This window comes from Akkermansiaceae bacterium (assembly GCA_019634595.1).
Classification (GTDB): Bacteria; Verrucomicrobiota; Verrucomicrobiia; order Verrucomicrobiales; family Akkermansiaceae; genus Luteolibacter.
This window is the reverse complement of record JAHCBC010000001.1, coordinates 517,929-748,614: the sequence shown is the minus strand read 5'-3', so window position 1 is coordinate 748,614 and position 230,686 is coordinate 517,929. Positions and strand designations below refer to the sequence as shown.

At 62.0% G+C, this 230,686-nt stretch carries 214 protein-coding genes, 3 tRNA genes and 1 other RNA gene (1 of these 218 running past the window's edge); 111 read left to right on the top strand and 107 right to left on the bottom strand.

Going from position 1 to position 230,686, the window contains the following annotated elements; all coding sequences use genetic code 11:
* Together KF712_03150 and KF712_03145 are read left to right on the top strand one after the other, a co-directional pair.
* A protein-coding gene (locus tag KF712_03150) for a hypothetical protein (protein MBX3739963.1) crosses the window boundary here: on the top strand, positions 1-1,969 show its 3' portion. The gene continues 2,432 nt to the left of window position 1, outside the view; only the last 1,969 of its 4,401 coding nucleotides appear in the window; its start codon lies off the left edge, out of view; its stop codon occupies positions 1,967-1,969.
* A gap of 7 nt (positions 1,970-1,976) precedes the next feature.
* Positions 1,977-3,986 (top strand): hypothetical protein, encoded by a 2,010-nt coding sequence (locus KF712_03145; GenBank protein ID MBX3739962.1) that lies wholly within the window; start codon positions 1,977-1,979, stop codon positions 3,984-3,986.
* A gap of 40 nt (positions 3,987-4,026) precedes the next feature.
* Here KF712_03145 and KF712_03140 read toward each other — a convergent pair whose 3' ends face one another.
* From KF712_03140 to KF712_03105, 8 genes are all read right to left on the bottom strand, one after another.
* A complete protein-coding gene (locus tag KF712_03140) occupies positions 4,027-6,546 on the bottom strand; it encodes a hypothetical protein (GenBank protein ID MBX3739961.1) in 2,520 nt (839 codons plus the stop codon).
* A gap of 149 nt (positions 6,547-6,695) precedes the next feature.
* The gene (locus tag KF712_03135) at positions 6,696-8,282 is read right to left on the bottom strand and encodes a DUF2357 domain-containing protein (GenBank protein ID MBX3739960.1); all 1,587 of its coding nucleotides are present in this window, start codon (positions 8,280-8,282) and stop codon (positions 6,696-6,698) included.
* A 5-nt stretch (positions 8,283-8,287) separates the two neighbouring features.
* Positions 8,288-10,330, bottom strand: coding sequence for an AAA family ATPase (locus KF712_03130; GenBank protein MBX3739959.1), 2,043 nt, complete (start codon positions 10,328-10,330; stop codon positions 8,288-8,290).
* A 12-nt stretch (positions 10,331-10,342) separates the two neighbouring features.
* Positions 10,343-11,134, bottom strand: coding sequence for a hypothetical protein (locus KF712_03125; GenBank protein ID MBX3739958.1), 792 nt, complete (start codon positions 11,132-11,134; stop codon positions 10,343-10,345).
* Between the two features lie 9 nt (positions 11,135-11,143).
* Positions 11,144-12,187 (bottom strand): protein phosphatase 2C domain-containing protein, encoded by a 1,044-nt coding sequence (locus tag KF712_03120; protein MBX3739957.1) that lies wholly within the window; start codon positions 12,185-12,187, stop codon positions 11,144-11,146.
* Between the two features lie 98 nt (positions 12,188-12,285).
* Positions 12,286-13,032, bottom strand: a complete 747-nt coding sequence (locus KF712_03115; protein MBX3739956.1) for a hypothetical protein — start codon at positions 13,030-13,032, stop codon at positions 12,286-12,288.
* A complete protein-coding gene (locus tag KF712_03110) occupies positions 13,029-13,631 on the bottom strand; it encodes a tetratricopeptide repeat protein (GenBank protein ID MBX3739955.1) in 603 nt (200 codons plus the stop codon). The genes KF712_03115 and KF712_03110 overlap by 4 nt, the downstream gene beginning before the upstream one ends.
* A gap of 6 nt (positions 13,632-13,637) precedes the next feature.
* Positions 13,638-14,972 (bottom strand): protein kinase, encoded by a 1,335-nt coding sequence (locus tag KF712_03105; GenBank protein MBX3739954.1) that lies wholly within the window; start codon positions 14,970-14,972, stop codon positions 13,638-13,640.
* 483 nt (positions 14,973-15,455) lie between these two features.
* Here KF712_03105 and KF712_03100 point away from each other — a divergent pair, with 483 nt between their 5' ends.
* A complete protein-coding gene (locus tag KF712_03100) occupies positions 15,456-15,821 on the top strand; it encodes a hypothetical protein (protein MBX3739953.1) in 366 nt (121 codons plus the stop codon).
* Between the two features lie 23 nt (positions 15,822-15,844).
* Here KF712_03100 and KF712_03095 read toward each other — a convergent pair whose 3' ends face one another.
* The 13 genes from KF712_03095 to KF712_03035 all read right to left on the bottom strand — a co-directional run bounded on the left by KF712_03095 (position 15,845) and on the right by KF712_03035 (position 25,748).
* Positions 15,845-16,924: a WGR domain-containing protein gene (locus KF712_03095; GenBank protein ID MBX3739952.1), complete on the bottom strand. Its 1,080-nt coding sequence runs from the start codon at positions 16,922-16,924 to the stop codon at positions 15,845-15,847.
* 119 nt (positions 16,925-17,043) lie between these two features.
* Positions 17,044-18,564 (bottom strand): AAA family ATPase, encoded by a 1,521-nt coding sequence (locus KF712_03090; GenBank protein ID MBX3739951.1) that lies wholly within the window; start codon positions 18,562-18,564, stop codon positions 17,044-17,046.
* A gap of 83 nt (positions 18,565-18,647) precedes the next feature.
* The gene (locus tag KF712_03085; GenBank protein ID MBX3739950.1) at positions 18,648-18,878 is read right to left on the bottom strand and encodes a hypothetical protein; all 231 of its coding nucleotides are present in this window, start codon (positions 18,876-18,878) and stop codon (positions 18,648-18,650) included.
* The gene (locus KF712_03080; protein ID MBX3739949.1) at positions 18,875-19,087 is read right to left on the bottom strand and encodes a DUF2997 domain-containing protein; all 213 of its coding nucleotides are present in this window, start codon (positions 19,085-19,087) and stop codon (positions 18,875-18,877) included. Before KF712_03080 ends, KF712_03085 begins: the two co-directional genes overlap by 4 nt.
* Positions 19,084-19,467, bottom strand: a complete 384-nt coding sequence (locus KF712_03075) for a DUF1257 domain-containing protein (protein MBX3739948.1) — start codon at positions 19,465-19,467, stop codon at positions 19,084-19,086. Before KF712_03075 ends, KF712_03080 begins: the two co-directional genes overlap by 4 nt.
* A gap of 174 nt (positions 19,468-19,641) precedes the next feature.
* Positions 19,642-20,652, bottom strand: coding sequence for a hypothetical protein (locus KF712_03070; protein ID MBX3739947.1), 1,011 nt, complete (start codon positions 20,650-20,652; stop codon positions 19,642-19,644).
* 98 nt (positions 20,653-20,750) lie between these two features.
* A complete protein-coding gene (locus tag KF712_03065) occupies positions 20,751-20,900 on the bottom strand; it encodes a hypothetical protein (GenBank protein MBX3739946.1) in 150 nt (49 codons plus the stop codon).
* On the bottom strand, positions 20,869-21,231 hold the full coding sequence (locus KF712_03060) for a hypothetical protein (GenBank protein MBX3739945.1): 363 nt from the start codon (positions 21,229-21,231) through the stop codon (positions 20,869-20,871). Before KF712_03060 ends, KF712_03065 begins: the two co-directional genes overlap by 32 nt.
* On the bottom strand, positions 21,228-22,079 hold the full coding sequence (locus KF712_03055) for a PD-(D/E)XK nuclease family protein (GenBank protein MBX3739944.1): 852 nt from the start codon (positions 22,077-22,079) through the stop codon (positions 21,228-21,230). Before KF712_03055 ends, KF712_03060 begins: the two co-directional genes overlap by 4 nt.
* A complete protein-coding gene (locus KF712_03050) occupies positions 22,076-22,606 on the bottom strand; it encodes a hypothetical protein (GenBank protein MBX3739943.1) in 531 nt (176 codons plus the stop codon). The genes KF712_03055 and KF712_03050 overlap by 4 nt, the downstream gene beginning before the upstream one ends.
* Positions 22,607-22,818: 212 nt before the next feature.
* Complete coding sequence (locus KF712_03045; protein MBX3739942.1) at positions 22,819-24,582, bottom strand: DUF5131 family protein; 1,764 nt, start codon at positions 24,580-24,582, stop codon at positions 22,819-22,821.
* A gap of 85 nt (positions 24,583-24,667) precedes the next feature.
* Positions 24,668-25,015, bottom strand: a complete 348-nt coding sequence (locus KF712_03040; GenBank protein ID MBX3739941.1) for a hypothetical protein — start codon at positions 25,013-25,015, stop codon at positions 24,668-24,670.
* A 304-nt stretch (positions 25,016-25,319) separates the two neighbouring features.
* A complete protein-coding gene (locus KF712_03035) occupies positions 25,320-25,748 on the bottom strand; it encodes a hypothetical protein (protein ID MBX3739940.1) in 429 nt (142 codons plus the stop codon).
* Positions 25,749-25,853: 105 nt separating this feature from the next.
* Between KF712_03035 and KF712_03030 the strand changes: the two genes are divergently transcribed.
* A complete protein-coding gene (locus KF712_03030) occupies positions 25,854-26,108 on the top strand; it encodes a helix-turn-helix transcriptional regulator (GenBank protein MBX3739939.1) in 255 nt (84 codons plus the stop codon).
* A gap of 184 nt (positions 26,109-26,292) precedes the next feature.
* Here the strand turns inward: KF712_03030 and KF712_03025 are convergent.
* Positions 26,293-26,369 (bottom strand) — tRNA-Met (locus tag KF712_03025).
* A 110-nt stretch (positions 26,370-26,479) separates the two neighbouring features.
* Between KF712_03025 and KF712_03020 the strand changes: the two genes are divergently transcribed.
* Complete coding sequence (locus KF712_03020) at positions 26,480-27,385, top strand: hypothetical protein (protein ID MBX3739938.1); 906 nt, start codon at positions 26,480-26,482, stop codon at positions 27,383-27,385.
* Positions 27,386-27,465: 80 nt separating this feature from the next.
* Here the strand turns inward: KF712_03020 and KF712_03015 are convergent, their stop codons facing one another.
* The 3 genes from KF712_03015 to KF712_03005 all read right to left on the bottom strand — a co-directional run bounded on the left by KF712_03015 (position 27,466) and on the right by KF712_03005 (position 29,312).
* Positions 27,466-27,804: an NAD(+)/NADH kinase gene (locus KF712_03015; GenBank protein MBX3739937.1), complete on the bottom strand. Its 339-nt coding sequence runs from the start codon at positions 27,802-27,804 to the stop codon at positions 27,466-27,468.
* 39 nt (positions 27,805-27,843) lie between these two features.
* Positions 27,844-28,320: an NAD(+)/NADH kinase gene (locus KF712_03010; GenBank protein ID MBX3739936.1), complete on the bottom strand. Its 477-nt coding sequence runs from the start codon at positions 28,318-28,320 to the stop codon at positions 27,844-27,846.
* 68 nt (positions 28,321-28,388) lie between these two features.
* A complete protein-coding gene (locus KF712_03005; protein ID MBX3739935.1) occupies positions 28,389-29,312 on the bottom strand; it encodes a LysR family transcriptional regulator in 924 nt (307 codons plus the stop codon).
* 69 nt (positions 29,313-29,381) lie between these two features.
* On the opposite strand from KF712_03005, the gene KF712_03000 reads away from it, so the two are divergent.
* Complete coding sequence (locus KF712_03000) at positions 29,382-30,350, top strand: metallophosphoesterase (GenBank protein MBX3739934.1); 969 nt, start codon at positions 29,382-29,384, stop codon at positions 30,348-30,350.
* 21 nt (positions 30,351-30,371) lie between these two features.
* On the opposite strand, the gene KF712_02995 is transcribed toward KF712_03000, so the two are convergent.
* Positions 30,372-31,448, bottom strand: coding sequence for an LOG family protein (locus KF712_02995; GenBank protein ID MBX3739933.1), 1,077 nt, complete (start codon positions 31,446-31,448; stop codon positions 30,372-30,374).
* Between the two features lie 190 nt (positions 31,449-31,638).
* Between KF712_02995 and KF712_02990 the strand changes: the two genes are divergently transcribed.
* Both KF712_02990 and KF712_02985 read left to right on the top strand, forming a co-directional pair.
* Positions 31,639-32,295, top strand: coding sequence for an OmpH family outer membrane protein (locus KF712_02990; GenBank protein ID MBX3739932.1), 657 nt, complete (start codon positions 31,639-31,641; stop codon positions 32,293-32,295).
* Between the two features lie 9 nt (positions 32,296-32,304).
* Positions 32,305-32,820, top strand: a complete 516-nt coding sequence (locus KF712_02985) for a hypothetical protein (GenBank protein MBX3739931.1) — start codon at positions 32,305-32,307, stop codon at positions 32,818-32,820.
* 3 nt (positions 32,821-32,823) lie between these two features.
* Here KF712_02985 and KF712_02980 read toward each other — a convergent pair whose 3' ends face one another.
* Positions 32,824-33,705: a M56 family metallopeptidase gene (locus KF712_02980; protein ID MBX3739930.1), complete on the bottom strand. Its 882-nt coding sequence runs from the start codon at positions 33,703-33,705 to the stop codon at positions 32,824-32,826.
* Positions 33,702-34,088 (bottom strand): BlaI/MecI/CopY family transcriptional regulator, encoded by a 387-nt coding sequence (locus tag KF712_02975; GenBank protein ID MBX3739929.1) that lies wholly within the window; start codon positions 34,086-34,088, stop codon positions 33,702-33,704. The genes KF712_02980 and KF712_02975 overlap by 4 nt, the downstream gene beginning before the upstream one ends.
* Positions 34,089-34,190: 102 nt before the next feature.
* On the opposite strand from KF712_02975, the gene KF712_02970 reads away from it, so the two are divergent.
* Complete coding sequence (locus KF712_02970; protein MBX3739928.1) at positions 34,191-35,036, top strand: hypothetical protein; 846 nt, start codon at positions 34,191-34,193, stop codon at positions 35,034-35,036.
* Positions 35,037-35,191: 155 nt separating this feature from the next.
* On the opposite strand, the gene KF712_02965 is transcribed toward KF712_02970, so the two are convergent.
* The gene (locus tag KF712_02965) at positions 35,192-37,723 is read right to left on the bottom strand and encodes a protein kinase (GenBank protein ID MBX3739927.1); all 2,532 of its coding nucleotides are present in this window, start codon (positions 37,721-37,723) and stop codon (positions 35,192-35,194) included.
* Between the two features lie 143 nt (positions 37,724-37,866).
* Here KF712_02965 and KF712_02960 point away from each other — a divergent pair, with 143 nt between their 5' ends.
* Together KF712_02960 and KF712_02955 are read left to right on the top strand one after the other, a co-directional pair.
* A complete protein-coding gene (locus KF712_02960; GenBank protein MBX3739926.1) occupies positions 37,867-39,198 on the top strand; it encodes a DUF1501 domain-containing protein in 1,332 nt (443 codons plus the stop codon).
* 12 nt (positions 39,199-39,210) lie between these two features.
* Positions 39,211-41,616 carry a PPC domain-containing protein gene (locus tag KF712_02955; protein ID MBX3739925.1) on the top strand — a complete coding sequence of 802 codons (2,406 nt, stop codon included), beginning with the start codon at positions 39,211-39,213 and terminating at the stop codon, positions 41,614-41,616.
* A gap of 16 nt (positions 41,617-41,632) precedes the next feature.
* Here KF712_02955 and KF712_02950 read toward each other — a convergent pair whose 3' ends face one another.
* A complete protein-coding gene (locus tag KF712_02950; protein MBX3739924.1) occupies positions 41,633-42,409 on the bottom strand; it encodes an SDR family oxidoreductase in 777 nt (258 codons plus the stop codon).
* 211 nt (positions 42,410-42,620) lie between these two features.
* On the opposite strand from KF712_02950, the gene KF712_02945 reads away from it, so the two are divergent.
* From KF712_02945 to nadD, 4 genes are read left to right on the top strand one after another with little or no spacing between them, the layout of a single operon-like run.
* Positions 42,621-43,526 carry a hypothetical protein gene (locus KF712_02945; GenBank protein ID MBX3739923.1) on the top strand — a complete coding sequence of 302 codons (906 nt, stop codon included), beginning with the start codon at positions 42,621-42,623 and terminating at the stop codon, positions 43,524-43,526.
* Positions 43,527-43,586: 60 nt separating this feature from the next.
* Positions 43,587-44,270 (top strand): response regulator transcription factor, encoded by a 684-nt coding sequence (locus tag KF712_02940; protein ID MBX3739922.1) that lies wholly within the window; start codon positions 43,587-43,589, stop codon positions 44,268-44,270.
* A complete protein-coding gene (locus KF712_02935; GenBank protein MBX3739921.1) occupies positions 44,267-45,478 on the top strand; it encodes a PAS domain-containing protein in 1,212 nt (403 codons plus the stop codon). Before KF712_02940 ends, KF712_02935 begins: the two co-directional genes overlap by 4 nt.
* Positions 45,479-45,508: 30 nt before the next feature.
* Entirely contained in the window at positions 45,509-46,099 is a 591-nt protein-coding gene (gene nadD / locus KF712_02930; protein MBX3739920.1) for a nicotinate (nicotinamide) nucleotide adenylyltransferase, read from the top strand.
* Here nadD and KF712_02925 read toward each other — a convergent pair.
* Positions 46,041-47,003: a COX15/CtaA family protein gene (locus KF712_02925; GenBank protein MBX3739919.1), complete on the bottom strand. Its 963-nt coding sequence runs from the start codon at positions 47,001-47,003 to the stop codon at positions 46,041-46,043. The genes nadD and KF712_02925 overlap by 59 nt on opposite strands.
* Before the next feature lie 162 nt (positions 47,004-47,165).
* Here KF712_02925 and KF712_02920 point away from each other — a divergent pair, with 162 nt between their 5' ends.
* The 8 genes from KF712_02920 to KF712_02885 are packed head-to-tail and all read left to right on the top strand — an operon-like array spanning position 47,166 to position 52,927.
* A complete protein-coding gene (locus KF712_02920) occupies positions 47,166-47,576 on the top strand; it encodes a hypothetical protein (protein ID MBX3739918.1) in 411 nt (136 codons plus the stop codon).
* The gene (locus KF712_02915) at positions 47,527-48,324 is read left to right on the top strand and encodes a metal ABC transporter ATP-binding protein (protein ID MBX3739917.1); all 798 of its coding nucleotides are present in this window, start codon (positions 47,527-47,529) and stop codon (positions 48,322-48,324) included. The genes KF712_02920 and KF712_02915 overlap by 50 nt, the downstream gene beginning before the upstream one ends.
* 11 nt (positions 48,325-48,335) lie before the next feature.
* A complete protein-coding gene (locus KF712_02910) occupies positions 48,336-49,172 on the top strand; it encodes a metal ABC transporter permease (GenBank protein ID MBX3739916.1) in 837 nt (278 codons plus the stop codon).
* Positions 49,173-49,214: 42 nt separating this feature from the next.
* Positions 49,215-49,823, top strand: coding sequence for a peptidyl-prolyl cis-trans isomerase (locus KF712_02905; GenBank protein MBX3739915.1), 609 nt, complete (start codon positions 49,215-49,217; stop codon positions 49,821-49,823).
* 27 nt (positions 49,824-49,850) lie between these two features.
* Positions 49,851-50,555 carry a glycerol-3-phosphate 1-O-acyltransferase PlsY gene (gene plsY / locus KF712_02900; GenBank protein MBX3739914.1) on the top strand — a complete coding sequence of 235 codons (705 nt, stop codon included), beginning with the start codon at positions 49,851-49,853 and terminating at the stop codon, positions 50,553-50,555.
* Entirely contained in the window at positions 50,548-51,558 is a 1,011-nt protein-coding gene (locus KF712_02895; protein MBX3739913.1) for an NAD(P)-dependent glycerol-3-phosphate dehydrogenase, read from the top strand. Before plsY ends, KF712_02895 begins: the two co-directional genes overlap by 8 nt.
* A 32-nt stretch (positions 51,559-51,590) precedes the next feature.
* Positions 51,591-52,259, top strand: coding sequence for a DedA family protein (locus KF712_02890; GenBank protein ID MBX3739912.1), 669 nt, complete (start codon positions 51,591-51,593; stop codon positions 52,257-52,259).
* Positions 52,260-52,306: 47 nt separating this feature from the next.
* Positions 52,307-52,927 carry an outer membrane lipoprotein carrier protein LolA gene (locus KF712_02885; GenBank protein MBX3739911.1) on the top strand — a complete coding sequence of 207 codons (621 nt, stop codon included), beginning with the start codon at positions 52,307-52,309 and terminating at the stop codon, positions 52,925-52,927.
* A gap of 3 nt (positions 52,928-52,930) precedes the next feature.
* Here the strand turns inward: KF712_02885 and KF712_02880 are convergent, their stop codons facing one another.
* The 3 genes from KF712_02880 to KF712_02870 all read right to left on the bottom strand — a co-directional run bounded on the left by KF712_02880 (position 52,931) and on the right by KF712_02870 (position 55,018).
* Positions 52,931-53,287 carry a hypothetical protein gene (locus KF712_02880; protein ID MBX3739910.1) on the bottom strand — a complete coding sequence of 119 codons (357 nt, stop codon included), beginning with the start codon at positions 53,285-53,287 and terminating at the stop codon, positions 52,931-52,933.
* A 74-nt stretch (positions 53,288-53,361) separates the two neighbouring features.
* Positions 53,362-54,246: a transglutaminase family protein gene (locus tag KF712_02875; GenBank protein MBX3739909.1), complete on the bottom strand. Its 885-nt coding sequence runs from the start codon at positions 54,244-54,246 to the stop codon at positions 53,362-53,364.
* A gap of 46 nt (positions 54,247-54,292) precedes the next feature.
* Positions 54,293-55,018, bottom strand: a complete 726-nt coding sequence (locus tag KF712_02870) for a TlyA family RNA methyltransferase (protein ID MBX3739908.1) — start codon at positions 55,016-55,018, stop codon at positions 54,293-54,295.
* Between the two features lie 93 nt (positions 55,019-55,111).
* Here KF712_02870 and KF712_02865 point away from each other — a divergent pair, with 93 nt between their 5' ends.
* From KF712_02865 to KF712_02845, 5 genes are all read left to right on the top strand, one after another.
* Positions 55,112-56,173, top strand: coding sequence for a 3-deoxy-7-phosphoheptulonate synthase (locus KF712_02865; GenBank protein ID MBX3739907.1), 1,062 nt, complete (start codon positions 55,112-55,114; stop codon positions 56,171-56,173).
* A gap of 201 nt (positions 56,174-56,374) precedes the next feature.
* Positions 56,375-57,796 carry a class I SAM-dependent methyltransferase gene (locus KF712_02860; protein MBX3739906.1) on the top strand — a complete coding sequence of 474 codons (1,422 nt, stop codon included), beginning with the start codon at positions 56,375-56,377 and terminating at the stop codon, positions 57,794-57,796.
* Entirely contained in the window at positions 57,789-60,503 is a 2,715-nt protein-coding gene (locus tag KF712_02855) for a response regulator (GenBank protein ID MBX3739905.1), read from the top strand. Before KF712_02860 ends, KF712_02855 begins: the two co-directional genes overlap by 8 nt.
* A gap of 58 nt (positions 60,504-60,561) precedes the next feature.
* Positions 60,562-61,581: a response regulator gene (locus KF712_02850; protein MBX3739904.1), complete on the top strand. Its 1,020-nt coding sequence runs from the start codon at positions 60,562-60,564 to the stop codon at positions 61,579-61,581.
* Between the two features lie 129 nt (positions 61,582-61,710).
* Positions 61,711-62,100 (top strand): AraC family transcriptional regulator, encoded by a 390-nt coding sequence (locus KF712_02845; GenBank protein ID MBX3739903.1) that lies wholly within the window; start codon positions 61,711-61,713, stop codon positions 62,098-62,100.
* A 227-nt stretch (positions 62,101-62,327) separates the two neighbouring features.
* Here KF712_02845 and KF712_02840 read toward each other — a convergent pair whose 3' ends face one another.
* From KF712_02840 to uxaC, 10 genes are all read right to left on the bottom strand, one after another.
* Positions 62,328-63,158: an SDR family oxidoreductase gene (locus KF712_02840; protein MBX3739902.1), complete on the bottom strand. Its 831-nt coding sequence runs from the start codon at positions 63,156-63,158 to the stop codon at positions 62,328-62,330.
* The gene (locus KF712_02835; GenBank protein MBX3739901.1) at positions 63,155-63,967 is read right to left on the bottom strand and encodes an SDR family NAD(P)-dependent oxidoreductase; all 813 of its coding nucleotides are present in this window, start codon (positions 63,965-63,967) and stop codon (positions 63,155-63,157) included. The genes KF712_02840 and KF712_02835 overlap by 4 nt, the downstream gene beginning before the upstream one ends.
* The gene (locus tag KF712_02830) at positions 63,967-65,136 is read right to left on the bottom strand and encodes an outer membrane protein transport protein (protein ID MBX3739900.1); all 1,170 of its coding nucleotides are present in this window, start codon (positions 65,134-65,136) and stop codon (positions 63,967-63,969) included. Before KF712_02830 ends, KF712_02835 begins: the two co-directional genes overlap by 1 nt.
* Before the next feature lie 94 nt (positions 65,137-65,230).
* The gene (trxB, locus tag KF712_02825; GenBank protein MBX3739899.1) at positions 65,231-66,157 is read right to left on the bottom strand and encodes a thioredoxin-disulfide reductase; all 927 of its coding nucleotides are present in this window, start codon (positions 66,155-66,157) and stop codon (positions 65,231-65,233) included.
* Positions 66,158-66,220: 63 nt separating this feature from the next.
* The gene (locus tag KF712_02820) at positions 66,221-67,165 is read right to left on the bottom strand and encodes a thioredoxin family protein (GenBank protein MBX3739898.1); all 945 of its coding nucleotides are present in this window, start codon (positions 67,163-67,165) and stop codon (positions 66,221-66,223) included.
* 4 nt (positions 67,166-67,169) lie between these two features.
* The gene (locus KF712_02815) at positions 67,170-68,297 is read right to left on the bottom strand and encodes a DUF4332 domain-containing protein (protein MBX3739897.1); all 1,128 of its coding nucleotides are present in this window, start codon (positions 68,295-68,297) and stop codon (positions 67,170-67,172) included.
* Positions 68,298-68,345: 48 nt separating this feature from the next.
* Positions 68,346-71,033, bottom strand: coding sequence for a valine--tRNA ligase (locus KF712_02810; GenBank protein MBX3739896.1), 2,688 nt, complete (start codon positions 71,031-71,033; stop codon positions 68,346-68,348).
* Positions 71,034-71,400: 367 nt separating this feature from the next.
* Positions 71,401-72,387, bottom strand: coding sequence for a prolyl oligopeptidase family serine peptidase (locus tag KF712_02805; GenBank protein ID MBX3739895.1), 987 nt, complete (start codon positions 72,385-72,387; stop codon positions 71,401-71,403).
* A gap of 21 nt (positions 72,388-72,408) precedes the next feature.
* Complete coding sequence (locus KF712_02800) at positions 72,409-73,497, bottom strand: lactonase family protein (protein ID MBX3739894.1); 1,089 nt, start codon at positions 73,495-73,497, stop codon at positions 72,409-72,411.
* Positions 73,498-73,534: 37 nt separating this feature from the next.
* Positions 73,535-74,938 (bottom strand): glucuronate isomerase, encoded by a 1,404-nt coding sequence (gene uxaC / locus KF712_02795; GenBank protein MBX3739893.1) that lies wholly within the window; start codon positions 74,936-74,938, stop codon positions 73,535-73,537.
* A 188-nt stretch (positions 74,939-75,126) separates the two neighbouring features.
* Here uxaC and KF712_02790 point away from each other — a divergent pair.
* From KF712_02790 to KF712_02780, 3 genes are all read left to right on the top strand, one after another.
* Positions 75,127-75,202: transfer RNA gene (locus KF712_02790), tRNA-Thr, on the top strand.
* Between the two features lie 121 nt (positions 75,203-75,323).
* On the top strand, positions 75,324-75,539 hold the full coding sequence (locus KF712_02785; GenBank protein MBX3739892.1) for a hypothetical protein: 216 nt from the start codon (positions 75,324-75,326) through the stop codon (positions 75,537-75,539).
* 82 nt (positions 75,540-75,621) lie between these two features.
* Positions 75,622-76,737 carry a hypothetical protein gene (locus KF712_02780; GenBank protein MBX3739891.1) on the top strand — a complete coding sequence of 372 codons (1,116 nt, stop codon included), beginning with the start codon at positions 75,622-75,624 and terminating at the stop codon, positions 76,735-76,737.
* A 13-nt stretch (positions 76,738-76,750) separates the two neighbouring features.
* On the opposite strand, the gene KF712_02775 is transcribed toward KF712_02780, so the two are convergent.
* The 7 genes from KF712_02775 to KF712_02745 all read right to left on the bottom strand — a co-directional run bounded on the left by KF712_02775 (position 76,751) and on the right by KF712_02745 (position 87,303).
* Entirely contained in the window at positions 76,751-78,526 is a 1,776-nt protein-coding gene (locus KF712_02775) for an acyl-CoA dehydrogenase family protein (GenBank protein MBX3739890.1), read from the bottom strand.
* Entirely contained in the window at positions 78,523-80,481 is a 1,959-nt protein-coding gene (locus KF712_02770; protein MBX3739889.1) for an enoyl-CoA hydratase/isomerase family protein, read from the bottom strand. Before KF712_02770 ends, KF712_02775 begins: the two co-directional genes overlap by 4 nt.
* A 4-nt stretch (positions 80,482-80,485) precedes the next feature.
* Positions 80,486-81,727, bottom strand: coding sequence for a thiolase family protein (locus KF712_02765; protein ID MBX3739888.1), 1,242 nt, complete (start codon positions 81,725-81,727; stop codon positions 80,486-80,488).
* 4 nt (positions 81,728-81,731) lie between these two features.
* On the bottom strand, positions 81,732-83,117 hold the full coding sequence (locus tag KF712_02760) for an AMP-binding protein (protein MBX3739887.1): 1,386 nt from the start codon (positions 83,115-83,117) through the stop codon (positions 81,732-81,734).
* A 25-nt stretch (positions 83,118-83,142) separates the two neighbouring features.
* Positions 83,143-84,147 carry a patatin-like phospholipase family protein gene (locus KF712_02755; protein MBX3739886.1) on the bottom strand — a complete coding sequence of 335 codons (1,005 nt, stop codon included), beginning with the start codon at positions 84,145-84,147 and terminating at the stop codon, positions 83,143-83,145.
* A 273-nt stretch (positions 84,148-84,420) separates the two neighbouring features.
* Positions 84,421-85,131 (bottom strand): phosphoribosylaminoimidazolesuccinocarboxamide synthase, encoded by a 711-nt coding sequence (locus tag KF712_02750; protein ID MBX3739885.1) that lies wholly within the window; start codon positions 85,129-85,131, stop codon positions 84,421-84,423.
* A 102-nt stretch (positions 85,132-85,233) separates the two neighbouring features.
* The gene (locus KF712_02745) at positions 85,234-87,303 is read right to left on the bottom strand and encodes a DEAD/DEAH box helicase family protein (GenBank protein ID MBX3739884.1); all 2,070 of its coding nucleotides are present in this window, start codon (positions 87,301-87,303) and stop codon (positions 85,234-85,236) included.
* Between the two features lie 406 nt (positions 87,304-87,709).
* Between KF712_02745 and KF712_02740 the strand changes: the two genes are divergently transcribed.
* The 10 genes from KF712_02740 to KF712_02695 all read left to right on the top strand — a co-directional run bounded on the left by KF712_02740 (position 87,710) and on the right by KF712_02695 (position 98,805).
* The gene (locus tag KF712_02740; protein MBX3739883.1) at positions 87,710-87,958 is read left to right on the top strand and encodes a hypothetical protein; all 249 of its coding nucleotides are present in this window, start codon (positions 87,710-87,712) and stop codon (positions 87,956-87,958) included.
* A gap of 413 nt (positions 87,959-88,371) precedes the next feature.
* Entirely contained in the window at positions 88,372-89,166 is a 795-nt protein-coding gene (locus KF712_02735) for a ParA family protein (GenBank protein MBX3739882.1), read from the top strand.
* A gap of 216 nt (positions 89,167-89,382) precedes the next feature.
* Positions 89,383-90,411, top strand: coding sequence for a rod shape-determining protein (locus KF712_02730; GenBank protein MBX3739881.1), 1,029 nt, complete (start codon positions 89,383-89,385; stop codon positions 90,409-90,411).
* 26 nt (positions 90,412-90,437) lie between these two features.
* Complete coding sequence (locus KF712_02725; protein ID MBX3739880.1) at positions 90,438-91,247, top strand: rod shape-determining protein MreC; 810 nt, start codon at positions 90,438-90,440, stop codon at positions 91,245-91,247.
* Between the two features lie 3 nt (positions 91,248-91,250).
* Entirely contained in the window at positions 91,251-91,838 is a 588-nt protein-coding gene (locus tag KF712_02720) for a hypothetical protein (GenBank protein ID MBX3739879.1), read from the top strand.
* A 7-nt stretch (positions 91,839-91,845) separates the two neighbouring features.
* The gene (mrdA, locus tag KF712_02715) at positions 91,846-94,011 is read left to right on the top strand and encodes a penicillin-binding protein 2 (protein ID MBX3739878.1); all 2,166 of its coding nucleotides are present in this window, start codon (positions 91,846-91,848) and stop codon (positions 94,009-94,011) included.
* A 51-nt stretch (positions 94,012-94,062) separates the two neighbouring features.
* Positions 94,063-95,652 carry an Rne/Rng family ribonuclease gene (locus KF712_02710; protein MBX3739877.1) on the top strand — a complete coding sequence of 530 codons (1,590 nt, stop codon included), beginning with the start codon at positions 94,063-94,065 and terminating at the stop codon, positions 95,650-95,652.
* Positions 95,653-95,879: 227 nt separating this feature from the next.
* Entirely contained in the window at positions 95,880-97,283 is a 1,404-nt protein-coding gene (pyk, locus tag KF712_02705) for a pyruvate kinase (protein ID MBX3739876.1), read from the top strand.
* On the top strand, positions 97,276-97,962 hold the full coding sequence (locus KF712_02700; protein ID MBX3739875.1) for a GNAT family N-acetyltransferase: 687 nt from the start codon (positions 97,276-97,278) through the stop codon (positions 97,960-97,962). The genes pyk and KF712_02700 overlap by 8 nt, the downstream gene beginning before the upstream one ends.
* A gap of 9 nt (positions 97,963-97,971) precedes the next feature.
* Positions 97,972-98,805: a site-specific DNA-methyltransferase gene (locus tag KF712_02695; protein MBX3739874.1), complete on the top strand. Its 834-nt coding sequence runs from the start codon at positions 97,972-97,974 to the stop codon at positions 98,803-98,805.
* A gap of 7 nt (positions 98,806-98,812) precedes the next feature.
* On the opposite strand, the gene KF712_02690 is transcribed toward KF712_02695, so the two are convergent.
* Entirely contained in the window at positions 98,813-99,112 is a 300-nt protein-coding gene (locus KF712_02690; GenBank protein MBX3739873.1) for a hypothetical protein, read from the bottom strand.
* Positions 99,113-99,250: 138 nt separating this feature from the next.
* On the opposite strand from KF712_02690, the gene dapA reads away from it, so the two are divergent.
* A complete protein-coding gene (dapA, locus tag KF712_02685; protein ID MBX3739872.1) occupies positions 99,251-100,132 on the top strand; it encodes a 4-hydroxy-tetrahydrodipicolinate synthase in 882 nt (293 codons plus the stop codon).
* A gap of 46 nt (positions 100,133-100,178) precedes the next feature.
* The gene (locus KF712_02680; protein ID MBX3739871.1) at positions 100,179-101,252 is read left to right on the top strand and encodes an alanine--glyoxylate aminotransferase family protein; all 1,074 of its coding nucleotides are present in this window, start codon (positions 100,179-100,181) and stop codon (positions 101,250-101,252) included.
* A 69-nt stretch (positions 101,253-101,321) separates the two neighbouring features.
* On the opposite strand, the gene KF712_02675 is transcribed toward KF712_02680, so the two are convergent.
* Positions 101,322-102,521 carry a hypothetical protein gene (locus tag KF712_02675; GenBank protein MBX3739870.1) on the bottom strand — a complete coding sequence of 400 codons (1,200 nt, stop codon included), beginning with the start codon at positions 102,519-102,521 and terminating at the stop codon, positions 101,322-101,324.
* 126 nt (positions 102,522-102,647) lie between these two features.
* On the opposite strand from KF712_02675, the gene KF712_02670 reads away from it, so the two are divergent.
* Positions 102,648-103,973, top strand: a complete 1,326-nt coding sequence (locus KF712_02670) for a CCA tRNA nucleotidyltransferase (protein ID MBX3739869.1) — start codon at positions 102,648-102,650, stop codon at positions 103,971-103,973.
* A 32-nt stretch (positions 103,974-104,005) separates the two neighbouring features.
* Entirely contained in the window at positions 104,006-105,112 is a 1,107-nt protein-coding gene (locus tag KF712_02665) for an Lrp/AsnC family transcriptional regulator (GenBank protein ID MBX3739868.1), read from the top strand.
* A gap of 222 nt (positions 105,113-105,334) precedes the next feature.
* Here the strand turns inward: KF712_02665 and KF712_02660 are convergent, their stop codons facing one another.
* The 3 genes from KF712_02660 to tatC all read right to left on the bottom strand — a co-directional run bounded on the left by KF712_02660 (position 105,335) and on the right by tatC (position 108,939).
* Positions 105,335-106,609, bottom strand: coding sequence for an ATP-dependent Clp protease proteolytic subunit (locus KF712_02660; GenBank protein MBX3739867.1), 1,275 nt, complete (start codon positions 106,607-106,609; stop codon positions 105,335-105,337).
* Between the two features lie 65 nt (positions 106,610-106,674).
* Positions 106,675-107,511: a hypothetical protein gene (locus KF712_02655; protein MBX3739866.1), complete on the bottom strand. Its 837-nt coding sequence runs from the start codon at positions 107,509-107,511 to the stop codon at positions 106,675-106,677.
* A gap of 30 nt (positions 107,512-107,541) precedes the next feature.
* The gene (tatC, locus tag KF712_02650; protein ID MBX3739865.1) at positions 107,542-108,939 is read right to left on the bottom strand and encodes a twin-arginine translocase subunit TatC; all 1,398 of its coding nucleotides are present in this window, start codon (positions 108,937-108,939) and stop codon (positions 107,542-107,544) included.
* A gap of 176 nt (positions 108,940-109,115) precedes the next feature.
* On the opposite strand from tatC, the gene KF712_02645 reads away from it, so the two are divergent.
* Positions 109,116-110,432 (top strand): amino acid permease, encoded by a 1,317-nt coding sequence (locus tag KF712_02645; GenBank protein ID MBX3739864.1) that lies wholly within the window; start codon positions 109,116-109,118, stop codon positions 110,430-110,432.
* 26 nt (positions 110,433-110,458) lie between these two features.
* Entirely contained in the window at positions 110,459-111,547 is a 1,089-nt protein-coding gene (locus KF712_02640) for a hypothetical protein (protein ID MBX3739863.1), read from the top strand.
* Between the two features lie 13 nt (positions 111,548-111,560).
* On the opposite strand, the gene KF712_02635 is transcribed toward KF712_02640, so the two are convergent.
* From KF712_02635 to KF712_02620, 4 genes are all read right to left on the bottom strand, one after another.
* On the bottom strand, positions 111,561-113,096 hold the full coding sequence (locus KF712_02635) for an FAD-dependent oxidoreductase (GenBank protein MBX3739862.1): 1,536 nt from the start codon (positions 113,094-113,096) through the stop codon (positions 111,561-111,563).
* 34 nt (positions 113,097-113,130) lie between these two features.
* The gene (locus KF712_02630) at positions 113,131-113,430 is read right to left on the bottom strand and encodes a hypothetical protein (GenBank protein MBX3739861.1); all 300 of its coding nucleotides are present in this window, start codon (positions 113,428-113,430) and stop codon (positions 113,131-113,133) included.
* The gene (locus KF712_02625; protein MBX3739860.1) at positions 113,427-114,698 is read right to left on the bottom strand and encodes an MFS transporter; all 1,272 of its coding nucleotides are present in this window, start codon (positions 114,696-114,698) and stop codon (positions 113,427-113,429) included. Before KF712_02625 ends, KF712_02630 begins: the two co-directional genes overlap by 4 nt.
* Before the next feature lie 233 nt (positions 114,699-114,931).
* Positions 114,932-115,255: a hypothetical protein gene (locus KF712_02620; protein ID MBX3739859.1), complete on the bottom strand. Its 324-nt coding sequence runs from the start codon at positions 115,253-115,255 to the stop codon at positions 114,932-114,934.
* A gap of 190 nt (positions 115,256-115,445) precedes the next feature.
* Here KF712_02620 and KF712_02615 point away from each other — a divergent pair, with 190 nt between their 5' ends.
* The 7 genes from KF712_02615 to KF712_02585 all read left to right on the top strand — a co-directional run bounded on the left by KF712_02615 (position 115,446) and on the right by KF712_02585 (position 121,936).
* On the top strand, positions 115,446-117,230 hold the full coding sequence (locus KF712_02615) for a hypothetical protein (GenBank protein MBX3739858.1): 1,785 nt from the start codon (positions 115,446-115,448) through the stop codon (positions 117,228-117,230).
* 6 nt (positions 117,231-117,236) lie between these two features.
* Positions 117,237-117,791: a hypothetical protein gene (locus tag KF712_02610; GenBank protein MBX3739857.1), complete on the top strand. Its 555-nt coding sequence runs from the start codon at positions 117,237-117,239 to the stop codon at positions 117,789-117,791.
* The gene (locus tag KF712_02605) at positions 117,788-118,606 is read left to right on the top strand and encodes a S8 family serine peptidase (GenBank protein ID MBX3739856.1); all 819 of its coding nucleotides are present in this window, start codon (positions 117,788-117,790) and stop codon (positions 118,604-118,606) included. The genes KF712_02610 and KF712_02605 overlap by 4 nt, the downstream gene beginning before the upstream one ends.
* 57 nt (positions 118,607-118,663) lie before the next feature.
* Entirely contained in the window at positions 118,664-119,080 is a 417-nt protein-coding gene (locus KF712_02600) for a DUF3828 domain-containing protein (GenBank protein ID MBX3739855.1), read from the top strand.
* 73 nt (positions 119,081-119,153) lie between these two features.
* Complete coding sequence (gene budA, locus KF712_02595) at positions 119,154-119,948, top strand: acetolactate decarboxylase (protein MBX3739854.1); 795 nt, start codon at positions 119,154-119,156, stop codon at positions 119,946-119,948.
* Between the two features lie 118 nt (positions 119,949-120,066).
* A complete protein-coding gene (locus tag KF712_02590) occupies positions 120,067-121,077 on the top strand; it encodes a flippase-like domain-containing protein (GenBank protein MBX3739853.1) in 1,011 nt (336 codons plus the stop codon).
* Positions 121,058-121,936 (top strand): patatin-like phospholipase family protein, encoded by an 879-nt coding sequence (locus KF712_02585; protein ID MBX3739852.1) that lies wholly within the window; start codon positions 121,058-121,060, stop codon positions 121,934-121,936. Before KF712_02590 ends, KF712_02585 begins: the two co-directional genes overlap by 20 nt.
* Positions 121,937-121,980: 44 nt before the next feature.
* Here the strand turns inward: KF712_02585 and KF712_02580 are convergent, their stop codons facing one another.
* Positions 121,981-123,507 (bottom strand): DEAD/DEAH box helicase, encoded by a 1,527-nt coding sequence (locus KF712_02580; GenBank protein MBX3739851.1) that lies wholly within the window; start codon positions 123,505-123,507, stop codon positions 121,981-121,983.
* Positions 123,508-124,102: 595 nt separating this feature from the next.
* Between KF712_02580 and KF712_02575 the strand changes: the two genes are divergently transcribed.
* On the top strand, positions 124,103-125,794 hold the full coding sequence (locus KF712_02575) for a PEP-CTERM sorting domain-containing protein (GenBank protein ID MBX3739850.1): 1,692 nt from the start codon (positions 124,103-124,105) through the stop codon (positions 125,792-125,794).
* A gap of 19 nt (positions 125,795-125,813) precedes the next feature.
* Positions 125,814-126,653 (top strand): hypothetical protein, encoded by an 840-nt coding sequence (locus tag KF712_02570; GenBank protein ID MBX3739849.1) that lies wholly within the window; start codon positions 125,814-125,816, stop codon positions 126,651-126,653.
* Positions 126,654-126,730: 77 nt separating this feature from the next.
* On the opposite strand, the gene KF712_02565 is transcribed toward KF712_02570, so the two are convergent.
* Genes KF712_02565 through KF712_02520 form a run of 10 tightly spaced genes read right to left on the bottom strand, consistent with a single transcriptional unit; the run spans position 126,731 to position 133,800 of the window.
* Positions 126,731-127,321 (bottom strand): adenylate kinase, encoded by a 591-nt coding sequence (locus KF712_02565; protein MBX3739848.1) that lies wholly within the window; start codon positions 127,319-127,321, stop codon positions 126,731-126,733.
* Positions 127,322-127,331: 10 nt separating this feature from the next.
* Positions 127,332-128,258 (bottom strand): methionyl-tRNA formyltransferase, encoded by a 927-nt coding sequence (gene fmt, locus KF712_02560; protein MBX3739847.1) that lies wholly within the window; start codon positions 128,256-128,258, stop codon positions 127,332-127,334.
* Between the two features lie 15 nt (positions 128,259-128,273).
* Positions 128,274-128,906, bottom strand: coding sequence for a nucleoside monophosphate kinase (locus KF712_02555; GenBank protein MBX3739846.1), 633 nt, complete (start codon positions 128,904-128,906; stop codon positions 128,274-128,276).
* A 47-nt stretch (positions 128,907-128,953) separates the two neighbouring features.
* Positions 128,954-129,853 (bottom strand): hypothetical protein, encoded by a 900-nt coding sequence (locus KF712_02550; GenBank protein MBX3739845.1) that lies wholly within the window; start codon positions 129,851-129,853, stop codon positions 128,954-128,956.
* Positions 129,854-129,906: 53 nt separating this feature from the next.
* A complete protein-coding gene (locus tag KF712_02545; protein ID MBX3739844.1) occupies positions 129,907-130,443 on the bottom strand; it encodes a DJ-1/PfpI family protein in 537 nt (178 codons plus the stop codon).
* Between the two features lie 28 nt (positions 130,444-130,471).
* Positions 130,472-131,437 (bottom strand): tryptophan--tRNA ligase, encoded by a 966-nt coding sequence (gene trpS, locus KF712_02540; GenBank protein MBX3739843.1) that lies wholly within the window; start codon positions 131,435-131,437, stop codon positions 130,472-130,474.
* A gap of 47 nt (positions 131,438-131,484) precedes the next feature.
* Positions 131,485-131,991, bottom strand: coding sequence for a pyridoxamine 5'-phosphate oxidase family protein (locus tag KF712_02535; GenBank protein ID MBX3739842.1), 507 nt, complete (start codon positions 131,989-131,991; stop codon positions 131,485-131,487).
* A gap of 55 nt (positions 131,992-132,046) precedes the next feature.
* The gene (locus KF712_02530; GenBank protein MBX3739841.1) at positions 132,047-132,442 is read right to left on the bottom strand and encodes a hypothetical protein; all 396 of its coding nucleotides are present in this window, start codon (positions 132,440-132,442) and stop codon (positions 132,047-132,049) included.
* Between the two features lie 27 nt (positions 132,443-132,469).
* The gene (locus KF712_02525) at positions 132,470-133,201 is read right to left on the bottom strand and encodes a DUF899 domain-containing protein (protein MBX3739840.1); all 732 of its coding nucleotides are present in this window, start codon (positions 133,199-133,201) and stop codon (positions 132,470-132,472) included.
* A 44-nt stretch (positions 133,202-133,245) separates the two neighbouring features.
* Positions 133,246-133,800: a DUF1579 domain-containing protein gene (locus tag KF712_02520; protein ID MBX3739839.1), complete on the bottom strand. Its 555-nt coding sequence runs from the start codon at positions 133,798-133,800 to the stop codon at positions 133,246-133,248.
* Positions 133,801-133,950: 150 nt separating this feature from the next.
* Between KF712_02520 and KF712_02515 the strand changes: the two genes are divergently transcribed.
* Positions 133,951-134,997, top strand: a complete 1,047-nt coding sequence (locus tag KF712_02515; GenBank protein MBX3739838.1) for an Mrp/NBP35 family ATP-binding protein — start codon at positions 133,951-133,953, stop codon at positions 134,995-134,997.
* Between the two features lie 113 nt (positions 134,998-135,110).
* Here the strand turns inward: KF712_02515 and KF712_02510 are convergent, their stop codons facing one another.
* The 5 genes from KF712_02510 to KF712_02490 all read right to left on the bottom strand — a co-directional run bounded on the left by KF712_02510 (position 135,111) and on the right by KF712_02490 (position 142,364).
* Entirely contained in the window at positions 135,111-137,459 is a 2,349-nt protein-coding gene (locus tag KF712_02510; protein MBX3739837.1) for an FAD-dependent oxidoreductase, read from the bottom strand.
* A 139-nt stretch (positions 137,460-137,598) separates the two neighbouring features.
* Complete coding sequence (locus KF712_02505; GenBank protein ID MBX3739836.1) at positions 137,599-138,162, bottom strand: aminodeoxychorismate/anthranilate synthase component II; 564 nt, start codon at positions 138,160-138,162, stop codon at positions 137,599-137,601.
* Positions 138,163-138,180: 18 nt separating this feature from the next.
* Entirely contained in the window at positions 138,181-139,680 is a 1,500-nt protein-coding gene (gene trpE / locus KF712_02500) for an anthranilate synthase component I (protein MBX3739835.1), read from the bottom strand.
* Positions 139,681-139,778: 98 nt separating this feature from the next.
* Positions 139,779-140,819 carry a metallophosphoesterase gene (locus KF712_02495; protein MBX3739834.1) on the bottom strand — a complete coding sequence of 347 codons (1,041 nt, stop codon included), beginning with the start codon at positions 140,817-140,819 and terminating at the stop codon, positions 139,779-139,781.
* Positions 140,820-140,969: 150 nt separating this feature from the next.
* The gene (locus KF712_02490) at positions 140,970-142,364 is read right to left on the bottom strand and encodes a sulfatase (protein MBX3739833.1); all 1,395 of its coding nucleotides are present in this window, start codon (positions 142,362-142,364) and stop codon (positions 140,970-140,972) included.
* Positions 142,365-142,438: 74 nt separating this feature from the next.
* Here KF712_02490 and KF712_02485 point away from each other — a divergent pair, with 74 nt between their 5' ends.
* The 3 genes from KF712_02485 to KF712_02475 all read left to right on the top strand — a co-directional run bounded on the left by KF712_02485 (position 142,439) and on the right by KF712_02475 (position 145,949).
* Complete coding sequence (locus KF712_02485; protein ID MBX3739832.1) at positions 142,439-143,599, top strand: hypothetical protein; 1,161 nt, start codon at positions 142,439-142,441, stop codon at positions 143,597-143,599.
* Positions 143,600-143,680: 81 nt separating this feature from the next.
* Entirely contained in the window at positions 143,681-145,276 is a 1,596-nt protein-coding gene (gene serA, locus KF712_02480) for a phosphoglycerate dehydrogenase (protein MBX3739831.1), read from the top strand.
* Between the two features lie 241 nt (positions 145,277-145,517).
* Entirely contained in the window at positions 145,518-145,949 is a 432-nt protein-coding gene (locus KF712_02475) for an exosortase system-associated protein, TIGR04073 family (GenBank protein ID MBX3739830.1), read from the top strand.
* Positions 145,950-146,172: 223 nt separating this feature from the next.
* Here the strand turns inward: KF712_02475 and KF712_02470 are convergent, their stop codons facing one another.
* From KF712_02470 to KF712_02455, 4 genes are all read right to left on the bottom strand, one after another.
* Positions 146,173-146,973 (bottom strand): PEP-CTERM sorting domain-containing protein, encoded by an 801-nt coding sequence (locus tag KF712_02470; GenBank protein ID MBX3739829.1) that lies wholly within the window; start codon positions 146,971-146,973, stop codon positions 146,173-146,175.
* A gap of 83 nt (positions 146,974-147,056) precedes the next feature.
* Positions 147,057-148,901: an FAD-dependent oxidoreductase gene (locus tag KF712_02465; protein MBX3739828.1), complete on the bottom strand. Its 1,845-nt coding sequence runs from the start codon at positions 148,899-148,901 to the stop codon at positions 147,057-147,059.
* Between the two features lie 38 nt (positions 148,902-148,939).
* Positions 148,940-150,412, bottom strand: a complete 1,473-nt coding sequence (locus tag KF712_02460; protein ID MBX3739827.1) for a DUF1501 domain-containing protein — start codon at positions 150,410-150,412, stop codon at positions 148,940-148,942.
* Complete coding sequence (locus KF712_02455) at positions 150,409-153,672, bottom strand: DUF1553 domain-containing protein (GenBank protein ID MBX3739826.1); 3,264 nt, start codon at positions 153,670-153,672, stop codon at positions 150,409-150,411. The genes KF712_02460 and KF712_02455 overlap by 4 nt, the downstream gene beginning before the upstream one ends.
* Positions 153,673-153,813: 141 nt before the next feature.
* On the opposite strand from KF712_02455, the gene KF712_02450 reads away from it, so the two are divergent.
* The 8 genes from KF712_02450 (at position 153,814) to KF712_02415 (ending at position 162,245) form a co-directional block, all read left to right on the top strand.
* A complete protein-coding gene (locus KF712_02450) occupies positions 153,814-155,907 on the top strand; it encodes a sensor histidine kinase (protein ID MBX3739825.1) in 2,094 nt (697 codons plus the stop codon).
* 2 nt (positions 155,908-155,909) lie between these two features.
* Positions 155,910-156,545 (top strand): response regulator transcription factor, encoded by a 636-nt coding sequence (locus tag KF712_02445; GenBank protein ID MBX3739824.1) that lies wholly within the window; start codon positions 155,910-155,912, stop codon positions 156,543-156,545.
* Between the two features lie 95 nt (positions 156,546-156,640).
* Complete coding sequence (locus KF712_02440; protein MBX3739823.1) at positions 156,641-156,871, top strand: hypothetical protein; 231 nt, start codon at positions 156,641-156,643, stop codon at positions 156,869-156,871.
* Entirely contained in the window at positions 156,871-157,185 is a 315-nt protein-coding gene (locus tag KF712_02435; protein ID MBX3739822.1) for a type II toxin-antitoxin system RelE/ParE family toxin, read from the top strand. The genes KF712_02440 and KF712_02435 overlap by 1 nt, the downstream gene beginning before the upstream one ends.
* Positions 157,186-157,302: 117 nt before the next feature.
* A complete protein-coding gene (gene tig / locus KF712_02430) occupies positions 157,303-158,631 on the top strand; it encodes a trigger factor (GenBank protein ID MBX3739821.1) in 1,329 nt (442 codons plus the stop codon).
* A gap of 16 nt (positions 158,632-158,647) precedes the next feature.
* Positions 158,648-159,304 carry an ATP-dependent Clp protease proteolytic subunit gene (locus tag KF712_02425; protein ID MBX3739820.1) on the top strand — a complete coding sequence of 219 codons (657 nt, stop codon included), beginning with the start codon at positions 158,648-158,650 and terminating at the stop codon, positions 159,302-159,304.
* 107 nt (positions 159,305-159,411) lie between these two features.
* Positions 159,412-160,710 carry an ATP-dependent Clp protease ATP-binding subunit ClpX gene (gene clpX / locus KF712_02420; protein MBX3739819.1) on the top strand — a complete coding sequence of 433 codons (1,299 nt, stop codon included), beginning with the start codon at positions 159,412-159,414 and terminating at the stop codon, positions 160,708-160,710.
* A gap of 302 nt (positions 160,711-161,012) precedes the next feature.
* Entirely contained in the window at positions 161,013-162,245 is a 1,233-nt protein-coding gene (locus KF712_02415; protein MBX3739818.1) for a polysaccharide pyruvyl transferase family protein, read from the top strand.
* A gap of 254 nt (positions 162,246-162,499) precedes the next feature.
* On the opposite strand, the gene KF712_02410 is transcribed toward KF712_02415, so the two are convergent.
* Together KF712_02410 and KF712_02405 are read right to left on the bottom strand one after the other, a co-directional pair.
* Positions 162,500-163,477, bottom strand: a complete 978-nt coding sequence (locus tag KF712_02410; protein MBX3739817.1) for an FAD-binding oxidoreductase — start codon at positions 163,475-163,477, stop codon at positions 162,500-162,502.
* Positions 163,474-163,794: a hypothetical protein gene (locus KF712_02405; GenBank protein MBX3739816.1), complete on the bottom strand. Its 321-nt coding sequence runs from the start codon at positions 163,792-163,794 to the stop codon at positions 163,474-163,476. Before KF712_02405 ends, KF712_02410 begins: the two co-directional genes overlap by 4 nt.
* A 339-nt stretch (positions 163,795-164,133) precedes the next feature.
* Between KF712_02405 and KF712_02400 the strand changes: the two genes are divergently transcribed.
* Positions 164,134-164,886, top strand: coding sequence for a class I SAM-dependent methyltransferase (locus tag KF712_02400; GenBank protein ID MBX3739815.1), 753 nt, complete (start codon positions 164,134-164,136; stop codon positions 164,884-164,886).
* Positions 164,887-164,889: 3 nt separating this feature from the next.
* On the opposite strand, the gene KF712_02395 is transcribed toward KF712_02400, so the two are convergent.
* A complete protein-coding gene (locus KF712_02395) occupies positions 164,890-165,969 on the bottom strand; it encodes a pyruvate dehydrogenase (acetyl-transferring) E1 component subunit alpha (protein MBX3739814.1) in 1,080 nt (359 codons plus the stop codon).
* Between the two features lie 110 nt (positions 165,970-166,079).
* On the opposite strand from KF712_02395, the gene KF712_02390 reads away from it, so the two are divergent.
* A complete protein-coding gene (locus tag KF712_02390; GenBank protein MBX3739813.1) occupies positions 166,080-167,159 on the top strand; it encodes a hypothetical protein in 1,080 nt (359 codons plus the stop codon).
* 46 nt (positions 167,160-167,205) lie between these two features.
* Positions 167,206-167,880: a ubiquinone/menaquinone biosynthesis methyltransferase gene (locus KF712_02385; GenBank protein MBX3739812.1), complete on the top strand. Its 675-nt coding sequence runs from the start codon at positions 167,206-167,208 to the stop codon at positions 167,878-167,880.
* Between the two features lie 35 nt (positions 167,881-167,915).
* Here KF712_02385 and KF712_02380 read toward each other — a convergent pair whose 3' ends face one another.
* Positions 167,916-168,374, bottom strand: coding sequence for a hypothetical protein (locus KF712_02380; GenBank protein ID MBX3739811.1), 459 nt, complete (start codon positions 168,372-168,374; stop codon positions 167,916-167,918).
* 50 nt (positions 168,375-168,424) lie between these two features.
* On the opposite strand from KF712_02380, the gene KF712_02375 reads away from it, so the two are divergent.
* From KF712_02375 to KF712_02355, 5 genes are all read left to right on the top strand, one after another.
* Entirely contained in the window at positions 168,425-168,778 is a 354-nt protein-coding gene (locus tag KF712_02375) for an arsenate reductase family protein (GenBank protein ID MBX3739810.1), read from the top strand.
* Between the two features lie 259 nt (positions 168,779-169,037).
* Positions 169,038-170,141 carry a histidinol-phosphate transaminase gene (locus KF712_02370; GenBank protein MBX3739809.1) on the top strand — a complete coding sequence of 368 codons (1,104 nt, stop codon included), beginning with the start codon at positions 169,038-169,040 and terminating at the stop codon, positions 170,139-170,141.
* Positions 170,142-170,188: 47 nt separating this feature from the next.
* Positions 170,189-171,709, top strand: a complete 1,521-nt coding sequence (locus KF712_02365) for a hypothetical protein (GenBank protein ID MBX3739808.1) — start codon at positions 170,189-170,191, stop codon at positions 171,707-171,709.
* A gap of 8 nt (positions 171,710-171,717) precedes the next feature.
* Positions 171,718-173,073, top strand: coding sequence for a tRNA uridine-5-carboxymethylaminomethyl(34) synthesis GTPase MnmE (gene mnmE, locus KF712_02360; protein MBX3739807.1), 1,356 nt, complete (start codon positions 171,718-171,720; stop codon positions 173,071-173,073).
* Positions 173,070-173,762, top strand: coding sequence for an NAD-dependent deacylase (locus tag KF712_02355; protein MBX3739806.1), 693 nt, complete (start codon positions 173,070-173,072; stop codon positions 173,760-173,762). The genes mnmE and KF712_02355 overlap by 4 nt, the downstream gene beginning before the upstream one ends.
* A gap of 30 nt (positions 173,763-173,792) precedes the next feature.
* Here KF712_02355 and KF712_02350 read toward each other — a convergent pair whose 3' ends face one another.
* Complete coding sequence (locus KF712_02350) at positions 173,793-174,011, bottom strand: hypothetical protein (GenBank protein MBX3739805.1); 219 nt, start codon at positions 174,009-174,011, stop codon at positions 173,793-173,795.
* A 185-nt stretch (positions 174,012-174,196) separates the two neighbouring features.
* On the opposite strand from KF712_02350, the gene KF712_02345 reads away from it, so the two are divergent.
* From KF712_02345 to KF712_02325, 5 genes are all read left to right on the top strand, one after another.
* Positions 174,197-174,607 carry a hypothetical protein gene (locus tag KF712_02345; GenBank protein MBX3739804.1) on the top strand — a complete coding sequence of 137 codons (411 nt, stop codon included), beginning with the start codon at positions 174,197-174,199 and terminating at the stop codon, positions 174,605-174,607.
* Between the two features lie 75 nt (positions 174,608-174,682).
* Complete coding sequence (locus KF712_02340; GenBank protein ID MBX3739803.1) at positions 174,683-175,549, top strand: prephenate dehydrogenase/arogenate dehydrogenase family protein; 867 nt, start codon at positions 174,683-174,685, stop codon at positions 175,547-175,549.
* An 11-nt stretch (positions 175,550-175,560) separates the two neighbouring features.
* Entirely contained in the window at positions 175,561-176,913 is a 1,353-nt protein-coding gene (aroA, locus tag KF712_02335; protein ID MBX3739802.1) for a 3-phosphoshikimate 1-carboxyvinyltransferase, read from the top strand.
* Entirely contained in the window at positions 176,910-177,575 is a 666-nt protein-coding gene (gene cmk / locus KF712_02330; GenBank protein MBX3739801.1) for a (d)CMP kinase, read from the top strand. The genes aroA and cmk overlap by 4 nt, the downstream gene beginning before the upstream one ends.
* Complete coding sequence (locus tag KF712_02325) at positions 177,572-178,180, top strand: 1-acyl-sn-glycerol-3-phosphate acyltransferase (protein MBX3739800.1); 609 nt, start codon at positions 177,572-177,574, stop codon at positions 178,178-178,180. Before cmk ends, KF712_02325 begins: the two co-directional genes overlap by 4 nt.
* 288 nt (positions 178,181-178,468) lie before the next feature.
* On the opposite strand, the gene KF712_02320 is transcribed toward KF712_02325, so the two are convergent.
* The gene (locus KF712_02320; GenBank protein MBX3739799.1) at positions 178,469-179,602 is read right to left on the bottom strand and encodes an HAD-IB family phosphatase; all 1,134 of its coding nucleotides are present in this window, start codon (positions 179,600-179,602) and stop codon (positions 178,469-178,471) included.
* Between the two features lie 419 nt (positions 179,603-180,021).
* Positions 180,022-181,041 carry a hypothetical protein gene (locus KF712_02315; protein ID MBX3739798.1) on the bottom strand — a complete coding sequence of 340 codons (1,020 nt, stop codon included), beginning with the start codon at positions 181,039-181,041 and terminating at the stop codon, positions 180,022-180,024.
* A gap of 238 nt (positions 181,042-181,279) precedes the next feature.
* Between KF712_02315 and prmC the strand changes: the two genes are divergently transcribed.
* Both prmC and murA read left to right on the top strand, forming a co-directional pair.
* The gene (gene prmC, locus KF712_02310; GenBank protein MBX3739797.1) at positions 181,280-182,116 is read left to right on the top strand and encodes a peptide chain release factor N(5)-glutamine methyltransferase; all 837 of its coding nucleotides are present in this window, start codon (positions 181,280-181,282) and stop codon (positions 182,114-182,116) included.
* A gap of 36 nt (positions 182,117-182,152) precedes the next feature.
* Positions 182,153-183,424: a UDP-N-acetylglucosamine 1-carboxyvinyltransferase gene (gene murA, locus KF712_02305; protein ID MBX3739796.1), complete on the top strand. Its 1,272-nt coding sequence runs from the start codon at positions 182,153-182,155 to the stop codon at positions 183,422-183,424.
* Positions 183,425-183,445: 21 nt separating this feature from the next.
* On the opposite strand, the gene KF712_02300 is transcribed toward murA, so the two are convergent.
* The 4 genes from KF712_02300 to KF712_02285 form a co-directional block, all read right to left on the bottom strand.
* Positions 183,446-184,360: a hypothetical protein gene (locus KF712_02300; GenBank protein MBX3739795.1), complete on the bottom strand. Its 915-nt coding sequence runs from the start codon at positions 184,358-184,360 to the stop codon at positions 183,446-183,448.
* A 211-nt stretch (positions 184,361-184,571) separates the two neighbouring features.
* Positions 184,572-186,251, bottom strand: a complete 1,680-nt coding sequence (locus tag KF712_02295) for a glutamine--tRNA ligase/YqeY domain fusion protein (protein ID MBX3739794.1) — start codon at positions 186,249-186,251, stop codon at positions 184,572-184,574.
* Between the two features lie 91 nt (positions 186,252-186,342).
* Positions 186,343-186,492 carry a type II toxin-antitoxin system HicB family antitoxin gene (locus KF712_02290; GenBank protein ID MBX3739793.1) on the bottom strand — a complete coding sequence of 50 codons (150 nt, stop codon included), beginning with the start codon at positions 186,490-186,492 and terminating at the stop codon, positions 186,343-186,345.
* A gap of 50 nt (positions 186,493-186,542) precedes the next feature.
* Positions 186,543-187,877, bottom strand: a complete 1,335-nt coding sequence (locus KF712_02285; GenBank protein ID MBX3739792.1) for a dipeptidase — start codon at positions 187,875-187,877, stop codon at positions 186,543-186,545.
* Positions 187,878-188,208: 331 nt separating this feature from the next.
* Between KF712_02285 and KF712_02280 the strand changes: the two genes are divergently transcribed.
* The 3 genes from KF712_02280 (at position 188,209) to KF712_02270 (ending at position 192,238) form a co-directional block, all read left to right on the top strand.
* The gene (locus KF712_02280) at positions 188,209-189,534 is read left to right on the top strand and encodes a hypothetical protein (GenBank protein MBX3739791.1); all 1,326 of its coding nucleotides are present in this window, start codon (positions 188,209-188,211) and stop codon (positions 189,532-189,534) included.
* A complete protein-coding gene (locus KF712_02275) occupies positions 189,531-190,847 on the top strand; it encodes a hypothetical protein (protein ID MBX3739790.1) in 1,317 nt (438 codons plus the stop codon). Before KF712_02280 ends, KF712_02275 begins: the two co-directional genes overlap by 4 nt.
* 80 nt (positions 190,848-190,927) lie before the next feature.
* On the top strand, positions 190,928-192,238 hold the full coding sequence (locus KF712_02270; GenBank protein MBX3739789.1) for a hypothetical protein: 1,311 nt from the start codon (positions 190,928-190,930) through the stop codon (positions 192,236-192,238).
* Between the two features lie 10 nt (positions 192,239-192,248).
* Here the strand turns inward: KF712_02270 and KF712_02265 are convergent, their stop codons facing one another.
* The 7 genes from KF712_02265 to KF712_02235 all read right to left on the bottom strand — a co-directional run bounded on the left by KF712_02265 (position 192,249) and on the right by KF712_02235 (position 197,160).
* Positions 192,249-192,950: a class I SAM-dependent methyltransferase gene (locus tag KF712_02265; protein MBX3739788.1), complete on the bottom strand. Its 702-nt coding sequence runs from the start codon at positions 192,948-192,950 to the stop codon at positions 192,249-192,251.
* A gap of 250 nt (positions 192,951-193,200) precedes the next feature.
* Positions 193,201-193,524, bottom strand: coding sequence for a hypothetical protein (locus KF712_02260; GenBank protein MBX3739787.1), 324 nt, complete (start codon positions 193,522-193,524; stop codon positions 193,201-193,203).
* A gap of 138 nt (positions 193,525-193,662) precedes the next feature.
* Positions 193,663-194,421 carry a PDZ domain-containing protein gene (locus KF712_02255; protein MBX3739786.1) on the bottom strand — a complete coding sequence of 253 codons (759 nt, stop codon included), beginning with the start codon at positions 194,419-194,421 and terminating at the stop codon, positions 193,663-193,665.
* Position 194,422: 1 nt separating this feature from the next.
* Positions 194,423-194,905, bottom strand: coding sequence for a hypothetical protein (locus KF712_02250; GenBank protein MBX3739785.1), 483 nt, complete (start codon positions 194,903-194,905; stop codon positions 194,423-194,425).
* Entirely contained in the window at positions 194,892-195,401 is a 510-nt protein-coding gene (locus tag KF712_02245) for an RNA polymerase sigma factor (protein ID MBX3739784.1), read from the bottom strand. Before KF712_02245 ends, KF712_02250 begins: the two co-directional genes overlap by 14 nt.
* Positions 195,402-195,486: 85 nt before the next feature.
* Positions 195,487-195,858, bottom strand: a complete 372-nt coding sequence (locus KF712_02240) for a glutaredoxin (GenBank protein MBX3739783.1) — start codon at positions 195,856-195,858, stop codon at positions 195,487-195,489.
* Positions 195,859-196,167: 309 nt separating this feature from the next.
* Positions 196,168-197,160, bottom strand: a complete 993-nt coding sequence (locus KF712_02235) for an aminopeptidase (protein ID MBX3739782.1) — start codon at positions 197,158-197,160, stop codon at positions 196,168-196,170.
* A 94-nt stretch (positions 197,161-197,254) separates the two neighbouring features.
* Here KF712_02235 and KF712_02230 point away from each other — a divergent pair, with 94 nt between their 5' ends.
* The 15 genes from KF712_02230 to KF712_02160 all read left to right on the top strand — a co-directional run bounded on the left by KF712_02230 (position 197,255) and on the right by KF712_02160 (position 210,579).
* Positions 197,255-197,938: a DUF1080 domain-containing protein gene (locus KF712_02230; GenBank protein ID MBX3739781.1), complete on the top strand. Its 684-nt coding sequence runs from the start codon at positions 197,255-197,257 to the stop codon at positions 197,936-197,938.
* Between the two features lie 9 nt (positions 197,939-197,947).
* On the top strand, positions 197,948-198,526 hold the full coding sequence (locus KF712_02225; protein MBX3739780.1) for a hypothetical protein: 579 nt from the start codon (positions 197,948-197,950) through the stop codon (positions 198,524-198,526).
* A gap of 57 nt (positions 198,527-198,583) precedes the next feature.
* A complete protein-coding gene (fabD, locus tag KF712_02220; GenBank protein MBX3739779.1) occupies positions 198,584-199,510 on the top strand; it encodes an ACP S-malonyltransferase in 927 nt (308 codons plus the stop codon).
* Between the two features lie 125 nt (positions 199,511-199,635).
* Positions 199,636-199,712, top strand: a tRNA-Asp gene (locus tag KF712_02215).
* A gap of 106 nt (positions 199,713-199,818) precedes the next feature.
* Positions 199,819-201,216: a ribosome biogenesis GTPase Der gene (gene der, locus KF712_02210; GenBank protein MBX3739778.1), complete on the top strand. Its 1,398-nt coding sequence runs from the start codon at positions 199,819-199,821 to the stop codon at positions 201,214-201,216.
* Positions 201,217-201,311: 95 nt separating this feature from the next.
* Positions 201,312-202,304, top strand: a complete 993-nt coding sequence (locus KF712_02205; GenBank protein MBX3739777.1) for a hypothetical protein — start codon at positions 201,312-201,314, stop codon at positions 202,302-202,304.
* 98 nt (positions 202,305-202,402) lie between these two features.
* On the top strand, positions 202,403-203,179 hold the full coding sequence (locus tag KF712_02200; GenBank protein ID MBX3739776.1) for a hypothetical protein: 777 nt from the start codon (positions 202,403-202,405) through the stop codon (positions 203,177-203,179).
* Positions 203,180-203,335: 156 nt separating this feature from the next.
* Positions 203,336-204,955 (top strand): FAD-dependent oxidoreductase, encoded by a 1,620-nt coding sequence (locus KF712_02195; GenBank protein ID MBX3739775.1) that lies wholly within the window; start codon positions 203,336-203,338, stop codon positions 204,953-204,955.
* 51 nt (positions 204,956-205,006) lie between these two features.
* Entirely contained in the window at positions 205,007-205,618 is a 612-nt protein-coding gene (locus KF712_02190) for a carbonic anhydrase (GenBank protein ID MBX3739774.1), read from the top strand.
* 47 nt (positions 205,619-205,665) lie between these two features.
* The gene (locus KF712_02185) at positions 205,666-206,436 is read left to right on the top strand and encodes a PEP-CTERM sorting domain-containing protein (GenBank protein MBX3739773.1); all 771 of its coding nucleotides are present in this window, start codon (positions 205,666-205,668) and stop codon (positions 206,434-206,436) included.
* A gap of 49 nt (positions 206,437-206,485) precedes the next feature.
* Positions 206,486-206,843, top strand: a transfer-messenger RNA (tmRNA) gene (ssrA, locus tag KF712_02180).
* A 293-nt stretch (positions 206,844-207,136) separates the two neighbouring features.
* The gene (locus KF712_02175; GenBank protein ID MBX3739772.1) at positions 207,137-207,829 is read left to right on the top strand and encodes a DUF1538 domain-containing protein; all 693 of its coding nucleotides are present in this window, start codon (positions 207,137-207,139) and stop codon (positions 207,827-207,829) included.
* The gene (locus tag KF712_02170) at positions 207,826-208,560 is read left to right on the top strand and encodes a DUF1538 domain-containing protein (protein ID MBX3739771.1); all 735 of its coding nucleotides are present in this window, start codon (positions 207,826-207,828) and stop codon (positions 208,558-208,560) included. The genes KF712_02175 and KF712_02170 overlap by 4 nt, the downstream gene beginning before the upstream one ends.
* Positions 208,557-208,892 carry a P-II family nitrogen regulator gene (locus KF712_02165; protein MBX3739770.1) on the top strand — a complete coding sequence of 112 codons (336 nt, stop codon included), beginning with the start codon at positions 208,557-208,559 and terminating at the stop codon, positions 208,890-208,892. Before KF712_02170 ends, KF712_02165 begins: the two co-directional genes overlap by 4 nt.
* 181 nt (positions 208,893-209,073) lie before the next feature.
* On the top strand, positions 209,074-210,579 hold the full coding sequence (locus KF712_02160) for a hypothetical protein (GenBank protein ID MBX3739769.1): 1,506 nt from the start codon (positions 209,074-209,076) through the stop codon (positions 210,577-210,579).
* On the opposite strand, the gene KF712_02155 is transcribed toward KF712_02160, so the two are convergent.
* The 9 genes from KF712_02155 to KF712_02115 form a co-directional block, all read right to left on the bottom strand.
* Positions 210,518-211,903, bottom strand: a complete 1,386-nt coding sequence (locus KF712_02155; GenBank protein MBX3739768.1) for a class II fumarate hydratase — start codon at positions 211,901-211,903, stop codon at positions 210,518-210,520. The genes KF712_02160 and KF712_02155 overlap by 62 nt on opposite strands.
* A gap of 53 nt (positions 211,904-211,956) precedes the next feature.
* Complete coding sequence (locus tag KF712_02150) at positions 211,957-212,946, bottom strand: TOBE-like domain-containing protein (protein ID MBX3739767.1); 990 nt, start codon at positions 212,944-212,946, stop codon at positions 211,957-211,959.
* Positions 212,947-212,958: 12 nt separating this feature from the next.
* Positions 212,959-213,798: a sulfate ABC transporter permease subunit CysW gene (cysW, locus tag KF712_02145; protein MBX3739766.1), complete on the bottom strand. Its 840-nt coding sequence runs from the start codon at positions 213,796-213,798 to the stop codon at positions 212,959-212,961.
* Positions 213,799-213,802: 4 nt separating this feature from the next.
* Positions 213,803-214,687: an ABC transporter permease subunit gene (locus KF712_02140; protein MBX3739765.1), complete on the bottom strand. Its 885-nt coding sequence runs from the start codon at positions 214,685-214,687 to the stop codon at positions 213,803-213,805.
* A gap of 23 nt (positions 214,688-214,710) precedes the next feature.
* Entirely contained in the window at positions 214,711-215,727 is a 1,017-nt protein-coding gene (locus KF712_02135; GenBank protein ID MBX3739764.1) for a sulfate ABC transporter substrate-binding protein, read from the bottom strand.
* A 35-nt stretch (positions 215,728-215,762) separates the two neighbouring features.
* Positions 215,763-216,782, bottom strand: a complete 1,020-nt coding sequence (locus tag KF712_02130; protein ID MBX3739763.1) for a sulfate ABC transporter substrate-binding protein — start codon at positions 216,780-216,782, stop codon at positions 215,763-215,765.
* Between the two features lie 23 nt (positions 216,783-216,805).
* A complete protein-coding gene (locus KF712_02125) occupies positions 216,806-217,915 on the bottom strand; it encodes a hypothetical protein (GenBank protein MBX3739762.1) in 1,110 nt (369 codons plus the stop codon).
* A gap of 316 nt (positions 217,916-218,231) precedes the next feature.
* Complete coding sequence (locus KF712_02120) at positions 218,232-218,429, bottom strand: YezD family protein (GenBank protein MBX3739761.1); 198 nt, start codon at positions 218,427-218,429, stop codon at positions 218,232-218,234.
* Entirely contained in the window at positions 218,410-218,997 is a 588-nt protein-coding gene (locus KF712_02115) for an Rrf2 family transcriptional regulator (protein MBX3739760.1), read from the bottom strand. Before KF712_02115 ends, KF712_02120 begins: the two co-directional genes overlap by 20 nt.
* Before the next feature lie 249 nt (positions 218,998-219,246).
* Here KF712_02115 and KF712_02110 point away from each other — a divergent pair, with 249 nt between their 5' ends.
* The 10 genes from KF712_02110 (at position 219,247) to KF712_02065 (ending at position 230,668) form a co-directional block, all read left to right on the top strand.
* Entirely contained in the window at positions 219,247-219,906 is a 660-nt protein-coding gene (locus KF712_02110) for a hypothetical protein (GenBank protein ID MBX3739759.1), read from the top strand.
* A gap of 42 nt (positions 219,907-219,948) precedes the next feature.
* Positions 219,949-221,343 (top strand): FAD/NAD(P)-binding protein, encoded by a 1,395-nt coding sequence (locus tag KF712_02105; GenBank protein MBX3739758.1) that lies wholly within the window; start codon positions 219,949-219,951, stop codon positions 221,341-221,343.
* 336 nt (positions 221,344-221,679) lie between these two features.
* Positions 221,680-222,780, top strand: a complete 1,101-nt coding sequence (locus KF712_02100) for a hypothetical protein (GenBank protein ID MBX3739757.1) — start codon at positions 221,680-221,682, stop codon at positions 222,778-222,780.
* A 131-nt stretch (positions 222,781-222,911) separates the two neighbouring features.
* Entirely contained in the window at positions 222,912-223,775 is an 864-nt protein-coding gene (locus KF712_02095; GenBank protein MBX3739756.1) for a PEP-CTERM sorting domain-containing protein, read from the top strand.
* A 32-nt stretch (positions 223,776-223,807) separates the two neighbouring features.
* A complete protein-coding gene (locus tag KF712_02090; GenBank protein ID MBX3739755.1) occupies positions 223,808-225,292 on the top strand; it encodes a hypothetical protein in 1,485 nt (494 codons plus the stop codon).
* Between the two features lie 100 nt (positions 225,293-225,392).
* Positions 225,393-226,073, top strand: a complete 681-nt coding sequence (locus KF712_02085) for a hypothetical protein (protein ID MBX3739754.1) — start codon at positions 225,393-225,395, stop codon at positions 226,071-226,073.
* Entirely contained in the window at positions 226,070-227,668 is a 1,599-nt protein-coding gene (locus tag KF712_02080; protein MBX3739753.1) for a ShlB/FhaC/HecB family hemolysin secretion/activation protein, read from the top strand. The genes KF712_02085 and KF712_02080 overlap by 4 nt, the downstream gene beginning before the upstream one ends.
* Positions 227,669-227,689: 21 nt before the next feature.
* Positions 227,690-229,525 (top strand): DUF2341 domain-containing protein, encoded by a 1,836-nt coding sequence (locus tag KF712_02075; GenBank protein MBX3739752.1) that lies wholly within the window; start codon positions 227,690-227,692, stop codon positions 229,523-229,525.
* Positions 229,526-229,561: 36 nt separating this feature from the next.
* Positions 229,562-229,963, top strand: coding sequence for a biopolymer transporter ExbD (locus KF712_02070; protein ID MBX3739751.1), 402 nt, complete (start codon positions 229,562-229,564; stop codon positions 229,961-229,963).
* A gap of 21 nt (positions 229,964-229,984) precedes the next feature.
* Entirely contained in the window at positions 229,985-230,668 is a 684-nt protein-coding gene (locus KF712_02065) for a hypothetical protein (GenBank protein ID MBX3739750.1), read from the top strand.
* Positions 230,669-230,686: the final 18 nt, after the last annotated feature.

Below are 230,686 nucleotides of genomic sequence, written 5' to 3'. Positions count from 1 at the left end.
TCGTAGGATCTACGATCTAATCCGCCCGGGCGGATTCTTGGCACTCATCACGACGAACTCGATCAAGGACGGGGATGTTCGGGAAGACGGACTAGAGCAGATACTCGCCAAGGAAGGGGAACTCGTTTTCGTAACGAGCGGCACCCGGTGGCCGGGAGTTGCCAACCTCTATGTGGCTCTTCTTTCGCTGCACAAAGGCAAGTGGGCTCAAAAGCGAGTTCTCGACGACAAAGAGGTTCCGTTTATCAGCGCCCTGTTCGAAGACTACCGCGACCAAGGCAAGCCTAAGCATCAAGAAGGAAACGAGAAGCGCATGTTCAGCGGATGCCATTTCCTTGGAGATGGCTTCCTCCTCTCCGAAGACGAAGCCAAGCAAATGGTTGAGAAGGATTCTCGACTTGCCGAAATCATCTTCCCAATCCTGAACGGACAAGAGCTAAACGGCAGCCCACTTCAGTCGCCGGGCAGGAAGATCATCAACTTCTTCGACTGGCCCGTAGAGAAAGCGGCGAAGTATGGCGAAGCGTTTGACCGGGTCAAAACGCTAGTAAAACCGGTTCGAGATCAGGACAAGCGAGCTGTTAGGCGGGAGAAATGGTGGCAGTTCGCGGAACGGTCACCAAACCTTCAAGCTGCGCTCAGACTCGTAGATCGTTGTTTTGTGGCAGCAGCGACTACAAAGCACCTTTCCTTCACCGCATCGCCTACGGGTCGAGTGTTCACTCACGCGTTGTTTGTTTTCACAACACCTGATTGGCACGACTTTACGGCTGTCCAGAGCACGATTCACGAAATCTGGGCGCGAAAATACAGCGGATCACTTGAAACGCGGCTTCGCTATTCACCTTCCGAGTGCTTCCTCACCTTTCCCTTCCCGGCCTCGATCCGCCCCGGCCGCAAGCACGCCGACGACCCGATGCTCCAGGCCCTCGACGCCATCGGCGAGCAGTATCACGAATACCGCCGCGGCCTGATGCAGGATCTCTGGCTCGGCCTCACCGACCTCTACAACCTCTTCCACGCCCCGGACCTCGAAGCCCGCCTCGCCAAGCTCTACGCCAAGCGCGGCAAATCCGCCGACTGGCTGACCAAGGAGAACGTCCCGCCCCAACTCCACGCCGTCGTCGGCCTCCGCAACGAGAACCAGGCCCGCGAGGCCATCGAGGAACTCCGCCGCCTCCACATCCGCCTCGATGAAGCCGTCCTCGCCGCCTACGGCTGGCACCAGAATTCCGACGACGGCCCCGCCATCGCCCTCGACCACGGCTTCTACGACCAAGACTTCCTCCCCGAAAACGACCGCATCCGCCACACCCTCCACCCCACCGCCCGCCGCGAACTCCTAATCCGACTACTCAAACTCAACCACGCCCGAGCCGCCGAAGAGCAAGAGCAGCCCGCGACAAAGATTAAGTCGGGCACAAGTAAGCAGCAAGTCGTCCAACTTCCCACCGACGACCTCGATCTCTTCCACCCAGCGGCTTCGAAAGCTAGGAAGCTGGTCTTGCCAGCAACCAAACGCGATTCCCTCGCAGGCGAGTCCTTCCTCCTGGTGCTCGTCCACCAATTCCTGAACCAGGCGGGGAAGGAGGCCACCGTCCGCAATCTCGACGGTGTCTTCCATCTCTTACGGAATCGAGCGACTCACCGGGATCAGATTATCACGGCCGTGGGCAGCATCGGCGAGAAATGGCTCAAGCATTTCAACGACGACCCTCCCAACACGTTGTTCATTCCGTTTCTCAAGAAACTGGAGGAGCAGCGATGGATCGAAGTAGACCTGAAGTCCGGAGAGCTTCGGCGACTCGCTGCTTTCAAGCAGCCGACGCACCCCCATCCCTGGCACGAACTCGACGTGGACATCGCGCTGGAGGTTCTCAAATCGAATCCCGAAGTGATCGAACTCGTCACCGAAGGCAGCGACTCCACCCGTGCCACGTCAGCTTTCGGCATCACTCAATCCGCCTAATACCGCCATGCCCTCGGACCCAGAACTCATCCCGGACCAAAATTACCTTCAGGTGATCAATCCCCCACCGGCCTTATTCTGGTTCCGGGAGATTCGGCTCTACAACCGGCTCGACGCCGAAGCCGTCGAGGAAATCCGGCGGATCCCCCTGTCCCGCGGCCTCAACATCGTCTGGGCCAAGCCTTCCGACCCGGACGAGTCGGACCCCGAAGCACGCGGTCGCGGGCACGACGTTGGCAAGACCACTTTCTGCCGCCTCATCCGCTACCTGCTCGGCGAAAGACACTATGGAACTGAAACCACCCGCCGGGCCCTCTCCACCTCACAGAACCTCGACCGTCCTTGGGTTGTGGGCGAACTGGAGCTGGCAGGAGAGACTTGGACCATCGGGCGTCCGCTCTACTCCGGAGGACACCCGTTCGCGATTCGAGGCAAGAGACTCGACGATGCCATCGCCACCCCGGCGGCAGAGCGTTCGAAGCACGACGAGTTCATCGTTCACCTCCAGCACGAGACTCTGAAGGATCTCCCGGTCCGCAGCTTCGACGCTCAGGATCTGCGCCCACTCCGTTGGCTCCACCTACTGCAGTGGCTTGCCCGCGACCAAGAAGCTCACCTCGCCAGCCCGTTCCGTTGGCGTGACACGTCCTCCCATTCTGACTCTCCAGATCTTTCCGCCCAGGAAACCAAGTTCCTTGTTCGCTGCGTGCTCGGCGTTACCGACACTGAAGAGCGCCGGATCATCGGCGAGCGCGAGCAGTTGGAGAAGAAGAAGGAACTGCATGTCGCCGACATCCGGTTTCATGAACGCCGTGTCGAAGAGGCCATCAAACAGGCCCGCACCAGCCTTCCCCAAGGCGATCAACTGCCGGACATCGCCGAGTCCCTTTTCGTCGATCAGGTTGCCCGCCACGCGGATCACCTCGTCGAGGCACGCCGGGCCATTCTCGAATCCCAGCTCGACGAACTCGACCTCACCACCGCCGAGAAGGACCTTGAGCAGGCGATAGGACGAACCGCTATCGCTCGTGACCAACGGGACGCCGAGCAGAACCGTCTGTCCGATGCCGAAGACCGTTGGGAGAGGCTCAGCGCAACGGGCAAAGTGCCAGTGCTGGACGAACTCGAGTCGATCCTCGCCGGCCTGAAGCCAGACCGACAGTTCTGCGAAGTTCCGACGAACATCGCTCTCTTCAAGTGCCCCATCCTGCGGGAGCACCGACAGACCCACGACCAGCAAGAACCCGTCCCGACCGGGATTGAAGATCAGACCGCTCACCTGCGCGACGAGGTTGCCCACGCACTGGAAGCATCACGGACGAGACTTGCCGCTCTCAACCTGCGACTCTCCAGCGCCGCAACCGCCGAATCCGCGGCACGCACGATACGTGACCAGCAGCTTACGGCTCAACGAAACCTGCTAGTCAGTCTCGACGCGCTCACCCCTGACGTCCTTGCCTGGCGCTTCCGGGCCGAGGATGCCAAACGGAGCCACGATGCATTGGAGGGCATCCGAAAGCAAATCGAGGAAATCGACGATGCGACCACAAATCTGAAATCCCAGCAGGATGCAGCCCAAAAGGCCGCCAAAATGCGCCAGAATCGGATCGGCAAGATTTTTTTGGCCCTGTGTCAGAACCTCAAAGGTCAGAATGTCGATGCCGACCTGAAGTTCACTCGCGACGAGATCAACGCCCGTATCGGATCCGGTGGAGGGGCCTACAACGCCCTTAGCACCGTTGTATTCGATTACAGCGTCCTCCTCGCCCGCTTGCATCGTCTCGGCCATCACCCCGGTTTTCTGATCCATGACAGCCCCCGGGAATCGGACATGGAGCCCAGCCTCTACCGTCCCCTCTTCCGCCTGCTCAAACGCCTCGCCGACTCCGCGCCTGATTCATTCCAGTACATAGTCACCACTACGGAAGAGCCCCCGCCTGAACTCATCGAAGGACATGTCGTAGAGACCTTGGACGCCTCAACGAAGGAGGGTTACCTGTTCAAAACTCGGTTCTAAGGGTGCAATCACCATCGGACTGTCGTGAAAAAATGGACACTTAATCCGAATCTTCCATCTCGTCTTCCCCGCTAGCGATGATGCGGACATCTTTCATGGTCGCGGTCATTCTGATAAACTTCAGGAGTGATCCTTGGAAAGACTGGTCTTCCTCAACGGGCACACCTCGCGGGATCCACTTCCAACGGCCTACATTAATGGCCTCAACGGCGGCCTCGATAGCCTCCATCGAATTGGTGCCAGGAAAGAGGAACCCCCCTCCATCGAAACGACCACGAACCCTCAGAAGGTAGAAGATTGAGAGCATCGCATTCTGACAGGGAAGTGAGACGCCGGGCCTCCTCGTCCCCCTGTAGTTGCGCGTTCGTTCAAGTTCGATCAGGCGGCGAAGCAGAAACTGAAGTTCTTCCGCCTGATCAAGCGAGATGTGTAAGTTGGCCTCCTCATTTACTCTGAGGATAATTTGCAATCCACGGCACCAGTTGTTCATCCCGACGCTGGTTGCTCCCGGACTCGCCTCATACTCTTCGAGCTGATGGGTGAATCGAGAGATCATCGATCGAACATACACTTGAATCTCCTCCTCGTTGGAAAAGCATCTGCCGCAACAATTCAGTAGAACCGGCTGAGGACGCGGGTTGTCCGGATCCTCCTCGCACTTCTTGATCATGTGGTCTAAAAGCACGGCGCGAGCCCACTCTGGAGCTCGGAGGAAGAGAGATGATGCAGTGCGAAGCAGTGCCTTGCCAACTTCATCTTCTTCCCAATCGGCCGATCGGAACCTTTTGAGTATTCCGTAATGGCTGCCTAGTACATCGACCAACTCGCCCACCAATGGATGCGATGGATCACTCCCCAATACACGGCCGTTCTGAAGAGCCTTGCCCAGCGAGCTCAGCAGCCCTTCGGCAGGGTTCCAGACGCTCGCCGACCTGCCTAGTTTCCCTGCCCTGATGTAGTCCTTGATTACAGGGAGCTTGCGTCTCTGTTTGTCAGGATCGGCAACGACCGGCATGACCGCCGGAAAAGCCATCTGCCCCTGCAACTCCTCCTCCTTCAGCTCGACCATCCTGTCCCAATCCAGCAACAACCTACGCCCCTTGAATACATCTGGATTGTCCGGAATGATCTCGACCCGTGCGAATCCCTGCGATGGCACCATGGTGACATCGAAAGAAAGTTTGCAGTCTGCATCGGGGGGAGGATCGAACCGCTGTTCGACCTTCTTGTGTTCCTCACCTTTCTCGAACCAGAAGCGCACGAATGACTGCCCCTTGTTGATGAGTGCCACGTCCTTCAGGTCGGTATTCCGGTACTCTCTCCCTCCTGTTGCAAGGCGCTTCTCATTGTCTAGCTTTAGGAGACTGTATTTGACCTTCCGCCCTGAAGGGGCCTTGCCGATGATCGAGAAGGGGTCAAGGTATTCGAAGTATCCCGGAAAGCCCCGTTCATCTAGCGCTCCCCAATGAGCACACCCTACCGACACAAGGTCTGCCTGAAGGTCCACCCGGTCATTCAGAAAGACGGCTTTACGCTGAACCAACGGTTGAAGAGCCGATTCCAGTGACCCGAGTTCCCCTGCAAAGGTTCCTACGAGGCGAGTGATCGTCCCACTCAGAAGAACCTTGCGGGGAGTTCGGTCGAGCGAGCCGACCCAAGCGCACAGGTCATTTAGATTTTCGGACACCGACTTCGCACAGGGCGCTCCGAATCCGACACGCACCTGGATTTTAGTGAGGATGTCTCGCTCTGCGGACTCTACATTCCTGCGGAGAACATCCTCAGCGGTTTGCGCGAGAGCTTTCTGATTAAATTCTCTTCGATGAAAACCTTCCTCCGTCGAAACCAAAAACTCATGCCTGGGCAAAAGATTGGGATCCGACAACTGGCATAGTCCGTCCTTGCCCCAAGCAAGTTGCAGACACTCATCCGCGCCAAACCCCGAAACGTCCGAAAACAGGCGAATACCAAACAGCAGATCGACCGGAGAATGTTCACCCCGCCAGTGACAAGCAGGCGAGGCCACTGACCGAATCGGAACGAGATTCGACGGGTGAGGAGCACCGGAATTAGAATCCTTGATCGCGAGCAGCGTAGCTTCGACATACTCGTTCTGGACATCCACCACGAGGATCTCGTCGTCGCAATTGAGGATCGACTGGCCCAGTTCATCTGCCTCGGCGCTGGCTCCCAACACCGAGGCCACTGACCTCCACAGAAGCTGGGTCCTCTGGCGTCCCCAGGGAAGATTTCTCAGCAGGGTTTCTTGATGCTCTTCCCTGAAGCTGTCCGGCATTCCGACAACGTACCGCCTCTCGACATCCTGCTTCTCGACGAAGCCTCTCTCCTTGAAGTAGAGACCCAAAAGAGATTGTACCATTTCGGTTGCGCTCGAACCATCAGCTAGGCCGAACCTTACCTCTGCATGCCCACCCTGCCGGTAAAGCTTGTCCCAAAGCAACCAGCTGGGAAGACGCCTCGCGAAGCTCACTTCATCTGCATGAAAATCCCAACATCCATTCCCCCACGCGCGTTGGGAGGCCTCATTGCCGAAAGCCATCGCTTCGGACTCTGTCGATGCCGCGGCAAACAGACTGGGAAGCGTGAGGCGATGCCGGGATGCCGCCGACTTGGACTTCGGAAAGCGGGTCCATCTCTCGCGATGGACTCGATAATCCAGAAGATTTACACCAACTGATTGCCGTATGCTCACCACCCGTCCCTCCTGATGAGTTCGCGAATAAGCCCCCTTGTCGCAGGAAGTTCGTTATCCTTCCACGAGTGGTAGTTGTGAGAAACTGTCGCGACCCTTAAGTTAAGTGATACGTCGTGCGAGTGTTGATGGGGAGTTCCTGTTACCAAGACCCCATGCAGGCCCCTGATCGAAGAGTATTCCGCTGCAATCTTCTCGATAGCACGCGAAGCTAAGGCTGTCGAATGACCAACTCCATTTCCGAAGGAAGTCCAGACTGCCCAGAGCGAAAACTGACGTGCCCCGGGTCGAGTCGCAATAACTACGAGATCGGGCCCAAGAGAAGCGACGACCTCCCGAATCGGCACACCCATATACGTGGAGCGACGGAGCTGCTCCGGCGCGATCATGGTGAGCAGGCACCCATCTTCCTCGTCAATCTGAACCGGGCCAGGCCAACCGGCAGGCTCGAAGATCGAGCCTGCATCTGGTTTTTGCTGAATCCAAAGGCCCTGGCCGGTGTCCGCCTTCCCGTCGCCTTCCTTCGCGAGACTCCAGACCGCGCTGCACAAAAGCAGCCTTGCGATGTCCCGATAGGCACGGAAACGCCACTCAAACAGATGCTCCAGAGTAGCCTGACGACGGACGAGGTCCTGATACGCTCTCCAGACCGTCGAATAGTGTTCGTCGTGTTGAAGAACATAATTCGGGTTTGAAATACTGGAGACGCTCTGGACGCCGTCGAAGACATCGGCTTGTGCATATCGTCCCAATGCCCGCCCGAAGTGTTCAACGGATTTGTAACGGGCGGAGGAACGGAAGTTTGAGTTCTCGCGCAAGTAATCCCCGCACGCCCGGCCCGCACGTCGGAGGAAGTCCTTCAACACTCGGTTCTCAAGCGTATCGAAGGACTCCTCACGGACCACCGCGAGAATCTCCTGCGCACTTCCGGCCTTCTCGATCGCCGTTCGTCCGGGCCGCTTGATCAGCCAACTCAAACATGCCGCGTCAAGCTGTTGGGCCCGCCCCAGCGGAACTTTTCGTCGAACCCGGCGCAGGAACATTCGAGGCTTTCTTGCCAGAACCTCGAGGTCACGTGAAGTGGCCTCCGCGATCGAAAGAATCAGCGAACTTGGAGCATCGCGTTGGTCGTTGTGCAGGAACTCGAAAACCGCTGACCAAGAAAGCCAGACGCTGGAGATGCGTCCGGATCTCAAACGTCCGACCTCGTATGGAACACCCGACGGCCACGCATCGTCCCGCTTCGCACTGCCTCGATTGCACAAATGCTCTCCGAAGCGGAAGAGTTCCTGCCAGAGCTCAAGGATGCCCGAAACTCCCTTCAGGACAAATAGCTCTTCGTCGCTGGCCGATCTTGTCGCATTGCTGGATGCTAAAAGCCGACGCGGCAGCCGGCTGACCGGCTTCTGTAGAAGATTCGCCAACTCCTCCTTCCCAGGAAGCGAACACACGAGGGGAAGCCGACCTCGCCCACCGGCCTCCGCAACATAATCCCACTCGTACTCAGGGTGGGTCAGGCCCGCTCCGATGAGTTCCCTCCGCAAAAGTAAGGCAAGCTCCTTGGCAGATGGGTTCTCTTTCACGACTTTTAGTTTCTAGGGACTCCCTGAAAGTGAAAAACTGGAGCGTTCCGAGCCTGCTCGAATGCTCTGATCAAGGCATCGTCGCCAATCTCGATCACAACCTGTTCCACCAGCTCCAAGGTTTTCCCTGCGCCCTCATCCGTGTCTTCCGAAAGGCCCCTCAAACGGGGGAGAATCCGCTGCTCCAGCTGGTCGGACAAAGCGCACTGGAACCGCTTATCAACCCAGGCGGGGTAGTTCGCCACGTAGCGATACATCGCATTGAAGACGCGGCGCCCGAACGGCCTGCCGACATGATCGAGGGCATCGTTCAGTCGCTCAACGACTGAAACAAACCGGTCCTCATCCGCAGCAGACAACTTCGACTCTTGCCAGGAAGACCAGTCATCGAAAGTCAGGGAGCCCAGGCCGGAATTCTGCTTACCCGACGGGTGCTGGGTCCGGCCAAGGTCCGGCTTCCCGAACCGGATGAGGTTAGATCGGTCGAGTACCTTGTCGCTCAAGCTCTGAGTCGTCTCATCCTCATTCATCGTGCCGACGAACAACACGTTGAATCCGACGAAGAGCGGTTTGACGTTCTGAGCGTCCCCCTCTTCGACGGAGCCGAGTTCCACGTTGAGCGAGGCGAGGTCACGTTTGAATCTGTCCCCGAGAATGTCACGACTGCGCATCTCCAGCTTACTCAGCAGATCACTGAAGTAGTACTCGACTCGTGCGAGGTTCATTTCGTCCAGCAGCACGAGCAACATTCCCTTCTGGACCTTTTCCGCCCCCGGACCGTTCGCTGGATAGTTGTAGCCATCCATCTGCCGAAGAGCTCGGGCAAGGTCGGTGGCTTTGTAGCGATGCTCCATGTAGTTGTAGAAGCCGAGCAGATCCTGCGGAGAATCCCATCGGGGCTGGACCGCGACATTGAGGAAATGGAGTCCCATGACCTCCGAATAGATGCGGGGAAGGAGACTTTTTCCCGTTCCAGAGATGCCGGCGAGGACGACCATAGGCGAGACTTCGGCAATCTTGAGCGAGGTGTGGAACGCGTGAAGCGTCCGTGGGTGGAATACAAGCCCTCTGGATTCGAGCTCGGTCGCGAGCCGGTCGAGCATGCTCTTCTCACCCTTCACGCCCGAGACTTCAAGAGTGTCTTCCCCGAGGGCGGAAACGCCCAGGACCGGTCGTTCGAAATCCTGCAGGCGTTCCTTGGCTGACGGTGGAGTGATGGCTTTCTGGAATGTATCGACCCTCGTGGAGAGATTGTTGAGCACCTCCTTAAACGTCAACACGCTCTCTTCGGTGATCTGCTTCTCACGCTCGAGCTGGCGTAGCTTAGAAGAAGTCTCGACGATGTCGGCCTTGAGATTGTCCCGTTCGCTCCGGAGCCTCTCAAACTCTGCCCGACTCTCATGCAGGTCAGCAAGGACCGTCTCACGATTGGTTCGGATTGCAGCGAGGTCGTCCGTGACTTTTGCGAGTTCCGCCTTCAGCTGGCTGAGGTTTGCTTGCGACTCACCCTTGTCACTTTCGATTCTTTCCACATCGGACTGAAGTGCCGTTCTACGAGTCTTGAGATCGTTGTAGTTCTCGTCTATCTCCCGCAACTCGCGCTCCCGCTTCTTGAGCTCGACATTCAGCTCCGAAAGCCCGTCTTGCTTGTTCTCCAGCTCCAGCCGGCATCTTTCGGCCTCTCCTTCGAAACGCTCGATCAGATTACGCCACTCATCGATTTTGCGAACCTTCTGCTCGTTCTCTCGGAGCCATGCTTCGGCCTCCGTTTTCTCCCGCTGATGCCTTTCGTTTTCGAGACGCGCCAGCTGCATCTGCTCCACCAAGCGAAGGCGCTCTTCCTGCGTTTCGTTTACCTCTTTGGCAAGCGCCGACGATCTGACTTCCAGCTCCGCCACCTTGGCTTCCAGGTGCTTGCCCTTTGCGGCCTCCGGAATTCTCCGCTGCTGAGACTGAAAGTGCAGGAAAACAACGAGAGCCCCAGTGAGGGCAATCGCACTCAGCACGAGACTTACGATCCACAAAACCATTCCGGAGTATTCCATCATCCTGTTGTTGGGTTACTCTTCACCGCTCTCTGATTTTCCTTCCACATCCTTTGACTCCACGACTTTCTTCCGGCGTTGAGACAGCTCCCCGTCGAGTGTGGCCAACTCCCGACGCCTCTCCAGGATACGCTCCTCAAATGACACCTTCTGCTTCTCCAATTCAGCCAGATCTTGTATCGCCTGTTTCAACGCCAGGACGGCTTCAGCCGTCTTAGTCGCGCTTGACTTGGCAGTCTCTTCCTGCTCTGCCAAGCTCTGGTGCAATTTCTGCAGCCGCTCATTCATCATTTTACCGACCAATTCCGCGGATTCGACATATGCCGCATCTTTCGTCAACCGCTCGAGATCTTCGAGCAACCTGGTGACCTTGGCCTCCAAAACGACCGCCTCCTTCTTCCTCGCATCAAGGCGCTCTTGAGCCGCTGCGGAATCCGCCTCAATCGAGGCCAGTTTCGCGGCGAATTCCTTGGACTCCGAGGTAATCCTGCCGAGTCGCTCCTCCTCCACCTTCAGTCCCCGAACTTCGCCGAGAGTGCCCTCCAACTGGACTTTGGCCTCCTGAATCTGGGTCGTCAGACCCGCCACTTCAGCTGCGAGCACCTCTTTCAAAGGACGCAAACGCTTGAGCGCGTCCTCAGCCTCAGCGGCCTCGCGGCGGAGCTTTTCGAGACGCCCTTGCTCAAGTTTTTGCACCTCAGCAAACGCCTTTTGCTGTGACTCCAATCTGAAGGCAAGAAACCCGATGCCGGCTTGTGAGATCAACACAAGTAAGACAACGACAGAGACAAGAAAACTTGCTTTCATATGCTAGGACTAAAAGACCTCTCCGGCCGACTTCGGCAGATGCTCCCCGGAACTACTATCAGAATCCACCTCGTCACCGCTTTCGCACGACTTGGACGTGGGAGGCATCTCCGCATCCCGGGTCGGGCCAGAACTCCCCGCAGAGTCATCGTCCCGAAGTGAGGGCTGGCCTCCCTTGCTCGCGGCAGAACCGGTCGTTGCTTCGGAACCGTCACGCTCGATTGGCGGTTCCGGCGGTTTGCGTTCACCCGCCAACAGTTTCGCCCTTGAGAAGGCGAGGGTCACGGTCACGTCATCCCCCGTCCCGCCCTTGGAGCAATTGTCGAGGAAACCTTCAAAGATGTGGCCCTCGACATCGAGCTTGTCTTTGACCACTCGATCAACAAGCCAGCTCATGGTTTTCTGGATTCCTTTCGGAACACTCTCGGTATCCGCTTTCGTAAAGGACTTTGTCAGGCCATCTGTCGCAAGCATTACCGCAGACACGTCGTCCAATGAGACGACTGAGGCGATCGCGACCTTCTCGGGGTCTCCCGATGCTAGAGAATCGGTTGCCTCACCCGGTTCGTCATCGTCATCAGCGAGCGAGACGACCTCTCCGTCTTCTCTTCGCAGAAAAATGCCTCCGTCACCAATCTGGAGCAAGAAGGCGCGGTCTCTGGTCAGCATCGCGGCCAACAAAGTGCAGCCGAACGGCCGGAATACGTTGTCACCCGAATCTCCTGAGTCGGTGTCGCACCTGAGGACGTCTTTCGAAAATGCCTTCACATTGTCCCGCCAGCGACGAACGACGCGGCGTGCGAATACCGCCTTGAAATCGCGTTCAAGTCCGGCGGGTTGGAGGCCTTCAGGCACAGCTGGCCCCGTCTTCAGCAAAGCATACCACTGGAAGAACTGGACGAATTCCTCGTAGGCCGCCCGAATAGCAAGAAACGATCCGAATTGGCTATGGTGATACTCGTCAGAGCCATGCCCGTCCGAGACCGCCAGTATATGGCACGGCGTTCCGGCAAGAGAGGCAGACCAAGTTCCATAAGCATCCTGACAAGGCATACCGCTCCTGAGGTGACTCGCGCCACGTCGGCTCGCGGAGGCCAAGCTCCATGTCTCACTACAACTCATGAGCGACGGATAGTGGTGTCATTCTAATCTTAAAATACATCGGTTCCGTCAGTTGGCTCGATTACATCGTCCGGTGGGGGAGGCATGATAACATGTGCTCCGGGGTCGCCGGCAGACCCCATCTTGCTCTTGGTGATGCTTGAGGCTATCGATGCTGACACGCTAGCCCAGCGAAGCATCTTCACGAGTTGGCTCTTGTTTTGCGCATTGAGAACTCCGATCTCATCGCGAAACGCGGGCATCACGAACTTCTTCAGCTCCTCTTCGTCGAGGTCCACTCCCATCCTTCCGAGTCCGATCGCCAACCGAATCGATTTTTTCCCCCAAGCAAGCGCCTCCAGATTCGCAATAGCCTTCTCGTACACCTCGGTGCCCTGAGTGCACATGCCATCGGATATGAGAATACAAACGGGCGGCAGACCCCTCTTCGGCATGCGCTCGGTAGCCAGCTGCGTGCAGAGCAGGTTGATGGCATCAGCAGTTGCCGTCATGCCATTCGCGGAGAGATCCTTCCACGAGACATTCTCGAGCGGAACGGGATCCGGACCAATGGAGAAGCGGGCGTCGCTCGAAAAGGCAATCACCCGGAAATTCATCTGCACGTTGGGCTGATTCTCGAGCGCGCTGGGAAGGTCGCTCGTCACGATCTCGCGCATCACGTGATTCAACGTCGCAATCTTTTCTCCACTCATCGAAGACGAGCAATCCGCCAACAGGAAGAACTCGAGTTCACGCTTTGCGATTTCATCAACTGGCAGTACTGGTGCGTCGCTCATGACATTTGATTGTTACGATTTGTTCTTTGTTGCAAAGATAACTCTCCCTCACAAACCACAAAGTCGATGTCCGCCGGGTCCAGCTGCCTGGCGCACCTAATCTCGACAAGAGCCTCCCGGACACGCCCTTGAGCTCGAAAGACGGCTGCCAGCGCGGCATGCAATCGCGCGTTTGATGGGTGAAGTGACAATCCTTGCCTTAGCAGGCCCTCGGCCTCATCGTGCTTTCCTTGGGAACTCAGTGAGACCCCGAGGCGCTCCACCTTCTCCGGGTCGGCACTTCCCAGACCGGTCGCCGGGTGCGCGGTCGGCATCAGGACACAAACCCAATTGGCAATGGCGAGCGACACAATCCCCTTGTCGAAGCCAAAGTCGTTGTAGAGCAATCGTTTGATCCTCTCGTGCTCGGTGGCTGACCCGGGAGACACCCGTAGTCGTTCGACGTGATTCTCACTAAGCAGCACACAGGTGATGTGGAGCTCCCCCTTGGGAGCATCGAAACAATAGTCGCGGATCAGCGCACGAAACCGGTTGGCGTCTCTGAGGATCGCCTGCCCCTCCTGATGTAAAATTGTCCGAATTGCCTCCGCTATCGTCATGGTAAATCAGCTTTCTATGGTCGCAATGGCACCCGCGCCGAAATTCAGCTTCATCGAAGCATTGAGCGGCGCCGACCTCCCGGGGGGAACCTCCTTCTGGAGATCGTCACCGAATGATACAATCCAAGACCTTTCGGTAAGATTCTTGAGGCCCAGAACTGACCGATCGTTCGGGTTGCGGACGACTTCACCAAGCACTGAATCCGGTTGCTGCTCATCGGCGGGGTGCGCGTGCCGCGCGAGGACCTTCCGCCCCTCATCCACGAGGAGGGCCACCTTTCCGGTGCCGCTGTTCACCACGATGCGCATCGGCACCGGAATCTCGCATTCACAGTTCCAACACTGCAGCACGTGCACACCCTCGGACCAAAGATTGATTGCCGTGCAATCAGGACACTTCAGTCGGTTGTCGTGGAGAGAAGAAAAGATGCGTTTCCAGTTTCCCTCCGTCACTCGGCTTCCGGGCTCCCGTAGTCCCCGCGTGAAACTCGTGATGAAGGCCTTCTTGAGGCTCGGAGGACAGATCTTCCACCTCTTGAAGGCAGTCAGATAGCCGGGTTCGTTTGGCAGGCGGTTGCTGCCGTCCTCGGGGTCGAAAATGAAGACGGGCTCGGTTCCATAGATCTTTGTCTTCGCTGGGATGTCCCACGACCGAATCTGATACTCCTTAACGCCATGGAACGGATGGTGCCACATCCAGAGATTGAAAAGGAGAACGGCCAGCGAATGCAGATCCGTCTTCGTCGACGGAGTTGCTTCGCCACGGATAACCTCGGGCGCCATAAACTCCGGAGTTCCGAGAATCGCGCTCTCGGAATGGAGATCGATTCCGACATTGTCGTTGTCGCAAATCAGCGCCTCGCCAGAACGAGGATCAAACAAGAGATTTCCGAGACTGATGTCTCTGTAGCAGAAGCCGGCCAGATGGAGGTCGCTGAAGCTGTCCGCAATGTTGTAGGAGATCTTGCAGAGCTCCGGGATGTTCGGTTGAGGGTGTCGCTTTGCCTGGATGGCGTTCAACTCAACGAATCGGGAGGTATCGATCACCGACATGAGGTAGCCGAAGGAGTCCGGAATGTCCGTCGAGGTGACTATGTCCTTCGGCCAGACGAACCGCTCGCCTCCTTTGCCGTGGGGGCGACCCCGGTCCACGAGTCGCTCAATCGCCTGACGTTGTGCGGGAGTGCCCTGCGCGCGGAAGTACCACTTCACGACCTCCTGTCCATCCGGGCCCTCAACGAGGTAAGCAATGCCCTGCGTCCCTTCGCCGAGCCTCTTTTTGACGGAGATTTCACGGCCCGAAATACGGGCTCTAACGACGTCTCCAGGTTTGAGTGCCATTCTTGTTCTGGTTAGGGGTGAAGGCATCCCCGACATCGGGTCGATTTCAGCGCCTGACCTAGCCGCTAAAACGAGCACTGAGGGGACTGATTTTCTTGAATTGCTTACCTTGTCAGGAACTATCCTGTTGGGGTAAGCGGTGGAAGTAAAAACGCATCGTTTTGCCGCAATTTCGGCATCAACCGGCTTAACAGCCCACCCCAATTCTTGATCGTGGCACGCAAGCTGCCCAAAAACACCGCAGGCACGCCGTCCACGACCATGGCCTGCTCAAAGGCAGCCACTTCGGACTCAACTTGAGCCTCATCGAAGCCAACGCGTCGCTACGCGAACTCGTCCACCGCAACACCAAGGGGCAATATTGGGAGTATATGAGACGCCTCGCCGCTGAATCCGGAATCGCCCCGGACGATACAACGACCATGCGGTGTTTCGACAAGTAAGGAAGGTCCACAAGAGCTCCAAGAAGAATGGGACAATCCGATGTTACCACTGCGCTACCACAAGCAAAAAGGAGGACGTAGAAAACCAAGCGCGACTCGCATCAAAAAAGAGGCCTTCCACTCAACGACCCTGCCGCCCACTTTTAGATGGGCGGCAGGGCGCACAGGAGTATCACCTCCCGATGTCACCGTCTCCACCGCAGTAATTGCAGCGGAACTGCCCTCTCCATCCGGTGCCGTTGCAGAACGAGCATTTGACGGAGAAAGCGGCGGCTATGCCGACGGCGACCAGGGTAGTGAGCGTGATGATGATGGCTGTCTTTTTCATGGTTTGTTGCTTTCTGGTTTGGATCGGACTTCATCCGACCAAGATTTTCTGGGAGCGAATCTTCGCTGGAATGCCTGAACGGCAGGCCTCCGGCTCGTATCTCACGCCGCTTCGTCCTCCCCGGTAGAAGGCTTGTATTTGAGCTGCGCCGTGACGCACTCCTTCAGATCGATGTCATCCCTTCGGCCCAGATAGACCGGCTGATAGACCGATCCGCTTTCACGGAAGGCATAGAGGAATCTCACTTCCACCACCGTTCCCGTCTCCGGGATGGCGTGGTTCGGTGGGATTGTCACGTTACCCGCCGAGACAACGCTTCCCATCTCGTCGATCAACCCGAGGCTCACGCTCCGCTTCTTCGGATGCACCGCTCCGACGATGAACGAGGCGGTGGCATGGAACTTCAGTTTGAGCTGGCTGCCGCCGCTGGCGGGACGGCCGCCAGTGTAGGCCGCGCGGACGTCCTTGAAGACGACCCCCTCCGCATTCCGCTTCTTCAACTGAAGATACAACGTGACCTTGTTGGAGGAAAGGAGGGCGGTTGATACCATGGCGATGCCGCCGCTGGTGTCGATCCAACGGAACATATAGGTCAGCCGGTCGATATACGGGACAGGGCGTAGATCCTCGTTGCGGAACTCCAGCAAATCGAAAGCGTGGAACCTGTCCCCGATGGCCTCGCCGTCGATCAGGAAATCGAACGGGATCTCCAGCGCGGCTTCCGCGATGAAAGCAGGAACCGGAATGAACAGGCCGCGCCGGTTGATCCCGGTGACGGTGGTGCCGGTCTTGCGGACCAGCATCCGGCGACCGTCGTATTTCTCCTGGGCACACCAGCGAGAGTCACCGAGAAGGCTTTCAACCTCGGATTCGTCAACCGGATTGAGGAGCTGGCAGCGGATCCCGCTGTCCTCCCCCTCACACCCGGCGGAAACCTGGCCGCCGGTGGATTCTCCGATCCGGTAGCCCTTGGCGACCTTCTGTTTCACCAGCCAGTCGAAAATCTTCACGGCATCTTCGGCGGAAACAGGCTCCGGGGTCTTGACCCCGGTTTGCAGGGTCGTTCCCCTGCGGCCATAGGCAAAACGAACGATGCATCCGTCGTCCTTCGGTTCGATGAAGACTTCATACACTTTGTCGGATGAGCCTTCCTGATAGTACAATGTGGTTCGTTGGTTCATGGTGGAAATAGGAAAGGCCGCCACGAACTTTTTCAGAACGTGGCGGCCTTGTGTTGCCCCGGCCGCGCTTGGATGGAGCGTCGGGCGGCCGGCTTGCCTTAGGCGGCACCTTGCCGAAATCAGTTGTCTTCGAAGCGGCGGCGGGACCGTTTCTTCGGAACGGGATCATCGCCGCCGGCTTCCCGCGCCCGTCCTCTCGCCCAGTCGCGGAGACGGGCGATCTCGGTATCCATCTGGTGGATGATCGGACGGGTATCGAGGGCGGCCCGCGCCACATCGCGCAGCTTGGGTGTCCGATTTTCAGAGAAGGCTGCGAACATCGCCTCGACGAAAACCGCTTCGATCTCGGCCCCTGTGAACTGTTCGGTCACCCGGGCGAGCTCAACGGTGTCGAAATCGGTCGGCTTGCGCCAATGCTTCTTCACGACGACCTGCCAGATCATTCCGCGTTCAACCGCGGTCGGGATGTCCACGAAGAACATCTCATCGAAGCGGCCCTTACGGACGAACTCCGGAGGGAGTTTTGTCACGTCGTTGGCGGTAGCGACCACGAACACCGGTTTTTCCTTCTCCTGCATCCATGAAAGGAAGCTGCCGAACACCCGGGCGGTGGTGCCGCCATCGGTGCTGCCGCTGCTCTTGGTGCCGGAGAATCCCTTTTCGATCTCGTCGATCCACAGCACACAGGGAGCGATGGCTTCCGCAGTCTGGATCACGGAACGGAGATTCGCCTCGCTCTGGCCGATGATCCCGCCAAAGACTTTGCCCATGTCGAGCCGGAGCAACGGAATGCCGAACGCTGTGGCGGTCGCCTTCGCCGTCAGGCTCTTGCCGGTACCGGGGATGCCGACGATGAGCAGGCCCTTCGGTGCCGGAAGACCGAACTCCTTCGCCTCGGTGCTGAACGCGAGTTTCCGCGTTTCGAGCCACTGTTTCAGATGGTCCAGCCCGCCGATGGCATCGAGCGAGGGTTTGGTTTCGATGACTTCGACAAGTCCATTACGCTTGAGCGTGCGGGCCTTCTCGCGGGAAATGACTTCGGGATCGAGCTTGCCGGTCTCGACGACAGACAATGCGAAGACATTCTCCGCCTCGATGGTAGTGAGGCCGAGCGCGGCATGGAGGATCGTTTCGCGTTCATCCTCTTCCGGGTTGGCGAGCTTGGCCGATTCGACGATGCCATTGAGAACCTTTTCGAGTTCGGAAGGTCCCGGCAGTGCGAAGTCGATCCGGGTGATTTCATGGTCCAGTTCAGCGGGAAGCCGCAGGCGGCAGCCGAGCAGGATGAGCGCATGGCCGTTGGCCTTGGCGAGTCGAAGCAGATCCTTCAGCCGGCGGACCAACATCGGATCGGTCTGTTCCAGATGAAGCTGGAGGTCCCGCATCACGACGACATGGCGCGGGGATTCACCGGCGAACTTCGGCTCGATCAACTGGAGGGCTTCCAGCGGATCGGCGCAGGGTTGTGCCCGACGTTCGTTGGTATCCACCAGCCCCTCGGAGGAGGACCAGGCGGAGAGGTTGCGTCCGAGCTTGGCACAAGTGGCGGCGATTTCCGCCTCCGCCCGCGCTTCCTCGGCGGTGATGACGGCGAGCCCGGCGTAACCGGCCCGCAGGTAGGGAATGAGTTGTTGTTGCATGATGATGGATGTGGATGGGTTGAAATGAGAAAGCCCGGGTCTCCGAATAGGAGACCCGGCCGGGGATGGGTATGCCGGATGGCTCACCCGAGGTTTTCGCGTTCCCAAGCGAGGCAGGCCTCACGGGAAGGATCGCGGTGGACGATCCCGCCGGTGGCCACCAACGCGACTTCCCATTGCTGGGTTTCGTCGTCGAAGCGGACATCGGTGAGGCGTTTCACATGGATTGCCCCAAGGGAACGCAGGTCGATGGCCTCCGTGTAGAGACAGGCGACCTTGCCGGTGGGATCGAAGCGGAGGGTGGCGGAAGTCATGATTCCTCTCCTCCATGACCGAGTTGCTGGCGGAGAGGCTGGCTGGCCTCCTGCCGGACGAACTCGGGTTTCAGGGTGCGGGCGGCCCGGGAGCCAAGGGCGTCCTCGATCGCCTTGGTGGCGTCGGTGCAGCCCTTGCCCTGGAACCCTTCGGCCTCGACGGTGATTTCACCCGTGGGTGAAACCTTCACGAGAATGCGGCGGTTCACAGGGCACCTCCTTGTAGGGTGAGCAGCACGGTGCCGTCTTCGATGACCTGGCGGGAGGTGCGAAGACCACGGAGACGAGCTTCCCGCAGGGTCTTGTGGACGCCGTAGGATTGCAGGAGCCGACCGTAGCCAGCCCCCACTTCCGCCTCGACATGGCCAGCCCACCAATCGGCGGAGAAGCCATAACGGCCCCCTTCGACGGGATCGACGGCAATATCGTACGGACCCTTGAGCTGGATGACATGATCTGCCTTGCGGACCGCCCCGGCATAGCCGCGGCAGGTGGTGTCCGGGATGAGCTTGAGGTCCATCTCGACGCAGGCGTCGGCTAGCGCCGCCAGGTCGCGGACTTCGGTTTTGATCGTGGTGAAGTGAGACATGATGGTGTTTCTGGGTTCAGATTGGGTAGTGAGATTGGTGAAAATTCAGGCTGATGGGTGGATGTTGGCATTCGGAGTGATGGTGATGACGTGTAGTGTGTGGAAATGGAAACGGGCGGCCCGACGAATCGGACCGCCCGCGGCGGGTTGGCTGGGTGCGGCTGGCGATATGCGTCATCCCGCCTCGGCGAAGCGACGCACCCCCATCTGGCCGAAACGACTGAGGACATCGCCCGCGTCTCCATAGGCCAGCCGGACGGCGGATTCGCGCAGCCGGTCAAGACCCATGGTCAGGTCACGCATCGCACCGCCGCTGTTGCGGTAGTCCTCCGCGCTCCGGGTCAGCAGGTCCCGGCGGAACTTCTCCAGCGTCCCCTCTAGCTCACGGTCACCCGCGAAGTTGAGGGAACGGAAATCCTCGATGAACGAGGCCAGCCGGTTCAGGGTCCGCTGGTGGACGCCGTTCTCCGAACCCTCGATGGTGGCGAGGACCTCGGAGGCGAGCTTGGCGGTTTCCTGGCGCAGGGCCGTAACGCTCTCGCGGATGAACTCATCGAGGTCGCCATGGAGCTTCCGGGATGCTTCGTCGGCAATGCGCCGACGATCCTCCGCTACTTCCATCTGTTCGACACCTTCCACCACCTCCAGGCGGATGCTGTCGGGAGCGGCCACCTGGAACATCCTCGTCTCGAAGACGAACCGGTTCGCGATGGAGCCTGCCGGTGGGAACGATTGCTCGATGGTATGAAACAAGCGTTCCGAGCCACGGAGCTGGATGGATGCCTCCCGCCATTCGGCCAAGGCACGCTCCCGGAGCGGGGTGTAGTCTGCGACGAAAGCCAGTGTTTCGTCACGGAACTCCTCCCGCAGCTTGGCCAGTTTCTCCACCACCTCAGCGAGGCGTGGGTTGGGGACGAAGCGCGCGATGCCTCCGAGGAACGGAAAGCTCGCCGCTTCGACCAGGGCATGCGCCCGGGATTCGATGAGGGCAAAGCGTGACAACGCCTCGCGGGGGATGAGCCGCTTGTGGCCGAGCTGGATCAGCCGGTCGCTCACGGTGGATGGATCGAGCCCGAGGTCCTCGGGCGCGAGCTTCTTGCACCCCCGCCAGTAACGGACGGAGGTGGAGACGAGGACTCCCCGGCGGCAGATCGCGTCGAGGAGCGGTTGGTTCTGTGGATTCATGGTTCTGTTCAGGGGTTGGATTGGAAATGAAAACGCCCCCCGCGGTTCGGAACCGGGCGGGCGTTCAGCGAACCGGCATGATGCCGGAGGGATGGTCGTCAGTGACGCCGGACCTGGAGCCACATGAGTGCGGCCACCGCGATCAGGATCACCGCCCATGAATGGGACTGGATCAGTTCCAGCAGGAGTCCTGCGGCACCAAGCACCAGCACGACCTCAACGGCGATACGGGTACTCGTCGGGTTCATCTTCGTCGGGATAATGCCGGTCGATTACGCGGCGGCGGTAGCCGGGATCGTGATTCCGGCTGTCTGCCAGTTTCGGGTAGCTGTCCCCGGTGGAGGAACCTCCCCCACCATTGAACAGCCAGATCAACGAGCCTCCGGCCAACAGGCAGAAGGCGACGACGCGGACGGTTTTCCACCGCGAATCCGACACTTTCAGATCCGCATGGATGGCTTCCACCCGCCGATCGACCTCACGGCGGATACGGGCTTCCTCACGGCTCACGCCCTCCTCCTTGCAGGAGGAAAGCATCAGCAGCGGCAGCAGAAGCAGGATTTGGAAAAAGGCTTTCAAGCAGCCCTCCTTTCCACCCGCTCGTGCGGCAGCCAGACCGCGCATTCACGGCGATACTGGCACCAGCTACAGTGCATTCCCGGCTGCGGATGGAAACGATCCTCCGCGATGCCGGTGACGGCTGTTTCCAGAATGGCGGTCACCCGCTTCTTCCGGCGTTCATCCGCAGGCGGGGATTTGACCCGGATCACCTGCGGCGTCTTCGTCTTCACGAGGAACACCAAATCCAGCGACGGAGGGCTCTCGCCCGTGGCCGCCTCCATGAGGAGCTGGTAGGACACCAACTGGATTTCATGCTCGAAGGCCGCGTGTTCCACATCCGGCTTTGCTGCGGAGGATTTGAAGTCGATGGGAATGAGGTTCTCCTCGACCAGATCCACCGCACCGGTGAGCGGGACGGACAAGCCGGGGATTTCCTCGGTCAACTTCACTTCGACGGCGCGGGGCTTTCCTTTCAGAACTTCCGGACTGTCGAGGTAGGCGGCGACGATCCGCAGCCCGTCGGTGCGGGATTTCTCCCGCTCCGCCTCGTCGTCGAAGTTCACCGGCCCTTCTTCCCGCTCAAGACGGAGGAAAGCCTCTTCGTAGGCGGTGGCAATGGTTGTCGGGGAATCATCCCCACCCCGCCAGCGGGCGAGGTGGAACGCCTGCAATGCGGCGTGGACCGCCTTGCCCAGGTGCAGGTTCTTCGGCGTCGGCTTCTTCAGGCATGCCACCCGCTCGAAGTAAAATCGAAGACTACATGTTAGGTAAGACTTCGCTGCAGTTGGGCTAATGTGATCTGGGAATGTCCCTGCATAGGTGGCGAGGCCGGTTTCGAACCGCCCGGTGGATGACGGAGCGATCATGCGGCGTTCCTCCTTCCCGAATAAGCCGAACCGTTGGGGCGGCGTCGGCCGGAGGGTGGGCTTCCGCCGCCTCCATGGGTATCGAGCAACTCGTCGATCAGCCCGGAAGCCTCCATCTTGTTGAGGGTTTTGACACCCTTGCCGAAGCGTTCGTTGGCGAGCGCTTCGATGGAGGCTTTGTCGAGATGGTGCTCATCGACGATCTTCAGGATGAGTTCCCGCTGTTTGTCGGAGCATTTCCACGCCGGGTCTCGCTGCCAGTTGGTGGAGGCGTTGCCGGTGACCGGTGGACGTCCGTTCACGGAGCGCGGCGTATCCTCCATGCCGTAGTCGGCGGGAGGAACGAATCCCGTGATGAGGATCTGTTCGTCCACGTTCTGCTGAAGCAGTTGGTAAAGCCGTTCGGACTCTCCCCGGATGTCGTCGGTAGCCACCAATTCGGTCTCCACGGAGACGGAGAACTGGTGGGACGAGAACCCGGGAAGCCCGAGGCGTTTGGAATAATTCGCGATCAATTTGATGGCCATGATGGTTGGGGATTGGTGGTTGAAACGAAGAAGGCCCGACGGAGTGCCGGGCCTTCGGGAACATCAGAATCCATGGAATCCGCCTCGAGGCGGGCTCACAGACACCGGCGCAACAACGTGCGCTTCTTCGGTTTCATCTAACGCGGTGCAGGGCGGGATTTCATCCCTGCTCGCCATCCGGAGCATGTAGGCGGACATTCCGCCAAAAGACATCAGAGCAGACCCTTCAACCTCGAAAGCAATTCCCTCACCTCGGGTGAAGCATCCGCCAACGCCTCTTCCAGCTCGTTGACTACACATTTTCTCCTCTCCCCGCGGCTACGCTCCTGTTCCTGTGGGCTTTCTCTGGGAAGAACCTCGACCACAGCAGCCTCGACCTGATCGGCAGTCGGTTGTCCGCCCGCCGACCTGACCGCTTTTCTCCACGCCTCACGGGTCCTTTCTGGATCTTTTTTGATTCGGTTCAGCGGGCGTACCTGGGCCTCCGACAGCGGCGACATCTTGTTGCCATCTGGCAACGTCACATCTCCCACCATCCCGGCAATTCGAGCCGCGTCGATGATCCTGTGAACGTAGGATCTAGAGTGTCCTACCACACTTCCGCAGTATTCCTGCCAAGTGGAATATCCCCCCCTCCACAACTGGCCTTCTTTGATCTGGCTCAATGCCTGTCCCATCTCGAATACGGCCGCCACCCCTTTGCGGACGATTTTATCCAACCGGCGGAACTCGGTCTTTTCCTCCTTCGTAAGCAGATTAAAGGCGGGATTACCGGATACCCTTTCCTGGCGAGGGGAGACCTTGTGGATCGGCCTCATAAATGGGGTTACTGGTCCTTCAACCTTCCGGAATTCGTGGAAGTATGACGGAAACTCCCGTACCTGCAGCCCTTTTTCCCACTCACGCCAATCTCCACCATGAGGATCCTTGAGTTTGATCGGCTGGCCGGCACGGGTAGGATTTCGTCCGAGTTGCTTGAGGAAAAATGCTACCCCTTTCTCCCGGCAATGATCCCGCAGCTCCTCCGCCCATTCCAAGGCAAAGGGTCGGGTGAGATTACCCGAACCGGATTCCCCGCCGACAATCACCCAGTCAATCCCGGTCAAATCGAGTTTCTCAGGGGGAATGCGTTCCCATAGAGGTTCGATGGACAAACCTTTCACTGACGCTTCAACCGAACGCAGTTCATCGATCCGCTTCAACCTTTCAGGGTCGCCCCCCGTAACGGTGGTCATCGCACAGGCGTTTGATGGGAGCCCTCCGATTTCCGCTGCCAGTGCCGCCATGGAACCCGGGCGCTTGGTCAGCCATAACCACAGGTGACTGCTTCCCTTCTCAGATTTCATCGCCCCGATGACTTCACGCTTGAGGAAGCCGAAATCGCTACGGCGGCTCAGTGAGTCACCCATGTCGCTCACGAAGATCATCCGGGCAAATCCGTCCTTCCACGGTTCGTCGGGATGGGTGGATCCAAGCAAATCCTTCCATCCCGCTGCTTCCACACAGCGATCAGTGAACCCGGTGACATTTTCAAAGATGGGCGCATAACCCTTCTTGGGCGAACGTTCGGCATCCAGGATGCTCGCTCCCCGGTTCAGGTGCAGGACCGCGGCGTAACAAGTGATATGTTTCCGAATGATAGCCGACATCGTCGCGGCGACATCGCCCGCGATGTTCTGGTCGAACTCCTTTTTGGCAACAATCCGAACCCTTTCGACAAACAGGTTCCTCAGATGCCAGATATTGGTGGTGTTCACCGCTTTCTTCACCTCCGCTCGAACCGCCCCCTTTGCGAACTGTTCATGCACCAATTCCTTGAAGAGAACTTTACTTTCAATATTCAAGCCTGCCGCGGCGGCAACCGAATCGAGATCATCGAGAATAACTCCCGGGGCCGGAAACAGCTCACAACCTCCGCACCCCATGATCGGGTTGACGGTGGAATCGCACCACTGGATGGATGTTTTTTCGGACATGGGGGGAGGTCCCGCGTTAGTTCGGCAACTTCCTGAAAATCTGTCCAACGGAAAATCACCGAGGCCAACCACTACTGCAACCGGTCTACCGCGCTCGCCACCCCCACAACAACAAAGCTAATAGGAACACCACGATTCCCAACATCACCCAACTCCCTCGCCTATCGGTCACCCGTATCAACGGTGGATAGCCGAATTCCTTCCTCTGTGGAACCCGGCTGAGATCCACCTTGAACAATCGCGGATTCCACTCCCCCGCCACACCGTCAATCTCAAGCAATGTGCACCAACGGTACAAAACCTTTCCGGTGACCCGATAGGTCCTTCCCTTCTCGAAGACGCCCATCGCATGCTCCCGCTCGTAATCCTCACCGCCCTCGCCCACGAAAACGGCATGGCATTCTTCTGTAGATGCTTGGTCGTCCTTCATCATGGCGTAGGCACACTCTCCCGACGAATCTGAACCGGTCTCCGCCATCACCTTCTCAAAATCCGCTCTCTAAAAGCCAATCCAGCAGGTCTCCGGCCCACCCCACCCCCAACAGGATCAACCCGCCGAGGACAACAATGATGACTATGGCCGCGCACCCAGCCCGTTCCCAGGGGTTGCCATGATCTGGCCCCTTGGCGAACATACCGATAATGAAGGCCACGCCTATTCCCACCCAAATGACGGGCGGCCAGTCGCTGATTGGTCCCATGATGCTTGTCTCCGTTGAATGATCCCGCCGCTTTCCTCACCGACGCCCCCAGGGACGCTCCAGCTCATCTTTCGTCACCCACCAGATCGTCTCATCCCCCTCCAGCCTGATCGCCCGGAATTCCCTCTCGCGCCCCACGACCCATACCTCGGTTCTGCCGGGGATCTCCCGACAACCCTTCTTCTCAAGGTAGCGCTTCCACCTCTTCTCTCCGCCGGGATCGGTTACCATCTCGATGAGTCCCCCATCCTTGCCCGGGTATCCCTGCCGGCCACCGTCCCACAATATCCCCGCTCTGATCTGCCATGAGGGAGCGGCGATGGCAGGAGGAGCCTTGACCCACGCCTTCATCCCCTGTGAGCCGGAGCCAGTCGTCCCCGTCGGCGATACGTCATCGCAACTGGGAAGAATCAGGGACACCACGGATAGCGCGGTGATTCGAATCAGTAGGGAAAGGGAGTTCATCTGGATACAGGGAGGTGAATTCAAACAGGGACGTCTGGAATTTCAGACAAAATGTCCGGTATTCCAGACATAAGCAAGCGGATTTCCGGCTAGATGAAACGGGGCATGGATGCCCCACGAAACATTGTAGGACCCCAAGTCATTGCCATCCGCAACCAGCTCGGCTGGTCGCAGAGCAAGCTGGCGAGCGTTTGCCAACTTCAGGGGTGGGACGTCAGCCGGGGAGTCATCGCCCGGATCGAGGGTCAGGTGAAATGGGTGTGCGATACCGAACTCCTCGAACTGGCGAAGGCACTGAAAGTGTCGGTACCGGATCTATTCCCCAAGAAGGACTGGCGTGCGTTCAAGCCCAAGCCCTGAATTTCACTTAGCTTCACCGCAGTGTCTGTCCGATGGCCAGAACCCCTTCACCAATCCATTCAAGCCATTAAGCCAAGTTCGCCAAACCCGATCAAAAACATAAAAGTGTCTACAAAAGGTGTCTACAATCCCTCAAGCCAGAAAATGCAAAACCCCGAATCCTTTCGGATTCAGGGCTTTATGGTGGTTGCGGGAGTAGGATTTGAACCTACGACCTTCAGGTTATGAGCCTGACGAGCTACCTGGCTGCTCCATCCCGCGGTTGGAACCATGCGACTTGCGTCGCGGGGCCGGATGTTTAGGGGCGGACTCCGGACTTCGCAAGGGAAATTTTGCATTAAACCGAACTTTATGATTCTTTCGCGGCGACGATGGACCACCCACTCCTGATGACCGTTCTTTCCGCCGATGAATGGCGGGAGATGGCCCGCGCACATCATGAACGGGTGGCGCGCCATACGGGGCCTGCACGGCGGCGGAAGGACTGCGGGATCCCCCACCCGATCGAGGATTTCCTGTTCCAGTATTACCCGTTCCCGCTCTCGCTGCTGGAGAATTGGCAACCGGGTGCGGGTGTGGCGCTGGAATGGCCGGAGGGTGCCGTGTTACCGGAGGGGCTGTCCTTCCATCCACGGCATTATGTCCGGAGCGGTGGAGTGATTTCGGCGGAACCGGGGTTGATGACGGAAAAGGAACGCGGGCGCATTTCGTGGATCCGTGAGCTGCTGGCGGCGACGGCGTCCCGGCCGCCGTTTTTTTCCTGCCATGGCCTGCATGAGTGGGCGATGGTCCATGGCGGCGCGGAGGTGCGGCATGAGAAGGTGGCATCGCTGCGGCTGCCGCAGGCGGAGGTGGATGCGCTGGTGGAGGCACGCCCGATCTGCTGCTCCCACCACGATGCGTTCCGATTTTTCGCTCCCGGAGCCAGGCGATTCAACCGGCTGCTGCCATCGCTGGAGACACGGCTGGAGAACGAGCAGCCGGGCTGCGTGCATGCGAACATGGACCTCTACAAGTGGTGCGCGAAGGTGATGCCTTGGGCAGGCTCCGGGCTTCTGTTGGATTGCTTCGAGCTGGCGATGGAGCTGCGCGCGCTGGACATGCGGGCGAGTCCGTATGATCTGGCGGCGTGGGGGTGTGATCCGATCCGGATCGAAACGCCGGAGGGCCGCCGTGCCTATGAGGTGGAGCAGAAGCGACTGTCCTTTCTGGCGATGCGGCTGCGCTCCCGGCTGATCGCGCGGATCGACGTCACGCTGGAGCTGGCGGCGAGCTGAACCGGATCACCGGATTCAGTCCGCATGGGCTTTGCGGCTTATTCTCCGGGGCGGAATGAATTCCGCGGTCCCAGTTGCCATCACAGTCCCTGCCAGCGGAGCTTTTGCCGCAGCGCCTCGTAGAAAGAGCCGCCGTTCGGCCTGAGAAGCTTGAACGAGCGCGGGGATTTCCGGACTTCGATCCTATCGCCAGGGCCGATGAGTGTGTTGTCACGGCCGTCCGCGGTGAAAAGCATCGCCCCATCGCCATGGTCGTCGGGAAAGAGTTCGATCACCGAGTCATCCCCCACGACGAGCGAGCGCTGGCTCAGGCTATGAGGGCAGATGGGGGTGATGACCCATACATTCGCGCCCGGGTCCATGAGCGGGCCACCGGCGGAGAGGGAGTAGGCGGTGGAACCGGTGGGCGTGGCGACGATGAGGCCGTCCGCCTAACATCAGTTCCAGGAACTCGCCATTCACGGAAGCGCCCACGGAGACGAGGGGCGTGGTTTCCCCCCTGGCCAGGGTGATCTCGTTGAGGGCGGAAAACCTCCGCTTCCTTTCCGGGAGCGGCGCACGGTGGCCTGCAGCATCGTCCGCTCACTGATGCGGTAGTTTTCGCTGGTGATGGATTCCGCGAAGGCGTCCAGCTCCTCATCCGTGCAACTGGTGAGAAAGCCGAGGGTGCCGATGTTGATGCCCGCCACCGGCTTGCGGAAGTCGCCCAGCCGCAGTACGGCGTTGAGCATGGTACCATCCCCACCCAGCACGGCGGCGACGTCCACTTCCTGTGCGAAAAGCGAGGCCGGGATGCCTCCGGGTTCATCCATCAGCCTGGCCGCCTGATCATCCAGGATGGTCGTGCAGCCCCGGGACTCCAGCGCCTGCCGGAGGTCGTTCAGGGTGCTGACTGCTCCGGGTTTGTCAGGGTTGGCGAGGATTCCGATTTTCAAAATGAAATGACTGGCGATTCCTACGCCATACGAGCGGGAACTGGATGGTTTTCCAAGGTATTTCCCTCTCAATGTTCAAATGCCGACAGGGTGCCTGACAGCAGTGCCTTCAGACCGGCAACCGCCCGATCCGGAATACCCGAACGATCGATCGCCCTACGGTTCACAATGAGGACCAATTCCCTCCCCAGTTTCCAGCGGGGTCTCCTGCCGCTGATCCGGCGCGGATCGAATTCGGCGGAAGCAATCTCGGGCAGGACGGAGGGCAGACCGGAGATCCTGGTAAGCCGGGCGACCTGGAGAAAGGATGGCATCCTGGCCACGATCCGGGGCGTGATCCCATGCTCCGAGTACCATTCCTCCAGCTTCCCCTGGAACTCTCCTCCCGGCAACAGACCACCCATCTCGAGCGTTCCCAACACTTCTTCCGGGCTTACATGGCTCCTCCACACCGCTACCGGGGCGAACACGGAGTAACGGAGTTCCCCCAGCCGCCATTTTTTCATCCCGGCGTGCACCGCGTCCGCCCTCACCACGCCGAAATCAAGCCGACCGTCAGACACCTCCGCGACGATCTCCGCGCTCCGGAGTTGCTCAAACTCGATGAGCGCTCCTCCCAATGTTTCCCTGATGCCGGACAAGGTGGGAAGCAGGAGCCAATCCAGAACACTACCCTGTGCACCGATCCTCACACAGACCGGCCTGCCTGCGGAGGATTCCCGGAAATCATCCAGCTCGGAGAAATGGCGGCGGATTATTTCGGCCAGCCGGTATCCCTGCGGGGTGATCTGGATCCGCCGCCCCACCAGGCGTGTCAATGGGATACCGAAGTATCCCTCGAGTTCCTTCAGTTGGCGGGAGTACTGGGACTGCCTCACGGGGTCCCCCTTGGCCGCAGCCGACACGCCGCCAGCCCCGACCACCATCAGAAATGCCCTCATGCGGTCCAGTGACAAACCCGATATGGAGAAGAGCCGTTCAAATTCTTTCATGACTACAAAGTCATGTAACTGACACTTTCCTCAATATCCAGACCAATAGGGTGCGGGTATCCTCCCTGCATGAATGAAGCGCCCACCGGCTATGATGTGATCGGAGACATCCACGGAAGATTCGACAAGCTGGAGCGGCTGATGTGCCGTCTTGGCTACCACAGGCATGGAGACGGTTTCATTCCCCCTCCCGGGCGGAAGGCTCTCTTCCTCGGAGATTTGGTGGATCCCAAACCCGGACACGGAATTCCCGGAGGGGTGAAACGAACCCTCAGGGCCGTGAAGATGATGGTGGAACTGGAACATGCGATCTGCCTCATGGGAAATCATGAGTTCAATGCGATATGCTTCCACACCACGGGTCCTGCCGGAACACCGCTCCGTTCCCATACCCCCCATAATTTGCGGATGCATCAGGGAACGCTCGATGATTTCCCGGATCATGGGAGTCCGGAGAGCGATTGGCGGAAAGTCTGGCTGCCGTGGATGAAACGGCTCCCGCTGTTCCTCGATATGGGAGCGTTCCGCGCTGTCCACGCGTGCTGGCATGCTCCTGCCATCCGGGCCATGGGAGGTGTGGATCTGACCGACATGAAACAACTGACCGACGCAGCGGATGACAACATCCCATTCGGCCACGCCATCAGCACGCTGCTCAAGGGGATCGAAGTGCCTCTTCCTGCGGGAACGTATTTCAGGGATGAAAGCGGAGCATCGAGGGAACGCATCCGTGCGAAATGGTGGCACAGGCCACATGCGGGCATCAGTTGCCGGGATGTTGTGTTCCCGTGGAATGAGCAGATCCCGGATCTTCCACTGGACGAAACAGTGTTCAGCATCTTCGAAGGTTATGATCCCGGCGCGCCCCCCGTATTTTTCGGCCATTATCTGAAGGAGCCGACCTTGCCTCCCGCACCAGAGCAGGGAAATGTCGCCTGCCTGGATCACGGAGCGGGAATCAACGGCCCCTTGGTGGCCTACCGCTGGCGGGGTGAAGCAACGCTGGACGCCGGACAGTATATCACAGACCAAGGGTAGTCCGGAAGGAGGGATGAGGATTCAGGCGCTCAGTTTCCTGACACCTCCCCGCATCATTGCCTGTACGGTGGGGATGATCTGGTCCAACTCCTCCACCACGACGAAGCCGCCTTCCCTGTGCCATGGTTCCAACATGCCGATGAGTGGTCCCCAGAAGCTGGTGCCGTTGGTGTCTTTCCGGTCGAAGACGATGACCGGCTTTCCGTCCACGGCGGGGTTCCGCTGCTGTTTGAAGATCATCAGCGCCAGCATCTCCTGCACGGTTCCGGCTCCGCCGGGAAAGATCACGAAGGCATCGGAGTTGTCGATCATCACCTCCATGCGGGTGTAGATGTCCGGTTTCAGCCAGAAGCTGGACAGCCCTGTGGGCAGCCCCTCCAGCTCGATGATGTGCGGCACGTTGGACCCTGCGGCCCATCCGCCAGCCTCCACCGCCCCGCGCACCACCTCACCCATGATGCCGGAGTTCCCCGCACCGGAAACACAGCCCAGCCGGGACTCCGCCAACGTCCTGCCAAAGGTGTAGCCATCGTCCAGGTAGGCCGGATCCGCGATGGAGGCGGAACAGAAGACGCAGACGTTCCCCAGGTGTCCGGAGGGCGGCGGGTTCTCAAAGCTACCCGCCGAGATGGCGGCGATATGCTCGTGCGGAACCTCCGGCACGCCACGTGAACGGGCCGTCTCCAGCAGCGGGACGACCTGCGCCACTTCATCCGTCATCAACAGATAGTCGGTGTGGTCCTGGAGGATGGTGCCCAGTCCGCGCAGGTGGGAGAACAGCGTGAAGAGCGGATCCCAGGATCCATCGGTATTCAGCAGCACGGTGGGTTTTCCCGCCAGATGTTTGTCCAGCGTCTGGTAGCCGACAAAGATGGAGACGGCCTTGAACAGGTCCTCCAGGGTGGCTCCCGGTGTGAACAGGAAGGCGTCCGATTCGATGATCTTTCTCTCGATGTTGGAAAGGGAGATCCGCTGGTCCCCGTTCGAGTTATAGATGTTCCAACCGGCGGCAAAGAGTTCTCCCAGCAAGCGGGCGCGTATTTCGCGGTTCGGGTCTCTTTCTCCTGTGACTGTTCCTGCAAAACGGACTGTAGGCATGATTCTGAAAAGTTGTTAGACGGATGCTTATCCTGATCCGGGGGCATCCGTCCCCAATGAACACCGGGAAAGAAACTTCGCAAGTGCCGGTTTTCGTGGCAGTTGAGAAAATGGCAGCGTGCCACGGAGGAGGGTCCGGCAGCCCCTGATCTGCGGTGGACAAGAGGCGATTTCCCCGTCAGTCTCAGACATGCTCCGCGCCACCACGTTGATCCTGCTTTCCCTGGCTTTCGTCATGCCCGCGGTGGCGGCCCCCAGATTCGCGGTCGTCAGGATCACGGAGATCTACCAGAACCTCACCTCCACCCATACCATGCTGCTGGAGTTGCAGAAAGACAGGGCGGAGATCCTCAAGGATGAACGCGCCGTCCACCTGCGGAACGTGCTGGAGGAACTGAAGCAGCTCCAGGCCCAGCTCCAGGCAAAGCGGGATGCTCCGGTGGATGACACGCTCCGCAAGCTGGCCCAGCAGTACGAAATCAAGCGCCAGGAGGGGCAGACGCTGCAAGAGGAGTTCCAGGTCTTCGACGCGGAGAAGAGAAAGGAGATCAACCGCAAGATGGTCACCACGATGCGCTCCTCCCTCACGAAGATCGATGAAACCGCACGGACCATCGCCCGGGAACAGGGCTATGATGTGGCGCTGGATTCATCCGCCAACAGCAATACCGGCGTGCCCATCCTCCTCTACGCGAAGAATGCCCCGGACATCACGAAGGATGTCGTTGCGCGGCTGCAGGATGCGGGCGAACCTTCGGGAGCACCCGCCGCGAATCCGGCGCCACTGCCTGACGCGGCACCCGCCGCCCCTGCCACACCCGGTGTTGAAGCAATTCCCCAACCTTGACCCCATCCCATGGAACTCAAAGACATCCTCACCCACCCGTTCACCTGGGGCCTTTTGCTGGGCCTGCTGGTCGCGGGTTTCCTCTGGAAAGCCGGATTCACCGCGCGCCGCAACGTGGCCCGGGAACTGAAACGCGTGGATGGGGAAATGAAGGACCTCCAGAACCATCTGAACACGCAGCTCAAGATCAACGCCTCCGGAAATGAGACGCTCCAGCGTGAACTGGAGTCCCTGCGCCAGCAGAATGAGACGCTGCGGATCAATAACACCGCCCTCCAGCAGAAGCCCGGCCGCGCGGAGCAGCGCCAGCTCCAGATTTATGATGGCGCCGTGCGCATCATGCGGGAGCAAGCCCCCGGCTTCGCCCCGGCATGGGAAAAGGCGGCCCGCCAGGCTGAGGCGGATCTCGACGCCGCGGACTCCGGCTTGAAGAAGCTCGTCCGCAAGGTCATCCCCGGTCTCGGCAACAGCTCCCCCGCCGCTTCCCAGCAGCCCCTGCTGGTGAATGATGAGACGCACGATTGATCCTCACTGCCCCGGAAATGGGTCCGCTGTTTTCCTGAGATTGAGTTCCGCCCTGGTGTAGCCGGCGATGGTTTCCTGCCCGGCCAGTGCCAACAGCGCCGCCGCACCGACGGCCAGCAAGATCAGCGTTCCGGAGGCCAAGCCGCTGTCGTCGTGCTGTGGCTCCATCATCCTGCGCACCCGTGCCTCCAGACCACCGCGCTGCGCCATGGCCAGCGCGGGGCCTCTCAGCGGCCTGTCCTCCGCCATGTCACAAAGCGCCTTCGCGTAGCGGCGTGCCTCCACCCCGCTGCGGATCACCGTTTCATCGCAGGAGTATTCGCACTGGATGAGAAGGCGGCGCACCATCCAGCGGACCAGCGGGTTGAACCAATTCACCGCCACCGCGACGCCCGCGATCCACCGCCGCAGTGGATCCCGCCGCCGGTGATGGGCCAGTTCATGGCGCAGCGCCATCGCCCTGAGATCCTCATCCCACCGCGCCCAGTCGTCCGGGACAAACACCATGCGCTCCCACACACCGGCCGCTACCGGACCACGGAGGCCAGGCAGGCTGCGGATCTCCACACCGTCCACCGTCTCCAGCAGCGATGACTTGCCGACCCAGCCACGGATCCTGCGCCACGCCGCCAGCAACCTCGACATTTCCACCAGAAAACCGATCCCCCACACCGCCGCCAGCCACAGCTTCCATGGGAAACCCTGCGTCTCATCCGATGGTTGCGGGATCACGATCAGCTTCGGCATCACCACCAGCAGCACGGGAAAGACGCCCAGCAATGAAAGCACCACCGTGGTGAGCCGTGGGTCCAGCGCGGGATCCTTCCTCCCTGCCAGCCACACGGCGAGGGCAGCGAGGAGGGAGAAGATCAGCAGCGCGATCATGACGCACCTCCGTCCCCATCCAGCAGCCTGCGGATGCGTGCAATCTCCTCCTTGCTCAGCTTCTGGTCCTCCGGATCCAGCAGGGAGGCCACCAGCTTTTCCGGACGCCCTTCGAAGAACGTCGCCAGCAGTTGTTTCAACGCGTTCCGCTTCGCTTTCTTTTCCGGCACCGCCGGTGAGTAGACATAGCGGCGGGATTCCTTCGCATGCTTCACCAGGCCTTTCTCCTCTAGGATGGCCAGCAGGGCACGCACGGCGGAGTAGCTCGGCGGGTCCGGCAGCTCATCCATCACCTCCTGCGCCGTCCCCTTCCCCAGGCGGAAAAGGATGTCCATCACCTGCCGCTCCCTGCGGGAAACCTGACCATCTTCCAGACGCTTCATGGCGGCAATTTATGAAATGCTGAAAATTCCGCAACTTAAATGCTGGAAATCCTGCATTTAACATTTGACCTCCCGGCCCTCAAATGCTGTTTTTTTAGCACAATGAAACGCAACCTGTTTCTCATCCTGCCCGCAGCCGTCGCCGTCCTGCTCTTTCCCTCATGCTCCGGTCCGGGTGGTGGCTTGCCCTCCCGTGCCCCCGTCGTCGGAGACGAAGCCCCACCCGCCATGTCCGGCGGGCTGCGGTCCGGAGATCAAGCGGTCAACCGGAACAGCATCGATGCGATCCTGAACAATGCGGCACGTGAGGAAAGGCGTCCCGGCCTGGCCACCGGCTGGGGGGATGAGAAAGCCTCGCACATCCGGGATGTCGGCTTCACCCGCGCCTCATCGAAGCCCGCAGGGATCGACGCGATCTACTACAATGACAAAGACGGCATCAAGGCGATGGCGCGGTTCCCCTCCTCCGCCGATCCCATGCAACAGGCCGCCGGTGGTCTGGTCGCGTGGGGCATCAAGGGCGGCCTCCGTTTTCTCCCCGCCTACAAGGAGTGGGGCCATGGCCGCCGCCTCGTCGCGGGTGAAAAGAACGGCAGCTACTCCATCGTCGTGAAAAACCGCTGCAAGTCTCCGCTGGAGATCGTCGCCAGTGTGGATGGTCTGGATGTCATGGATGGCAGGACCGCCTCCTTCTCGAAGCGCGGCTATATCGTGGATCCCGGAAAAACCGTCACCATCAGCGGCTTCCGCACCAGTGACAGCTCCATCGCATCCTTCAAGTTTTCCGGTGTCGCCAACTCCTACGCGAACCTGCGCCACGGCGATACGAGGAACGTCGGCATCATCGGCCTGGCGGTGTTCACCAAGAAGGGCGCGAACCCATGGACGTGGATGCCGGATGAAGTGCAGCGCCGGGGCAGCGCACGGGCCTTCGCCGAAGCACCGTGAGGGAGTAAGGGTGGACACTCTTGTCCACCGGCTGCAATGGGAACCCATGGCAAAAGGCATCACAGGATAGATCAGCTTATCCTTTCATTCGCCGATGCCGCAGGAGGACAAGAATGGGAGCGGACATAGCGGCTCCGCCGCAATTCCAACCCTCCTTACTCAAGCTCCTTGATGCGCTGGCGGCACCAGGCGAGGCTTTCCTGATACTCCTCGCTCTTCGGGCGGGCTTCCAACAGCCGCTCCCAGAACGATACGGATTCCGCAAACGCACCAACCGCCTCTTCCTTTCTGCCCGCGAGCTGCAACGCATGCCCCAGATCCCCCAGCAGATAGCCGGAGGATCTCTGGATCTTCTCCATCGGAGGACCACCGGGATTCTTGTCCGCCTCCAACCGCGTCATCATGCCATGGGCCCGGCGGATGAGTTCCACTTCCTCCGCGCGCTTCCCGGTCATGCCCAGCATCTTGCCCTTCTGCCACCAGAGAAGCGCCAGCCGGTAACCGGCCAACGGGTTGTCCGGGTGTGAAGCATAAAGCCCCTCCAACATCCGGAGCGCCTCATCGAACGATTCGAGCGCGGCATCCGTCTCCCCCTTGTCCCGCAGGAGGCCCGCCTTGAGTCCGATCTGTGATGCGAGCCTGCAACCCGCCTCCACATGGTCAGGCTGCTCGCGCAACAATTCCTGCAGGATGCGGATCGCTTCGGTCGATCTTGCCTCCGCTTCGGTGGTGTCTCCTGAAAACAGGGCGGCCTCCGCCATCAAGCCGAAACATCCCGCCAGATCCAGCCTCAGCCCGGGGTCCTTCGGGTTGTCTTTCAGCATCTTCGAGATCTCCCGGGCGGCCAGCATCTGGGTTTCCCGCGCGTCCCCGAGATTTCCCATGCCTTCCAGGATGGTCGCGGAAGAAAGGTAGCATCTGGCCAGTTCCGAACGGAGCACCACGGAGTCCGGCCTTTCCGCAGCCAGCCGGTTGAGGCTCTGCGTGGCGGACATGAGCTGGCTGAGCGCCTTTGCCATATCCCCGCGGGCGGAGAGCAGGTTGGCCTCATGGAAATCCAGGATGGCCAGCAGTTGCTGCAGCCGCTCGGCATCCACCTCTTCCTTCCGCACTTCACCCAGGGCCTTCCTTGCCGCCGTGAACGCATCCCCCATCCGGGGATCGTTGTTCGACTTCAACAGCAGGGCGAGCAACAGGCGGTTCGTCGCCATCCGGAACCGGAACTCCTCGTCCGCCGGGACATCTTTCCATGCTTCCGGAACCTTGCTGAGCCGGGATATCGCCTTTTCAGAGTCCCCCGCCGCGAGTGAAATCTCCGCGAGCTGGAGCTGGATGCGCGCCCGCTCGTCCGCCAGTTCCGGGATCCGCCCGATCCGCCCGAGAAAGTCCTCGAAGTATTTTTCGAGCGACTTGAGCCGCTCCACCCGGCCGTCCAGGGAAGGAAGCTTGCGGTGGCCTTTCTCCATCGCCCATGAAAACAGGCGGTCGCCGATGAGGCGGGAGGCCTCCAACCGGGCGATCCCGATCCTATGTTCATAATCCAGATCCCGCTTTGCCTCGCCTGCAGCTTCATCCGCCGCAGCCCTCGCCGCCACCGCCGTGTCCGCCGTGGATTTCAATGCCGCCATCTCTTCCACCCGCGACTTCATCCCGGCATCCCGTTGGTTCGCAGCCAACTGCCAGAGCGCCCCCAGCACGAGACAGGCTCCACCGGCCAGACACGCGGCGACACACCACCGGGAGGCTTTCCTTTCCGCTCCACGGATGCGGTCGAGCAGGGAGTCCCGCTCGAGCTCCGCGGCGAGCCGGTGCTCCCCGGTCTCAAAACCCGCCAGCACCTCCGCCATGGACGACGGCCGCATGCCCGGGTCCAGTTGCAGGCAACGGTCGATCCACTCCCGCCTGCCCTCCTCCTCCTTGTTCGCGGGTGGGGCCGGCCACGCGAAACCCGGGTTGATTTCGAGATTTTTTGCGATCTTCGGCAGGTCCGCATGGATCCCTTCCCGCCGTGTCTCGCCCTGCGGGGGAGCCACCTTGATGAAGGTATCATTGCAGCGGGGGTACTGCCCCGTCATCAGGCGGAACGCCAGCACCCCGAAGGCAAAGACATCCCAGCGGTAGCCCGCCTCCTCCAGATAGCCACCGGGATCACGCAGTTGCTCCGGCGGCTGGTAGAGGAGCGCATCCGTGAACTCCAGATGGGACACCCCCGGCATGTTGCCGAGCGCCCAGTCCGAAAGCAGGACCTTGCCCGATTGATCGAAAAAAATGTTGCCCGGCTTCAGGTTGCCGTGGGCCACCCGCTTTTCATGCATGGCCGCCAGCGCACGGCCCACTTGCATCAGGAGTTCCCATGGGTCCTCCTCCGGAAAGCGGTCCAACCGGTGCTGCAGCGAGCGGGGCAGGAGGGTTCCATCCGCGTCCGTATCCGCCAGCAGGGGCATCACCATCATCGCAGGGCGGCCCTCCAGTTCACTGGAAAGGATGGGCACCACCCCCTGCGGCCACCCATCCTGCATCAGGCGCCCCAGCATGGAGGAAAGGAGGCTCCGGCGGATGGCCATCCCTTCGAAATATTTCACCGCCACCAAGGTGCCGACGGAGTCCTCAGCCGTGCACACCGAACCACACCCCCCCGGGCCGATCAGCCCGATGACATTGAACACCGCGGTATCGTGCGCACCCATCGAATTGTTCTTTAGCGGTTTGCCGCCTTTCCGCAACCCCGAACGAGCGGCGGGAAGCCCGGAAAAATATTTTCAAGTTGGATGAAATTTATTTCAACTCCCTGCAGTAACGCCTTTGTCGCCTTCCAACCCAACCTCACTTTATGAAGCACGTCTGCCCAGGCAATCCACTCGAGCGTTACTCCTCCCGCCGGGAGTTCTTTTACGTCGGACTCCTCGGAGGCCTCGGCCTCACGCTGCCACAGTTCCTCAGGGACCGCGCGTTCGGCGACACAAAGACCTATGCTCTGCGTGAACCGGTTGCCCAGGGCATCATCCACATCTTCCTTCCCGGCGGCCTCGCCCACCAGGAGTCCTTCGATCCCAAGCCCCTCGCCCCCGCCGAATACCGCGGGCCGTTCGGTGCCATCAACACCAACCTCCCGGGCGTCCAGTTCGGCGAGAAGATGACGGAAATGGCGAAGATCGCGGACAAGCTGACGATCATCCGCTCCATGTCCCACGGCGAAGCCGCCCACGAGCGCGGCACGCACAACATGTTTACCGGCTACCGTCCGTCCCCTGCGCTGGAGTACCCTTCCTTCGGATCCGTCATCTCGCACGAACTCGGCTCCAGGAACGACCTGCCGCCGTATGTCTGCGTGCCATCCGTGCCCAACGAATATGCCGGTTCCGGCTACCTTTCCTCCGCCTTCGGACCGTTCGCCCTCGGTTCCGACCCGGGCAACGCGAACTTCCAGGTCCGGGACCTCAACCTCCCGACCGGCGTGGATGACAAGCGCTTCAACCGACGCCGCTCCCTGCTGGACACGGTGGACCACCACTTCCGCAATCTGGAGTCGTCCGACGCGCTCGACTCCATGGACGCTTTCTACCAGCACGCCTACAAGCTCATCTCCTCGCAGAAGGCCCGGGAGGCCTTCAACCTCGCGGCGGAGACGGATGCCATGAAGGAGAAATACGGCAAGAACGCGGCCGGCCAGCGCATGCTGCTCTCCCGCCGCCTGATCGAAGGCGGTGTCCGCATGGTCTCCCTCACCGCAGGTGGCTGGGACCACCACGACAACATCAAGAACGGTATGGACAACAATATGCCGAGCGTGGACAAGGCCATCGCCGCCCTCATCAACGACCTTGATGAACGCGGCATGCTGGACACCACCCTCGTCATGGTGACCTCCGAGTTCGGCCGCACGCCGAAGATCAACAACACCGCCGGCCGGGACCACTGGCCGCGGGTGTTCTCCACCGTCCTGGCTGGCGGCGGCATGAAGCGCGGCTACGTCCACGGCTCCTCCGACGCCCTCGGCGGCGAACCGGAAACTGACAAGGTGGGCATCGAGGATCTCGCCACCACCATCTACAACCAGATCGGCATCACCGCGGACAAGGAACTGATGTCCCCGGGCAACCGGCCGATCGAGATCGTGGATGGAGGTCACGTGCTCGACTCCCTCCTTTCCAAGAAAGCGTAAGTTTTCCCAGCCGTGAAACTCGCCCTCACCAGCCTCTTTGCGTTCACTGCGGCGGCTTCGGCCGGCTTTTCCCCCGTGCTCAACGGCATCCTCCCCCGCGGAGGCCAGCGTGGCACGGAAATGGAAGTGGTCTTCGCCGGCCAGCGCATCGGGGATGTGCAGGAAATCCTTTGCTACGAGCCGGGGATCACCATCTCCGACCTCAAGGCGAAGGACGACAACAACGTCACCGCGAAGGTCACCATCGCCCCGGACGCGCGGTTGGGCGAATATTCCATGCGCCTCCGGACGGCTGGCGGGCTGTCCATCCTCAAGTCTTTCTTCGTCGGGCAGTTCCCCGCCGTGGCGGAGGTGGAGCCGAACAACAGCTTCGACCAGCCCCAGAAGATTGAACTGAACAACACCATCACCGGGGTGGTGAAGTCGGAGGACGAGGACTTTTTCCTGGTTTCCCTCAAGAAGGGCCAGCGCATCTCCGTCGAAGTGGAAGGAATGCGGCTGGGCCGGACCTTGTTCGACACCTATGTGGCCATTCTGGATCCAAAGCGGTTCGAGATCGCGGCCAGCGACGACACCGCCCTCCTGAAGGCGGATTCCTTCGTCTCCGCCATCGCGCCGGAGGACGGGGAATACCGCGTGGTCGTCCGCGAGTCGGCTTACGAAGGCAATGACGCCTGCCAGTACCGCCTCCACATCGGAACCTTCCCGCGCCCGACCGCGGTCTATCCGCTGGGAGGAAAGCCCGGCGAGACCTTGGAATTCAGCTTTGTCGGGGATCCTTCCGGTGTGATCAAGAAGACCGTCACCCTCCCTGCGGATGCGGTGTCCCCATTCCCCATCTTTCCGGAGCAGGACGGACTCATGTCCCCCTCCCCCCACTGGATCACCGTATCCCCGCTCGAACATGTGGCGGAAACCGGTGCGAACCAGGAGCTGAAAGCCGCGGTGGCCATGCCGCCCATCCCCAGCGCCGCCCACGGGGTCCTCTCCGAGCCGCAGAAGTCGGACTGGTTCAAGTTCACCGCGAAGAAGGGCGATGCGCTCGTCCTGCAGGTGGTCGCCCGGGAGCTGAGATCTCCCGTCGATTCCGTCCTCAGCCTCTACAATTCCGAGGGAAAGAAACTCGGCGGAAACGACGACAACGGCGGAACCCCCGACAGCAAGCTCCCATGGGCCTGCCCGGCGGATGGCGAGTATTTCATCGAGATCTCCGACCAACTGAAACGTGGCGGAGCCGACTTCAGCTACCGGGTGGAAGTCGTGAGGCGGACGGAATCCCTCGCCGCTTCCCTGCCCACCGTGGAACGGAACAACAGCCAGAAGTGGAAGACCATCTCCGTGGCGAAGGGCAACCGTTATGCGGCGGTCGTCAACGTCGCCAAGCAGAACATCGCCTGTGACGTCCTCTTCGAGGCAGCATCACTCCCTCCCGGGATCACGATGCACCGTCCGCTGATCCCTAAAAACGTCACCAGCTTCCCCGTCATTTTCGAGGCGGCGCCAGATGCCCCCTTGGGCTCGTCGCTCACCACCTTCACGGTGAAGTCCACCGGCGAGAACGTCCCGGCGGTGTCCGGCCCGCTGCTGGACACCATCGCGCACATCGAGATCAACAACCAGGGGACCTACCACGGCGTGACCCTCGACAAGATCGCCACAGCGGTGGTCAAAGAGATGCCCTTCAAGCTGGAGCTGGAATCCCCTGCCGTTCCCGTGGTGAAAGACGGGATCATCCCGCTGAAAGTCACCGTGGCCCGTGCCGCCGACTACAAGGAACCCATTTCCGTCAGGTTCCTGTGGAACTCACCGGGCATCAGCGCTCCCGTGACCGTGGAAATCCCCGGCGACAAGTCCGAGGCGATCTATGAACTCAACGCCAATGCTGAGGCCGCCACCGGTGAATGGCCGGTGTGTGTCCTGGCGGAAGCAAAGGCAGCCGACGGTCCGGTCCTTATTTCCTCCGGTTTCGCAACCCTCAAGGTTTCCGACCCGATGGTCGCCCTGGGCTTCGATCTGGCCGCCACCGAGCAGGGCCGCCCAATCTCGATGGTCGGAAAGATCGAGAAGCACCAGGACTTCGAAGGCAACGCCACCGTCGAACTCATCGGCCTGCCCCACGGAGTCAAATGCCCTCCCCAGACTTTCACCAAGGACCAGACGGAGGTGACGTTCCCGCTAGAAATCGCCGCGGATGCGACGGTGGGCAAGCACAACGCGATCTTCTGCAAGGTGAATGTGCCGCTCAACGGCCAGATGGTGATCCACCAGACGGCGAAGGGCAGCACCCTGCGCATCGACAAGCCCGCCGCCCCGGTGGTGGCAAAGGCGGATGACCAGAAACCAGCCGCCGCCACGGCACCGGCTCCCGGAGACAAGCCGCTGTCCCGCCTGGAGCAGTTGCGCCAGAAGAGCCAGTGAGCCGCCACGGGCACCCTTAGCCCTTCAACAACGACTGGGCGCCATCGATGTAGATTTCGGTGCCTGAGATGTGGTTGGAGGCATCGGAAACGAGGAACCACACCAGTTGCGCGACCTGTCCGGCGGTTCCCGGCCCGCCGCCGGTCAATGGCACCTCCCCGTCCGGATACTCCGCTGCCTGACGGATGGCATCCAATCCCCGCTCATCAGTAGAGTCATCGATGTCCGTTTCGATGCTGCCCGGGCAGATGACATTCACCCGGATGTGATCCTTCGCGAACTCAAGGGCGGTCATCTTCGCAAAGGCGGTCTGGGCCGCTTTCGAGCAGGAGTAGGCCGTCGCCCCCGTATTGCTGAACATCCGGTTGCCGTTCACGGAGGACACGACGACCACGGAGCCACCCCGCTTTTTCAGCAATGGGTGCGCACCCCTTACCGTCAGGAAGGTACCCGTCAGGTTGATCGCCAGTGTTTCATTCCATTCCTTGAGGGAGATCTCCGTCAGGGGTGCCCATGTGCCGTTGATCCCGGCGTTGGCCACGACGACCTGCAGTCCATCCCATACTCCGGCGATTCCGCTGAACACGTGTTTCATGGCCTCCTCGTCCGAGACATCCGCGACATACATCAGATGTCCCGCCTCCGCCCCTCCCATCTCGGACCATACTTTCAGCAGTTCATCCTCCGATCTCGCCAGAACGGCCACCTTGGCCCCCGCATGGGCCAGCAGCTTCGCGGCGGCCCTGCCGATTCCCGATCCCGCGCCGGTGACCAGGGCGGTCTTTCCTTTCAAGGTGTCTCCCGCGACTTTCATACCCCTCCACGCGCAGGCTTTGTACCATCCCCGCACCCGCCGTAACTCCGGGGAATAGGGCTGAATCACGGAGGATCATCCATGCACCGTGCAACCCTCACCGGCAATCTGCATCGGCAGGAAAATCCTCACCAGGTTGATGAAAAAGCGTGAGTCTGACGGCTTCTGTGCTGAAATTGATAGAAAGCCCATGAAAGCGACATTGCTGCCTCCGAAAAACCCCACTTACTGTGCGCCCATCACCTCCAACCGGGAGCTTGGAACCTGCCTGATTGCGAACATTCCGATGCGGGATCTCCTCTCCACCGAATTGGTCCGGGCCGGATTCGAGATGATTCCACCGGCGGAGGCCTGCCCGCGGACCATCCGCATCCCCATCGACACCTGGATCGAGATCGGTGCGCTGATGATCCTCGCCCGCAGCCCCGGGGCCGCGAAACTATGTGATTCCGACGGCTCCATCCTGGCATGGAAGGGAAATGAGGATCCCGAACAGGTAACTGACAAGATCGTCACCGATGCGGATTGCTTCCCCGTCGTCTATCCATGGGACCTGCTGCGCATGCATGAGGAAGTGCTGGCGATGATGGATGAAACCTCCCTGCTGGGTGACGTCAGCCCGCTCGCCACCCTCACCGGCGTGGTCCGGCTGGGCAAAGGCTCCCGGATCCTGCCAGGCACCGTCATCGAAGGTCCGGTCCTCATCGGACCGAACAGCCAGATCGGGCCGAACGCCTACATCCGGGGTGCGACCAGCATCGGCGCGAACTGTTTTGTCGGAAATGGTGCGGAGGTGAAAAATTCCATCATCTATAACAACACCTATATCTCACGACAATGTTACGTGGGTGATTCCATAGTTGGCACCCATGTCACATTGGGAGCGGGCACCGCCACGGAGAACCACCGCCATGACGGACGGCAGCATGTTTCCACCATCCAGGGAAAATCCATCAATACCGGCAGACTCAAGCTCGGAGCCATGATCGGTGATGGAGTGAAAACCGGAGTGAACACCTCCATCGCGGCCGGCGTGAAGATCGGCCTGGCCCGCACCACCCAGCCCGGAACCTACGTTTCCCAGGACTTGATGTGACCGATCTGTCACATTACCCCGTTTCTCATGAGCGCGGACGCCCTGTTACAAATCCCTCCGATGCACAAGATATTGGTCGTCGAGGACGAGAGGGACATCGCGGATCTGATCGGGTTCAATCTCCAGAGAAACGGATTCGAGGTATTGAAAGCCCACGACGGGATCGCCGGAACGGAGATCGCCCTCAAGGAGCGGCCCGCCCTGATCATCCTGGACCTGATGCTTCCCGGGCGTGACGGATACGCCGTCTTCCGGGAACTGCGGAGGGACACCCGGACGGTGAACACGCCGGTCATCATGTTGACCGCACGGGCCCAGACGGAGGACAGGATCCAGGGACTGGAAGTGGGCGCGGACGACTACCTGACGAAGCCGTTCAGCCCGAAGGAACTCATGCTGCGGGTGCAGGCCATCCTCAAGCGCTCGGAAGCCCCTCCGGGAGCCGTGGATTTCACCTACGGTCCGTTCCGTTTCGACAAGAACGCGCTCAAATTCTACCTCGACGGGGAGCCGGTGGATCTGACCTCCACGGAATTCAAGCTGCTCCTGTATCTCTGCGAACGCTCCGGCAAGCCGCAGGACCGCAATGACCTGCTCAGGACGGTGTGGGGATACAGCGACGAGGTCCACAGCCGCACGCTCGACACCCACATGAAGCGCCTCCGGCAAAAGCTGGGGGACCACGGAGCATGGATTGAAACTGTCCGGGGCGTCGGTTATTGCATGGCCGCCGCCGAACGATGAATCACCCAGCCACCATCACCTTCATTGCCGGTGCATTCGCCGCGCTGGTCTTCATCATCATCCGTTTGAGAATTTCACAAGCAGCCTACCAACGCGAGGTCGAAGGGTGGAAAGCCCGCCTCCAGGCCGACCTCGACCAGGCGCGTGGCGAGCGCGACCGCCTGCTCAATGCCCTGAGCGATGCGGTCTTCCTCATCGACAAGAACTCGGTCATCCGCTTTGCGAACAAGGCGGCCTCCGCCATGTTCGGCGGGCGGGAACTGACCGGACGGCCGGTCCGCGAGGCGTTCCTCGATCCCCGGTTGTCGCAGCCGCTTTTCCTCTGCCTGGAGTCCGGTGAGCCGGTGCAATCCCAAGTGGTGCTGAGCCAGCAGACCTCGCCGCGGGGCGACCAGGAGATGCGGGGGGTGAACGCCTGGGTCATCGACGCGGCTCCGCTGGCGGTTTCCAAGAATGAGATGCCGGTCATCCGCGTGGTGATCCGGGACGTGACGGCGGAGCACCAGTTGGAACAGATCCGGAAGGATTTCGTCGCAAATGCCTCCCACGAACTCCGTACCCCGCTGGCGATCATCAACGGCTATCTCGAAAACCTGATCGAGGATGACATGCTCTCCGAACCGGCGATGGCCCGCCGTTTCCTGGAAATCATGAGGAAGCACACGGAACGGATCTCACGCATCGTGGAGGACATGCTCGTCATTTCCCGGCTGGAGTCCGGAGAGGCCAATGCGCTCAAGATCGAGCCGTTCAGGATCCGTTCCTGCATCAGTGACATCCTGGAGCGTCTGGAGTCCGTCATCCGCGAGCACTCCGCCACCGTGAACGTCAATCTGGCAGATCCGGACGTGGTCCTCCACGGCGACCGCTTTTACTTCACCCAGGTGCTTTTCAATCTGGTGGAGAATGCGCTCAAACAGAACCCCCGTCCCGGCCTTCAGATCGAAGTCGGTTCGAGAACCACGAACGATAAGATCGAAATCTGGGTGGCCGACAGCGGGGTGGGCATCCCGAGCGCGGACCTGCCGCATATTTTCCGGAGGTTCTACCGGGTGGAGAAGCACCACTCGCAGCAGGAGATCAAGGGCACCGGACTAGGTCTCTCGATCGTCAAACGCGCGATCGAGGCGCACCAAGGAACCGTCGGGGTGACCTCCATCCCCGGAAAGGAAACGAAATTCCTCATCACGCTTCCCCTCGCCCATTGACCGGCGGGGATTTCCCCGGAGAATGCCCCGGTGAGCGTTCCCCGCAAGATCGGCCTGTTCGGTGGCACCTTCGATCCCGTCCATCTCGGGCATGTGCATCTCGCGGACCTCGCCCGCACGGCGGTGGGGCTGGACGAGGTGCGCTTCATCCCCTGCCAGATCTCACCGCACAAGACCGGCAGCCATCCAGCCAGCCCGGCCGAGCGTCTGGAGATGCTGGAACTCGCCACCGCCGGCCTTCCGTGGGCCGTGGTGGACGACATCGAACTGACCGGCGAAGGGCCGAATTTCTCCTACCTCACCGCAGAGCGGATGCATGCCAGGTTCCCGGAAGACCACCTGTTCTGGATCATGGGCGGCGACCAATGGGCCGCCCTGCCCACGTGGAAACATCCGGAGAAACTGGCCGCTGCGGTCGAGTTCATCGTGCTCGCCCGAAATGACCATCCGGCACCCCGCGAGGGCTACCGCATGCATCTGGTGACGGGAGAACATCCCGCATCCTCCACTGCCATCCGGCAGGGCGAAAGGAACCACCTCCATCCCGCCGTGGCGGATCACATCAAGCTCCGGGGGCTTTATCCCGGCCTTGGCCCATCAGGCCCAGCCACCAGAGAATGACCAGTGAGAGCAGCACCGCGGCCAAGCCCACGTGCACGACCTGCACCCATTGGTAGATGTGGACCTGCGACATCACCATGCCGAGGACCATCTGGATGAGGACGATGCCGGTGGCGGCCTTCTCCACGCGCCCCGCCCCGCCTTCGCGGAACCGCTCGCTCATCCAGTAGGCCCAGATGGAGGCCGCCAGCACCGCCCATGAGAAGCTGCGGTGGAAAAGATAAACCGCCGCCTGCTCCAGCTCGTCGATCCACAGATCCCGTGCCTGGCCGACGTGGGCCTTGGCCATTTCATCGGTGATCTCCCGGATCTGGGAGCCGATCATGCCCTCCGCCGCGACCACCAGCACGAGGATGGCCACGGACCATTTCACCCACCCCGCCCCGCCCTTGAGGCGGATCCTCCACGGGGTGTCCGTCCCTCGCCACGCGCAGTAGGTGAGGGTCGCCAGCATCACCATGGCCAGCGCTAGGTGGGTGGTGATGATGACCGGCTTCAGGCGGGATGACACCACCATCGCGCCGACCAGCGCGTTCACGATCACCAGCATCAGGGAGGCGAAGGCCATCCAGAACACCAGCGGACGCTTTTTCCGCTGCCAGAACGCCGCGACGAACGTAGCGATGGTGAAGATGGAAACAGGAGTGGCGGAAAGCCGGTTGAGATACTCCGTCCATGCGTGTGTCACGTTGAACTCGGCATGGAGGCTTTCGATCGTGACCGTCGCCGGATCGAGGCCCTGCTTCTCGGCCGCACGGCGGAATTTCTCCATCGGCAGCTTGTCGAAGTCGATCTCATCCGCGGAGGCGGGCGGCACCAGTTTCCCCCAGCAGCGCGGCCAGTCCGGGCACCCCAGGCCCGCCCCGGTGACCCTGACCACCGCACCGACACAGATCAGCGCCATCAGAGAAACCAGCGCCGCTGTCGCCAGTTTTTGAAACCGAGTCATCCCCATGCAGCGAAGATGCTTTGCCGGGGAAACAGATTTCCAGAGAAAACCACCACCTGGGGGAGAACTTTCCGCAACCCGCTTGCAATAGCGGTCCATTTGCGACACTTTTTCGCCGTGCGGGGATCCCCATTGCTACGCTCCATCGTCATCGTGCTGCTGCTCATCGCGTCAGCGGCGGTTCTGGTGCGCCTGACCTCCGCCCGGGCACCGGAGAAAGCGCCCTTGCAGGCGACCCCGGCGGAGAGCAAACCCTCCAGCCAGCGACTGCCCTACCGGCTGACCGTCTCCGCGGAAACGGCGGAGGTGAAACTGTCCGCGGGAGACCACCCCGCCGTCAGCGAACTGTCCGGCGTTCTCGAAACCGCCCCCAACGCCCCGCTCTTTCTGACCGTCCGCTGGAAAACCCCCGCCGCCGCCGGCGAACACCGTTTCGCGAAGCTGGTGCTGGAACCCGCCGGCAAACCCACCATCACCCATGTGTTCGATGCCGAGGGCGACATCGACGACGTTTTCGAACTTCCCTGAGATGAGCCACGAACACCATTCCTGCTGCGCCCATCACAGCCATCACCATGAGCTGGAGATCAAGGGGCTGTCAGTCTCCTACCGGCGGGTGGTCGCGCTGGAGGACATCTCGCTGGCGACCTCCTGCGGCAACCGCGTGGCCCTCATTGGTCCGAACGGAGCGGGGAAATCCACCTTGTTGAAAGCCATCGCCGGGCTGGTTCCCCGGACCGGCGGGACCATCAGTTGGCGTGGATCCCACGTCCGGAAGTGGTCGCGCGAGTTCGCCTACCTGCCCCAACGCGAGGAGGTGGACTGGGCATTCCCGATCACCGTCCGCGGTCTGGTCGAGATGGGCCGCTATCCCCAAACCGGCTGGTGGAAGCGTTTCAGCGCGAAGGACCAGGAAGCCGTTGATGCCGCGCTGAGCTCGCTCGCCCTGGATGATCTCCAGCACCGCCAGATCCGCGAGCTTTCCGGAGGCCAGCAACAGCGCGCGTTCCTGGCCCGTGCGCTCGCCCAGGAAGCCCACGTCCTGCTGCTGGACGAGCCGTTCACCGGCCTGGACCGGAATGCGGCGCAGTTGCTGGGTACGCTGCTCGAACGGCTGGCCAAGGAAGGCCGCCTGGTCATCGCTTCCCACCATGACATGAACACGGTGCCCCTGCTCTTCGACGAGGCGCTGGTGCTCAACCGCAGCTCCATCGCCTTCGGCCCGGTCGGGGAAATCCTGACGCCCACCCTCATCTCCGAAACCTTCGCGGCCTGAACCCGGACACCATGCCCGAGCTTCTCACCAATCCTTTCTTCCAGCGGGCGCTTGCCGCCGCCGCGTTCATCGGCTTCACCAACGGTTTTTTCAGTGGCATCGTCATCCTGCGGCGCAACGCCCTGTCCGTTTCCGCCCTTTCCCACACCATGCTGCCGGGGATCGCCCTGGGCATCTTCGTCACGGGGGCGCTCAGCCAGTGGAACGCCTTCCTGGGCGCGCTGTTCGCCGCGCTGATGGTAGGCCTGGGATCGGTGGCCGTTTCGCGGGGGAACCGTGTGGAGCAAGGCACCGCACTGGCGGTCCTCTACACCACCGCCTTCGCCGGGGGCATCGCCCTGCTGCCGAAGCTGGATACCCGGCAGGAACTGGAGCACTGGCTTTTCGGCGACATCATCGCCGTCGGCAACACCGACCTGTGGATCGCGTTCGGCATCGGCGCCGTCATCCTTTTCCTGACCAACCTGCTCATGCGGCCCATCCTGCTGACCTTGTTCGAGCCGAACGTGGCGGCGGCACAGGGGGTCCACGTGCGGTTCATCCAGTATCTGGTGTTCGCCCTGCTGGTGCTGGCGCTGGTTTCCTCCCTGCAGGCGGTCGGCTGCGTGCTTTCCGTGGGGCTGCTGGTCACCCCGGCGGCGACGGTTTCCCTTTTCACGGACAAGACGTCCGCGCTGTTCTGGGGTGGCGGCCTGCTCGGCGGCATCGGCTCGGTCGGTGCGGTCCTGGCCTCCGGCACCCTGGGCATCAGCCCCGGACCGGCGATTGTCATCGTCCTCGGCGGGTTGTTCGTCCTCGCCTACCTGCTCAGCCCGAAATACGGTCTGCTGGCGTGGAAAGCACGCTGACACACTTGCACTGAACCCATCCATCACCTACCCATTTCCCCGATGAAACGCCGCCTCGCCCTCTCCGCCCTGCTGTTCATTCCGTTGTTCGCCCATTGCCAACCGGCAAAGGAAACCCCGGCCGCCGAAAAGCCTGCCGCCGCTGCGGTCGCAAACGCAAAGGTGCGCCTCAAGACCTCCCTCGGTGACATCGTCATCGAACTCAACGGGGAGAAAGCGCCCATCTCGACGGAAAACTTCCTCTCCTACGTGAAGAAGAAGCACTATGACGGCACCGTGTTCCACCGTGTGATCGATGATTTCATGATCCAAGGCGGTGGTTTCGCCGTCGATGGCGGCAACCTCACCCAGAAAGCCGTCGATGCCCCGATCCAGAATGAAGCCCGCAACGGCCTCAAGAACGACCGCGGCACCATTGCCATGGCCCGCACCAGCAATCCCAACAGCGCGACGGCCCAGTTTTTCATCAACGTGTCCGACAACGCCGGGCTGAACTTCCCCAGCAACGGTGGCTACGCCGTCTTTGGCAAAGTGGTGGAGGGCATGGCCGTGGTGGACAAGATCAAGGCGGTGGAAACCTCCAACACCGGCATGCACCAGAACGTGCCTGTGACTCCGGTGGTCATCCAGTCCGCCACCGTGGTGGAGTGATCCGACGTTTCTCCCCATATACCCCGCATGCAACTCTGGCTCTGCCCCCTGCTGGCATTCCTCCTCGGCTCCATCCCCTTCGGCCTTCTGATCGCAAAGGCCAAGGGCATCGACATCCGCCAGCATGGCTCCGGTAACATCGGTGCGACCAACGTCCTGCGGGTCGTAGGGAAAAAGTATGGCATCACCTGCCTGATCCTGGACGCGCTGAAGGGGCTGATCCCCACCATCATCGGCATCTCGCTCATCCGCTTTGTCGGGATGAAGAATCCGATGATGATCTCCGCGCTCGACCCGTTCTCCGCGGAGTTCCCCATGCTGACGGCCCAGATCATGCAGGTGGTCACCGGCCTCTGCGCCATCCTCGGCCACAACTATTCGCCGTGGGTGGGATTCAAGGGCGGCAAGGGCATCGCCACTTCCGCAGGAGTCCTCATCGCCATGATGCCCGCCGCCATCGTCATCCTGCTGGTGGTGTGGCTGCTGGTTTTCCTCATCTCCCGCTACGTTTCCCTCGCCAGCATCGTCACGGCGGCCGTGCTGCCGCTGATCACGCTGTGGGGATCCTGGTTCCACGGAAAGATCCAGAACGGCACCTGGAACAAGCCGCTCTTCGTCTTCACCATCATCATCGCGGTTCTCGCCATCTGGAAGCACCGCAGCAACATCCAGCGGTTGCGCCAGGGAACGGAGAACCGCTTCCAGCGCAAACCCAAGCCGAGCAATGTCTGAGCCCCGTTTCCGCTCCGCGGCGATCCTTGGCTCCGGTTCGTTCGGCACCGGCATCGCCAAGCTGCTTTCGCCGAAACTCGATTCCGTCGTCCTCATCGGGCGCGATCCGGCCACGGCGGATGCCATCAACCGCACGCGACGGAATCCCCACTACCTCCCGGACATCGTCCTGCCGGAGAACGTGACCGCATCCGCGGAGCTGTCGGACGCGCTGGTCCATCCCCTCCTCATCTTCGTCGTCCCAACGTCCGCGACCCGGACCACCGCCGGGAACCTGGCGTCACTGGGCCTGCCCGGTGACCGGGTGCTGCTGTCCTGTGCGAAGGGCATCGAGAAACACACCGGCGACCGCATGAGCGAGATCCTGCGGGAAACTTTCCCCGCCAATCCGGTGGCAGCGCTTTCCGGGCCGAACCACGCGGAGGAAATCGCCGCCGGGATGGCCACCTGCGCGGTGATCGGCAGCGAGGACCAGCAGCTCGCGCTTTCCCTGCAGGATCTCTTCACCCTGCCGCATTTCCGCTCCTACACCAGCGACGACCTGCCCGGCATCGAGTTCGGTGGAGCGGTGAAGAACATCTACGCCATCGCCGCCGGCATGGCCCACGGCCTCGGCCTGGGTGACAATGCCGTTGCCGCCCTGGTCACCCGCGCACTGGCGGAGATGACCCGCTTGGGGACCGCGCTCGGCGGACGGACGGAGACCTTTTCCGGACTCTCCGGTGTGGGCGACCTCATCGTCACCTGTTTCTCCAGCCACTCCCGGAACCACCGCGTGGGTCTGGCGCTGGGATCCGGCAAGACCCTGGACGAAGCAGTCGCATCGCTAGGCATGGTCGCGGAAGGGGTGCCGAATACCCTCTCCATCCACGAAGCCGCGCGCCGCGCCAACGTCCGCACCCCGATCATCGATGCGGTCTATGCGATCCTCTACGAGGGCAAGCCCGCCCCGCTCGCGATGAAGGAACTGCTCTCCCGCGATCCGCGGCCGGAGTGTGACTGACATCATCCCCACCTCCCTACCCCACCAGCCAAATGGAACTCCTCAAAGTAGCCCTCGATTTTCTGCTCCACCTCCAGGACCACCTCAACCAGTTCACCCGGGACTACGGTTCGCTGGTCTATGCCCTGCTGTTCCTCATCGTGTTTGCGGAGACCGGCTTGGTCGTCACGCCGTTCCTGCCGGGGGATTCGCTCCTTTTCGCCGTCGGTGCCTTGGCCGCGGATGAGGCCTCCGGCCTGAACATCTGGATCGCCGCCGCCCTCCTGCTGGTCGCCGCCATTCTCGGTGACACCGTGAACTACTGGATCGGCCGAAAATGCGGTGCCTGGGCCATCCGCACGTTCCCGCGCTTCATCAAGCAGAGCCACATTGACAAGACCTCCGAGTTCTTCGTCCGCTACGGCGGCAAGACCATCATCATCGCCCGCTTCGTCCCGATCGTCCGCACCTTCGCCCCCTTCGTCGCCGGATCCGGTGCCATGGACTACAAGCGCTTCATGTATTTCAACGTCGTGGGTGCCTTCCTCTGGGTGGGTCTGCTGCTCCCGGCGGGCTATTTCTTCGGGCAGATCCCGGTGGTGAAGGAAAACTTCGAGATCGTGGTGTTCGGCATCATCGGCTTCTCCCTGCTGCCGATGGTGTATGAGCTCGCCGCGGCGAAGCTACGCAAGCGGAAGGCCCCGCCGGTGTCGCTGGATTGAGGGATTTTCCCGTTGGACGTGCCATCCACCCCGGCCAGATTCCCACCATGCTCCGGTACTTCGTTCCATTCGCACTCACCGCCTCCGCCTTCGCCGACCCCGTGCTGGACGGCTGGCTGGAACGGCAGGCGACGGTTTCCTCACTGGATGCCGGCTTCACCCAGCAGCGGAAGCTGCCGTCGCTGAAGGAATCGGTAACCACGCCGGGACGCATTTCCTTCGCCAAGCCGGACAAGTTCCGCTGGCAGCTCGGCGAGCCGATGCAGACGCTGGCCGTTTCCGACGGAACCACCCTCACCCTCATCGAGGAGTCGGAAAAATCCGCCCGCCAGATCCCGAAGGACGCTCCGCAGGCCGCGCGCTTCTCGCTCCTGTCCGGCAAGGCGTTCGAGAGCAAGGAAGCGTTCTACGGGAGCTTCGAGATCATCGAAACCCGGGTCACCGCAGGCATCCACCAGTTCACCCTGAAACCGAAGGACAGGCGCATGCGCTCGAACGTCCCATGGGTCTTCATAGACATTGATCCAGTGAAGAAGGAGCTGCGGGCGATGGAACTGGAAATGCAGGACAAGTCCCGCGTGCGGACGGTGTTCGAAAACCCGCGCTTCAACACCAAACTGCCTGATGCACTCTTCAAGCCGGACCTCACCGGCTACAAGGTGAAGTGAGGATCAAGGCGCGTCCGGAGCCGCATCCTCATCCACGGTTGGCTCGAAAAAGGTGGCGCGACCGGAAGATGGGGCCGCCGAGGAGGAAGTCCGCGAGGAGGCCGGGATAACATCCGAGGTTTTCGTGGGGCCCGTGGGCTTCACCCTCGTGCTTTTTCCCTGTTCGGCTGACTTCGCGCTTTCCGTGTTACTTGGTACGGCGGCTTTCGACTGTCCGCCCTTCAGGATCCAGACCGCTCCCAACACGAGCAGGACGGCGATGAGCACCGCAGAGATTCCGGAGTTGTTGCTCTTTTTGACGATGACGACGATCGATTCATCGGCGTGCCCGTGCACTGGAGGTTGAGGGCGTTTGCTCATTGGGAACGGGCAGGTGGTGCACCGTTGTTGACCATCAATCAAGCGCAATCCGGCGAAAGGAGCCGCCGGACCACTCAGATCTCCTCCACCGGGATCACATCCACGGCCACCTTCAGCTTCTGTCCGCCAGCCCCCAGGGTGACACCGCGAAGGGGGCTCACATCCGAAAAGTCCCGCCCCCAGGCGATGGTGATGTGCCGTTCGTTCGGCAGCATGTCATTGGTGGGATCCGCGTCGATCCACCCGGCTTCCTCGCCACAGAAAACCGAAACCCATGCGTGGGAGGCATCCGCGCCGGTCAACCGCGCCTGTCCCGCGGGTGGCTTGGTTTCCAGATAGCCGCTGACATAGCGGGCGGGCAGGCCTAGCGAGCGCAGGCAGGCCAGCATGAGATGGGCGAAGTCCTGGCAAACTCCGGCTTTCTTCCGGAGCACTTCCGATACCGGCGTCGCCACATCGGTTGCAACCGTATCGAATTTGAACTCCCGGTGGATCCTGCCCATCAAAGCCACCACACCTCCGAGGATGGGCCTGTCCGCAGGAAAATCCTGCCTGGCGTAGTCGGCGAATTCCCTGGCGGTCGGGACCATCGGTGAGGCGAACCGGAAGGCCCCTGCTTCCGAATACCCATTCAGCACGGACGAGCCACATGCGGCCCTGACACTCTCCCAGGCGGGGGTTCCCTCCGCCTCCGGATGAACGGTTGGAAACACCTCCACAAAGCTGTGGGCCACCACCTCCAGCTCGCCGTGGCTCCCCTCCATCTCGAAGTAAGTGGTCACGTTGCCGTAGGCGTCCGCATGCACCCCGCGGCCCACCGGGACCGGCTGGATGGAAAGTTCGTGCCATGGACAGCGCTGGTTGGGAAGCGGACGTGGTGCCAGCCGCGCCATGTGATGGGAAACGGTGACCATCCCCTCGTAGAGGTATTTCGTGCGATGGATCAGCTCGTATTTCATCCGACGCGCGACCTTCCCACGGATGGCATGCCCTGAAAAGGCGGAATCAGCCGATCCAGGCGAGAAACTCCTGGTTCCCATCCGTGCCGGTGATCTGTGACGGGATGACGCCGCGCCATTCCCGCCCGTGTTCTTCCGTCACGAATTTCCGGATCTTCTCCACCGCACGCTCATGCAGCGCCGGATCGCGGACAATGCCGCCTCTTCCGATGTCTTCGCGCTCCAGTTCGAACTGGGGCTTGATGAGGGAAATCACGCTCCCCTTCTCCTCCAGGATGGAGAAAACGGCGGGCAGCACCTTGGTCAGCGAGATGAAGGAAAGGTCCATCACCGCCAGCATGACCTTCTCACCGATGTCCTCCGGGACCATGTGGCGGGCATTGAACTGTTCCTTCGCGATCACCCGCGGGTCGTTCCTCAGCTTCCAGACGAGCTGGTTGGTGCCCACATCCACCGCATGCACCCTGGCGGCACCGCGCTGGAGCAGGCAGTCGGTGAAACCACCCGTCGATGCCCCGACGTCGAAGCACACCCACCCGGCGGGATCCACGCCGAAGGCGTCCAGCGCCCCTTCCAGCTTGAAACCGCCGCGTCCGACGTATTTCGGCTTCTCCTTCACGTCCAGCGGCGCGTCCAGCGGGAGCTTCACGCTCGGCTTGTCGATCACCTTGTCCCCGCTCCTCACCTCACCCGCGAGAACCAGACGCTTCGCCTGCTCTCTGGAATCACAGAGACCCCGGGATACCAACAGCGCATCGACACGTTCCTTCATGGGTGGGAAGTCTTCCTCTCCTTGAAATAACCTCTTCCGGCAAGGCAATTTGCCGCTTGCCTACGCGCGCCGCACCCGTCAACGATCCGCGCCGTGACGCGCCACCGCACCGACGACCTCCGTATTTCAGGCATCAATCCGCTCATTTCACCTGCGGTGCTCGCCTACTATCTGCCCATCTCCGAGCAGGCATCCGAGCTGGTGGCAAACTCCCGTGCCCAGGCTGAGGCGATCCTCCGCGGAGATGACGACCGCCTGCTGGCCATCATCGGCCCATGCTCGATCCATGATCCGGAGGCGGCTCTGGAATACGCGGCGAAGCTCAAGGTGGAGGCGGAACGCCTGAAGGACGACGTGTTCGTGATCATGCGTGTCTATTTTGAGAAGCCCCGCACCACCGTCGGGTGGAAGGGTCTGATCAATGATCCGCATCTGGATGATTCCTTCGACATCAACCACGGCCTCCGCGTCGCCCGCGGCCTGCTGCTGGATCTGGCCAATATGGGCGTCCCCGCCGGCACCGAGTTCCTCGACACCATCTCCCCGCAGTACATCGCGGACCTGATCGCCTGGGGTGCCATCGGCGCGCGCACCACCGAATCCCAGATCCACCGGGAACTGGCATCCGGCCTGTCCATGCCGGTGGGCTTCAAGAACGGCACCGGCGGTTCGATCCAGATCGCCCTGGACGCCATCCAGTCCGCCTCACGGCCGCATCATTTTCTCTCCGTCACCAAGCAGGGCGTTTCCGCGATCGTCTCCACGGCGGGCAACGAATCCTGCCACCTCATCCTCCGCGGCGGGAAATCCGGGCCGAACTACGACAAACAAAGCGTGGCGGCGGCAGAAGCGATGCTGCGCGAGCAGAACCTGCCCGCCAGCGTGATGGTGGACTGTTCCCACGGGAACTCCATGAAGGACTACCGCAACCAGCCGATGGTGGCGGCGGATCTCTGCAACCAGATTTCCGCAGGCTCCCGGACCGTCACCTCCGTCATGATCGAGTCCAATCTGGTGGAAGGCAACCAGTCACTGTCCAAGGACCTCTCCTCCCTGGTGCGTGGCAAGTCCGTCACCGACGCGTGCATCGGCTGGGATGATACCGTGGAAGTTCTGGACCGCTTTGCAGCGGCAATCCGGGCGAGACGTGATTGACCTTTTCCCGGATACCGGTTAATTCCAACCGGTGATGTCCAAGCCGGTCCATCCCATATGCCGTGATCGCGTAGTTCGGGGGCATATTGCAAATGATTGCTTCCCGCCACGCGGGTTATTCCGGTAATTTCCGGCCTGTCAGGATGCAGCCCCAACCGGCTTCCCTGTCAGGAGAGACACTTTCACCTGTTCCCTTTACTAATGGATCTCACCAGCGAATCGTCCCAAAGCGTCATCACCTGCCGAAACAGCCAAGGCACCGAGCTGACCGCGAACCTCCTCCGCATCAAGCGCTACTCCGTCGTTTTCGAGGTCTATAACCCCTATAGCATCCTCCAACTCTCCGAAGTGCTTTCCGACTTCCGGATCATGGCGTCACGGAGACTGCTGTACCACGGCAAGGCGGTCGTGAGCAACCTGCTCAACACCGGCATCGTTCTGGTCTGCGAGGCCATGCTGGACGAAGGATGGGTCGAGGTTGATTTTCTCTCCAGCGTCGCCGCGGATACCAGCGGCGATCTTTCCAGCCAGTTCCTCTCCTTCATGGGAGAGTGGAAGTCCGCCAACAAGGTGCAGGACCCGTTCAAGCTGGTGGTGGCGGATCTTTCCAGCATGCTTTCCGGGGTCCAGCACTGGCTCACCGGCGTCGATGTCGGCATCCGGACGACGGTGACCCGCCGCCGGGATGACCTGGAGCAGGAGATCTTCTCCAACATCGAGAACCGCGTGGTCGAGGAGGTCCTCCCTTCCATGGAGCGGTTCGAGGAGATCGCGAAGGAAATCGGCGACGCCGAGATCGCCGTGCACAAATCCTATGTGCGGCGTGAGATCCACCCCATCGTCCTCTGCTCTCCCTTCCTCTACCGGACCTACACGAAGCCACTGGGCTACGCCGGTGACTACGAGATGGTGAACATGATGCTGAGGAACCCCTACGAAGGCTCCTCCGCGTTCGCCAAGCTGCTCAATTTCGCGCTTCTCAACACCGAGCCGGTGGTCGCCCACCGTAACCGGATCGACTACCTCGTCGAGCTGCTGCGCTCCGAGTGCGTCCGCAGGGTGGCCAAGGGCAAGACACGCGTCTTCAACCTCGCGTGCGGTCCCGCGGTCGAGGTGCAGCGCTTCCTGCGCGAGTATGACGAAAGCGATCTCGCCGAGATCGACCTGCTCGACTTCAACGCGGAAACCCTTGAGTACACCCGCGAGCGCATCGTCGAGGCAAGGCATGCCGGCGGACGGGAAACCCAGGTCCGTTACTTCCAGCGCTCCGTCCACCAGCTGCTGCGGTCCGCGACACAGGGCGGGGAGGAAGATTTCACCAACTACGACATCGTCTATTGTGCCGGTCTTTTCGATTACCTTTCCCAGCGGGTCTGCAAGCGCCTGGTCGAACTGTTCTGCACCATGGTGCGGCCGGGTGGCATCGTCATCGTGACCAATGTCGCCGCAGCGAACCCGCGGAAAGCATGGATGGAGTACGTGATGGAGTGGAACCTCATTTACCGTGATGAAGATGAGATGAGGGACCTGGTCCCCGAGGGCTTCCCCGTTTCCCGCATCGAAATCAAACCTGACCTCACCGGTGTGAACCTCTTCCTGGAGATCGAGCGCGCCAATGCCTGATACGGTCGTCCATCACCATGAGAACAGCGCTGAGTTCAAGCGCCTGTTCCGTGACTATGAAGGTCGCATCGCCGTCTCCAACTCGCGGCGGGCCGCGTTGCTGGCCGCGATCTTCATGCTCGGCGGGTGTACGCTGGACTACGTCGTTTTTCCGGAACTGGGCAACAGTTTCCTCCTCATCCGCATCGCCTCGTTCATCCTTCTTGGTACGATTTTCCTGCATCTCGGCAGGATCGACGTCGAGGACAGGGGGCATTTCATCTCCGCCGGCATCGCCGTGATCCCGCTCATCGCCATCTGTGCGATGATCGTGAGGACGGGTGGCGGCAACTCGATGTATTACGCGGGCCTCAGTCTCGTCCTTGTGGGACTCTCCCTGCTGCTGCGGTGGTCATTCAGGAAATCGCTGGCGATGATCAGCGTGTGCCTGGTTTTCTACGCCCTCAGCGTTTCGCTGGCGAAGGAACCCGTCAACCGGCAGATCCTTTTCAACAACAGCTATTTCCTTTTCGTCACCTCCGTCTTCGTCGTGGCGGGCAGCTATTTCTACGAGCAGCTCCGTTTCCGCGAATTCGCCCTGCGCAACGAGGTGGAGAAATCCCACGAACTGCTGGAGAGCCAGAACAAGCAGTTGAGCGAACTGGACGAGGCGAAGACCCACTTCTTCGCCAACATCAGCCACGAGTTGCGCACCCCTCTCACCATCATGCTCGGCATCACCGAGCGGCTGAAAGCGTCTCTCCTGAAGCAGCCTCCGGATGCGAAGATGACGGAGATGACCCAGATGCTGGAGCAGAACGGCCTCCGCCTCCTCAAGCTGATCGACGACCTGCTGGATCTCGTCCGGTTCGATACGGGCCACACCGACATCAACACCCTGGCCACGGCGATGGACGCCCATCTGGACGGCCTGCTGCTCTCACTGCGCCACCTGGCGGAACAGGACCGCGTCAGCCTGGTATGGGAAGGCAAATCCGACGTCGGGCGTGTCATGCTCGACCGCGACAAGTTCGACAAGATCCTGCTCAACCTGGTCATCAACGCCATCAAGTTCACCCCGTCCCGCGGAGTGATCGATGTGAAGGTGGACATCAAAGAAGGCCGTCTCCTGCTCACGGTGGAGGACACCGGAGTGGGCATCGCGCCCCATATCCTGCCGCGGATTTTCGAGCGATTCTGGCAGGTGGACACCTCCTCCACACGGAAGTTCCAGGGGGCGGGCATCGGCCTCGCATTGGTGCGCAGCCTCACGCAGGCAATGGAGGGCGAGATCACGGTGGACAGCCAACCGGGGGTCGGGACGAAATTCACCGTGAATTTCCCGGTCGAAACGGCTCCGGAAACGACCGAAGTCGAAATCGAGGAACCCCTCAAGCATGGCGGGAAAATCGCGGACCTCCACCGCCGCGCCGCCATGGCGGTACCCGGCAAGATCCAGTCCACCACACCATCCGCCCCCACCGGCGGGCTGCGGGCACCTCACCTGCCGGTTTCCATCGGTGGCCGCCCCAGCACCGCACGCCCGCTGGTTCTCATCGCGGACGATGAGCCGGACATCCGGCGCTTCCTGCGGATGCAGTTGGAGGATGTGGATGTCATCGAGGCTGCGGACGGCGCGGAGGCATTCCAGCTCGCCCAGCAGCGCCAGCCGCAACTCGCGCTTCTCGACCAGATGATGCCGGAAATGGACGGCGTGGAAGCCTGCCGCAGGATCCGCGAGAACCACACCACCCGCAGCACCGCCATCATCATCCTCACGGCCCGCGCGGATGAGCAGACGAAGCTCAACGCCCTCCAGGCCGGCGCGAACGACTTCCTCACCAAGCCGTTCTCCACGGCGGAACTGAGCCTCCGGCTTTCGAACCAGCTCGCCATGGCGCGCATCCGCCGGGAACTCCTGGATCTCAACACGGAACTCCAGTCCGCGATCGAGCAGATCAAGGAAAACGAAGTCGCGATGGTCCGGAACGAGAAGCTGTCCTCGCTGGGCCGGATGAGTGCCGGCATCATCCATGAGATCAACAACCCGCTGAACTACGCGACGGCAGGCCTCCATGCGCTCGCCACCTTCACCCGCTCGCTCCCGGACAAGGACCAGGAGGACTTCGAGGATATCCTGAAGGACATCCGTGAGGGCGTGGAACGGGTTTCCCAGATCGTCATCGACCTGCGCCAGTTCACCCGTGAGGACAACGGCATCAGCGGCGACGCGGACCTGACCGAAGTCATCGCCCGCTCCCAACGCATGGTGAGCCACCAGGTGGGCAAGGAGATCTCCTTCAAGTTGACCGCCCCACCCCATGCGATGATCCGCGGCAACGCGAACCAGCTCGTCCAGGTGTTCGTCAACTTCTTCCAGAACAGCATCGATGCCATCCATGAGCGCCCGGCCGTCCCCGAACCCGCTCCCGGACACATCGACGTCACCATCGAACCGGTCGGCGAAGGCTGGACCCTCACCGTGCGCGACAACGGCGTGGGCATCCCTCCGGAAAACCTCCAGAAGATCTTCGATCCGTTCTTCACCTCGAAGGACGTTGGAAAGGGCATGGGACTCGGCCTCTCCATCACCCACCAGATCCTCCAGGGACATGGCGCGATCGTGGAGGTGGACAGCCGCCCGTCCCAGTACACCGTGTTCCGGCTCACCTTCCCCGGCGTGGCTTCCAAGCAACCGGAAGATTCCGCTCTCGACCCTGTCGCCTGACCCATCCTAGATTTTCACCCGATACCTCCTCCCCCGCACTCCTTTTCCCCACTGATCCATGAGCAAAGACATCGACTCCTACGACTATCAACGTTATGCCATTCTCTTCGTGGATGACGAGGCGACCACGCGGAAGTATTTCCGGCGCCTCTTCGGGGAGAAATTCCGCATTCTTGAAGCGGAAGACGGTGTGGAAGCCCTCGCGGTCTTCAAACAACATGCGGATGAGATCGGTGTCATCGTGACGGACCAGCGCATGCCGAATGAAACCGGTGTCGGCTTTCTCTCGAAGATCGCGGACAAATATCCGGACATCATCAAGATCCTCTCGACGGCCTACTCCGACATCGACGCGGCGATCGGCTCGGTCAACCAAGGTGGCATTTTCCGTTACATGACCAAGCCGTGGGACATCCCGCAACTGGAAGTGACGCTGCGCCGTGCGATGGAGTTCTTCACCGTCAAGCGTGAGCGCGACGCCCTCCTGGGCGCGAAAATGCAGGCCATGGGCAACGTGCTCCTCTCCAGCCGCCTGGCTTCATTCGCCCTCGCCCCCGTGTGTGCGGGCATCTCCCTGAAACGGGGGGCCGAGGCGATCGCCTCCTTCCTCCAGACCGGAGTGGCGGGACGCCGTACCGGGGATGATGAGGAATCCGCCTTCCGTTCCCCGGATTGGGCACGGCTCCACAGCCGCCAGATCGAGCTGGCGACCGCGCCCTGGAGAAGCAACTTTCCGAAGCTCTCGCCGTTTCCGGCCTGCAGGAACGCATTGCCGCCCTGGGCGCACAACTCACCGCCGCCGGCGCCGAAGACGTCCTCGTCGGCGCACCAGAGCTGGCGACCCGCGTGCAGGCGAAATCCGACCCGACCGCGAAGTCGTTGGATGCACTTCTCGGCCGGACCGACGACAGCGATGTCATCACATCCGCGGTCAGGATTCTGGCAGCCTACATGGCGGTCTATGATGCGGGCGGCACCATCCGCCGCATCCGCGGCGAAGGCCTCACGCTCGACGTCACGGAAGCCGCCTCCATCGCACCAGCCAGGACTCCGGGCGCGGAAACCGCCAAGTGGCTGATCGATGACGACCTTCTGATCTCCGCCGCGCTGGGCTTGCTCTGATCCGGTGCCCAACGGGTCGCAGCGTTGACAAACAAGGAATGTGAACTAGAGTGGCCCCGTTCACACCACCCCTGAATCCACCCTTGTGAAACGGCGCGAAGTCGAAATCACCCAGAAAGACGGAAGGCTGCTGGTCTATTTTGCGAATGATGTCTTCCCGGCATCACTCCCCACGATCGCCCGCGAAAGCCGTTTCAACGCAACGGAGCTTTGCTCCCGTCTCGGAGTGTCCGAGCGTCATCTGCGGCGTCTTTTCGAGGAAGGCCTCGGCATCGGCGCGAAGGAATGGCTCCGTCAGGAGCGCATGGTCGTGGCCCGCAACCTCCTGCGGGAGGGCACCCCCATCAAGGAAGTGGCCACCCAATTGGGTTTCGCCAACTACAAGAACCTCAACAGGGAGTTTCTGGCGTTCTACGACATCAGCCCGTCCGACTACCAGCGGCGGGAACTGGCGAAGCTGAAAAGCCCGGTCTGAGCCGGTCGATCAAGGGATCGTGGTCCCCTGGGATTACAATCTTCCACGTCAAGGAACGGAGCCATCCGCTGGTGAGTTCCAGGCCGATCCGCAGGGCCAGGCTCAGCCTGCCTTGGAAGGTGGCGCTGTCGGCGCCGATCATCTGGAATCCTCGCAATCTGCGGTGGGACGCCTTCGGACAGGGGTTCCGCAGATTCAGTCCGTAGCAAGCTGAAGTATGCCGCTGTTCAGGCCGTCTTCTGGAACACGCGCAGAAACCTCCGGTGAAAGGGCTTGATCAGGGATGGTGCCCAGCAGGACAACGTCCACAGTAACTTCGCATTGAATGGGAAGATGACGGTGTTCTTTCCCGCTGCCACCCCTTCCAGGAGCCAATATGCCGCCTGATCCGGCGTCATCATCGGGACCGGAAGGTCCTTGATCATTTCCTCCCTTTCCGCACCCATAATCCGGTCGCGGGCAAAGATGTTGCTGTCCACATATCCCGGACAAGCGGCGATCACGCGGATGCCATGGCCTTCCGCCTCCGCCCGCAAGGAACGCGTGAACTCCAGCACAGCCGCCTTTGAGGTGGTGTAGGCGGCTGCGGTTGCGTAACCGGTACTGCCGGCAATGGAAGCCGTGTTCACAATGGTGCCCCTGCCCTTCGCAACCATCGTCGGGTAGACCAGATGCGAGCCGTGGATCACCCCCATCAAATTGATGTCCAGCAACCACTTCCAGCGGTCGAAAGGAATCTTGTAAGCCTCACCCAACAGCGTGACGCCGGCATTGTTGAAAAGGAAGTCGATGACGTCATGCCGGCTGCGGATCTCCCGGATCACCTCCGCATATGCATCCCGGTCCCGGACGTCCAGAAGGTGGGTGAAGAACTCCCCTTTCCCTGGAGAAAGTCCTTCCAAGGCGGCCAATCCTTCGGCGGAGGCATCCAGCACATGCACCTTCGCGCCAGCTTCCAGCAGAAGTTTGAGCATCGCTTGTCCGATGCCGGAGGCTCCTCCGGTAAGGATCACGTTCTTGCCGGAGAAAGCGCGGGTGAATGCAGGTTTCAGACTCATGCGGAACGGCGGAAGCTTTTCATCATTTTGCGATGCACCATCCCGATCATCCACGGAAATCTGGGAGCGATCCACTTGAGGAGTGATGCGTAGCCGGGAAGCGCGAATTCAGCCTTGTTCCTTGCGACCCCACGGATGATCAGCCTGGCTGATTTTTCCGGGGTGATCATCGGGAAACCCATCTCATTGATGAGTTTCATGGTCTGCTCGTAAGAGGTCTTCCTGAAAATCGCGGCCTCGTAGATCCGGGTCTTCACATAACCGGGAGAGACGAGATGCAGGGACACCCCGTTCATGCCGGCTTCAAAACAGAGACTCCGGAACAAACCGAGCAATCCTCCTTTCATCGCCGCATAGGCGGTCGCCGTGGGGTAGCCTGTGTATCCGGCGAGTGAAGAGATCAGGACGATCCGCCCTTTGCGGTGCGGAACCATATTCCGGTAGAAATGGTGGGTCCACTGGATGGGACTCAGGAGATTCGTGTGATACAACCTCTCCCAGTCTTCCGGTAGAGTTTCATGGAACTCTCCGAACGATGAAACCGCCGCAGCGAGGTACACTTCATCGATGACTTTACCTTCCGGGAAATGTTCCGTCAGATAGTTTCCTGTACGCTCGATGTCCGTCAGGTCGAGAGGGACCACATGGGCTACCGCACCCCTCCCCCTGACCAGATCCGCCGTTTCCTCAAGGCGGCCCGCATCCCTCCCCACCAGCCAGATTTCACGACCCGTGTCCGCGAGCTGGATGGCCAGTTCACGTCCGATGCCGGAACTGGCACCCGTGACGACTATGGAGGAGGAACTCATCAGAAACGATGCTGCCAGGAAAGGACCAGGGCGTGGTGGCGGGACTCATAGCGGCCATTCGCCAGGACGTTCGCCGCATCGTCCACAGTCCTGTTCGAATAACCGAACTGGTAGGCTACCATCCAGTCGTTGCATTCGCCTTTGCGTCCGAAACCAAGGTTGAACCAGTGGCGGTTCGCATCCGAAACACCCGGGGTGAAATTCTCATCCGGCTGCGAGTTGGCGTTGAAATCATAACCGACCGCGAAGACGTAGCCATCGGGAGTCGTGTAGGAAACACCTGCTTCGTAGATGAAGGAAGACTTCCATTCGAAAGGAACCCCCATGGATCCGCCGATGGAATCCGACTCCAGGGTCAGCGTGTTCAGGGAATCCCAATCCAACCACTCGACGTTGACCTCAAAGTTCCAACCGGGTTTGGGACGGAATGAGTAGCCGATCGATGCCCGTGCAGGGGCCATGAAATCAAGTTCTGCGGAGTGGTCGCTCGCCAGAAGATCGGAAGTGGTGCTGCCCTCCAGGTTGAAAGTGGATTTCGTGGTGTAGGTGGCTCCGAAAGAGTGCTTCTCCGCCGGTTGCCAGAGCACGCTGAGACCGCCTGAAACGCCCAATCCATTCCCTTCATAGCGGAAATAGCTGCCAGGGCCGCCGATGCCCTGTTCCAGGGTGAGATCCGCGTAGTTGACCGAAAACGCGGCCCCCACGGAGAGCGTGTCCGTCACCTTGTAGGCGATGGCGGAGGTACCGCTGACATACATCAGGCGTGCTTCCGTCACCACGGTCCGGAAAGGCGTGTCCTGCCCCCATTCCGTTCCCAGCCCGAACGGACTGTTCAGCGCGAATCCGTAGCTGATTTTCTCATTGAACGGAGCAGCGTAGAAAATGCTGGGAGCCACTTGGAGCTCGTCACGGGCTTCATGCCGCTCCCCGTTCATCTTCACCTCGTTGCCAAGGACGATGGAGTAAGCCCCCATCTGGAACCCCGGGCTGTCAAGCTGTGTCATCCCCGCAGGGTTGTAGAACACCGCGGAGGGATTATCCGCAGTGGCGACAAAGGCGTTACCTTTCGCCGTCGCGAAGGCATCCTGGTTTGGAAGGTAGTAGCCGGCGGCATGGACCCATGCTGGAGCTAGTGCGAGGAGGGCAGCGAATCCTTGGGTTTTATTCATGGGATAACGGTGTCTTGAAAGTCAAGACACCGTTATAATGATATTTCCTTTAATGTCACCGCGAAATCAAAAATCCCGGCGGATTTTTGCCGCATTATTCGTGCTCTGAAAGGTAGCGTTCCGCTTCCAGCGCGGCACCGCAGCCTTGCCCCGCAGCGGTAATTGCCTGCCGGTAATAGTGGTCAGCAACATCCCCGGCTGCGAAAAGTCCCGGAGTCTTGGTGGAAGTCCGCCCCGGGTTCTGGAGGATGTATCCGTTCTCGTCCTGATCCACCAGATCACCGAGGAAGGCGCTGTTGGGTACATGGCCGATGGCCACGAACACGCAGGCAACCTCCAGTTCGCTTTTCTCCCCGGTCACGAGATTGGTGATCTCCACGGCGCGCATCTCACCTTTTTCATCGGTGAGGTATTCCGTGACGCCGGAGTTCCACACCGGCTCGATCTTCGGATTCGCCAAGGCGCGGTCCGCCATGATCTTGGAGGCGCGGAGTTCCTCCCGCCGGTGGATGAGATAGACCTTGCTGGCGAAGCGGGTGAGGAATCCCGCTTCCTCACAGGCGCTGTCACCACCCCCGATGACAGCAACAGGCACATCCCGGTAGAACGCTCCATCACAGGTGGCGCAGGAAGTGAGGCCATGGCCGATGAGCTGTTTCTCATTCGGCAGGCCCAGATGCCGGGGTGCGGCGCCGGTAGCGATGATCACGGTTTTCGCCTCGAAGGATTCCTCCCCTGCTTTGAGCAGGAAGGTCCCGTCGGCCCGCTTCTCCACGGACTCCACGCTGGCCCATGCGATGCGGGCGCCGAATTTCTCCGCCTGGCTCTGCATGTTCATCATCAGTTCCGGCCCCATGATGCCCTGCGGGAAGCCGGGGAAGTTCTCGACTTCCGTGGTGGTGGTGAGCTGGCCTCCAGGCTGGGTTCCGGACAGAAGGAGCGGCGAAAGATTGGCGCGGGCGGTATAGATCGCGGCGGTGTATCCGGCACATCCGGTGCCGATGATGATGACGTTTTCCATGATTCAGGGAGGCGCTGTGGCGCGTAGGAGTATTCGGACGGATCGCACGATCCGTCAACCCCTTCACTGGATGCCCCGCAGCATTTTCTGCTGCTTGATCCACTCCCGGTCCTGGGAGGACAGCCGCGTCTCTTTGGTCTGCGAACGGAGTCCGTCCGGCTCTATCAGAACAAGGTTCCCCTGATGGTAGTTGAGGAGCTTGGCGAAGACCTTGCGCCCCTTCGTGTCCTGCCACTCCCGGTAGCCTTTCTTCTCCAGATTTTTCCGCAGTTGCCCGTAGGCGGTGGCGGAAGCGATCTCGCCCTGCTTGAGCAAGCCCCATGTGAAATCCGCGTCGCCGCGCTTGTAGCCGCGGTAGCGTCCGATCACCTCACCGCTGGGATTGAGCAGCAGCAAGGTGGGATGCCCCAGAACCTTGTAGCGCTTCTTCATCTCCGTCGCCGCCTGCTTCCGCCGCAGGACCTTGTCATCATGTTCCGCGAAGCTTTCAGTCTCGACGGAAGGATTCGAGTCCACAATGAGGCGGACCAGCTTCTCATCCGCCCACGCTCCGAAATCCGGTCTGGAAAACAGCTCCTCGCTGAGTGCCTTGCCCGGAGCGGACCGTGGATCCGTGAACCAGATCAACAGCGGCTTTCCCTCCCGGGAAGCGCGCCGTTTGGCGACGCCCTCATTATCCTCCCACGGACCTTTTTTGGGATTTGAAAGCAGTGCCCCCAGCTCAGGAAGACCCTTGTCCGGGTTGTCCGGGTCCGTGAAAACGAGATCCTCCTCCGGGGCGATGGCGGCGGCCAGACGGGCGGCATCCACATTCCCCCCCGGTTTCACCTGGGTGCCATCACCGCCTTTCGGCCGGAGCTGGGGTGGGATGCCGGTGGCACCGAACGGGTTGGGTTCCTTCTTGGCATCCTTCTTTCCCCCCAGCCCGCAACCTGTGACGCACAGGCTGGCCAGAACCGCAAGGCAGAGGCGGATCCCAAAGGCGGGTATGCAGGGAGGAAATTCCATAACACTACTTTTTGAGGCGTACGGGAGTACCGCAGTAGATACAGCGGAACCATTTGAACGTCAACATGTGCAGCGCGGTGGGGACGATATGGCCGATACCCGGGACATGGTGGGCCTTCGAGTTCTTCCGGCAATGGCGCGGCCAGAACAGGCGTTGGCCGCAGATCCGGCATTTCCCGCCCACCCCGAAAACCAGATAAAGGAACCCCACCACCGGAAGGGCCGCCGGGATGGCAAGCAGCCACTTCGGCACCCATGGGAGGCTTCCCGGGAACTGGTCCGAGACAAACAGCAACCCCGCGGACACGATCGCCGCCGGCAACAGGATCATCAGCAACAGCGTGACAACCGCCCCGAACGCCAGGCTCAGCGGATGGGTATGGAGGACGCCTTTGACGTAGAAGCGGGAGTTCGGGTTCTTCCCGCGGTTGGTCTCCTCACGGGGAGCCCGCAGGAGCGCCACGCGGTCACTCTCCTGTTGGGATTTCTTCCGGGGTTGTCGCTGCGCCGGAACACTGGAAAACTCCTCGAAGGTCTTCACCCGACTGGTATCGATATCCAGGCGGGACTCCGGGGAGGCCGCCCGGTGGATATGGCCGCCGGGAGAAGGGCGGGATGCTTCGGAGGAATCGCGTTGGGCGGAGGGTCGCCGGGCGGGCGGCTCAGCTTGGGAGGAATGGGCCGGTTCGGAGTGCTGGTCACTGTCGCTCACCCGCACCTCGAGGTCACCGGAATAGCGGTTGAGCAGGATGGCCGGCGGGATGTCGGACACGCCGAGCTTGTTGTCCACCATGATCTTGACCGGCAGAGGGATGGCGCAGGGGGAATCCTCCAGCATCTGCGCCACCTCGGCATTTCCCTCATAGTTCACCGGCATCCGGCGGGGAGCTTCCCTCTCCACCGGCGCGGCGGAGATCCCGGTCATCTCACGGGCCGTTTCCACCCATTCCTCCACGGAGGCACGGGGCGGGGTGTGGTCGGAAATTTTCAGGATGGAGTTCGCCTTTTCCAAGGCGGCAACCAGGTCATCCACCCCGGCACGGGCAACCGCTTCCATGTCGAGAAATCCCGCGACCTCGAGCAGTTCCTGGACTGATTTCCCGATTCCGGGAATGGTGGTGATGTGCGCCATTCTGGGTTCTGCCGGTGAAAATAGGGATACCGCCGTCCGTGGCAAGCGTCATCCCAATGCCGAAAGCATATCCCGCAGTTGCTGGAGCTTTCCTTTCCAGTCCGCGAGACGCTCTTTCTCCTGCTCCACCACTTCCGGCGGAGCACGGTCCACGAAGCTCGCGTTGCCCAGCTTTCCTTCGGCCTTCCGCACTTCCTGTTCGGTCTTCTCGATCTCCTTGGTGATGCGGATGCGCTCCGCTTCCACGTCGATGAGGCCTTCCAGCGGCATATAGACCTCCCCCACCGGCGTGAGGGATGCGGGCGTTCCTTTCGGAGCCTCATAGGAGGAATCGAGCACGATCTCCCCTGCCCCGGCCAGCAGCGCCAGGATCTTCGTCTCGGCGGCAACCCACTCCGGAGCCAGCTTCACGATGAAGCGGATGTCCTTCCGCGAGCCCATCTTGTATTCCGCCTTCAGGTTGCGGATGCGGGCAGCGGCTTCATAGACATCTGCGGCGACTTTTTTCGCCCCGTCGATGCTCTCCACGTGGACGAGCGCGAGCAACGGCTCCTCCGGCAGGACTTTCTGCATCAGGTATTCCCCGGCGGAAATGTAGCCCATGCGGCTGGACAGCTCCTCCGTCACGTGCGGCATGTAGGGGTGCAGGAGTTGGAGGAAACGGCTCATCACCGCATCGAAGGTGCCGAGCGTGGCAGCCCTTTCGGCAGGCGTCGCGGTTTCCCGTAGGTCCAGCTTCACCGCCTCCAGGAAGCGATCGCAGAACTCCGCCCAGAGGAATTCGTAAAGCCGCTGGGCGATCTCACCGAAACGGTAGTCCGCGTAGAGCGCGGCCAGATCGGCGGTCAGTTCGTCCAGCTTCGCCATCACGTCCATGTGATAGACGGGCAGGTCCGTGTAGGTCTCCAGCAGTTGCACTTCCTCTCCCGCCATCTGGCGGAAACGGCAGGCATTGTAGAGCTTGTTGGCGAAGTTCCGGCCTTCCTCGATCGAGGTCTCGTCGAAACGCACGTCCGAACCAACCGGAGCGATGCGCATGAGGCCGAACCGCAGTCCGTCGGCACCGTATTTCTCCATCAGGTCGATGGGGTCCGGCGAGTTGCCCAGGGATTTCGACATCTTGCGCCCCTGGAGGTCGCGGATGATGGCGGTGAAATACACGTTCCGGAACGGCAGCGCGCCGGTGAACTTGAAGCCAGCCATGATCATCCGGGCGACCCAGAAGAAAATGATGTCCGGGCCGGTCACGAGGTCGTCGGTCGGGTAGAACTTCTTGAGCGTGTCCGATTCCTCGCCCACATCCGCCATGGTGGCGAACGGCCACAGCCATGAGGAGAACCAGGTGTCCATCACGTCCTCGTCCCGCTGCCAGTTGTCCGCATCGGCGGGAGCCTCCACGCCGACGTGGATGTCTCCCGAGGAGAAGTCCGACATATCGAGCGATTCCGCGTTCTTGAGAGCCTCCAGCTTGTCCTTGCGGTACCACACCGGGATCTGGTGGCCCCACCAGAGCTGGCGGCTGATGCACCAGTCCTGCAGGTTCTCCATCCAGTGGGCATAGGTCTTCGCCCAGCGTTCCGGACGGAATACGATGTCGCCGTTGGCCACGGCCTCGGACGCCTCATGCACGCAGGGGTATTTCAGGAACCACTGCATGGAAATGCGCGGCTCGATCGGCACATCGGCGCGCTCGGAGAAGCCGACGTTGTTGTCGTATTCCTCCACCTTGATGAGCAGGCCCATCTCGTCCAGCTTCGCGGCGGCGCGCTTGCGGGCGACGAAGCGGTCCAAGCCGTGCAGTTCAGGCACCTCCGGGCAGTTGATGTGCGCGTCCGGGGTCAGGATGTCGATGATCTCCAGATTGTGGCGCTGGCCGATCTCGAAGTCCGCCTTGTCATGCGCGGGGGTGATCTTCAGCGCACCCGTGCCGAACTCCATGTCCACGTGCTCGTCCGCGATGATCGGGATCTCTGCCAGCGGGAACGGCCGGATGACATTGAGGCCGATGTATTTCGCGAAGCGCGGGTCCTTCGGATTCACCGCCACCGCGGTGTCCCCCATCAGGGTTTCGGGGCGGGTGGTGGAAATTTCGAGGTATTCGCCATCCGAGCCGGAGACGGCGTATTTCATGAAATACAGCTTCGACCGCTGCGGCTTCATGATCACCTCCTCATCGGAGAGGGCGGTGAGGGAAACCGGGCACCAGTTCACCATGCGCTTGCCGCGGTAGATGGCACCGTCCTTGAAAAGCTCCACGAACACATGGCTCACCCACTTGGTGTAGGCTTCATCCATCGTGAAACGCTCGCGGCTCCAGTCACAGGAACAGCCCAGCCGCTTGAGCTGGTTGATGATGATGTCGCCGTGCTTGTTCTTGAAATCCCAAACCCGTTCCAGGAACGGCTCCCGGCCCAGGTCGCGGCGGGTTTTGCCCTCCTTTTCGCGCAGTTCCCGCTCCACCTTCGCCTGGGTGGCGATGCCGGCGTGGTCCGTCCCCGGGAGCCAGAGCACTTCCTTCCCGTTCTGGCGGGCACGGCGGGCGAGGATGTCCTGCAGGGAGTTGTTCAGGACGTGGCCGAGGTGCAGGATGCCGGTGACATTCGGCGGCGGAATGACGATCGAATAACCGTCCTTCCCGGAGGAAGGATCGGCCTCGAAGCATTTTCCGTCGATCCAGGCGGCGTACCATTTGGCTTCCACCGCCTGCGGTTCATAGGCTTTCGGCAACTCGGACATTGGGGGCGGATGGATGCCACGGGGTTCCGCGTTTGTCCAGCAATCCCGTCATCATCCGCAAGGCCACCTCATTTCGAACGCTGCTGGGAGGAAAGCAGGTGGATAACCACAATCGGAGCGCAGCGGAGATGGGCGAACCAGCGTCTGAAGACTGAGCCAAATTGCACTGATTCACTGATTTGGAGAGAGAGTGTGAATGGATCGCCACTCATTCTTGCGGCTCTATGGTCCAATTCTGAATCAGTAAATCAGTGCAATCAGTGGTATCCTCTTCAAATTTCCGGTGGAACCTCCGAAATGAGATGGCTCTGGCATCATCCGGCCAAGATCCCCATATTTTGGAAAATGGAGGGAATCCACTCCCCTGTCAGCGCTTTTTGGTCGTGGCAGGCACCCGTTTCTGGGCGAAAATCCACTCTCCCAGCTCCGGCTTGCTGTAAACTTGGTCCGTGATGATGTGGCCGGCTCCGGGCAGTTCGGTGTATTGGACATTCCCCTTCACGCCCTGCATGGCGGCGAACATCTTGCGCGAAGCCTCGACCGGCACCGAGTCATCCTTGTCGCCGTGGAAGATCCAGATGGGAACGCCCTTCATGGTTTCCGCCTTCGAGGCATCCCCGCCCCCGCACAGTGGCACCGCACAGGCGAAAACCTCCGGCCATTTGGCGATCATCCCCCAAGTACCGGCCCCACCCATGCTGGAGCCGGTCAGGTAGATCCGGTCCTTGTCGATGGGGAGGTTGTCCGTGAGATCGGTGACCAGGGCCATCAGGTTGTCCGCCACTTCATTTTTCCAGCCGATCGCACGGTCCGGGCACTGCGGCATGAGCATGAAGAACGGCTGCTTTTTCTGCGCCTCCTCATTGTAGAGCTGCCGGGGGGACCCGGCGGACTGGGAGGTGTTGTCGTCACCGCTCTGCCCTGCCCCGTGAAGCCAGATCATGAGCGGATAGCGCTTCTTACCGTCCCACTTGGGGTTCCCCTTGATCTGGTATTTCAGGCCCTTTTCGGAGACGTTCTTCGTGAACTCCCCTTCCACCATCTGGGAGGCGAACTTCCCGTCGGTGAGGCTGTAGTCGAGCGAGTTCTTCTTCACCATCGCCATGACGAAGTCGCGGTCCTCCTGGGAGAGCCGCTCCATCGGGATCCTGACGATCTTGAAGTTCCTGGCCGTGTTGACCTTGATCTCCGTCTCCGAGTATTCGAGCAGCTCCGCCTGGAGGGACTTGCCGTCGTCGGACTTCCACTCCCGGACGATCTTCACCTCCGGCTTGGTCATGCCGTTGAGCGACGACGGTTCCTTCGCGTGAAGGAGTGCCGGAATGAGGAACAATCCGAGGAGCAGCGTTTTCATGGGTTTTTTGGAGGAGACGGATCACTTGCCGAAGAGCAAGCAGATCGGCTTCGGCGCGGAGACGGTGCTGGCCGGCTCACCGAGCTTGCCGGTGGCGGTGTCCAGCGGCAGCACGCTGATGGTGTCGCTGGCCTGATGGCCGACGAGCATCCACTTGCCGGATGGGTCGATCTTGAAATGGCGCGGGGTCTTGCCACCGCACGGGGCGTGCTGGACGAAGGTCAGCTTGCCGGTCTCCGTGTCACGCGCATACACGACGATGGAGTCGTGGCCGCGGTTCGAGCCATAGACGAACTTGCCGTTCGGGTGGACCTCGATCTCCGAAGTGGTGCTCCTTTCGGTGAAGTCCGCTGGCAGCGTCGGCACAGTCTGGATTTCCTTCAGGCCTCCCTTTCCGTCGTGGCTGGCCACCAGGACGGTGCTGTCCAGCTCGTTGATGATGTAGGCGTGCTTCTCGTCAGGTGAAAAAGCGAGGTGGCGCGGTCCGGCACCGGGCTTGGTGCCGAGGGGTTCCGAGACGGTGATCTCCGAAGTCTTCGGGTCGTGCTTGTAGACCAGCACCTTGTCGATCCCGAGGTCCGGCATGAAAAGGAACGCGTTCGATTTGTCGAAATACACGCCGTGGGCATGCGGTCCCTTCTGGCGGTCGGTCGGGCCGCTGCCCGCCGCGATGATGGTGGTGGCGATCTTTGCGAATGAGCCGTCCTCACCAAGGCGGATGGTGGCGGTCGTGCCGTCATTGTAGTTCGCCACGGCGAGCGTGCTGCCGGTGGCATCCAGCGCCAGGTGGCACGGACCCTTGCCGCCGCTCGAAGTTTCGCTGATGAACTCCAGGGAGTTTCCAGCGCCGATCTTGAATGCGGCGATGGCTCCGGTCTTGTCGGGGAACTCCTGTTTCGGACTGCCCGCCGCGTAGAGCACCGGCTTTGATGGGTGGAACTCGATCCAGCCGGGGCCCTTGTATTCGGCTGCGAGCTTCGGTTCGGAAAGCTTGCCCGTGGCGGCGTCGAAATCCGTCAGGTAGATGCCATCGGCACCCGTGCCGATGAAGACAGGTGCGGCGAAGACGGAGGAGGAAAGCAGGAAGAGATTGAAGAGTGTGGTACGCATGGTTCCGGTTTAGAACGGGGGTTTCGGGAGTTTTGTTTCAGACGTTGAATTCGAAGTAACGGTTCGCGTTGTGGAAGCAGACATCACCGACGAGCTTCGACAGCATGCCGAAGTCATCCGGCAGCTCGCCGCGTTCCGCCTCACCGCCGATGAGGTTGCAGAGGATTCTGCGGAAGTATTCGTGCCGGGGGAAGGACAGGAACGAGCGCGAATCCGTGAGCATGCCGACGAAGCGGGAAAGCAGGCCGGTCTGGGACAACGCGTCGAGCTGCAGCTCCATGCCGTCCTTCTGGTCGAGGAACCACCAGCCGGAGCCGAACTGGATCTTCCCGGCCACGGTTCCGTCCTGGAAGGCGCCGGTCATGGCGGCGAGCAGGTAGTTGTCCCGCGGGTTGAGATTGTAGAGGATGACCTTCGGCAGCGCATCCAGCTTCGCGAGGGCGTCCAGATAGACGACGAGGGCGCGGCCCTGGTCATAGTCGCCGATGGTGTCATATCCGCTGTCCGGACCGAGCTTCGCGAACATGCGGGAATTCGTGTTCCGGAACGCACCCAGGTGGAGCTGCTTCGTCCAGCCCTTCGCCGCATCAAGCTGGCCGAAGAACACCATCAGGTAGAAGGAGAACTTTTCCTTTTCCTCCGGAGTGGCCGCCCTGCCCGCACGGGCATTGTCAAAAATAGCGGCAGCCTCCGCGTCCGTGCAGGGAAGCGCCGGGCAGCGGTCGAGGCCATGGTCGGAAAGCCGGGCACCGGCGGCGTGGAAGTCGTCATGGCGTTTCTGGAACGCGGCCAGCAGATCGGAAAGCGAGGTGATCGAGATGCCGGCCGTGGCTTCCAGTTTTCCCAGCCATGGATTGAGCAGGTCCGGGCGGTCCACCAGCCACGCCTTGTCCGGGCGGAAGGTCGGCACCACCTTTGTCCTGATGCCCGACTCCGCGATGGCGAGGTGGTCATCGAGCGGATCCGCCGGATCGTCCGTGGTACCCACCACGCGCACGTCGAATTTCTTCAGGATGCCATGGGTGGAGAAGTCGGCTTCCTGGAGCTTCTCGTTCGTCTTTTCCCAGATCTCGTCCGCCGTCTCCGGGGAGAGCAGCTTGTGGATGCCGAAGTAACGCTGGAGTTCCAGGTGCGTCCAGTGGTGCATGGGGTTCCGCAGCGTGTAGGGAACCGTCTGCGCGAATGCCTGGAACTTCTCCCGCGGCGAGCTGTCGCCGGAGATCAGGCTTTCATCGATGCCATTGGCACGCAGCAGCCGCCACTTGTAGTGGTCACCGCCCAGCCAGATTTCCGCGATGTCCTTCCACCGGTGGTTGGTGGCGATCTCTCGTGGCGAAAGGTGGCAGTGGTAGTCGATGATCGGCTGGTCCTTCGCGATCTCATGGAAAAGGCGTCGGGCGGTATTGGAATGAAGGAGGAAATTTTCGTCGAGGTAAGCCATCGCCCCCTCATCACACCCGGGCATGTGTCCCTTCCACAAGCGAGAAACGCGGCTGGGGCAAAAATGATCCGATCCGGAAAAAACTCCGGACTTGAGCGATCCATCATCCCATGAAAATCCCATTGCCAAGCAGCCTCTCCCTGTGACAAGCATGCGCCGCCCGCGCTGACCGAAGCGCGGCATCAGAGGCCGGCTTAGCTCAGTTGGTAGAGCAACTGATTTGTAATCAGTAGGTCAACGGTTCGAGTCCGTTAGCCGGCTCCATTTTTCATCTTCCAAGCACAGGAAAAATTACCTGATGCGGCAAGGAAATTGGCCTGTGAAGATGATCTGTCAGAGACAGACCATACGCGGCAACTCCGTCAACCCCGCATCGCTTCCACTCTTGGCCTTGGCCTTGGCCGCCGCCGCTGGTCTGGGAGGCGGTGCGTTCGCGGGATGGAGCTACGGCCACCAGCAGCGCATCCAGAAGGAACAGGCCTCCGCCATGCTGCCGGAGATCAGCCGCAAGCTGCTGGAAGCGCTCCATGCCGGAAGCGAGATCAACTCCGTCGCCATCAAGGTGACGGGCGGCGACTTCAGCTACGAGTTCTCCGAATAAGGGCCCGGCCTTCCAAGCCGCCGTTCCGGACATCGACTGATTTTCATTTCCAACCACAGGAATTTTCCCACCATGTGATGAAATGAGAAATTCCGTCATGTGGGCGCTCTTGTCCTTTGGCATGTCCATGCATCTGGCGGGATCGACCCTACGGGTCCTTTCCGTCGCCACCTCTCCGGAATCATTCTCCGCGGACGACCGCTCCGTCATCTTCCGGGATGAATTTGATGTGCCTCCTGCCGGAAATCCCGGCTATGTGGAACATCAGAAAGGAAATCCGCAGGGTTTCACCCATTCCCCGGATGGCGGCTTGCGCGGCGGTGGCATGATCGCTGTTTTCGAAAAGGGCCAGATTGAGAACGGCAGCCTCAAGGTCTTCTTCGGCCGGACTCCGGCAGGTAGGCGGGGCTTGAGGAAAGATGAGACATTCCGGGAGATCTATTGGCGCGTTTATGTGAAACACGAAGCAGGCTGGGAGGGGAATCCCGCCAAGTTCGGACGGACCACCTGCCTGATGGGTCCGGACTGGAGACAGGGCCTCATCGCCCATGTATGGGGAGGAAAGGACAACTCCTTGTGCATCGATCCTGCAACCGGCATCGTCGACAGCACCCCGGTTACCACACGCTACAATGACTTCGCCAATCTGAAGTGGCTGGGCAACCGCCACGGCAGTATTCCCGTCTTCAGCAGTGCGGAGTCCGGACGTTGGGTGTGTGTGGAGTCCCACGTGCGCCTGAACTCCCCCGACAAGGCGGACGGCATTTTCCGACTGTGGGTGGATGGAAAGCCTGAAGCATCGCGCCATGACATCAACTGGCAAGGCCACTGGGATGACTACGCCATCAATGCGGTGTTCCTGGAGAATCATTGGAATGACGGCTCCAAAAAACGCCAGTCGAGATGGTTCGACAATTTCGTCATCCGCACCGAGCCGATCGGCCCCGCAACCGCTGCCCGCCCTGTGACCATCGGCAGAACCCCGTCGGATGGAGACACCCCATGGGAGGTGGCAATCGCGAAGGACCCCGATGGAAAGGAAATCGTATGGAAATCCAGCGCCCCCGTCCCCTCCGCGGCCACCACCGTGACTGTTGACGACAAGAGCGTCCCATACGAGCCGGGAGTCACCTACTGGGTGAGGATCCGCCAGGCAGGTGAAGCGGAATGGTCGCCGTGGCACTCTCCATTCCGCTGAATGATCCGGCGGATCATTTTTCCAGAAGACGCTTCGCCACGCGATAGCCGGCATCATCCGGAGCGCCGCCAATATCTGCGAAGAGATTCCGGACACGCCTTTCACCCCGGCGGATGATGTAACCGGCCAACCGCCGGGAGTCCTCATCTCCCAGTACCCTTGCACGCGCCACGGAGACACTCATCGCGAACAGCTCCGCGCCGATGTCCACCAAGCGCCCGAGCAGAAGTTGGCGTTTCTCCAGCGTCGGTCCATATCGCGCCATGGAGTGGAACAGCGTCCGTGCCAGCTTCCGGCTGAGGGAAGGTATCGGCCCGAGATCCGCACCTCCTGCCGGAATGGGGAGCCATCGCAGCGGATACCATCCGGCGTAGAAGATACCCGCCTTGAGAGCGGTCTTCACGCGTTCACCCATGGGCTTACGGGTATCGAGGGCGGCGGCTCCCCGCCGCAGATGGGGATCCAGCGCCTCACGGGCGATGAACAGGTGCATGATCTCCGTGGAGCCTTCGAAGATGGTATTGATGCGGCAGTCCCGGAACAGACGCTCCACGGGATCCGGAGCCTCACCGCGGTTGCGCAACGAGTCCGCCGTTTCATATCCCCTGCCGCCCTTGATCTGGAGCGTCGCATCCGCACCACGCCATCCGGCCTCCGTGCCCCACAGCTTCGCCAACGCCGCCTCCAGGCGGATGTCCGCGGAGTGATCCGCATCCACCAGCGCGGATGTGTAGAGAACGAGCGATTCCGTGGCGAAAGCATCCGCCGCCAGATCGGCAAGCTTGCCGGCGATGGCCGCGTGCTTCCCGATCGGCTGGCCCCATTGCTCGCGTTCGCGGGACCATGGCAGCACCATTTCCAGACAGCGATTGAGCAGGCCGACACAGGCGGCGGGCAAAGTGAGGCGTCCGGTATTGAGGGTGGTGAGCGCGATCTTGAGACCCTTGCCCGCCTCCCCCACCAGATTCTCCACCGGCACCTTCACGTCGGTGAAGCGGATGACGCCATTGTAGAGGGCCTTCAATCCCATGAAGTGGCAGCGGGTCACGATCTCCACTCCCGGCCAATCCTTCTCCACGATGAAAGCGGAGGTCGCCTGCGGCTTGTCAGGCAGAGGTGTTCGCGCCATCACGATGATGGCGTCCGCCTTGAGGCCGTTGGTGCACCACAGCTTCTCTCCGGTCAGAGTGTAGTGGGTGCCGTCCGAGGACAGCTTCGCCTCCGTCTTCATGCGGGCCGGATCGGAACCGACATCTTTCTCCGTCAAGGCGAACGCCGAGATGGATCCCGCCGCACAGCGGGTGAGATATTTCCTTTTCTGCGCCTCATTTCCGAACATGAGCAACGGTTGCGGCAGACCGATGGATTGGTGGGCGGACAGCAGCGCGGTGAGGTTCCCGCAGTGGCCGCCCAGCAGCATGGCGGTGCGCGAGTAGTTCGTCTGGGAAAGTCCCAGCCCGCCATACTCCTTCGGGATCTTGATGCCGAAGGCACCCATGGATGCCAGGCCCTCCAGTACTTCATCCGGGATCTCACCTTCGCGGTCGATCGCGTCCGGATCCGTCTTCGTGTCTAGGAATGCCTTCATCTTTGAAATGAAGGCATCCCCTTCATCCCTGTCCTGCTGGCCCTGCACCGGGAACGGAAAGATCCTGCCGAACTCCGGAGCCCCGTCGAACAGGGATGCGGCGAAGCCGCTGAGTTCCCGGGAATCCCGTGATGCCTCCGCCATCTCCAACGCCGCGCGCTGGCCTTCGGACATCTTTGATGTGTCGATGATCGAGCTCATGTTTCCTCCTTTCTGAATTGCATCGGTCCGCCACGGAACGGCGCGTAGCCGGTCCCCATCACCATCGCCAGGTCGATGTCGTCCGCCGTTTCCGCCACCCCTTCGCTGAGGCAGAGCCGTGCTTCCTCCGTCATCAGCCCGGCGAGGCGGTCGCGTGTATCTGGAGGCAACGGGACGGCTCCGGAACGCAGGCCCAGCGCGACGGGATTCGGGAACTCCCGCCGTCCATCGTAGAGGTAGAAGCCCTTGCCGGACTTTCTGCCCAGTTGTCCTTTCTCCACCAGCTTCGCCGCGATCTCCGGGACCTTCATCCGCTCCGGATAGGCGGCGGCCAGTGTCCGCGCGACGTGGATGGCCACATCCAGCCCGACTTCATCCAACAGGCGCAGCGGCCCCATCGGCATGCCGAAGTCCAGCATGGTCCGGTCGAGGGCTTCCGGATCCGCGCCACGCTCAAAGATCGCCGCGGCCTCCACCAGATAGGGCATGAGGATGCGGTTCACCAGAAAGCCCGGCGAGTCCCTCACCACGACCGGCAGCTTGCCGATCGAGCGGACAAAGGCGACACCCGTTGCCAGCGTTTCATCGGAGGTCGATGGAGTGCGCACCACCTCCACCAGTTGCATGCGGTGGACGGGGTTGAAAAAGTGCAGGCCGAGCAAACGGCCGGGATTCGTGATCACTTCCGCGAGTTCATGGATGGGAAGCGCTGAGGTGTTGGTCGCCAGCAAGGTGTCCGCCGATACCCGGGAGGAAAGGTCCGCGAAGATCTTCTTCTTGATCCCGAGTTCCTCGACCGCAGCCTCGATCACCAGATCACAGCGATCCATCGGCACCGGAACGCTGGACGGATGGATGCGGTCAAGCCCCCGCGCCGCATCCGTTGGTGTGAGCACCCGGCGGGAGGCGGCATCACGATACAACTTCCCGATGCCCGCCATGCCTTTCGCGATGGCTTCGGCGGAAACATCCCGCAACAGGACCGGATAGCCACGCGTGCTGAGCCAGTAGGCGATGCCGGAACCCATCACACCCGCGCCGATCACCGCGGTGCTCTCGATCTTGCGGGGCTCCGCTTCCACATGGCGATGTTTCTTCGCCCGCTCCTGGAGGAAGAACAACCGCATCAACTGGTGGGTTTCAGGAAGCCCCGCGAGCCGGATGATTTCATCCCTCTCCGCCCTGAGGCTCTCCTCACGGGAACGTCCGACGGAGTCCGCCACCACCTCCAACGCGGCCGCCGGTCCCGGATATAGGCCGCGTGTTTTCGCCATCAGGCCCGCCCGTGCTTTCTTACGGATGATCGCGACGGAGAGTGGATTGTGAATCAACCGATGGCTCTCAACCTTACGCTTGCCACGGGAGATCCAGGTGAGGGCAAAGGCATCCAGATTTTCCTCCGGCACCACCGCATCCACCACGCCCTTGTGCTTCGCCGCCTTTGCCGCAAGCAGCTTGCCGGAAAGGATGAGCGACAATGCGGTGGGCAGGCCCACCAGCCGGGGCAACCGCGTGGATCCACCCCAGGCGGGCAGAATACCGAGCTGGGTCTCCGGCAGGCCGATTTTGGTCTTCTTCGAATCGCTGGCGATTCGCCAGTCGCAGGCCAAGGCCAGCTCCAACCCGCCGCCGACACACGCACCATGGATCGCCGCGACCGTGGGAATCCTCAGATCCGCCAGGCGGTTGAAGGTTTGCTGTCCGAGTTCGATGAGCGACTTCAGTTCTTCACCCTTCGCGGAGGAGAGGGTCTTCAGATCCGCTCCGGCGATGAAGATCGACGGCTTCGCCGAACGGATCACGAGGCCTTTCAACGAACCATACGTGGAGATCTCCGTGATGAGTCCGCCGAGTTCCTCCAACGCCGCACGGTCAAAGATGTTCGCCGAAGAGCCTTCACGGTCGAAGGTGATCGTGGCGATGTCATCCCGGGTGGTGAGCTTGAGATTCGGCATGATGTCAGGTTCTTTCCAACCAGAGTGCGGCACCTTGCCCCCCGCCCACACAGAGAGTGGCGAGCGCACGGCGTCCGCCGGTGGCTTTGAGTTGATGGAGCGCGGTGAGCACCAACCGCGCGCCGGTGGCACCGACCGGGTGGCCGAGGGCAATGGAGCCTCCGCGGCGGTTGATGCGGGCAACATCGATCTCATCCCGCTCCCCGTAGTTCTTAAGTTGGTCCAGCACCGCCAGCACCTGTGCGGCAAACGCTTCGTTGATCTCGATGACATCCGCATCCGCCGGAGAAAGGCCGCTCCGCTGCTTTGCCAAGGCAATCGCGGACACCGGACCAAGCCCCATCCGCGCAGGGTCGCAACCCGCGTAGGCATAAGAGACGAGCCGGCCCAGTGGCTCGATGCCGGTATGCCGCACGGCTGCCTCATCCCCCACCAGCAGGGCCACCGCCCCATCGGTGATCTGTGAACTGTTCCCTGCGGTAACCGTCCCTGTCTGGCGGTCGAAAATGGGCTTCAGTTTCGCCAGTTTTCCAACGGAAGAATCGTCACGGATGCCGTTGTCGCGGGTGACCGCTTTCCCATCGACGAAAACCGGCGCGATTTCCCCATCCAACCACTCCCTCGCGGCGGCGGCCTTCAGGTGGGATGCGACCGCGAACTCATCCTGCATCTCCCGGGAAATGCCATGTTCACGGGCAAGAATCTCGGCGGTGTCCCCCATGATCATCCCGCTGAAGGGATCCGTCAGGCCGAGTTGCAGGCCGATGCGCGGCTTGAAGTCGGCGGGCCGGAATGCGGTGATAGCCCCCAGCTTGCCACCGACGCCCTTCGCCTTCGCCAGCGCGCCGAATTTCCCGGCGGTGCGGTGTGGATAGAACAGCGGTACCTGGGACATGCTCTCCGCGCCGCCGACAAGGAACAGATCCCCCATCCCGGCAGCCATCCGCTGGTGGGCGGTGGTGATCGCCTCCATGCCGGAGGCGCAGTTGCGGTGGACGGTGGCGGCAGGCACATGCTGTGGCACCCCGGCCCTCAGCGCGATGATGCGGGCGACATTCGCCGAGTCATAGGGCTGCGCGACGCAGCCGAAAATCACCTCCGACAGACGGCCGGGATCAATGCCGGTGCGGGCCAACAACGCGGAACAGGCATCCCGCCCCAGATCCGCCGCCGTCAGGCCGTCGAAGTCCGTCCCCATCCGGATGAACGGGGTGCGGATGCCGGCGATGATGAAGAGGTCCTTCATGGGTTCAGTTGTCCGCGGGCCGGTGATCGACCACTTTCTTTTCCTTCAGTTCCTTCCCGACGCCCTGAAGCTTCCGCATTTCCTCCCAGCCGTGGATCACGATTTCGTTTGGGGTGAACTCGGTCGCATCCCGGAACCGTTTCCCGATTTCCTCCTTCAGCGAATCCCCGGAGCCACCCATGGCCACGGCGTGGACGATGACCTGATCACTTTCCAACGGGTCGTCGTTGCGCTTCCTCAGTTCGATCTGCCATGCACCCAGCCCATCCATGTCATCCAGCAGGTTTTCCAGGCGGTTGAAATCCACGAGCGTTCCCTTGAGCTTGCCGATGTCCAGTTCGCGGATGTCGGAGACGCGCGAAATCTTTCCGAGCAACCTCGGGCAGGTGCGCCCGCAGTAGGGACATGGCTCATAGGTGATGCCATGCTCTATCAGGTCGCCGGTGCGGTAGCGGAGCACCACCGTGCCGCGCGCATCCAGCGGCGTGACCACGATCTCCCCGGGCTGGCCGTCCGGCACGCGTTCGCCGGTGTCCGGGTCGATCACCTCGACAAAGGCCATGTCCGGATAGGTGTGGAAACCGCTGGGGGCGCCCCCTTCCGGCGGCATGCACTCCGTCCAGGCGATCTTCGCTTCGGTGAAGCCATAGGTGGACATGATGGCCACCTCCGGAGAACCCATCTCCGCGCAGAGGGCCTTAAGTTTCCGGCGCATGCCGGCGGGCACCTTTTCACCGCCCAGCACCAGGCGCTTGAGGTTCTTCCACCGTGACCCATTCGCCGCACCTTCCTGGAGGAGGTGATAGAGGAAGGTGGGCATGGCGATGATCGCGTCCGGATCGATCTTATCGATGAGCTTCACATTCCCCTCCGTGCCCATCGTCTTTCCGCCGCCGCTCGAAACCATGAAGGTCCCGAAACCCGTGCCGGCATAGTGGGCCTGCCAGAACGCAAGGTGGGGCGCGAACGGGAATGCGTTGATGTGCCGCCACGACCGCTCCGACCGGCAGAGCGTCATCAGACGGACGCCGCCTTCCGTGAGCCGCTCGATGTCATGTTGGGAATAAAGAAACGGTACCGGCGCGGCGGAGCGACCGGTGGTGCTGGTGAGGAAAATGGGGCGGAGTTCCCTTTCCAGATACTCCTTCGCACCGTTCGGGCCGTGGGTGACCGCGAGTTTCAGTGTGCTCCACTGGTGCTTCAGCACCTTCTCATCGGGGATGATGACAAAGTCCTTCGGTGTCCCGAGATCCTTCTTGGAGGTGAAAGGCAGCTTCACCAGATCCGCGGTGCCGCGTATGTCAGCGGCATCCAGCCCCAGCTCACGGAACATCTTTCCGTAGTGTGCGGTGAACGGGACGACACGCTCCCTGAGGAAGCGGCGCAGCATCGCATCCTGGCGGTGTGAGATCTCATCATGCGACGCGTTCTCCCACCATGTTGTGGTTTTCGTCTTCATGGGTTTGAGGGTCTTCCTTCAGCAAGGCACGGATGGCGTCCAGGTTGTCCGTCGCCACCTTGCGCCCGGCTTCGATGAAGCGGGTGAAATTCGAATAGTCATGCCATGGGGCATAGAAATGCTGCGGCCGCAGGCAGAGGTCGGCTCCCTTCACCGAGTCATGCGCGATGCGGATCTGCGCGGCACGGATGCTCTGGCGGAAGGTGTCGATGGCATTCCCCGGAGCCATGAGGTTCATGTGCTGGTTCATCCCCCTCATCATCCTGCGGAAGATGGAGCGTGGTTCCTCATGTTCGCTCTTGCAGGCCCCCTCCTCCACATCCTGGAACGTCGGGATGACGGAGACGGCCAGAATCCGGTCCACGTGGGCGTATTTCTTCAGAACCCCCACCGGCACCGGGTCCACCACTCCACCATCGACACAGAGCCTGCCATCCAGCAGCACCGGCGCGATGATGCCGGGCATGGCACAGGACGCATGGACGGCATCGCTGATCCTGCCCTTGCTGATCACCACGCGCTCCTTGGTATTGATGTCCAGGGTGACCACGAACAGCTCGCGTTCGAGATTCTCGAACTTCAAGTCTTCGAGCGACCGCTCCAGATGGGCCTTTGCCTTCAGCCCGCGGAACAGACCTTTGACGGGCGGCACGATGGGATCCGCGAGCCGCCACAACGTCCGGCGGTCCTGCATTTCAGCGGCCAGCTCACCCAGCTTCTCACCGGAAAATCCGGCCGCCCACAGGGACCCCACATAGGCCCCCATCGAGGAACCGGCGATGGCATGAACCTCGATGCCGTTTTCCTCCAGAACCTGCAGCACACCCACATGTGCCAATCCACGTGCGCCACCTGATGAAAGCGCAAGGCCCAGCTTCAGGCGGGAACCGTCATGCAACGGCCGGTCCTGGCGCTCGGGGTTCGGATCCCCTTTGAAGAATCTGACAATGGCTCCAAACATGGCCCGTCGGTGGGTTACGGACCGGCTTTACCACCAGCCCACCTAACAGTAGCCGCGAACCCTATGGAATCAAATGGTTCCAGACAAAAAATGTTAAATCACCCGATGCCCGGCGACCGAAACAAAAGCCGGAGATGGGATCGCTATATCATGATGGGGTGGTGCCGCCACGTTGCGCGGGGATCGCCCATTGATAGATACCCCGGCAGGGCAACAAAAAGCGGGCGGGGATGAATGCTCCCGGCCCGCTTTCCTTGGAAGGTGTCGCAAAGATCAGGCCTGCTTCTGCAGACGGCCGAGGACTTCCTCATAGGCTTCCATCACTCCGCCGAGGTCGCGGCGGAAGCGGTCCTTGTCCATCTTCTCACCGGTCTTCAGGTCCCACAGACGGCAGCCGTCGGGGCTGATCTCGTCCGCCAGCACGATCACGGATGGATCTTCCTGCAGGCGTCCGAACTCGAGTTTGAAATCCACCAGCTTCAGGCCCGCCTTGGCGAAGAAGTCGATGAGGATGCCGTTCACCTTCAGGGCGGCGGTCCGCAGGAACGCCAGATCTTCCGGGGAGGCGAGACCCATTTCGCGGATGTAATCGTCATTGATGAGCGGGTCACCCAGCTCATCGCTCTTGTAGGAGAACTCGATGATCGGTTGTGAGAAAACCTTTCCTTCGGCGATGCCCGTGCGCTTGCAGAAACTGCCCGCGGCCAGATTCCGGACGATGACCTCCACCATCAGGATCTCGACCTTTTTCACCTCGACGTTCGTTTCGTCGATCTGGCGGACGAAGTGCGTCGGCACGCCTTCCTTTTCGAGAAATCCGTAGATCAGGGTGCTGATGGCGTTGTTGAGGCGGCCCTTGTTTTCGAACTGCGCCTTCTTCTCGCCGTTGAAGGCGGTGGCGTCGTTCTTGAACTCCATCCGCAGCGTGTGCGGATTCTCCGTGGCCCAGAGGCGCTTGGCCTTCCCCTCGTAAAGCGGTGTCATTGGAAAGACCTAGAATCCGGCCCCGGATTGGTCAAGACCGCCGAAGTTTTCCAGCCATTTTCACCGGGGGATCCGGACGGCCAGCACCTTGTCCCTGGAGATTCATCCCTCCAGCAGCCCCATCAGTTCCGCTTCGCTCCAGCCGGCGGCATCCCCGCCACCCGCGTCGTCGATGGCGACGGCAACTTTCCGTTTCTTTTCCTGCATGCTCACCACCTTCTCCTCCACCGTCCCACGGGCAATGAGGCGGTAGATGATCACTGGCCGGGTCTGGCCGATCCGGTGCGCCCGGTCCGTGGCCTGGGCTTCCGCCGCCGGATTCCACCATGGATCGAAGTGGATGACGATGTCCGCGGCGGTGAGATTGAGTCCGTAGCCGCCCGCCTTGAGGCTGATCAGAAACACCGGCGGGCCATCCGCAGACTGGAACGTATCAACCAGTTCCTGACGGTTTCTGGTCTGGCCATCGAGCCGCAGGGAGCCGATTCCGGCCTCATTCAGGCTGTTCTCAATTTCCCGTAATTGCTTCTGAAATTGGCTGAACACTAGTATTTTGTGATTCCCCGAAACCGCTTCTGAAACCAGTTCCAACAGGCGTTGCAATTTTGCCGAGCGGCGGGTGACAGACAGGCGTTTGAATTTCTCATTTTCAAACAGAGCCAGGTCACAACTGGCCTGCCTGAGACGCAGCAGCACCGTCAGCATCCGCATCCTGGCTGCACCGGCGTTCTTGGCATCCTCCATCTCTTCCACCTTCCTCCGGCCTTCGGCGAGCAACTCCCGATAGACGCCTTGCTGGTCGGCGGTGAGGTCACAGTATTCCTCGATGAAGATCTTGGATGGCAGCTCGGGTGCGACCTCTTCCTTGGTCCGGCGAAGCATGAACGGAGAGATCTTCAGACGGAGGCGCTCAAGGACCTTGGGATCGTCCGCAGCGAGCTCATACCGCTGTTTGAAATCCTCCCGTTTGCCCAACCAGTCGGGCTGGATGAAACGGAAGATGGACCAAAGATCCCTCACTCCGTTCTCCACAGGAGTTCCCGTCAGGGCGATCCGGGCATCCGCATTCAACCGGCTGATCGCCTTCGCGTGATCCGTGTCCGGATTCCTCATCAAGCTCGCCTCATCGACCACGATGGCAGCGAATTTCTGTTTCAAATACCAGACGAGATCCCTCGGCAATGTTCCGTAGGTGGTGAGCAAAACCTCTCCGGATCTGACGGCGCGTTGCTCGGCTTCCCTGCCAGTTCCATGGAGTAGCCTGACCGGAAGATGAGGTGCAAACTTGCGCAGCTCGGCCTGCCAGTTACCCAACAAGGAGGCGGTGGCGACGATCACCACCGGCCCTTCGGATTGCCAGATCAATCGTTCGATGCAAGCGATTGCTTGGATAGTCTTACCCAAGCCCATATCATCTGCAAGAAGGGCGCCACCGTAGTTTGAAACACGGTCGATCAACCAGCTTGCGCCATATGTTTGATACTCCCGCAACGAAGCTTTGATCGCTGGGAAGCTCTTGCTGGTATTTATTTCATGAAAACCACTGGAGGAATTCGAATTGTGTAATTTTTCACACAATTTCCGGATCACCTCCCCGGCCCGTTTGGAAGCGGTGAATCCATTCGCTTCTTGGCGGATAATATCCAGCTCGGCGAACAGCGGTTCGATCATGCTTGAAGCATCGTCTGAAATGACCACTTTCTGCGCGCCATTTCCGCGCTTTGAAACGAGGAGTTGGCGGATGTCCGCCGCCGTGAAAGAACGACCATCATTCGATTGAAACGAAAAATCAAACCTCAGCCAATCATCTCCTGAGCCGAGGATCTTGATCTTCGGCTCGATGACGGCCACTTGCTTTCTTGTCACTTTGAAGCGATCGCTTTCCGTGATCTTCCACCCCGTTTCAACATCCGGAAGACTCTTCGACAGGAAGCGGATGACCGCGTCCTCCCCCTTCAGGATCCATGCGCTTGAATCAACCGATTCAAATCCAAATGCAGTGAGCTGGCTGGCGGCCAGCTTTTCGGACGACCAGTCCCGCACTTGGCATCGGTCCCCTTCCAACTTTGGCAATGCAGCCACTTCGCCAAGCCCCAGCGGAACGGCGGGAGAAGTCCCATACCTGACACCGACCGTCGCCTCCAACCGTTGGAGGGTGCCGTCGATTTTCATCTCGATCACATGATCGGCGGGGACGAAGTGGATGTCATCCAACCACGGAACTGGCGAGAACCCGATCCACTCCTGCCACTGCCCGATCTCGCGGAGGAAATCCCTGAGAGGAATGCGGATGTTCCGATCCCGCCCGAGACGCACCAACAGTTGTTTCAACCAAATTGGAGAGACAGCCGGACCCACTGGCGCGATCTCACTTTCGGAAATCCGGAACCACCCCTCGCCCACCTGGATGAGATCGTCCCCCGCCGTCAGGTAGACCGACTCTCCCACCCTCTCCGGTGAGCCGACGGGATAGGCCCCCGGCTCCTGGATGGTGATCCGGGTGTCCGTCTTCCGGACCGCGACCCGGGGATGCCCGATGGCAGCGCGGAGAAAGGATTCGCAGAGGGCGCCATCCAGATTGAGCTGGAGATTGGCGGCGGGCTTCAATCCCGTCCCGGCCAGCCATGAGGAAAGCCGTTCATCCGCCGGGGTGATGTCCCCTCCCATGGTGAGGGCCGCGGCCAGCTTCCCCCTCTTCAGGGATTCCTGCCAGTTCACCGGCAGGCCGATGGAGAACGCCACCACCGCCGGGGCTGCCGCAGGCGGAGCGGCGGCACGCGCAACAGCCGCTGTTGCCACGGCAGCTCTGGATGCCGTGGGCTGCTGAGCAGCGACAGGAGTGCCGCCCAGGGCGGCCAGACCGGAGGCCACCGCGTGGGCGCACACCGCACCGGTCGATTGGTTGTCGGGGCACGCGCAGCGCGCCTCCAGGTTGGTCGGCGACAGCACCTTCACAGATACTTTGAAAACACGCTTCCCCTCCCGCACCGTCCCGCTCCACTGCGCACCGTCACTCTTCACGCCCGTGACCGCGCCGGCATCGAACAAGCCCTTCCCTTCCTTGAAGGCCTTCCACGATGCCGCGCCCCGCAGCGTTGATTCATTCCACCCGGTCATGTCCCGCGGATGCTGCCGCGGGAAGCCCTGCGGATCAACTTCTCTCTCTTCCGCTGCAATTTGGTTGCCAGTCCACCGCCCAACCGGAAGACTCCGCGACCGTCGGGCCTGCCTCTGGGAATCATGAAAGTTGTCGCCATCGCCAATCAGAAGGGCGGCGTGGGTAAAACCACCACCGCACTCAACCTCTCCGCCGCACTTGCCCTCCGTGGCCAGCGCGTGCTGCTGATCGACCTCGATCCCCAGGCGAACTGCACCAGCGGACTCGGCATCGAGCCTCCGGACGGCAGCAGCATGTATCCGGTGCTGATCGGGGAAAAGACCGTCCATGACCAGATCATGGAAACGGGCCGCGAAAACCTGTGGCTGGTCCCATCCGAAATGGACCTCGCCGGCGTCGAGATCGAGCTGGCCCGCAGCGACGACCACCTCACCCGCCTCCGGAAGATCCTCCAGGCGCTCAAGCCGAATGACCTCTTTGAGTATTGCATCCTCGATACCCCCCCCTCGCTGGGTGTGTTGATGACCTCCGCCCTCGCCGCAGCGGATGAGATCGTGATTCCCCTCCAGTGCGAGTGGTTCGGCCTCGAGGGCTTGGCAAAGATCGTCCACGTCATCGACCAGATCCGCAGTTCCGATGCGAACCCGGACATCCGCCTCGAGGGCATCGTCATGACGATGTACGACGGACGCACCCTGCTCTCCCGCCAAGTCGTGGAGGAAGTATCCAAATATTTCCCGGAACAGATGTATCAAGCGGTTGTTCCGCGCACCATCCGGATCGGCGAGGCACCGAGCCACGGAAAAACGATCTTCGAACACGACCCGACGGGGATCGGGGCGCAGGCTTATGGGGCGGTCGGGGATGAGTTCCTGGTCCGCCGTTCGGCGGTCGGACCGCTGCTTGCGAAGCACTGAGATTGAGGGCGTGGAACGCCTGAAAAGACTTTGGGGAACACCGGATTCCCGCTTGACCTGAGCGGGCCGAATGATGAGCCTTTTCCCCTCTTCCGGCGCTGTATGCCGCCGACTTGTCTTGCGGAAGTTTTTTTCCGCGGTCGCAAGCCGACGCCACCCGGTGCGTCCGGATCGCTGACACTTTCTCCACGAGTCTCTCATTCTCAATTTCATCCAATGTTCAAAAAGCTTTTCGGCAATCTTTTTTCCAATGATATCGGCATCGATCTCGGCACGGCGAACACTCTGATCAACGTCAAGGATCACGGCATCGTGCTCCGCGAACCGTCCGTGGTGGCGGTGAAGTCCGGCACCAATGAGGTGCTGGCGGTCGGAGACGATGCGAAACGCATGCTCGGCCGGACCCCCGGCAACATCGTGGCGATCCGCCCGCTGAAGGACGGCGTCATCGCCGACTTCGAGGTGACGGAGGCCATGCTCCGCCACTTCATCCGAAAGGTGAACAAGAACAAGCGTTCCACCCCGCGGGTCCTGATCGCCATTCCATCCGGCATCACGGAAGTGGAGCGCCGGGCCGTCCGCGAATCCGCCGAGCAGGCGGGTGCGCGCGAGGTGTATCTGATCGAGGAGCCGATGGCCGCCGCGATCGGTGTCGGCCTGCCGGTCCAGGAGGCGTCCGGCAACATGATCGTCGACATCGGCGGCGGCACCACGGAGGTGGCGCTCATTTCCCTCTCCGGCATCGTCTATGCCCGTTCCGTCCGCACAGCGGGCGATGAGCTGGACGAAGCGATCATCCAATACATGAAGCGGGCCTACAACCTGATGATCGGCGAGCGCACCGCGGAGGACATCAAGATCCGCCTTGGCTCCGCAGCCCCGCTGCCGAAAGAACTCACGATGGAGGTGAAAGGCCGCGACCTGGTGGCGGGCCTGCCAAAGACCATCACGATCACTTCCCAGGAGATCCGGGAAGCGATGTCCGACCCTCTCAACACCATCGTGGATGCCGTCCGCACCACGCTGGAGCGCTGCCCGCCGGAACTGGCGGCGGACCTGGTTGACCGGGGCATCGTCCTCGCCGGTGGCGGAGCCCTCCTCAAGGGCCTGGACCGCCTGCTGCGCGAGGAAACCGGCCTGCCTGTCCACATCGCCGAAGATCCGCTCAGCGCGGTGGCGGAGGGCACCGGCAAGGCGCTGCAGGAGCTCGCGCTTCTGAAGCGGGTCACCAACTCGGACCGTTGATCTGAGATCACGGCCCCTTTCCGGCCATGAAACCACTCAACCTCATCGCACTCCTGCTCTTCCTCGGAGGGGCCATGTGGGCGCTTACCCGCAGCGAGCGGGCAGTACGGGAGATCCAGGCGGTCTATTTCTCCGCCATGTCCCCTTTCCTCAGCGTCGGCTCCAAGACGGAGGTCAACGCCCGGAATTTCATGGAGGAAGTCCGGCACTCAAAGGCGCTCGAAACCGAGCTGGAAGCCGTGAATGGCAGGCTTGGCCGTTTGCGCGTCATCGAGTCCCGTTTCCGCGAACTGGAGAATGAAAACGCCCAGTTCCGCCATGCCCTGCAGTTCAAGCAGGCAACGAAGTTCGACGTGGTGGCCGCACGGGTCATCCGCAACCAGCCGAACACCTGGGGCCAGACCGTGGAGATCGACGCAGGGACCGAACGCGGGATCGGCATCCAGCTCGCGGTGCTTTCCAACGAAGGTCTCGTCGGCAAGATCGACCGTGCGGACAATGGCCGTTCGTCCGTCCTGCTGCTGACGGACGAGAAATGCCAGGTTTCCGCGAAAGTGGAAGGTTCACCGGAGATCGGCATCCTCAGCGGCCCCCGCGGAGGCATGAGCGAAGGCGAGCCGCGCCTGCGCCTGAGATTTTTGTCCAAGGAAGCCCTGCTCAAACCTGGACAACTTGTATTCACCACCGGCCGGGGAGGCATCTTCCAGGCCAACATCCTTTTAGGAACCATTGAGCACGTCGAGAAAGGCGCGCTGGATTCCGAAGCTATCGTCCGTCCCTCGGTTGACTTCGCGGATCTCAGCACGGTTTTCGTCGTGCTATCGGGAGATCCCTGAGCCGTGATCCGCTACACCATCATCACCGTCCTGCTGGTGCTCGCCGCGTTTGTGGTGCAGCAGTTCCTTCCGGCGTTCACGGGTTTCCACAACTCCCGCGTGCTGCTGGTGCAGTTGGTCTTCCTCTGTGCCGCCGTCACGGTGGAGTCCCCCGCCATGCTGCTGCTGGCGCTCATTTCCGGATTCCTGTGGGATGCGAACAGCGTGACCGGTCCCCACGGCGGGGATCCTGAGGTGTACACCCAGCCGGTGGAGTCCATCCGCTTCGGCTCGTCCATCCTGCTGTTCGCGGGCATGGGCTACCTGATGCAGGGCATCCAGCCGCTGTTCCGGCAGGGCAAATGGTATCTCTCCGTGGCCCTCTCCGGCATCGCGGTGTTCCTCTATCTGGCCGCGGAGTATGCGACCATCAGCTTCATCCGGGGTGGGTTCATCCTGACAAAGGCCACGCTGATGCAGATGGCCTATACCTCGCTGGCGACCATGCTGTTCTCCCCGCTGGTCTTCTGGCTGCTCTTTTCGATCGCTTCGCTATGCCAATATTCCATCAACCCGGATGCGGACAAAAAGAACCGCCGCCGCACCTTCTGATTTCCCCATGGAACCCCATTACCGCGTCAGAATCTATCTGCTCACCGCCCTCATCCTGTTCGGGTTCGGTTCGCTGCTGACCCGCCTGCACAGCTTCCAGATCGAGCGCAAGGAACACTTCCAGGCGCAGGTCCCCGGCAGCCGCATCGTCACGGTGCGGGAACCCGGCATCCGCGGCAACATCACCGACCGCAACGGGGTCGAGCTGGCCCGCAACCTCCGCAACTACGAGGTATCCTTCAACCTGGATGAAATCTACCGCGCCTACCGCCGCCAGCACGACGACGACCCGAAACTGAACCGCGTGGCCTTGGTGAGCGGGATGCAGCGGAAAATCCCCGAGCGGGACATCGTCAGGATCGTCAACGAATGGACGGTCGCCCGCCTGAAGGAACTGAAACTGGACAAAAGCTACAACGAGAACGCGCTGCGGGTGCACTACCGCACCCACGGCGGACTGGTGCCTTTCACCTACCGGGCGGACCTCAACTATGAGGAGTTCGCCAAGTTCGCGGAACATAACCTGGAACTGCCCGGAGTGACCATCCGCACCAAGCCACAGCGGGAATATCCCTACGGCGCGCTCGCGTCCCACGTCATCGGCTTCGTGAAACAGTGGGAGAAAAAGGACATCACGGACGCGGAGAAGAGGGAGTTCAACCACTACGTCGGCGACGAACGCGGGGAAATGGGCATTGAGGGCACCATGGACCAGCACCTGCGCGGCATCAGCGCGAAGACGCAGGTGGTGATGGATGAGAAAGGGGCGGTCGTCAGTTCCTTCCCGGAGAGCAACCCGCGGGCCGGTGCCAACGTGCAGCTCACCCTGGACGCCCGGATCCAGTTGCTGGCGGAAAATGTCATGCGGAAGGTCGGCCGAGGTGCGGCGATCGTGATGGATGTGAACACCGGCGAGGTGCTGGCGCTGGCCTCCGTGCCGGACTATGACCTGAATTCCTTCGTCCCCAGCATCACCGCGAAGCAGTTCGCCGAATACAACGCGAACCCGTTCAAGCCGTTCACCAACCGCGGACTGTCCGGCTTTGCCCCCGGCTCCACATTCAAGCTGCCCACGGCAATCTCCGGTTCGATGAAAGGGGTCGCCAACAATTCCTTCAGTTGCAGCCCCGGTTACATCAAATTCGGCAACCATTCCATCGGCTGCTGGCTCTACAACAAGAGCAAGGGCAACCACGGCACCCTGGGGCTGGCGAAGGCCATCCAGCAATCCTGCAACCCCTACTTCAACAAGATGGCGGGTGCAGTCACCCCCCGGGGCATGACCGAAGGATTCACCCTCGTCGGCTTCGGCCAGAAGACCGGCATCGAACTGCCGAACGAGGAACCCGGCATCATTCCCGGCAACAAGGAATGGAAGGCCCGCTATCCAAGCGCGAGCGTAACGCTGGTGGAGAATGCCTTCCTCTCCATCGGGCAGGGCAACGCGATGGCGACCCCGCTCCAGCTCTGCGCGATGGTTTCCTGCATCGCCAACGGCGGTAAATACTACAGCCCCCGCATCGTGAAGAAAGTGGTGGGGGATGATGGCGAGGTCATCATCACGGACACGCCGAAGCTCAAGGTGGACATCACCGAGGCGGGGGTGAAGCCGTCCGATCTGGAGCTGATCCGGAAGGGCATGTGGATGGCGGTCAACGAAGCGGGAGGCACCGCGGGCAAGCTCAAGGTTCCCAATGTCGAAGTCGCTGCCAAAACCGGAACGGCGCAAACCATCGACCGTGGCAAGAAGTCCCACAATGCCTGGGTCGTCAGCTTCGCTCCGTTCGACAAGCCGAAGTATGCGGTGTGCGTGCTGGTGCAGAACGGCGGGTCCGGTGGCGCCGTGGCAGGCCCCCTCGCCAATGTGATCTACCAGGGCATTTTCGGACAGGAGAACGACGGCATCAGGCTGGGCCTCAGCCCGCAGACGGAATTCGCCGGCAACGACAAGCGCTATGAAGCCGAGGATATGATACTCCCCGAAAATTTCCTCTCCACCATCCAGATCATTGCAACGGAAGATGGCGAAAGCGGCGACGAGGCCGACACCACCGCTCCGGAAGCCCCTGCCACCAGCGCCAAACCCACCGCACCGAAGCCAACCATCACGGAGGAAGCGGAAGCCGAAGGCCTCATCCCCCGCGCGAAGCCGGTCCGGGGACGCCGCAGGTGAAATTATATGCTTTCTCACCTCCTCCCTATCTAACAGATTCTTATCAAAACCATGATCCAACGTATCAAAAGACTCCTCGGAATCGGCAAACCCGATCCCTCCCGGGGAAACAGCATCATCGTCAACGTCGAAAAACTGGAGCGGCGCGTCGCCCTGCTCGAAGACGGTGTCCTTGAGGAATACACCGTCGAACGCGAGGGCGACCAGAACATCGTCGGCGGCATCTTCAAGGGTAAGGTCAAGAACATCGAACCCGGCCTGAAGGCCATGTTCGTGGACATCGGCCTGGACAAGAATGCCTTCCTCCACTTCTGGGACGCCATCCCCGCCGCGCTCGACTCCGGGCTGGAGGAGATCCAGCGCGAAGGCAAACAAAAGAAGCAGCAGAAGAAGGTCACCTCAAAGGATATCCCGGACATCTATCCGATCGGTTCGGAGATCGTGATCCAGGTTTCCAAAGGCCCGATCGGCACGAAAGGACCACGGGTCACCACCAACATCTCCCTGGCAGGCCGCTACCTGGTGCTGATGCCATTCACGGAACAGTTCGGCATTTCCCGGAAGATCGAGGACCCGAAGGAGCGCCAGCGGCTGCGCCGGATCGTCCAGAAGCTGTCCGTGCCGGAGGGCATGGGCATCATCATGAGGACGGTGGCCAGCGGCACCCGCGCCCGCCACTTTGTCCGCGACCTCGCCATGCTGCTGGAGCAGTGGGATGAGATCGAGGAAAAGCGCGCCACCCGCCCCGCCCCGGCCTGCATCTTTCAGGAACCCGGCCTCATCGAGCGGACCGCCCGCGACTTCCTCACGGACGAGATCGACCAGGTGCTCTGCGACGACGCGGAAACCACCGAGCTCATCCGCGAGATCGCCGGCAAGATCTCCCGCCGTGCGAAGCGCCGGGTCCACCACCTGGCGACCGGCCACCAGCCCATTTTCGAAAAGGTCAGCATCCAGAAACAGATCGACGAGGCGTTTTCCCGCCAGGTCTGGCTGCCATGCGGCGGCTACATCGTGATCGATGAAACCGAGGCGCTCATCTCCGTTGACGTCAACACGGGCCGCAACCGCGGCTCGAAGGATGTGGACAAGATGATCCTCGAAACGAACGTCGAGGCGGCCCAGGAAGTCGCCCGCCAGCTCCGCCTGCGGAACATCGGCGGTCTGGTCGTGGTTGACTTCATCGACATGCGCCACCGCAAGGACCAGCAGACGGTGTACAAGGCGATGAAGGACCGCCTGAAGAAGGACAAGGCGAAGACCCAGGTCCTGCAGATCTCCCCCATCGGCCTGATGGAGATGACGCGCCAGCGGCTGAACGAATCCCTGCGGGACTCGATGTACGAGCCGTGCCCGTATTGCCAGGGCCGTGGCCGGGTGAAGACGCCGATGACCATGTCCGTGGAGATCCAGCGCCGCCTGAACACCGTCATCCAGAAACACCGCGACCACGTCGGAGATCTCATCGTCATCGTGAACAGCGACGTGCTCAACCGCTTCAAGTCGGACGACGCGAAGCTGCTGGTGGAACTGGAACGGTCCCACTCCGGCCGCCTCATCTTCCGCTCGGATCCGTCGCTCCACCGCGAGCGTTTCGCGGTCATCGACGCGGCGACGGAGAAGACCATCGACCAGGCCTGATCCTGCTTTGTCACCCGCCGCGGACTTCCTGCGGCGGGATTTCTCCAAATCCGGCGAATCCTCCACGGGATTCGCCGTTTTTGCGTTTCAAAGGAAAGATGTCCGCGTGCAGCGGCGGATCTTTCACCGATGGGGCCTTGCCAGCACCCCCGGGGGCGTATTTCCTCCCCTGCGGCACGAGGCCTGCTTTGCATGTTCCGGCCGCCTATCCATCTGATTTCCATCCCATGCCCCGCAAGACCAAGCTCACCGTTACCCTAGGCCCGGCCACAGAATCTGAAGAAATGATCGGGAAACTGATCGACCTCGGCGTGAACGTGTTCCGCCTGAACATGAGCCATGCCAAGCACGAGTGGGCCAGCGAGATGTCCAGGCGGGTGCGCCGCCAGTCCGACGAACGGGGCGTCCACATTTCCGTGCTGTTCGACCTGACCGGACCATCGATCCGGACCGGCACGGTGGAGACGCCGTATGAGCTAAAGGAAGGCGACATCGTGGAGTTCCGTGAGGAGAACACCGTTCCCCAACTGCCCATTTCCACCACGGTGAACTATCCCGGCCTGATGGCGGATGTGAAGCAGGGCAACACCCTGGTCGTGGACAACGGTGTGCTGCTGATGCGCATCGACAAAGTGGAGAAGGACCGCATCCACTGCTATGTGAAGACTCCCGGGACCATGGGATCCCGCCGCCACATCAACCTGCCCGGCGTGAGGCTCAACCTGCCCGCGCTGACCGAAAAGGATCACAAGGACCTGGCCCTGGCCGTCGCCTGCAAGGCGGACTACATCGCGGGTTCCTTCGTCCGCGACTCCTCCCACGTACGTGAACTGCGCGAAGCGATGGAAGCGCTGGAAGGCGAAGCGCAGATCGTCGCGAAGATCGAGGACCAGGAGGCGGTCAAAAACATTGACGCCATCATCCACGCGGCGGATGTCATCATGGTCGCCCGCGGTGATCTGGGTGTGGAGGTGGATTTCGAGGAACTGCCCATCCTGCAACGGCGGATCGTGAAGCGGTGCCATGAACTGGGCACCCGTGTGATCGTGGCCACCCAGATGTTGGAGTCCATGATCTCCAACCCGACGCCAACCCGGGCGGAAGTGACCGACGTTTCCAACGCGGCCTATGAGGAGGCGGACTCCCTGATGCTCTCCGGTGAAACATCCGTGGGCCGCTATCCGGAGCGCTGTGTGGAGGCGATGGTGCGCATTTCCTCCCGCATCGAAAGATCCGGCGGTCTGGGCTATGGCCAGAACGTCCTGCTGCGGGACGAGCGTCAGAAAGTCGCCCGCGCCGCCGTCACCCTGGCGGACTCGCTTCCGGACGGACGGTTGGTGGTGCTGACTCGCCGTGGCGTGCTGGCCAACCACGTCGCGCTGCTGCGCCCGAAAACCGCCCATTTCTACGCCTTCACGCCGAAACCCATCGTGTGCCGCCAGCTTTCGCTGACACGCGGCATCACCGCATACCAGATCTCCTTCGCGGTGAACATCGAGGAAACCATCCTCGCGGTCACGGAGCATCTGAAGGAACGCGGCCTGGTGCGTCCGGGCACGCCCATGGTCATCGTTTCGGACATTCTTTCCAATCACTTCGCCGCGAATTCCATCCTGCTCCATCATGCCTGAGCGCAGGCATGCCTTTCCCGCGTGGCAGCGCGGCATCCGCCGCCTGCGGCTGGCCTTCGATACCTGGTATCCATGGGATCTGAAGAAAGTCGGGGGAAAGGTTCGCGCGCTGAAGTTCCGGCCGCTGGAGATGGATGACATCGACTGGTGCCTGAAACTCTACGCGAGGAACGAGCGCTGCGGGGTACCGGAGAGCGGCCGCGTGCTTTATGAGGATTACCTGGAGTCGAGGGATCACCGCATCCTGATCGCGGAGGATTCCAGCGGCAGGGTGGGCACCTTCGGCATCCACATGGCGGATGAAACCACCGGCTACATCTCCTACCTGCTGGTGGATCCCGGTGCCCAGCGGTCAGGCGTGGGGACGACCATGGTACTGGCCGCCGCGGTCTTGCTGGGGGTGGATGAACGGGAGAAATATCTCATGCTCACGGCGTTCGACACCGCGCTTCCGTTTTACATACGTCTGGCCTTCGCCCGCATCCTGACGGAAAAGCACGAAGGAAGGCCGCTGCACCACCTCGCCCATGGGCCGATGCCGCCCATGCTGATCGCGGACTACATCGAAATCCTCCGCCGTGGCGGCGTGGATCCCGGGGATCTAAAGCTGCGAATCCCTTTTTCCAAAACGCCCGCCCTGCCGGGAAGCTTGGACACGGAGGAGCAACTGCCCTATTGATCCACCCCGATGAATCTGATCGGAGGGGACTGTCTCGAAGTCATGCACGGCTTGGCCACCGGGAGCATGGATCTCGTCGTCACGTCCCCGCCCTACAATCTCGGGATCGGCTACAACACGTTCAAGGACACCGCGCCGAGGGATGAGTTCCTGTCGTGGTGCCGGGAGTGGGCGGCGGAGGTACGCCGGGTCATGGCGGACGACGCTTCCTTTTTCCTCAACATCGGCGCGGCTCCGGCGAATCCCCTGCTACCCCACCAACTGATCCTTTCCCTGACGGAGGGGGCGGATCCGCTTTTCGTGCTCCAGAACACGTTCCACTGGATCAAGTCCATCACGGTGACCACGCGTGCCGGGGAGTCCATCAGCGCCGGGCATTTCAAGCCGATCAATTCCAAGCGCTACGTGAACGATTGCCACGAGTATGTCTTCCACCTGACGAAAGGAGGCGACATACCGCTCGACCGCAGGGGTGCGGGTGTCCCCTACCAGGACAAATCGAACATCGCCCGCTGGGGCCACACTGGCGGTGAAGACAAGCGGTGCCGTGGCAACACTTGGTTCATCCCCTACGATACCATCAACTCCCGGGACAAGGACCGCCCCCACCCGGCCACCTTCCCGGTCGCGCTGGTGGAGCAATGCATCCGCCTCCATGGCAAGGGAGCCGCCACCCGCATGCTGGATCCGTTCCTCGGCATCGGCACCAGTGCGGTTGCGGCAGCCAGGCAAGGGATCGCCGCATTCACAGGCATCGAGCTGGACGCCGACTATCTCCAGGTCGCGCGTGAACGGCTGGAAGGAGAAAAAGATTTCCTCTTCCCTCCGGCTGGCAATGCCTGACGGGGCCTCACATCAACGGAGCGGACTCCGCTGAGCCGAAGTGCTTTGTGAGCTGCACGGTGATCGCGTCCTCGCCCAAGCCGTTCAGCGCATAGACGACGGTTTCCCCGGCGTCGTTCTCCACATCCAGACGTTGGTAGATTTCATAGACGACGGTTTCATCCGGGATGGGATCGTTGTCCAAGGCACGGGCCACGGGATCCTGCAAGGCTGGCTGGCCCGAGAGCGATGGAAGCCGGATTTCCAACTGGCTGGAGTCCACCTCCAGGCGCTTCCCATCCGCACTGCCACCAATGAAAAGGCACATTTCTTTTGGGGTATCAGTCATCTGTCACCCTAACACAGGTATCCGTGAGCCGCAAACCTGTACAGGAACACAGAATTTCTCATTTTCCTCTGTTACGGGTTTGCCCTTCGCAAAATGCCGTTCATCCTCCCGCCAGCCATGAGCTTTTCCGGCACCTACACCGCCCTGATCACCCCGTTCCGCGACGGCGGGATCGATGTCCCCGCTTTCCAAGCCCTGATTGAAAGACAGATCGCCGCGAAAGTCACCGGCATCGTCCCGGTCGGCACCACGGGCGAATCCCCTACCCTCGATACGGAGGAACACATCGAGGTGATCCGCCTCGCCGTGGAATTCGCCGCCGGCCGCTGCGAAGTCGTCGCCGGCACCGGCGCGAACGCCACCGCCGAAGCCATCGAGCTTACGGAAGCCGCCGAGAAGCTGGGAGCAACCGGCACGCTCCAAGTCTGCCCCTACTACAACAAGCCCTCCCAAGAAGGCCTCTACCAGCACTTCCGCGCCATCGCAGAGTCCACGGAACTGCCGATCATGCTCTACAGCGTGCCCGGCCGCTCCAGCATCGAGATTGCCCCGGAGACGGCGGCCCGCCTCGCCGCGGACTGCCCGACCGTCGTCGCCATCAAGGAGGCGGGTGGATCGGTTGACCGCGTGAACCAGCTCGTCCAGGCGCTGCCGGAAGGATTTGGCATCCTCAGCGGGGATGATCCGCTCACCCTCCCCTTCTTCGCCGCCGGTGCGAACGGCCTCGTTTCCGTCGCCGCGAACCTCGTGCCCGAGGTGATCGTCAGCCTCGTGGACGCCTGCCTTGCAGGGAACTTCCCCGAAGCGCTCGCGCTTCAGAAGAAGTATTACCCGCTGATGCGCGGCCTGATGTCCATCGACGTCAACCCGGTGCCGATCAAGTCCGCCGTCGCCTTGCAGGGCCACTGCTCGGACGAGTTCCGCCTGCCGCTCGTCGGACTCAACTCCTCCGGCACGGAGCAGCTCACCGCGCTCCTCAAGTCCTACAACCTCCTCTGATCAGTCTTCTTCCAGAAAACTGAAAACTTCAGACCTTTCCAACACCATGCCAACGCCCAAACTCTTCAGTCCAGGCCCCATCGACGTTTCGAAGGAAACCTTCGAGGCGATGTCCCACACCATGATCGGCCACCGCGGCTCTGATTTCGAGGCTCTCTACGCCTCCCTCCAGCCCGGTCTCCAGGAGATCTTCGGGACGAAGCGCCCTGTCTTCCTTTCCACCTCCTCCGCCTGGGGCGTGATGGAAGGTGCCCTGCGCAACCTGGCCCGCAAGAAGGTGCTCTGCCTCTGCTGCGGCGCGTTCTCCGACAAGTGGCTGGATGTCGCCAAGAAGTGCGGCTATGAGGCCGATTCCGTCCAGGTCGGCTGGGGTGAAACCTTCGATCCGGAAGCCGTCCGCGCCAAGCTGGCGGAAGGTGGCTTCGACACCGTGACCTTCATCCACTCGGAAACCTCCACCGGCGTCCTCAACGACCTGCCCGCCATCGCCAAGGTGGTGAAGTCCTTCCCGGACACGATGCTCATCGTGGACACCGTTTCCTCCCTCTCCACGGTGGACGTGGACATGGATGCGAATGGCGTGGATGTGATGCTCGCGGGCGTCCAGAAGGCGCTGGCGCTGCCTCCGGGACTCGCCGTCTTCGCCGTTTCCGAAGCCGCCATGGAGCGCGCCAAGGGCACCCCGAACCGTGGCTACTACTTCGACTTCGTCGAGTTCGCGAAGAACGCCGCGGTGAACAACACGCCGTCCACCCCGGCCATCTCCGTCCTTTACGGCCTGCAATACATCCTCGGTGAGATCACCAAGGAAACCTTCGCCGCCCGCAAGGCACGTCATGCGAAGACGAACACGATGATCCACGCGTGGGGTGCCAGGCACGGCTTCGAGCACTTCGCGCCGGAAGGCTACCGCTCCACCGCCCTCACCTGCTTCAAGACTCCGGAAGGCTTCGACCAGTCCGGGTTCATCAAGAACCTGAAGACGAAGCACAACTTCCTCATCAACGGCGGCTACGGCAAAGTGAAGGGCCTCACCTTCCGCATCTCCAACATGGGCAACGAAACCGAAGCGACGATGCAGGAACTCATCGACGCGATGGATGACGTGCTGGGCGGCTGATCCGGTAGACCTCCAAACGGACCTCTCCGAACGCCCCGGGCAACCGGGGCGTTTTTTTTGAGGCGGATCTCAATATCCGCCGACCTCGCTCTCGCTGTTGATGATCTTCCCTCCCCCGCTGCGGGCTTCGGCGATCAGGCGCTTGTCCGTGGCGTCGCGGTCCCATGGCCTTGCTCCGGCATTTTCCAGCACCCATCCGGTGGTTTCGGAAGCAGGCTTGGCGGTGAGTCCTTCCGGCCACTTCGGTGCCTTTTCGAGCAGCGTGATCTTCTGTTCCTCCGCCGTGGATGGTTTGCCTCCCAAGCCGGTGATTTCCAGCTTCGGGGGATGCGGCACACCCTGTTTGTCAAAGAGCAGGTTGTCGGAGAACCAGAGGTCGCTGGGTCCACGCAGCCGGGCGAAGGAACTGCGGCGCGTGTCCTGCCCCTGCCGGAGCACATTCCCCGTCACCGCGACCGCTCCCCGCTCCCACGTGTGGCCTTCCCATTCCTTTTCGGAAAGGGAGTAGGTGAAGGCATACATGCCGGGGTTGTGGATCAAATTGTTCACCACCGCGCCGCGCGCACCGCCCTTGAACAGCGGATTGCGATCGTTGTTGCTGATGTAGAGATTCCCATAAATGAGGACGTCACCCACGTTGTCGTGGATCAGCGACCCCATGGAGTGCACGCCTTTGCCGTGGGTGGAGTCCTTCAGCCCCTCGCCAATGATGCAGTGGCTGAAGGTGATGCGGCGCGAGGTGTTTTCGCGCCAGTCATCCGGCGTCGCCCCCTCATGACGGGGACCGGAGGCGGAGAGGTTTTCGTCGGTGGCCCAGGTGATCGAGCAATGGTCCACGATCACATCCGCCGCGGCATTGGTGGAGATTGCATCCACCTCCCAGCCGCTCTTTTTCGCCTTGCCGTTTTCCCCCGGGCGCACGCGGAGATGCCGCACGATCACATCGTCCGCGGAAATCGACAGCCCGCCCTTGATCAACGTGATGCCGGGAGATGGCGCGGTCTCACCGGCGATGGTCACCTTCGGATTGGAGATCTTCAGCTTGCGGCCCGCCAGATCGATCACACCACCGATCTTGAAGACGATGGTGCGCGCTCCCTTCGCACCGAGAGCTTCCGAGAGTGAACCCGGTCCGGTGGCATTGAGCGTTGTCACCTCGATCACCTGTCCGCCCTCCCCGCCCCGGGTCGCCGTCCAACCCGGCGGCCGCTGCCATTCGGCGGCTGATGCCCAAGCGGTTGCCAAAAAGCCGAAGGTGATCCATCTCATGACGGCGTTACGTTCCGCAAAGTTCTGGATTATCATCCGGCGGATTTCCCGGAACACGGCACGGTTGCGTGGTTCGGGCCGCGCTTCACCCTTGATCATCCCGCCCGGCGGCTGGAAAGTGGGCGGATGTCCGCACGGGAATCCGCCCTCCACCTGGCCCGCCGCCTCCGCGAAGCCGGTCACACCGCTCTTTTCGCGGGTGGATGCGTGCGCGACCGCCAGCTCGGTCGTGAACCAAAGGATTATGACATCGCCACTTCCGCGACTCCGGGGGAGGTTCTGCGGCTTTTTCCCGGATCCAACGAAGTGGGGGCCCATTTCGGTGTGGTGATCGCCAAACACGACGGCCACCACGTGGAGATCGCCACGTTCCGGACGGATGGTTCCTACAAGGACGGGCGGAGGCCGGAATCGGTGGAGTTCTCTACTCCCGAAAAGGACGCGGAGCGGAGGGACTTCACCATCAACGGCCTGTTCGAGGATCCGGAGACGGGCGAAATCATCGACTACGTGGGGGGAATGGCTGACCTCCGGTCCCGGTGCCTGCGGGCCATCGGGAATCCATCCGCACGCTTTTCAGAGGACGCGCTGCGCCTGCTGCGGGCGATCCGTTTTTCCACTTCATTGGAGTTCCCCATCGAGGAAGAGACGCACGAAGCCATCCGCGGGAATGCCGGGCTGCTGGCGAAGATCTCGCCGGAGCGCATCCGGGACGAATTTTCCCGGATCATCACCTGCCCGCACCGCCGGCAGGGCGTGGAGCTTCTGGTGGAGAGCGGACTGATGGAACACATCGTCCCGGAGGTTTATGCACTCATCGGCTGCGACCAGCCGCCGGAGTGGCACCCGGAGGGGGACGTGTATGTCCACACCCTCATCATGCTGGAGATGCTGGGGCCGGACGCACCGCTGGAGCTGTGCCTGTCCGTCCTGCTGCATGACATCGCCAAGCCACCGACCCGGACGGTGGATGAGGACACCGGACGCATCCGTTTCAACGGGCATGACGCATCGGGTGCTGAAATGGCCGCGGATATTCTCACCCGCTTGAAATATCCGAACGCGGTGATCGATGCTGTCGTGCCGATGGTGGCGCGGCACATGCAGTTCATGCACGTCCAGAAGATGAGGGTGGCCAAACTGAAAAGGTTCATGGCCGAGCCGACATTTCCGATGGAAATGGAGCTGCACCGTGTCGATTGCGGATCTTCCAACGGCTTCACCGACAACTACGACTTCCTCCTGGAAAAGGAGACGGAGTTTTCCGCGCAGCCGCTGATCCCCCCCCGCCTGGTGACCGGGCAGGATCTCATCTCCCGTGGGATGAAGCCCGGCCCGCGGTTCCGCGAAGTGCTGGAATTCATCCAGACCGAGCAACTCGAAGGACGAATCCTTGATCGTGAAAGCGCCCTGAACTATCTGGATGGGTTGCCGCGCGAAACTTCCGTCTGAATTTCCCGTATTCCAACCCAGCCCATTTTCCCATGCATACCATTCCCACCGAACACTCCGATCCCGTGAACGCGCGGATCCTCGCCATTTCCGAGGATCTCATCGCCGGTTTCCACCGCCATCCTTTCCATGTCATCGCGGAGAAATCCGGAGTCGATCTGCCCACGGTCATCGAGCGCATCCGCGCCATGCTGGAAGCGGGCGTTGTCCGCCGAGTGCGCCAGACGCTGCTTTCGACCAAGCTGGCCCACGGTGCCCTCGTCGCCTGGAAGGTGCCGGAGGAAAAGCTGAACGCTGCCTTTGATTTCATGTCGAAGGAGGATCCTTTTTCCGGCCATGTGGTGATCCGCTCAACGGACACAGAGGTTTCCGGTTCCGGCTACCGCCTGTGGACGACGCTCAAAGTGCCTGTGGGCGAATCGCTGGAGTTCCATGCGGACGCGCTCAAGCGCCTGACCGGGGCCACCGAATATCTGCTGATGCCCGCGAACGGCGTCTTCGCCCTCGGGGTGGGACACGTCCGCCGCAGGGAGCTGGAGCCGGGCGACAAGGCGGAGGAGCCTGCGGTCATGATGACCACCGTGCCGGTGGAACTCACGCCGGAAGAATGGAACGTCCTGCTGTGCCTCAAGGAAGAACTCACCCCGGACGAGGTCGTCTATGATCCATGGATCGGCCGGGCGGAGAAAGCCGGTGTTTCCATCGAGCGGTTCTGCGAGGTGGCGGAGACGCTGAACGCGAAGAAGGTCATCGGCCGGTTCTCCACCTTTCTGGAGCACGTGAAACCCTCCTCCACCGGCGAACGGGTCACCCGCTTCAACGGGCTGTTCCACTGGGCGGTGCCGAAGGGCCGTGAGATCGAGGCAGGGGCCGAGGTCGGCCGCCACTTCTGCATGACCCACTGCTACTGGCGGGAAGGCGGGCCGCAGTTCGGCGACGTGAACATCATGGGGGTGGTGCATGGCACCGAAAAGCCGCGCGTGCTGGAGCACAAGGCGGCGATCGACCGCCATCTGGAGTCCATCGGCATCCCCGTTTCCTACACCAACGTCTTCTGGGGCGGGCGCTCCGAGATCAAGCCATCCGAGATCTCCCCGCAGGTCTTCGCGGACTGGCACCGGAAGCATGCCGCGGAGTGACGGTAAAGGTGGATGCCGGACACGGGAATCTCCCTGAGCGCGGCAGCGTCATGGAGTGCGGCAGACCTCTGCCGCTATCAGTCGCGGACATGACTCTCCCCTAACGAAGAGGTTCTCCGCCCCCCGTCCCCGTGCCATTTCTCCTACGGTGGCATCCTCGCCCACAGCGGCGGAGGGCCGCCGCACTCCATGACGCTGCCGCGTCAATGGCATTTCCCTCCTTTACCTGACCCGGTAGTAGCCGTCGGGATTGTAGAGGAAATAGACGTCCTTCGGGTTGAGGCGCGGGAGGAACATGCAGGGCTTGCCGTCGGCATCCACCGTTTCCTCAAACGCCGCCGGAGCCGCCGCTGGCTTCGGCTTCTCCGTCGTATCCGGATCCTTGTTGAGCGAGGTTTCCTCGATGCCGGTCAGGATGTGGTTCACCCACTTCAGCTCCTGTGCCTTGTCCCCGAATTCGCTCCAATCGCCGCCGGAAGCCTTTTCATACATCTTCTTGATGAAGTCATCCGTTGAGATTCCCATCTTTGCCGCGACCGGGCTGGCCAGGCGTTCCCACCAGCGCTGGCTGTCCTGGTAGAATTCCTTCTGCTGGGTGAGATTCAACCTCGCGAACATGAGCTGCGAGGAGATCTGGTGGTGGAGGATGAGGGAATTCGGATAACAGTAGGATTCCTCCGCCAGCGTGGTGATGCACGCGGCCATGGAGGCGGCGAAGGATTTCACCACCACGTGGATGGGAGCCTCGCTGGCTTCCATCGACTTCAGGATGCGGTAGCCGGCCATGACCGAACCGCCGGGGCAGTCGTCGATGACGATGAAGATCGGCAGTTTCTTGTCCTTGTTGTTCCAGTAGTCGATCCGGCTGGTGATGTAGTCCGCGGTGGCCGGGACGATCATCCCGTTGAGAGGGATGCGCCGGTCGGAAATGACCAGCACCCCGTCGTCACGCAGCGGCTTCTCCAGATACACCGGCTTCGCATCGGCGAACTTCGCCCGCTTTTCCGTGGTCTCGATGAGCGAGATGTCGTTCTGGAGCTTGGTCAGCTCCAGCATGGCCTCCGTCTGGAGGGACTTGAGGTCGTTGGTGAGCTTGTCCGCCCTGAGCTTGGCGATTTCACCTTCCTTGGTGAGTTTCTCCTTGTCCGCATCACCCTTCAGTTCGGCCTCGGCCTTTTTGGCGGCGTCCAGCGCGAGCCGCTCGGTGATGAGTTCCCGCTCCATTTTCAGGCGGGTGATCTCGGCACGCAGCTTGTTGGTTTCCGCGGTGAGGCGTTCCGCCTCCAGCTTGTTTTTCGTCGAAAGGGCCTCCGTTTCGGATGACGGGCTGGGTGCCGGTTTCGGCGCGGGAGGAGCCGGTGGTGTCGCCACAGGTTCAGCCGGAACGGCAGGCGGCACGGCGGCTCCCGGGGCGGAAGGACCGGCGGATGCTTCCTTCGCATGACCGAAGGCGGAGAGGGACAATCCGACGAGAACGCAGGTGGTGGGAAGTTTCATGACAAGGACGGGGTGGAACAGGCAAACGGTGAACCAGGCCCAATTTTTTCCCGGAACGTCCGAAATCAAACGATTTCCCGCTTTTTCCGCAAGCCGAGAAACAGCATGCAGGCGACGAACAGGAGGAAAAGGGAGGCTCCGATGGCCAGGAACTTCACCAGTCTGCCGGAGGCCGCGTCCACCTGGGCATCCGTGATGGTGGTGGAAATGACCTCCCCGGCCTTGCGGCGCAGCACGAGATTCCCACCGGAAAGCTCCACTCCGCTGAGTTTCTTCATCGTAGGTCCGAGGACCGGATCCGTCTTGTAACGCTCCGTCACGCGGTAAGGGGACATGCGCTCGATGAATTCCTTCACGACAGTCTTGCCAGGCACCTGGATGTCCGAAATCTGGAGCACCAGCTCGCCCTCGAACAGCTCCGGACGGGCGATGATGGTTCCGTTGAGGTAGCGGGGGTCCGTCGTCACTCCTCCCGACTCCCCTTCCCTTGCGAGCCGGGGCATGCCATTGAGCGGGAACGATGCGGCGATGCGGACGTCCTTCTCACCGATCTCCAGGATCCGGAAAGTTCCCCTGAAGTCCTTGAGGGAGTCATAGACCGCCACCGACGTATTCAGGTCATCCGCGGAGAGGGCCAAGGTGGTGTCCTTTTCATCCGCCAGATCCTGCCGGAAGACCTCCAGCCGCTCCGCCAGCCGGTTGAGATCCCCTTCCCTGCCCTCGATGGAGGTGACAGCCACCGGCACCGGCTTCTCATCGGTGAACTTCGCGATCTCCTTGTATTGGCGGAAAAAGGTGACGATGGAGATGACGATCAGGAAGACCATCATCACGACCACACAGATGAAGATCGCGCAGCCGGCGAAGGGCGAGCGGGCGGTGGCTTTGGCCGGTTCGGTCATGGACGGTTCAAGGTGGGAATGGGGAACAGGTCAGTCCTGGTTGCGGCGGCGTTCCTCTTCCTCCGGAATGCTGTCGGGCGGCCCCGCCGCGGGATCGACAGGTTCATCGGAAAGGTCGGGATCTTCCTTGAGTTCCTCGATCTCCGGCGGTTCGGCGGTGTCCGGAGTCTCGTCGTGATACTGGCTGTGATAGTCGTGGTAGGGATCGTGATCAGGAGTTTCCTCCGCCTTCCAGCCGTCGTCACCGTGGTCCGCGTGCTCGTCATTATGGGCGGTGCGGATGTCTTCATGCTCCTCGTAGTCACGGAGCAGGCGTTCCATGCGCTCCTTCGCCTCCGCTTCCTCGGCCTTCTTCTCCTTCCGTTCCAGCAGCCAGGCCAGGAAAATGCAGATCTCATAGAGGACATACATCGGCAGGGCCATGAGCGAGAGCGTGATGATGTCCGGCGTGGGGGTGAGGACGGCGGCCAGCACCATGATGCCGACGATGGCGTAGCTGCGGGTCTTCTTCATCGTGCCGTAGCTGAGCAGCCCCAGCTTCACGATGACCATGACGACGACCGGCAGCTCGAACGCGACCCCGAACAACAGGGTGAACGTGGTGGCGAAGGAGATGTATTCGCCGATCCGCCATTCGTTCGCGACACCCAGCGAGAGGCTATACTGGTAGAAGAACTCCAGCGCCTTCTGAAGCACCACGAAGTAGGCGAAACAAACGCCGGAAAGGAACAACCCGAACGCGACCGCCAGCGCGGGCCACAGCACCTTTTTCTCATTCTGGTGCAGGCCGGGCAGGATGAACTGGAGGATGAAGGTCAGCAACAGCGGGAACGCAACGATGATACCGGCGAAGAACGCCAGTTTCATGGACAGCATGAAGGATTCCGTGGGTTTCAGGGTGGACATCATCCGCAGGTCCCCGCGCACGGACACCTCCGGCTGGACCTTGCGTTCGATGAGGAATTTCACCTGCTCCCGCACCTTCTGCTCCGGGGTGACTTCATTGAGGAATGCATCCCGTTTCTCTTCCGGAAGCGTGAGAGCAGCCCGCTGGAGGGCGGCGATGCGGGCATGCAGCTCCAGATCCGGGTCCTTCAGGTGGCGCAGGAAAATCTCCCGTTCTCCGGTAGGCAGGCTGCCCGCGGCATGCTCCGCCGCCTTCGCCGCTTCCCAGCGGTCCGGGGTGAGGGGGATCGGTGGATTGGCGAGCTGCTCCTTCGCCGTATCATCCAGCACCTTGTAGATCGGCCGCTGGAGGATCTCCATGAGATGCTTCTGGAACGCGAAGCACAAGACCATGGAAAGAATCAGGGTAATGGCGATCCGGAACACCGTGACGCGCAGGTCCTCGAGGTGGTCAAGGAACGGCTTTTCATTGTCCGGATTCACGTGATCCCGGAGTTGGAAGACCTTTTTGAGCAAAAACATGCCTGTGGGCCGGGATTCAACGCGGGGGTGACGGCGTCCGCAAGTCTCTAGAGGCGCTTTTGTTTCATGCAAGATCCGGCGGATTTCCGCGTAGGCGGAGAATTCCCGGCAAATCTCCACGGCAATGATGGCCGAAAGCTTGCCCGGTGGGGAGGCGACGCCTAAAACCGCATGGAATGAGTGAACCACCCCAGCGCCGCATCCGGACCCTCCCTGCGGCCGCACTGGTGGTGGCCAGCATGGTGGGCACAGGTGTCTTCACCAGCCTGGGCTACCAGGTGGGGCCCATCCCGTCCGGCCCCGCGCTCATGCTGGTCTGGGCGCTGGGCGGATTGCTGGCCCTGTGCGGTGCCCTCTGCTATGCGGAACTCGGTGGCGCCCTGCCCCGCTCCGGTGGGGAGTATCATTTCATCTCCACCCTCTACCACCCGTCCATGGGCTGGGCGGCGGGATTGATCTCCGTGGTGGTCGGTTTCGCCGCGCCAACGGCACTGGCCGCCATACCGCTTGGAAACTACGCGCACAGCGCCGTGGACTGGCTCCCGGCAAAGGCGGTGTCCATCACCGCGCTGGTGGCGGTGACGGCGGGCCATCTGATCACGTTGAAATCCAGCGCCTGGCTCCAGACCGTCTCCACGATCCTCAAGCTGTCGCTCATCGTGGGATTCGTGATCGCCTCGTTCGTGCTGCCCGGAAAGGGCGACGTCAGGTGGGAACCGAAGCTCACCGAGGACTTGGCCATCATCCTGCAACCCGCGTATGCCATCGCCCTGCTATTCGTGTTCTACGCCTACTCCGGCTGGAACGCGGCGATCTACATCCTGGATGAGATCGAGGACGTGCGCCGCACCCTCACGCGGGCCTTGCTGCTCGGCACCGTGCTGGTGACCATCCTCTACCTGCTGCTGAACATGGCTTTCCTGAGGGCCGCTCCCCTCGCCTCGTTGCAAGGCGTGAACGAAGTGGGCTTCGTCGCGGCGGTATCCCTTTTCGGAGAAGGCGCGGCGCGCTGGTTCAGCGGACTGCTTTCCCTGGGACTCGTCGCCACGGTCAGCGCGTTGATCTGGGCGGGGCCACGGGTGCTGAATGTGATGGGCAAGGATTTCCCGGCCATCGGCCTGCTGGGACAGCGCAACCGGCACGGCATCCCGGTGGCGGCGACGTTGTTCCAATTCCTGCTGGCACTGATCTTCGTCTGTGTGGGCGATTTCGAGCGGTTGCTCACCTACACGCAGTTCGGCCTGACGCTGTGCTCCTTCCTCACGGTGGCGGGCATCTTCATCCTGCGCGCGACGAGGCAGCCTGTGCCCGGGGCATTCCGCTGCCCGTGGTTCCCACTGCCGGCGCTGGTGTTCCTGGCGATGACCGGATTCGTGATGGTGCGCTCCTTCATCGCCGCCCCCGGCCCCACCATCGCCGGACTGGGGACCATCCTGCTGGCATGGCTGTTGTATTTTCCCCTGAAACGGTTGAAAGTCCCCTCAAGCCGGTAAAACGCTCCATCCTCATCCCACCATCCATGAAACGCTCCCACGCCCTGCTCCTGCTCGCCTGCGCCTTCATCGCCGGTTGCGCATCGAAACCGAAGACGAGCAAAGTCCAGTATCTGGAAGACCCGCCACCGGAGTTCAAGGAAGTGGGGGGAGAGGCCGGCGCGAATGACATCGCCCTCTTCCTCGCAGGCAAGCCGGTCCGGCGGGGCGCGCTCCTCTCAAAGCTCCAGCTCACCGTCGATTACCAGGTCCACCAGCGCGAAATGCGTTCCGTCTGGAGGCAGCTCGCCAGCCGCCGGATTTCCGCGATGAACACATGGTCCGCACAGAATCTCCCCTCACCGGGGGTGGTCCACTATCCATTCGGCGGACCCGATCTGCTGCACGTGCGCGGCATGTTCCCCGATGCGCCGAACTACGTCCTGCTCGGCCTGGAAGGCGTGGGCGAGGTGCCTCCGCTGGAACACCTGCCGCCGGAGGAGGTGCTGGGGGCACTGCCCGCCTACCGCGAAGCGACGAAAACCCAGCTCCGCGTGGGCTACTTCATCACGAAGGACATGCGGTCCGACCTGGAACGCAGCGCGCTGCGCGGGGTGACGCCGATCCTGCTGGGAACCATCGCCCTTTCTAACGGCACGGTCACGGGCGTGTCCTCCGTTTCCGCAGGCGGAAAGCCGGGAGTCGAGATCACCTTCAATGATGCCCGTGGCGGAGGCCACCGCGCGACCTACGTCTCCGGCGACCTTTCCAACAGCGGCTTCAACGGTGCCTACCAATCCTGGGTCGCGTCACAGGGCAGAGGCGTCACCTACTTCAAGGCGGCGTCCTACCTGACGCACGATGACCGGTTCTCGAAAGTGCGGAACTTCTACCTCGCAAACTCCAACGCCATCCTGCAGGACGACTCTGGCATTCCCTTCCGCTATTTCGACCAAGGTCAGTGGAACATCCGCTACTTCGGCAACTACGAGGCACCCATCGAGCTATTCGCCAAACATGCCCAAGCGGATTTGCGCGCCGCCTATGCCGCCAATCCGACGACATCCATCCCCTTCGGCTCAGGCTACCACTACAACGCCTGGAACGCGAACCTGATCCTGGCGACGAAACGCTGAGCGACACCAAATATCACGGATCGATGTTCTTCGCGGGTTCGTCGAACCCCTTCGCACTGATGATCTGCTTCTGTGCCAGCAGCTTCTCCTGGAGGTCCTGGACCGGCAGATCATGCAGCGGCTTCCCTGACTTGATGCTCATGGAGGCGGCCACGCCGGAGGCATGGCCCAGCATCATATAGACCGGCTCCATCCGCAGGGTGGAGAGGGCGATGTGGGAGGCTGAGACGCAGACCGGAACGAGGAGGTTCGCAGCCTCCGCCTTTTTCGGCAAAAGGACACGATAGGGAATTTCATACGGTTTCACGAAAATCCCGCCCTTCATGCTTCCTTCGGGGACGATCCCGCCGTCCTTGCCGGCCACATATTGCACGTCATGGACGTCCAACCGGTAGCTGCCGAGCGCGACGGAGTCCGGCTTGAAACGTGAGGCCTCGTCCTGGGCGTCCTTCTGTGTCATCACGAAGTCTCCCACCAGACGGCGCGCCTCCCGGACGTAGATGTGGTGGGGGAAGTTCCCGTTGTCGGTGAACTCGTCCTTCGCATAGCCCCAGCGCGACATCTCCTTCCGGATCGCCTTCGGCACGGACGCATCCGTCAGCAGGAACCAAAGGTATCCTTCGCTGTATTCCCGATGCTCGCGGGCGATCACGGCGCGTTCCTCCCTGCTGGCCTCCGGAAACGCCCACGATCCACCGATCCACTCGCCGGTCCGGGAGTCCGTCTTCCGGTTCGGCAGCATGTTCAGCGGCAGCAGCGCGCCCAACGAAGCGGGCGGCTTCCGTTCGATGCGGGCGACATCCGCCGCGTAGCTGGCCCGGTGGTAGTTGGCGGGACGGGTGATGGGCACGCGGTTCTCCGCCACATCCGTCAGGCAGACGCGGTAGGTGTAACGCTGCGTCTTGCCATCCGCCTGTCCCACTTTCTCCGGCGGATAGCGGACCCCGGCGAGCGGTTCGTCATATTCCGCACTCCCCTCCCGTCCCACACGGTTGGAGCATCCCGCCCATTTGATGAGATCACCCTCATAGCTGGCGTCGATGAAGACGGAGGCGGAAATGCGGCGCTTGTTCTCCGTGGTCACGGAAAGGATGCGCGCCCCCTCTTTCTCAAGGGAGGCCACGGGCTCCTCCTTTAGCACTTTCACCTGCGTCTCCGCCAGCCAATCATCGAAGATCTTTTCCGCTACATGCGGCTCGAATCGCAGGCCCTTCCGGCACAGTTTCACCTGCTCCGATTGCTCTCCATACTTCCCGATGTAATGGCGGTGGATCCGGTCATGGAACTCCCTGCCGAGTCCGGCGAAGGTCTTCTCATCCCCTGCGTTCGACATGGCGAGACCGCTTGTCCGCATCGCGCCGAGGTGCTTGTCTTCCGTGATGAGGATGACGCTGCTGCCCTCCTTCGCGGCGGCGATAGCCGCGACGATGCCGCCCGGCGTGGAGTCATAGACGAGGATGTCCGCCTTCAGGGAGGCTTCCTGCGCGTGGCAGAACGCCGGGGCCAACAGGAGGAGCGCGAGGAAAATGCGGAGCCGACGGGTTTTCATGAACCGTCAGATACGCGGCATGCGGGGAATCCTCTCACACACCCGGCCAGGGAGGGTGCCATTTGATGGCGGAGGGATCCGCCTGCGTGAGCAGCTCACGGGCCTCCGGCAGAGACAGGCCCCATTTTTCCAGGCGCACCTTCACCTGCTCGTCCGTGGTCAGGTTGCGGATGTTTGGGGCGGGAACGCTTTCCTCATCCCAGGTCGGGTTGGAAAGGATGTCACCGGGATGGATGGCATCCGCATCATCCGCGGTGAAGATGACATATCCCGTGGCACTGGGCAGCCCGATGAAACGCCCTTGGTCCGACTTCGCACAGACGACCAGCTTCATGCTCCGGCAGAGGTTGTGATGGATTTCCGGCGGTCAATGGCCAGCGGTAGGAGCACCACCAAACCGGCGATGAAGAAAACCGCGTTCACGAAGATGGCGGTGCGTTCACCGAAGAAGGTCGCCGCCATGCCGAACACGGGAGGCCCGATGACCGCAGCCAGCTTCGTGAAGAAACCCCAGTAGCCGAAATACTCCCCGCTCTTTCCTTCCGGCGTGAACGTGGCAACAACCGCCCGCCCGGCGGACTGCAGCGAACCCATCGCCACACCCGCCATCGCGCCGATGATGTAGAACTCCAGCTTCGTCCGGCACATGGATCCCCACACGCAGACGGTGATCCAGAGGAGCAGCGAAAGGATGAGCGCGAGCTTCGGCCCCTTGCTGTCCTGGAGGAACCCGAAGCCATATGCCCCAGCCACCCCGGCGAGCTGGAGCACCACGAACAGGCCGATGATCTCCGTCTGTTCCATGCCCACCACCTTGGTCGCGTAGATGGAGGCGTAGGCGACAACGGAGGCAAGGCCTGCGGTGAACAGGGTGAGCGCGACGAAAAATTTCCCGAGCGGACCACCGCTGGTCAGCGCGCCAAGAGATCCGCGGATCTCCCGGAAGCTGCCAGCCAGCAGGTTCTTCCCTGCCGGGAGCGGCTGCGGGATGGCCCGCTCACGGAGCAGCAGCAACGTCGGAAGGGCTGCCGTCATGAAGAACACGCCGGTCATCAGGAAGGTCCACGGGGCGCGGCCCTCACCACTTTTGAAAATCAGCAGGGCGAGGATGAGGCTGAGCAGGCCACCGAAGTAGCCGAAGCTCCAGCCGTAGCCGGAGATCTTCCCAGCCGTCTCCGGAGTGCTGATTTCCGGAAGGAACCCGGAGCAGATGTTCTCGCTCATCGAGAACGCGATGTTGGCGATCGCCACCAGCCCGATGGCGAACGCGACCTCGCCCTGCCCCACGAAAAACAGAAGGCAGGTGGCCGTGGAGCAGACGATGGTCGAAATCATCAGGAAGAGCTTCTTGGACGCCTTCACATCCGCGATCGTCCCGATGATCGGGGAAAGCAGGATGACCACGCACTGGGAAAGGCTCAACGTCCAGCCCCACGCCGCATTCGCCCAAGAGGCCCCACCCGCGACGACCTGCTGGAAATACACCGCATAGACCACCGTGATGATCACCGTGGTGAACGCGGAGTTGGCGAAATCAAAGCAACACCACCCGAAAATCTCCCTCTTTTTCACCGGTTCGTTCCGGACGGCAGGCTCATTCATCTGCCGCCATTAGAGCCGGTTCCGGGGAGGATGCAAGCGGGGCGAAGGATGGAATGGGGTGGTCTGGACTGGGACCGCGGAATCCATTCCGCCCCGTAGCAATGCGACGGCGAAGCCAATGCCGGTCTGAAGACCGGCGCTCCCAGCAGCCAGCGAAACCAAGCGGAATGAATTCCGCGGTCCCAGTCCGGAAGCAACGGTACGCCCGCGGCCCTACCGGGCTTTTCAACTCCTCACGCCGCCACTTCCAGAGAACGGCGGGCGTTCACCAATTCATCCGCGATGATGTCGATGGCCGCTGGCATGTGCATGGGCATGACCCGTCCGTTGATCTCGATGCGGTGGTTCCCCGGGATGGAACGTACTTTCCGCAGGATCCACATGGCGAATGCGGTGCCGCTGATGACGCGCAGATTCACCCGCAGGGGCAGCAATGCGCCTGACTCTCCTCCCGGAATCGATTCCGTAGGCAACCGGACGCCAAGCGGGACAGCCTCGCCCCGGGCAAGATTGGTGGCCAGGTTCGGACGGTCGGTGAGGATGATGACATCGCGCATGGTGTGGAAGCGGTTTGGATTTGAACGGGTTACCCAAGCAATGGGGATGCCAAGGGGAAGTTCCTTACCGTTACTGGATTTTTCATAAATCCTTCGCTAGCAGGACGATGCGAAATGCAAAATCCGCCCCGCATTTTGCAAATCCCGGACTTGTGGAGACAGGCCGTTTCCCGTTAGAAATCAGTGAGCCGTGCAGAGCATCTTTTCTCATTCCAGAACGGCACGCGGCAGTTGGCTCGTGGGGAGGCAACCGTTTCTGGACGACTCTGCGGCGGCGGTGGCGCTGTTGAAACAGGCGAATGGCTCCGGAGACCACCTGCTGGCCATCGAGATCGCCGAAGCCGTTCTGGCCGCCAAACCTGCGGATCGCGCCGGGATCGTGCAGCAGATGGCCCGCGCGCTGGCCGTGCTGGGATCCTTGGAAGCCGCCCGCTCCAAGCTGGATGAACTGGCCGCGGAACACGGCGCATCCGCGGAGACATCCGGCCTGCTGGGGCGGGTGGAAAAGGACCTGGCGGCGGGGTCTCCTACCGCTGAAAAGCGCGCGCAACACCTGCAGGCGGCGCTGGCGCACTACGCGGCCGGTTTTTCATCCGCTTCGGCCGCCGGAGATTCCGGAGGGGCTGCCTATTGCGGGATCAATGCGGCCGCGATCTCCGTTCTGCTGGATGATCCCGCCACCGCAAAGGAGATCGCGGAGAAAACCCTCGTCCACGCGGACGCGGCGAACGACTACTACTCCCTCGCCACCCGTGCCGAGGCGCAACTGATCCTGGGGAACGAAGGCCAAGCCCGGAGCCTGTATGAGGAAGCCGCGCGGCTGGCCTCCGCGGAAAAGCGTCTCGCGGACCTTTCATCCACCCGCAGGCAGTGCCGTGAGTTGTGCCTGAAACTGCATGGCCGCAGGGACCACATGGATTCCTGTTTCCCCGCTGGCGGGATCGCCGTCTTCTCCGGACAGCCGGATCTCGAACCGACGGAGGAAGAAGCCACCGCGATGCGCGCGGTGCTCTCAACTTGGCTGAAAGAGCGGCAGATCCGCGAGGCGTTCGGCAGCCTGAAGACCCGGTGGGACATCGTCCTGTTGGAAGCGGCCCGCGATGCTGGACTGGATCTGCATATATCGATGGGTGCCGCCCCCGCAGGGGATGACCCGGCCCGGATACATGCCCTGCTCCACCATGCCTCTTCACTGATGGAGCCACCTTCGGAAGGCGAGGATGACACGGCCTTCATCGACCGGATGATGACCGCCCGGGCTACGCTGCGGGCGGATCACCTGGGTTTCACGCTGGAAACTTTGGCCGTTGGCGCGGACTTTTCCGCCACCGCCCTGCCTTTCTGGCAGCGGAAAAATCTCCATGTCTCCGCCCGCCGTCCAGCCGCTCCGGAAGAGGATGCCGTGCCGGACAAGGAGGCTCCCGCCGATGCGGTCCCTTTTCCGCGCGCGCTTGCGACGGCGAAGGGCAGGACGGAGGTGCTGGCGCTGCTGCATTTCCGCTTTTCCGATTACACGAACTTCGGTGAAGGAGGCCCGATCGTATTCCAGAAAGCGGTGCTGGGTCCCATCGCCGCGCGGCTGGCCATCGCGGTTCATCCTCCCCTGGCACGGCAGGGATTCGGCGCGGACTATCTCTTCCTTTTCGATGATCTCCATGCCGCCGGTGTGGCCTGCTTCGACCTGTTGCAGGCACTCGAAGAGTCCGCTTCCCTTGCCCCCCCCTCCGTCTGCCTCCATGCGGGGCCGGTGATGCAGTTGGTGAATCCGGTGCTGAACTTCCATTCCCACGAAGGCACCTCCATTCTCCGCGCCGCCGCGGTCGCTGCCGCCCTGCCACCGGGAACCGTGGCCGCCACCGAAAGCTTCACCGCCCTTTCCGCCCTGGAATCCATCCGGGGATTCCGCTTCGAGCACTCCGGGAAACTGCAGTTCGGCAATTCCTCCGAACGCATCTACCGCGTGCAGCCCGCATGATCCGCCATGAACCGACTCGTCATCGTCCCTGATCCCGCGCTGGAGGCGGCGGGCGCGCTGCTTTCCGCGAAACTGTCCGCCATCACGCAGGAGATCAGCGCGGACCATCTCCCGCAGTTCCTCGGCACGCATGCGTTGCGCTGCCTTGACTGGGCGGCCGCGGAGGCTCCGGCCGCGGAGCTGATCCTCTGGGGTACGGATGGCAACAGCCATGCGGTGGCGTGGAACTCCACCGGGAACCTCGCAAGAGCACAGGCGGATGGAAGCGAAGGCCTGATCGCCCGTGTGGCGGGCAGCCAGCGCTCCGCCACCGAGGCCGCTTATGATCTCCAGGCCGCGGAGTGGACGAACCTTGAACGCCTGCGCGGTGCCTCCATTTCCGCCATGGCGGCCAGCCCGATCATCCTTTTCGGCACCACAGCCGCCGTCCTGAGCCGTGTCTTCTATGGACAGGATGAATCCCAAGCCCTCCCGGCTCCTCCCGCCGACACGGCATCCCTGCTCGGCAGGCTGATCGAAGACCGCCTCATCCGCACCACGCTCGGCGTGGAGTCCGCATGAACCACCGCTCCAACTGGCTGAGTCCCGAGCAAGCCCGCAAAGCCATCGCGGAGGGCCGCGGCGCGGGTATCCGGATCGCCGTGATCGATTCGGGAATCGAACTCACCCACCCCGCGATGGCCGGACTGCGGCTGGTCGATGACCTCGCCTTCGAGCTGACAGCGGAGGGCGTCGTGAAACGCTCGCCTGCGTGGGGAGTCGATCTTTTCGGCCATGGCACCGCCGTGGCGCATGTCATCCGCAGGATCGCTCCGGAGGCACAGATCGGCAGTTTCCGTGTGCTGGACCAGCGTCTGGGCAGCAAGTTCCAGATCATCCGGGAGGCAGCGGCACTGGCGGTGGATCTGGGCTATGACATCATCAACTGCAGCTTCGGCAGCCGGGCGGACATCACCCGCATCGAGCACTTCAAGCCATGGATCGACACGGCCTACCGCCGCGGGGTGCATGTGGTGAGCGCCTGTGACAATGACGATTTCCGCAACGCGGAGTGGCCCGGCCATTTCCCGACCGTCATCACGGTGAACATGGCGAAGACGGAGAGCGATGACCTGTTCTTCCGCTGGGACCAGCCCGTGGGTGCCTTTTCCTCCCATCTGGTGGAGTTCGCCGCACGCGGCGTGGACCTGCAGGTGCCGTGGAAGAACGGCCGCTGGTCGAAGAAGACCGGCAGCAGCTTCGCCGCACCCCATGCCGCCGGCCTCCTTGCACGCCTGCTTTCCATGCAGCCGGGGCTGAAGCCACCGGTGGCGAAGGCGTTGCTCCAGGAGATCGCCACGCCATGGGATCCCTCCATGCGGGGGCCGAACTTCTGAGCTGCTCCGAGAGCCGCATTGACCCATCCGCATGTTTCCGCTCATCTGTCAGGAAGCATGAAACCGTTCTCCATCTTGCTGTCGCTGGTCCTCACCTTGTTCGCCGCGCTTCCCTCCTCCGCCGCTGACGCGGGCGATGACCCCGGCCAGGTGACGGAGAAATTCTACGCCGGATATGTGGCGGAGGTGGATGCCAACCGCGACACCAAGGCATGGGTGGCGAAGTCGAAGCTGGTGACCGACAAGTTCAAGAAAGCCTACGCGAAGATCATGAACTCGGAGGAGGTGGACGCGGATCCGGTGCTGAACGCACAGGACATCCCTTCCCAACCATTCAAGACCGAAACGGCGATCACCAAGGCAGACACCGCCACCGTGGTGGTGGCCTCTTCCTTTGGGGAAGACAAACACAAGCTGAAGCTGAAACTGGTGAAAGTGGGCGGCATCTGGCTGCTGGATGGATTGCCGGAGTGAGGCAACTCCACATCCCCGTTGATGGACACTCTTCGCTTTCCAACGGCGGAAGTTGGATGCTTCCTATCCATGCATGAAACTGCCGCTGTTCACCACCCTCGCCGCGCTCACCGCCGCCACCACGATCCACCTGACAGGCCCCGCAAGGGCTGGCGACACGCTGGTCCAGGTGTCCACCATTGACGCGCTCATCCAGGGAATCTTCGACGGCGGGGTGAGCTTCGGGGACCTGAGGAAGTCCGGTGACTTCGGCATCGGAACGCTGGACAATCTGGATGGCGAAATGCTCGCGCTGGACGGGAAATTTTTCCAGATCGCTTCGGACGGCGTGGTGAGGGAGATCCCGGACAAGGTGGAGACTCCCTTTTCCGCGGTGACTTTCTTCCAGAGCGACAAGACGGTGGCGCTGGGGAAAATGGAATCTCTGGATGCACTGCAGAAGCGGCTGGATGAGGAAACGCCGTCCGTGAACCTGTTCTACGCGATGAAGGTCACCGGCACCTTTCCCAGGATGAACCTGCGCAGTGTGCCCCGGCAGAATCCCCCCTTCCCCACCCTGACCGAGGTGGTGAAGCATCAGTCGATCTTCAAGCTGGAGAACGTCCGCGGGACGCTGGTGGGTTTCCGCTGCCCGCCTTATGTCAAAGGCATCAATGTCCCCGGCTATCATTTCCACTTCATCAGCGAGGACCGGAAGCAAGGCGGCCACGTGCTGGACTGCGCGCTGGCGGATGGAGAGGCGGGCATCGACATCCTGGAGAACTTCAAAATGCTCCTGCCCGGTGACCGGGAGTTCCTGAAGGCGGACTTCACGAAACATGACGAAGCCGCTCTGGAGGCCGTGGAGAAGCTGAAGAAAAGCGAGTGAACCGCGCGGAGGCGGGAGGCCGGGCCGGTGCATTTTTGGAATGCATCGCCACGGCGGATCCCTATAAATCCCACCAGCCCATGACCGACCTTCCACCTTCCCATCCAGCAACCGACCCATGAGCGGAAGTACCGGGAAGAAATGGGGCAGTTGGATCTTCTTCGGTGTCCAGATCCTGATCGCCGCGGCGATCCTGTGGTGGGTGCTGGCCCGCCCGGACTTCTCCACCAGCTTTGTCACAGCCTGGAAGAACATCCACCCCGGCTGGTTGGTGGCGGGGGTGATCTTCGCAGGGGCAAGCATCGCCGCGCATGTGTGGCGGTGGTGGATCTGCCTGCGCCTGCTGGGCATCCGGGCCGGATGGAGGATGCTGGCACGGGTTTTCCTCGCCAGTTCCTTCGTCGGCACCTTCGTCATCGGCGGCATCGGCGGCGATGCGGCCCGGGTTCTGATGCTCACCCGGCAGTTCCCGGGTTCCGCCTCCCGGTTGATGGTTTCCGTACTGGCCGACCGCCTCTGCGGGCTGATCTCGTTGATCCTCCCTGCGGTGCTGTTCACTTTCCCCGCCCGTGAGATGCTGTCCGCAACCCCCACCGGAAAGGCAGCGGTGCATTTCCTGTGGGGCTATCTGGTGTTCTCCTCGCTGCTGTTCCTTTTCTGCTGGTTCTGCGGCACGGAGAATGCCCGGAAGTGGCTGCCACGATGGATGCCCGCGCGGGAGTGGATGCTGCATGTTTCCGGTTGCTTCGAGCAACTGCGTCCCAGCGGCGCCAAATTGCTGTCTGCGGTGGCGGCGAGCGTGCTGATGCTGGCCCTCCACTTCGCCACCTTCTGGTGCATCGCCCGGGGCTGCCAGGCGGGCGTGACGCTGCATGAGATCACCACTGTCATGCCAGTGGTGGAGGCCGCCACCACCGTCCCCGCCACTCCCGGCGGCATCGGCATGCGGGAGGAACTCTTCCGGGACCAACTGGCGTCCCTGAGCCGGACGTCCTCCGGAGCGTCCGTCCTCATCTCCCTCGGAGGCTTCCTCTGCGGGCTGGTCTGGTGCCTGCTGGGCGGACTGGCCGCCGCCTCCCTTCTTCCACGATCCCTCTCCCTGCGAAAACATGCCGGAAACGCCGCCTGACACCACCCCGGGACTCGCGCTGAGCCTGGAGTCCTCCTACTTCGGATTCTTCGCCCATGCGGGGTTCGCCGCCGCGCTGCTGCACCATGGCATCCGTCCGGGATTCTTCGCGGGCGCATCCTCCGGCTCGATGATCGCCACGCTGCTGGGGGCCGGGTTCACTTCGGAGGAAATCAAAACGATCATCTTCGACCCGAAGTTCAAATGGAGCTTCTGGGAGTTGAAGAGCTTCGCACGCGGCTTCGCGATGATGTTCTGCTGGCCGGGCGTGAGCGGCCTGACCTCCGCGCGGGATGCGCGGAAATACCTCACCCGCGTGCTGCTGGAGCGTGCGCCGGTGCTAGAGGCCTGCAGCCACGGTGAGGTGTCCGTCACCGTCGCCAACCTGAACAAGCTGCGCACGGAGATCCTCACCACCGGGGACAGCGTGTCCGCCATCCTGGCGAGCTGCGCTTTTCCATGCTTGGTCTCCCCTCAGGAGGTCGGGGGCGAGCTGTGCTGGGACGGAGGGTTGGCGAACAGCTCCCCTTTCCTGCACTACGCGGACGATGATCGGGTCGATACCATCATCACCCACCACATCCACCATCCCTCGGTGGCGGACCGGTGGAAACAACCGGGCTTCCGCCCGCGCATCGCGGACACCTTGTCCCGCGGACACCTGCTCATCACGGCGGAGATCCACCGCCTGCACCTGCAGGTGATGGAAAAGTCGGGCAAGCGCATGCTGCCCGTCACCACCACCACGGACCGCCCGGGCCTTTTCAGCGGCAGGGCGGCCCAGCAACGGTGCTATGATCGGGGATGGGAAAGCGGTGAAACCTTTGCCACGGGATACCTGGCAAGCCCACGTGGCTGATTCAACCGCCGCAGCGGACAGGGCCTGTGCGGCCCTGTCATCATTCAGCGGTCGGAACCCACCATCTTGCGGATGGCATTGAGACCGCTCCGCAGGATTCCACCGGACGGGGAAGAACCACGCGTTTCACCACGCTCATCCACCTGATAGCGGCTGCGGGTGGAGCCATCGCCCTGGCCCTGGTTGCCGGAGCCCTGGGGGCGTTCACCGTTGCCACGGCGGCGGTCCCCGCCCTGTGGCTGGCGGCCACCTCCACCTTGGCGGCCACGGCTTCCACCGCCACCGCCTTGTTGTTGCTGGCGTCCGCCGCCCCCCTGGCGTCCGCGGTTTCCACCGCCTCCACCCTGTTGCTGCTGGCGTCCGCCCTGAACCATGCGTCCGCCGGTCTTGAGCTTCACGTGGCGCTGGGCCAGATCCTCGTCGTGCCACTCATGGTCGTTCGAGTGCGGGACGGGCATCTTGATGACTTTCTCGATCTCGCGCAGGAACTCGCGCTCATCCTCCGAGCAGAAGGAAACGGCGCGGCCTTCCGCACCGGCACGGCCCGTCCGGCCGATCCGGTGGACATAGGCTTCCGGCTCGTTCGGCAGGTCGAAGTTCACGACCAGCCCGACGTCCTTCACGTCCACGCCACGCGCGGCCACATCCGTCGCAACGAGGATGGGCGTGAGGCCCTTTTTGAAGCGGTCCAGCGCCTTCTCGCGCTGGGCCTGCGACTTGTTGCCGTGGATGGCGTCGGCAGGAAAACCGGAGGAGGAAAGGCTTTTCGCCAGCTTGTTCGCACCGTGCTTGGTGCGGCTGAAGACGATGGTGAGCTTGCCCGACTCCACACCGGATTGCTCGCGCAGCAGCTTCTCCAGCAGCGGGCGCTTGTCGTCCTTCGACACGAAGCAGACGGTGTGCTCGATGCGTTCCGCGGTGGTGGACTCCGGCGCGATGGAAACGCTGGCCGGATCGCGGAGGATGGTCTTCGCCAGATCGACGATGTTCGGTGCCAGGGTGGCGGAGAAGAACAGCGACTGCTTGCGGGCAGGCAGGAAGGAGATGATGCGCTTCACATCCCGGAGGAAGCCCATGTCCAGCATGCGGTCCACCTCATCCAGCACGAGGAACTCGACGCCGGAAAGGTCAACGCAGTTCTGGTCGATGAGGTCGAGCAGGCGGCCCGGTGTCGCCACCAGCACGTCCACGCCGCGGCGCATCGCGTTCACCTGCGGCACCTGGCCGACACCGCCGTAGATGAGCGTCTGGGAGAACCGGACGTACTTGCCGTAGGTCGTGAAACTCTTGCCGACCTGGCCGGCGAGTTCGCGGGTAGGTGCGAGCACCAGCACGCGGCACTGCTTCGGGCGGACCTGTTTCGGCTTCTCATGCAGTGCATGGAGGATGGGCAGCGCGAAGCTCGCGGTCTTGCCGGTACCGGTCTGCGCGCAGCCGAGCACGTCACGGCCCTGCAACAGATACGGGATCGCCTGGGCCTGGATGGGAGATGGCGTCTCATAGTTGAGTTCAGCCAAAACCTGATGGAGGGGAGCCGCCAGTGGCAGCGCCCCGAATGTATTCGTGGTCATGTTTTCAGAATGCCAGCCCGCGCCAATGTAGTGGCGGCTGGCGGGTCGATGAGGTTGTCAGTGAATCCCAGAACAATCTCTCATCGATGAAGACCGGAACAGGCTCGGACCAAGAAGGCCCTGCGACGCTCGGAAAAGCGCGTGGCGGATGGATAGCCGATGTTTCCCGGAAAACAAGGGTTAATTATCAGGCTCCCCACGGCTCCTACATTAGGGATGGGCAGCTCCCTGATACCTGCATTTTTCAACCGCAGATGAACGGGATGGACGCAGATTCACGCAAAATCTCTGTTTTCATCTTACGCCCCGGACTTTTGGAGCCGAAGTTGGTGGTTCAGATCCGGGCTTTAGATCCATCCTGACGTTCATCTGCGTCCATCCCGGTTCATTTTACGAAGGATTTCGAATGATCAGTTCGTCCATGTCGCTTCGCTTCCATTGCGGTTGGATTTCTCCCTAATGTAGGGACGCCGAGGCTCCACACCTCTGGAATTGCAGCCTTGACGCACGGGGGCCGGGAATGTTGGCCTCATGGAAACCCTTATTTCCCGCATCTTGGTTTTTTCCAAGTGCATTCATCCCAACGGACTCCCCCATGAAGCCCATATTCTTCCCCTGCCTCCTCGCCTGCGCGCTCATTTTTCCGGCATCGTCCGAGGCGGAAACCTTTTATTGGGATGGCGCGACCGGCGGGGGGTGGGACCAGAACACGAACTGGGCGACCACCCTGGAGGGAGGAACCGACCCGGCCGGTGTTCCCGGCGCCGGGGACACCGCCGTCTTCAGCGTGACCGGCCTGACAGGTGCGCGGGCCGTGAATCTCAACGGAAACCGGCAGGTGGCGGGGCTGGAGTTCAACAATGCCGACACCGTCACCCTCCAGGCGGGCGGCACGAACCGGATTCTGGAACTGGGTGCCGGTGGCATCATCGCCGGAGCCGCGACGAAAACCGTCAACATCGGCAGCACCACCACGAACCAGAATGTGTCCATTTCGCTGATGGCGGCGCAGGCATGGACCTATAACAGCACCGCCGCCTCTCCGGTCAACGGTTGGGGCATCTATGTGAGGAATGCCGTGAGCTTGGGGATCTCCGGCACCCATACCCTGACGCTCGGAGGCACCATCAGTTCCACGAACCCGCTGAGCGCCGTCAGCGGGGCGGTCAGCGACGGTGCGGGCACGCTCAACATCGAAATGAGCGGCAACAACAACCTGCGCTGGACGCTGTCGGGTGACAATTCCTACACCGGCACCACGGTCGTCAAAAACGGCGGCCTGACCATCGGCCATGTCAACGCCCTCGGCAGCACCTCCACGGGAACGACGGTTGAATCCGGCGCGTCGATTTTCCTGCGGAGCACCATCGGCTCCATCGCGGCGGAAGCGCTGACGATCAGCGGTTCCGGCTCGGGGTCGAGCGGTGCCCTCCGCAACGTCAATGGGGTCAACACTTGGAACGGGGCCATCACATTGGCCGGAAGCACCTACATCGGGGCGGACAGCGGTGCCGGGAGCATTTTCACCCTCAGTGAAACCGCCACGATCAGCCGGTCCGGCGCTGGAGACAGGATCGCCACGTTCATGGGCGGCGGAACCATCGAGGTGCAAGGAGCCATCAACGGCGACATCGCCGTCACCCGGGGTGTGAACGGCACCCTGCTAATGACCGGCGCGGCCAAGGCCTACACCGGTGCCACCAACATTTCCTCGAACGGCCACATGATCCTGAATACCTCCCTGAGCGGCACCTCCCAGGTGACGGTCAACGGGAACCTGCGCGGAAATGGCGGCTCGATCCGGACGGGCGCGGCCGTGAGTGTGACGGGCACCGGAGTGCTGGCTCCCGGCACATCGTCCACGGTCCAGGACATCGGCATCCTCTCCATGGGCGCCCTTTCCCTCCAGAATCTCTCCACGATGGCGCTGGACATCCATTCCGGAGATCTGACCAGCGATGTTGTGGAGGTCACCTCCCTCAATCTGACCAACGGCGCGGTTCTCACCGTCAACGATCTCGGTTCCTCCACCATCGGCATCGGTGAGGCCCTCCTGTTCATCAAGAACAGCGGTGCATGGAACGGCGGATTCTTCACCGTCAATGGCACGCTGATCGGGGATGAATCCACCACGTTCGCAGTGGGAGCGAACACCTTCCAGATCGACTATAATTATAGTGGCGGTCTGGGCACCGGCGTCGCGCTGATCTCCGTGGTTCCGGAACCCACCGCACCGGCATTGGTCTCCCTCGCGGCACTGACGATGATGTTCCGGAGGCGGAAGTGAGGAAACCCGGTATTCTTCCATGATCCGGGGCACACTCATTCGCTGGGGCCTGCTGGCCGCAACCGCCATGGCCATCTTTCTGGCGCTCATCAGTTGCGTCCAATCACGGTTCATCTACTTCCCCCGCCCCTATGCGGCCGGGGTGGTCGCGGACTGGCGGAAATCAACCAAGGGCAGGCTGATCGACCATGAGACCTCGCAGGGCCGGCAGCGAGCCTACCTCCAGGGAAACCTCGCCTCCCCGCGCAACCTGTGGATCTTCTGTGGCGGAAACGGAACCGTTGCCCTGGACTGGTCCCGGTGGCTGTCGGAGCATGCCCCGGAGGAAGACGCCTGGTTGCTGATCGACTATCCGGGATACGGTGAAAGCAAAGGTACCCCCTCGCCCGGACACATCCGGGAATCCATCAAATCCGCCGTTCCGCTCGCCGCGAAGGAACTGGGATGGACGGGCACGGTGGCGCCGGAGCGGCTCAGGTTCTTCGGCCACAGCCTGGGTGCGGCGGCCGCACTGGTGGGAGCCTCCGAATTCGGCATCCAGCGGGGAGTGCTGCTCACGCCCTTCACCAGCACCATGGACATGAGCCGGCGGATGACCGGATTGCCGATCGGCTTTCTGATCCGGCACCGCTTCGACAACCAGGCCCGGCTCAAGGAACTGGCGGAACGGGGACCGGGCGAAGTCATTATTTTCCACGGCACCACGGACGAAGCGATCCCGGTGGAGATGAGCAGGCAGCTCGCGGCGGAGCGGAGGGATGTGGTGAGGTTCATCGAGCTTCCCAACGGCAGGCACAACACGCTACAGGACACGGACCGGGAGGAAATCGCGAGGGCGCTGGAGGAGATCGGACGATGATCTTACGGAGCGCGGACTTCAGTCCGCTTGGCTTCGCTGGCTTGATTCTCTGGGGCGGACTGAAGTCCGCGCTCCGTTCACCCGAAGATCCGGCGGTCCCCTTGTTCCTCAAATCCCATGAGAAAGCGGCTTACATCGCGTGGTGACCTGAGCCTGATGATGGTGAGGTGCGCATGTTCCGGATCGTCCATGAGCCGGAGGTAGCGCCCACGCTGCCTGCCATAGGAAGTGATCGTCCACCAGATGATCGAGTCCTTGCTGAAAAATGATTTCCGGAACGATTCACGATTGCCGGTTCCGGGCCAGAGTTCCGCCTTTGTGAACGCCCTCACGCACGCACGCCGCACGGCCTGCCAGAGCGTGCGGGAGAATGAAAAGTCCACCCACACCACCATCGTCGCACGCCGCCATTTGACCGGTTGGGTGCGGGAGTAGTTCCCGTCGAGAATCCACTCATCCCCTTCCAGTGCCTGCTCCACTTTCGCGAGGAACTCGTCATCCGCGGTGCCCGTCCAGCCGGGCTTCCAGAAAAGGGAGTCCATCTCGATATGGTGGATGCCGGTGAGCGCGGAGAGCCGCTTGGCGAGCGTGGATTTCCCGCTGCCACTCACACCGACGACATTGATCCGCGCGGGACGGGTGAACGGAGGGAATGCGCCGTCCTTCATGAGAATCCGGCTACTGGAACCCCTGGGGCTTCCGCCCGGCGAGGTATTGCTCCACGGTCATCCGCTTGCCTCCTTCCGGCTGCACATGCAGCAACTCCACCGCGCCCGCGCCGCCACAGGCGACGAACAGCTTTTTGCCGGAGACTTGGAAACCCTCCGCCAGTTCCGCGCCGCCGGGCACGGGGACCACGGGTGGGAATACCTTGAGCCGCTTCCATTTTCCATCCTCCTGCACGGTGGTGAAGGTCCCCGGCCACGGATCGTAGGCGCGGATGCGCCGCTCCAGCGCCTCTGCGTTCATTGACCAGTCGATCCGGCCGTCGTCGCGCTCCAGCTTCGGCGCATAGTTGGAAAGACTGTCATCCTGCGGCGTGCGGGTGTCCGTCCCCTCCCCGATCCGCTTGAGCGTTTCCGCCAGCACCTCGGCAGCCACATCCGCGAGTTTGTCGTGGAGCGTGCCGCCGGTTTCGTCCGGCTGGATGGGAATGGCCTTGTCAAAGATCACATCCCCCGCATCGAGTTTCTTCACCACATGGATGGCGGCGATACCGGATTCCTCATCCCCCATGTCGATGGCGGCCTGCACGCAGGACGCGCCGCGGTGCCGGGGCAACAGGGAACCGTGGAGGTTGATGATGGCCTTCGATGGCAGCTTCAGCACGTCCTTCCTCAGGATCTGGCCGTAGGCAAAAACCACGATCACCTCCGGATCGAGCGCGCGCATTTCCTCAACCGCGGAGCTGATGTTGTCCGGTTGCAGCACGGGCAGGCCTGCCTCCAGTGCCTCTACCTTGATGCGAGGTGGCGTGAGCGCCTGGTGGCGCCCCACCGGCTTGTCCGGCTGCGTGACGAGCGCCAGCGGCTTCGGCCCATGGGCCAGCAGATGACGGAACGACGGCAGGGCGATGTCGCCGGTGGCTACGAAGATGACTCGCATCGGGAAGAAAGTGGATCAGGCCGACTTCGAGGCCAGCACCTGGTATTCCGGCAGCGTGATGACTTTCTGGATGATCTCCGAAAGCACCTTCACCGGCGGCTGGGTCGCGTCGATGTCCGTGATGCGGTCCTGCGGGTAGAAAGCGAGGATCGGCTTGGTTTCCGCCTCATAGGTGGCGATGCGCTGGTCGATGACCTTGTCGCTCGCGTCGTCGATGCGGTTGTCCTTGAGCGCGCGCTTGCGCATGCGGCGCGCCAGCTCGTTGCGGTTCGGGCAGGAAAGGTGGAAGACCTGCAGGACGTCCAGGTGGCGCTCCAGGATGCGGGCCTGCTCGACGTTGCGAGGGATACCGTCGAGGATGAGGATGTCGATGTCCGGCTTGTAGTTGTGGGTGTCCGCCAGGTTGTCGATCTGGGCTTTCCACAGCTCGATGGTCAGTTCGTCCGGTACCAGTTCCCCGCGGCTGGAGTAGTGGACGAACTGCTGGCCCAGCGCGGTGCGGGTATCCAGCGAGCGGAAAACGTCACCACAGGCGCAGTGGAAGAACCGCGGGATGCTGCCCATCACCTTGCCTTGGGTGCCTTTTCCCGAACCGGGCGCTCCGAGGAAGATGATGGCGGGTTTTTTGGAATCCGGATGGTGTGACATGAAGGGAACGGAAAATAAATGGACCGTCCCACCGCCGCAAGCACGGATCAGCCCTGCGGTTCTTTTGAGGATGCGAAGAAAACCAGCACCGGGATGAGCAGGGCCACATCCGCCAGGACCCGCAGGGTGTCCATGTGGAAGCGGTTGCGCGTGCGGTTCAATACATAGAGCAGGGCGGCGCCGGTGAGGATGGAGTAGAAAAACGAGCGCCTGATCAGGCCATAGTCCACGACATCCTCCGGATGGGGATTCGCCTGATAGGCGAAAACGATGGCGGACAGCCCCAGCAGCACAAGCGGCAGGGTCAGCGCCAGCTCGTCCGTCGCCTTGATCTCCGTATCCTGGCTGCGATTCGCATGCTCCCACAGATCGATGGCGGAGATGTTCATGATGCAGAGCACCGCGAAGCAGATCATCTCCCGGGAACGCATGGTCAGGTAGAAGTCCGCGGACTGATTATAGACGCTCGCCAACAGCCCCACCCCGTAGGCGAAGGTCAATCCCGCCAGGATGTTCTTCATATACGGGATTTCATTCGCATCCTGCTGGGAAAGCAGGGAAAGCCCGAAAAAAGCGCCGATGAGAACCACCGCCACGAACAGGTAGCCGAAAATGGAATACGGCATGTAACGGATGACCAGGAACAGCGCGGCAACCCCCGCCAAACCGGCGGATGCGGCGAATGCCTTCCGGTACTTCCAGTGGAAAAGATGCCGTGGTTCACACCGCTCCGGGGTGTCTTTCCTCAATGAGGCGTCGATCAGGCGGTCCACCACATAGATGATCCATACCACCAGCCCGAGGGCGACGTAGGCCTCCCACGGGTGATAGACCAGACGCCATGTCTTGGCGAACACGGCCAGCCACGCCACCGCCACCAGCGGAGCGTCCAGGCTCAGCAGGTTCGGGAAAAGCCACCAAGGCTTCTTCGGAAGTTCCGATGTCACAGCGGGCGGACCATCCCCGAGCCGGGCCGGGAAGGCAAGAGATCATTGGGGAATCAGGCCATGATGGCCTCCGAAACCTCGTCAACGGCGGCTTCACCAGCCAGGTATTCGACCAATGCGAAGCCGAAATCCAGGGCCGTTCCCGCTCCACGGGAGGTGATCAGCAGGCCATCCTCCACGACGCGCTCATCCTCAGCGTCCGGCAGTTCCTCCCAGGTGCTGGAATGGGAGGTGAAGCGGCGGCCATCCAACAGGCCGGCGTCATGCAGGATCAGCGGCGCGGCACAGATGGCGGCGATCTTTTTCCCGTCCTCATGGAATTCCTTCGCCAGTGAGGCGGCACGTCCGTCCCTGCGGATCTCCCCCACCCCGGGGCCACCGGGCAGGAAAAGCAGGTCGTAGGCCTCCGGCTTCACCTCCTCCAGGGCGACGTCCGGGACGAGCCTCACGCCACAGCGCCCGGTGACGGGGCCGGCCTGGAGGGAGGCGATGGTCACCTGGATCTCCGCGCGGCGCAGCAGATCGACAGGAGTGATGGTCTCGATCTCCTCGAAACCATCCGTGATGACACAAAGGACATGTTTGGGCATAGCCCGGGAAATCTAACCCCAAGGCGGCTCAGCGCAAGCCGGTGGCCGCACGGACCCGGGCGAGAACCTTGGCCGCCTCCTGGCGGGCACGGTCCGCACCTTTGGCCAGCACGCCGTCCACGTAGTCCGGATCTGCGACGATCTCTTCACGGCGGGCGCGCATCGGCGCGAAGTAGTCCCAATACGCCTCCGCCAGCCGTTTCTTGAGGTCGCCGTAGCCGCAGCCGCCCTTCTCATGATCCGCCACCATGGTGGCATAGTCCGCCTCACTGGCGAAAAGCTTGTAGAGGGCGAGGATGGTGGAGTTCTCCGTGGGCTTCGGCTCCTCGACCGGGGTCGAATCCGTGACGATGCGCATGATGAGCTTCTTGGTCGGCTTTTCCTCGCCGAAGATCGGCAGCGTGTTGCCGTAGCTCTTGCTCATCTTCCGTCCGTCCAGGCCCAGGATGACGCCCGTTTCCTCCCGGATGATGGGTTCCGGCAGGGTGAGGATGCCTTCGCCATAGACTTCGTTGAACTTGCCGACGAGGTCGCGGGTGACCTCCAGGTGCTGCTTCTGGTCCTTGCCGACCGGCACGCGGTTGGAGTCGTAAAGGAGGATGTCCGCCGCCATCAGCACCGGATAGGCGAAGAGGGCGTGGTTCGGGTGGATGCCGTTGGCGATCTTGTCTTTGTAGGAGTGGCACTTCTCCAGCAGGCTCATGGGAGAGACGGTGGAGAGCAGCCAGGCGAGTTCATTCACCTCCGGCACCGCGCTCTGGCGGAAAAACACCGCGCGCTCCGGATCCAGCCCGCAGGCCAGGAAGTCGATGGCCAGCTCCCGGACATTTTTCCGCAGTTCCTCCGCATTCTGCGTGGAGGTCATCGCGTGGTAGTCCGCGATGAAATAGAATGTCTCCCCTTCATCCTGCAGACGCACCGCAGGCTCCATGGCGCCGAAATAATTCCCGACATGGAGCTTTCCGCTCGGCTGCAGTCCCGTCAAAATTCTCATGCGCCGGGAGCATGCTTTCATCCCCCGGAGACGGTCAAGCCCGGGTGCTAGACCCGCAGGTCACCCTGCACACCCCCGTCCTCGACCTTTCCCGTCACGGCTCCGACGAGGATCTTTGCCAGGACGACGAGTTTCCCGTCCTTCGTGTCCCAGTAGTGGGCCTTCAGCGGATCGACGCGGATCAGGGTGAGGTTCGGGTCCTCCTTTCCCTCCGGGAACCACGCCTTCACCAGCGGTTTCCAGAGTTCTTCGACCTTCGCGGGATCATCCACGATCTCGGCATCGCCGAAGACGGTGAGGAATTCATATTTCGAGGGATTGCTGTAGATGAGCTGCACCTGGGATCCGGTGCGGATGTGGCCCACGTGCTCGCTGTCCAGTCCGCTGAAAAACCAGAGGCTGCCGGCGTCGTCCACCTGCTGGGTGTGCATGGGGCACACATGCATGGGCGTGGCGGTGAGGTCCGTGCCGAACATGCAGGTCGGACAGTGGGTGGTCAGGTCGCGGAGCTTCAACACCGCTTCCTCCGATACGAGATTTTCGGTTTTATCCATCTGACACCATCCCCCGTGAATGTGGGATGATCAAACGGAAGATCCCCGCGATTTCTCAGGCGGTGCCATGCTCCGCGCCGGCGGCACGGGAAGAAGGGCAGACATCCGCCGCAGGCCTCACCTCGACGGTCAGGCCGTAGGACAGAGCCGGGCACGCCTTCGCCAATTCCACCGCCTCCTCCATGGACCCGGCATTCACCATGAAGAAGCCACCGACGGTTTCCTTCGATTCGGCGAAGGGCCCATCCGCCACCTCCTTGTTCTTTCCGGACACCAGCTTGCCTTCATTTTCCAAAGGGCTGGCTGCGATCATGTTTCCCGCCTCCACCACGCCGCCATACCACGCCTCCCAGCGGGACATGACGTCGCGGACCTCATCCATGGACAGGCCCCGGTGCCAGTCGGTGCCGCGGAACAGGAGCAGATAGGCGTTCTGGTGGTTGTGGTTCATCTGTCGGATGGGATGGTGCTTTGGTGGTCAATGGCAGCCGCAGGTCTTTTTCGTGCCCTCATCGTAGCGATCATGATGGCGGATCCAGTTCATGGTCCCATCTTCGTTCCTTCCCTTCGGGGTGATGTCCATCCAGATGAAGCCTCCCAGCGTCTCCTCCAGCCCGCGGGCATAGGAGGAGTAGGTGTGATAGATGGTGCCGTCCCCGTCCTTCACAAACACACTGACCCCGTGATGTTCGCCCGGCTCGTCCGTCGGGGCGAAGTTGTAGGAGGCCTTTCCCTCCGCGATCTGCTCCGCCGTGCATGAGGCGTCGTAGTCATAGTTGAAATCCGTGTTTCCCGACGACACCCAAGGGAATTCCCACCCCATCCGCTCCCTGAACGCCTCCAGCTTTGCCAGCGGCGCGCGGGAAACCGCCACGTAGGAAACGTCCCGGTTCTCGAAATGGAGCCTCGCGCCATCCACATGGTCGCTGATGAAGGAACAGCCCGTGCAGCCCTCCTCCCATGAGGGATCGAACATGAAGTGATAGACGATGAGCTGGGACCTCCCTCCGAAAAGTTCCGCCAGCGAAATCTTCCCGGATGGGCCATCGAAAACATATTCCTTCTCCACCTTCACCCACGGCAGAGCGCGCAGCTCCTCCTTCAGCCGGTCACGCTGACGGGTGAGTTCCTTTTCCTTGGCCAGGAGTGCCTTCCGGGCCTCCAGCCATTCGGCGCGGCTGGCCACCCTGTGTCCGCTTTGTGGGTTCATGGCAGTGGTATGATGGATATTGCTGGCAGGCTGGTGTGGCTCCGTCAGGGATTTTTCTTCGCCTCACCCTTGAAAATGGTGACCCACTCCCCCTTCTCGTCCTTGAAGCGGCTGGTGAAGGTGCGGACGCCATCTTCCTTGAACTCCGTGATGTCCTGGAAGTCACTCATCACGCCACCACGCATGGGGCATGGGCCGGAGGTCTCCAGCGTGAGGATCTTCCCGGACTCATCCAGGCTGCCCTCATACTGCCACATCTTCCCCATCATGGAGTCGATCATGGTGCCGACATACTTTTTCTTCCCCGGGTCATAGCCCAGCGTCATGGCGTAGTGCATCTGCATGCCCATCAGCTCGCCGGAGCCTTTCGAGATGACCCAGAAGCCTCCCAGCATCTCGGCTTTCTCCGTCCCGGTGCTCTTCACAGTCTCTCCGGTGGGCATCTTCATCTCGGAAGTGGTGGTCCACTCCCCCGCGAATTTCTTGAGCCACTCATGTTCCTTCAGCGGCTTGGGCATCTCCGGCATTTCCTGTGCGGAGAGGGTGGTGACGCCACACAGGGCGGCACAGATGGCGAGTTTGAGGATCCGGATTTTCATGGTTCGGTCGGTTGGGGTTTCAATGGATCGACGGACGGGACTGAAGATTCAGGACACGTTAGGCCGATTTTTCCGAAAAATCCCCGATTTCCGGAAAATGTGCGTGAAGGGTTGCACCCTCCCCCAGTTGGGCAACAATCCCCCCGCCCCATGACTCCTGATTTCATCCGCGAGGCGCTCCGCCAGGTGCGCTACCCTGGTTTCTCCCGTGACATTGTTTCCTTCGGACTGGTGAAGGACGTGAAAGTCGAACCCGGCCAGGTGACGGTGAAGATCGAGGTCGCCACCCGCGATCCGAAGATCCCGGAGCAGATCTTCCGGGACACGCACGCCGTGCTGGATCAGGTGCCGGACGTCGGTGCCGTGAAAGTGGACATCGACGTGAAGGACGCCCCCGCCGCGGGGGCCGGAGCGGGTGGCAGTGTTGGCAAATCCTCCATCCCAGGGGTGAAAAAGATCATCGCCGTGGCCTCCGGCAAAGGGGGCGTGGGGAAATCCACCGTCGCCGCCAACCTGGCCGTGGCCCTCGCCGCCACCGGCGCGAAGGTGGGCCTGTGCGACTGCGATCTCTACGGACCGTCCGTGGCCCAGATGTTCGGCACCGCCGAACGGCCGATGGCGAATGAGCAGGACGAGATCATCCCGGTGGAGGCCCACGGCCTGAAGCTGATGTCGATGGGCTTCCTGCTGGAGGACCGCTCACCGGTCATCGTCCGCGGACCGATGGCGACGCGCTACACCCAGCAGTTCCTCCGCCAGGTGGCATGGGGGGAACTGGACTACCTGGTGCTGGACCTGCCACCCGGCACGGGCGACATCCAGCTCACCATCGTGCAGACGGTTTCCGTGGATGGCACGCTCATCGTGACCACGCCGCAGGAAGTCGCGCTCATCGACGCGCGCAAGGCGGTGACCATGTTCGCGAAGGTGAACGTGCCCATCCTCGGACTGGTCGAGAATATGGCCTGGTTCGAGGCGGACGACGGGAAGAAGTATTACCTCTTCGGCAAGGAAGGCGGCATCCGCGAGGCTGCCGTCATGAACGTGCAGGTGCTGGGACAGATCCCCATCGACATCGAAACCCGCGAGCGCGGCGACTCCGGTGCCCCGGTGGCGCTGGTGTCCCCGGAACAGAGCAAGGTCTCCGCCGCGTTCCATGACGTCGCGGCGAAGATCCGGGCGAAGGTGCCGGTGTAGACTTGGTGGACGTTGCAGGTTGGATGGAGCGCGGACTTCAGTCCGCATCCACAAAATCCGATCTTTGCGAAGCCAAGCGGACTGAAGTCCGCGCTCCGTTCCATCAACCTTTCTCAGGGGAGCTTCCGGTCGATGCCGCGAAGGAGCGCCCGCACATTCATCCCCGCACAGAAGGCACCTTCCTTCGCGTGCGTCTTCCAGTAGGAGGCGGTGGAGATGACACCATTTTCCGCCAGGATGTCCGCGGGTTCGCGGTTGTCACCGGGGGCAATTTTCGCGGCGGCCTTTTTCATGACGATGGCGACTTTCCCGCCATCGCACCTGCTGGTTTCGTTGGCGTTCTCCAGCCAGTAGTCCCCCATCGTGATGATGCCCGCATCCAGCAGGCGTTTCACCACCTTGCGCAGCAGCGGGCTGATGTTCGGGCTGGCATCGGATGATGGACGGAGCTTCATCCAGCCGAGGGATTGGGATTGGCCGGTGGTCGCGGCGAGGCCGCGCAAGCGGATGAACTCCGCGATGACCTGAGCGGCTTCCGAGCGGGTGATGGCGGACGATTTCTCCTCATCCGATCCATCGAAAGCGACGTTCACGGAGACCTTGGCACCGGCGTCCTTCAGAAAGGCGGCGAAGCCCCCGCGGCTGACACCATCCGGCAGGCCGGGCTTCGCGGTGCCGGTGAGCTTTTCATGGATTACGGAGTACTGGGCCGCGCTGACCGGTTGCTTCGGCCCGAAGATGCCCTTCACCGGCAGGAGCATGCCGTGCGTTCCGGTCAGTTGCACCGCGTTCCATTCAGGGTTTCCGGCGTGGATGTCCGTCACGGGCGGGTAGAAAAGGATATCGCCGGCGTCCAGCAACGCGCCCTGCACCACTGCGGCATCCAGTTTCCGAGGCTGCACATCGTGCTTCACGGAAAGGACGGCGGTCGCACCGACGGCTTGGCCAATGAGGAGCGTGTGCGGCTGCAGGCGGGTGGCGCCGTTGCCCAGCTTCGACTGCGAGAAGTTCTTCTCCGCCGCCAGGAAGCCGTCCAGCTTCTCCGGAATGAGGCTGCGGTAGGGAATGGCGAACGGACCGGTGATCCATTTGCCATTGGCATGATCCGGAATGTCCTCCGCACGGTCCAGCTCCAACTCCATGTACTTCGGCTGCATCGAGCCATGCAGGTCCACCGCATAGTCGCCCACGGCGATGGAGTCCGGGAACAGGACCGGCGTTCCCTTTTCCCGCTCGATGTCGCGGGCCTTCAGCGTGTATTCGCCGATCATGCGGCGGCTTTCCCGCGCATAGGCCATGACCGGGAAGTGTTTCAGGACCGGCCGGTAGGGTTCCAGATCCGGGTTTTCCTTCAGCCACTCGTCCAGCTTGGCGAGGTTGTAGGGCGTGTCATACCCCTCGTCATCCGCCACCGCCCAGTCGCTCTTCCCGAGGTTGTTCTGGATGTAGTGCAGGAGGTGGAGGGTCTTCAGGATGGCGTTCCGCTCCAGTTTCCTGCGTGCGGCGGGATCCTCCAGTTCCCGCACGGTGGTCGGGTGGTAGTCGTTGTTGAAATTCAGGTGCGTGCGGGTGATGACGCGCTGCGGCGGCCGGGTGCCGTCCGGCATGCCGCGGTAGCCGATGAATTTGTGCCAGGTCCACTGCTTCTCGCGGGGCACACCCATGTCATCGCCGTTGCGGAGGGTCCTGGTGAATGATGCCTCCTGCTTCTCCGTGTAGCCGGGCGGGCGGGTTTTCACCTTCAGTTCCTCCGGCACGCCGTTGGGGTATTGCTTCACCACCGCCGTCCAGGTGATGGCCTGGATGAGGATATCCTCCAGCTTCTTGTCCGGGGTGAGCTGGTCGCTGGTGAGGTTTCCGGTGCGGTAGCGCGCGCCGGCCAATGGCAGGACATCACCCCATTCGGTGGCATCGACGAGGAATTTGCTCTTCACCCCCTTGGTGATCTTCCCCTTCTCAGTCACCACTTCCACCTCCGCGCCCGTGACGAGGTCACCGTCCTTCGCCACTTTGACAACGGTCGCCCGCAGGGCTAGGTCCACCTTCGCGTCCGCCAGCATCTTGTGCAGGATCTCCCGGCCCACCCGCGGCTCCACGCCGATGTGGCCCCACCAATAGGCGGTCTCCGGGTTGATGCCTTTTTTCCCGTAGTGTTCCTCGATCCGCTCGACCAGTTCCTTGTAAAGCCCGCGCTCCCGCACGCTGGTGCCGCCCTCGTCCATGGAGGTGACCGCGGCGGCATTCATCTGCCCGCCGATGTAGTCCGTCTCATCCAGCAGGAGCACCTTCGCGCCCATGCGCGCCGCCTGGATGGCCGCACCGCAGCCGCCCGTGCCTGCCCCGGCGATGACCACATCATACTCCGCCGCCCACTTCTCCGGCGGCAGGTTCGCCGGCACAAACTCTCCGCGTACCAGAGGCAACGCACCCAACCACATGCAACAAACGACGAGGATTTTCATGAAAACAGTGGCTGTCCGATACTGCGGAAGCGGGGCGGAGCTATCAACGGAAGGCAGGGACCGCCCTCCATGCCGCCCCAAGAAAAACGGCGGCGACCATGGAGGCCGCCGCCGTGGTGATTCATCATCCGGGAGAGGCTCAGAGCTTCAGGAAATTCTCGAGCAGTCTCTTGCCGTCCTGGGTGAGGATGGACTCCGGGTGGAACTGGACGCCATGGACTGGGTATTCCTTGTGCTTCAGGCCCATGATCTCCCCTTCCTCCGTCCACGCGGTGATCTCCAGGGAATCCGGGAGCGTGTCGCGTTTCACGATGAGGGAGTGGTAGCGGGTGGCCTCGAACGGGCTGGGCATGCCGGCGAAGACGCTCTTCCCCTCATGGAGGATGGGTGAGGTCTTGCCATGCATGAGCCGGTCCGCACGGACGACGTCCCCGCCGTAGACCTGGCCGATGGACTGGTGGCCGAGGCACACGCCGAGGATCGGCGTGGTGGCTCCCATTTCCCGGATCAGATCCAGCGAGATGCCCGCCTCATTCGGCGTGCAGGGGCCGGGTGAGATGCAGATGCGCGTCGGGTTCAGCGCCTTCACCTCATCCACGGTGATGACGTCGTTGCGGAAGATCTTCATCTCCGCCCCCAGCTCGCCGAAGTACTGGACGAGGTTGTAGGTGAAGGAATCGTAGTTATCGAGAATCAGAAGCATGGTCGTGGTGGTATGGGGTTAGGCACCGAGGGTTTTCGCCAGAGCCACGGCACGCAGCATGCCCTTGGCCTTGTTACGGGTTTCCTCATACTCATAGGTCGGATCGGAATCCGCCACGACACCGGCTCCCGCCTGCACGTAGGCCTTTCCGCCTTTCAGCAGACAGGTACGGAGGGTGATGCACGAATCATGCGAGCCATCGAACCCGAAGTAGCCGACCGCGCCCGCGTAGGCGCAGCGCTTGTTCTTTTCCAGCGAGTTGATGATCTGCATGGCGCGGATCTTCGGAGCGCCGCTGACGGTGCCCGCGGGAAAGGTCGCCCGCAGCACGTCATACGCGCTGTGGGATGGGTCCAGCTCACCGGTCACGTTGGAAACGATGTGCATCACATGGCTGTAACGCTCGATGATCATGAAATCATCGACCTTCACGGCCCCGTGTTTCGCAATGCGGCCCACGTCGTTGCGGGCGAGGTCCACCAGCATGAGGTGCTCCGCCCGCTCCTTCGGGTCCGCCAGCAGGTCTGCCGCCAGCGCGTCGTCCTCCGCTTCCGTTTTCCCCCTCCAGCGCGTTCCGGCGATGGGGCGGATGTCGATCTTCCCGTTGATGGAGCGGACATGCACCTCCGGCGAGCTGCCGACGAGCGCGAAGTCCCCCAGTTCCAGGATGAACAAATACGGCGACGGGTTCACGAAACGCAGCGCCCGGTAGAGGTCCACCGGAGGGCGGTCGAAGTCCGTCTCGAACCTCTGGCTGGGCACGAACTGGAAGACATCACCCGCGGCGATGAATTCCTTCCCGTCCCGCACCATTTTCTCGAACTCCTCCTGGGAGGTGTTGCTCTTGATTTCCGGCAGGTCGTAGTCCGTCAGGCCGTTGAGCGCCGGAACGTGGAACGGCCGGTTCAGGATCTCCACGATGGCTTCGATCTTTCCGCGGGCGGCAGCGTAGGCCTCCTCCACCGAGGCGGATTCCTCTACGATGGCGTTGGCGATGACCTGCAGGCGGCGCAGACGGTGGTCGAACACGACCAGCGTGTCCGCCAGCATGAAAATGGCGTCCGGAATGCCCAGCGCATCCTCCGGAGGAGGGCCGATGGTCGGCTCGAACTGGCGGACGGCGTCATACGACAGATAGCCGACCAGACCGCCCGTGAAGGGAGGCAGGGCGCCATGCGTCACCGGATGGTAGGCTGACATTTCGCGCTCCAGCGCTGCCAGCACATCATCCGGCGCGGTGTAGCTCCGGGACTTGGAGCCCTCGCGGACCGTGATTTCCTTTCCGCGGGCTTCGAAAACCGCGCGTGGTCCGCTCCCCAGGATCGACCATCGGCCGCCCTTTTCCGTGCTCTCGGCGCTTTCGAGCAGGAAAGAATGGCGGCTGTCCCTCAGCTTCAGATAAGCCGAGAGCGGGGTTTCAAAGTCAGCGGCGAGCTGGGTGTAGACGGGCACGACATTGCCCCGCTCCGCCAGCCCGGCGAAGACTTCCAACGATGGTTCAACCGGAATGGAACTCACAAGGCCGCGACTCTTCCCCAGCCGCCCGGTTTCCGCAAGCGCGGAGGATGGCCCGATTCCTATCCGCCTGTCCTTTGTTCCGGAGATTACTGGGACCGTCACATCACCAACTCAAACTGCTGCTGGTCATCCGTCAGCCACTGGTCCAGCCATGGGGAGTAGGTTTTCACGCGGACGGTCTTTCCGTCCGGGAGGAACTGCATGAGGCGGAAGAAGCCGCCGCCGCGGAAGGGGCGGTCGGGTTTCACGCCGCTCTGGTAGTTGGAGAGGAGCTGGTGGACAGTCTGTCCGGCGCTGCCCTTGCTGGCGAGACGGCCCGCGCCATCGTGGAGGACATGGCCGTTGAGGGTGAAGCGGACGTTGGCGTGCTTGCCAGCGAGCTTGGTCCAGAGGGCCTCGCCATCGTTCACGGGTTCCAGTTTGGCGACGCCGTAGGTGTTCGGGTTCCAAGTCTGATTTTTGCCGAGCTTGGGGAAATCATAACGCGTATCGTCATCGTAGAGATAGGCGTGTGTGGTGAGGATGACGGTATGCTTCGGCCGCGCGGTCACCACCTGCTCCGCCCAAGCCACAACGGCATCGCGCGGGCCGAATTCCAGTGCGAGCAGGAGGTAGTCGCCCTGCGGGGTGGAGAAAATGTGGGCGGAGTTCTCCATTTTCCCGGCTTCGAAGTAGGCCACGCTGCCACTGTTGGCATAGTCCTCCGGCTTGAAGAAATCATTCATCAGGGTGGTGCGGTCCATGCACTTCCCGTTTGGGCCGAGGTCGTGGTTCCCGGGCAGGAGGGAGTAGGGCACGCCCGCCTTTTTCAGAACATCCATCGCCTTCTTCGCGTTCGCCCACTGTTCCGGCAGGTTGTTGTCCGTGATGTCCCCGAGGTGGGCGACGAAGCGGATGTCATGGCTGGCCTTGTGCGCCGCCACCCATTCCGCCTGGCGGATGAAGACCTCCGGATGCAGGCGGGTGAGGCTCTGGCTGTCCGGAAAGGCGGCGAGCGTCCATGTCCCCGGCGGCGCGTCGAACGGGGTCTGCGGGACTTTCTCCGCATGCGGAGGGGTATCCTGCGCGAAGGCGGCGGAAGGGAGAAGGGCGGCAAGGCCAGCCCCGGCGGCGGGTTTCAGGAAATCACGGCGTTTCATGGTTTTCTCACATGGTGGAGCCGGTGGAGGAATCTCCGGACCGGCGTCTTTCAATCACGCATTGCACGTATCCAACGAATTACAGTGATTATGAAATGACCGTTCCGACACAATGAAAAAGGATGAGGCCTTTTCCCCGGGAGATCACTCTCACTTCGCCCTCTTCGCCCGTTCCTCGTAGTCCTTGTTCCTAGGGTGGATGATGCCGTCCGCGATGAGCTTCTCCACGGGAACCGCGCCCTTGTCGCCGGTGGCGGCCAGCCAGCGGTCGCACTCCGCGCGGAGTTCCGCGAGCTTCGTGGCGTTCGCCGGATCTTCGATGACGTTCCGCACCTCAAAGGGATCCGCTTTGCTGTGGTAGAGTTCCTCCTTCGGCTTGTCCTTCCTGAAGTGGATCGACTGGATGGCATCCAGCTTTCCCTCCGCCGCCCATTGGCGCCAGACCTGCATGGTCCTGCCGCGCTCCATGTAGTCATTGCGCAGGGAATATGGGACCTGCGGCTCGAAGTTCCGCACATAGCGCCATTCGCCGTCGCTCACACTGCGGATGCGGTCATAGGCCTCATCCATATAGTCGCGGTGGGAGTGGACGTATTTCCGTTGGTTGGTGGCCTTCCCGTCCTTGTCCATGAAAGGAACCCCGTCGAAACTTTCCGGCACCGGCACTCCGGCCATCGCCAGTGCGGTGGCGGGCAGGTCCACGAACTCCACCAGACCGTCCCGGACCTCCCCCGCCCCGATCTTTCCGGGCCAGCGGACGATGAGGCCGACGTGGGTGCCCGTGTCATAGCACCACCGCTTGTAGCGGGCCATGCCCCGGCCATGGTCGCCGAAGTAGATGACGATGGTGTTTTCCGCCAGCCCGTGCTTGTCCAACCACGCCAGCACGTCGCCCGCGTTGTAATCCACGGCAGTGACGAGGTCATGGTAGTTCGCCACCTCCCGGCGGACCTCCGGTGCGTCCGGCCAGAATGGCGGGAGCTTCACTTGGGCAGGGTCACGGCGTTGCGCGGGAGTGAGCCGTTTCGTGTTTTCCGCATACTTGTCCCCGTCATTCCGCACCTGGCTTTCATGGGAGACGGTGAAGTTCGCGTAGGCGAAGAACGGCCCCTCCGGCACCTCATCCTGCGTCCACCAGTTCTTCTGGGAATCCCGGAACTCCTGCGGCTGATCGAAGTTGAAATCCGTCTTCCCCGGCCAGGAAACGTGGTAGCCGCTGTCCCGCAGCAGCTTCGTGAAAGTCACGGGCGGATTCACCAGCTTCGAGCGCATGTGCATGGCCCCCGTCTTGATCGGATACTGCCCGGTGATGAGTCCATGGCGGCTGGGCGCGCAGACCGGGGCATGGGTGAAAGCCTTCGTAAAACGGGCACCTTCCGCCGCCAGCTTGTCGAGATTCGGCGTGATTGCGTCCGGATCCCCGTAGCAGCCCAGTTCCGGCCCCAGATCCTCACCGACGATCCAGACAATGTTCGGCCGCTTCTGTTCCTGCGCGGCACCAGACATGACCAGCCCCACGAATGCCCCGCAAATCCATCGTTTCATTCCCATCATCAACCCAGCCCGCCTGAAAAGGTTTCGCATTGCCAGCAAATCCTTTTCCGCTGAGATGGAACCGGATGCCTGAATCCGCGAAACCCACCCTGACCCGCTATGCCCCAGCCCTGCTGCTGGCAGGCTGCGCGGTGGTGCTGGGGCTGCGGACCTCCCGGGAAAACGGCACGCGTCCGTGGCAGGCATCCCCCACCGCCGCCCCAAAGGCCCAGGCCGAAGGGACTTTCAAAAGCCCCTACCGCGAATTGCGGGAAAAACAGGCCGCGGCCCTCAAATCCGTGACCCGCCCGCCGCTCCTGCCAGCGGACAGCGCGCTGCCCCCCCTGTCCGTGGAGGAGGCGAAAAGGTTGGTGACGGAGTCCAGGGAGTTCGGCGGTGCCTCCGGCCGTGGCCGGGTGGCTGCGGAGGCCATCGCCCGGCTCTGTGCGGCCGGTCATGCGGACGATGCTTTCACTTTGATCGAGCCAGAGGCATCCGTGGCCAGAAATGCGGGCATCAAGGCATTCTTCGAGGCGGCGAAGCTGGATGAAGCGGAAATCGTCAGTCGGATCTCCGGCTTTCCGGAAAACGGGGACGCCGCCACCGCGCTGACCTCCTATCTGCCACGCGTGCCGCTCCGGGGGATCGAGTTGTTCGCATCACGGTATCCGGAACTGGACGGGATATTGAAGAATGCCGTGTCCGCGTATCTGGAACGCCAGTTTTCCGGCCCGGACGCGGAACTGGCGAAGATCATCGTGGATTCCCTGCACTCCAGGGGTCTGGTGGAGGACCGCCTGCTGATGCGGAAGATCCTGGAAGACACCGCCACGAAGCCCATCCTCCGCATGCACGAGCTGCGGCTGCGCATCCCGGCGGCCAGTCCGTATTTCGGGGAGACCCAGATGGAGATCGTCAACCAGATGGCCCACGCCACCCCGCGGGAAGCCGTCGAATTCTCCCTGAACGCAAAGTATCCGGAGCGTCCGAACACCCCCCTGCGGAACGTGCTGGGAATCTGGGCGAAAAACGACAGGGAGGCAGCCGTGCGGTGGTACCGGGAGCATTCCGCAGGCTTCACCAACGCCCAGCACGACGACGCCTCATGGGCCTTCGCCCTCAGTGCGGGAGAGTCCGGAAAACCCTCGGAAGCCAGAGAATGGCTGGCGCAGGTGAAGGAACCGGGGATGAAAAAGAACCTGGACTCCATGCTGCGCACCTCCGCCGGCTGGGATACCGGGGAGTGAGCAAACCCCATCCACAGCAGCCGCTTTTTTCACCGCAAACCCTTGCCAAGCGGGCGGCCCGCGGGTTATTCCCCCGCCCCTATGGCCACCTATCGTGTGTTGGTTTCCGATCCCATTTCGGAAAAAGGCGTTGAAGCACTCCGTACTGCTCCCGGGATCTCCGTGGACGTGAATACCGGACTCAAGCCCGAGGAGCTTCTCAAGATCATCGGCGACTATCATGGCCTTGTCGTCCGCTCCCAAACGAAGGTCACCGCAGAGGTTTTCGCCGCCGCCACCAACCTGAAGGCCATCGGCCGTGCGGGCGTGGGTGTGGACAACATCGACCGTGCAGCCGCAACGGACCACGGCGTGGTGGTGATGAACACCCCCAGCGGCAACACCATCTCAACCGCGGAGCATGCTTTCTCCCTGATGCTCTCTCTGGCCCGGAACATCCCGCAGGCCCACGCCACGGTCATCGCCGGGAAATGGGACCGCAAATCCTTCGAGGGCAAGGAAGTCTTCGGCAAGCGCCTGGCCATCCTCGGCATGGGCCGCATCGGTTCGGAGTTCGCGAAGCGCGCGCAGGCCTTCGGCATCACCGTCGTTGCCTATGATCCATTCCTGACCGCTGACCGCGCGAAGTCGCTGAAAGTGGAGCATGCGGAGACCCCGGAAGCCGCCCTCACCGGCGCGGACCTGGTGACCCTGCACGTGCCCCTCACCCCGGAGACCCAGCACATCATCAACTCCGACCGCATCGCCCTGCTCAACAAGGGTGCGCTGGTCGTCAACTGCGCCCGTGGCGGTCTGGTCGATGAAGCCGCCGCGAAGGCAGCGCTCGACTCCGGCCACCTCGGCGGCATCGCGCTGGACGTCTATGAAGTCGAGCCTCCTCCGGCGGATTTCCCGCTGTTTTCCTCGAACAAGGCCGTCTTCACCCCGCACCTCGGTGCCTCCACCGCGGAAGCACAGGAGAACGTGGGTATCGAAGTGGCGCACCAGGTGAAGGACTTCCTCGTCACCGGGGAGATTCGCAACGCGGTGAACATGCCGAACCTCGACAGCAAGACCATCGAAGAAGTCGGCCCCTACCTCGACCTCGCCCAGTCCCTGGGCAAGCTGCTCTACAAGATCGGCCCGGCCCAGTCGGACAGCATCAAGGTTTCCTACGTCGGCCCGGTTTCCGAGATCGACACGGAGCTGGTGAAGCGTTCCGTCCTCAGCGGCTACCTTTCCGCCGCCCATCACGAGGCGCAGGTCAACCTGATCAACGCCCCGGCCATCGCCAAGGCGCACGGCATCCAGGTCACGGAGTCCACCGCGGCGCTCGCCAGCACCTTCACCGACCTCATCGAGGTGAGCGTGAGCAAGGGCGGTGAAACCACCACCGTGGCGGGCACCCTGGTCGGCAAGTCCGCCCGGATCGTCCACATCGCGGGTCACTACGTGGAGACCAACCCGGCAGGCCGTTTCCTCTTCGTGGAGAACGACGACCGCCCGGGCATCGTCGGTGTCATCGGCAGCGCGCTGGGCGCGGCTTCCGTGAACATCGCCAACATGTCCCTCAGCCGTAACCGCGACAAGAACACCGCCGTCACCGTCATCGAGGTGGATACGGAGCCACCAGCCACCATGCTGGAGTCCCTCCGCGCCACTCCGGGCATCCTGCGGGTGCTCAGCTTCGAGCTTTGAGGCAACCGCCGGTTCGACCGGTTTTCAGCAAAGGGCTGGGTCCACATCAGGTGGACCCGGCCCTTTTGTTTCTGGCGAAAAAAGCCAATTCCCGCGTGCCTTTTTCCGGTGCATCCCCCACCCTCCCAACCCTCCGCAGGGGCCGGAAAACGGGCCACGGACAATAATTAAGTTTTCTGAATCATTTCGCCCAAAAAACCATTGCCAACCCCACATCCAACTCCCTAACATTCCCCCCAGCATGAAAAAACTCCTCGTCATCGCTGCCTCCATGGTCGCCCTGTGCGGCGTGGTCTCCGCCGATATCCACGCACCTCCCGCCTCGCAATACACCAAGTCCCGCAAGCTTGGCCGTGCGATCGGCAACATCCTTTACGGCGTGATGGAAATTCCTGAGCAAATCGTCCGCAAGACCGATGACCACGGCCGCAAGGCTGGCTGGTCCTACGGTGTGGTGGATGGCACCAGCCGCGGTCTCCGCCGTCTGGGTTATGGCTTCTACGAACTGGTGACCTTCACCTGCCCGACCTACCGCGGCACCTTCAAGCCACCTTACGAGCGCTGCGGCGAAGACAACCGCATCGAGATGAACGTCAAGGACGGCCTCTCCGAATTCCCGCCGGAACTCGGCTTCGAGACCTACTTCAGCCACAGCCGCACCCAGCGCTATTGATCGGCTGACCTGAGATCTGAATTTCGAAAACCCGGTGGTGCCCACAAGCCCACCGGGTTTTTCTTTTGGAGCGCGGACTTCAGTCCGCACCAGGGAATCCGGTCGCGCCGTGTGGGTATCAGGACGGACACAGCAGCCATTGTCCGCAGGAAGTCCGAGATCGGCCTTTGGCACCAAGATCCTTTTCGAAGCCAAGCGGACTGAAGTCCGCGCTCCGTTTCCCCTATGCCCGCCGCCTGCGGAGGGTGGTGAGAAACCCCACTCCTGCGGCGAGGATCGCGGACGATGGCTCCGGGACCGTCTGGATCAGGAGATTGTCGAGATAGGTCGTGGATTGGAAAGTCGTGCTCGTTGCCAGACGGAAGTTGAGGTTGCTCTCCGTCATCGCGTGGGCGGTGAAGCCTCCGAGCACCCCGTCAAAGAGCGTGTTCCCTCCTTGGGTCGCGGACACACTGATGCTCGTTCCGCCATGGAGAAGGGAGATGTTGATGGTGACGTAGCCACCCGAGTTGTTGTTCGCCGCAGTGGTCGAATAATCCCCGAAGCTGTGGAAGAGCATGTTGCCGGGGACGGGATCAACATTCACCGGTCCGATCCCGTTGCCCCGGATGGCATAAAGGACGAACTGGCTATCCGCCGACGGACCAGACCGTCCGAAGGCGACGGTAAGGGCGTTGCCGGCAGGCCCGAAGATGATCCTGGGAACGCCTGCGGCATTCACATCCGCTGTCATGGCCGTGACCGCGAAGTCATACCTGATCTGGAGTTCGGACTGGCCGGCGGATGCCGTATTGAAAGCACCCGTGGCTCCGGCGAACTGGGCCTGCGCCTGGCCGCTCCCGGTGTCAGTGAAAGCGAGTGCCCGGGATCCTCCCGGGCCTGCCGTTGAATAATCAGCCGTCGCATTGGTGCCACCGCTCAGGGTGACTCCGCTGAGGTCGGTGCTGAAATCCGTGCTGATCGCTACCGCCGCATTTGCAGCGGGAAGGGAGACCAGAAATGCAGCGAGGGGGAGGTGGATCAAATTCTGACACATGTTGGAAAATCTACAAATTGAGAACGAAGCCGGGATAGCCCGAGCAAGGCTATCCCGGCGATGGAAGTGGCTTACAAGGAAGGTGATCCCGCCTTGTCCGGGATGGATTTCATCATCTCCCCGACGTTCTCGTAGCGTGCGGATCCAGGTTGTTTCCAGAGTGCCTTCGCTTCATCAAGGTGCTTGGCGTAGATGTCCCGCGGCATGCAGTCACGGGCGGTGGCCAGTGCGGCGGCCCGGCCAACGGTGACCCCCATCATGCCGATGGTCTTCATGACACGGATGCTGCCGAGCGCATCCCGGTTCACACTGATGTTACGCCCCGACATGAAGAGATTCGGAACATTGCGCGAGTAGAGGATGCGGTATGGGATCGGGTAGCCGACGTATTTGTTGAGGCCTTTCCCCTGCTCCGCACGGGCGATGAACGGCCGGCCGGGGATGGTGTTCTTGTATTTCTCAAGCGGGTAATGGAGGTCGATGGGCCAAGTGGTCAGGAGGGTCGCATCGTTGAACTCCGTCTTGCCGATGATGTCCTTCCCGCTCATCACCACGTCACCGAGCAACTGGAGGGTTTCCCGCGGGCCACCGATGTAGGCCAGCCACGTGAGTTCGGCGTTCTGGTGCTTGTTCTTGTCGCGCTCCGCGTAGGCACCGTGGTTCTTGATCGAGTTCCAGGAACTGTAGGTCGCGAACAGGTTGAGATCCCGGGTCGTCTCCAAGTCCTTGATGGGATGGGCGTCATAGCCGCTCTCCCAGAACCACTCGGCATGGCCGAAGCCGTCACGCACGCGCGGGTATGGGAACTGCCCGGAGGTGAACTTGAGCATCCATGGCTTCTCTTCGAAAGCCACCGGCTCCTTCCGGTTCTGCCAGATCCACATGTTGCTCATGCCCATGCGGCCCTTTTCGGTTTCAGTGTGGTCCGCGCCGGCCCACAGTCCGATGAAGCCGTGGCCCGTGCAGTCGGAGAACAGGCGGCCGGTGACCCGCTTGAGCTTCCCGGCGCCGATGTCCACCATCTTCACTGCGGACAGCTTGCCGTCCTTCATCTCCACTCCGTAGGCGTGGTGGGAAAGGAACAGGGTGATGTTCTTCTCAGCGCGCACGACCTTTTCCTTCAGGTCGTCACCGAACTCCTTGGCGGGAGCGGGAGAAGCGATCGCCTTGTCCTCGAATTCCTTCACGATGTCCGCCAGCGGATACTCGCTTTCCGGGTAGTAGCCCTTCGCCCACACGCGGATCTCGGAGGAACCGTTGCCGCCGAGAACCTCACGGTTCTGGATCAGCGCGACCTTCAGGCCCATGCGGGCCGAGGAGATGGCGGTGGCGATGCCGCCATAGCCGCCACCGACCACGACGAGGTCGAAGTTCCCCGCATCTTCCATCGCGGCGGGCACACCGGGGATCTTCCAAGTGGTGCGTTCCTCGAAGGTGGCATCCGCAGGAGGCGTGAATGCTCCGTCGCTGCTGAAAAGAACGGCATCGGCCCGACCGTCGAAGCCGGAGAGATCCTTGAGGGCGAGTTTCGCCTTGCCCTGCTTCAGGCTGACTTTCCCGGCGGGTTGCCAGGTCCACTTCTTGTCGTCCTTGCCCAGCTCGGCAACCAGCGGCTTGCCGTCGATGGAAACCTGGAAGGTGCCCGCTCCGGGCTTCTGGCCGAGCCGTGCCGTCCAATCAACGGTGCGGACCCACACGCGGTATTCACCGGCCTCCGGCACGGTCACCTCCGTGGTGGCATCCGCGACGGGTTTGCCCAGCCCATGGGCGATAAGATAAGGCGATCCCATGGACTCGATGAACTGGGTGTCGATCCCCCACCCGCCTTTGTCTGAAAATTGCTCCGCCTCGACGAGGAAAGTGGCGGCTTGGAGCGGGAGAATGGCGGTGGCGTATAAGGGTAATAGGAACTTCATTTATCTAAGTATGCGATTGGAGAATGGAGAGGCCAGGGTCAGGCGAGGATGTCCTTGATGACATGGCCGTGGACGTCCGTCAGGCGGAAGCGGCGGCCCTGGAAGATGGTGGTCAGCTTGGTGTGATCGACCCCCATCAGGTGCAGGATCGTGGCGTGCCAGTCGTGCACGTGGACCGCGCCAGGTGTGAAGTGGTCCTTGCTCGGCTCGAGCTTGTTCCCGTCCGCATCGGCGATGTTGTAGCCGTAGTCGTCCGTCGCACCGTAGGTCATGCCCGGCTTCACCCCGCCCCCGGCCATCCAGCCGGTGAAGCAGCGCGGATGGTGGTCCCGGCCGTAGTTGTCCTTGGAAATCTTGCCTTGTGAATAGCTGGTTCGGCCGAACTCCCCGCCCCACACCACCAGCGTGTCATCCAGCATGCCGCGTTGCTTCAGGTCCGTGATGAGCGCGGCGCAGCCCTGGTCCGTTTCGGCGGTGAGCTTGGTGATGCCACCCGGCAGCCCGCCGTGGTGATCCCAGCCGGGGTGGTAGAGCTGGATGAACCTCACCCCGCGTTCCGCCAGACGGCGTGCCTGCAGGCAGTTCGCCGCGAAGGTGCCGGGCTTGTCCACATCCGGACCGTAGAGATCCTTGGTTGATTGCGGTTCCTTCGAAGTGTCGCTGACCTCCGGCACGCTGCTCTGCATGCGGTAGGCCATCTCGTATTGGGAAATGCGTGTCTCGATCTCCGGGTCCAGCTCCGCCTCGAACTGCTGCCGGTTCAGTTCGCCCAGCTTGTCGAGCAGGGCACGCCGCCCGCTCTGGCAGACGCCGTCCGGGTTGGAGAGGTAGAAGACGGGATCTTTGCCGGAGGAAAAGCGCACCCCCTGGTAGCGGGAGTCGAGGAAGCCATTCCCCCACAGCCGCGCATACAGCGGTTGGTCGGTCGGCTTCTTGGTGGTGAGCACCACGAAGCCCGGCAGGTTGTCATTCATCGAGCCGAGGCCGTAGCTGACCCACGCTCCGAGGCTGGGACGCCCGGCGATCTGGGAGCCGGTCTGGAAAAAGGTCATCGCCGGGTCGTGGTTGATCGCCTCCGTCCACAGGCTTTTCACGAAGCAGAGATCATCCACCACCTTTGCCGTGTGCGGCAGCAGGGAGCTGACCCAGGCACCGCTCTGGCCGTGTTGCTGGAAGTCGAACTTCGATCCGGCCAGCGGGAAGCTCGCCTGGTTCGCGCTCATGCCGGTGAGCCGCTGCGCGCCGCGCACCTCCGGCGGCAGATCCTTGCCGTGCAGGTCACGCAGCTTCGGCTTGTAGTCGAAGAGGTCCAGGTGGGACGGCCCGCCGGACATGAAGAGGTAGATGATCCGCTTCGCCTTCGGCGCGAAGTTCGGGAAGGCGGGAGCTGTGGCCGCGGCACCGAAGGCATCCCGGTTGAGCAGCGAGGCGAGCGCGGCCCCGCCGATGCCCTGCCCCATGCGGGAGAGGAAGTGGCGGCGCGTGACGGCGAGTGGATGGAGATGGCTCATCGGAGTGTGATGCTGGCGTCCAGGTTGAAGAGGGCGCTGGCCACGGTGGCGGCGGCAGCGGCCTCGATGGGTGGCAGGGCCGGGTCCGGCTTGATCTGGCCGATGGTGAGGAGCTTGGCCGCTCCCTCCGGATCCGCGGTGAAACTCTCGCGCTGGCCCCTGTAGAGCTCCAGCAACACCGGCACTTCCTTCGCGTTGGCGGGCCTGCCGATGACTTCGCGGAACGCCCACTTCACGCGCTCCTCATCCGTGCCGCCGCCTTCCTTAAGCATGCGTCCGCCGAGGGCGCGGGCGGCTTCCACGAACTGCGGGTCATTGAGCAGGACCAGCGGTTGCAGCGGGGTGTTCGTGCTCTGGCGCTTCGCGGAGCAGGTGTCGCGGGTGGCCGCGTCGAACACCATCATGTTCGGCGGCGTGGTGGTGCGCCGCCAGAAGGTGTACATCGAGCGGCGGTGAACACCCGCCCCCTTGTCCTCCTCATAGGCGGGAAGGAAATTGTTCAGCGTCTTCCACATTGAGCCTTCGGCCTGGTAGGGCTTCACCGGCGGTCCGCCGATCTGCGGCTGGAGGATGCCACCGAGCGCGAGCGCGGAATCCCGCAGCATCTCCGCGGTGAGACGGCGTGACGGTCCGCGGGCGAGCAGGCTGTTGTCCGGATCCCTTTCGCGCTGCGCGGCGTCCGCCCTGGAGTCCTGGCGGTAGGTGGCGCTCAGCACGATCTCCCGGCACATCCGCTTGTGGTCCCAGCCGCTGTTGATGAAGTCGCGCGCCAGCCAGTCCAGCAGTTCCGGATGGGTGGGATGCGCGCCCTGCAGCCCGAAGTTGTCCGATGTGGCGACGATGCCAGTGCCGAAAAACTCCTGCCACAACCGGTTCACCAGCACGCGGGAGGTCAGCGGATGGTCCGGCATGGTGAGCCACTTCGCGTAGCCCAGACGGTTGCGCGGTGCGTCCGCCGGGAACGGCGGAAGGAATGCCGGGGTCTCCCGCTCCACTTTCTCGCCCGGTTGGTCATAAGCGCCACGCAGCAGGATGTGGGCGGGCCGCGGCTCGGCGGTTTCTTTCATCACGGAAATTTCCCTCACCCCGTCGATCACCTCCCGCCAGGCGGTGCGGGCGGTCAGCAGTTTCTTCAATCCGTCCCGTGCCTGCGGATGGATGGCGGAAAAGTAGTATTCTCGCAGCGCGGAGGTTTCCTCGGATGAGAGGGACGGTTTCGCCAGCAGGGCGGAGAGCGACGAGCCATCGAAGATCTGGGCGGACTCGATGGGCGTGATGGGGCGTTTGTAGATGCGGATGTCATCCAGTTCACCGTTGCGGAGGCCGAAGTCACGTCCGCGCGCGCCGAAGTTGATGGTGCCAGAGGTCCGGAAGTCACGGCTGAGGTTGTCACGGACGATCTTCGTGGCGGCGGGCTTGCCGTTGAGGTCGATCCTCATGCCCGCGGCCTTGCTCGATCCATCATAGGTGATGACGACATGCGTCCACTCGCCCACAGGCAGCGCTTCATCGGACTGGATGGAGATGACATTGCCGGGGAACTCACGCATCAGCTGCCAGCGGAGCCGCCCGTTTTCGAGAAGGAGTTCGTAGCCGCAGAAGTTGGCGTCGAAGGAGGTGGTGTTGGCGATGACCACCGCCCGCGGGTAGTTTTCGCCGGGCTTGAGCCAGAAGGAGAAGGTGAGCGGATCATGGCACTTCTTGATGCCGAAGTCCTGCATGGCGATGGCATCGTCCCCAGTGCAGAGCATGCCTTGGCCCAGCTTGCCGGGAGTCTGTTTGTTGGCACCGGGCCGGGCGGTCTTCAGCGGCGGAGCCTTGGCCTTCTTCGGCGATGCGGGGTCCGCCTTGTCGGCGGGCTTCTCAGCATCGGAGGCAGCTTGCGTTTCCGCGGGCGGAGGCAAGGGCTTTTCCGCCGCGTTCGGGATCTGCCCGTCCTTGATCTCCTCAAACGTGAAGTGGGCGACGAGATCCGCGTCCACCAGTTCGCGCTTGCCGCCGAGCCATGTTTGGAAATCCGCTTCATGCGCGGCGGGGATGCCGGCGACATCCTTCCCTACCGTGGTGACTGCGGTGGTCGTGCGCTCGATCGCGCTTTTCTGTTCCGGTGTGGGCAGCATCAGCGCGGGCTGAGGGAGAGTCAGTCCGCGGTTCTCACCGCCCTGGATCATCCCGTGCTCGTCGATGCTGTTGAAGAACGCGGCGAGCGAGTAGTAGTCCTTCGCCAGGATCGGGTCATACTTATGGTCGTGGCAGCGGGAGCACTCGAAGGTCAGCCCGAGAAACGCGGTACCCACGGTGTGGACCCGATCGCTGATGCCATCCTGGCGCATTTCCTCCGGGATGCTGCCGCCTTCGTTCGTCTTGCGGTGCAGGCGGTTGAAGGCAGTGGCCAGCTTCTGGTCATGCGTGGCGTCCGGCAGCAGATCACCCGCGAGCTGCTGGGTGATGAACTGGTCCCAGGGAAGGTTCTCGTTCAGCACCTTGATCAGCCAGTCACGCCACGGCCAGGTCTGCATCTCGATGTCCGCCTGGTAGCCGAAGGAGTCCGCGTAGCGGGCGATATCCATCCACGGCACCGCCATCCTTTCCCCAAAGCGCGTCGATGCCAACAGGCGGTCCGCCACCTTTCCATAGGCGTCCGGCGAGGTATCCGAAAGGAAAGCGTCGATCTCCGGCTGGGAAGGCGGGAGGCCGGTCAGATCAAAGGTGGCGCGGCGCAGCCAACGCTCCCGCGTGGCTTCCGGGGAAGGCTTCATTTTTTCCGCGTCCAGACGGGCGAGGACAAACCGGTCGATGTCACTGCGCGGCCACTTCTTGTCAGTGACGGCCGGAACGGCGACCACGGATGCAGGCGCGATGAAGGACCAGTGGGGCTGGTATTCCGCCCCTTCGTCGATCCACTGCTTGAGCAGGTCCTTCTCCTGCTGCGTGAGCGTGAGGTGGGACTTCGGCGGCGGCATCACCTCGTCCGGGTCCTTGGAAAGGATGCGCAGGAGAGCCTCGCTGTCGGCGGATTTGCCGGGGACGATGGCGTCCTTGATCGCCTCCTCGCGGAGATCCAGGCGGAGGTCCGCCTCACGGTGGGAGGAGTCAGGGCCGTGGCAGTGGAAGCACTTGTCCGAAAGGATGGGAAGGATCTGCCGGTTGAAAGATACCTCCCCGGCGGACATGGTGACGGGCAGGCCGATGAGCAAACCCAGCCCCAGCAAAGGCTGCCGGAAAGGTGACTTCAGGGATATGGGTAAATGCCTGCTCATCGGGATCGGGTTTCGTCATCGCAAGCCGGGGTTCAAGGCGGCAATGATTCGGTTATCCTGCGAATGTCCCAAATTTATCTTCCTGATTCAAGTACACGGAGGTGTAGATGAATTTGAGCCCGCGTCCGCGTAATCATCCCCATGCCGAAGTGCCGATCCATCTTTCATCCCGCCCTGATCGGCATGGTGCTCTCCGCTCTCTTCACGGGAGCGCAGGCACAGACACCGGCAACCATCGCCGAGCTGCGGGCCATCCCGAAGCAGATGGTGCCGGAGCATCCGGCGGTCATCGTCCGCGGTGTCGCCGTGTCGGTCCGCGGCGAAAACTACCCCGATTTCATCCTGCAGGATGCGACCGGCGCGCTGGCGATCATCTTCGGGAAAGAGGTCGGCCCCATCGCCGAGGGACAGATGGTGGAAGTGGCGGGGCGGATCGATCCGTCGAACACCTCCATGCGGATCCTCGCCGACCGGATCACCCCCGGGGAAATGGTCGGCCTCCCTGCCCCGGTGAAGGTGGATGCGGCGGATCTCGCGGACGGCTCGAAGGATTGCCAGTATGTCGAACTTTCCGGAGTCATCCGCACCGTCCATACGGATGCCAGCCTCCAGCCGGTGAGGCTGATCCTCGGCCTGGGACCGCAGGACCGGCGGCTGACCATCTGGGTCTCGCACTTCGACGAGGGGATCCAGGAGAAGCTGCGGCCCGATACCGCGGTGACAGTCCGGGGTGTCTGCCGTTCGTGGCGGACGTTGAAATACCAGCCGTTCGGCACCTTTATCGTCGTCACGGATCCCTCCTCCATCCGGATCGACCGGGCGGCGGCATCCGGGCTGGAAGACCTGCCCGTGCGGTCGCTGCCGGAAATTTTCCAACTGACCATCGATGACCTGAAGGCCAGCCGGGAACGGATCAAGGGAGTGGTGACGCTGGCGTGGCCGGACACCCAGGTGGTGGTGGAAAATGCGGAAGGTTCCATGTTTCTCACCACCGGGGAGGATCTGGGGCTGCGCCCCGGCGAGGAGGTGGACATCGCGGGCTTCCCCACCCGCCGGGACAGCCGCGTGGTGATGGAGGACGCCGTGGTGATCGATGAATCCCCGGCCACGGCGGAGAACTCCATCACGCCGCTGGAGATCACCCCGGGGCGGCTGCTCGGTGAAGCGAAGTCACTGGATCTGGACGGCCGGTTGCTGCGGATCGACGGCACTTTCCGCCAGATGATGCGGGAGGACAAACTGCACCTGTTGATCATGGAGGCGGATGACGGCCGGGAGTTCCAGGCCATCCTGCCGGTGTCGGAGCCGCTGCCGCTTGATCTGGAGGCTGGGGCGCGCGTGCGGCTCCATGGTGTGTGCCGGATGCTGTTCACGGAGCAACCGGTCCGCTCCCGCTCCGTTCCCAACAGCTTCGAGCTGCTGCTGCCGGATGCGGACGCCATCCGGATCATCCACGCCGGACCATGGTGGACCACCGGGCGTCTGCTGATGGTGCTGGCCACGCTGTTCGTCATCCTGGGAATTTCCATCCTCTGGTCGCTGGCTTTGAGGAGGCAGGTCAGCAGGCGGAGCGAGCTGCTGCTCCAGGAAATCCGCTCCCGCCATGACGCGGAACTGCTGGCGGCGGAACGCAGCCGCCTCGCCTCCGATCTCCATGACACCCTCTCCCAATCGCTTTCCGGCGCGGCGATGCAACTGGAAGTGGCCGGGGCGCTGTCCGCCGGGGAGTCCGGAACCACGGGCCATTTCACGCTCGCCAAGCGCCTGCTCGCGCGCAGCCGCGAGGACCTACGGCGGGCGGTGTGGGATCTGAACCCCAGCGTGATGGAGGACCGGGATCTGCCCTCCGCCCTGCGGAAAATCGCGGAAGAGATCAACCAATCCGGCGTCTGCGAGGTCACGGTGGAGGAGGCCGACGGTGGGATCGATCCGCTGCCGGAACGGATGCGCACCCACTTGTTCCGGGTGGGGCAGGAGGCGATCAACAACGCGCTGCACCATGGCCAGCCGCGCCACATCCATGTGCGGATGGAAGCGGCGGACGGCCAGATGCGGCTGTCCGTTGCCGATGATGGCCGCGGTTTCGACCCCTCCACCGCCCCCGGTCCGGACCAGGGGCATTTCGGGCTGAGTTCCCTTTCCGAGCGGTTGATCCGGCTGGGCGGCAGCCTTGACATCACCAGCTCGGAAAAGGGCACCATCCTCACCGCACAGGTTCCCTGTGACGCCGCATGACCATGAAAGCCGATCCGTCACGCATCCGCCTGCTCATCGCCGATGACCACTACATCGTCATCATGGGACTGACGGCGCTGCTCAAGCTGAGGAAGGAGTTCCAGGTGGTCGCCAGCGCCCGCGATGGAAAGGCGGTGCTGGACCTTTACCGGGAACACCGTCCGGACGTGGTGCTGATGGATCTCCAGATGCCTAAGCTCGACGGCATCGGCGCGATGAAGGAACTCCTCGCCGAATTTCCGGAGGCCCGGGTGATCATCCTCACCAGCTTCGGGCGGGAGGAGGATGTCCACCTCGCCTTCAAGGCCGGTGCCCGCGGCTACCTGCTGAAGGAAGCGGAGCTGCCCGTGCTGGCCGAGGCGATCCATGCCGTCCACCGGGGAGACCGCTGGATGCCCGCCAATGTCGCCCATCTGGTCGCGGAGCGGGCGAAACTGCCGGAGCTTTCCCGGAGGGAAGTGGAAGTCCTCGACCTGGTCGCCAAGGGCCTCCGCAACAAGGAGATCGCCGACTTGCTGGGATTCAGCGAGGACGGTGCGAAGCAGCACCTGCGGAGGATCTATGGCAAGCTGGGCGTCACCGCCCGGGTGGAAGCCATCGCCGAAGCCCAGCGCAGGGGGATTCTGGACCGGCGGTGACGACTTCAACTGACCGGAGGCTGGCGCACATTCCTTGAGTTCCCAACCCAAGGCTTCAAGCTTGCTCGCCCCCCGCAACTGCGGTAGCCTTTCTCATGGCTCTCACCGTCGAACATCTGGTTCAAGAGGCGCTTTTGCTACCCAGTGAGTCACGCACCGAGTTGGTGGAGGCCATTTTGGAACGCACCCCCCCTTCCGCCGAATTCATGAGGGACCAAACGTCCGTTGTCCTCGGTCGCATGGAAAACGTCCGGGAAGGGCGTTCCGCGCTGATCCCTGACGCAGAGGTTCACCGCCAGATTCGCGAAGCCCTGCGCGACGCGTGATGAAGGTCTTTTTCGAATCCGCGGCTCTGATCGAGTACCGCGAGGCCGCCCTCTATTCCCAGCAACGCTTCGGATTGGGTGAGGAGTTCGTCCAGGCGGTTGAAGCAGCCATCGCGGTCATTTCCAGCGACCCGGGACGCTTCCAGGCCCTGGAGGCGGATATCCGCATGTTCCGGTTGCCCCGCTTCCCTTATCACATCTTTTTCCTGCATTCCCCCGGTGAGGATTCCATCACGGTCTATGCTGTCGCCCACCATGGCCGCCAGCCCGGCTACTGGCGGGGGCGGCTCCGCCAGATGGGTCATCCGGAGTAGGCATCAGGGGTACCGACGGATCTGATCCGGGCGAAAACTGGGCAAACACCCCGTTTGACATTTCACCCCCCGCCCCACTAGTTTCGCCGTCCCGGCCCAAGCCCGGCTCATTTTACCATGAACATCGTTGTCGAGAAGCAGCCCAAGTGCACCGCCACCCTCCGTGTCGAAATCCCATCGGAGAAAGTCAGCGGCAAACGCGAACAGATCGTCCGCGGATACGCCAGCCAGGCCCGCCTTCCCGGTTTCCGCCCCGGCAAGGCCCCACGCGCCGTCGTGGAAAAGCGCTTCGCCCGTGAGATCACCGAGGAACTCAATGGAGCCCTCGTCAACGAGGCCTATGATGAAGCCCTCAAGCAGGAGCAACTGAAGGTGCTCGACTTCGGCGTGCCGGAGAACCTCACCACCAATGCCGACGGCTCCGTTTCCTTCGAGTCCAGGCTGACCCTCGCCCCGGATGTGACCCTTCCGGAATACAAGGGCATCAAGGTGACCGTCCCCCCGACCGCCGTGCCGGATGAGGAAGTGGACACCCAGCTCCAGGCGCTCCGCGAGCGTTTCGCCGATTTCAAGGACATCGAGGGCCGCGCCATCCAGGAAGGTGACTTCGCCGTCATCGACTACACCTCCACCGTGGACGGCCAGCCGACCGATGAGTTCATCGGCAAGCAGGCCGGTTACCTCAGCGGCCGCGAGGGCTTCTGGGTGAAAGTGGACGAAAAAGCGTTCCTCCCCGGCTTCCCGCTGCAACTGGTGGGCCTCAACGTGGGCGACTCCAAGGAAATCAAGGTCACGCTGCCGGAAGATTTCCCCGTCGCCGCCGTCCAGAACAAGGAACTGGTGTTCCAGGTGACCGTCAAGGAACTGAAGGAAGCCGTCCTCCCGGAGCTGGATGACGAACTGGCCGCCAAGCTGGCCCCCGGCAAGACGATGGAAGACATCAAGGGCATCATCCGTGAGAACATGGAAGGTGAGCGCGCCCGCAAGATCAGCGACCTGAAGGTCAACCAGATCGTTTCCTACTTCAACGAGCAGGTGAACTTCGAGCTTCCGGACGAACTCATCGCCCAGGAAACCCAGAGCCAGGCGAACGCCATGGTGAACCAGGGCATCCAGTCCGGCATGACCGAGGAGGAAATCCAGTCCCAGCAGGAGGAAATTTTCGCCTCCGCCGGCAACCAGGCCGTCTCCAACCTCCGCACGAACTTCATCCTCCAGGAAATCGCCCGCGCCGAAGGCATCCAGGTCAACGACCAGGAGCTGGTGAACCACCTGGTGGTCATCGCCAACCAGCGGAAGGTCGCCCCGAAGAAGTTCATCAAGGATCTCCAGCGCTCCGGCCGCATCCCGAACGTCCGTTCCTCCATGGTCATCGGCAAGGCCATTGACTTCCTCGTCGAGCACGCCACCGTTGAGGAATCAACAGAAGCCAAACTCGATGCCTAATTTCAAATCGCCAGATATGTCGTCCGGTCACGCTCCCTCGAACTATTACGTCCCGATAGTCATCGAGTCGGATGGCCGCGGGGAGCGCTCCTTCGACATTTATTCCCGCCTGCTCAAGGACCGCATCATCTTCATCGGCACACCGATCGACGATGGTGTGGCGAACTCGGTGATCGCGCAGCTCCTTTTCCTGCAGATGCAGGATCCGAAGAAGGACATCCACATCTACATCAACTCCCCCGGTGGCTCCGTCACCGCAGGTCTGGCGATGTATGACACGATGCAGTTCCTGACCTGCGACGTGAACACCTATTGCATCGGCATCGCCGCATCGATGGGTTCCGTCCTGCTCACAGCCGGCACCAAGGGCAAGCGGTTCTGCCTGCCGAACTCCCACGTCATGATCCACCAGGTTTCCGGTGGCGCGCAGGGCACCGCCCTCGACGTGGAGCGGACCTTCGGCTTCATGATCAACCTCAACAACCGGCTGCACGGCATCCTCGCCAAGCACACCGGCAAGACACTTGAGCAACTGAAGAAGGATTCCGAGCGCGACAACTACATGACCGCCGAAGAATCCGTGGCCTACGGCCTGGTGGACAAGGTTCTGGAAAGCCGCAAGCAGCTTCCGGACGCCGTGGCCGCGCTCGCCGAGCCGCCGAAGGAAAGCTGATTCCAAAAAAGCGGCGATGGCTCCATGCCGCCGCCGCTTTTGTCTCTCCGGTGGGCAACCCCGCCCCCCGTCTTGCCTAATCCCGTAAATCCTGTAGATTCCCCCATATGGCACGCGCTTCCAATCTCACGATGTGTTCTTTCTGCGGAAAGAGCCACTCAGAGGTAAAAAAGCTGATCGCGGGGCCGGGAGTTTATATCTGCAACGAGTGCATCGACGTCTGCTCGAACATCCTCGAAAAGGAACTGGGTGGCGTCGCCACAAAAGGAGGCTCGGCCCCTGCGGACAAATCCGGATTCAAGATCCCCTCTCCCGCCGTCCTCCGCGACCATCTCAATGAGTTCGTGATCGGCCAGGAAAGCGCCAAGAAAGTTCTCGCGGTCGCCGTCTATAATCACTACCAGCGCCTCCGCCAGGACCAAGCGAAGCTCGATGACGAGTTCCAGGGCGTGGAAATCGAGAAATCGAACATCCTGCTCCTCGGCCCGACGGGTTCCGGCAAGACGCTGCTCGCCCGTACGCTCGCCCGCGTGCTGGATGTCCCTTTCTGCATCGTGGATGCGACCACGCTCACCGAAGCCGGCTACGTCGGCGAGGACGTGGAGAACATCATCCTCCGGCTGCTGCAGGCGGCGGATTTCGATGTGGCGAAAGCAGAGCGCGGCATCATCTACGTCGATGAGATCGACAAGATCGGCCGCAAGACCGAGAATGTCTCCATCACCCGCGACGTGTCCGGGGAAGGTGTCCAGCAAGCGCTTCTGAAAATCCTCGAAGGAACGACCTGCAACGTCCCCCCGCAAGGTGGCCGCAAGCACCCGCAGCAGGAATACATCCAGGTGAATACGGAGAAGATCCTCTTCATCTGCGGCGGTGCCTTTGTCGGACTGGAGGACATGGTCCGCCGCCGCCTCGGCAAGAACACGCTCGGCTTCCATTCAGACCTTTCCCAGGCGGATCTGGACGACAACGCCCCCAACATCCTTGAGAAGGTCCAGCCGGAGGATCTCCTGCATTTCGGCCTCATTCCGGAGTTCATCGGTCGGCTTCCCGTCATTTCCTCGCTGCGCAAGCTGACGGAGGACGAACTTGTGAACATCCTCACCGAGCCGAAGAACGCGCTGGTGAAGCAATATGCCAAGCAACTGGCCATGAATGGGGTGAAACTCCGCGTGACCCGGGATGCCCTGCGCGCACTGGCCGAAGAAGCCGTCCGCCGTGGCACCGGTGCCCGCGCCCTGCGCTCGATCTTCGAGAAGATGATGCTCGACGTGATGTTCGACGTTCCCTCCCGCGGGGACATCGAGGCCGTCACCATCAACCGCCCGGTCGTGCTGGGCGAGCGCTCCCCCCTCATCCGCAAGCGCCGGGCCGACGCCTCCGATGCGGACGAGGATGCGGCGTGATCCCGCGGATCCAGATGATCCGCCGCATTTCCCGCGGCTGGATCGGGAATAGGGGCGATGCGGCACCCCCGTAAGGAGGGTGGACATTGCGGCAGAGCCGCCATGTCCGCTTCGGCCCCATTCCTGTCCACCGGCTGCAACCGGAGCCCATGGCAAAGGCATTCCAGGACAGATCCACCCTTTGCCCGCATCGCCAATGCCGCCGAGGGACAAGAGTGTCCCTCCTCCTTACTGGAAATTTCACTTCCCCAAAACCACAGGAACGGAAAAACTCCCACAAAATCCAACGTAACCTTCCCTTCATGCAACGCCGTCATTTCCTCAAGACCACCCTCGCCACCGCAGCCGCGCTTCCCGCCGTACTCAGTGCCCAGGAAACAAAGCCCAAGAAAAAGATCCTGCTCCGTTCCTCCTGGCAGACGGTGAACATCGGCGACATTGCCCACACTCCGGGCATGCTTCACCTGCTGGAGAAGCACCTGCCGGAGTATGATGTCACCCTGTGGCCCAGCAGCGTGGACAACGGCGTGGCGGAGATGCTCATGAAGCGCTTCCCCAAGCTGAAGATCATGGGCAAGACCGCCGCGGAGAAGGAAGAGGCGTTCAAGACGCACGACTTCCTCCTCCACGGCTCCGGACCAGGCATCGTCGGCCAGAAGCACCTCATCGAGTGGAAGGAAAAAACCGGCAAGCCCTACGGCATCGGCGGCGTCACCTGGAGCTTCTCCGAGGAAGGCCTGCAGGTCATCAACGGCGCGAAGTTCGCCTTCTTCCGTGACTCCGTTTCCCTGGCCTTGGCGAAGAGCAAAGGCGCGATCTGCCCGATCATGGAATTCGGCCCGGACGCCACCTTCGCCTGTGACTTGGTGAACGATGAAGCGGCCTCCGCATGGCTCAAGGAAGTGGGCCTGGAGGAAGGCAAGTTCATGTGCTGCATCCCCAAGCTGCGGAACACCCCCTACTGGGAGATCAAGAAGGGCACCAAGTTCGACGAGAAGAAACATGCCCGCAACGAGGAGATGAAGGAGCACGACATCTCCCCCCTCCGCAACGCCGTCATCGCCGTGGTGGAGCAGACGGACATGAAGATGCTGCTCTGCCCGGAAGACGCCAGCCAGATGAAGCTCAACAAGGAGATGATCTACGACAAGCTCCCGGAGAGCGTGAAGAAGAAGGTCGTCTGGAGGCAGGACTACTGGCTCACCGACTTTGCGCAGAGCGTTTACAACCGCAGCGCTGGGCTTTTCGGCAACGAGCAGCACAGCCCCATCATGTGCATCGGCCACGGCATTCCCGCCATCGTCTGCCGCTACAAGGAGCAGACTTCAAAGGGCTTCATGTGGAAGGACATCGGCCGCTCCGAATGGCTGTTCGACCACGACTTCGATGAAGCGGAGAAGGGCCTCACCCCCGCCGTGCTGGCCATCGCCAAGGACCAAACCACCGCAAAGGCGAAGGCCCTGCAAGCGAAGGCCGTGGCGGACGACAGGATGAAGCGGATGATGGATGTCCTGCGCGCGGAGCTGGAGGGCTGATTTTCAAAGCTTTTCATCCAACGGGAGCATGAGGTGCGGAAGTGATTCCGATCCCATGCTCCTCTTTTTTTTGCCAGTAACGGGCGGCACGGAGATTCAGCCAAATGAGTTATTCACGGCTATTCACAAGTTATTCACATCACCCTATAACTCATTAATTTATTAACCTATTGTAGAATTATTCACAATTATTCACAGGTTATTCCCAACCGCGTTCAGAGCCGTAAATCCCCCGCAAGTGCCGCAGAAGATCCTCAACCGTCCGTCCGGAACTCCGGATAGCTGAGGTCGGCTTCACATGGCACGCCATCGAGCATCCACTTCACCAGGCGATCCGCCACGGCCGGGGCGTAGAGGGAACCCTTCGAGCCAAGGCCGTTGAACATCCAGTTCCCATCCCCTAGCGGACCGATCAGCGGCTCGCTGCGGCGGAGGATGGGGCGGATGCCCGCCACGTGGTCCACCACTTCGAAATTCTCTCCGCCCAAACGGCAGACGATCTTTTCCACGAACTCCCTGCCCTTCTCCGTGGGTACTTCATCCAGATCATCCCATTCATAGGTCGCACCGGCACGGAATTTTCCTGCTCCCAACGGCACCATCCAACCACCGCCGCCGACGCGGATGCGGGATTCATCCCAGCCATCCGCCCGCACGGTGAGGATCTCCCCCTTTGCACAGCGGGAAGGACCATACTTTCCGGAGATCAGACCTGCGGCCCCCTCACAGAAAACATTCGTGCTCTCTGTGGCTCCATCCCCCTTCCGGTAGATCCCCCGCTCGCGGAAAAACCCGCGCGAGGCATCCGTGAAAAGCCGCGTGTCCACCCGGCCACCGCCTGTCACCTCCACCGCGCCCACCCAGCCGTCCGGCGCATCCACCACACCACCCACCCACGGCTTCACCTTTTCCTCCGTGAGCTTTGAGGAAATTTTCGCCCATTCCTTCTCCGACGCCGCCAGCCGCAGCACGGTCATGGGATGCCACAGCGTGACACCCAGCTCCCGCTCCACCCGCGCGTAGAAATCCAGCGCGTCCGGCAGGAACTCCGCGATCCGCCAGCTCGGTTCGAAATTTTTCCCGGTCACCGGGTTCACCAGCCCGGCGGCCACCCGCGATGCTCCACCCTGCTCCCGATCGAGCAGGGAAAACGGTTCGCCGCGCCACCACAGATGCCAGGCCACACAGGTGCCCGCCAGCCCTTGTCCGACGATGACCGGGCCTCCGCTCACTTCGGCATCAGCGCTTCGTTGGGGTCCACCCAGTCCGCATCATACCCCTTGGTATAGTTGAAGAGGTGCTTGTGGAGGTATTCGAAATAGACCTCCTTCTCCTCCTTCTTCAGACGGGTCCAGATGGCGATGTTAAGGGCACGCGCGACCTTCATCTTCATCGCCAGAGTGAGCTGCCGTCCTTTGCGCGCCTTCTGGACCTGCTTGTGGTTCAGTTGTTCCGGAGACGCCTCCACCATCTCATGATTGGTGATCTTCCAGCGCTCCATCAGCGCGTCCAGTGGTTGGGTCCCGTGATCCCGTGTCGGCTCTTCCATCGCTCCGTCTAGACCGCCCCCGCGGGATTTCCAAGCCCCAAGCGGAGGAAATTCAGAGCCATCTCATTTCAGGCGATGCAGGAGGAAAGCCGTTGGATTACCACTGATTGCACTGATTCACTGATTTGAAGAAAGGGAGGAAAAGATATTCTTCCGTTACATTGGCGGATTCTGAATCGGTAAATCAGTGCAATTTGGCTCAGTATTCAGACGCTGGTTCGCCCATCTCCGCTGCACTCCGATTGTGGTAACCTTTTCAAATTTCGGATCGAACTTCCGAAATGAGGGGATACAGGAAAGAAATCCGCGGCTTTCCCCGGGACCGGGATTGCCGGGGGGATGGCCACGCTCCACCATCCCGCCATGGCCACCCCTCTTTCCGGGAAATCCACCGTCGGGGAAATCCGCGACCGGTTCGACCACGATGTCGAGCGGTTCAGCCAACTGGAGACCGGCCAGCAGGCGACCATCGACGCGCCACTGGTGCTGGATCTCATCGGCGCGGTGGCGAAGTCCCACCTGCGGAGCGGGGACCGGGTGCTGGACCTGGGATGCGGGGCGGGCAACCTGACACTGAAGCTCATCCAGGAGGTGGGTTCGCTCCACTGTGATCTGGCCGATCTCAGCCTGCCGATGCTGGAGCGCGCCCGGGAACGGGTGGCCGTCACCGGGTGCGTGTCCGTGGAGATCCACCACTGCGATCTGAGGGTTCTCGATTTCCCGGAGGGATCGTTCGATTGCATCACCGCGGCGGCGGTGCTCCATCATCTGAGGGAGGATGCGGACTGGGAGGCTGTCTTTCGGGCGATCCACCGTTGGCTGAAACCCGGTGGCAGGCTGTATGTCTCCGATCTGGTCACCTTTGATGAACCTGCGGTGCAGGAGGTGATGTGGCGGCGCTATGGCGAGTATCTGGAGTCGCTGGGCGGCGCGGACTACCGGGACAAGGTATTCGGTTACATCGACAAGGAGGACTCCCCGCGTTCCCTGCCCTACCAGATTTCGTTGCTGGAGCGCTGTGGTTTCCAGTCATGGGACATCCTCCACCGGAACAGCGTCTTCGCCTGCTACCGGGCGGTGAAGGCGGAGTGAGCCTCATCCATCGTTGAAAAAGTGCCGGCCGATTCCTGAGGCAACAGTCCGGTGATCCGTCTCCCAATAGACATCCCCGCTGATGTCGGAAATCTCCGGCGGGGGTTGGGCGTCGGCCCATTCCACGGCCTCCGCCGCTTCCTTTTTCGCCGCCGCGCGGATCTCCTCGTGCATCGCTTCCGTGGCGATGCCCTCCGCGATGAGCCGACGGAGCCAGAGATTCACGGTATCCCGGTGCTCCTTGTGCCAATCGATTTCCTCTTTCGTCCGGTAGCGGTGACTCATCGCATCCGCAATCGTCGCTCCAAAATACCGATAAGTTGATATCTCCAGCAGAGTGGGCCGCTGATCCTCCCTGGCCCTGCGCATCGCGGAATCCAGCGCGGACCGGATCGCATAGATGTCGTGCCCGGCACAATGATCCCACTCCATGTCATACATCTCCGCCCGGCGACCGAGGTGGTCCTTGAAGGCGGAGGAACGCTTCACGGAGGTGAACATCGAGAATCCGTTGTTCTCCACCACATAGATGACAGGCAGAGAGAATAGCGCGGCGAGGTTGAGCGTCTCATGGAAGACTCCCTGATTCATCGCGCCGTCTCCCAGAAAGCAAACAGCGACACCCGCTTGGTTCCGGTATTTCATGGCGAATGCAAAACCGGCGGCCAGCGGTGTCTGGGCGGCGGCGACACCATGGATCCCCCAATGATGATGCGCCGGGGAGCAGAAGGAAAACATGCCGCCCTTCCCCTTGCAGGAGCCGGTCTGTTTTCCCATCAGTTCCGCGAGGCACTCCCTCATGGTCAGGCCACGCATCACGGCGAAGCCAAGCCCCCGCACGCCGCCGATGGTGTGATCCTGTGGTTGCAGCATCGAGCGCACCGCTGCCGCCCCACCCTCCTGGCCGATCATCAGATCGAGGAAGCCTGCCATCTTTCCGGCATTATAATACTTCATCGCATGCTGCTCGAAGACACGCGCGCGCACCAAGTCCGTCAGGATGCGCAGCTTTTCCGCGGCGGTGAGTGCGAGGTTGCACTCCGCGGTCGCGGCTTGCCAGAGATGATGGTCCTCCGCATCCATGGCATGCACCATCCGCCGGAAGGCATGTCTGTTTCAATGGAAATCAACTTGTCCTGTTGAGCCGTCGCAACGTGGTGGACAAGAGTGTCCGCCCTCCTTACTGAAGGGTGATGCAAACAGAGAACTCCGGCCGCAGGATGTTCGCATTCCTGTTCGCGCTTGTCGCGGTCGCGCTGTTCTTCACCTCGTTTGCCGTCAGCGTGCTGCCCTCCACGGCGGTGCTGGCATGCGCCTTTCCGGCCGCATGGTTTCTGTCCCGACACGATGGAAGGACATGGATCCTCTCCATGACGGTGGCCGGAGCGCTCGGCGGAGGACTCCTGGGCTACCTGCTGGAGGATGCGGAAGGAGCCGCGGTGGGGTCGCTGGTCGGCGTGGCGTCCGGATGGATCTATGGCTGGGGCACACTGCGGTTGCTGAAGATCCTGCCGGACAAATGGGGCGTCCTCACGGGATGGTCGCTGCTGGGCATCGCCTTCACGCTCATCCCGCTGCTGGCGGGGATCCGACTGCTGACAGGAAAGATCGATGACGACGAGAGCCCGTTCATCGTGCTGGCGATCACCTACGGGGTGCTGCACGGCGCGCGCAAGGGTTGGTGGGAGCATCCGCTGTCATGGCGGAGCATCTGGAACGCGGTGAAGAACTGGCTGCGTTTCTGGACTGGCTGGCGGGCCTTTCCCTGGGTGGCGGCATTTCTCATCGCCTATCTCACGGTCGGACCGGGCGGAGAGCACTATTCGGTGGAAGAGGGGGAGAATCTTTCGATCCAACTGATGCCGGTTTCCTATGTATGGCCGGGATTGTTCAGCGTCGCGGCGCTGGCCAGCCTCGCGGCGGCACGGAAGGGGCGGGATTTCCGGAATCCGCTGCACGTGCTGCTCTGTGGGGTGGTGCTGGTGCTTTCCGCGCACGCCATGATCCGCTGCGCGCGCCATCATGTGCTGGTGACACCCACCCGGCTGGAAGTGCGCGGAGGGCTGTGGAAATCCATTGACGTTTCCCGGGCGGACGCCACGGAAGTCAGGGAGGAACCGCTGCGGGGACGCCGGGTTTCCAGCAGCTTCCCGGTCATCATCACCAGGGATGGAAAGGAACATTCCCTGCGCGACATCCCGGACAGCCATCTGATCGAGGCGTATCTGGTGGAACGGTGGCAGCTCTCCCACTCGCCGTTGCGGCCACGCTGACGCACGCCGCTCTTGCCTCCCGCCGGGTCCGGGGCAAGGATGCCGCATGCCTGACGCCACCTATGTCCGCGACGCCTTCGCCCGCATCGCGGACCGCTATGTCCTGACCAACCATGTCCTCAGCATGGGCATGGACATCTGGTGGAGGAAGGTGGTCACCTCACGCATCCGCAGGTGGAAGCCGCGGCACCTGCTGGATGTGGCCAGCGGCACGGGAGACCTGGCGCTGGAGATCCAGGAAGCGTGCCCGGATTGCGATGTCACCGCCTCCGACTTCTGCGCGGAGATGCTCGCCCATGCGGAGTCGCGCGGACTGGTGAAGACCGTCGTCGCGGACGCGCTCAACCTGCCGTTTCCGGACCGCGCGTTCGATGTGGTGACCGTCGCCTTCGGTCTGCGCAACATGGCGGACTACCCCGCCGCACTGCGGGAAATGAACCGCGTGCTGAAGCCGGGCGGACGTCTCGTGATCCTCGACTTCTCCCTGCCGGACGGAATCCTCCGCGGGCCCTACCGCTTCTATCTCCACAAAATCCTGCCAAAGCTGGCCGGTGCCCTGACCGGGGAAAAGGACGCCTACGAATACCTGGGCGGTTCCATCGAGCAGTTCCCCGCAGGCAAGGCGATGACGGACCTGCTGGAAACCTGCGGCTTCACCGCCACGGATGCGACGCCGCTGACCTTCGGCGTGGTGTCCGTCTATGAGGGGACGAAGGGATAAGAAAAGTAGGTCCCAGTCTCAGCCATGCCAGGTTTTCAGAACACCTCCAGCACCATCAGCGGCGGAGCATCGAGGGAATCCCCCGCGCGCAGGCCGAGCAGCTTCCGGTAAAGCGGGCTCTCCGGAGTGAGCAGGGTGATTTCCATCCCCTCATGGACGATCTCCAGTCCGCCCGCGACCGGAGCCAGCAGGAAATAGCGCGCTTCCTCCCCTTGCTCCACCTCCACCAGCGCTCCGGCGTCGATGCCATCCTCCATGCCATAGTCCGGAAGGGAAAGACCGTCGAAGATGCGCACCGCTTCCGCCAGACCCTCCACCTGCTTTGCCTGGCCGGAGGCGAGGTAGGAGGCCTCCAAGTTCCGGGTGTCATACTTGCTCTCCGCCTTGCTGCCTGGGTCGGTCGCGGCGGCATGGGCCTCCATCGCCGCCTTGGCCAGGCGGTCCAGCCTGTCCCTCAGTTCCACGCGGATTTTTTCAAGAATCTCTGTCTTCATCAACGGACGGACAGCCTTGCCTCCCGGCTGTCCGCACGCAAGATCGGATCATGCCGACGCTCTACGCCTACAAAAACTGCGACACCTGCCGGAAAGCCGCCAAATGGCTGAAGGAAAACCAGATCCCCCATGAGACGAAGGCCATCCGCGAAACGCCGCCGTCCATTGCTGAACTGAAGGCCGCCCTCAAGGCCAACGGCGGTGACCTCCGGAAACTCTTCAACACCTCCGGCGGTGACTACCGGGAACTCGGCATCAAAGACAGGCTACCCGGCATGAAGGAGGAGGAGGCGCTCGACCTGCTCTCACGGAACGGAAATCTGGTGAAACGTCCGTTCCTGATCGGTGACGGGGTGGCTCTGAATGGCTTCAGCGAGGCGGCGTGGAAGGACGCGCTGGGCTAGGAAACATCAGGGCCGTGGCTGCGGCGTCCCGCCGCAGGCCGTGATTGTGGCGTCCCGCCGCAATTCTTCACCACAGATTCGGCAACCTTTGGGCTCAACCATTGTATTGGCTGTCAGTGCTTTCCGCCTTTGCTGCGATCCCATCGCACTCCTTCCCTCAGAACGACGGCGGGACGCCGTCGCCACGGCCTGCGGCGGGACGCCACAGCCACGTACCCCGTTGACCATCCGGGGGAGGCCTCCTAGAGTTCTTTCCGAGATGCCGATCAACCAATACGCCAATTCCTTCGTCTGTGACCTCGTTGCCTACGAGACGGGCAAGCCCATCGACGAAACCGCCCGTGAGCTGGGGCTTGATCCGGCCTCCATCGTCAAGGTCGCCTCGAACGAAAACCCGCTGGGACCGTCGCCGAAGGCGAAGGCCGCCATGCGCGAGGCGCTGGAAGAAGCGAACCTCTACCCGGACGGCGCCGGCTTCCGCCTCCGCACCGCCATCGCGGAAAAATTCGACCTCGGCCTGGAGAACGTCGTCATTGGCAACGGCTCGAACGAGATCATCGAACTGCTCTGCCACTCTTTCCTGAACCGGGATGCGGAACTCATCACAGCGGAGCACGCCTTCGTCGTCTACAAGCTGATGGCGACCCTGTTCGGCGCGAAGTATGTGGAAGTGCCGGACCCCGGCTTCATCCACGACCTGGAAGGCATGGCGGACGCCATCACGCCTAACACACGACTGGTCTTCATCGCCAATCCGAACAACCCCACCGGCACCGTCGTGGGCCAGGAGGCGATCGACCGCTTCATGGAGCGCGTGCCGGAGCATGTGGTCGTGTGTTTCGATGAAGCGTATTTCGAATTTCTCGACGAGCCGTTCGACACCCTCAAGTTCGTCCGCCAGAACCGCAACGTGGCGGTGCTGCGCACCTGCTCGAAGATCCACGGCCTCGCGGCCCTGCGCGTCGGTTACGGCCTCTGCGGCAAAGACGTGGCCGCCATCCTCCAGAAGGCGCGCCAGCCTTTCAACGTGAACGCCATCGCCCAGGCGGGAGCCGTCGCCGCCCTGAAGGACGACGAACACGTGGAACAGACCCGCGCGGTGAACAAGGAGGGGCTGGCGTTCTATGAAGCGGCGTTCAAGGAACGCGGCCTCGAACATGTCCCCAGCGTGGCGAATTTCATCCTCGTGAATGTCGGGGACGGCGACCGGGTTTTCAAAGAGATGCTGAAGCAGGGTGTCATCGTCCGGGCCATGCGCGGCTACAAGCTGCCGGACTGGGTGCGGATCTCCATCGGCACGCCGGAACAGAACGCCCGCTGCCTGGAGGTGCTGGATTCCGTCCTCGCACCGGTCGCGGTTTGACAATTTGATTCATTTTCCCTAAGTAATTTTTTCGGGAAAGCGCCCCCATGACCGATCCTACCCTCCCTGCAAATATCAGAGAATTCCACTGCTACCATTGCAGGGGGAAGATCCGTATCCCGAAAGAACTGCCGCCCACCACGGGCCCCTGCCCGCATTGCCAGAGGACCATCACCTCTCCGGCTCCGGAGGCCACCGCCCCGGCGACCTTTCTCCCGCCCGCACCGGTCAGCCATCCCGGTGTCCCGCAGCAACCGGCCCGCGAGGTGGCCCCACTGCCAACGCAGGGTCCCCCCGCAGCGCCGGTCCAGCACCTTCCCGCAGCGCCGGTCCAGCACCTTCCCGCCGCACCGGCCGCACCCGCCTACCAGCCTCCCGCCGCACCGGCCTACCAACCTCCTGCGGCACCGGCTTATCAAACTCCACCTCTTGCTCCGCCACAGGAACAACCGCCGGTTTCCCATCCCGCTCCTCCTCCACAGCAGCCACCGGCGGACGCAACGCCCCCTACCACTCCCGCTCCACAGCAGGCGACTCCGGCACCCGCCCCACGGCCGGAACGCGGGGCCTCCTCCCGGAGAAAGGAAGAGAAGGAAGAGCCGAAGCGATCCTCCTCCGCGGCTCCAGCCATCTTCCTCGGCTGTCTCCTGCTGGCCATCGCCGGCGGTGCGGGCTATCTCGTATATCAGGAGATGACCGGAAAGCCGGTCGCTCCGCCCGCTCCCGCCCAACCGGCAGGCCCTTCACTTTCCGAAAACCAATACATGCGGGTCGGATGGAAGAAGGATGCCTACGCCGTTCTCGGGAAATTCCTCGCTGCAACCACCGCCGAGGAAAAGCTCCCCCACATCATCAACGGAGAGCAACTGCGGCCTCAGGTGGAGGCATTCTACGGTGGCAGCGTGATCAACGACCAGGACACCCCCATCGACGCCTTTTCCGTGAGGGAACTGAGCGAGGAAGACCGGAAGCGTGGCATCTTCATGCTCGAGTTCGAGCAACCGCCGCAGTTCGAGATGAAGGAATTTTTCCGCCCGCTCGCCACGCTGGAGATCCAATACGGCATGGATGAAGCGGACCTGCTTTTCTCAACCATGGCGCGGGTCGAGAACTTCGCCACCGAACCGGTGCGGGCAACCGCCCTCTTCAAGAAAACCCCTCAAGGCCTGAAGCTGGACTGGGAAACCTTCGCCCAGACGAAGTACCGCACCTTCGCCAACCTCATCGAACTTCCCGAGGCGGACCAGGGTGGTGTCTTCCGCGTAATCATTTCGGAAGATGTTCCGGAGTCCGGACGCACCCTGCCGGCGGGCATCAAAACCTACCGGATCTGGGATCCGTCCTCTCCGGAAACCAGCGCCCGGGTGAACGTCAACATCGACTCGGAAATCGGGCGTTCGCTCTCGAAGATCGACTGGCGGGGCAAAGAGAGCCGCCCCACCAACAGCACCGCCACCATCGAACTGAAGTGGGTCGGCACGGACCAACCGAAGCTGGAGATCACCCGCTTCATCTGCTGGGAGTTCCTCCACCTCGGCGGAACCGAAGCGGCCGCAGTTCCCCGCTGACCCCCGGCATGTCCCCCTCCTCCCACGACAGCCGCACCACCATCGCGGCGATTGCCACCCCACCGGGCACTGGTGCCGTCTCGTTGATCCGCATTTCCGGCCCGGATGCCATCGCCGTGGCGGACCGGGCCACCCGTAGCAAGGCATCCTCCGCCATGCCGCGGACCGCCTGCTACTGCCGCGTCTATGACGGGAAAGAGTCCATCGATGACGGACTTCTCACCGTCTTCCGCGGCTCCCACGGATTCACCGGGGAGGACAGCGTGGAGTTCACCGGCCACGGAGGCATGTTGGTCACCCGTGAGGTGCTCGCCCGTTTCCTGGAAGCCGGTGCGGTCCATGCCGGACCGGGGGAGTTCACCCAGCGCGCCTTTCTCAACGGAAAACTGGATCTTACCCAGGCGGAGGGGGTGATGGATCTCATTTCCGCCCAGACGCGGCTCTCGCTGCGTGCCGCACGCAGCCAGCTCGAAGGGACGCTAGGCAAGCGCACCACGGAGGCCAGGGACTCCCTGCTGGAAACGCTCGCCCACCTCGAGGCATGGATCGACTTTCCCGAAGAGGACATCGACCCCCAGACCGGCCGCGTGCTCCGGGACCGGATCACCTCCGTGCTGGACACCGTGCGCTCCCTGCTGGCCACCGCTGACCAAGGCCGTGTCCTGCGCGAAGGGGTGCGCACCGTCATCTTCGGCGAGCCGAACGTCGGAAAATCCAGCCTGCTCAACCGGCTGCTCGGCTTTGAGAGGGCGATCGTCAGCGACATCGCCGGAACCACCCGCGACACCATCGAGGAAACCATCAACCTCCATGGCCTGCCCATCCGCCTCATCGATACGGCGGGCGTCCGCGAGTCCGACGACCGCATCGAGGCGGAAGGCATCCAGCGCACTGTCCGTCAGATCGAGGCCGCGGACCTGCTGCTGGAAGTGTCCGATGGCAGCCAGCCCAAGCCAAGCCGCGGCATCCTCCCGCACACGGAAGCGAAGCACCTCCTGATCCTCAATAAAACGGATCTCGGCGAGCATCCCTCATGGCAGGGCACGTCCGCCGTCCGGCTTTCCTGCTCCACCGGTGGAGGCTTTGACGAGCTTTCCGATGCCATCCGCGGCGCGCTCCATTTCGCGGATGCGGACTGGGGGGAGCATGCCATCGCCATCAATGCCCGGCACCAGGCCAGTCTTCATACCGCGCGCACCGCGCTGGAGGCGGCCCTCACGCTGCTGGATGACACTTCCAATGATGTCGAGCTGGCCGCGATCGATCTGCGCGAAGCCTTGGACGCCCTCGGTGAAATCCCGGGAAAAGTCGATACCGAGGACCTTCTGGGAGTGATCTTCAGCACGTTCTGCATCGGCAAATGAACATCGTCATCCTCACCGGGGCGGGCGTTTCCGCGGAATCGGGATTACAGACCTTCCGCGGGGCGGACGGGCTGTGGGAGGGCCACCGCGTGGAGGATGTGGCCACTCCGGAGGCGTTCGGGCGGAATCCGGAACTGGTCCAGCGATTCTACAACGAGCGCCGTGCCCGCCTTCTCGATGGCACCGTCCACCCGAACCCCGCCCACCACGCACTCGCACGGCTGGAACGGGAATATCCCGGCCAGGTGCTGCTCATCACCCAGAACATCGATGATCTGCACGACCGGGCCGGATCAAAGAGCCTCCTCCACCTTCACGGTGAACTGCTGAAATGCCGCTGCGTGGTCTGTGCTCACACCGGGGAGATCCGCACCGACCTTTCCACCCGCTCCATCTGTCCGGAATGCGACTCCACCGGCACGCTGCGGCCGGACATCGTCTGGTTCGGGGAGATGCCCTACCATCTGGATGAAATCTCCGCCGCCCTCCAGCGGGCGGATCTCTTCGTCTCCATCGGCACCTCCGGCTCGGTTTATCCCGCCGCAGGCTTCGTCGCCATGGCGGCCCGGAACCAGGCCAGCACCCTGGAACTGAATTTGGAGGCGACCAGCCGCGAGTTCCGCGACCGCCGCCTGGGTCCCGCCAGCGAGGTGGTGCCGCTCTGGGTCGCCGAGGTGCTGGGGAGATAGGCCCTCAGATCCAGCTCCCTCCCCGGCTGGTCAGCCGTCGATTTCCCCGAGAATCCTCGCGGACTCGAAATCGAATGCGGTCAGCTCCAGCCGGACGGTGGCACCGGGCAGGAAGACCGCTTTGCTGTCCGTGAGCGGCTTTGAAAGATGGGCCATGATGATTTTCCCGTTCGGAAGTTCCGCCCGGTAGAGGATTTCGTTGAGCTGGCTCAAAATTTTCCCGGCGGCGTGGATGGTCGGATCTGGCATGGAGGGCGTGTTCCCCGGGATTGTCACTCCATCGGCCTGCGGCATACAAGAGCGGTCCGCGGGAACTTGTGGAAACACGACCTCCGTTCCGACCGACGAGCCTGCTTGACGACTGCGAAACAAAGCCCATCATTGCACCAAGTCCGTCCGCCGATCCGACGGGCCACCCCGAACTCTCGTCCGCCATGACATCCCGCATTCTCCACGCACTGCCGGCGCTCGCCACGCTCACCCTTTTCTCGTGCTATCCTTACCCGGAGCCCCCGCCCCATCACCAGCGCCCGGGCCGGGATGCCACCATCACCGATGCCGAGCAGCAGAAGATCAAGGACCAGCGAGACCGCATGAAGGACGCGCAGGAGCGCGACCGTCAGGCCCAGACCGACGGCACCACCACCGATCCCGGCACCACGCCCAAGCCTCCGGACAGGAAACCGACCAATGTCCCCACCGCCCAGCCGGTTCCGGGCAAGGAAGGCTTCGTTTTCAGCCCGTTCAACAACAAGGTCATCGACGTCCGTGACATGCCGAGCGGCACCCTCGTCGCGGATCCGACCTATCCGGCCTCGGAGAAAAAGCATTTCCGGGTTCCCTGAACCGCGTCTTTTCCCGGTCAACCTTATTCCAGGAAAGCCAACCGGGTCCGGCACTGGACCCGGTTTTTCGTTCCGATGAGAGACGATTTCACGAATGTCACGATCCTAGGCGGCGGGCTGCTCGGCGGCTCCCTCGCCCTTGCTCTCCCAAATCCCGACGGTGCGCCGCGGGTCAATCTCTGGGTCCGCCGGGCGGAAACCGCGGAAGAAGCGGAAGCTGCGGGCATCACGGATGTGACCTGTGACCTCGCGGAAGCCGTGGCGGACGCCGATCTTGTCGTCCTCGCCGTGCCCGTCGGTGTCATGCCCGGCTTGGTTTCAGCCGCCGTGGAGGCCGGGTTGCAGAAGGGCTGCCTGATCACGGATGTGGGCAGCGTGAAGCGGTTCCCCCATCAGGCGATCACGCCTTTGCTCGCGGGAACCGGTGTCCGTTTTATCGGCAGTCATCCGATGGCGGGTTCGGAGAAAACCGGCATCACCGCCGCCGCCGCCGATCTTTTCCGGAACGCCGCCTGTATCCTGACGAATGACGATCACGTTGCCGGCTCGGAGGCTGCGGCCCTGGACCGGTTCTGGCAGAAGCTCGGCTGCCGCACCGCCTGGATGAGCGCGGAGATCCATGACGCACTGGTCGCCAGGATCAGCCACCTGCCCCACATCATCTCCGCCAGCGCGGCCCGAGTCTCCCTGCAGGATCCCGCCGAAGGACGTTTCGGCGGTGGCGGACTGCGCGACACCACCCGCGTGGCGGGGGGTAATGCGGACATGTGGGCGGAAATCCTCATCGAAAACCGCAAGGCCATCGCCGCTCCGCTCCGCGAAACCATCGAGGATCTCCGTGAAATCCTTGCCAGCCTCGAAAACGGCGGACAAGAAAGCGTCCGCCAATGGCTCATCACCGCCAAGGAACGGCGGGATCTCTACCAATCACCCATCACCTGACCAACGCCCACATGTCGTCGGAATTCCGAGTCAAAGCCATTTCCCGCCTCCATGCAGAATTCAGCGTGCCCGGCGACAAGAGCATGTCCCACCGCGCCGCCATCCTCGGCGGACTTTCCAACGGCTCCTGCACGATCCGGAATTTCCTCCCCAGCGAGGACTGCGTGAACACGCTCAACGCGATGAAGGCGCTGGGCGCCAACTATGAGGTACTGGAGGCCTTGGAAGGCTACGGCCCGGTCGATCTGGTGATCCACGGCCAGTCCGGAAAACTCAACGCTCCCGCCGCCCCCATCGACTGCGGGAACTCCGGCACCGGCATGCGCCTTCTCGCCGGTCTCCTGGCCGGGCAGCCGTTCACCACCGAACTGTTCGGGGACGCCTCCCTCTCCGGCCGGCCGATGGGCCGCATCACTGTGCCGCTGGGGCAGATGGGCGCGAAGATCGAGACGAAGGGCGAAAAACCCGGCTGCGCCCCCCTTCTTATCCATGGCGCGAAGCTCAACCCCATCGACTATGACATGCCGGTGGCCAGCGCCCAAGTGAAGAGCGCCGTCCTGCTGGCGGGCCTCTTCGCGGAGGGAACCACCACCGTGACCCAACCTGCGGAAACACGGGACCACACGGAACGGATGCTCACCTCCTTCCGCGTCAGCACGAAGCGGGAAGGCAACACCATCTCCATCTACGGCGGCCAGGTGCCGGAAGCCACGGACTTCATCGTTCCAGGTGACATTTCCAGCGCCGCCTTCTGGCTGGTCGCCGCGGCGGCCATCCCCGGCTCCCGCCTGGTCGTGAAGAACGTGGGCCTCAACCCCACCCGCACCGCCATCCTCAAAGTGCTCTCCCGCATGGGCGCCCACATGATCGACGTGCTCCATGAAACCCATGGCGAGCCCATCGGCAACGTGGAGATCCACGGTGCGGAGCTGCAGGGCACGACCATTTTCCCCGAGGAGGTACCGAACCTCATCGACGAGATCCCGGTCATCGCCGTCGCCGCCGCGCTCGCGGAAGGCCGCACCATCATCCGCAACGCCAAGGAACTCCGGGTGAAGGAAACGGACCGCATCACCACCGTGGTGGACAACCTCCGCGCGATGGGCGCGAATGTCACCGAGTTCGAGGACGGCATGGAGATCGAGGGCGGCGCACCGCTCCACGGTGCGACCATCGACAGCTTCGGCGACCACCGGATCGCCATGGCATTCGCCATCGCCGGGCTGTTCGCCTCCGGGGAGACGGTGATCCGCAACGTCGAGTGCGTGAACACCTCCTACCCGGGCTTCGCCCACCACCTGGATGCCATCCGCCGGGAAAAATCCGCTCCGGAAGACTTCAACCTGCCCACCGTTTCCAAGTGAGCTCGACCCACACCCACTTCGCCATCGCCCTGGACGGCCCCGCCGCCTCCGGCAAAAGCACCCTCGCCAGGAACCTCGCCGCCAGGCTGGGCCTGGTGATGGTGAACTCCGGCGCGATGTACCGTGCCGTAACCTGGAAGGCTCTGAAGGAAAACATCCCGCCATCGGACAGACAGGCCGTCGTTGAAATGCTCGGCCGGATCGACATCACCACCGGGGTGAAGGACAACGTCTCCACCATCGGAATCGATGGCGAGGATCCGGGTGACGCGCTGAGGAGCGAGGAGGTGAACGCGAATGTCTCCGCCATTTCCGCCATCCCGGAAGTGAGGGTCCTGCTGGTCAACCTCCAGCGTGACTACCTGCAGGCGCACAGCATCGTGATGGAAGGCCGCGACATCGGTTCCGTGGTTTTTCCGGACACGCCTTACAAAATCTACGTGGATGCCGCGGAGCATGTCCGCGCCGCCCGCCGCAGCCAGGTCGGCGAAGTTGATTCCGTCGCCGAGCGCGATGCCGCGGACAGCAAGCGGGACACCTCCCCTCTCGTGATCGCGGAAGGAGCCACTGTTCTGGATACGTCCGACCACACCATCGAAAGCGGCGTGGACGCCGCCATCGCCATCCTCCGCAACCAGGGCCTGCCCGTTTCGCTGCCATGATGAGGTGGATCTACTGGCTGGGCTGGATGTCGTTCGGCGCCGCGTTCCGGACGATCTTCGGCATGAGGGTCATCGGCGGGGAAAACCTGATCACGGAAGGCCCGGTACTCGTCGCCTCCAATCACCAGAGCTTCCTCGACCCGCCGTTGATCGGGAATCTTTACAAGACGGAAATGGTCTTTCTCGCCCGGAAATCCCTTTTCAAGGGTCCGGCGACATGGGTCTATCCGCAATGGAACGCCATTCCGGTCGATCAGGATCGCCCTGACATGGCGAGCCTCAAAACCATCATCCGCAAACTCAAGGAGGGTCACCGGGTCCTGGTATTCCCGGAAGGCGCGAGGACCATGGACGGAAACCTCGGCGAAGCCGCACCGGGCATCGGTCTCATCGCGGCGAAGTCCGGCGCGCCCATCCAGCCGGTGAGGATCAGCGGCGCGCGCGAAGCCCTGCCCCGTGGTTCCAGCCGCATCCGGTTCGCCCGCATCACCGTCAGCATCGGCAAACCGATCTACCTGACCCCGGAGGAATTGAAGGCAGCATCCGGCAAGCAGGGCTATGACGAGCTGGCAAAGCGCATCATGGCCGCCATCGGGGATCTCTGAAAAAACCGGAATACGGAATCCGGGGAAGTTATGGCCAGAGGAGCGTCCGAGTTAAGCATCCGGAGAACCGGCCACGGAATACCGGTATCCGGCTCATAGTGGAAATCCGTGAGCCATATCCCGCGGAAGAAACAGAAATCATCATTTTGGTACTGCACAGATACATGGCCTTGAAATCCGCATGCACACCGGTCTTTTTTCATCATGAGGATATGAAAAAGCCGCCCCTTTCGGAGCGGCTGATGGAAGTTCGGGATAACCGGGAAATCACCCGGCACCGGCCAGGGATCACAGATCGGCTTTGAGGGCCTTGAACTTGGCTTTCAGCTTGCCGAGTTCGGCTTCCGCCTTGTCGATCTGGCTGGCGAGAGCGGAGAGCGCGTTGAGCTTCGAGGAGAAGCTGCCGCCTTTGCCGCCCTTGGCGGAAGCAGACTTGCGGCCCCGCTTCGCGCCTGCGGAAGGGCTGGATTTCAGCCAGCTGGCGATGGTAAGTTGGGAGATTCCATACTTCTTCGAGGCGGCGCTCTGACCGCCACGACCGTTTTCGTCATTATACTTCTGGACGAAGCCGAGGATATCGTTCTTCTCTTCGTCGGTATATCGCTTCCCTTTGGGAGCTTTTTTGGTGGATGTGCTCATCGGGGCGAAACTTATCTTGGACTTTCGGGTGCGCAAGTTAAAATGCGACATTTGTTTTGATATTATTTCACCATTGCGCTGCGAAACTTCACCCTCCAGCAGACGGATGACGCGTCTATCAGATAGTTTTTCGATCCAATGTTCGGAGCCGGCCTTCACCATTGGCCGGGCCACCACTCCACCGAATCCGAAAAACAGATCCACATCCTGCTTTGTCTCCAGATCGGAAATACCATCCCCCATCATCGCGGTTTTTCCGGGGAGCAGCGCGGCTTTCCACTCCCGGATGATCTCATTTTTCCCGAGGTTGCGGGTGGTTGGGTAATCCGTTCCATAACCCGCATACTTTCCTTTCCCATCAAGATAAAGCGGAACCGCCTCCACGTGCTCAATCCCCAGGTGGTCCGCCAGAGGTTTGATCAGCGGGGCGAACCCTCCGGACACGATGACAGGAAGCCAGCCATTCTTTTTCAACCACTTGATCAGCCCCACCGCTCCCGGCATCATGGTGCTGATATATTTGGCGGCGACCTCATCACAGGTCTTCCTGTCAGGACGGATGATCTCCATCCTGCGGGGGAAAACCTCATCCAGCGGGATGGCTCCGTTCATGGCCGCATCGGTGAGAGCCACGACCTGCGCATACACTTTCGGACCCCGGGCACGCGCCAATTCATCGATGCCCTCGATCGAGGACAATGTTGAATCACAGTCGAAGAACATGATGTTCTCCCTGTTCCCCACCGGCGGATGGATGAAAATGGGATCACCGACGGAAACCATTTCAAACAGCTCCTCCATATCCGCATTTCCCAGCCTGACACACCCCCAACTGGCGGGCCGGCCGATCAGATCCTCGCGGTTCGTCCCATGGATATAGATGAACCGCTCCATCGTATTGGCGTTCTCCGGATCCAGGCCTTCCAAACGGATGATGCGTGTGAGCACCAGATCCTTATCCTTCGCGGTACCTTTCTTCCAGATGCCGACCGGCACCCTTTCCTTGAAAAGGGTATGACGTTTCTGATCTCCTCCGATCTTTTCCGAAACACGGAACCGTCCGGTGGGGGTGCGGTAGCTTCCTTCACGGAAACCCACCCCTTTCGCCGCCGTGGAAACCGGAAAACTCCGGACCAGGCCGGTTTTGCCGAAAACATCGAGCCGCTGCCCGTCGATCGAGACCTCTAGATGAATGGATTTGCTCATGGAGAAAGTACCAGCAGGGAGTTGTGCCCGCCCATGCCGTGGGAAAGTTTGAATACAGGGCCGCCCGCGTCAACCGGCATGCGGGGCATGGAAAAACCGGGCGGTGCGATGAGATGATCCGCATTCGGGGGCAACTGTCCGTCCCGCAGGAAACGGGCCAGGATGACGCTCTCCAGCAACCCGCTAGCGCCGATGGTGTGGCCGATGAATGGCTTCAACGGATGAAGGGAAGGCCGGTTGCCCTCCGGGAATACGCGGCTGAGAATCACCGGATCCGCCCTTCCCTGGACGGCGGTGCCGGTCGCATGCGGAGATATGGCATGGCAGCCACCGATGGATTCCAGTGCCTTCAACAAAAGGGGAATCGTATTACCGCCATCCTTGGGAATACCCACCGGATCAGATGCGTCCGAGTTTGAAACATGATAAATCAATGACGGACCGCTGTTATACAGTGCTTCAAACGCCATGGCGGCGGCACCTTCACCAGGAATGAAGCCACAGCTTTCCGGATGATATGGATCCAGCCGGAACGAAGATGAAAGGAGCCCGGATGCGGCATAGTTGTCCAGCAGCAGCGGCACCAGCGGCAGGTCCACCGCAACCGCCAGCGCCCGTCGCGCGAGGCCGCATTTCAGCATCATCATCGCCACGCCGACGGCATCCAGCCCGGCCGCACAGCCGCTGGCGGTGACGTGGTTCGGCCCGGTGATGCCCAGCTCGATGGAGATGGCGCTGGCCGGCTCGCTGTGGATGGTATTGCTCGCGGCCATGAGCTTGAACGGCCTGCGTCCGGGCCACGGTCCCAGCCAACCGGCGGCGTTCCCCCTGCTGGTGCCGACGACCAGCGCGGCGTCCCGCAGGTCCTCCGCGCTCCATCCGGCATCCCGGACAGCCTCCCGCGCCACATGCAGCGCGGCCATGGTGGCAGGACTCCATTTCCGGTGGATGAGCAGCCCCCTTTCACCGATCCATGCGGCGGGCCGGGCGGCGTGCGGACTGTCTTCACCAAGCAACTCCCCCAGCCTGCGGAACGGATTCCGTTTGGCGAGGATCCCCTGATAAAGGGCGGGGACATCCTCTCCCAGTGCCGACAGGGCACCCAGCCCGGTGATGGAAAAACGTGTGTTGATGCGCCCGCAGTAGCAGAGTGCCGGGGCTTTTCAACCGCCAACGCATAAAGACCTTGCCCGGGATTGCGCTCCGTCCAGACTCTGCCCGGCAGCCGGGATGCTTCCCACGGCGGATTCCTTCATGAGCACGGTTCTGGAAACAATCGATGGCGGCACGCGCTATCTGGAAAAACGGGGAATCGAGGATGCACGGAGGAACATGCAGATGCTCGTGGCCAAGCAACTGGGCTGCACCCGCATGGATCTCTACCTGCAGTTCGACCGTCCGCTGATGGAGGGTGATCTGGCTCCGCTGCGCGAAAGCCTGAAAAAGCGCGGCGAAGGCATCCCGCTCCAGCACCTGCTCGGCCAGGTGTTTTTCCACCGCAATGAGTTCATCTGCGATTCCCGCGGCTTGATCCCCCGCCCGGAGACGGAGGAGCTGGTGGAGTGGATCCTCCGCTGGGATCTGCCGGAGAAGCTGGATGTGCTGGACGTGGGCTGCGGCTCCGGTGTGCTGGGACTCTCCCTGGCGGCGGCCCGACCGGAATGGCAGGTCACGCTGGCGGACATTTCGGAAGACGCGCTGGCCCTCACGGGGGAAAATGCCGCAGCCTTGGAGCTGAAGAACGCCACCATCGTCCACAGCGACCTTTTTTCCAACATCACCGGCACCTTCGGCGGCATCGTGGCGAACCTGCCCTACGTGCCGGAGACGGAGCGCCCCACCCTGACGGCGGAGGTGATGCATGACCCGGCGCTCGCCCTCTTCGGCGGCCCGGACGGGCTGGATGTCATCCGCCGCTTCATTCCGGAGGCCTACCAGCACCTGAAACCCGGTGGGTGGCTGGTTTTGGAAATCGGCCACGATCAGGCTTCACAGGTGGCCGGTTTTCTCGAAAAGTCCGGCTTCTCCCGCATCGAAGTGAAAAACGACCTCTCCGGTATCCCGCGTTTTCCCCTCGCATGGAGGGACTGATTTCCTCTCCCAAACTTTTCCCATTTTACCCAACCCATGGATAAACTCGTCGTCCACGGCGGTGCCACGCTCCGCGGTGCCATCAACATCTCCGGCTCGAAGAACGCTTCCCTGCCGATCCTGGCCGCCACCCTGCTGACGGAGGGTGAGTGCATCATCCGCCGCGTGCCGGATGTCTCCGACACCAACTACATGGTGCAGATCCTGAGCGCGCTGGGCTCGGACGTGGAGCGTTCCTCCGGCACCGTGCGGATCAGTTGCGCGGACATTTCCGATGAGGCTCCGTATGAACTGGTCCGCCGGATGCGCGCCTCCATCTGCGTGATGGGACCGCTGCTCGCGCGGAAACGGCGGGCCGTGGTCTCCCTGCCCGGCGGCTGCGTCATCGGCGACCGGCCGGTGGACCTGCACCTGCGGGGGCTGGAGGCGCTCGGCGCGAAAGTCGAGTTCGAGGGAGGAAACATCATCCTCACGGCACCGGATGGCCTGCGCGGGGCGGAGATCGATCTGCGCGGCACCCATGGCCCGACCGTTCTCGGCACGGACAACGTGATGATGGCGGCGACCCTCGCGGAGGGCATCACCGTCATCGAGTCCGCCGCCGCCGAGCCGGAGGTGCTGGACCTTGCGAATTTCCTCAATGCCATGGGCGCGAAGATCCAGGGTGCCGGCACCCGCCGCATCGTGATCGAGGGTGTGAAGGAACTGAAAGGCGTGGAGCACACCGTCATCCCGGACCGCATCGAGGCAGGCACCTTCATGGCCGCCGCCGCGCTGGCCGGTGAGGAGGTCCGCCTGCGCCGGATCTGCAGGGAGCACATGAAAGCCATCACCGAGGCGATCGTGAAATCCGGCCACCGCATCGACTTCAACGAGGCCGGGGACGAATGCGTCATCCACCGGAATCCGGAGACAACCGGCTGCGACATCGTCACCGCCCCCTACCCCGGCTATCCGACGGATATGCAGGCGCAGATGACCGCGCTGCTGGCCACCACTCCCGGCATCAGCGTCATCAAGGACACCATCTTCCCGCAGCGCTTCATGCACTGCTCAGAGCTGAAGCGGATGGGTGCGGACATCAAGGTCGATGGTGGCACCGCCATCGTCCGCGGCGTGGCCCAACTCTCCGCCGCGCCGGTGATGGCGTCCGACCTCCGCGCCTCCGCCGCGCTGGTGCTCGCCGCGCTGAAGGCGAAGGGCAGCACGGAAATCAGCCGCCTCTACCACATCGACCGCGGTTATGAGCACATCGACGAGAAGCTCCTGATGCTGGGAGCGAATGTCGAACGGGTGAAGGACCGCTGAGAAGGCGGCGGCAGGGCGACATCACGCGCCGGGCAGTGGTGGCGGGATCTCCCCGGGACCCCTCGACGGCAGGAGTAGGGCAAGCGACAGCGCCACCACCTGCGAAGCCGCCAAGCCACCCATGATGCCCATCCCCATGTTGCCGGCAACATTCGGTCCGGAAGGTGCCATTGCCAACAGGGGCTCCTCGTGGATCGCCACGCTGTCATCGTTCAGTTCGCGGGAAACCCTTTCTTTCACGTGCTTCAACTTGAGGGATTGCAGCAGCTCCAGCTCCGATTCGAACTCCCGTTTTCTGATGACATACTCTTCGGTATCGACGCCGCCTGCCCCGGCCTGCGGTTTGGGAGTCACGCCTTCGTGATGGTGGAGCAGTGTCTTGGTCCTCACGATTTCAGCCAAAGCCTTTCTCCGCTCCTCAACTTTGTTTTCCTGTTCCCGGACCGCTTCCGCCAGAGCATTGGAGGCGCTTTCCGACTTTCCTGCATCACGTGAACTCCGCTGTTTCCGGTACTCGGCGATGACCGCCACGACCATGTCCCTGGCATCCTCACGGTTGACGTGACGGGCACGGATGGACACCAGATCCGTCCCGCGCAGTTGTTCCACCGTGAGGGAGCGCTCCACGATCGCGGCGGCGTCCGGCGCGGGCAGCGCCCACTTCCTGTCGAGGTCCAGTTGTTTCACCGCATCCAGCAAGACTGCGTGGCTTTTCAACACGGCCATCTCGCGTTCGAGGAACTTCGGATCCCTCTCCAGAGGTGGTGGTGAACCTGAATCAAATGGCGACAGGATCTTTCCCGGAGGTTTGATTTCCAACACCGCCTGGGAATCGAAGGTTTTCGGCTGCACGTAGGTGACCACACCCGCGACCATCACACCTACGGACAGTCCCGCCACAGCGAGCACGGGGAACAACCACCACCAGCGTTTCATCCGCCGTTTATGGAGAGGAATCGTGGTGGAGCGCAAGTTACTTTTTGACACAAAGCGAATGTATCCTTGTCACTTTTTCCAACTGATTTGAACAGAAGTGAGGGAAAGCCACGGCCAGGATATGCTGCGGACAAAAGACCGGAGCAAGATGCTCCGGCAACGGCCTGGGCCAAGATGGCCCAGCCACATTTTCCTGGTCCCTGCCTGGGTGTCACTTCCCCGCCTGTTTCGCCCAGGAGTCCTTGAGGGCGACGGTCCGGTTGAAGACGGCTTTCACACCCGGCCGGTGTTCCTTGAGGTCGGTGACGAAGTAGCCCACACGCTCGAACTGGCAGTTGAAACCGGCGGGCGCTTCGGCGAGTGACGGCTCGATCTTCGCGGTGACCGTCTTCAGGGAATCCGGGTTGATGACGCTGAGGAAACCCCCATCGGCATCGTCCGGGGACTCCACGCTGAAGAGACGGTCGTAGATCCGCACCTCCGCGTCCGCGCCGGTGGTGGCATCCACCCAGTGGATGGCGGCGCGGCATTCCACGCCTTCCGGCGCATCCGCGCCGATGGTGCCGGGCAGGATCTCCGCGCGGATGAGGGAGACATTTCCGGCTGCGTCCTTTTCAAAGGAAGTGCAACGGATGATGTGGCCGCCGCGCAGGCGGACATGGCGGCCCGGCCCGAGGCGGAAGAACTTCTTCGGCGGGTCTTCCATGAAGTCCTCGCGCTCGATCCATACTTCGCCGGAGATCGGCACGTCACGCACGCCAAGCTCCGGGTTCTGCGGATGGTTCGGTATTTCCACGGTCGCCAGCGGCTCGGCGGACCAGTTCTCCAGCACGACCTTCACCGGATCCAGCACGGCCATGCGGCGTTGCGCGGAGGCGTTGAGATGGTCCCGCACGTCGAACTCCAGCAAGGCGACGTCGGTGGTGCCGTTGAACTTGGTGATGCCCACACGCTTGCAGAAATGGCGGACCGCTTCCGGCGGATAGCCGCGGCGGCGGATGCCGGAGATGGTGGGCAGGCGCGGGTCGTCCCAGCCGGAGACGCGATTTTCCTGCACCAGTTGCAGCAGCTTGCGCTTGCTCATCACGGTGTAGGTCAGGTTGAGGCGAGCGAACTCGATCTGGCGTGGCTTCGACGGCACCGGGCAGTTGTCGATGAACCAGTCGTAGAGCGGGCGGTGGTTCTCGAACTCCAACGTGCAGAGCGAATGGGTGATGTGCTCCAGCGCGTCCTCCAGCGGATGAGCGAAGTCATACATCGGGTAGATGCACCAGGCGTCCCCCGTGTTGTGGTGGTGGGAATGGAGGATGCGGTAGAGCACCGGGTCCCGCAGGTTCATGTTAGGCGACGCGAGGTCGATCTTCGCGCGCAGGACCTTCTCCCCTTCCTTGAACTCGCCGGCCTTCATCCGCGCGAACAGATCGAGGTTTTCCCCCACCGTGCGGTCACGGAATGGCGATGGCGTGCCGGGCACGTTCACGTTGCCACGGCTGTGCTTCATTTCCTCCGCCGTCTGGTCATCGACGTACGCCTTGCCCTCCTTGATGAGGTGGACGGCGCAGTCATGGAAGAAGCCGAAGTAGTTGCTCGCGAAGTAGAGACCCTCGCCCCAGTCGAAGCCGAGCCACTTCACATCCTCCTTGATGCTTTCCACATACTCGGTCTCCTCCTTTTCGGGATTGGTGTCGTCAAAGCGGAGGTTGCACTGCGCCTTCACGCCCTCGTTCTCCAGGGCGATGCCGAAGTTCAGGCAGATCGACTTCGCGTGGCCGATGTGCAGGTAGCCGTTCGGTTCCGGCGGGAAGCGGGTGATGACGGTGGAATGTTTTCCGGTGGCCAGGTCATCGGCGATGATGTCCCGGATGAAATCGGATTTGGAAGGTTCGGACATGGGAAATGGGTGATTCAGAGGTATCCGCTTTTTTGACCACGGATTACACTGATTGGAAGGATTACACTGATTCTGGAAAGATAAGCCACGGTCACAGGATCAACCATCCAGTGATGGCTTCCTGAAGATTGTCTTCCAGTTCCTGCAGGGTGTCACCTTGGGTGAAACATCCGGGCAGGGCAGGAACTTCCGCCCAAAATCCGCCTTCCTCGGCTTCGTGGATGATGGCCTTCAGAGTCATGGGACAAGCATACGATATGGAACAAGGGGTGCAATTCCAGATTCCGCGCCTCACACTCCAGCCAGTTCGGTGAGCAGCGCTTGGTTCAGGCGGATGCCGGCTTCGAAGTTCTCCACGGGGAAGTTTTCGTCCGGCGAGTGGATCTGGGCGTCCGCGAGCGCGAGGCCGAGCAACAGCGTGTCCACGCCGAGGATGTCACGGAAGGTCTGCACGATGGGGATGCTGCCGCCCTCGCGGATGAGCACCGGCTCGGTGCCGAAGGCCTTTTTCAACGCGGACTGCGCGGCGAGGCCGAACTTCGAGTGCGGGTCCACCACATACGGTTTCCCATCGTGGCCGATCTCCACCTCGATCTTCACACCGGGCGGGCAGTGCGCGCGGAGGTGCTTTTCGACCTTGGCGAGGATGTCCGCCGGATCCTGGTCCGGCACCAGACGGAAGGAAAACTTCACGAAAGCCTCCGCGGGCAGGACGGTCTTCGAGCCCTCACCCTGGTAGCCGCCGCCGATGCCGTTGACCTCGGCGGTGGGGCGTGCCCAGGTGCGCTCGGCGGAGGTGTAGCCCTCCTCGCCGAAGAGTCCCGGCGAGCCGGTGACTTTCAGGAAATCCGCATCGGAAACGCCGGGGACCTTCGCCCACATCTCACGCTCCCAGTCCTCCAGCGGGCGCACATCGTCGTAGAATCCATCCACCAGCACGCGGCCATCCGCATCATGCAGGCTCGCAACCAGACGGGCGACGGCGGTGGCCGGATTCGCCACCGCACCGCCGAACAGGCCGGAGTGCAGGTCGCGCTCCGGGCCGGTGAGTTTCACCTCGCAGCAGGCGATGCCGCGCAGGCCGTAGCCGAGAGTCCCCATGCCCGGGGCCACCATGCCGGTGTCCGAGATGGCGATGACGTCGCATTTCAGATCCTCCTTATGCTCCGCGAGGAAGGCGGCCAGATTCGGGCTGCCGATCTCCTCCTCCCCCTCGAAGAGGAAGATGAGGTTCACCGGCAGCTCGCCATTTTCCCTGAGCGTCTTTTCGACCCCCAGCACATGGGCGAGCATCTGTCCCTTGTTGTCGGTGGCTCCGCGCGCCCAGATCCTGCCATGGCGGATCTCCGGCTCGAATGGCGGGGTGGTCCACAGGTTGAGCGGATCGACCGGTTGCACGTCGTAGTGGCCATAGATGAGGACGGTCTTCCGGTCCTGGCGGTGTGCGTTTTTCGCGATGACGACGGGATGCTTCGGCGTCTCATGCAGCTCCGCGGACAGTCCCATCCGCTGGAGTTTCCCGATCAGCCAGCCAGCGCAGTCACGCACGTCTCCGGCGTTCCGGGAGTCCGTGGAAACACTGGGAAAACGGAGGAAGGAAAACAGGTCTTCAAGCTCGGGAGTCACGCACGGAATCGTTGGCGTTGAGGATTTCCGTCGCAAGACGAATCCGTCTGGAACCCAACTCCCCCGTCTCATCGCAAAACGCAAATTGGGGACAGCCCCGGGGATCGGGGTATCCGCCTACGGTCAGACAGCCGCTCTCCTGCCGGGTGCGGCTTTTTCACACCTCCGTGCGGTTTCCGGCAACGGATGGCAGGGACCGCATTCCATGCGGTCAGGCGGGCGACTGCGGCTGATGCCTCGGGATGAAAGATATCAGGTGGAAGTCTCCTGATGAAAAGACATCCCTGAAGATGGAATGCCGAGATAAGGGACATCTCCCCAACCTGACCGCATGGAATGCGGTCCCTGCCAGCCCGAAACATTGCTTCCCCTGCCGGATGATTCGCACCAATCTGTTCCAAACCCACCCGAACTTTCCGCCCTGAAGAAGCCCACCTTATTTCTGGTCTATCCTGTCATCGGCATGTTGATCGGCTGGATGTCCGCTCCAGTGCCAGAATCGGCACCGGCTCCCAGTCCCTCCCCCTCCCGCATCAGGGAGCCGCGGGCTGGCGGGCCAGCTCCGACCACGGCGGATCTCCTCCAAGCCACCCGGCAACGGGTGGGTTTCTCCGGTGCGGCATCGTCCACCGGCATTGGTGCCCACATCGCCAACTGGACGGATGAAGAAATCCTCACCGCGCTGGAGGAGGCAGCGAAGATGCCGGAAACCCTCCGCCGCTTTGATTCCATCGCCGCCGCGCTGCTGGCTGAATACGCGCGGAGGGATGCCGACCGCGCGCTTGTCTGGGCCCTGGCCCAGCCGCCCGTCCTCAGCCCTCGATTCGTCAATACCGTCATGGCCGCCTGGCCTCCCGACAGGGTGGACGAGGGCATCGCATTCGTGCGGAAAAACCCGGACCTTTTCCACACCAAGCTCCCGATCAACCTGATCTACGCCTCCGTCGCCGAAGCGTCCCGGCAAGGTCCGGAAGCCCTCATTTCACGGATCGCCGAACTGAAGGAGGACGGCATCCCAAACTATGCCTCCTATTCGTTCGACTTCCCCGCCGGGTTCGACTTCGCGGCGCTGCTCGGCTCAACGGATCTCCGCGGCATGAACCTCCCGAACATCGAGAGTGCCTTTCTCCGTGAATGGTTGAAACAGGACCGGGATGGTGCCTTCGACTGGGTGCTCCGGAATTCCGGTCCAGCTGTCCTCATCAAGCTCGGCCCTTCCCGGTTCCGTGACAACGAGGAGCATCCAAGGTGGATCGTCGGCAAGCTCGAGTCCCTCACCCCCGGGCACCGTGCGGCGTTCTTCGAGGCGAACTCCTCCAATTTCCGCCAGCCGGGGTGGAACTCCGTCGCCTGGATCGAGGCGGCAAGTCTTCCGGAGGTGAAGGACACCCTCCGATCCGCCGTAGCACAGGGAATTTTTCTGGGAATGGATTCCTATGTGGATCGCGGCCTCCAGGCGCTGTCCACCCTACCGGATGACGAATCCAAGCTACGCGCCCTGGAAACCATGGAGCCTACTGGCGACCGCACGCCGCTCCAACCCGGCGCGGTGGAAATCCTCCGCCGGCAACTCGCCGAATGGGGGGCGGACGCCGCGCGCACCGACGCCATCATCGCCCGTATGAAGGAGAAGACCAAACCAAACGGGAAGCCATGAAAACCCTCCCCCACGCCATCGCTGCCATCGTTCTCCTCTCTGCCGGGGTTTGGGGTGGCCGGGCCATCCAGTCTGTCACCGGAGCAAATGCCACGGCGGGAGGCTCCGCGGGAAATATCGCGTCATCAGATGCCCGCCGACCGTTACGACCGTCGGCCACCACTCCCGGACCGGACGCCGGACGCCATACCCTCTCCGCCCTCCTTTCCTTCCAAGCTTCCGGTGGCCGCGCCGGGGATCTCTACTATGGGCTGGGTCGTATGGATGTGCCCGCGCTCCACACCCTCATTCTGGAGCAACACGCCGCCCTCAGGGCCGGAACGGTGGACGACATCCCCGCCCACCGCCAGCTCCTCCAAGCCGCGCTCACGGAACTCTGGTCCCGCAGCGGCACCGCCGCCATGGAGTGGGCCGCCACCCTCCCCGGGAAAGACCAGCGGGGAGCGGTGATGATGGGTTTGCTGGAAACCGCGCTCGCGGACGATCCCGTCACCGCCCTCCCGTGGATGAAGAAATACCACGGGGAATTCGGAAAAGGCGACACCGAGTCCAGGTTCTTCGACCTCGCCATGAAAGCCTCCGCCAGCCGCGGCGCGGACGACGTGATCCGTGTGTTCGGCGAATTCCAAAGTGTCGGCTACGCGAATCCGCTCAACAACGCCGACTACGCGGAGGATTTCGATTTCGCCAAACTCCACGCAGCCCTTTCCAAAAAGACGGATCTCTCCGACGCCATCTCCGCCTGGGCCTCACGGGATCCGGACGCCGCCTGGGCCGCGATCACCAAGCGCGACTCCGGCACCATGACCGGAGCGTTCCAAGTCTTCACCCCGTTCACCGCCTATCTTCTGGGGGTGGTCGCCGCGGATGGGGAAATCTCCGGCATCCAGTCGGTCATGGACCGGCTCGCCCAGCTGCCGACAGGCGAGCGCACCGTCCATCTCCATGACATCGACCCCTGGGGCACTCTCTCCGCCGAAGGGGCCGCCACCCTTTCCACGAAGCTCCCCTCCCCTGAGAAGATTTCCTACGCGGCGTCCGTCGCCCGCGCCTCCGGAGACAGTCCGCGCACCCACGCCGTCCTGGACCCCCTCCCGCGTGCGGACCTCATCATCACGCTGCAGCAGATCCGGACTCAGGACCACTCATCTCCTTTCTCTCCCAAGCTCTCACCCGCGAAAATTGAGATTCTGGATGCCGCGATGCACGACCGCTACCAACTCACGGCGGAAGAGATGGCTGCCATCCAGAAGATCACCCCGCAGCCCGTCGATTTCGAACCGGCGGAAATGTATGCCCCGCCGGGGAAGTGACCACGGCGGGAGAAACATTGCTTTCCCTCCAAAGAAATTCCAGTAACCTGCGTCAAATCCACTGAAACCCAATTTCTTCCATGGAAAGTCCTGCTGTTCCCGCAGCCACCATCCTGCAAACTCCGAAGGCCTCTTTCTGGCGCAGGCTCGGCGGTGGCTCCCTGACCATCTCGATCATCGTCCACGCGGTGCTGCTGGTGCTGGCCCTGTTCTGGATCCTCCAGATCATCCCGCCGGAGAAGGAAAAGACGGTTGATTTCAAACCCTCCGGCGGTGGCGGCGGCGGATCGCCGAAGATGCAGGCGAATAAGAGCCAGAACCGGGTGATGAAGCAGGCGACCCAGCGGGTGGCGGCGATCGGGACCTCATCTTCCTTTGCCCTTCCGGAACCTGATGCGAGCACCGCGATGACCGCGCTCGGCTCGCTGGGCGCGGCAAGCGGTGGTCTGGGTGGTGGAGGCAGCGGCGGTGGCCGGGGCGAGGGTATCGGCCGGGGCATCGGTGACGGGATGGGCGACGGCATCGGCATGGGACCGGCCGGCAAGCTGAACCCGTTCGGTGCCCTGAGCAGCACACCCAACGCGCTGATCGGCACGTTCTACGACCTCAAACAGACGGACAAGAAGAAGCCAACCAACATCTCCAACGAGCAGACGCAGGAGGTCATCCGCGAGTTCGTGAACCGTGGTTGGAAGGAGACCTTCCTTTCCCGCGACTATTTCCAGGCCCCGCAGAAGCTCTACCAGACGAAGATCTACATCCCCCTCATGCAGGCGGAGGGAGCACCAGCCGCGTTCAACTGTGAGAAGGACGTGCAGCCGAGCCGCTGGATCATCGTCTATCGCGGAATCGTCACCCCGCCTACCAGCGGACGTTACCGCTTCGTCGGTGCGGGGGATGACGTACTGGTCGTCCGCTTCAACAACAAGCATGTGTTCGACCACGGATTCTACGGCGGCACCACCGGCACCCACCTCTCCCAGATGAAGGACGTGCTGACCGGTGCCAACGACGACCGCGAGCGCCAGAGGCAACTTCGGGACTCCCCGATGAAGCTCCCGGTGGAGTTCTACAAGTATGATACCACCAACAACTGGAACGGTGCCATCGGCGGACTGGCGGTCGGCCCCACCTTCGAGGCGAAGGCCGGGACCGCCTACCCCATCGAGATCCTGTTGAGCGAGATCCCCGGTGGCCTGTTCTGCGCCTCGCTGATGATCGAAAAAATCGGCGAGAAGTATGAGAAAGCCTCCACCGGCTCACCGATCCTGCCGGTTTTCCGGATCGACCACCAACCACCGGCCGTGACCACAGGCGACAACGCTCCGCCTTTCCAGAAGGACGCACCGAGCTGGAAGGTGATGGAAGGCATGGGCAAGATCGGGATCTGATCCGGCAATCTCAGCCCCGCTTCGAGATGAAGCCGTGGATGAGCAGGCTCTGGTAGAAAAGAGTGGATTCGGCGAATCCACCGGACCGGATCAGCGAGGTCAGTTCCTGCGGCGGCACGACATCCACGCCTCCGCGAAGCGCCTCGACGAAGCTGTCCACCGTCTTGTCCTCCTGCCCGGAGAACTTCAGCATGTTGATCCATGCGGAGATGAGTGTCGCGAACTCGGGCGAGTCCATGTCCGAGCAGAGATCCGCGCTGACCAACGGCGCGCCGGGCTTCAGTCGGCCCGAGATTTCACGGAAAAACGCGATCCGCTTTTCCCGCTCCAGCACGAAGTGGGAGACGAGAATGGACGTGGCGGCATCGAAAGGGGCGGTGGCGGGGAGGCTGTCCAGGTAGCCTTCATGGAAGATGCAGCGGTCCGCGATACCCGCGGCCTCCGCCTTTCTCCGGCACTGCGCCAGCATGGGTCCGGCGGGGTCCACCAAGGTGAAGGTCCAGCCGGGAAACGCCTCCGCCAACGGAAACAGTTCCGCGCCGGTGCCCGCGCCCACGCACAGCACCCGAGCCTCTTTTGGAAGCCCCGTGAACCATAACTTGGTCAGCAGATGCAGCGCTTCCATGACTGCTGAGATCCTGTTGAAACGTTCGTCGTAGCTGGCGGCTCGGTCTTCGTCGAAGTGGGTGGGAGATTCGTTGGGAGTGCTCATCGTGGATGTTTCCCCACCATCAGAGCAAAGTCGTCAAGGGGGCAACTCCCGCCTTCTATTGCTTGTAGAAGCTAACCGCACCATCCGGCGGAAATGGGGAAAGATGGAGAGCGATCAGCTCAAAAATGGCGGCTCTCTGTCCCAGCGGAAGATTCACTTTCCAGCGGTTCCACACCCCGTCCACTTCACCTCCGTCTGTCTTCAACACCGATGCCGTTTTCCTGTTGGTTTCACAGAAGTGGGATAACCTTCACTCCCTGCCTCCCTGCTGCGCGGAAAGTTTTCTCACCTCCCGCTCCATCAGAGGAACCATCACGAGCCGCCACAACAATTCATCAACCAGAGTGAAACCGATGCCTCCGATGATGGCGAACCATACCACACCCCATTCCATAACCGGAGAAATCACCATGAGGTAGAAAAATCCGAAGTAGATCACGAACTTCGCCGGATGCTGCAGCATCATCGTCCGGTCGAACTTCGGGGAAGCATCGCGGAGTTCCGTCAACACGGCGATTTGCTCGCGGCGTTTGCGGCTGCGGATTGGTTCGGTCTGATACACGGAGGAACTCATGGCAACGGGTTTCCGGATTTCACTTCACCGTGGGTCATCCGGGACGGTGTGTGAAGGGAAAAGCTTCCCTTGGAAAAAGACCGGAGCGGACGCTCCGGCAACGGCCTGGGCCAAGATGGCCCAGCCACAGTCCGGAAATCAGGGGGCCGGACGGACCGCCGGGACGACACGAGGCCGGGGGGCACGGACCGGCTCCATGACACCATGGATCTGATGATCCAGGCCACGCTTCAGGGCGAACACCCTGCGTTTCCAGAGTTCCGGGAGGCCTTCCGGAGTTTCCTCACCAATGACATTCCCTTGGAAAATGATCTCCTCCTTGGGATTGCTGATCGTCACGCGGTAGATCTCCCCTTCCTTGCGGAGGACGATTTTTCCTTCATCCGTGGAGTAGGTGGCGGTGCGGTCGGAGACGTTCACCACCCGCATCGGTCCGGATTCGCCTGGGAGGATCGCGGCCTCCGCGAGTTCCGAGCTGAAGCCGTCCCGCCCGACGGGCAGGTCACCCAGCTTCATCTTGATATCCAGCGGCTTTCCGCCACGGAAGACCGCCAGCGCAACCTCATCGCCCGGCTTTTGGAGACGGAGCAAGGTGGCGAGCTGGGCTTCATTGATGAGGAGCTGGTCACCCATCTTCCAGACGACATCAAATGGCTGGAATCCGGCCTCGACCGCCGGACCACTGGGATCGATGACTTTCACCATGAAACCCACCCCCAGCGGGAGGGACTGGATCTGCGCGCTGGTGGATGGCTCCACCTTCGCCAGCTTCAGTCCCAGCCATGGGCGGCCGGTAGGAGCCTGCAGCGGCGGCGGAAGGGGTGTGAGCACCTCATCCTGGCCGGTGACCAGGGAGATCCCGGCGAGCAGAGCGATGAAAAAGGTTCCCAGCTTCATTTCAGAACGCGGTGACAGGGGTCAGGATGAGTTCCTCGCGGGGCTCGGATATCTGGAAGACGATGCCGGTCTTCTCGTCGCGGAGGGTGTTTTCCTCCACCACCCGCACGCGGACGGCCTGCATGGCGGTGCCTTGCGGATCCGCCAACCAGCCTTCGTCGGTCAGCGTTTCGATCCGGCCGGTCTCCCCGAGGAGGAAGATGCCCGGAGCCTCCAGCTTTGGCAGGGTCGAGGTGATTTCCTTCCGCGCGGATGATCCGTGTGGCATGAAAAAGGCAAATGCGGCGGCAGCGGCGATCCCGGCGGGAGGCAGCGCGTAAATCCAGAAACTCTTTCCGCGATGCGGGGTGGCCGGGGTTTCCGGAACAGCTTCCTCCCCGGCGAGTTCATCCAGCATGGCGTCGAGCGACCGTTGGCCGGACTCACTGATGGCCACCGGCATCAACCGTGAAAGCATGTCCTCGATGGATTCAGGCTGTTTCACTGCGGGCCTCCTTCAGTTGGCGCAGTTCCTGCGCGAGTTGTTCGAGCGCGTAACGGTAGCGGGAAGCCGCCGTGTTCGGTGAGATGGCCAGGGTTTCGGAAATCTCGGCAAAGGTCAGCCCCCCCCAGCTTTTCATGACCACCACCTCGCGGAGCTTCGGACTGAGGCGCTGGACGGCGTCGCGCAGTGCGGTGGCGTCTTCGTCGTCCTCCAGGACCGGGTCGAGCCAGACGTCCTCGAAATCGTTGAGGTAGATGATGGACTCCTCGCGTTTCCGCCGGCGGCTTTCGGTCCGGTGGTGATTGAGGCCGCAGAAACGGATGGTGGAAAAGGCGAACGGCAGGTCCGGCGGAAGGCCGCCCTTGTCCGCCTGGTGGTTCCAGAGACGGAGCACCGCCTCCTGCACCAAATCCTCCGCATCCTGCTGGCAGTTCGACCAGCCACGCGCGAACAGGAGCAACCGCGGCCCGTGGGCTGCCAGCCACTCTTTCCACACGCTTCTGGGACTACCCGTCATCAGAGGCTAAAATGCCCCACCGGCGGGGATTTGTCTGTAAAATCTTCCCACCGGTCCGGACCGGTCAGTCCAGAAATTTGATCTTGCCCGGTACCTTGAAAGTTCCGGCAGCCATGGCGGCGTGCTGCTCGTCGGTGCAGGCGGAGTTGATGGGAGCATCGGCCGGGGCGTCGCTCTTTTCGAGGTATCCATTCTCCGCAAGCCACTTCTCGACTTCCTCACCGCTGATGTCAGGGAGCATGTGGCCGTCGATCTCCACGCACGGGGAAAGTTGCTGGCCGCTGCGCTGCTCCATCTCCCAACGGAACGCCGGATTCTTGATGATGTCCTTCTCCTCGAAGGGAAGGTCGTATTTCCGCATGATGGCACGGACGCCTTCGCTCCAGCCACAATAGGTTTTCAGGTAGGCGGTGATTTTCGGTGCTTGTGCGCTCATTTCTGAGGAAGAAATAGACCGATTTCCGGATGAAGGCAAACGAAACGGCTGGTGTCGGCCCTGTGGATCGAGCGAAACGCGGAGGCCACGGGGAAGAAGTGCCGAGTGATCAGTGATCGGTGATCAGTGCGGGGATGATGAAACGAAGCAAGTGGAGTCAATCCGGGATTCCATCCCAATCCAAAACCTCAGCGGGAAGCGATTCGCTCCGAGCCGCAAAGCTCACCCATTGAGTTGGCACCATCCATCGTCCGGGTCTTCCACTGATCACCGATCACTGATCACCCGGCACTTCTTCTCCGTTTCGTTTCAATTCTCCAATTTGAAATCCTTTATCCGCTGGAAGAACAGGTCGAGGTCCCCGTCGCAGTCGGAGAGCAGCTTTCTGAAGGCGGGGAGGTGCTGGTGGTAGGTGGCGACGGAGACGAGGTGGGCGTTGGTCAGGTCCGCTGTCAGCCAGCCTTCCAGACCGCGGCCACCCCAGCGGCGGCGGAGTTCGCGGAAGTCATCCTGGAGGCCGCGGAAGAGCTCCTTTTTCCGTTTCCTCATTTCCGCTTCGGGGATGCCTGAGGCGTACAGCTTTTCCAGAGCGGATCGGGTGCTGTCGATCTTGTCGTAGAACTGCGCCCGGCGGACGAGGCGCCCGCGGAATTTCCTGAGATCCGCGTGCCGGTGGTGGTGCGCCAGCCACCGCTGGACACCCTCCTCCGCCACCATGTTCGCGAGGGATTCATTGAAGGCGGTCGCCCCGTTGCGGAAATACTTACGGTGGGTCAGTTCATGGAAGATCAGCTCCGCGAGATCCACATCCGCGGAATCGACGAAGGTGTTCAATACCGGATCATGCAGCCAACCGAGGGTGGAGTAGGCGTCCACACCGCCGGTATGGACGTCATATCCCTGCCCCCGCAGTTCCGCCGCCAGTTGGTCCGTATCGCTCTCCCGGAAGTAGCCGCGGTAGTCCAGCCGTCCGAGGGAGGGATACCACCAGGTCTTCGGTTTCAGTGAGAACTCCGGAGCGGCGTAGAGCACCCAGGTGACATGGTCCCGCCCCAGATCCGCGTAGCGCCCGTAGGCATCGCTTCCCGGAAGGGAGAGGTGGTTTTCCGCAAAGCCGCGGATTTCCTCCACCTCGCGGAGCTTCTTTTTCAGGGATTCCGGGGAGTTCCGGTCCTGCAGCACCGCCCCGTTCGGCCTGCTTTTCCTCATGATCTCGATCTGGCCGCCCATCGCCTGTTGGTAGAAGGTGACGGTATTGCAGGAGGAAAGCCCCAACAACGCCAGAACGGATGGCCATTTCAACAGTCGCAGGATCACCACGCCGTCATCATCACCCGAAGAATCAGGCGTGACAAACCCGCAAACACCGAAAAACTCGGGCCAACCCCATCAATCCATGAAACTCGCCGCCGTTCTACTGCTCGCCCTCGCAGCGTTCTCACCCCTCCATGCGGAACTGACCGATGCCGAAAAGGCTGCGGGCTGGAAGCTACTTTTCAACGGCAAGGATCTGACGGGCTGGCGCGCCTTCGGCAAGCAGACACCTCCCAGCGCAGGCTGGCAGGTGGTGGATGGCATCCTGACAAAAGCGGCGAAGGCACCGGGCGGAAACATCATCACCACCGAATCCTTCACCGACTACGAACTGGTCTGGGAATGGAAGATCGCCGCAAAGGGCAACAACGGGGTGAAATACCTCATCGATGAAAAGCGCGGCGGTGCCCCCGGCCCGGAATACCAGATGCTGGACGACAACGGCCACCCGGACGCGAAGGTGGGAGCGAAGCGCCAGACCGCCTCCCTCTATGACATCATCCCGCCCGCGGAGGACAAGGTGCTCAAGACTCCCGGCGAGTGGAACGAGTCGAAGATCATCGTGAAGGGCAACCACGTGGAGCACTGGCTCAACGGCGGGAAGGTGCTGTCCTATGAACTGGGCAGCGCGGAACTGAAAGAGGCGATCGGCAAGAGCAAGTTCAAGGCGGCGGTTGGTTTCGGCGAGAAGGTCACCGGTCCGATCATGATCACGGACCACTCCGACGAGGTCTCCTTCCGTGTGATCAAGATCCACCCGCTGTAAGGCGGCTTCATGGCCGACCATTCGATCCAGCGAATGATCCCCCGTAAAATGACTCCGCCCACCGATTGGCTCACGGTTCCACTCTCCCATATTGAAGGGGAACTGCGGGATTTCGATGGATGGGTTCTGTGCGGCGGACATTCGGTGGCCCTGATCACCGGAAAAGACACGCGCCCGCATGGCGATATTGACATCGGAGTGTTCAGGACGCGCATTTTGGATTGCCTGAACCAATTTGCGGAAGAACGGGTGTTTTTATGCCGCCAGGGACGCCACGAAAGGTGGCGGGGAGGCGAAATCGCCGGGGATATCCACGACATCTGGATTACCGACCAGAATCTGACGCACTGGCTGTTTCAGATCATGATCTTCGACGATCGCGGAGACCAGGTCTTCTACCGGCGGAATCCGCGGATCGCGTGGTCAAAGAAACACCATTCCGTGAACATCGGTCACATCAGGGTACTGAATCCCCTTGTGACTTTCCTTTTCAAAGCCAACAAGAACACCCAGGAGGAGAAGGAAGTCCACGACATCATCAAGCTGATCGAAGGGATCGGGATGTTCACCTTCACCCATCCCCGGTAACTCCGGACCGGACAAACTCCTTTCCCAAACTCAACCTTAGAACCACCTGAACTACCCATGAGTGATATCGTCATCCTGTTCTCCGGCCAAGGAGCCCAAAAAGTTGGCATGGCCAAAGACTTCTTCGAAACCAGCCCCACTGCACGGGCAATCGCCCAAAAGGCGGACGAGGTGCTGGGGTATTCCCTCACGGACATCATGTTCGAAGGCCCGGATGAGGAACTGACCAAGACCTCCCGCTGCCAGCCTGCGCTTTATCTCCATGGCCTGATCACGCTTGCCCTTCTCAAGGAGCGCGTCCCCGCGCTCAATCCGGTGGCAGCCGCCGGTCTTTCGCTGGGGGAATTCACCGCGCATGCCGCGGCGGGCACCTTCTCCTTCGAGGACGGCCTGAAGATCGTCGCAAAGCGCGGTGCCTTCATGGAAGAAGCCTGCCAGGCGACCCAAGGAGCCATGGCCGCACTCATCGGCGGGGAGGAAGATCAGGTCCGCGCCCTGGCCGCCGAGGCGGATGTGGATGTTGCGAACCTCAACGCGCCGGGACAGATCGTGCTTTCCGGAACGGTGGAAGGCATCGACGCCGCCATCGCAAAGGCGAAGGACTTCGGCATCCGCCGCGCCATCAAGCTGAACGTCGCAGGGGCCTATCATTCCCGCCTGATGAAGAGCGCACAGGACAAGCTGGCGCTGGAACTCGCTTCCCTCCAGGTCAACCTTCCCACCATCCCCGTGGTGGCGAATTTCACCGCGGGCATCGTGCCCACCGCGGACGAGATCAGGAAGACGCTGGAGCAGCAGGTCACCGGCTCCGTGCGGTGGACGGAATCCATCCGCACGCTCATCGCGCAGGGCCACCGCAACTTCATCGAACTCGGACCAGGCAAGGTCATCGCGGGACTGGTCGCGAAGATCGACAAGGATGTGACGGTTCACTCGGTGGAGGACCTTCCATCGCTCGAAGCAGCAACCGAAACGCTCTCCTGAAAACGCTGGAAGCCTGATGGAATATAGCATCTCCGGTCGTCCGTGAAAAAAAGTCACAAAGTATCAAAAAAGGTATTGCACACGAACGGGAGGCTCCTTAGCTTCCGCGCACCCGAGCGGGACATGGAGCGGTAGCTCAGTTGGTTAGAGCGCCAGCCTGTCACGTTGGAGGTCGCGGGTTCGAGCCCCGTCCGCTCCGCCATTCCCTCTCGGATAATCAACCCCGCCCGTCAAACGGCGGGGTTTTTCTTTCCCATGAAGGAGCGCGGGCTTCCCGTCCGCATCCATCTCTGATCTCATCTGAATCCATGCCAACTGTCGCCATCGTAGGACGTCCGAACGTCGGAAAGTCCGCGCTCTTCAATCGCCTCGCCGGTCGGAAGATCGCCATCGTCCACGACCAGCCCGGAGTCACCCGTGACCGGATCTCAGCGCCGTCGAAAGCGACGGCCGTTCCCTGCACGCTCATCGACACCGGTGGTATCGGCGCGACGCTGGACGACGGCTTCGGCGAGCAGGTCACCATCGAGGCGGACATCGCCATGCAGACGGCGGATCTCATCCTTTTCATCGTCGATGCCCACGATGGACTCACCGCCATCGACCAGGCACTGGCGCAGAAGCTCCGGAAGGCGAAGCCCCAGGTGCTGCTGGTCCTCAACAAGGTGGACGACCCGAAACATGAGGCCGCCTACGACGAATTCGCGCGGCTGGGTTTCAAGAAACATGTCTTCGTCTCCGCGGAGCACGGCAGGAACTTCGGCGCGCTGACCGATGCCATCGACGAGGTGATCGCCCCGCTGGTGTCCGAGATCGAGGCCGTGGCCGAAGAGGCGGAGAAAGAGGGCATCAAGCTGGCCATCGTCGGCAAGCCGAACGCCGGCAAATCCTCGCTGGTGAACGCCATCCTGAAGGATGACCGCACCATCGTCTCGAACATCGCCGGGACCACGCGGGACGCGGTGGATCTCCCCTACACCTTCGGCGGCGAGCAGTTCACGCTCATCGACACGGCCGGCCTCCGTCCCCGCGGAAAGCGCGAGGACTCGGTGGAAGTCTTTTCCGCCATGCGGACGGAGAAGGCCATCCGCCGGTCGGACCTCTGCGTGCTGGTCATCGACCTGGAAGGGGGTATCACCGCGCAGGACCGGAAGATCGCCCAACTCGTGCTGGAGGAGAAGAAGCCCTGCCTGATCGTCCTCAACAAATTCGATCTTTTCAAACCGGAATCAAAGCAGGCCGACCGGCAGAAGGCCGCGACGGAGCACGTGAAGCGGGAATTGTTCTTCCTCTCCTACGCGCCGTTCGTCACCTGCTCCGCCAAGACGGGAACCGCCGTGGACCAGGTGCTGAAGGAAGCGCTCAGGATCCGCGCGGCCGCCCAGGACGTGCCGACGACCGGGAAGCTCAACCGCATCCTGCAGGCGGCGTTCGAGACGAACCCGCCACCGATCAACAGCAAGTCCCGCCGCCGGATGAAGCTTTACTACGCGACCACGGCGCTGAATGAGAAATACAGTGTCATCCCGGTGCCGACCATCGTGCTGTTCGTGAATGACAAGCTGCTGATGGGACAGAGCTACGAGCAGTATCTCAGCAACCAGTTCCGCCTCTCCCACCCTGCCCCCGGCGTGCCGGTGGTGTTCTCCGTGCGCTCCCGCACCCGCCGCGAGTGGGAACCGCGCGAGAAGCCGAAGGGACATTGAGGGTCAAAGGGGAGGAAGTTTTCATCTTTCTTCGTGATTCCCCAGGTCATAGGCTGACACAGCAGAGCCTGAACCCGGCCTGCCGCAGCGTCCCTATGAGCCGTCAGGAAAAACACCCGTTGTCCGTCCGCGTGCTGAGGCGGTTCTCCTCCGCAGCAGTGGCAATCGCCGCCCTGGTGGCGATATCCACCGCCAGCGCAAAGGAGCCCCTGCTGGGAGTCTATGGAGGGAACTCCATGGAAAGGGTGCTGACCTTCGAGAAATGGCTGGGCCGGAAAGTCGATGTGATCCTTTGCACCGTCGATTACCAGAAATGGGAGAACTACCGCTATTCCGACTGGCTCAGCAACACGGTCTATGGGAAACGCGGGGACCGGCGGCTGGTGTATGACGTGCCGATCATCATCCAGGGCGCGAACTATGCGGAGGCGAAGACGGGGGCCTATGACGAACACTGGAAGACCTTGGCCGAAACCATCGTCGCGAACAACCCGGGCACCTATGAGATCGTCATCCGCCCGAGCCATGAGATGAACGGTGACTGGTTCCCGTGGGGTGTCGGCGGCTCACGGCTGGAGACCGTTCCGGATTTCATCGAGTCATGGCGGCGTTTCCACGGGGTCTTCCGCGGAGTGAAAGGTGGGGACCGGTTCCGCATGAGCTTCTCCGCATCGGAAGGGGCGAGCGATCCCCGGCCGATGTGGCCGGGCGACGCCTATGTGGATCTGGTGGGGTATGACGTTTATTGGAAACCCAAGGCGATGGGCGGCGAAGGATGGGAAACCAACGATCCCGCGGAAGCCTGGCGGCTGCGTGAGACAAACGGCTACAACGCCTGGGGCATTGGCGGCATGCTGGCCTTCGCGAAATCGAAGGGAAAACCCTTCCAGATCGACGAATGGGGCGTGTGGGGTCCGGACGCGGCTCCGTTCGTCGAGGGCATGATTTCCTTCCTGAAGGAAAACGGCGCCCGCTCCCACACCTACTGGAACTCCGATGCGGACTACCCCGGCGAGCTTCATTCGCGGGAAAAGGATTGGCCGCGGACGGTGGAGGCCTTCAAGAAGGGAGTTACCACGACGAAATGAGATGGGCGGCACCGGATGGATTTCCGGGCCTCCGGAACCATGTGATCTTTATTATAAGATTTGCATGAAACCATCCGTTCTTTAAAACACGCCGAACCATGCTCCCGAGGCTCATCACCTTATTCGCCGCCACCCTGACCATCGCCAGCGCGGCTCCGCGTACCTGGCGCAGCCTGGATGGCACCAAGTCCTTCGACGGGGAGTTCGTCAAACGCGAAGGCCCGGCAATCACCATCGCCCAAGCGGTGGGCGGCAAGGAGATCACGTTCAACATCACGATGCTCCATGCGGATGACCAGAAATGGATCAACCTGTACCACCCGGTTGACGCCTCGAAGAAGAGCGGACGGGAAGCGACCGGCGTCTTTGATGACCTGAACTTCGGTGATTCCCTCCAGCAGGTGGAGGAAAAGCTAAAGAAAAGCGAGATCGTCGAGTCCTCTACTGTCACCACCGCGAAAAACAGCTTCTTCGGCATCTCCACCGCAGGTCCGGAATACCGCACCAAGGAAAAAATCGGCGAACTCAATGCCTCGCTCCACTTCGCTTGGGACGAAAACGATGGGAAGCTCACCGAGATCTACCTCCAGACGGAACCACTCGCCGCGATCTCATATGATGATTCACTGAAAGGTTGCTGGAGCGAGTTCATCGAGCTTCTCACCTCCCTGCACGGAGAGCCCGTCCAGAAGTCCAACTTCCCCAGCCGCAGCCAGGTTCCACAGGATTCCGTCATCGGCTCCCACATCTGGAAGCTGGAAAAGGGCGGCACCGCCATGCTGGGAACGGCCCGCGCCGGGGAGAGATACATCGTGGTGGTGCGCTTCAGCAAAAAGACCGTGGAGGAGATCCAGAAGTTCCAGCTGCAGGAGTAAGGCAGGAGTGGCACTCCTGTCGCCCGGCTGCAATGGAAGCAGCAAAGACATCCCCGGGACAGATCCTCCCACCGCACGAAAAAGGCCCGTGGATTGAAACTTGCGGAGATGGGCCGCGTATCGGAAAACCCCAGCCCTGAAACCCGCCCATCCGGAATGACCCGCCACATTTTCCTCACCGCAGCCCTCCTCCTGCCCCTGCAAGCCGCAGACCACTCCGCCGACATCTGCATCTATGGTGGCACCAGCGCGGGCGTGGTCGCCGCCGTCCAGGGAGCGAAGATGGGCAAGTCCGTCATCCTGCTGGAACCCGGACAGCACCTCGGCAGCATGGCCAGCGAGGGTCTTGGCGGGACGGACATCGACAACCACGGCCCCTTCCGCAACAGCCCTGCGGTGGGCGGACTGGCGCTGGAATACTACCGCCGCATCGCCAAGGCCTACGGCCGGGAAGAACCGTTCGAGGAGATGCTCCGGGAAGGAGTGAAGAAAACCGGACTGTGGCGATTTGAACCCCATGTCGCGGAGAAGGTCTTCGACGAGTGGGCGGCCGAGGCGAAGGTGACGGTCATCCGCGGAGCGCGTCTGGTGGACGAGGATCCCGCCGTCAAGAATGGAGCAACCCTGACGTCCATCCGCACGGTTTCCGGGGACACCGTGAGCGCCAAGGTCTTCATCGACGCCACCTATGAAGGCGACCTGCTGGCCGCCGCCGGAGTCACCTGCACCGTCGGACGGGAAGGCAACGCGAAGTATGGAGAAACCCTCAACGGCATCGTCACCACCACCAGGCACAGCCAGTTCGAGAAAAAGATCGATCCTTACAAAACGCCCGGCGATCCGGCGAGCGGCCTGATCTTCGGCGTGAGCGACGAGGCGCTGGGAGAACACGGCGCACCCAGCCCGGCGATCCAGGCGTTCGCCTTCCGCAACAACTTCACCAAGGATCCCGCGCTCCGCATCCCCTTCGCGAAGCCGGACAACTACGACGTCACGAAATACGAGCTCCAGCGCCGCTTTCTGGAAGCCGGGGGCAACGTCGGCGCACCGAATCCCTCCCTGCCCACCGGGAAAACGGATCCCGGTGGTTGGCACCACCTCACCGGCAACATGCCGAACTGGAACCACAAGTATCCGGAGGCCACCCACGCCGAACGGCAGAAGATGCTGAAGGACAGCCTGGACTACATCAAAGGCCTCTGCTGGTTCCTGGCCAATGATCCGGCCGTGCCGGAAAAAACCCGCGCCATCTGGTCCCAGTGGGGCACCGCCAAGGATGAGTTCACCGACAACGGCGGCTGGCCGCGCACTTTCTACGTCCGGAATGGCCGCCGGATGGTCTCGGATTTCGTCCTCATCGAGCAGCACGGCACCAAGACCAACACCCTGCCTGTGGAGGATTCCGTCGCGATGGTGTGGTGGCCACATGACCTCCACAATGCGCGGAGGATCGTGAAAGATGGCTTTGCCTGGAACGAAGGGGCCGTCTTCGGCGGCACCAACTGGATCCCCTTCGGCGTGCCCTACCGCAGCCTCTACCCGAAAGCGGCGGAGTGTGACAACCTGCTGACCCCCACCTGCCCCTCCTCTTCCTACGTAGCCTACGGTGCCTACCGCATCGAGTTCACGTTCATGGCCGCCGCACAGGCCACCGCAACCGCAGCGGCCATCGCGATCGACGACCGGCAGACAGTGCAGAAAGTGGATTATACGAAACTCCGGGAAAGGCTGCTGGCGGATGGGCAGGTCATCGCCATCCCTGAGGGCACTTTTTGACCCGATTCGTCATCGACTCACTCTCCCGTAGCTCTTTCAATCCCGCCGGGCATGGACACGCTGAAACAACTCCTCGACAACAACCGCAACTGGGCAGACTCCGTCATCAAGGCTGAGCCGGACTTTTTCTCCCGCCTGGCGAACCAGCAGACGCCTGAGTATCTGTGGATCGGGTGCTCCGACAGCCGCGTCCCCGCCAACCAGATCACCGGACTGGCTCCGGGAGAGGTTTTCGTCCACCGGAACGTCGCGAATGTGGTCGCGGAGACGGATTTCAACGTGCTCGCCGTGCTCCAGTACGCCGTGGATGTCCTGAAAGTGAAGCACATCCTCATCGTCGGCCACTACGGCTGCGGCGGGGTGAAGGCCGCGCTGGAAAATGTGCGCCATGGCATCATCGACAACTGGCTCGCCCCCATCCGCTCGCTGCGGAGGCTCTACAAGGAGGAATTGGAAAGTCTTTCCCCCGCGGATGCCCTCGACCGCCTGTGCGAATACAATGTGCTCCACCAAGCGAAACACGTCGCACGCACCACCATTCTGGAAGATGCGTGGGCACGCGGCCAGGAAATCGCCATCCACTCCTGGATCTACCGCCTGGACACCGGCCGGATTTCCGTGCTGTCGGACGCCATCAAGGCGCCGATGGATCCGAACGGCTGAAAAATCTCGCTTTTTTCCCTCTTCGGCTTATTGCATACCGCCTCCCCATGAAACCCATCCATTTCACCCTCGCCATTGCGGTGATATCAGGCACTGCCCGCGCCGCCACGCTTTTCGTCAGCGAAGGGGCGGCCCCCAACAGCACCACCGGCACCTCCCTTTCGCTTCCTTCCGGCGCGGACACCGACTGGGGCTATTGGCATCGCCAGGACAGCACGGGCGTATCTTCGTTCGGAGCCACAAACACCAGCAACGAAGGCGACCGTGGTTTCAGTGTCTCCACCATCGGAGGAGGAAATGTCCGGGGCCCTGGCAATCTTGTCACCGGAGCGCCTTTCAGCTACTTTGACTTCACCAATGGTACCAGCACCGGCAGTGCAACCGCGACAAGGCCCTCCGGTGTCTTCAACACCCAGCTCGGATCCGGCGGCGTGACCGCCGGTGCCGGGCTTCAGTTAAGTCTCACCGGCATCAATACCCAAAGCCTGATCCATATCTGGACTCTCGGCTTCCAAGCCACCGGCTCGTTCGAGGTCTTTCTCAATGGTTCCTCCACCCCGGCTTTTTCCCAATCCGTCACCAGCACCAGTGTCACGAACGGCAAGCAAGCCTACCTGTTCACCCTGGATTTCACCCCTGACAGTGCCACGGACGTCCTGAACATCCGTTATGTCATGACCGCCCAAACCGACGTCAACGCCCACGTCGGCTTCCAGGCGATCTCCATTTCTCCGATCCCCGAACCCGCTTCCCTCGCACTCCTCGCGCTGGGAACCGGCGTCCTCGGCTTCCGCCGCCGGAGGAACTGGAATAAATAGACCTTGCGGATTGTCATTCCCGTGGCAGGTTTCTCCCGACTCAGTGTCAGGGGGCGTTCTGGTTTCGACGGGATGTTCGATGCGCTGGTTGCACGTGGAGGTTGATCGGCTGGCCTCCCTAAAAGCCGCTCAAAACAAATAAATGCAGACTCCAACGAGCTCGCACTGGCCGCTTAATTGACGACCACGCCTGAACCCCGACACCTGCTGAGGGGAACGGCGACTACCCAGCAGGCTGGGTGGGAAACCGGGGAACCGGGTTTCCCATCGAGATCAAACAGGTTCCTAGGAAGGACAACGCCGCATGCGGGCCCAGTCTGACCGAAACTCCAGACCGCGTGCTAAACGTGTAGATACCTGTGCTGATGATGTTCCGGACAGGGGTTCGACTCCCCTCGCCTCCACCATCTTTTTTCAGAAATGCCCCTGCCGGACAGGGGCATTTTTTTTTCGGAGTGGGTTTGTGCCGAATGTTCCGTTGGATTGCCCGCCGCGGGGCACCAATACCACGAAGCCAGGAAGGGCCCGGAGCCGTGTCCCCATAGAGTTTGCGGCAGTGACCGGCAAACCCGCCAGATGCTGCGCTTCTCCGCAGGCAAGCCGGTGTCCGCCCATATACGCTTGCCTGTGCTCCGTGCGGGTGCCATGACTGGTACTGGCGCGCGTCCGGCAGTTTCGCGCACCGTTTCCAACCGGCCCGATGCTCGCACTGCTGAAAGACAAACTCCCTGAGACGCTGCGGGCGGTGGCCCCGCTCATCATTGTCGTCTGCCTGCTGCAGTTCACGGTTGTCGGTGCTTCCACCGCCATGTTCCTGCAGTTCCTCGCGGGGTCGGCGCTGGTCACCCTCGGGCTGCTCCTGCTCCTCGTGGGGGTGGATCTCGGGCTGCTGCCGATGGGCCGCTTCATCGGCGCGGCCCTGTCGGAAAAGCGTTCACTCCCGCTGATGCTGCTGGTCGTCTTCGCGATGGGATTCGCCACGACCGCTGCCGAGCCGGACGTGCTGGTGCTCACGGAGCAGGCGGAGTCCGCGGGGCAGGGCATGCTGTCGGCACGGCGGCTGGTTTACCTCATCTCCGCAGGCGTCGGATTGTTCGTCGCACTGGCGATGCTGCGTGTGGTCCGGGGATTCCCGATGACATGGCAGCTCACCGCCGTGTATTCGCTGATGATCGCACTCTCGCTGCTCGTCCCCCCGGCACTCACCCCGCTGGCCTACGATGCCGGCAGTGTGACCACGGGGGTGTTGAGCGGGCCGGTGGTGCTCGCGCTCGCCTTGGGTGTCAGCTCGGTGCTCGCCGGACGTACCGCGGTCGCGGACGGCTTCGGATTGCTCGGCATGGCCTCGATCGGACCAATCATCATCCTGTTGTTGCTCGGACTCCTGCGATGAACGATGCACCGGTCATCACCGAACTGACCCGCACCTTTGCCAGCGTGGCACTGGGCATCATCCCCATCGCCGTGGCGTTCGGGGTGTTCCAGGTCTGCCTTCTCAAGCTCCCCCGAACGGAAGTGATCCGCATCGCCACCGGAACCTTGCTGGCCTCCATCGGGCTATTCCTGTTCCTGCTCGGCGTGGGCATCGGTTTCATGCCGTTCGGGCGGGCGATCGGGGAGGCGCTCGGCAACCTTCCGCACAAGTGGATGGTGGTGCTGGCGGGACTCATCCTCGGTTTCGTGACCACGTGGGGCGAACCCGCGGTGCGCATCCTGGCCGACCAGGTGGAGGAGGCGTCCGGCGGCTCGATCCGGCAGCGGCTGGTGATGACCACGATCTGTGCCGGTGTGGCGGTGGCCGTGGGCCTGGGCTTGTTCCGGATCAGCCATGGCATCCCTCTTCTCTGGCTTCTGGTCCCGGGCTACATGACTGTCATCGCCGCCGTATGGCTGAGCGACCGCGGCTTTGTCTCCATCGCCGTGGATGCGGGTGGGGTTGCGACCGGCCCCCTGGCGAACACATTCCTGCTCGCGCTCGCGCTCGGTGCGTCGTCCGCCGTTTCCGGACAGGATCCTCTCGTCCACGGGCTGGGCCTGGTCGCTCTCATCGCGCTCTCCCCGATCATCTCAGTGATGTTGCTGGGCATGCTGGTCCGGTGGAAAACACGTCCCTCGAAATCATGAACTCGAACATATCCCTCATCGTCAGCATTGTCCGCAAAGGTTGGGGCAGCAGCGTGCTGCAAGCATCGGTCAAGGCGGGCGCGCGCGGCGGCACGGTGCTGCCGGGCCGCGGCGCCGGCATTCATGAGCAGCAGACGATCTTCGGAGTGTCCATCGAGCCGGAGAAGGAGATCGTGCTGACCCTGGTCTTCGCGGACCAGTTGGACACCATCCTGCCAAAGATCGTCGAGGCCGCGGAGCTGAACGAGATGGGCAGAGGGATCGCGTTCGTGGTTCCCGTGGACCAGATCGTCGGAGTGGCACATTTCATGAAGACGGAGCCCCGGCAATGAAGGGGCGGATGTTTCCCGGAAACGGGTGAGGGTGCGCCTGGTTTGCGGAGCCGGTCTGGTGGACGATCATCCATGGCCCGCTCCGGCTCTATCAGTCTTTCAAAGCGGCTCCCGCCACCGGATCTCCTGACACGCTTTCGCTCGCAAGGTCCGGGTCGATTCCCGTAGCGTCGCGGAAAGGATGAGCATCCCCGCGAACGAAGCGCCCTCCCGCCCCGGCCTCCCCCGCAACTATGTGTCAAATTGGATCATCGGCATTTCGTTCGCGCTGCTGGTCCTGCCATTCATTTTCTTCTCCAGCGCATCGTGGATCGCGTGGCCGCGTCTTGCCGCATTGGTTCTGTCATTGGTGCTGATGAGGAGGGCCTTTCCGCATGGCCTGCCGGGGAGTCTGAAAGCCATGGCGGTGATTCTCCTGGTGATCTTCGCCTCCGCGTGGACCGGCGGCATGCTCAACCGGGAGATTCCCGAAATGGAAACCTTCATGGCAGTGGAAGGTATCCTGGCCATCTGCGGTTTCACGGTTTTCATCAAAGCCGTCCTCTCCACCGGGTGGTCGCGGTTCGCCAGCCGGACCTTCATCGTCATCGCGGTGGTGTTGTTGGCCTGCTCCCTGGCGGGGTATTTCATGCCCATCGAGCGGATGATCACGATGGGGCCGTTGACTTACTTCGACACCACGCGCCTCATCCTCATCTGGCCGACGAAGATGGTGATGTCATGGGCCGGACAACTCGGCTGGGGGCATGCCAACCACGCGGGCCTCATCTTTGGCATCTCGTTCATTCTCATCCTGGAGCATCTGGCATCCGCGGAAGCCCGTCACCGGAAAGCCTGGTGGCTGACGGCGCTGGGGTTCGGCGCGGCGCTGTTCCTGACAGGTTCCCGGGGCGCGTTGCTGATGATCGTGCCATGCCTGGCTGTCATCATGTTCCGCCGCGGTTGGCTGTGGAATATGCGCTGCACGGCTCTCTGTCTTGCAGCATTCGCTCTCGGGTTTGGCGCCCTGGCGGCGAAGAGGGAGCTGATACGCCGGGACATCCCGGTTTCCGAAACCAGCCCATCACCCCAACTCCCATCACCCCAACTCCCATCACCCCAACTCCCATCACCCCAGCTCCCGCCACCCCAGCTCCCGCCACCCCAGCTCCCGCCACCCCAGCTCCCGCCACCCCAGCTCCCGCCACCCCAGCTCCCGCCACCCCAACTCCCGCCGGACCATCATCTGAAAGGACTGGTGAAACGCGGCAGCGCGGGACGGGTCGGCGCCTACATGACTCTCCGTGATGAACTGAAGGGTTCCTTGTGGTTCGGGAGGGGTTTGTCACAGAACAACCGTCCGCTTTCCCATCTGTTGAACGAGCACTCCTCCTACCTTGCAACACTGCGCGGTGGAGGCGTCATCGCACTCATCGGCCATGGCGCGCTGCTCGCTTTCGCCACCGTGGCGGCGGTGCGGCTTTCTCTCCGAGGGACGCGCTGGCCGCTCCTGCTGCTAGCCGCGGTGGCGACGGGCATCCTTTTCGACCGGGGCAGCGTCTTCCTCGTGAACGCGTCCTACGAGTTTCCTTTCCACTGGGCCGCCGTTCTCCTGCCCGTGCTGATGGCCACCGGGCGAAGCCCGATCAAAGATGCTCCCCCGCCATCCTCGCCGGATCGAGAAGCTCCGAGAGTTCCGCACGGCTGATCCCCAGTTCATCCACGCGGCTTTCGCAGAGTTCACGCACCGTGCGCCCTGTCGCCACGGACTCCTTCGCAATGGCGGACGCCTTGTCATAGCCGATCTTCGGGGCGAGCGCGGTGACCATCGAGAGGGAGTATTCGATGAGTTCGTTGCACCGCTCCACGTTCGCTCCGATACCCTCGACACATTTGCTCCGGAAGGCGTTGGCGGAGTTGGCAAGCAGTTCCACGGACTCCAGCAGGCAGGCTGCGATCAGGGGCATGGACACGTTCAGTTCCAGAAAGCCACCCGCGCCGCACCAAGTGACGGTCGTCTGGTTTCCGGCCACCCTTGCGGCGACCATGGTCAGGGACTCGGACATGACGGGGTTGACCTTTCCCGGCATGATGGAGGATCCGGGCTGGGTGGCGGGCAGGGAGATCTCCCCGAAGCCGCAGCGTGGACCGGAGCCGAGCAAGCGGATGTCGCAGGCAATCTTGTGCAGCGAAACCGCGATGGTCGAAAGATGACCGTGGGCTTCCACGCACGCGTCCTTCGCGGACTGAGCTTCGAAATGGTTCTCCGCCTCTACGAACGGCAGGCCGGTCCATGAGGACAGCTTTCCGATCGCCTGCCCCGCGAACTCGGCATGGGTGTTCAGCCCGGTCCCGACCGCCGTCCCGCCCAGCGGCAGTTCCAGCAAGGCCTCCACCGCCTTCTGCGCCCGGATCGAGGCGTGCCTGACCTGCGCGGCCCAACCACCGAACTCCTGGCCCAGCCTCACGGGCGTGGCGTCCATCAAGTGCGTGCGGCCGATCTTCAGCACCTCATGAAAATCCTCCGCTTTTGTCTCCAGCGCGATCGCCAGTTCATCCAAAGCGGGAACCAGCACCGACTGGATGGCGGAGGCGGTGGCCAGATGGATGGCGGTGGGGAATGTGTCGTTGGACGACTGGCCGAGATTCACATGGTCATTCGGGTGGACCTTCGTCCCTTCCCCCGACGCCAGATTGGCGATCACCTCGTTGACGTTCGTGTTGGTGGAGGTGCCGGACCCGGTCTGATAGATGTCGATGGGGAACTGCCCGTCATGTTGTCCGGAAGCCACCTCCTTCGCCGCCCCGATGATCCGGGCGGCGACCTCCGCGTCCAACAGGCCCAGTTCCGCGTTCGTCTGCGCGGCGGCCATCTTGATGAGCCCATAGACATGGATCAGCACCGGGGGTACTGGACGTCCGGAGATGGGGAAATTCAGCACCGCCCGCTGGGTGGACGCACCGTAGAGCGCATCCGCCGGCACTTCCATTTCACCCATCGAGTCCTTCTCAATCCTTGTGTCGCCGGTCATGGACCGAACATCACCGGAGCGGGCGCGTTTGTCGAACGGGATGTTCCCGCCACTCAGACATCGGCGGATTCCGGAAGCCGGACCGCCACTTCATCCCCCACTCCCAGCGCGAGTTCATCGAGCTGCTTGCGGGAAAGCTCCACTTCCAGGAACTGGCCGTCATCGAGACGCACGGTCAGCGAAGCGACCGGACCGGCGGAGAAAAGGTGCGTGATGCGGGCGAGGCGGTCCGTGGCCTCGACATATTCGGCCGCGAAAACGATCTCGATCTCATGCGGGCGGACATAGCGGTTCGAGCCTTTCTCATCCACCTTGTTCACGTTGCCAAGGAACTCATAGACGAACGGGCTGCGGGGCTTGTCATAGACGACCTGCGGCTTGCCCACCTGCTCGACGCGGGCGTTGCGCATGACCACCACCTGGTCGGCCAGCTCCAGCGCCTCCTCCTGGTCGTGCGTGACGAACAGCGTGGTGAGGCCGATCTCATCGTGGAACTGGCGGAGCCAGCGACGGAGATCTTTCCGCACCTGGGCGTCGAGCGCGCCAAATGGCTCGTCCAGCAGCAGCACCTTCGGCCGGATGGCGAGGGCGCGGGCAAGCGCCACACGCTGCCGCTGGCCGCCGGAAAGCTCATGCGGCCGCCGCTTGTCCAGACCTTCGAGTTTCACCAGCCTCAGCAACTCGAAAACACGCTCCTTCACCTCGGCCTTCGACGGGCGATTCGCCCCGGGCATGACGGACAGGCCGAAGGCGATATTGTCCGCCACCGTCATGTGGCGGAACAGGGCGTAGTGCTGGAACACGAAGCCGACGCCGCGCTTGCCGGCGGGGACATCCACCACGTCCTCACCGTGGAACTGGATCTTTCCGGGACCGGGATCAGCGAACTCAAGGCCCGCGACAATGCGCAGCAGCGTGGTTTTTCCGGAACCGGAGGGACCGAGCAGGGCGGTGAGGCTGCCATTCCCCACTTCGAGGGAGATGTCATCCAGCGCGGTGTAGGCTCCGAAGGTCTTGGTGATGTTGTGGATCGAGATCGACATGGCTGGGAGAGATTATTTGTGGCCGGCGGAGCTGTGGCCGGTGAAATGTTCGACGACACTCTTCGCACCGAGCGTGACGAGCGCGAGGAAGGCGAGCAGCGTGGCGCAGGCAAAGGCCGCGCTGAACTGGTATTCGTTGTAAAGGACCTCGATGTGCAGGGGCAGGGTGTTCGTCTTTCCGCGGATGTGGCCGGAGACGACGGACACCGCGCCGAACTCGCCCATGGCGCGGGCGTTGCAGAGCAGGACGCCGTAGAACAGGCCCCACTTGATGTTCGGCAGGGTGATGCGGCGGAAGATCTGCCAGCCGCTCGCGCCGAGCGTGACGCCCGCTTCCTCCTGGTCGCTGCCCTGTGACTCCATCAGCGGGATCAGCTCCCGGGCGACGAAGGGGAAGGTGACGAACGCCGTGGCGATGACGATGCCCGGCAGCGCGAAGATGATCTGGATGTCATGCTCCCGCAGCCAGGGGCCGAACCAGCCGGAGGCACCGAACAGGAGCACCCACACAAGGCCAGCGATGATCGGCGAGACCGCGAAAGGAAGGTCGATCAGGGAAAGCAGGAACGCGCGTCCCTTGAAGCGGAACTTCGTGACCAGCCATGCGGCGGACAGACCGAACAGCGTGTTCACCGGCACGGCGATGCCCGCGGCGATGAGCGTCAGTTTGATCGCGGAGAGTGCGGCGTCCTCGCTCAGGGAGGCGAAGAATACCTCCCACCCGCGGCGGAACGCCTCCGCGAACACCGCGAACAGCGGCATCAGGAGGAACAGGGAAAGGATGATGACCGCCGCGGAGATGAGCAGGATCTTGACGGGCAGGGATTCGGTGGTGACCGGTCTTTGCTTCATGGCATCAGCGGTTGCGCCAGTCCAGACGGCGCTGGAGCAGGTTGATGAGGAAAAGGAGGAAGAAGGAAATGATCAGCATGCCCGCGGCGATGACCGCGGCGGCACCATAGTGGTATTGCTCCAGCTGGGCGACGATGAGCAACGGCAGGATTTCCGTCTTCATCGGCAGGTTTCCGGAGATGAAGATCACCGAACCGTATTCACCGATGGCACGTGCGAAGGCGAGCGTGAACCCGGTGATGAGCGCCGGAACCAGCAGTGGGAAGACCACGCGCCAGAAGACCGTCCAGCGGCCCGCGCCGAGCGTGGCCGCGGCTTCCTCGATGTCCACTCCCAGGTCCTCCATGACCGGCTGCAGCGTGCGGACGACGAAGGGAAAGCCGATGAATGACAGAGCGATGAAGACGCCGATGGCGCTGTAGGCCGCGCCGCTGTCCGCCAGTGTCTGGACCTGCGCCCCCACCCAGCCGGTCGGCTGGAAGGTGGTCTGGTACCACTTCGCCACCTTCACGATTCCCTGACCGATCCACCCGCTGGGGGCATACATCTGGGTCAATGTGATGCCCGCCACCGCAGTGGGCAGGGCGAAAGGAAGGTCCACCATGGCGTCCAGCAGCCGGCGGCCGGGGAAATCATAGCGGACCAGCACCCATGTCACGAGCAGGCCGAACACCGCGCTCACCCCGGCGGCGGCCGCGCTCGCCCCGAAGGTGAGCTTCGCGGCGGCCAGCACGCGGGGTGAGGTAAGCAGCGCCCACCACTCCGCGGGTCCCAGCCCCGCCGCCTTGATGAACAGGGCGGCGAGCGGGATGAGGATGATGAGACTCAGCGCTGCGACGGTGTAACCCATCGAAAGGCCGAAGCCGGGAATGACCTTGCGTCGTGACATGAGGAACGGAGTGCGGGAGGCTCTTATTTGACGCCGTAGATCTTGTCAAAGGTGCCACCATCGACGAAGTGCTTCGCCCGGGCCGCATCCCAACCGCCGAAGTCCTTGTCCACCGTCACCAGCGGGATCACCGGCAGGGTGGCGACGAACTTCGCGGCGATCTCCTGGTTGCGCGGACGGTAGAAGTGCTTCGCGGCCAGCTCCTGGGCTTCATCCGTGTAGAGGAACTCCAGATACTCCCGCGCCACTTCCGTGGTGCCCTTCTTCTTCGCGTTCTCCTCCACGACGGCCACCGTAGGCTCCGCCAGGATGGTCAGGGATGGATAGACGATCTCCGTCTCGCCCGGGAATTCCTTCTCGATCAGATGGGCTTCGTTTTCCCATGACAGGAACACGTCACCGATTTTCCGCTGGGCGAAGGTGGTGGTGGCGCCACGGGCACCCGTGTCCAGCACCGGCACGTTCTTGTAGAGGCGGGTGATGTAGTCCAGCACCTTGGCCTCGTCGCCGCCGTTCACCTTGGCGGCATAGGCCCATGCGGCGAGGTAGTTCCACTGCGCGCCGCCGGAGGTCTTCGGGTTGGGTGTGATGACTTTCACCTCCGGCTTCACCAAGTCATCCCAGTCCTTCACGCCCTTCGGGTTTCCCTTGCGGACCACGAAGACGATGGTGGAGGTGTATGGGGAGCTGTTGTCCGGGAGCTTGGACTGCCAATCCTCGGGCAGGAGCTTCGCCTGCTTGCCGATCACGTCGATGTCACCGGCCAGGGCCAGCGTGACCACGTCCGCCGCCTGGCCGTCGATGACGGAGCGCGCCTGCTTGCCGGAGCCACCGTGGGATTGGTTGATGGTCAGCTTTTTGCCATGTTCCTTCTCCCACTTCGCGGAGAAGACCTTGTTCACCTCATCATAGAATTCGCGCGTCGGGTCATAGGACACATTGAGAAGGGACACGGAACCGTCCGCATCCTTCTTGCCGCAGGACGCCAGCGACACGACAGCAGCCAGCGCGACGGCGGAGAAGATCAGTTTTGCTTTCATTGGTTTGGTTCTGATTGGTGGGATGGTTGGAAAAATCACTTTTTCAGATAGATCTGGTCGAACACGCCACCATCGGCGAAGTGCTGTTTCTGGGCAGCCTCCCAGCCGCCGAACTCTTCATCGATGGTGACGAGTTCGAGCTTCGGGAAACGGTCGGCGTATTTCGCGGCCACGCCCGGGTCACGGGGACGGTAGAAGTGTTTGCCCGCCAGGTTCTGGCCTTCCTCCGTGTAGAGGAACTCCAGGTAGGCCTTCGCCACTTCCAGCGTGCCCCTGTTCTTGGCGTTCTCCTCCACCACCGCCACGGATGGCTCGGCGAGAATGCTGACGGACGGATAGACGATCTCCGTCTGGCCGGGGAATTCCTTGTCGATGAGATGCGCCTCATTTTCCCAGGAAAGAAGCACGTCACCGATGTTGCGCTGGGCGAAGGTGGTGGTGGAGCCACGCGCACCGCTGTCCAGCACCGGGACGTTGCCGTAGAGGGCGGAGATGTATTCCTTCGCCTTGCCTTCGTCATGGCCGTAGGCACGGCGCGCCCAGGCCCAGCCCGCGAGGTAGCACCACCGTGGAGCGCCCCCGGTCTTCGGGTTCGGCGTGATCACCTGCGTTCCTGGCTTCACCAGATCCCCCCAGTCCTTGACGCCCTTCGGGTTCCCCTTGCGGACGACGAAGACAATGGTGGAGGTGTACGGGCTGCTGTTGTTCGGGAGCTTCTTCTGCCAGTCCGCGGGCAGCAGGCCGCGCTGCTTGTGGAGCATCTCCACATCCAGCGACAGCGCCAGCGTCACGACATCCGCCGGGATGCCGTCCAGCACGGACCGCGCCTGCTTTCCGGAGCCGCCATGGGATTGCTCGATCTTCAGCGTCTCCCCGTGTTCCGCCTGCCATTTTTTGGAGAAGGCTTCATTCACATCCACGTAGAGCTCGCGGGTGGGATCATAGGAGACGTTCAGGATGGAGACGGTGCGACCTGACTCCCCACGCTTTCCACATCCCGCCAGCAGGGCGAGGAGAGGAACAACGGCGGCGGATAGGAGCAGGTGCTTTTTCATGATGGTTTGGGGAAAACGGATTCTCAGAAGGAGAAGCGGACGCCCGTCAGGTAGGTGACGCCGTCATAGCCCAGGCCGGATGGACCTCCGCTGAGGTCGGCGTATTCCGCACCCGCCAGGAACTTGAGCTTGTCTCCGTTGATGAAATACTGCGCGCCCAGATAGATGGCCTGGTACTGGTTGCCGCGGCCATCCACCACGAAGCTCTCGTAGCGGGTCTGCCTGCGGACGCTCCTGTCGCCATCGCCATAGGCGAAGGAGTAGCGGCCCACGAGCTGGAGCTTCTTCGGGATGACATCATACGTCCCCTGGAGGAAACCGCCGAAGACATCACCATCGGTCCCCTGCCCTCCGGTCGCATAGAAGCCCTCCGCCACCGCGCTCCACAGACCGTCCTGCACCCAGAAGGTGGAGGAGATCACATCATCATAGCGGTTGAGCACGCCCGCGTCCGGATCCCGCTCGCTGTGCAGCCAGTCGATGCGGAAGTCGGCCTTCTTCACGCCCAGCGCCTTTGAGAAATCATAGCCCACGCCGAGCGTGCTGGACCATCCGCCGTTGAACTCTCCGAAGGCCTCGTCGAAATCATTCCGGTCAGGATCGATGGCGTTCGAATAAACCCCGGCCTGCCAGGTGAAGTTGTCGATCTTCCCTTCGAACGCGATGCCGGTGGCACGGTCGATGGAGAGTTGGTTGAAAATCTGCGAACGCTCGAAGGTCGGCTGCGCATTGGTCGATTGCACGAAATCATAGTAGCCGATCTGCGGCTTCATCCGACCGACGGTGACGGAAAAGGAATCGACGGGCTTCCATTTCACGTAGGCATCGACCAATCCGTCGTAGAGGTCGCGGAAACCGTCGTTGCTCTGGAAATCCACGCGGACCTCAACCTTCTTCTCGAACATCTTCGCGTCGAAGCCGAAGCGGAAGCGGCGGTCCTCCCAGTTATCCTCGGTGTCCTGGCCACCGTCCACGATGTGGTACTGGCCGTGGTAGCGTCCGCGGAGCTTGAACTCCTGGAGGATAGGGTTGCTGTCATCCTTGTGGAGCGTGGCGAGATCCCACAGCTTCGCGAAACCGTCGGATTCTTCCGCGGTGGCGATGGGGGAAAGGGCTGCTATGGCGCTCATCATGCAAATGCCCGCGGGCAATGCCTTGTATATCCTTCTGGATGGGTGGTTGTTCGAAGGCAGAGTACGCCCTTGTGGAGTAGTATCCGTGTGGTTCATGGGATTTGAGGCTGATAGCCGACGCTGTTTATCATGGATTCGGAGAACCCGACCGGACGTCCCATGGGAACAATGTTCCGGGAAGGCGCGGCAGCACGATGGCATCAGCAACCTCCGGAAGTCCGGTCGGCGGTGGTATTTCTGCGATTCCTCCGGGGGTCCGGTCGGTCTCTGACAAGCAGGGCGGAGTGTTTATTTCCGCCGGATGGGGATCATGGGATCATTTGAGGCCGGGCCCCTCTTCGCGGGACGCGACGAATCGCGTCTTCTCGATGCTCTCCACCTGGGTCACGCGTCCATCATGGACGGTGATCTGGACGGAGCCATAACGAAGGGCCGCCACGTTTTTGCGAACCACTTCGAGCCACTCGGCTTTCTGGCCGTCATGCCCGTTGCGTTCAGTGCGTGTCGTTGTCATTGGATTCTGAATTGAGAGTAACAAGCTGCGAAAGCCCCGCGAGGAAGCCATCGGCCGGATCCGCCCGGCGACGTGGGGACGGTTCCTTGACGGAGGTCCCTCCTTGGGAAAACGGCGGCACCACACCATCGCGGCGCATTTTGCGGAGGGTCACCTCCACCACCTGGGCGATGGTGTAGCGGTCGAGGATGTTGGCGATGGCATTGCGCACATCGATCATCACCATCCTCAGACCACAGTGATCCTCATCCGGGCAGGTGCAGGCCTGATAGGCGTTCTCACTCGCACAACAAATGGGGGCGAGCCGACCGTCGATCAGACGGATGAGTTGACCGACACCGATGCTGCTGGCAGGCACCGCCAGGGAATAACCACCGAATTTACCGCGGTGAGTCTCCACGAGACCCGCTTCGCGCAACTCCTGAAGGATCCGCTCGATGAACTTGAGAGGAAGGCGGTTCGCCTCCGCAAGCTCGGACCCCGAGACGGTACCCCGGCCCATTTCAGCCGCGATACCCAGATTGATCGTGGCCCGCAGTGCGTATTCGGATTTCTTCGATAAGTGCATTCGCTAAACTTGATGAAGTGGTAGTGTATCCCCGACCCACCTCCAAACAAAAAAAGAAAAAAACTTCAAGCCATCCACTAATGAAATACCAAAAGGTCACTTTCATCTCTCATTTTAAGTGATTTATAAACTTACTAATTAAATAAACAAAAAGAACAAAGCTGAGATCAAAAGACTTTCTCAATTTTCCCAAATCTATTCTAGACATTTATACCACCCCAATTTAGTAGGAATTCAACCCCAGCGACTATGAACCTTACCAAACTAGATTCTTCGCTCCGCCAGAACCTGCGGAATCTCCTTCAGGGCTACGTGGAACATTGCGAGATTTCAGAGACCTTGATGGCTCATATCGAGGCTCCGTTCTACTACCACGGCTTTAAATTCGGCGCCCCGGTATTCACCCACCGCCAGGCCTGGGTGTCTCCGGAGCGCCCGTCGGTCGGCATCGCCGGGATCAACCGCCCGGCAAACACGGCCCCTTCGGAAATCGTCCTGCAGATCATGGAGACCCTCTCACAGCAGCCGGATGCCGCGGGACCCGCACCATTGAGGCTGCTTCCTGTCTCAAATCCGGTGGCTCTGGAACTCGGGGACGACGCTCCGGCCGAAGAATGGCCCGTCCTCACCCATCTCCTCGCGGAGTTCCAGGCCACGTCCCGGGTCGGTTTCCTCTCCATTTCCCCTTCCGATACCGATGCCTTCCTGCTCAGCGGGACGGCAGGCATCGACGTCATCCGCAAGCTGGTGGCGGGCGAGGGAAATCTGCGCGTGCTGCAGCGGCTCGACCTCATCCCCCTTCCCGCGGGCGAAACGTGGTCCCTCCGGCTGGAAATCCCGCAACACCTCTCCGCCGCTGAGATCCTGAAAGCCGCGGATCTCGTGCTCTCGCTCCTTCACTACAAATAAGACCGTCCCTCTCCACATCCACCACTTCTTCTCTCCCACCCCATGTCCGAATCATCCCTTCCCATCGTCGTCGTAGGCGGCGGCTTCAGCGGCACGCTGACCGCCATCCATCTCTCCCGCCGTCTGCCGGAAACACCGGTCATCCTGATAGAAGAAACCGGCGAAGCCGGACCGGGACTCGCCTACCGCAGCACGGATGCCGCCGCATGGCTGAACGTCCCGGCGGGAAAGATGAGCGCGTTCCAGAACGAGCCGCTGCATTTCCTCGACCACGCCCGCCAACAACTGGGTGAGGGCGTGCAGGAGACCGACTTCCTGCCACGCCATGTCTATGGGGGATACCTGAAGCGATGTCTGGAGGATGAGCTGGAGAAAAATCCCCTCCTCCGGGTCGAGAAACGCCGCGTCCATGACCTGACACGCGGCGACTCCCCCACCACCGCGCGCGTGATTTTCAAGGACCAGACGGTGATCGATGCCGCGCACGTGGTGCTGGCCACCGGCAACCAAGGCTCCGTCTTCGCCTCCTCCCTCTGGGCGGACCATGCGAAGCCCGCACGCTCCGGTGAGGCCATCTCCTCCATCCACAGCGGTGATACGGTCCTCATCGTGGGCACCGGCCTGACCATGATCGATGCGGTGCTGGACCTGGACCGCCGCGGTGACGCAGCCTCCATCCACATCGTCTCCCGCAACGGCCTGCTGCCACGCGCATACGCACCGCCGTCACCCACATTGGCCCCGGACCTCGACCATCTGCCGGATTCCAACCTGCGCCGTGCGGTCCGCCTGTTCCGCCGCGCGATCCGCGAGCACGAAGCCCGGGGCGGGGACTGGAGGGACCTGTTCCATGAGATCCGCGACGCCACCCCCTCCCTGTGGAAGGAGCTGTCCGCAAAGGACAAAACACGCTTCCTCCGTTTCATCAGTCCGTTCTGGGAGGTCCACCGCCACCAATGCCCGCCGGAGACCTATCAGAAAATCCAGTCCCTGCTGGCTTCCGGGAAACTCGTCCAGCACCGCGGCACCATCGTTTCGATCGAAAGATCCGGAACCGCCATCCGGCTCGGGCTCGCATCACGCAGCCGGAACACCCCCACCCGCTGGATCGAGGCCCAGCACCTGCTGGACGCCACCGGTCCGGCGCGGGATCTCCAGGTGATCGCGGATCCACTCATCCAGAACCTTCTCCGCCGCGGTTTCATCAAACCGGACGCTCATCGGTTGGGGGCAGAAACATCCGCGGACTACCGGGCGCTGGGCCGTGACAACAAGCCCTCCCCGTGGCTGTCCGTCGTGGGCCCCATGCTGCGCGCCCGCTATTTCGAGGCCACCGCCATCAGCGAGCTCCGCCTGCACGCTGCCAGCGCCGCGAAACGGATCGCGCAAGCGGTCAATCCACTTGCCGAAGTAGGTGCTGAAGAAGCAATTTATTAGCTTAATTAGTAGTTTAGTAAGATATTTTTCCTTATCCTATCAACACTAAAAACCAGCATGTTACGAATAGCATGCTGGTTTTTTTGTTTTCACACAGTAAAATTCTCTTGGCAAATCCCTCCTAGTTTATAGGATTTCGCCGCGCCGACTCTACCCCACACGGGGACAGTAGCAGCACTTAGGGATCACCCTACGTAGGGAACCCGCAAGACCACTGGGTTGCATCCAACCCGCTTTCGGAAAAGCCGACCACGGCATCTCCGGTCTCTTCCACACATGCCGAACGGCACTGTCGGATCACGTACATCCATCTCTTCCCCAACCCCGATCACTCCCATGAATTCAGGAGCAATCTCCGCCAAAGCCATCCTGCTCTCCCTCGGGACGCTCGCAGCATCCGTCCTCACATCCATTGCGCAGACCGTCCCGAACCCCGTTGCCAACGATATCTTCCTCGGCTTCCGGATCGATGGCCAGCCGGACGGTTACATCACCCGTCTGGGCAACTACACCACCTATTTCCGTGATATTCCGGAAGGTGCCACCGTCACACTCAGCGTCACCGGCATCGGTGCCGACCTTTCCGCAAAATATGGCCCCAACTGGAGTGAAAATCCGAACGCTCGATGGGGGATCTTCGGCTCAAACTTCGCCGGCAACGGCCCGCTTCTGTTTGCCTCCCGGGAACGGACAGCCACTTCAACCGCCACCTCGCCCTGGCCAGCCCTCAGGCTAGACCTTCGGGAACTTGTCAACGGCAACATCAACGCGGTCCTCCAGCTGACCGGTGGTTACCGCGGCAGAACAGCGACCGCCAACAATGCCGTGGGTACCTTCCAACCCCCGCCCACCTCCTCAGATGGGTTTGAGTCCAATTACATCCATCAGACGAGTCCCGGCGTGGACTTCGGACCCCAGAGCGGCTGGGAGATCGAGGGCGATTTCGCGAACGGACCAAACTCCACCGTCCTGGACCTCTATCGCGTCGGCGGAGAATCCACCCTCCGTGTCGGCTACTTCACCATCACCTCATCCGGCACGGTTTCCTTCACCCGCCAGAGCACGGCAACGCCTCCCGTGGTGGATGCCGATACGGACGGGGATGGCATCCTTGATTCCCTTGAAGACATCGCGGGCACTTCGAAAACAGATCCCACGGATTTCTTCCGGGTGCAGGGCACGACCCTCACCGGCAACCATCCCGCCTTCGCGTTCAAACCTGCGGCCAACCGCACCTACAAGCTGTTCTACTCCGAAACGCTCCTCGCGGGAAGCTGGCAGGAGATCACCGCGGCCAGCCCCGCCCCTCCGACCACCATCGCCCGCTACGTGACCAATGGCACGCCGCCCGCGAGCTTCTCATTCTCCGATCAGGATCCTGTCCGCAGGGAGAAGAACAAGGGCTTCTACAGAATCGAAGTCTCCCTCAATCCCTGATCCATCCCGCTTTCTGCGTCCGACCGGATGTGCCGGAGGAATCGCGAATGAAAACCGGCGCTCCCCTTTCCGGGCAACGCGCCGGGCCATCCACGAGGATTCTCCTCCGTCAACCACCATCGAACGACTTGATGAAACACATAACAGATACCACCCGCGGCGCGCACCATGTCCTGGCGGCGGCGTTCATCGCCACCATGGCGGCGAATGCGGCCGTCGTCCCGGCCCCGAACTACTCCCAGCAGGATCTCTTCCTGACCGTCCGGGCCAACGGCGGCCAGGGCGACACCACGAGCTACCTGGTGAACCTCGGTTCCTACTACCAGTTCGCGCCGGCAAGCCAGGTCCCGCCGAGCCTCCAGTCAACCTTCTCCGGAGCCACTCCGGGGTCCACCTTCCAGCTCGACATCGGCAACATCGGCTCCGACCTGACACGCCTCTACGGGGCCGCCTGGCTGGACCGCACGGATCTGGTCTGGGGCATCGTCGGCACGAACAATTCCGCCAACGCGACCATTCTGCTCTCCCAGGAGCGTGTCGGTGGGAATCCCACGACGGCGTTCGCCGCCAACTCCACCCAGTTCAACCGGAACCTCTTCGCCGGAAACATCAACAGCGTGCTCTACGGAACGAACGGCTACAACGGCCGTCTGTCCACCCTGGATGTCCATGGAGCGGGCACAGGCAGCGCCCGCGCCACCGAGCAGGGGGATCCTTCCGCTGAGAGCCAGGGCAAGGACGCCTACATCAACCATCAGGCGTCCACGAGCTTCGGTGGTTCCCTCGGGACCGTGGACTACGAAGCGGCCTTCGGTGACCACACCGCACTGGATCTGTGGCGCTACAGCTCCGCGACCGGTGTCACCAACGCGGGTTACTTCAGCTTCGACCAGGCGGGGAACCTTTCGTTCACCGCCGTTCCGGAGCCTTCCGCACTGCTCATCACCATCGGCGGGTCACTGGCCCTCATCGCCCGCCGCCGCCGCAACGCATAATCGTCCAACCCCAACTTTCCAAACACAGCACAATGAAATCGTCCAAACTCGCAACATTCGGAGTGATCGCCGCCGGCCTGGTCGCAACCGCCCAAGCCCAGACCGTCGTCCGTTTCTCGGCATCCAACGGTGACCGTAACGCCACGCAGAAAGCCATCGGACAGCTTCTCACCAACTGGTCCTACCGCGGCCATGGCGGGACCGGCGTGTTCGTCACAGCCCAGAACCCCACGGGCGTCGCGAACTTCAGCGTCCCCTCCTCCGTCACCGGATCGAACTTCGGCATCTGGCGGGGAACCTGGAACGGCCAGACGGTGATCATCAAAACCAACTTCGCCGGAGCGCTCGCGGGCATCGCCGCCGTCGCCGGCAACATCGACCAACGCTTCATCCCAGGTGATGCGTTCGTCGATCCGGGCGATGCGAACGATCCGGACCGCACCGCCGTCACCGTCACCCCCATCGCGGGCAACGCGCAGGCAGGCACCCACTATGAGATCGGAAAGTCGGACTTCGCCTTCTCCACCAACTTCCAGTCCACCTCTCCCTTCGAGGGTCTTTTCGGAACGCCTCCGGTCAACTACCTGAAGATCGAGGAGGAAATCGTCGGCGTGTCGCCACTGGGATTCTACGCCTCCCCTGGCTTCCCAGCGACGAATGTGACGATCAAGCAACTGCAGTATCTCTACCGCGTCGGCCACGCGCCTCTCGCGCTGTTCACGGGCAACTGGGACGGTCCTGATGCGACGAACGCCGTCTATGCCATCGGCCGGAACACCGACGCCGGACAGCGTTTCGGAACCAACACCGAAGTCGGAATCGGGACGAGCGGCACGGTCAAGCACTGGGATCCGCGTGCGCTCGCGACGAACCATCCGGACTGGGAGCCCGGCCTCGTCGGACTCACCGGCTTCACCCCGGCCAATGCCGGTGCGGGCGTCCCCTACCAGTATGGCGGAACCGTCCAGACCCATCGTCCATGGCCTGCGGAAACCATCAGCAACATCTTCACCCCGCTGGGTTCGGGCGGCTTTGACGGAGGCGCGACGCTCGCGCCGTTCCTGACGGTCACCATCTCCGAAGCGGCAGCCAAGGGACCTTACTTCAACGAGGAGACGGAGCAGACCGCCTATCTCTACCCGCAGGCAACCACGGCCTACTACATCGGCTACCTGACTCCGGGAGACGCCCGCCAGCGCGTCCTGGATCTCAACGAAGCCGATCAGGATGCGGGCAACATCCCGAACGGCAGCCAGGGCGTCGCCCTGTCCTACAACGGGGTGCCGCTGACCAACGCCAACGTGAAGAACGGACTCTACACCGCATGGCTCTACAACCGCTTCCTCCGTCCGAAGGATGAGAACTGGACCTCCACCGCCACCGCGAAGTCCTTCTCCTTCGCGCTGCGGGACTACATCCGTGACACCGTGGCCGGCACAGTTCCGGGCGGACTGTTCCACGACGCGACCTTCAAGGTCTCCCGCGCTGCGGACGGTGCCCTCATCACCCCACGCTGAGCCTTCCTGACCGGCGAAAGCCGCATGACCCACCGCACCTCCGGAACTCCGGTTCCGGGGGTGCCCATCACCCTCTCCCATCCGTTTCCCGATACGTCTCATGACATTCAGGATTTCCCTTCCCGTGGCGACCGCCACGCTGTTGCTGATCCCAGCGGCCATGCTGGCATGGGATCTCTTCCTGCGGCCACAGCCCGCATCCTTTCCTTCCCTTTCCGCTGCGGCAGAGGAAAGGCCGCGCTCCTCCCCGACGGCGTCATCCATGGCATCCGGCCATGCCCCGACCGCATCCGCACATGGCGTGCGCACTCCGGGACAAACTCCCGCTCCTAGCCCCCGCCACTCGCTTTCCGGTCGCCGTGATCTTTCCCACGGGAAAACACCGATCCACCCTCCGGCGGAGGATTCCTCCGATCATCAGGAGATCCGGCGGGCCGCATCTTCACGCGCTTCCTTCCTCCGCGACTCCTCCGGCCCCTCCTCCTCTCCGGCCGTCCTCCCTTCCGCTGCTGTCGCCCCGGTCCCCGCGAACCCGGCGGATGCAGGGAACCATTTCATCGCCCACGGGCAACTGATCGAAGTGACCGCCAGCGAACCATCCCCCGCCGGTCCCATCCTCCACATCCAGCTCACGGAGACCTCCCGGTCATCATCCGCCCATCCCTCCGATCCCCGGTTGGGCTTCTCTCCCGAAGAGGAACTGTTCCGCACGAAGTGGGGATGGGAAGCCTTTGACCGCGTCCAGAGAGCCGCTCTCCAGGAAGCCAGCCTAGTCCGATGATCCCCTCTCCTTACATCCGCCGCCGTCTCCGGCTCGCGCCGCTGCTGGCGATCCTCGCTTCGTCGTCCACGTCGCTCAAGGCGCAGGAGGCACCCATTTTCTATATCAAGGAATACCGCGTCGCCGGCTCCACCAAACTCAGCGACACCGAGATCGGCGAGATCGTCTATCCCTATCTGGGTCCGGCCCGCACCACGGATGACGTCGAGAAAGCCCGCCTGGCGCTGGAGGCCGCCTTCCGTGCGAAGGGCTACCAGACCGTCTCCGTGCAGATCCCCCAGCAGGATCCCCGCTACGGCGTGATCCGTCTGCAGGTGGTGGAGGGCACCGTCGGTCGTCTGCGGGTGAAGGGAGCGAAGTGGTTCCTGCCCAGCCGCATCAAGCAGGCCGCCCCGTCCCTGGCGGAGGGCGGCGTGCCGAACCTGGACGAAGCGCAGAAGGAGATCGTCGCGCTCAACCGTCTGGCGGACCGCCGCGTCATCCCGAAGCTGCGTCCCGGAACGGAGCCGGGCACCGTTGACATCGACCTGGAGGTCGAGGACAAGCTCCCGCTCCACGGCTCCATCGAGCTGAACAACCGCTACAGCGCGGACACCACCCGCCTGCGCCTCAACGGCTCCCTGAGCTACGGCAATCTCTTCCAGCTCGGCCACACCATCGGCACCAGTTTCCAGGTCGCGCCGGAGAATCCGGACGAATCGCTGGTTTTCTCCGGCTACTACCTTTCCCGTATCAATGACGGCCTCAGCCTGATGCTGCAGGGGACGAAGCAGGACAGCAACGTGTCCACCCTCGGCGGCGCGACGAGCGTCATCGGCGCGGGCGAAATCATCGGCCTGCGCGCGATCGTGGATCTCCCTTCGGAAACGGGTCACTTCCACAACCTGACCTTCGGACTGGACTGGAAGAATCTCGAACAGGCCACCTACCTCGACGCGGCCGGAGGGGCATGGCTTCAGGCCCCCATCGAGTATTTCCCGCTTTCCGCCAGCTACGCCTCCACCTGGGTGGACGGCAGGAATTTCACCGAATTCAACCTCACCGGGACCCTCGGCCTCAGGGGATACGGCAGCGACGAGAGTACCTTTGACGACAGACGTTTCAAGGCACGGGGGAATTTCTTTCACCTCCGCGGTGACCTTTCCCACACGCGCGACCTAGCGGACGGCTCACAGCTTTACGGAAAGCTCCAGGGCCAGCTCGCCAGCGGCCCGCTGATCAACAGCGAGCAGTTCAGCGGCGGCGGACTGGGCAATGCCCGCGGCTACCTGGAATCCGAATCGCTGGGAGACAACGGGATTTTCGCCACCTTCGAATACCGCACCCCGTCCCTGATCGGAGCGGAGGATGAGAACGGCCGCCGCGACAACGAGTGGCGCTTCCACACCTTCCTCGAAGGCGGGGTTCTCGGCATCTACGAAGCCCTCCCGGGCCAGGACGCCACCACCACCTTCCTCAGTGGTGGCATTGGCACCCGCTTCAAGTATGCGGGCCATCTCCACGGCTCGCTCGACCTTTCCATCCCGTTCCTCGACGGCGACCGGACGGACGCACTCGACCCGTTCCTCTCCTTCCGCGGCTGGGCGGACTTCTGACCTTTTCCTTTCGCATACCCCATGATCCACCGCACGTTCATCCTCTCACTGCTTCTCTCGCTTCCTGTCCTCGGCGCGGACTCCGCACCTTGGTGGAATGATGCCTGGAGCAACCGCCAGCCCATCACCTTCGATCCGTCCGTGGCCTCCGGCGAAGGTGGCCCCGCAACGCTCCTGGTCCGCCTCCACGATGGCAACTTCCAGTTCTCCAATGCGGCGGAAAACGGCGCTGACCTGCGCTTCGTCAGCCCGGACGGAAAGACGGTGCTGCCCCACCAGATCGAGAAATGGGATGGCCTGCTCAACGAGGCATTCGTCTGGGTGCGCGTGCAGGATCTCCCCGCTTCGGAGAAATCCACCTTCCATCTCTACTATGGCGGTGACCCCGCGCAGGCCGCTCCCGACAAGACGAAAGTCCATGACGAATCCAGCAGCCTGGTGCTCCATTTCTCCGAGCCATCTCCCGCCGACTCCACCACCAACGGCAACAACGCGACCGTCCAGGCCACCCTCGCCGAGGGTTCGCTGATCGGCCGCGGCCTGCGCCTGCCCTCACCCGCCCCGGTGACCATCGCAGGCTCCGCTTCGCTCGACTGGACCGGCGGACAGGATCTCACCGCATCGTTCTGGTTCAAGGCAGGCTCCCTCCAGCCATCCGCCGCGCTGCTCTCCCGTGGACCACTTGCCGTCCTGCTGGAGAACGGCACGCCCGCCATCTCCCTGTCCGGCCAGAAGGCCTCCGGCACCGCTCCCGTGACGGCCGGTTCCTGGCACCACCTCGCGCTTGTTTCCTCAGGCGGAAAGCTGGTCCTGCATCTCGACGGCCAGCCGTCCGCCACCCTGGAAGCCACCCTTCCCGCCAGCGAAGAACCGCTCGCCATCGGCCACGCCGCCACGGGCGATGCCTTCATCGGTGAACTGGACGAACTCCAGATCCACCGCAAGGCCCTGTCGGAAAACCAGCTCCGCCTCGCCTTCGTCAACCAGGGAGCGACGGATGCCGCGCAGCGGTTGCTCGCGCCGGGTGCGCTGGAGGGCGGTGAAACCACCGGTGGCCACAGCGCCGCGCTGGAACACGTCATGCTCTTCGGTGACATCGCCAAAAACATGATGTTCGACGGATGGATCGCCATCGGCGTCTGCGTCATCATGATCATCGTCGGATGGACCGTCGCTTTCAGGAAGTTCGCCTACCTCAACTCCATCCAGAAGGGCACCGCGGAGTTCCTCAGCCAGTGGAAGAACCTTTCCTCCGACCTCACCGCGCTCGACCACACCGATGAGGCGAGCATCCGCACCCTCGGTGGCAGCACCGCTCCCGCAACGCTCGCACTCGTCGAGAAGTCCCCGCTCTATGAGATCTACCACATCGGATCGGAGGAAATCCGCCACCGCCTGGCCCGCGACAAGAACCGCACCCAGGGACTTTCCGGACGCTCGATCCAGGCCATCCGCGCCGCCCTCGACGCCGGGCTGGTTCGCGTCACCCACAAGCTGACCAACGGACTGGTCTATCTGACCATCTCCATCGCCGGCGGCCCGTATGTCGGGCTGCTCGGCACCGTGGTCGGCGTCATGATCACCTTCGCCATCATCGCTAAGTCCGGTGAGGTCGATGTGAACTCCATCGCACCGGGCATCGCTTCCGCGCTGCTGGCGACGGTGGCCGGTCTGGTCGTCGCAATCCCCGCGCTGTTCATCTACTCCTACCTCAACTCCCGGATCAAGAACACCACCGCGGAGATCCAGGTCTTCATCGATGAGTTCATCGCCAAGATGGCGGAATACTACCCGCCCGCCGGGGAAGTCTCCCCCTACGCCCCGGCCGAACGCGCGGCCCCGGAAAGCAAGCCTTGAACGCCGGACCGAACAACTCCCTCACCGTGACCCTCCATGGCCTCCGCTGAAGAAAAATACGACGACATCAACGTCACGCCGATGGTGGACCTCTACCTCGTGCTGCTGCTGATTTTCATCATCATGACCACCGCCGGAGTGCAGGGCATGAAGGTGGACCTGCCGCGCGCGGGCGGAAAGGCAGCGGCGGACATCAGTGCGCCGAAGACACAGGCGATCACCATCAATCCGGAGGGGAAGATTTTCCTCAACACCATCCCGGTCACACTGTCGGAGCTGGAGACGAAGCTGTCCGCGCTGAAGACCTCCACACCGGACTTCCCGGTGGTGGTGCGTGGTGACCGGGCATCGCAATACCAGGGCGTGATGGATGTGCTCGACGTGCTCGGCCGTGTGGGCGTCGAGAAGATCGGACTGGCCACTCAGGCCCCCAAGTAACCCCCGAACCCTCCGTTTGCCATGTCCGGACTCACCCCGAAACCCAGCCGCCACCGCCTCTTCATCGGCATCCTGCTCGCCATCGTGCTGGCAGGTGGTGTCGGCTCGTTTTTCATCGAGGGTTCCGGCAAGCCAGCGAGGAAGCCTGCGAAATCCACCATCGTCAGCATCACCCTGCCTCCTCCGCCACCGCCGCTTCCTCCTCCGCCACCACCGCAGAGCGAGCCACCGCCACCGGAGGAGCAGAAGATGGTTGAGGCCGAACCCGTCGTGGAGGAAGCCCCTCCCGAAGAGGCTCCATCTCCCGAGGAACCACCGGCTGAACTCACCACCAATCTCTCCGGAGGAACCGGCAACGACTTCGGCCTGAAGCAAGGCAGCGGTCGCGGTAACTTCGGCAGCGGCGGTCAGAAAATGATCGGCAGCAACGGAAGCAAGTGGGGCCGCTACAACGCCGGCCTTTCCCGGACCATCGAGGAAGCCCTCAAGCGCCACCCCGCCACCCGCAACGCGAAGTTTTCCGGCACCCGCACCGCCCTCTGGCTGGACTCCACCGGCCGCATCCAGCGGGCGAAGCTGCTCGATTCCACCCGCACCCCGTCCATCGATTCCGCCATCTCCAACGAGATCCTCCCGGGCCTCATCTACCAACCGCAACCCGCTGACATGCCATCACCCATCGTGATCCGCATCACCGGCCGTTGATCTGATTTCCACCGTCCA

Bases quoted from the DNA above. Each gene is read 5' to 3' on its own strand.
- KF712_03145 (MBX3739962.1), top strand. From the start codon at position 1,977: ATGCCCTCGGACCCAGAACTCATCCCGGACCAAAATTACCTTCAGGTG.
- KF712_03140 (MBX3739961.1), bottom strand. From the start codon at position 6,546: ATGGCTTTCGGCAATGAGGCCTCCCAACGCGCGTGGGGGAATGGATGT.
- KF712_03130 (MBX3739959.1), bottom strand. From the start codon at position 10,330: ATGATGGAATACTCCGGAATGGTTTTGTGGATCGTAAGTCTCGTGCTG.
- KF712_03125 (MBX3739958.1), bottom strand. From the start codon at position 11,134: ATGAAAGCAAGTTTTCTTGTCTCTGTCGTTGTCTTACTTGTGTTGATC.
- KF712_03120 (MBX3739957.1), bottom strand. From the start codon at position 12,187: ATGCCTTGTCAGGATGCTTATGGAACTTGGTCTGCCTCTCTTGCCGGA.
- KF712_03115 (MBX3739956.1), bottom strand. From the start codon at position 13,032: ATGAGCGACGCACCAGTACTGCCAGTTGATGAAATCGCAAAGCGTGAA.
- KF712_03110 (MBX3739955.1), bottom strand. From the start codon at position 13,631: ATGACGATAGCGGAGGCAATTCGGACAATTTTACATCAGGAGGGGCAG.
- KF712_03105 (MBX3739954.1), bottom strand. From the start codon at position 14,972: ATGGCACTCAAACCTGGAGACGTCGTTAGAGCCCGTATTTCGGGCCGT.
- KF712_03100 (MBX3739953.1), top strand. From the start codon at position 15,456: ATGTTACCACTGCGCTACCACAAGCAAAAAGGAGGACGTAGAAAACCA.
- KF712_03095 (MBX3739952.1), bottom strand. From the start codon at position 16,924: ATGAACCAACGAACCACATTGTACTATCAGGAAGGCTCATCCGACAAA.
- KF712_03090 (MBX3739951.1), bottom strand. From the start codon at position 18,564: ATGCAACAACAACTCATTCCCTACCTGCGGGCCGGTTACGCCGGGCTC.
- KF712_03085 (MBX3739950.1), bottom strand. From the start codon at position 18,878: ATGACTTCCGCCACCCTCCGCTTCGATCCCACCGGCAAGGTCGCCTGT.
- KF712_03075 (MBX3739948.1), bottom strand. From the start codon at position 19,467: ATGTCTCACTTCACCACGATCAAAACCGAAGTCCGCGACCTGGCGGCG.
- KF712_03070 (MBX3739947.1), bottom strand. From the start codon at position 20,652: ATGAATCCACAGAACCAACCGCTCCTCGACGCGATCTGCCGCCGGGGA.
- KF712_03065 (MBX3739946.1), bottom strand. From the start codon at position 20,900: ATGAACCCGACGAGTACCCGTATCGCCGTTGAGGTCGTGCTGGTGCTT.
- KF712_03055 (MBX3739944.1), bottom strand. From the start codon at position 22,079: ATGATCGCTCCGTCATCCACCGGGCGGTTCGAAACCGGCCTCGCCACC.
- KF712_03050 (MBX3739943.1), bottom strand. From the start codon at position 22,606: ATGGCCATCAAATTGATCGCGAATTATTCCAAACGCCTCGGGCTTCCC.
- KF712_03045 (MBX3739942.1), bottom strand. From the start codon at position 24,582: ATGTCCGAAAAAACATCCATCCAGTGGTGCGATTCCACCGTCAACCCG.
- KF712_03040 (MBX3739941.1), bottom strand. From the start codon at position 25,015: ATGATGAAGGACGACCAAGCATCTACAGAAGAATGCCATGCCGTTTTC.
- KF712_03035 (MBX3739940.1), bottom strand. From the start codon at position 25,748: ATGAACTCCCTTTCCCTACTGATTCGAATCACCGCGCTATCCGTGGTG.
- KF712_03030 (MBX3739939.1), top strand. From the start codon at position 25,854: ATGGATGCCCCACGAAACATTGTAGGACCCCAAGTCATTGCCATCCGC.
- KF712_03020 (MBX3739938.1), top strand. From the start codon at position 26,480: ATGGACCACCCACTCCTGATGACCGTTCTTTCCGCCGATGAATGGCGG.
- KF712_03005 (MBX3739935.1), bottom strand. From the start codon at position 29,312: ATGAAAGAATTTGAACGGCTCTTCTCCATATCGGGTTTGTCACTGGAC.
- KF712_03000 (MBX3739934.1), top strand. From the start codon at position 29,382: ATGAATGAAGCGCCCACCGGCTATGATGTGATCGGAGACATCCACGGA.
- KF712_02995 (MBX3739933.1), bottom strand. From the start codon at position 31,448: ATGCCTACAGTCCGTTTTGCAGGAACAGTCACAGGAGAAAGAGACCCG.
- KF712_02990 (MBX3739932.1), top strand. From the start codon at position 31,639: ATGCTCCGCGCCACCACGTTGATCCTGCTTTCCCTGGCTTTCGTCATG.
- KF712_02985 (MBX3739931.1), top strand. From the start codon at position 32,305: ATGGAACTCAAAGACATCCTCACCCACCCGTTCACCTGGGGCCTTTTG.
- KF712_02980 (MBX3739930.1), bottom strand. From the start codon at position 33,705: ATGATCGCGCTGCTGATCTTCTCCCTCCTCGCTGCCCTCGCCGTGTGG.
- KF712_02975 (MBX3739929.1), bottom strand. From the start codon at position 34,088: ATGAAGCGTCTGGAAGATGGTCAGGTTTCCCGCAGGGAGCGGCAGGTG.
- KF712_02970 (MBX3739928.1), top strand. From the start codon at position 34,191: ATGAAACGCAACCTGTTTCTCATCCTGCCCGCAGCCGTCGCCGTCCTG.
- KF712_02965 (MBX3739927.1), bottom strand. From the start codon at position 37,723: ATGGGTGCGCACGATACCGCGGTGTTCAATGTCATCGGGCTGATCGGC.
- KF712_02960 (MBX3739926.1), top strand. From the start codon at position 37,867: ATGAAGCACGTCTGCCCAGGCAATCCACTCGAGCGTTACTCCTCCCGC.
- KF712_02945 (MBX3739923.1), top strand. From the start codon at position 42,621: ATGAAAGCGACATTGCTGCCTCCGAAAAACCCCACTTACTGTGCGCCC.
- KF712_02940 (MBX3739922.1), top strand. From the start codon at position 43,587: ATGCACAAGATATTGGTCGTCGAGGACGAGAGGGACATCGCGGATCTG.
- KF712_02935 (MBX3739921.1), top strand. From the start codon at position 44,267: ATGAATCACCCAGCCACCATCACCTTCATTGCCGGTGCATTCGCCGCG.
- KF712_02925 (MBX3739919.1), bottom strand. From the start codon at position 47,003: ATGGCGCTGATCTGTGTCGGTGCGGTGGTCAGGGTCACCGGGGCGGGC.
- KF712_02915 (MBX3739917.1), top strand. From the start codon at position 47,527: ATGTGTTCGATGCCGAGGGCGACATCGACGACGTTTTCGAACTTCCCT.
- KF712_02910 (MBX3739916.1), top strand. From the start codon at position 48,336: ATGCCCGAGCTTCTCACCAATCCTTTCTTCCAGCGGGCGCTTGCCGCC.
- KF712_02905 (MBX3739915.1), top strand. From the start codon at position 49,215: ATGAAACGCCGCCTCGCCCTCTCCGCCCTGCTGTTCATTCCGTTGTTC.
- plsY (MBX3739914.1), top strand. From the start codon at position 49,851: ATGCAACTCTGGCTCTGCCCCCTGCTGGCATTCCTCCTCGGCTCCATC.
- KF712_02895 (MBX3739913.1), top strand. From the start codon at position 50,548: ATGTCTGAGCCCCGTTTCCGCTCCGCGGCGATCCTTGGCTCCGGTTCG.
- KF712_02890 (MBX3739912.1), top strand. From the start codon at position 51,591: ATGGAACTCCTCAAAGTAGCCCTCGATTTTCTGCTCCACCTCCAGGAC.
- KF712_02885 (MBX3739911.1), top strand. From the start codon at position 52,307: ATGCTCCGGTACTTCGTTCCATTCGCACTCACCGCCTCCGCCTTCGCC.
- KF712_02880 (MBX3739910.1), bottom strand. From the start codon at position 53,287: ATGAGCAAACGCCCTCAACCTCCAGTGCACGGGCACGCCGATGAATCG.
- KF712_02875 (MBX3739909.1), bottom strand. From the start codon at position 54,246: ATGAAATACGAGCTGATCCATCGCACGAAATACCTCTACGAGGGGATG.
- KF712_02870 (MBX3739908.1), bottom strand. From the start codon at position 55,018: ATGAAGGAACGTGTCGATGCGCTGTTGGTATCCCGGGGTCTCTGTGAT.
- KF712_02860 (MBX3739906.1), top strand. From the start codon at position 56,375: ATGGATCTCACCAGCGAATCGTCCCAAAGCGTCATCACCTGCCGAAAC.
- KF712_02855 (MBX3739905.1), top strand. From the start codon at position 57,789: ATGCCTGATACGGTCGTCCATCACCATGAGAACAGCGCTGAGTTCAAG.
- KF712_02850 (MBX3739904.1), top strand. From the start codon at position 60,562: ATGAGCAAAGACATCGACTCCTACGACTATCAACGTTATGCCATTCTC.
- KF712_02840 (MBX3739902.1), bottom strand. From the start codon at position 63,158: ATGAGTCTGAAACCTGCATTCACCCGCGCTTTCTCCGGCAAGAACGTG.
- KF712_02835 (MBX3739901.1), bottom strand. From the start codon at position 63,967: ATGAGTTCCTCCTCCATAGTCGTCACGGGTGCCAGTTCCGGCATCGGA.
- KF712_02830 (MBX3739900.1), bottom strand. From the start codon at position 65,136: ATGAATAAAACCCAAGGATTCGCTGCCCTCCTCGCACTAGCTCCAGCA.
- trxB (MBX3739899.1), bottom strand. From the start codon at position 66,157: ATGGAAAACGTCATCATCATCGGCACCGGATGTGCCGGATACACCGCC.
- KF712_02820 (MBX3739898.1), bottom strand. From the start codon at position 67,165: ATGGAATTTCCTCCCTGCATACCCGCCTTTGGGATCCGCCTCTGCCTT.
- KF712_02815 (MBX3739897.1), bottom strand. From the start codon at position 68,297: ATGGCGCACATCACCACCATTCCCGGAATCGGGAAATCAGTCCAGGAA.
- KF712_02810 (MBX3739896.1), bottom strand. From the start codon at position 71,033: ATGTCCGAGTTGCCGAAAGCCTATGAACCGCAGGCGGTGGAAGCCAAA.
- KF712_02805 (MBX3739895.1), bottom strand. From the start codon at position 72,387: ATGAAAACGCTGCTCCTCGGATTGTTCCTCATTCCGGCACTCCTTCAC.
- KF712_02800 (MBX3739894.1), bottom strand. From the start codon at position 73,497: ATGCGTACCACACTCTTCAATCTCTTCCTGCTTTCCTCCTCCGTCTTC.
- uxaC (MBX3739893.1), bottom strand. From the start codon at position 74,938: ATGGCTTACCTCGACGAAAATTTCCTCCTTCATTCCAATACCGCCCGA.
- KF712_02780 (MBX3739891.1), top strand. From the start codon at position 75,622: ATGAGAAATTCCGTCATGTGGGCGCTCTTGTCCTTTGGCATGTCCATG.
- KF712_02775 (MBX3739890.1), bottom strand. From the start codon at position 78,526: ATGAGCTCGATCATCGACACATCAAAGATGTCCGAAGGCCAGCGCGCG.
- KF712_02770 (MBX3739889.1), bottom strand. From the start codon at position 80,481: ATGCCGAATCTCAAGCTCACCACCCGGGATGACATCGCCACGATCACC.
- KF712_02765 (MBX3739888.1), bottom strand. From the start codon at position 81,727: ATGAAGGACCTCTTCATCATCGCCGGCATCCGCACCCCGTTCATCCGG.
- KF712_02760 (MBX3739887.1), bottom strand. From the start codon at position 83,117: ATGCTGCGCCGCTTCCTCAGGGAGCGTGTCGTCCCGTTCACCGCACAC.
- KF712_02755 (MBX3739886.1), bottom strand. From the start codon at position 84,147: ATGTTTGGAGCCATTGTCAGATTCTTCAAAGGGGATCCGAACCCCGAG.
- KF712_02750 (MBX3739885.1), bottom strand. From the start codon at position 85,131: ATGACACCGCTTTACGAGGGGAAGGCCAAGCGCCTCTGGGCCACGGAG.
- KF712_02745 (MBX3739884.1), bottom strand. From the start codon at position 87,303: ATGAAAATCGACGGCACCCTCCAACGGTTGGAGGCGACGGTCGGTGTC.
- KF712_02735 (MBX3739882.1), top strand. From the start codon at position 88,372: ATGAAAGTTGTCGCCATCGCCAATCAGAAGGGCGGCGTGGGTAAAACC.
- KF712_02730 (MBX3739881.1), top strand. From the start codon at position 89,383: ATGTTCAAAAAGCTTTTCGGCAATCTTTTTTCCAATGATATCGGCATC.
- KF712_02725 (MBX3739880.1), top strand. From the start codon at position 90,438: ATGAAACCACTCAACCTCATCGCACTCCTGCTCTTCCTCGGAGGGGCC.
- mrdA (MBX3739878.1), top strand. From the start codon at position 91,846: ATGGAACCCCATTACCGCGTCAGAATCTATCTGCTCACCGCCCTCATC.
- KF712_02710 (MBX3739877.1), top strand. From the start codon at position 94,063: ATGATCCAACGTATCAAAAGACTCCTCGGAATCGGCAAACCCGATCCC.
- pyk (MBX3739876.1), top strand. From the start codon at position 95,880: ATGCCCCGCAAGACCAAGCTCACCGTTACCCTAGGCCCGGCCACAGAA.
- KF712_02700 (MBX3739875.1), top strand. From the start codon at position 97,276: ATGCCTGAGCGCAGGCATGCCTTTCCCGCGTGGCAGCGCGGCATCCGC.
- KF712_02695 (MBX3739874.1), top strand. From the start codon at position 97,972: ATGAATCTGATCGGAGGGGACTGTCTCGAAGTCATGCACGGCTTGGCC.
- KF712_02690 (MBX3739873.1), bottom strand. From the start codon at position 99,112: ATGTGCCTTTTCATTGGTGGCAGTGCGGATGGGAAGCGCCTGGAGGTG.
- dapA (MBX3739872.1), top strand. From the start codon at position 99,251: ATGAGCTTTTCCGGCACCTACACCGCCCTGATCACCCCGTTCCGCGAC.
- KF712_02680 (MBX3739871.1), top strand. From the start codon at position 100,179: ATGCCAACGCCCAAACTCTTCAGTCCAGGCCCCATCGACGTTTCGAAG.
- KF712_02675 (MBX3739870.1), bottom strand. From the start codon at position 102,521: ATGAGATGGATCACCTTCGGCTTTTTGGCAACCGCTTGGGCATCAGCC.
- KF712_02670 (MBX3739869.1), top strand. From the start codon at position 102,648: ATGTCCGCACGGGAATCCGCCCTCCACCTGGCCCGCCGCCTCCGCGAA.
- KF712_02665 (MBX3739868.1), top strand. From the start codon at position 104,006: ATGCATACCATTCCCACCGAACACTCCGATCCCGTGAACGCGCGGATC.
- KF712_02660 (MBX3739867.1), bottom strand. From the start codon at position 106,609: ATGAAACTTCCCACCACCTGCGTTCTCGTCGGATTGTCCCTCTCCGCC.
- KF712_02655 (MBX3739866.1), bottom strand. From the start codon at position 107,511: ATGACCGAACCGGCCAAAGCCACCGCCCGCTCGCCCTTCGCCGGCTGC.
- tatC (MBX3739865.1), bottom strand. From the start codon at position 108,939: ATGTTTTTGCTCAAAAAGGTCTTCCAACTCCGGGATCACGTGAATCCG.
- KF712_02645 (MBX3739864.1), top strand. From the start codon at position 109,116: ATGAGTGAACCACCCCAGCGCCGCATCCGGACCCTCCCTGCGGCCGCA.
- KF712_02640 (MBX3739863.1), top strand. From the start codon at position 110,459: ATGAAACGCTCCCACGCCCTGCTCCTGCTCGCCTGCGCCTTCATCGCC.
- KF712_02635 (MBX3739862.1), bottom strand. From the start codon at position 113,096: ATGAAAACCCGTCGGCTCCGCATTTTCCTCGCGCTCCTCCTGTTGGCC.
- KF712_02630 (MBX3739861.1), bottom strand. From the start codon at position 113,430: ATGAAGCTGGTCGTCTGTGCGAAGTCGGACCAAGGGCGTTTCATCGGG.
- KF712_02625 (MBX3739860.1), bottom strand. From the start codon at position 114,698: ATGAATGAGCCTGCCGTCCGGAACGAACCGGTGAAAAAGAGGGAGATT.
- KF712_02620 (MBX3739859.1), bottom strand. From the start codon at position 115,255: ATGCGCGATGTCATCATCCTCACCGACCGTCCGAACCTGGCCACCAAT.
- KF712_02610 (MBX3739857.1), top strand. From the start codon at position 117,237: ATGAACCGACTCGTCATCGTCCCTGATCCCGCGCTGGAGGCGGCGGGC.
- KF712_02605 (MBX3739856.1), top strand. From the start codon at position 117,788: ATGAACCACCGCTCCAACTGGCTGAGTCCCGAGCAAGCCCGCAAAGCC.
- KF712_02600 (MBX3739855.1), top strand. From the start codon at position 118,664: ATGAAACCGTTCTCCATCTTGCTGTCGCTGGTCCTCACCTTGTTCGCC.
- budA (MBX3739854.1), top strand. From the start codon at position 119,154: ATGAAACTGCCGCTGTTCACCACCCTCGCCGCGCTCACCGCCGCCACC.
- KF712_02590 (MBX3739853.1), top strand. From the start codon at position 120,067: ATGAGCGGAAGTACCGGGAAGAAATGGGGCAGTTGGATCTTCTTCGGT.
- KF712_02585 (MBX3739852.1), top strand. From the start codon at position 121,058: ATGCCGGAAACGCCGCCTGACACCACCCCGGGACTCGCGCTGAGCCTG.
- KF712_02580 (MBX3739851.1), bottom strand. From the start codon at position 123,507: ATGACCACGAATACATTCGGGGCGCTGCCACTGGCGGCTCCCCTCCAT.
- KF712_02575 (MBX3739850.1), top strand. From the start codon at position 124,103: ATGAAGCCCATATTCTTCCCCTGCCTCCTCGCCTGCGCGCTCATTTTT.
- KF712_02570 (MBX3739849.1), top strand. From the start codon at position 125,814: ATGATCCGGGGCACACTCATTCGCTGGGGCCTGCTGGCCGCAACCGCC.
- KF712_02565 (MBX3739848.1), bottom strand. From the start codon at position 127,321: ATGAAGGACGGCGCATTCCCTCCGTTCACCCGTCCCGCGCGGATCAAT.
- fmt (MBX3739847.1), bottom strand. From the start codon at position 128,258: ATGCGAGTCATCTTCGTAGCCACCGGCGACATCGCCCTGCCGTCGTTC.
- KF712_02555 (MBX3739846.1), bottom strand. From the start codon at position 128,906: ATGTCACACCATCCGGATTCCAAAAAACCCGCCATCATCTTCCTCGGA.
- KF712_02545 (MBX3739844.1), bottom strand. From the start codon at position 130,443: ATGCCCAAACATGTCCTTTGTGTCATCACGGATGGTTTCGAGGAGATC.
- trpS (MBX3739843.1), bottom strand. From the start codon at position 131,437: ATGAGAATTTTGACGGGACTGCAGCCGAGCGGAAAGCTCCATGTCGGG.
- KF712_02535 (MBX3739842.1), bottom strand. From the start codon at position 131,991: ATGGATAAAACCGAAAATCTCGTATCGGAGGAAGCGGTGTTGAAGCTC.
- KF712_02530 (MBX3739841.1), bottom strand. From the start codon at position 132,442: ATGAACCACAACCACCAGAACGCCTATCTGCTCCTGTTCCGCGGCACC.
- KF712_02525 (MBX3739840.1), bottom strand. From the start codon at position 133,201: ATGAACCCACAAAGCGGACACAGGGTGGCCAGCCGCGCCGAATGGCTG.
- KF712_02520 (MBX3739839.1), bottom strand. From the start codon at position 133,800: ATGAAAATCCGGATCCTCAAACTCGCCATCTGTGCCGCCCTGTGTGGC.
- KF712_02515 (MBX3739838.1), top strand. From the start codon at position 133,951: ATGACTCCTGATTTCATCCGCGAGGCGCTCCGCCAGGTGCGCTACCCT.
- KF712_02510 (MBX3739837.1), bottom strand. From the start codon at position 137,459: ATGAAAATCCTCGTCGTTTGTTGCATGTGGTTGGGTGCGTTGCCTCTG.
- KF712_02505 (MBX3739836.1), bottom strand. From the start codon at position 138,162: ATGCTTCTGATTCTCGATAACTACGATTCCTTCACCTACAACCTCGTC.
- KF712_02495 (MBX3739834.1), bottom strand. From the start codon at position 140,819: ATGAAACGCCGTGATTTCCTGAAACCCGCCGCCGGGGCTGGCCTTGCC.
- KF712_02490 (MBX3739833.1), bottom strand. From the start codon at position 142,364: ATGAAACGATGGATTTGCGGGGCATTCGTGGGGCTGGTCATGTCTGGT.
- KF712_02485 (MBX3739832.1), top strand. From the start codon at position 142,439: ATGCCTGAATCCGCGAAACCCACCCTGACCCGCTATGCCCCAGCCCTG.
- serA (MBX3739831.1), top strand. From the start codon at position 143,681: ATGGCCACCTATCGTGTGTTGGTTTCCGATCCCATTTCGGAAAAAGGC.
- KF712_02475 (MBX3739830.1), top strand. From the start codon at position 145,518: ATGAAAAAACTCCTCGTCATCGCTGCCTCCATGGTCGCCCTGTGCGGC.
- KF712_02465 (MBX3739828.1), bottom strand. From the start codon at position 148,901: ATGAAGTTCCTATTACCCTTATACGCCACCGCCATTCTCCCGCTCCAA.
- KF712_02460 (MBX3739827.1), bottom strand. From the start codon at position 150,412: ATGAGCCATCTCCATCCACTCGCCGTCACGCGCCGCCACTTCCTCTCC.
- KF712_02455 (MBX3739826.1), bottom strand. From the start codon at position 153,672: ATGAGCAGGCATTTACCCATATCCCTGAAGTCACCTTTCCGGCAGCCT.
- KF712_02450 (MBX3739825.1), top strand. From the start codon at position 153,814: ATGCCGAAGTGCCGATCCATCTTTCATCCCGCCCTGATCGGCATGGTG.
- KF712_02445 (MBX3739824.1), top strand. From the start codon at position 155,910: ATGAAAGCCGATCCGTCACGCATCCGCCTGCTCATCGCCGATGACCAC.
- KF712_02440 (MBX3739823.1), top strand. From the start codon at position 156,641: ATGGCTCTCACCGTCGAACATCTGGTTCAAGAGGCGCTTTTGCTACCC.
- KF712_02435 (MBX3739822.1), top strand. From the start codon at position 156,871: ATGAAGGTCTTTTTCGAATCCGCGGCTCTGATCGAGTACCGCGAGGCC.
- tig (MBX3739821.1), top strand. From the start codon at position 157,303: ATGAACATCGTTGTCGAGAAGCAGCCCAAGTGCACCGCCACCCTCCGT.
- KF712_02425 (MBX3739820.1), top strand. From the start codon at position 158,648: ATGTCGTCCGGTCACGCTCCCTCGAACTATTACGTCCCGATAGTCATC.
- clpX (MBX3739819.1), top strand. From the start codon at position 159,412: ATGGCACGCGCTTCCAATCTCACGATGTGTTCTTTCTGCGGAAAGAGC.
- KF712_02415 (MBX3739818.1), top strand. From the start codon at position 161,013: ATGCAACGCCGTCATTTCCTCAAGACCACCCTCGCCACCGCAGCCGCG.
- KF712_02405 (MBX3739816.1), bottom strand. From the start codon at position 163,794: ATGGAAGAGCCGACACGGGATCACGGGACCCAACCACTGGACGCGCTG.
- KF712_02400 (MBX3739815.1), top strand. From the start codon at position 164,134: ATGGCCACGCTCCACCATCCCGCCATGGCCACCCCTCTTTCCGGGAAA.
- KF712_02395 (MBX3739814.1), bottom strand. From the start codon at position 165,969: ATGGATGCGGAGGACCATCATCTCTGGCAAGCCGCGACCGCGGAGTGC.
- KF712_02390 (MBX3739813.1), top strand. From the start codon at position 166,080: ATGCAAACAGAGAACTCCGGCCGCAGGATGTTCGCATTCCTGTTCGCG.
- KF712_02385 (MBX3739812.1), top strand. From the start codon at position 167,206: ATGCCTGACGCCACCTATGTCCGCGACGCCTTCGCCCGCATCGCGGAC.
- KF712_02380 (MBX3739811.1), bottom strand. From the start codon at position 168,374: ATGAAGACAGAGATTCTTGAAAAAATCCGCGTGGAACTGAGGGACAGG.
- KF712_02375 (MBX3739810.1), top strand. From the start codon at position 168,425: ATGCCGACGCTCTACGCCTACAAAAACTGCGACACCTGCCGGAAAGCC.
- KF712_02370 (MBX3739809.1), top strand. From the start codon at position 169,038: ATGCCGATCAACCAATACGCCAATTCCTTCGTCTGTGACCTCGTTGCC.
- KF712_02365 (MBX3739808.1), top strand. From the start codon at position 170,189: ATGACCGATCCTACCCTCCCTGCAAATATCAGAGAATTCCACTGCTAC.
- mnmE (MBX3739807.1), top strand. From the start codon at position 171,718: ATGTCCCCCTCCTCCCACGACAGCCGCACCACCATCGCGGCGATTGCC.
- KF712_02355 (MBX3739806.1), top strand. From the start codon at position 173,070: ATGAACATCGTCATCCTCACCGGGGCGGGCGTTTCCGCGGAATCGGGA.
- KF712_02350 (MBX3739805.1), bottom strand. From the start codon at position 174,011: ATGCCAGATCCGACCATCCACGCCGCCGGGAAAATTTTGAGCCAGCTC.
- KF712_02345 (MBX3739804.1), top strand. From the start codon at position 174,197: ATGACATCCCGCATTCTCCACGCACTGCCGGCGCTCGCCACGCTCACC.
- KF712_02340 (MBX3739803.1), top strand. From the start codon at position 174,683: ATGAGAGACGATTTCACGAATGTCACGATCCTAGGCGGCGGGCTGCTC.
- aroA (MBX3739802.1), top strand. From the start codon at position 175,561: ATGTCGTCGGAATTCCGAGTCAAAGCCATTTCCCGCCTCCATGCAGAA.
- KF712_02325 (MBX3739800.1), top strand. From the start codon at position 177,572: ATGATGAGGTGGATCTACTGGCTGGGCTGGATGTCGTTCGGCGCCGCG.
- KF712_02320 (MBX3739799.1), bottom strand. From the start codon at position 179,602: ATGGTTTCCGTCGGTGATCCCATTTTCATCCATCCGCCGGTGGGGAAC.
- prmC (MBX3739797.1), top strand. From the start codon at position 181,280: ATGAGCACGGTTCTGGAAACAATCGATGGCGGCACGCGCTATCTGGAA.
- murA (MBX3739796.1), top strand. From the start codon at position 182,153: ATGGATAAACTCGTCGTCCACGGCGGTGCCACGCTCCGCGGTGCCATC.
- KF712_02300 (MBX3739795.1), bottom strand. From the start codon at position 184,360: ATGAAACGCTGGTGGTGGTTGTTCCCCGTGCTCGCTGTGGCGGGACTG.
- KF712_02295 (MBX3739794.1), bottom strand. From the start codon at position 186,251: ATGTCCGAACCTTCCAAATCCGATTTCATCCGGGACATCATCGCCGAT.
- KF712_02290 (MBX3739793.1), bottom strand. From the start codon at position 186,492: ATGACTCTGAAGGCCATCATCCACGAAGCCGAGGAAGGCGGATTTTGG.
- KF712_02280 (MBX3739791.1), top strand. From the start codon at position 188,209: ATGGAATGCGGTCCCTGCCAGCCCGAAACATTGCTTCCCCTGCCGGAT.
- KF712_02275 (MBX3739790.1), top strand. From the start codon at position 189,531: ATGAAAACCCTCCCCCACGCCATCGCTGCCATCGTTCTCCTCTCTGCC.
- KF712_02270 (MBX3739789.1), top strand. From the start codon at position 190,928: ATGGAAAGTCCTGCTGTTCCCGCAGCCACCATCCTGCAAACTCCGAAG.
- KF712_02265 (MBX3739788.1), bottom strand. From the start codon at position 192,950: ATGAGCACTCCCAACGAATCTCCCACCCACTTCGACGAAGACCGAGCC.
- KF712_02260 (MBX3739787.1), bottom strand. From the start codon at position 193,524: ATGAGTTCCTCCGTGTATCAGACCGAACCAATCCGCAGCCGCAAACGC.
- KF712_02255 (MBX3739786.1), bottom strand. From the start codon at position 194,421: ATGAAGCTGGGAACCTTTTTCATCGCTCTGCTCGCCGGGATCTCCCTG.
- KF712_02240 (MBX3739783.1), bottom strand. From the start codon at position 195,858: ATGAGCGCACAAGCACCGAAAATCACCGCCTACCTGAAAACCTATTGT.
- KF712_02230 (MBX3739781.1), top strand. From the start codon at position 197,255: ATGAAACTCGCCGCCGTTCTACTGCTCGCCCTCGCAGCGTTCTCACCC.
- KF712_02225 (MBX3739780.1), top strand. From the start codon at position 197,948: ATGGCCGACCATTCGATCCAGCGAATGATCCCCCGTAAAATGACTCCG.
- fabD (MBX3739779.1), top strand. From the start codon at position 198,584: ATGAGTGATATCGTCATCCTGTTCTCCGGCCAAGGAGCCCAAAAAGTT.
- der (MBX3739778.1), top strand. From the start codon at position 199,819: ATGCCAACTGTCGCCATCGTAGGACGTCCGAACGTCGGAAAGTCCGCG.
- KF712_02205 (MBX3739777.1), top strand. From the start codon at position 201,312: ATGAGCCGTCAGGAAAAACACCCGTTGTCCGTCCGCGTGCTGAGGCGG.
- KF712_02200 (MBX3739776.1), top strand. From the start codon at position 202,403: ATGCTCCCGAGGCTCATCACCTTATTCGCCGCCACCCTGACCATCGCC.
- KF712_02195 (MBX3739775.1), top strand. From the start codon at position 203,336: ATGACCCGCCACATTTTCCTCACCGCAGCCCTCCTCCTGCCCCTGCAA.
- KF712_02190 (MBX3739774.1), top strand. From the start codon at position 205,007: ATGGACACGCTGAAACAACTCCTCGACAACAACCGCAACTGGGCAGAC.
- KF712_02185 (MBX3739773.1), top strand. From the start codon at position 205,666: ATGAAACCCATCCATTTCACCCTCGCCATTGCGGTGATATCAGGCACT.
- KF712_02175 (MBX3739772.1), top strand. From the start codon at position 207,137: ATGCTCGCACTGCTGAAAGACAAACTCCCTGAGACGCTGCGGGCGGTG.
- KF712_02170 (MBX3739771.1), top strand. From the start codon at position 207,826: ATGAACGATGCACCGGTCATCACCGAACTGACCCGCACCTTTGCCAGC.
- KF712_02165 (MBX3739770.1), top strand. From the start codon at position 208,557: ATGAACTCGAACATATCCCTCATCGTCAGCATTGTCCGCAAAGGTTGG.
- KF712_02160 (MBX3739769.1), top strand. From the start codon at position 209,074: ATGAGCATCCCCGCGAACGAAGCGCCCTCCCGCCCCGGCCTCCCCCGC.
- KF712_02155 (MBX3739768.1), bottom strand. From the start codon at position 211,903: ATGACCGGCGACACAAGGATTGAGAAGGACTCGATGGGTGAAATGGAA.
- KF712_02150 (MBX3739767.1), bottom strand. From the start codon at position 212,946: ATGTCGATCTCGATCCACAACATCACCAAGACCTTCGGAGCCTACACC.
- cysW (MBX3739766.1), bottom strand. From the start codon at position 213,798: ATGAAGCAAAGACCGGTCACCACCGAATCCCTGCCCGTCAAGATCCTG.
- KF712_02140 (MBX3739765.1), bottom strand. From the start codon at position 214,687: ATGTCACGACGCAAGGTCATTCCCGGCTTCGGCCTTTCGATGGGTTAC.
- KF712_02135 (MBX3739764.1), bottom strand. From the start codon at position 215,727: ATGAAAGCAAAACTGATCTTCTCCGCCGTCGCGCTGGCTGCTGTCGTG.
- KF712_02130 (MBX3739763.1), bottom strand. From the start codon at position 216,782: ATGAAAAAGCACCTGCTCCTATCCGCCGCCGTTGTTCCTCTCCTCGCC.
- KF712_02125 (MBX3739762.1), bottom strand. From the start codon at position 217,915: ATGATGAGCGCCATAGCAGCCCTTTCCCCCATCGCCACCGCGGAAGAA.
- KF712_02120 (MBX3739761.1), bottom strand. From the start codon at position 218,429: ATGACAACGACACGCACTGAACGCAACGGGCATGACGGCCAGAAAGCC.
- KF712_02115 (MBX3739760.1), bottom strand. From the start codon at position 218,997: ATGCACTTATCGAAGAAATCCGAATACGCACTGCGGGCCACGATCAAT.
- KF712_02110 (MBX3739759.1), top strand. From the start codon at position 219,247: ATGAACCTTACCAAACTAGATTCTTCGCTCCGCCAGAACCTGCGGAAT.
- KF712_02105 (MBX3739758.1), top strand. From the start codon at position 219,949: ATGTCCGAATCATCCCTTCCCATCGTCGTCGTAGGCGGCGGCTTCAGC.
- KF712_02100 (MBX3739757.1), top strand. From the start codon at position 221,680: ATGAATTCAGGAGCAATCTCCGCCAAAGCCATCCTGCTCTCCCTCGGG.
- KF712_02095 (MBX3739756.1), top strand. From the start codon at position 222,912: ATGAAACACATAACAGATACCACCCGCGGCGCGCACCATGTCCTGGCG.
- KF712_02090 (MBX3739755.1), top strand. From the start codon at position 223,808: ATGAAATCGTCCAAACTCGCAACATTCGGAGTGATCGCCGCCGGCCTG.
- KF712_02085 (MBX3739754.1), top strand. From the start codon at position 225,393: ATGACATTCAGGATTTCCCTTCCCGTGGCGACCGCCACGCTGTTGCTG.
- KF712_02080 (MBX3739753.1), top strand. From the start codon at position 226,070: ATGATCCCCTCTCCTTACATCCGCCGCCGTCTCCGGCTCGCGCCGCTG.
- KF712_02075 (MBX3739752.1), top strand. From the start codon at position 227,690: ATGATCCACCGCACGTTCATCCTCTCACTGCTTCTCTCGCTTCCTGTC.
- KF712_02070 (MBX3739751.1), top strand. From the start codon at position 229,562: ATGGCCTCCGCTGAAGAAAAATACGACGACATCAACGTCACGCCGATG.
- KF712_02065 (MBX3739750.1), top strand. From the start codon at position 229,985: ATGTCCGGACTCACCCCGAAACCCAGCCGCCACCGCCTCTTCATCGGC.